Here is a 219,512-nt window from a genome sequence, read left to right on the forward strand (position 1 = left end):
GCAGGGCTCTCACCCCAGCAGAGACGAGACAAGGCCAGAGAAGCGCTGGACCGCGTGGGGCTTGGAGAAAGGATGCAGAACAAGCCCAATCAGCTGTCCGGCGGTCAACAGCAGAGAGTCGCCATTGCAAGAGCCATCATCAACCAGCCTGCCCTTCTCCTGGCTGATGAACCCACCGGTGCCCTCGATTCACGCACCACGGATGACGTGTTGAATCTGTTTGATGCCCTGCACGACCAGGGCATCACGCTGGTTCTTGTTACCCATGAGGATGATGTGGCGGCACGTGCCGAACGAGTGGCCCATTTCCGAGACGGACGCGTGGAACGCTGGGACGGTGGCACCCACGATTTCAAGCCGACCTGAGCGGTCTGATTAATCTGGTTCTTGGGTGAACTGGATTGCATGGTCTCCTCAGCCACTCCGAAGACCAGACTCCTGTTAGTGGATGACGAGGCTCGCCTCACAGAACTCCTCAAGATGGAACTGGAGGTTGAGGGGTATGAGGTGGATGTGGCCTCAGATGGAGCCACAGGCCTAATCCGAGCCCGTACGGAACCATCTCCAGACCTGATTGTTCTGGATTGGAATCTTCCAGATTTCAGTGGTGTGGACATTTGCCAGCGAATCCGCAGCAGCGCCATCACCACACCGATCCTGATGCTCACTGGCCACGACGACGTCGCTGATCGGGTGACGGCCCTGGATGCGGGAGTAGACGATTACCTGGTCAAGCCTTTTTCAATTGAGGAATTGATGGCACGACTGCGGGCCATGCAAAGACGTGCCAGCACATTCTCCGCAGCGACTGGCGACGGACAGCATCCTGAAACGCTCCAAGTCGGAGATCTGGTGATGAATACCAGTACTCGGGATGTAAGTCGTTCAGGCCAGTTGATACAGCTGTCCGTGAAGGAATTCGAATTACTCCTCTTCCTGATGCGTGGTCAGGGAAAAGTGCTCGAACGCGACGCAATCATGCGTGGAGTCTGGGGTGAAGACTTTTACGGCGATGACAATCTGCTCGATGTCTATATCCGCTACTTACGCCAGAAAATTGAATCGAGCGAACGTCCTGCCCTAATCCACACCGTGAGAGGTGTGGGTTTCATCCTGAGGGAAGAGCGTCAGCCTCAGATGTCATGAATCCTGAGAACGTTCCAGACTGGTCATCAGCTGCCCCACAAGCAGCGACACAGCGTCTGCACCCGAGGCGGTGAGCGGATTGAGGTCCAGATCGCCAGGATCAACAGCCACCCAGCCGCTGCCTTCAGGTTTGCGCAGCTCAAAATGCAGATGAGGTCCGGTACTCAGGCCCGTACTCCCGACACGGCCAATCACTTCACCCTGGCGAACCCTCTGGCCGGACTTCACGTAAATCTCTGAAAGATGTCCGTACAGGGTCCGGCGTTTGGGCTGATCATGATCCAACTCCACAGCAATGCCGTAACCACCTGCCAGACCACTGCTCAGCACGGTTCCTGACAACGCAGCAACCACCGGGGTCCCTTCAGGGGCGGCCAGGTCCTTACCGGCATGCAACAGCCATCGCCCGATGATCGGATGGATCCGCCATCCGAAGCCACTGGTGGTGATGGCTGAACCGATGATCGGAAACAACAGCTTGCGATCACCGTTGCCAGAGATCGACGCGGGGCGAGGCGACACAGCAAACACCGTCTCTAGACGAAACGTAGCGGCGGAGCCTGCCAGCAGAGCCTTCACCGGAACGGAAATCGGAGGAAGCGGTGTGCCATCAAGACCGCGCCTGGACAACCCTGTGAGAGTTGCATCACGACCCTTCCACACAACGCGAGGTTGAAGACGGGAACTGCGCCGGCGCACTGCAACGCCACTGCTGCATTCCTGCCGTGATAAAGCACCGCTTCGGCAAGCCTGCTGGAACGCGGGAACATCAATCGGACGTGCCTGTTCTCCGGTTTCAAGCTCTCGCCGCTCACGGGGCGTGATCACCCGGTTTCGCTCCAAGGACTCCAGCGAACGATCAAAGGTGAGCGGTGGCGGAAGCGGCTTGAGCTCAGGCGGGTTCACTGGCCCCTGCAGGGCAGGGATGGACAGCAGGACCGAGGCAGCAAGCCAACGCAGAACCAACGGATCAAGACAGTCTCATCGAGCGAGACTCTAGAGATCCTGGCCTGGACTGTCTGCCCAACGGGTCCAGCTGGTTCTCCGGGTCCCCTGCTCCAGAAGCAGACGTCCGTCGATGCCGATGCCTCGCACCTGCCAGGACTCTCCTGAGCCAGGATCAACCACCGATGAAGCCCAGAGACGCTGCTCGGCTTGACAGACCACCATATTGGGCTCAAGCGCCAACTCTCGAGCGCGATCGAGTGCACGCAGCACCGCACCTTGCCAGCCCCTCAGCCTGCATCGACCTGAAGACAGCAGTTCCCGCAGGGATACCGCGCCAGGGGGCACCGGATTATTCACATTCAGCCCGACTCCAATTTTCGCCAAACGGACCCGACTGCCTCGGAAGACCAGGGTGGGCAACACACCGGCCAGCTTGCGGGACTCAATCATCAGATCATTGGGCCATTTGATGGAGACCTGCAGACCAGTGGACTCGACCTGCTCCGCCAGGGCAAGAGCCACGGTGAGACCGAACAACCCCGTTGAGCATTGCTGCTGAGGCCAGGGAAGAGCCGCACTCAGCCAGACGCCGCCCATCGGTGCCACCCAGCGGCGTCCGTACTGGCCATGACCACGAATCTGACGGTCAGCCAAGACAGCACGTGGATGGTGGCCACACCAGGGCTGCTGCATCAGCCATTCAGACAACTCGGTCTCGGTGCTGGCACAGACGCCTAAACGTCTCAGCCACCAGGAGTCATGACCATCGCGACGCAGATCATGCAGCAATCTCCCCCGGCCCGCTCGCCCAGTGGTCAATGGTGCTGCTCCCACCAGGGATACAGGCGAGCGACAGCAGTCTCCAGATCCTCAACCGGACGGACAAGAGCCAGTCGCAACCAGTCACGCCCCGCATCACCGAAACCGGATCCAGGGGTCAGCGCCACACCGCAATGCAGCAGCAGCTCAGCCGCAAGTTGTTCGTCGCTCCACCCCCTAGCACTCGCCCATTCCGGAATAGGCATCCAGAGATAGAGAGCCATCGAAGGCATCGGCACGGTCCAGCCAAGATCAGCCAAGGCCTGACGCATGCGGTCGCGGCGTTGGCGATAGACGGGAAGAAGACGTGAAGGCCAGTCGGCATGTTGATCCAGCGCCACCACCGCGCCCCGCTGAAGGCCCTGGCACTGGTTGAAATCAACGACACCTTTCAGCTGACGCAATGCCTTGATCAACGGAGCAGCCCCCACCGCAAATGCCAGCCGGAATCCACCGAGACACCATCCCTTGGACAGAGAAAAGAATTCGATTCCCCGCTCACGCCAGTGGGGGCAGCACAGCAGGGACGGGGCATCACCCTCCAGCGCGAGATCCACATACGGGTTGTCGTGGGCCAGCACCAGATCATGTTGAACCGAACGGTGCATGGCCTCATCAAGCCAGGCCTGCTCTCCAGTGCGGGCGGTGGGGTTATGAGGAAAACCGAGCACCATCAGACGCAACTGCTGCCATTGGTCTGCGGAAAGCGCATCGAAGTCGGGAGTCCAATTCCGCTCAGCAGTCAGTGGAAGAGTGTGAATATCGGCATCCGCTAGTTCCAAGCCACCCCGATGAGAGGGGTAGGAGGGGTCAAGGATCAGAGCTGAATCCCCAGGGTTCAGAACGGCAAGGGGCAGATGAGCTGTACCTTCTTGCGACCCCACCAGCAGGAGCACTTCGGTCTCAGCATCCACTTGAACACCAAATCGTTGCCGACACCATGCGGCAGCAGCACGCCTGAACGGTTGGGTGCCGGCATGGAGACAGTACGAGGCGCTGGTGGGATGCTGAAGCACCTCGGCCATGGCTTCCACGGCAGCTATCGGTGGCGCCAAATCAGTGGAGCCGAGTGACAGGTCGATCAGAGACTGATGCGTCTGCCGTTCGCTCTCCACATAAGCGGATTTGCGCCGATCATTGCGATCAAAGACACCGCTGCCAAGCCTTGCGAGGCGATCAGAGGTGATCATCCAGAGGAGTCTGCGGTTGAGGTCGGGTGATCACAGATGAGGATCAGATCTTGTCAATGGATCGGCGAAGCTCCTCGAGGTCGTTGTCGACCTCAGACACTTTCACAGGTTGAACAGCTTCACCCTTGCCCTGATCAGCTGCTGGCAGCGCAACGGCTTCGGGACCTCCCGCAAGTTGCTGACGAAGGGCAGCAAGATCATCATCAACATCATCTCCACCCTCCAGGGCTGCGAACTGGCTCTCCAGATCGGCTCCTGCTAGTTCCGCCGCGGCCTGACTGCTGGCTTCCATTGCCTGAACTTTGTCCTCCATTCGCTCAAAAGCGGCCATGGCGGAATTGCTACCCATGTTCCCCACCGCGCTCTGAAGCTGCTGCTGAGCCTTAGCCGCCTGGGCCCTGGCCTTGAGCATGTCCTTCTTGGTGCGCGCCTCGGCAATTTTGCCCTCGAGTGCCACAAGACTCTTTTTGAGGGTTTCCACCTGAGCGTCCTGCCCTTGCACCTGCTTGGCCAGAGACGTGGAAGTCTCCTGGAATGTCTTTCGCCGAGTGAGAGCCTCTCGGGCCAAATCCTCTTCGTTCTTCTTAAGAGCAAGCTCTGCCCGTTCGTACCAAGTACGGGCCTGCGATTCCGCTTGATCCGCCTGATTGCGAAGGCGCTTCTGACTGGCGATCGCCATGGCGACCGCCTGGCGCAGCTTCACAAGATCCTCCTGCATGTCCGCCACGGACTGGTCGAGAATCTTGACCGGATCCTCGGCCTTACTCACGAGATCGTTGACGTTGGCGCGCAGCAGTCGGCTGAGCCGGTCGAAGAAACCCATGGAACGGGGCGAGCAGCAGCTTGAGGGTAGCGAGCAAATCAACAGTGCCTGCCTAAGGTCGATTCAAACTCGGCATTTGCCATGGGTCGGGCCCCCAAATCGCAGCGGCGCCGCTTTGGTAAGGGTGAGGTGCTGATGCCACCTGAACCCGCACCCGTTCAGCCACTCAGTGGATGCCTGGAGGCTCTCAAAAGCAGTTGGAGACAGGAAGGTTCACTGGCTGCGCTTTGGCAGGACTGGCCAAAACTGGCGGGCGATCCTCTCTCCAGCCATTGCCAACCGCTGTCGCTGCGAAGCGGAATGTTGACCGTGGGAGCCAGCCATCCCCAATGGCGCCAGGCCTTGCAGTACAGCAAACCTCAGTTGCTCGCAGCCATCCGTGCAGCAGGCCATCCTGTGCGCGATCTGCGGATTCAACAACACCATCCTGCTCCGCGTGAGGTGCTCGGAGATCCGCTCGAGGAGTGGAAACGACACCCGAGTCGCATTGATGTTCATGGCATCGCGGCATGTCCACGATGTGGAACGCCCTCTCCAATGGGAGAGATGGCGGAGTGGGGACATTGCAGCTTTTGCCGCCGAATCCAGCTAAGCGAGCTGTCGGCACCGGATCATCGCGATCAATAACGCTCAGGTCGCGGAACTCGCCAACTTGGCAGGAACTTGTCAGCTTGGAGATCCGCTGCACGCTGATCAAGCTGGGATCGATCAAGCCTCCATAACTCGTAGATCCCTTCGCTTGAAAGTCGCTGCGGATTGAGTCCTTGCCAGTGCTGCTTGGCAGCAGTGAGTTTGTCAATGACAACCAGTACTGAAGGAGAGGCTCCCAGACTTGTGCGCGGAACCCCCTTAAAACCTCGACGCCGCTCAGAGCTCAAACGATCCGACAGGTTGACAAGAGCCCACCGCGATTGCCCCTCATAAACCACTACTTGACCTGTGTAGAAGTGAAGGGAAGGCTTGAGCACACCGATCATCGCCAGGGGTTCCCCAGGACGGCGCTGCTCCACAACTTGTTTTGCAACCTCCCGTACCGGCAGCTGACGTACCCGATCCCCCAGCTGGATCATTGGCACGAGTGCAATCAGCTGAAACAGCACCATCGGTCCCTGCCAGGCCAGCAGGCGTCCAGGCACAGCGCCCCAAAAAAACCTGGTTCCAAGCAAGACGGCAACGATGAAACACACCGCAGCCCTGATCACCAACCCACTGGCCATCAGTTCGGCCGGCAGGGTGGGCATCTCCGGATCCTGAATCAGAGGAATCCAGAGAGGTGATGCCAGCAAGCCAGCCGCCAGGATCGCCGTGCATAAAGCGGTTGAGCACCAGGCAACCAGCAAACCCTTGCGTTGCTGAAGAGACGGGGGAAGGGCTGTCGAGGCGATCACCAAGGCAGCAGCCGGTGTGGCGGGTAGCCAGTAGCTAGGCAACTTGGTTGCCGCTGCGGTGAAGAGCAAGAACACCGCCAGCAGCCAGCAGCCGGCGAAATGGTTCAGGCTGTCGCGATTAGGAATGCGCCGCATCGAAGCGCCCCTTGAGAAATCGGCAATCAGCTTTCCCAGACCAAATAGGAGCAGCGGGGTAAATGGGAATGACGCCACCACCAGGACAGGTCCGAAAAACCACCAGGGCTGCAGATGGTCGTTCACAACACTGGTGAGGCGTTGAAGATTGTGATATCCGAAAAAGCTGTCCCAGAAGGGCTGACCTTCCACCAGCAGCTCGGCTGCATACCAGGGAAGACTGATCAGGCCTGTGATCAGAAGTCCTTGCAAAGGCCTCAGAGACGCCCACAGACCTGAAAGATCCCGGCGAATCAAGGCGAACAGCATCAGGGTGATGCCTGTAAGAACAACCGCTACAGGGCCTTTGGTCAGCACGGCGAAGGCCAGAACGATCCAGGCCAACCACCAACGCCGACCCGATCCACTCGCGTAGCAGCGCCATTGACAGAGCAAGCTGAGAGCGAGCGTCCCAGTGAGCAGCGAATCACTGACAGCGGTCCTGCTCCAGATCAGCACCAGTGGAGACAGGGCAAAAGCGAGCGCTGAGGCGATGGCCGTCCGACGGGGAAACGAATCGCCCTGCAATGGGTACCGCAGCAGGGTGTCCCCGAGAGCGAGCATGGTCAGCACCGAAGCCAGGGCCGAGGGCAGGCGGGCCGCCCATGTGCCGAGTGGATCCCAAAAAGTCCCTGCTGGCAGGGCATATCCCAGGCCCATCAACCAATACACCAGTGGTGGTTTATCGAACCGGGGCAACCCGTTCACCCGAGGCGTGAGCCAGTCACCGGTCTCCGCCATGGCACGGCCAGATGCCGCGAATAAAGGCGGCGTTTCATCAACGAGACCTGTGCTGCCGAGCTGCCAACAGAAGATCGCCAATGCCAGTACGAGGATGAGCAGCATTCCACGCCTTCGCTGCCGAGCGGTTGGCAGAACGATGGAAGGAATCTGGGCTGATGAATCCGCTGTCATCAGGAGATGGTGCCATTCACAGGTAACAGGCCCCTACGGATCCAGGCTTCGACCCGGGCTGCCAAACCTTCCTGACTCGCGCAGCGCTCAACCCAGCGACGGCAGGCCAAACGATCGATGGCCGACGCCTGAAGTGTTGCTTTTGCGAGGGCTTCCCAATCATCGGGAGCAACCAGCCAACCGGTTTCGCCGTCCTGAATAATTTCTCCTGGGCCTCCGCGGTCATAAGCGATCACCGGCACACCACAGGCCAAGGCCTCAACCACAACATTGCCGTAAGCCTCATTCCACTTCGGCGTGTTGAGCAGCGCTCTGCAACCGCCAAGCTCGCGCTGCAGCTCATCGGTGGGCTTGAAGCCACACCACTCAATCGTTCCTGCGGGCACTGCACTCTCGACACGCCTGGCATAGGCATCGTCCTCCACCAGCCCCCAGACACGCAGCGTCTCGCCTAGCTGAGCCGCAACCAACGCCGCATCCTCAAGCCCCTTTTCGGGAGCAACTCGTCCGGCCCAACCCAGGGGACCATCGGTGATGAGCTGCAGCTCATAACGAGAGAGATCGAAACCGTTTCCCACCACATCAGGGGGATCAACGAGAGCGAAGTCGTCCGACTGACGACGGGTGTGAAACGCAAGGCGTCGCTGATCCCAACGGGCCAGATCAGCCACGGCACTATCCATCACCGCAGACACGGACCCCATACTCACGAGGTGAAAAATGTTTGGTGCCACATGGGGGGTAAGCCATAGCGGCAGCCAGTCGTATCCAAAATTGAGCAGGGCATCAACATCGCTGGCCAGTTCCAGCGCCCGGTCCCAGAGACGAGGCAGCACAGCATCCCTGGGAATCCGCATCGGTTCATTCCGATCCGCATGCTGCCAACTCGGCTGATCAACCCCAGGGACGGTATGGAGTGTCACGCGCTCATCGATCACTGGTGAGCAGGAACCTTCCGGAGCCACGAGGTGCAGGCGATGACCCCGCTGGGCTAGGCCCTTCACCAGAGATGCAAGCGTGAGCTCAACCCCTCCTCCTCGTCCGCTGCCGAGCTGTCCGACGGGTGTGCTGACCAGCACCAATGACAAAGGACGATCGGTCATGCCTTCAGGTCTCCAGGACGCGGCATCGAGGCCGAAAACCAAGGCTCCCAGATGCGCTGGCGCTGACTCACTAAAAGCACTGAGATCAGCACCAGAAGCACCGCAAGCCACTGCAGGTTGTCGAGGCGTTCACCCAGCAACACTCCCCCGGAGGCAAGCGCAAACACCGGTGTCAGGAAGCCAAGCGTGCTGAAACCGGTGAGATCCTCCCGGTTGGCAAACCAGAAAAAAATGGAATAGGCAAGCGCGCTGCCCAAAAGCGATGCATAGGCCATTTGTGCCCAGTTGAGGGCCGACCAGGGTGGAATCAGTGCCGTACTGGCATCAAGGCCATGCCAGGCGAGCAGAGGCACTCCACCCAGCACCATGTGCCACCCGGTCACCGCCACCGGATCACTGTTCCTGCAGGCGAAGCGACACAGGACAGTGCCTAGGGCCATCGCTAATGCCGCCAGCAGCATCCAGCCTGTGCCGTCCTGCCATCCAGCCTGCAGATCCGACAGATCAGCCTGCAACCACCAGTGCTGCAGGAGAGGCGCTGGAACCCCCAGACAGACAATTCCGGAAAGTCCAACAACAAGACCGATCCAGCCGATCGGATTGATCGATTCCGCAAACAGCCAGCGTGCGAGTAGAGCCACGATCAGGGGTTGCGAGTCGATCAAAACTGATCCGAGGCCGGCACCAGTGCCCTGCAGTCCCTTGGCCAAAAAAAACTGGAAAAGAAACGCATCAACGACGGTAAACAGCAAAAACCAGCCACGATCAGCAGAGTTAACGGTCAGCGATCTTCCTAAAAAAGGAACAGCGATGAGCAGAACGATGCCAGCGGGAAGCAAGCGCAGGCACGCCACAAGCGGAGCCCCACCAGACTCCACTAATGGGGCCATTGCCGCCATTGCAGTGCCCCACAAAGCGAAGGGCAACACCATCAGCAGCCCGCGCTGCAGCGTCGTCATAGAAATAGGCGGACAGGGTCCTTTTTAAGATCCGGCGAGTTGAACTGAGGATCATGGGGTGGCTTTGGCGTCGCAAGTCCAAACGCCGTATGGCGCGCATCGTGATTGAGGGCGCGATCAGTGGCTCGACACGACTCAGAGTGCTGAAGGCTCTTCGCGAGGTACAGGAGCGGGAGTTCCCGGCACTCCTGCTACGCATCGACAGCCCGGGAGGAACGGTCGGTGACAGCCAGGAAATCCATGCGGCGCTGCTACGCCTACGCGAAAAAGGCTGCAAGGTGGTCGCCAGCTTCGGCAACATTTCCGCATCCGGCGGTGTCTATGTCGGAGTGGCAGCTGATTCAATCGTGGCTAACCCCGGAACGATCACCGGCTCGATCGGTGTGATCCTGCGTGGCAACAATCTCTCAGAACTGCTGGCCAAAGTCGGTGTTCGCTTCGAGACCGTCAAGAGCGGGGCCTACAAAGACATCCTTTCTCCTGATCGGGCCCTCAGCCCTGAAGAGCGTGAGCTGCTCCAAAGCCTGATCGACAGCAGTTACGACCAGTTCGTCGCCGCCGTTGCCGAGGGCCGAGGACTGGATCAGAACACGGTGCGTACCTTTGCCGATGGGCGAGTGTTCAGTGGAGCTCAGGCCAAGGATCTAGGCCTTGTTGATGAGTTGGGGGACGAGGAACAGGCTCGATTAGTGGCAGCACGTTTGGCCGAGCTAGATGAGGAGCGCTGCCGGCCTGTAACGCTCGGCAAACCCCGCAAGCGCCTCCTACAAAACCTGCCTGGATCCAGCCTTCTGCTGAGACTCGATCAGTTGCTGACCACGGAACTTGAACTGAGCGGACAGCCCCTCTGGATGCACAGACCATGACAGCCCCTCGGCTGCTGCGAGGACTAAGAGGTGCGACCACCTGCGCTGACAACAGCGCACACGCCATCCATGACGCTGTTGCTGAGCTAGTGGACGCCCTGATGGACCAGAACGCTCTGAATCCAGACCAGCTGGTCTCCGTGACGTTCTCCGTGACAGCCGATCTGGACGCCAGCTTTCCAGCAGCGACGGCGCGCCACCGATCAGGCTGGGAGGGAGTAGCCCTCCTGGATGTGCAGCAGATGGCCGTTCAGGGGGACCTGGCGCGTTGCATCCGTCTTCTGGCTCATGCCTGGATTCCTTCCGATCAACCGCTGCAGCATCCCTACCTGAGGGGGGCATCACGGCTGCGCCCGGACCGATCTGGTCACAACTGACAGATCAGGCGCCGGCCCCCGAAGCACCGCGTTCGGGAGATTCTCACGACAATTCAGTCACGACTCACGGCATTAGCGCCGACTGCTCCCGAATCACGATGAAACGACGTTGTTCTCTCACTCCCAGTCGCAGCGCAGGACTGGCAGCTCTGATCGGTTGCGGAGTCATCGGCGGAGCTGCTGTATTGCCCCTCGCCACACCCCCCGCCATTGCTCAGAACACACCGTCCTTGCTGGAGTTCCGCTGGGACTCAGGGTCTGGATATCGCAAGCTTTACTTCGTTCAGACCAGCCAACGCCGGCGCGAGCGCTCGGAATATTTCTTCATGCTGCGCAAGAAGGATCGCAAGACCGCGATTCTCAAACTGAGCATCACGGTGCCCAGCTATTTCAACGCGCGCATCCGTCCTAAAAATCTCACGCTCTGCAAGATGTCGATGGGCGGGATGCTCTCTAGAAGCAAGTGCAAAGAAGTGCTGCCAGCGGTGTTTGAAGTAAATGAGAAGCAGACAGCCATCGAGGTCTTCCCCGACACACCGATCCCAACTGGTGGCACCTATGCCGTCGTGATGAACGTCTTCAATCCGAGCCAGGCGGGAATGTTCCAATTCAATGCCCTGGCACAGGCCCCCGGAGACGTTCCCGTATCCGGCTACCTCGGCAGCTGGCTTGTGGATATCGACTGACCCTGGCTGATAAACTCGCTCCTTGACGAAAAGCCGGGTGCCGGAAAAATCTCATGACGAAACGAACTCTCGGAGGCACAAGTCGCAAGCGCAGGCGCGTTTCCGGTTTCAGGGTGCGCATGCGCACGCATACAGGGCGTCGAGTCATTCGTAGTCGACGCAAGCGCGGACGCTCACGTCTGTCCGCTTGATTCTCTCGAATTGCTGCGATGGTCTTGCCGGCATCCATGCGTCTGCGCGGCCATCGCTGTTTTGATCATTTGCATCGGAAAGGCAAGCGCTTTCACGGCACTTTGATGGTTCTGAGAAAGGCCTCAGCCCATCACTCCCTGCTCAAACGCCCAGCGACTCCGGGTGGATCCGACAGCCGGCCAAGGTCACGGGCCTGCCGCGTGGCTGTGGTGATCAGCAGCAAGGTGAGCAAACGCGCCGTGATCAGAAATCGATTGCGGAGGCTCCTGCACGATCATCTGCGTTCAAAGTTCGAACATGCTCCAGAACACTCCAGCGTCTGGCTTCTGGTCAGTTTGAAGCCTGGAGCAGCCACAGAGGATCACGACTTACTGGAAGAATGCGACAGATTGCTTGTACAGGCGGGCCTGAAGCCATGACCAGCTCCATTCAGGAAGACACCTTTTACGAGGGAGGCCCCGCAAAGGGTGATCTGATCTTCAATATCCTTTTGGCCTTCACCTTGCTTGGCCTTCCACTCACCGTGGCGGCCGTTGTACGGGCCCTTTGGTTGCGCTTCCGCATCACCAGTCGGAGAGTCTCTGTGAGCGGCGGCTGGATGGGTAAGGACCGTAGCCAAGTGGTCTACAGCCAGATCCGGGAGGTGCGCTGTGTGCCCCGTGGTTTTGGAGCGTGGGGCGACATGGTTCTCGTGCTGACAGATGGATCAAGGCTTGAGCTCCGTTCGATGCCGCGCTTCCGGGAGGTTGAGACCTACATCCAAGAACGCATCAAGAGCAGATCCGAATCCAATGGCTCTAGCAGTGACAGCATTCCAAGCAAAGGCTTCGCTGCCTAACACTGCGCACCAACGCAACGGCCTCGACGCTGTTGCACACTGGCATCACCCTTCACCGCCCATCGGAACGCCATCGTGATCGGTTACATCTCCGACAATCTGCTGCTGCCGATCCTGGATTTCTTCTATGGATTGGTTCCCAGCTACGGGCTCGCGATCGTGGCTCTCACGGTGGTGATCCGCCTGGCTCTCTTCCCGCTGAGCGCAGGGTCTATTCGCAGCGCACGGCGCATGCGCATCGCCCAGCCTGTGATGCAGAAACGTCAGGCTGAGATCAAGTCTCGCTTCGCCAGCAATCCTCAAAAACAGCAGGAAGAGCTGGGCAAATTGATGAAGGAGTTCGGCAGTCCCCTTGCGGGATGCCTGCCTCTCTTGGTCCAGATGCCGATCCTGTTCGCATTGTTCGCCACGTTGCGAGGCTCACCATTTGCAGACGTTCCTTACACCCTCAATCTCAAAGTGCTGCCCTCCGAGCAGATCGCTGCGGTTGAGCCCAAACCATTTACAAGCGCGAGCCACTCGATCTTCGTCACTGAGACCAATCACGTTCCTGTGATCGCCAGCCTCCCCGGCGGCACCAAGATCGGCACTGGTGACAGCGTTCAGATCCAGCTTCAAACCAAGAGCGGAGAAGCTTTCGGGGAGGTTCTAAACGGTGTTGAGAACGGCAAGTCTTTCCTGCCTGCCTGGACGGTCACCAAAGGCGAATCGATTGTGTCTGTCTCCGAAACAGGAGAAATCACAGCGCTGGCTGCCGGTGATGCAACGGTTGAAGGCAAGATCCCTGGCCTGGCAGCCCGCAGTGGTTTCCTGTTCATCAAGGCTCTCGGACAGGTGGGCTTCTACACCGACGGTTCAGTCAACTGGGATATCGCCATCCTCGTTGGCTCCTTTGGCCTGAGCCTGTTCATTTCCCAACTGCTGTCGGGCATGGGCATGCCTGCTAATCAGCAGCAGTCCACAGCCAACAAGATCACACCGGTGATGATCACAGGAATGTTCCTGTTCTTCCCTCTGCCGGCGGGCGTTCTGCTCTACATGGTGATCGCCAATATCTTCCAGGCTCTGCAGACCTTCCTGCTCACCCGTGAGGCATTACCGGACAATCTGCAGGCGATCCTGGACGAACAGCTCAAGCAGCAACCCACACCTGCGGCAGCCGGTGGAATCCCTGGGGGCCGCTTGCCTTTCGAGCCAAAGGGCGGCAACAAATGATTCCCGGCCTTGAGCCGGTACCGCTCAGGGAGCTACAAGCTCTGGGAACCTTCAGGGTCTGGTCAGTGGCAGGTCAACTCGATGAGATGCCCAGCCTCACCCCCGTTCGAGGCACTCTCAGAGCGGAACATCGAGGCAATCTTTTAGAGGTTGAGGGGTCGGTGCAGACCATCGTCTGCCTGCGCTGCGACCGTTGCCTCGGTCACTTCAACCAACAGCTGAGCGCTATCTCCAAGGAACTGATCTGGCTTGGCCAGGAACCGAGCGACGATCATCTCGCCGAAGCCGGTCTCGACTTGGCTTCGCCAGATGGACTGATGGAGTGTCTCGACCCACGCGGTGACTTCGAGCCAGAGCGCTGGGTTTTCGAACAGCTGAGCCTGCAGATGTCGGTTGTCAATCGCTGCGGAAAACATTGCCCGGGGATGCCACAGAAACCATCAGACGCTTCCCCAACCCGCGAAGAGACCACACCTGACCCCCGCTGGCAGGCCCTGAAAGATCTGCAGTCGTCGATGCAACGCAGCGGGACGAACCATGACTGAAAACTGGATCGCACAACTGGATCTTTTAATTCGATCGGGCACACCGTTGATCTGGATCCGCAGCCATGAAGAAGAGCGAGTGGAAACGCTGCTACGCCAGGCCTCGGAGCGGCTGCCCGATCGCACCCTGACCTGCTGGGATTTTGTGGGAGGCCTTAGCGGCGCCCTGGGCCAGGAACAGCTGGGAGCACGACAGCCAATGGCAGTGCTGCAGTGGCTTCAGGAGCGGTCCCCTTCCAGTCCGACCCTTTTACTGCTCAAAGATGTGCACCGGTTCTGTGAAGACCCTGGAATTGCACGCATGTTGCGGAACCTCGCCAGCCAACTGCGAACCACACCACACACCCTGATTGTGACGTGCGGGCAGTGGACGCCACCCGCCGATCTGGACGAAGCCCTCACTCTGATGGACCTGCCCTTGCCCCAGGAGCAGGAGCTGCGAACACTTCTCGCCAACATCGCCAAAGCCAGCGGTCGAGCTTTAGAGGCTGATGTGCTCGAGGAACTCACCCATGCCTGCTGTGGACTGAGCGAAGCGAGGGTGAGGCATGTGGCCGCCAAAGCGCTCGCACAGCGTGGATCGCTCAGCCGCGAGGACTTGGTGGATGTGCTGGAGGAGAAACGACTTTCCCTGGCCCGCAGCGAAGTGCTGGAGTTCTGCCCGACGGATGCAACGCCTGGCGACATCGGCGGATTGGAAACGCTCAAGCACTGGCTTGATCAACGACACAGGGCTTTCAACGACGATGCACGCCGCTTTGGACTTCCTCTGCCGAAGGGGGTGCTCCTTGTCGGTCCGCAGGGCACCGGTAAGTCACTGACAGCCCGAGCAATCGCCCACAGTTGGTCGATGCCACTTCTTCGTCTTGATGTGGGCCGCCTGTTCTCCGGCCTGGTTGGAGCCAGCGAAGCCAGAACCCGCGACATGATTCAGCGGGCGGAAGCGATGGCGCCCTGCGTTCTCTGGATCGATGAAATCGACAAGGGATTCGGCAATGACAGCCGCAGTGACGGCGGCACCAGCCAGCGTGTTCTGGCCACCGTGCTCACCTGGATGGCCGAGAAACGGTCTGCAGTGTTTGTGGTGGCCACTGCAAACGGCGTGGAGCGCTTACCGGCAGAACTGCTGCGCAAGGGTCGTTTTGATGAAATCTTCCTGCTGGATCTGCCTTCGAGAGATGAGCGACTGAGCATCCTCAGCCTTCACCTACAGCGGCGGCGCCCTCGACTCAACTTGCCACTTTCAACTGTGGTTGATCGCACTGACGGTTACTCCGGAGCTGAATTGGAGCAAGTGGTGATTGAGGCGATGCATCTGGCCTTCGCCGAAATTCGTGAACTCACCGAAAGCGACATGATCCTGGCGGCATCGCAGCTTGTTCCCTTATCGCGCACAGCAAGGGAACAGATGGAGAGCCTCAAGCAGTGGGCCAGTGCCGGGCGGGCCAGGCCCGCATCATTACGAGCCGTAACGAACCCTGACGCGGCGTAACGATCCGCCCCTTCGACCCGGGACGAACACAGCCAGGCTCCGTAGGTTCCATGCACCAGCGAAAGACCGGAATTGAACCGTTCCTCCGAAATCACCACTCAATTGGCAGCTGCCTGCCTTGGAGCCGGGGTGATCACTACGGTGGCCGTCGCTCAGGGCCAAAACCCTGTGACAGCTCTGGGAATCACGCTGTTCTCAGCCGTGGCAGCAGTGATGGTGGGTCAGGTTTTCTGAGAACAGTCAGACCGCTGACAACGGACGCCTAGGCTGCCGGCGCGATCATCCGAACCCCTGTGCTCGATCAGCGTCTGGTGCGAGAGAACCCTGAGCTGATTGCTACTCAGCTGGGTCGCCGAGGACTGGATGTGGACCTCAGCTCCCTTCAGCAGATCGCCCATCATCAAAGAAATCTCGAACAAGAGCGCAGCACTCTTCAAGCTGAGGGCAACCGCATCGGCAAGGAGGTGGGGCAACAGATCAAAGCCGGAGCCGATCCGAAAGGGGCTGAAGTCGCTGATCTACGTCAGCAGGGCAATGCCATCAAGCAGAAAGTCTCCGTTCTCGAGGACGAGGAGAAGCAGCTCGCCTCACGCTTGAAGGATCAGCTGCTCATGCTTCCCAACCTTCCATCGGCAGACAGCCCTGATGGCAAGGATGAAAACGACAACATCGAGGTGCGCAGTTGGGGCGTCCCACGCCAACAAGAAGGCCTGGAAGAGCATTGGGCGATCGCTGACCGTCTTGGCCTGCTGGACAGCGAACGATCCGTACGCATTGCCCAGAGCCGATTCGTGACCTTGTTTGGTCAGGGCGCTCGCCTGGAACGGGCTCTGATCAACTTCATGCTCGACCTTCATGGCAGCAAGGGCTACCGAGAGGTGCTGCCACCTGTGCTGGTGAACAGCGCCAGTCTCACAGGATCAGGGCAACTGCCGAAGTTTGCCGAAGAGAGCTTCCGTTGCGCTGAGGACGATCTCTGGCTGACGCCCACCGCGGAGGTTCCCGTCACCTCTCTGCATCGCGACGAAATCATTCCGGGCGATCAGCTGCCTCTGAAATACGTGGCTTACAGCCCATGCTTTCGTAGAGAAGCGGGAAGCTATGGCCGGGACACCCGAGGGCTGATCCGCTTGCACCAATTCAACAAAGTGGAGCTCTACTGGTTCGTGCACCCCGAGCACTCAGCAGAAGCCCACTCGCAGATCACAGCGGATGCGGAGGCGGTTCTTCAGGCCCTTGAGCTCCCCTACCGGGTCCTGGAACTCTGCACGGGTGATTTGGGTTTTTCAGCGTCGCGCACTTACGACCTCGAAGTGTGGCTCGCAGGGGCCGGTGCGTACCGGGAGATCTCTAGTTGCAGTGTTTGCGATGATTTCCAGGCACGGCGTTCTTCGATCCGCACCAAGGAAGGGAAAGTGACCCGGCTGGTGCACACCCTCAATGGCAGTGGTCTGGCGATCGGCCGAACCATGGCAGCTCTGCTGGAAAACGGTCAGCAGTCGGATGGCAGTGTTTTGTTGCCCAAGGCACTGGTGCCTTACTTCGGTGGGGACAAAATCCAGCCAGAATGAAGGAACTGAAACGGGTTCCATGAACGTTCTGGCCTCACTGCTGGCTCTGGGGCTGTTGATCGTCATTCATGAAGCGGGCCATTTTCTGGCTGCACGACTGCAGGGCATTCGTGTCAACGGCTTTTCTGTGGGCTTTGGACCAGCTCTGCTCAAAACCGAGCAGGGGGGTGTGACCTACGCCCTGAGATTGCTCCCTCTAGGTGGATTCGTTTCATTCCCGGAAGACGACGAAGAGAGCGACATTCCCAAAGACGATCCGGATCTGCTGCGCAATCGGCCGATTCCACAGCAGATGCTGGTGATCAGTGCTGGCGTCCTCGCCAATCTGCTGCTGGCCTGGTTGGTTCTTGTGGGACACACCGCCACCACAGGAGTCCCTGGGGAAGCAGGACCAGGAGTGATGGTGATGAGCGTGCAGGGAGGTGAGCCGGCTGCTTTGTCCGGGCTAAAACCTGGCGATCGAATCCTGTCAATCGATGCGATTGATCTTGGCCGTGGAGAGCAGGCCGTCCAGGCCGCGGTGGATCCGATTCGCAACAGCCCTGGCCTGCCGCTCACGCTGCAGGTGCTGCGCAACGATGTGCTCACACCTCTCCAGCTCACGCCTGCCGACCAGCAGGGTGTTGGTCGTATCGGCGCCCAGCTTCAGGAAGTCATCAGCGGCTCCACCCGACCAGTGCACTCACCGCTAGAAGCAGTCAGCGTGTCCAGCCAACAGTTCAGCGGGCTGTTCAGCCGAACAGTCTCGGGCTATGCAGGCTTATTCACCAATTTCGGCGCCACCGCTCAGCAGGTCTCAGGCCCGGTAAAGATTGTGGAAATGGGTGCACAACTCTCAAGTCAGGGAGGGTCGGGTCTCGCGCTCTTTCTGGCGCTGATCTCCATCAACCTGGCAGTCCTCAACGCATTGCCACTGCCGCTGCTCGATGGCGGTCAGCTGGTGTTTCTACTGCTGGAGGGGCTACGCGGACGCCCACTACCGGAACGTTTTCAGCTGGCTGTGATGCAGTCCAGTCTGCTGTTAGTCCTCGGCCTCAGTGTGTTGCTGATCGTGCGTGACACCAGCCAACTTCCTGTGGTGCGTCAATTGATCGGCCAGTGAAACTGTATGGTTACCCATTGAACCGCTCCTTTTCACTCGCTGCATGGCCAAGAAGTCGATGATCGCCCGCGATGCGAAGCGCAAGAAAATGGTTGAGCGCTTCTCAGCCAAGCGGACTGCCCTGATGGCCGCCTTCAACGCAGCGGATGGCCCCATGGAACGGCTTGAGATCCACCGCAAGATCCAGGCACTACCACGCAACAGTGCCCCTACACGCATGCGCAACCGCTGCTGGGCCACAGGTAAACCCAGAGGGGTTTACCGCGACTTCGGCCTCTGCCGCAATCAACTTCGTGAACGCGCCCACAAGGGCGAACTCCCAGGTGTCGTGAAGTCCAGCTGGTGATTTGTCCAGAGTCTGCTCAGAATTGATGCAGTTGAGGAGGTGTTTGAACACCTCCTTTTTTGATGGATGTCACACACCGAATCGAATTGGAATCAGTGGGATTGACGTTTCAATCCTGTGAAGTGCCAGAATAAAGATTGACAGAAAGACATAAACAACAGTGCAAGGTCAGACACAGTCGATCTCCTTTGACGGTCGGGAGATTCGGTTGACCACGGGGCGGTATGCCCCCCAGGCCGGTGGCTCGGTGATGATCGAATGCGGTGACACTTCGGTGCTCGTCACAGCCACCCGATCCAAAGGGCGCGAAGGCATCGATTTCCTTCCCCTCATCTGCGACTACGAAGAGCGCCTTTATGCAGCAGGGCGCATTCCAGGAAGTTTCATGCGCCGTGAGGGAAGACCTCCCGAGCGAGCAACACTGATTTGCCGTTTGATTGACAGGCCGATGCGGCCTCTCTTTCCCAGCTGGATGAGAGACGACATCCAAATCGTGGCCACATGCATGTCTCTCGACGAGCGCGTTCCTGCCGATGTGCTTTCGGTGACTGGAGCCTCGATGGCGACACTGTTGGCGGGCATCCCTTTCCAAGGCCCGATGGCAGCGGTGAGGGTTGGGCTACTAGGCGACGACTTCGTGCTCAACCCCAGCTTCCGAGAGATCGAACGGGGAGACCTCGACCTGGTCGTTGCTGGTACCCCCGATGGTGTGGTGATGGTTGAGGCAGGTGCAAACCAGCTTCCTGAAGGGGATGTGATTGAAGCCATCGACTTCGGATATGAGGCGGTCTGTGAGCTCATCAAGGCTCAGGAATCCATCCTCAAAGAAGCTGGAATCGAGCAGGTCAAACCTGAAGCTCCAAGCACAGACACAACACTGCCGGTTTATCTCGAGAAAGCTTGCAGTAAATCGATTGGCGATGTCCTCAGCCAGTTCGATCAGAGCAAGGCCGAGCGTGACGAAAAGCTCGATGCGATCCGTGATCAAACCGCTGAAACCATCGCTGGTCTGAAAGACACAGACCCCGTTCGAGAGCTGGTTTCAGGCAACGGCAAAGCACTGCCAACCAGCTTCAAAGCTCTGACGAAAAAGCTGATGCGACAGCAGATCGTGAAGGACGGCAAACGTGTTGACGGCAGAACTCTCGATCAAGTGCGTCCGATCAGCGCTGCGGCCGGCGTGCTGCCCAAACGAGTTCACGGCTCTGGTCTGTTCCAGCGCGGCCTCACACAAGTGCTGTCGACCGCAACCCTCGGCACACCCAGCGATGCCCAGGAGATGGACGATCTCAACCCCAACAGTGAGAAGACCTACCTCCATCACTACAACTTCCCTCCTTACTCGGTTGCCGAGACCAAGCCGATGCGGTCCCCTGGCAGGCGAGAAATCGGCCATGGAGCGCTCGCAGAACGCGCCATTTTGCCTGTGCTGCCAGCAAAAGACACCTTCCCGTACGTGGTGAGGGTAGTGAGCGAGGTTCTCAGCTCCAATGGCTCAACCTCAATGGGTTCAGTGTGCGGCAGCACCCTTGCCCTGATGGACGCCGGTGTGCCGTTGAAAGCACCCGTCAGCGGCGCCGCCATGGGTCTAATTAAAGAGGGCAAGGAAGTTCGCATCCTCACCGACATTCAGGGCATCGAGGACTTCCTTGGTGACATGGATTTCAAAGTGGCGGGTACCGACAAGGGCATCACTGCCCTGCAGATGGACATGAAGATCACCGGCCTGGAGATCAAGACCATTGCCGAGGCGATCAATCAGGCCCGTCCTGCCCGTCTCCACATCCTCGAAAAGATGCTGGAAGCGATTGATGCCCCCCGTGATGGCATGTCACCCCATGCCCCGCGCCTGCTCAGCTTCCGCATCGACCCGGAACTGATCGGCACCGTGATCGGTCCGGGTGGCCGCACCATCAAGGGAATCACCGAACGCACCAACACCAAGATCGACATCGAAGACAGCGGCATTGTCACCATCGCGTCCCATGACGGAGCGGCGGCTGATGAAGCTCAGAAAATCATCGAAGGTCTCACCCGCAAGGTGAATGAGGGCGAGGTGTTCAGTGGTTCTATTACCCGCATCATTCCGATCGGCGCCTTTGTGGAGATCCTTCCTGGCAAAGAGGGCATGATCCACATCTCCCAGCTGTCAGAAGCTCGGGTCGAGAAGGTGGAGGACGTGGTGAAGGTGGGTGACGAGGTCACCGTTCGCGTCCGCGAGATCGACAACCGCGGCCGTATCAATCTGACGCTACGCGGTGTGCCCCAAAACGGGGAAGAGATTGAGCCCGAACCTGCCCCCACACCCGTTGCGCCCCTCTCCTGAGGTCTCGATTCAGACCTGAAAATCTGGATCAATTCTCTCCATAGCCCGTGCCGCTCGCTTCTCAAGCGCGGCATGGGCTTTTCCATTGCTAGCGATCAGACAACCTGCCTGACGTACGTCTCCGGTGTTGTAAGTGAGCGGACGACCATCCGCATGAGTGAAGGCACCACCAGCCGCTAGTAATACAGCCTCAGGGGCTGCCATATCCCAGTCTTTGGGAGCAGTCTTGCCCGACAACGAGATGTAGAGATCGGTCTCACCACGCAAAATGGTGGCCACCTTGCAGCCCACACTGCCCACAGCCTTGGAGCCGGCGAGGGGAAGAGCCGCGATCAGTTGTTCCAGGCGAGCATCCCGATGACTGCGGCTCGCCACCATGATCAGTTCTCCCTCTGCAGAGCGGTCGCTGAAGCGAACGGGGCTGCTCTTGCCGCTGCGGTTTTCGCACCAGCTGCCATCACCCACCAGGCCAAACCAGAGCTCATCAGCCTCGGGAAGCAACACCACTCCCAGTACAGGACGCTGACCCTGCACAAGCGCCAAATGCACCGCGTATTCACCGGTGCCTTGCAAAAAATCCTTGGTGCCATCGAGAGGATCCAGAATCCAGAGCCATTCGGCCGGCAAAGGCTCCCCAGCAGTGAGCTGCTCCTTAGCCGTCTCCTCGCTCAGCAAGGTCCAGCCAGCATCAGGGAACGCTGAACCCAGACCATCGAGCAACCATTGATTCACGGCCAGATCCGCGGCAGACACTGGCCCCTCTCCACCATTGTCAACACTTAGAGCTCGGGAAAAACCATGGGGAGGCTGCTCACCGCGGGTATAAGCCCGCAAAATATCGGCGGCTCCCCAGCACAGAGGGCGCAGTGTCTCGAGAAGGCTGTCCTGACTGATGCCAGCGGGCAGATTCATCGCAGTCGGCATCATGGAGTGATCTGGGCGGAGCCATTGTGAAGCAACGCGCCGAACCGGAAGCTGGTGTTCTTTATCTAGTGGGTACGCCGATCGGAAATTTGGGCGACCTCTCACCGAGAGCACGGGCCCTGCTGGTTGCTGTAGACACAATCGCCTGCGAAGACACCCGACACAGCGGCCAACTGCTCACTGCTCTGGGATCGAAAGCACGACGCTGCAGCTTCCATCAGCACAACATGTACGGGCGCATCCCCCAACTGCTGAACGATCTCAGTAACGGTCACAGCATTGCTGTGATCAGTGATGCCGGACTGCCTGGGATCAGTGACCCCGGAGAAGAGCTCGTCGCTGCAGCACGACAAGCAGGCCATGCCGTGATCTGCATCCCCGGGCCCTGCGCCGCCACGACAGCACTGATCAGCAGCGGTCTGCCGAGTGGCCGCTTCTGCTTTGAAGGGTTTCTACCGAGCAGGGGGCGCGAGCGGCGTAATCGGTTGGCAGCAGTGGTCGCAGAAGAACGCACGACGGTGCTGTACGAAGCTCCTCATCGACTGGTGAAACTGCTGGAAGAGCTGCAGGAACTCTGTGGTGATCAACGCGCCCTACAGGTGACACGTGAGCTGACCAAGCGTCACGAACAGCAGGTGGGGCCAAACGTGATCGCTGGCTTGACCCATTTCAAGGAGCATCCTCCCCAAGGTGAATTCACCCTGGTTCTGGGTGGGGCGCCACAAGAAAAGTCCATCACCATGAACGACGAACAGTGCCGTCAGCAACTCGCAGCACTGATCAAACAGGGTATGAAGCCCGGCGATGCAGCAAAGGATCTGGCCAGAAGCGCCGGACGGTCCCGGCGAGAGCTCTACGCACTACTGCATGAAGAGCAGAACCAGGCAGACTGAACAAAGCCTGACGGAAACCGCGGCATGTTGCTGCGCTTAAGACTGCTGCTAATCACTTTGGGTGGCAGTGCCGCTTTACTTGTGGTGCTCTGCCTTGGAGCGCAGAACCTCAGTGACCGCTACAAGCTGAAACTGGGCCTGGGCACGACAGCACCACTCCCTGCTGGGTTCATTGTTGGCGTCAGCACTGTGCTGGGAGTGATCAGCGGTGGCAGCCTCGCGGTGGTCTTGATCCCCAACTCACAACGGTGAATCAGTTGTCGAGGGAATACAGGGCGCCTTCAAGCACGAGGCGAGTGATTCCTCTGGCAAGCAGATGGCGAGACGTGCTCTCAAAAACCTTGGTATCGGGAACCTTGATCACACGCTGACTACGGCCGCACTGACGTTTTGCAGAACGAGGGCTGGAGTACAGGCACAAGGCCTGGCGCACAAGCTCTTCCGGATTCAGAACACCCAGTTCAGGGAACTCACTGAGCGGCCTTGGATCCAGCTCAACGGTCTTGTCCACCAGCATGTACACACTGTCGGGGAGCACACCGGCCGCGAAGGGTCGACAGCTGACCTGCTCCCGACTCACCTGCGGCAGATCAACAGGCAGAACGGCAATTTCTTGAAAGACGTCGTCCGATGGCAAGTCGAAGGCTTCGTCATCACCGACATCATCAGCATCCTCAGCGCCGAAGTCATCGGCATCGTCGAGGGCAAGGGTTGCGCTGCCATCGTCTTCAACCGACTCTGACTGGTCAGAATCAAGGAGCTGCTCAGCGGCTTGCCCAGGATCCGCTCCCGTTTCAGGCAGATCATTGGCTTCGAGGGGATCAGCCTGAGGCGTAATTGTTGCAGCGCGAGCTCGTGCTGACTTGAGCGCGTCGTACTCCTCCGGAGACAACAGGGTGCGGACCGTGCGGCTAACGGTGTTGGCGCTACATCCGTAAGCATCAGCCAGAGCGGCGCTGGACTCGCCGGCGCGATAACGGACCAAAAGCTCCTGCTTTTGACTGTCAGTAAGCCGGCTTAGTGCCATCGAGCAATTTGAGCAGCCTCCAACTTTAGATGCAGCAGCTTGGCTTGACTGCAAGAATGCCGGCCATGCTCCCTTAGCTCAGCTGGATAGAGCAACTGCCTTCTAAGCAGTCGGTCGATGGTTCGAATCCATCAGGGGGCGTTGAGTAGTCGCTATCGATCTCCCGACAAAACAACCTCACACCAACCACGCCCCGCCAAGTGCGGGGCTTTTTGCTGTCTGGTTACCCGCGTCAATTCGGCTCACCAGAGTTTCACCAGAACTTCGCGGTTTCTGCACCAGAGCTGTGCAGGGGGGTTCACCAGTAGGGCTGTGACCTTGAAGGAGTCGAAGGGGCAGCACCCCCACTCACCCAGTCGAGCCAGCCATGTCTATCAAGTCACTCTTCATCTACACCCTTTTCCTAACGATCGGACTTGGCTCACTCGCGCATGCAGAATCCCAGTTGATCGAGCAGCGACTTCAGGAGTCCGCTCAAACCGAGGAGTTGGCCAATCGCATCAGCTATGCGCCCGGCCATTGGGGACGCTTGACTGTCTGATGCGGATTCACCACCCGGATCAAACCGGGTCACCACCTAGGCGGGCATCACTTCCAGCCTGTCTTCTTCATAATCTCCCAGACTTCGATGAGGTCAATCACTTTGGTCTTACTGAAAAATCGACGTCATGTTCAGAAAGTATATCCAACAGCTTTTTATCATTGATCAACTCCACATAAGCCCGTCGTCCATCAGTTAATACCACCTGTGCATTTCCACGGCTAAATGGAATTAAAGCCCTGCTGACGCGCCTTTTTTCAACCAAATCAACAAAGTTATCGTAACTAAGTTCGAGTATTGGCCTGCCCTCGGGAAGTGTTGGTGTTGGAGCATTCCAAACCAATTTGATGTTCTCAATCCAGGTCCCAAATGCTTTTGGGTCTTGAAATAAAATAGTGCGCTGAAGTGTGTTTAGCATTGCAGCTGCCAATAAAATAAGGAAAAGGAGGCCAAGAGCAATCGACTGTTGCATATTTTTGATTTTTGCTAATAGGCGTTGTCTTAATATCATTCAAACATCATTATCACTTAGCCGCGTATCACTTCCAGTCGCCTGACTTCTGCATCGTTTCCCAGGCTTCGATCGCGTTGTGGCGAAGCATGCGTCTGATGACAGGTTAACCAATGCCGCGAAGCGGTCGGGTCTCGACGATGACCCACTGAGCGTTCTCGGGCATCTCAGGCCCGATCCTCATGTCCGCTGTACATGGGTATTGCGATGGCTGCTAAGTCCACCCCGCCGGAGACGCCTTCCAACTCTTCATCAGTCAGCTCTTCCTTGACGGGCTCTTGCTTGGCGTCCTGCTTCTTGTCTTGCTCTTCAGGCATCAGATTCTCCAGGACGTCCCCCAGAGGTAGCAGCTATCTCGGGTCCGTAGGAACGAGCTTCCACTTGGCATGCACCGTGGGCGAATCATTTGTGAAGCTGCAGACCTTCCCCTGCTGATCATTCAGCAACCAGCCGACACCCCTCTTTGGTGGGTGCCGTTCAACCTGTGGTCGGTCCTTGTTCGGCATCGGTGGAGTCTGGCCACCATTCGAATCAGACTGGCGGCTGATTGATCCGCTGCATGCCGATTCCCTGGGGCCAGCACCTTGACCTGGCCCGCTGCGCTGCATCGATCGGTGAACACGATCTGGGTGCCGCCACGGTGGCCATGGCCGGCGCACTTCATCTGCTCCAGCGTGACCTGCTGATCGATTCCTGGACAGACAGCGACCCACTGCTTGGGAAGCAGTTGCTCTCTGCGTTTGCAAATGGCCCGCTGACGCCCTGAAACTGCAAACAAAATTGCAAACGCGGCGCAGACTCGAATCGCTAGACACCAGTCACAACAACCATTTATGGGCTCAGACTCATCTGCCTTCTAAGCAGTCGGTCGATGGTTCGAATCCATCAGGGGGCGTTGAGTAGTCGCTATCGATCTCCCGACAAAACAACCTCACACCAACCACGCCCCGCCAAGTGCGGGGCTTTTTGCTGTCTGGTTACCCGCGTCAATTCGGCTCACCAGAGTTTCACCAGAACTTCGCGGTTTCTGCACCAGAGCTGTGTAGTGGGGTTCACCAGAGGGGCTGTGATCTTGAAGGAGTCGAGGGGGCAACACCCCCAACACAACCCACACACTTATCCCCATTAGAACAATGACTACTTTCAACACTGACTACAACAACACTGAACTGCTCGATCAAGAGCTGACGATTGATCAGCTTGAATACGTGGCTGGTGGATTTGCCACAATGCAAACTATTAGTGGAATTCCAGGTGACCACTTAGCTGCGGTTGGCAGCGAGATTTATCACACGATTGTAGGAACAAAAGGCAGAGGGTTCCTGAATTCTTGGGGAAATGATTGTTTTGACTCAAGGGGGTGCTAGGGCATTAAGACGAACCAATGACTGCGATTATAATTTAGAAATAACTCGCGAAAGTAAATTATAATCACCCCCAGTTAAAGCCCCTGCATTGACAGGGGCTTTTTATTGCTTCAATCACCCCTAAGAACTCATGAATTAGCCTCCAATACCTGGCACGATTGAGCGCAGTTGAGCAGAGATAGATAAAACCTACTTTTTAGAGCGGGGCGTTGAGAAGTCGCTATCGATCTCCCGACAAAAACCTCACACCAATCACGCCCCGCCACAAGTGGGTTTTTTTATTGCATTGGTCTGTGGGGTACATCTAAGCTCACAGCGAAGCAAAGCACTAACGAATGTCACGCAGGACTACTGCCATTGCCGCAGCACTGTCTGTGCTTGCGCTCGGGTCTCCATTGATCACTGCAAGAGCGGACCCTTTGGCGGATATTTTTAACGGAATTGGATTGGAGCTATACAAGCAAGGTGATTATCAAGGAGCAATTACTGAGTACACCAAGGCAATAGAGATCAAACCTAACTATGTTATGGCTTACTACAATCGTGGGATTGCTAAGGATATGTTGAGTGATTATAGAGGAGCGATTGCTGATTACACCAAGGCAATAGAGATTAATCCTCAGGATGCCTCTACCTATTTCAATCGTGGTAAAGCCAAGGTTAGGTTAGGAGATTATCGAGGATCAATTGCTGATTTCACGAAGTCAATCCAGATTCATCCTGAGGATGCCACTGCCTATTACAGACGTGCTTATTCCAAGAGTCAATTACAAGACCTAAAAGGTGCCTGTGATGATTGGAGAAAAGCAGCAGAATGGGGAGATGAAGATGCTGCTGATGGGATATGGGTGTTCTGTTAGGGGATATTCCTGTAATCACACGATGAGATCATCACACCTAAATGCCATCCGACACTTGGTGAAAAATGTTCACCCCGCCAAGTGCGGGTTTTTTTATGTCAAGCACGTGAATACGGTGCTTCCTGTCAGCCGTTGCTATGACTGCTGAACAGACCTGATACCCATGTCCAAAGAACAACTCAAGGCATTCATCACCAAAGTTAAAGGCGATTCCGGTCTTCAGGAGAAGCTAAAAGCAGCTAAGTCACCTGAAGATGTTGTGGGCATTGCTAAAGAACACGGCCACGAATTCACTGCTGATAAGTTCGGTCAGCTCAGCGAAGAGGAGCTAGAAAGCTTATCTGGTGGCACTGATTTTTGTTATGTCAATACTGGTGGATGATACCGCCGCCAGCGGATCTTCTACACTCTGCTTCAAACCCCTTCAACGACAGTGGCTTTTGGTTTCTTGTTTTACACCCAAAAACCCATGAATTTCCCTGCATTGACTGGCACGATTGAGCGCAGTAATTATTAGCTAAAGACACTGCAGAAGACCGTTGCTATGACTGCTGAACAGACCTGATACCCGTGTCACTAGAACAACTCAAGGCATTCCTAGAGAAGGTCAAAGGCGACCCCAGCCTTCAAGACAAACTAAAAGCAGCAAAGTCACCTGAAGATGTTGTAGGCATTGCCAAAGAGCACGGCTTCGAATTCACTGCTGATAAGATTACTGAACTCAGTGAAGAGGAACTAGAAAGCGTGGCTGGAGGACTTATGAAGGATACTCATAAACGCACTGGTGGCTTCGGCTCACACTGTGGGGCAGGTTGTTGCTGGTAAAAAACTGGTGTCCATAATTCCCCCCCCTCGGCTTCAAAACCTAAACACTCAAAGCCTCTGCATTGGCTGGGGCTTTTTACTTCTTCAACCTCGCCAATAAGCTCATAAATCAGCCTTCAATACCTGGCACGATTGAGCGCAGTAAGCATTAGTTAATAGCAAGTCAGCGTCGCTGAAAGGGTGGTGAAGGCGCATCCCCCAAACGGACCAATCTTGTAAATCAGGTGGGTGGAAGCGGTGTTTGCCCAGGTGGTGACAAAGGTCTGAGCCATTCACCAGAAGCTCACCAGAACTTCGCGGGGTCTTCACCAGAGCTGTGTAGTGGGGTTCACCAGAAGGGCTGTGATCTTGAAGGAGTCAAGGGGGCAGCACCCCAAACATTCACTCCTTAAAGCTATGACTAATTATTATTGGAACAATTGCTATCGCTGGTCCAAATCATCATGGGACAAATATAATGCGCTGCCCGAAGACACAAAGAGAGTATTAACGGAAGGAGGTGAAAAGCAAGATTGGTTGCTCAAATATGAGAAACAGCTCGGTCGTCTACCCCCTTGGTTGACGCAGCCACCTAAATCTCTGCAGATAGATTGTAAAACAGGAAATCCGATTGATTCTGATGCTAGTGCAGTAGGTAATTCAGATTCCTCTGACTTGCTCAATGAAACTGCTTTCCCATGGGAAGAGTGGGAAAAACTTCCCAAAGAAGAGAGAGACGCAGAAATGAAGGAAGCAATTAAAAGAAATCAACAGACTGATGACTTAAGGCAACAAATAATCAATGGAGGCGGCGATCCTGATAGCCCAAACCTTCACCCTCAATACCGAGAAATTATATCGGCAGCCAGTGAGGAAGGAGGGATTGATGTACTAACTGGAGAGACGGCTGATGCTGTAAGCAATACAGATGAAAAGCCCACTCCTCCTCTCCCCTTTTGTGATGTTGCTGAATCAAGCAGAGAAAATGAACCCGTTGGTGGCCATGTCTTCGACACTGGTGGTGGTGAATTCAATTCCACCCCTCAAACTCTGACCCCAATCGATCTCAATTCCGCAATGGTGACCGATGCCTATCAACATCAAAATGCACCTGGAGCTGATTTGATCGTTGGCGAACCAAATCAAGGAATGGATCCCTATCAAGCACAGCGAGTGCAATACGAAGTCTTAGCTTGAATCCAACCAACAACTCACTAGCCCCGCCATGTGCGGGGTTTTTTATGTCAAGCAAGTGAACACGGTGCTTCCTGTCAACCGTTGCTATGACTGCTGAACAGACCTGATACCCATGTCCCTAGAACAACTCAAAGCCTTCCTCGCCAAGGTCAATGAAGATTCCAACCTTCAGGAGAAACTCAAAGGAGCAAAGTCACCTGAAGATGTTGTAAGCATTGCTAAAGAACATGGTCATGACTTTGCTCTCGAACATATCAACCAGTTGACTGACAAAGAGCTTGAAGGCGTATCAGGCGGCACTGCTATTACTCCAATAATTGCTGCTACAAATGCTGCAAGCAATGCTTTGAGAGTCGCAGGCCAAAGTTGCGGTTAAGTCTTAATCAAACAAACCCATGTCCCTAGAACAACTCAAAGCCTTCCTCGAAAAGGTCAAAGGCGACACCACGCTTCAGGAAAAACTAAAAGCAGCTAAGTCCCCTGAAGATGTTGTGGGTATTGCTAAAGAACATGGTCATGAATTCACTGCTGATAAGATCAGTCAGCTCAGTGAAGAGGAGCTAGAAGGTGTTTCGGGTGGTGGCTCTAAAGGTGGATCTGTTTGTGAACCTGAGTGTAGGTGACCAATTGTGTTGTCTCCAAACTGACCATCTTTCTAACCAGTTCAAACCTAAAGCTCCTGTATTGATAGGGGCTTTTTATTGCTTCAATCACAATCCAAAAGCCCACAAAGCAGCCTTCAATGCTTGCACGATTGAGCGCAGTAATCATTAGTTAATAGCAAGTCACCGTCGCTGAAATGGTGGTGAAGGCGCATCCCCCGAACGAGTGAATACGACTGTCCAGATGGACCAGGACAGTGGGACATTGACCCACCAGTCACAAAAAAAGACCCGTTGTTTCACAGGTCTTCGGTGGGTGTGAGGAGTTGGGCATCTCGGTGAGGAGAAAGCCAACTGCCACAGGTATAGCCCAAGCCTGTGCCGTTTACCCCACTGGTCACAACTGGTTGCATACCCATACCCGAGGGATAAGATTTCAACGTGAGGAGAAAAGCTCACGGGGTGGAAACAAGGACACACTCCCGCAGAGTTTTCGGAGCCCCTGCCTTTGGCGGGGGTTTCTTTTTGTCTACTCAGGCTCGTTTCTTGCGATACCAAAGAGCACCGCAACCCACGTAAAAACGATCAATAAAGAAAGCATGGCGCTTAGTGATGCGATTAGAAAAAAGGCAGGATCATCACTTCCTGCCCGAGCAGTCGCATCCTTCATCAATACGACTTTGAGATTCTAAAAACAGAGGTCTGGACGAAGAGAGTTCAAATCTGACGGTTTACCCAACCTTCGTCAGAGACTCATCCAAGTCCGGGAATCACATGCGTCATCAGGTAAGCGTTGACCCAGCGGATCATGCCTGTATCCACATCAGCGATCTGGAACAGGTCCCTCAACTTCGAACCCGTCTTAACCTTCTTAGCCTTCTCTTGCGGATCCACCCCAAAACAATTTTTGGAATAAAAAGGGAAGACAAAAGTGAAAGTGGGGCGCCAACGAAAAACAAATACAATATCGCTAAATACGGGTAGCCAGCAGCGTCGGGGCCCGTAAGACCTAAGACTAAACTGTAAACCACTACAATTGAATAAAGGGCCAACCCAATAGATAAAAAAATGATTGGCACACTTAGGAAATACAACAAAACAGCAAACAACCACCAGCGAAATCCCCTTCTCACAACTCTGGTGCGACGATGCTGCCCTATTGGTAGCTATGACCAGTAGGGCAGTCAGGCGAGTGGAAGCGTTGCCCGCCTAGGTGGTGAAAGCTCAGAAGCCCATCACCCCTGCGTCTTGGCAGTGCCAGGCAAGCCAGGGTTTCTGTCTTGAACGTATCCAGGAAGTCCTGGATTTCCATATGCCTCAGCCTCCCTTGGCATCAGCCCGTCGACTGCGAAGAACGCCGCCGCACCCAGAAGACCGCCAACAGCAGAACCGATAACAACACGTTTAATCCCCTTCATGGATCAAGCCTCCTCGCCGGGGTTCAGATACTTAGTGGTGTACGGCAATGCTTCCTGTTCGCTTCCCACCTGCATCCATTCGACGGGCATATTGAACTTTCCATCCTTTGCCCATTCGGCGTAGAGATCAGCGCCCATGGTCACTTCGGCAGTGAACTTGATCAGGGCGACGTTGTTGCGACCCTTGCTGGAGCTGCTTTCAACGCGAGTATTGATGTGTTGCTTGCCGTGTTGAACGTCTTCTTTTTGGGGTGTTATCCAAAGCCCCCATGCCTTGGTTTTGAACTGTCCCTTAGAGGTTGCCATTTCATAAAAGTCTCTGGAGTCACCGTCGCTGAAAGGGTGGTGAAGGAGCGGAAGATATTTCGTAGACAGACGCCAGATGCCTGAAATGTAGCAATGCAAGGTGTCAGCTTTCAGTCTCATTCAAAGCCTTCTCAAAGGCTGATTCATCACTTCTTTTGCAAATACCCCTTATCTTTCCTGATTCCAATTCGGAAAGAGAATCTCTACGAATGAGAACATCAGCAACTATTTGTCCAGTTGGATCAAATTGCATAGATGCCTTTTGAATAACAGTATTTCCATTAACAATTTCTTTCTTATCTTCAACCACATAACCATTGACGATTTCCACTTCTTCCCATTCACCACCTAGTGACCCCATTATTCGACTATTTAACAGATCAAGCTTTAAGTGCTGGATGACAGTTTTCTCTTCCCTCTTTATAATCTGATTTGACTTAAGATTCTTTACCGCAATAAAACGGCTGCTCTCACACCTCAAATAAACAAAGTCATCAGCAACGGCAGGTGATGCAGAGAGGAGTAGAGCGCTAAGGAGTGGAAGGCATTTCATATTCACAGGCTAGAGACGACTGCTTATTCCATCTACCACCAACAAACATATCGGCAATTGCTTAACCATACCGATTCCTGTAAGACTCCAGGATTTCCATAAGTTCCTCAGCTTTTTCCCCATAGCACTCACTAAGTGAACGCATATCATGCTCACATTTCATCCAGAAACTCACAAATTCTGTATCAGACCTATGTGCCCCTGACCGATGTCGAACAACTGTAATCCCAAAATGAGTAACCTCACTCCAGTGATAATAGAACTTTCTGAACAACACCCTCTCCCTCATTCCATCTGGACCTAATTTCAACCAACTACTATTAGGCCAGAGAGTCAGTATGGATACAAGAATGCCGAGGCCACCAAAAACACATATCAATGAGTTGATCCAGTCACCTCCTGAATCAGTAATTCCCACGACAAGAAATAGAATGCTTACCACAATCACGAAAATCCACTTGATCTTACTGGGGTAAAGCGTTATGGACTCTGGCAGCAAATCCTGTTGATCCACAAGCCTTAGCTCCCAATAGCTGTTCATAAGGTTAGAGACGACTCCCTATGCCATCTACCACCAATTAAAACCCCCCAAAGGAACTAAGGACCCAGGGCGATCTTTAGCTCGAATGGGGGATGTAAACCGGATCAATCCGGGTGAAGTTGTGATGGGTGGAATTGATTGATGGACAAAACAACTAAAACCACAGGCTCTCTGGCTGGAGACATCGTTGTCGCCACTCTGTTGACAATAGTCTTTGCAACTGCATTTGCTTTTGTGGCCAACAGTCACTCGCAGCAATACAAAGATTGCATTACGCAGAGTGATCTCACTAGCGACCAATGCAGTCTGCTCTACCCCGCACAGCGATGAATGCCGCATCGATTCAATGCAAGATCAGCTCCGAGCAACGACAAGCCCATAGAAAAATGGGGACCACGCGGTGGTCGATACACAGAGCATCGAACGAAATCTGGGCGACCCTGGCGGCGTTACTTCTGACTAAATCAGTATTAAGGAAAAACAGAAGAAACTACAATATATACTTCTTGTTACAGTATTCTAAGGATGGGGCCATTGGCTTGCCTTCGTCCATGATTTTTGTCAAAGCACAATGGCAATAATCTTGGATATCCTTAAGAGTGCTGCTGAGCCCCTTTAGTTCAACTGATGTCAATGCATGCGCAATGCATGATTCAGATTCAACTTGAGGGTATGCAAGGGCAGACCCAGTCGTTATCAGTGATGTCGCGGTCAATACTGCCAGTGAAAGCTTTTTCATGAGTTCAGCTTGTGATGTACCCATATTCTCAGTTGGCAGGATTACCAAGGTCACAACCTGCAGGGTAGATCCCAGTCATATCAAGCGATTGCAGTCAAATAACGCCCTCAAGCCTGCAGCCATCAGCAGCAGAGCCAGCGCCCCAAAAGCTAGTTGTAGCAAGGAGTTTTAAGCCGCCAGTAGCCTATAATCCCGCACCAACCAGCAGCTCGGACCCGCAGGCAAACCTACCACCTAAATCTCAGTCACTGCAATGCATCTCAGCCGTTGATCGCCTGAAACGCGCAGCTATTCACTCGCTGAAGGGGTGATGCACCTTCACCACCCCTTCAGCGACGGCAGCTTGCCTTTAATTAATAATTACTACGCTCAATCGCACCAGGCATTGGAGGCAGAAAGATGGACAAAGGTTGTGATTGAAGAAACAACAAAACAATTGATGCGAATGGTAAGCGGATTACGATTGCAAGTTTCAATTACAGACATTTTGACAATGTGACTGGCAAAAATAAGACCAAAGTGATCCAACATCACCACCAGCATCACCGCCAGCCATTCTCTCAAGTTCTTTGCCTGAAAGCTCTGGTTGAGCTTTCTGCAAGTCTTCAGCAGAGATGCTGAAACCGGCTTCTTCGGCAGTCGCCACAACGGCATCAGTATCGGCAGCTGCTTTGAGCTTCTCCTGAAGAGTGGTGTTGCCTCTGACTTTTTCCAGGAAGGGTTTGAGTTGTTCTTTAGTCATGGGTGTCTCCGAAAGGGACCCTTTGGTTCTACGCCTGTTGCACAGCAGTGAGCAGAGGGGCAGCCGACCTGAGCCGTACGGTTTCAGGAACTTTCAAGACGGTTTGTTCGGAGGCAGAATCACAGGCTTTGATTGTGTTGCAGTGTCTCCTGTGCCTTGGTGGGCAGCGGGGCGATGGCAACAACAGAATCCAGCAACTCAATGGAGAGAGGGCGCAGTATTGATAAGGCGTCAGTTCGCGCATGATGCCGAGCTTTGGTTGGGTGCGCTTGCCAGTGCCACTGACAGTCACCACCTGGGCTGACACCGCTTCCACCCGCCTGATTTCTACATCGTTTCCATGCCTCGATCGCGTTGTGGCGAAGCATTCGTCGAACGGCAAGAGCACCACCACCCCTGAGCGGCCTCGTTTCCACGACGACCAACTGGGCATGAGCCGTGGGTGAGTCATTCGTGAAATTGCAGACCTTCCCCCACTGGGGTTTTCTCCAGCCAATTCACGCCATTCTTCGGCGCATACCTACCGACGAGTGGCCTGTCCTTATTGGGCATCGGTAAAGTCTGGCCAGCATCCGGATCAAACCGGATCAATTTGCATTTGCGGGCTTGCCTCTATCTTTACTCAAGGGAAAATCACGATATTTGCAGACTTTTAGATGGCACGTTTCATGATCCAGTGGTGCGCTCCTGCTCCTACTGAGAAGTACGCAAACGCCATCGTTGATTACATCAGCAACGGTAAGACGATGGATGAATTTGCCGGGTTCAAAGTACTGGCACGTCAGATCCACCCCCATACCGGTGGAGGCGTACTACTGGTGGAAGCCGACAACATGGCAGCAGTTCAGAAGCACACATATCCCTGGACCAAGGGTCTCGGAGTCACCGCGACGATTACCCCCGGCCTTAGCGACGAGGAGTTTGTCGAGCTGGAAGGGAGTACCCCCAACTGACCAGAAGGCAGCAGGCTGACTCCCTACAGGGCAGTTGGTTAATCCACGGAAAAACTGGATACAGCTCGCCTTCTGTATCCAGAAACGTCAATCACGGGGTCGAGCCGTATGGCAGCAAATCCCATAAGACTCATTCAACTGTATGAAAAACTGAGATGGCACTTAGATTGCTTTCTTACTTGAATTCATGAAAGTACTATCCCTATTTGGAGTTCTGCTCATCTCAGTTGCGCCTGTTTTTGCTGTTAATCCTGAGCAAGAGTCAAGACTCAAAGAGTCTTGGTGGCCAAAGCAAGGAACAAGTTTTAGATGCTACATGGAACTTGAAGAGAATGGAATATTCCTATTTAAAGAAGTTTTATCTGAGAGTGAAATTAGTTGGGAGTTATTCCCACGTCCACAGCCAAAACATTTTGAATTCATAGAAGACAAAGGTGGTGCTTGGGTAGGAGGTGCAGATGACACCCGGCTTGTTCGCACACAGGCCGGAATCTGTCATTACTAAAGCAATAGCGTTGCTTTTATCGGATGAGAAAAACAGGGCTGGACAGAGGGGATGCAGGCAACTGATCGATGGTGCAGCAGCCGTTGATTGGCTGGAGCTGTACGGGCAGAAGTGATCAGGGTGTACCCCTGCCATTTATGGAGATCCGACAACTTGGTCCCGATAGTGCTTGATTTTTCAAAAAGCTCTTGACAAGCTAACCGTGTGAACACAGGCGGGAGGAGATAACGGTCCTCCCTTTCCTGTTGTCGGATCTTGAGCTGAAGTGACTTTGGCTCGTTTGAAGATGCGCCTTCACCACCCTTTCAGCGACGGTGGCTTGTCTAAGCTAATAATTACTGCGCTTAATCGTGCCTGGTATTGAATGTTGATTTGTGGCAACAGTGCTACCAGACGTCAGGGCAAAGCAATGCTTTTAGTTTTTTGTATTCCATCAATTTTTCTCGGCCAGATTCAACGCTGAGGAATTCACCATTGGACACCATGGCCTCTGCGATAATTCGCGTCGCGGTGGGGCTGAACACAGAAAGGCCCTCTTGATTGGTATGCCTATCCCTTACGCACATTTCTTTCACAAATTCGATCTCGTAATCATCATACAGATCGACCAAAAAGTCTTTGTATTCGCCTGCTACGACTGAAATTTCAGATAGACAAATGAGAGCGATAAACAAAAGCAATTTCCTTCCGATGGAGAGGCGGCGAAGCATGGATTAGGCGTTATTCCGCGCATGATGCCGCGCTTTGCTTGGTTGCGCTTGCAGTGGTCACCACCTAGGCAGGCAACGCCATTGGTGCCATCGTTCAGTCATGAGGGACAACATCCGCCGAATCCTGAAAGTTGCGGCGCCATTCGGTGTCATGGCGTTGGGTTGGTAAGCCTTCGTGCCCAACTTCAAACTGCTCAGGCTTGGGACTGATCGCTCTCAAGAATAGATTCATCTTGAACGACTCTTCAATGCAGCCGACCATTTGAGGTACGACCTGTTTACGCCGCAGTCCACTAAGGATTGGAATCTGTATGCGCGGGATGGGCGGTCAGACAATGGATCTCAGAACCACTTTTGGACGGGGCACGAAAGGACCGAATTCTCAAAAAGGGCGAGGCTCTCATGCTCAAAGAGTGCGGACCAAATCCAGAAAGACTTGATCCCATGCCGTAAGTCCAGTTTGGACAAGTCACCACCTGGGCTGACAGCGTTTCCAGCCACCTGACTTCTGCATGGTCTCCCAAGCCTCGATGGCGTTGTGGCGCAGCATCCTGCGAATGACCGGCTGAGCACTGCCGCGTAATGGCCTGGTCTCCACGACGACCCACTGGGCATGAGCTGTTGGATTGCTGTTGGTGAAGCTGCAGACCTTTTGCTCCTGGTCGTTCAACAACCAACCGACACCGTCCTTCGGTGCATGTCGGTCAACAAGTGGACGGTCCTTGTTTGGCATCGGTGGAGTCTGGCGAATTCGTCTGTCCACCAAGCGAAAGACCATCTGCTCAAACGGCGCTGCATTGAATCGCCAAAATTTGATGCGCTGCTTGACTTCTAGCTCTCAGGCAAACACCATCTAGCCCAATAGTTGGCCCATTTATGTTCAGATCTGCTGCAGCGCAGACTTTTTGAGGTTTTTCTGCCTGCTGGGCCAACACTTTTGTTCCTCCAGAAGCAGCTCTTCGGAGCGAAAAATGAGGGTCGGCTGCTGAACCCTGCATGTTTCTCGAAATCCCCGTTTTGCTCGAAGCAGGCATCTCGGTGAACGATGAAATCGCAACTCACATCCACTGCCTTAAGCAGCCTGATCTGACCACAGAGGATCGCGACCACATCCAGCAGAACCTTGCCCGAGGTTGTGCCCGTGGCCTGCAGCTCATCGCACTGCATCAGCTGCACCTGTCTCTCCGCCTCGATGAGCTGGTCGTGGAGATGGCCGACGCTTGATCTGCTTGGCCTCCGTTGAGGTTCAGCAGCCCCGCCAAGCGCGGGGCTTTTTATTGCCCCGGAGCCCTCGCGAGGATGTGGGTCACGAAATCAGCGTTGACCCAGCGGATCACGCCTGAATCCACATCAGCGATCTGAAAGAGATTGTGGATGCTCGGATCACGGGCACCGCCGCCGCAGTGGATCACCTGGCCCATCCACGATTCCCCAAAAAAAACCCGCTATTTGCGGGCATTCTTGATTTCACTTGGCTTCAGTTGTCAGCCGTATAGTTTTTGCAGTGCGTATTTTGGTGGCATTGGCACCAAGATCCAAACTGTCCGGCGTTTGTAGCTTCAAGCTCCTCCTCTGTAATTTTAACGGGTAGATTGAAAAGGTTGGCAGATATCGCAAAACCCTCTGCTCTCGCAGTATCAACAACCTCTTCTGTTGACTTTGCAGCCTTGATTTTCTCCTGAAGGCTTCTGTCACCTTCGAGTTTTACGAGAATTGCATTGAGTTGTTCTTGAGTCATGGGTGTCTCCGAGTGGGACCTGCTCGGTCTATTCCCGCTGGATCACGCATGGAAGTGGGGCGACCGTCCTTCGAGGTTCGGTTTCAGGACCTTTTCGGACGGGTTCTGCGGGAGCAAAGTCGCATGTTTCTATGGCGTTGTGACAAAGCTTGCTTCTGCTTTTGGCGGCTCTGGCGTGCGTTACGGAATCTCTGAAGAAATAGAAAGGTGAATTAGTCGTCGAAAGCTTTATCAGTTGAACAAGCAGCGGACATTATCGTGATCGACCGAGAATTCAATGATCTCCCCACCTAACATCCAGGGTGCGGTGACTAGAACCGCCTGGTAATCAGTGCTTTTTACGCCGAGTTCCCAGGTGGCCAGTGAGAACCCGTTGTCACTTTTGAACAGCGCGGAACCTGATTTACGAAGTTCGATCGATTCCTCTCCCGCTGTAATAAGAACCCCCCAAGGTCGACAAAATTGCTTAGCTTGAGTGGGTAATAAGATCAGCATCGAAGCAGTAGCAATAGTTGTAATGGCAGTGAGGTTTCTCATGGCAGGTCTGATTCGCAAGACAAAAACATAGCTTTTTAGCAGCTGCTTCTGATCTTTCACCAACCAGCCGACACCGTTCTTCGGTGCGTGGCGATCAACAAGCGGGCGGTCCTTGTTCGGCATCAATCAACGATGGCGAGTCAGCGTGCCTTTGAGGGTTTGCGATGGGGGATCTCAGTAACACCGTTTTTAGTGCGAAAGATGGTCAAGTCTCTATTTCGATCCACCTGCCAGGTAGCGGGAAAAACCTTGCCATCGCTTTCAACTGAAATCTCACCAGAAGCAGGTTTCCAATAGATGACACGCTTGTTGTCGCTGGCGTAGGTCACCTCGAACGACTCAGTGTCCTCCCGCACGAAGCAAGCCTCTGAAACGCCATTGAAAGTGCATGTTCCATGAAATCCAATGATGGGCCGAGCGACAGCCACAGAAGCCGAGCAGCAACCCGCAGCAGCGATTAGTGCTGGTCGAAAACGGTTCATTGATAACGCCTGAGCAGTTCCACCAATACGGCAGTTTCGTCACTAAACAATTTTGCTGTGCGCAAGTGGGTCGTCCTTGCTTGGCATGCCGACACGATGGCGAAACGGCCTTGCGAATACTGGGCAAACTGAGACCTGCAATCAGTTGTTCATGCCAGAAACCACCAGCCCGAAAGTCGAACTGATGTGTCTGCAGGGGTTGGCTGATCTGGAACGAATCGAAGGGCCATTTCTGAATGCACTGGCCGCAAGCGACCCCGAGGGAGCGGCGGTCATGCTGTTTTTGTTGCTGGCCCACATGGCTTCGACGAGCAAGCGGCTTCTGGGAGCGATGGTGGTCGATCGGCTGGATGCTGAAACCGATGCCGTGGAAAGGCCAACTGCTCACGAGGCAGTCGGCCGATCCTGAAAAAAGTGGTCCCACCTAGTCGCAGTGGGACCACTCTGGTCCCTTTCAAGGACATCCCAGGTCGACCTCTGGGCCATAAAACCCAGTCATAGCCTTGAAATCCCTTGGCACGACAGGAAAATTTTTTCCTTCTAAGCAGTCGGTCGAAAGTTCGAATCCATCAGGGGGCGTCAGTTACAGCAAAGCTTCGCAGCAGTCACCACCCACCATTCGGCGAGTTATTTAATGCCCTGGACCGATGACAAAACCGGCTTCCGCGTGAACTAAACCAGACAGGCAGGTCGTTCAGAGCCATTTAAGAGAAGCACACCAGAGCTGTTCAGTGGGCTTCACCTGAAACTCGACTGATCTTCTTCCGACTTTCACCAAAAAAACTTCCGAGAATCACTCAAAGAGTGGTCATTCTCAATTCATCGGGGTCTCTACTCCCTACTCGCGTCTCAAAACAATGACAGATCAAACATCATTAGCAACGAAGTCGACGCGTGAACTCGACTACTTTGATCCCAGCCTTGAGGTTATTGATCATTACTTCTCTTGCATAAAATTGTGCAATCTAAATGATCAAAATTGTCCAATTAATTGCCTTGCTGAACACTTAGGTTTTGGCGATGGCTGATGTTTACTTTGATAAGCACTACGCCAATCCCACCAAGCGCCGAGTTTTTGCTCCCCCGGAGCCTTGGCGTCACCGACTGCCGCAGAAGTTAGTACTTCAATGGCGACCACTGCCTGCACCGATGCAGTGGAGCGTTGTTTGCAACCTGGGTGAGCAACGATTCATTGGCGCGTCACTGACTCCATCGACCCATTTCCAGCACTTCCGCTTCTGCCATTGCGCGTGCTTTGGGTGGTGGCCGTCTCGTCGCCTTTGAGCTGACGTCAACGCAGATGGGCTGGACAGATCCCGAGGTGGACAAAGGCGACATCATGTGAGGACCTACTTCACTTCGATGCTGCGTTCGCTATCTGCCATGGCACTTGTTGTTTGTTTAAGCGTTATCTCGCTTTTGACTGCTTGCTCGAATGAAGGCATTGCCTTGTCGAATCGCGTTGTAGATCAAGAAGCGAGTTTGATTGAGCTTGGGACCATGGATCAAGCACCAAACGTCGGCGAAGAGTCCATGAAATTCGATCCCCTGTAGTCAATTAATACGTTGGAGTCAGCCGACACCATTCTTTGGTGGGCACCTATCGACTATCGGGCAGTCCTTGTTTGTCCTCAGCAGAGTCTGAAAGGACTCGCAGAAGCGATTGGATTGATGGGTCCCGGCCTCTTTCTGCTGAACCGAGAACTGATCCTCGAACTGTGCAGATAGCAGATCAAAACGAGTCGTGCCAAAGACCAACTGCTCACGAGGAAGTGAGCACCTCAGAGGTCGTTCCTTCACCCTTAGGCGCCGGCACTCCTAGCTGTTTGTGTAGCCTCCAGCACGGGTTGTCGTAAAAGCCGACAGCAATAGATGTGGGCCATCACTTCTTGGCGTCTTCAGCACGCTTCGCGGCTGCTCCGGCTTTGGCTTCAGTGCGCTTGGATTGCATTGCAGGGAACGCTTCGTGGTGAGCTTGTTGGCTCAAAACTTCCACAAGAGGTCATTGTCGGCCAGCTTCTGGCAAATGGCCAGGTTGCCTGGTTTACACCAGACCGATAGTAGATCCTGGGTTTAACGGACTCCCTGGTATTGCTGAATTCATTCATGAAGAAGTGAAGGAGTATGTTAATCAATAATTACCATATAGCCTGTGATCAGACTTCATCTTTAACTCCATTCACAACACATACATCTACTTCTGAGTTGAGTTACTGGTGAATATTAGCCCCGCCAAGCGCGGGGCTTTTTATTGCCTAGCTTCAGCTGTGAGCAACATCACTGCACCGCTTGATGGTGGTCATCACATCAGCCATTGATTAGGGAGATGCTGCATGAGTCGAAGGGATGACCTCCACACCACCACCCACCAACAACGAACCATGACTACTGCTTTCACGACTGAAACCGTCGACCAACAGCTTCAACTATCCGATCTTCAACAGCTGAATGGTGGCGGTGCCCCGCTTCTCCTCGCATGGGGCATGGGTGCAGCTACAGGAGCGATGGCGATGTGGATCTATGAAAACGCTAATCGAGAAAAAATTGCTGATGCTGTTCATGACCTGATTAGCGGAGAATCAGAAAGCCAAAGAGGTAATTCCTAGAGCTATCGAGAGCAATCTGGCTCCGGCGGCGGTGGCAAATTCGGTAGGCCATTCTGGAGCATGAACATTCTCGTTAAGGTCTTAAATCCGGGTTCTTCATCCTTCGGCTTGCCGCTAGCGAGGTAATCGAGGGAGCTTTTCTTAAAGCTGAAATCGGAGCCCGCCAAGCAAGAACAGCTTCATAGCGCAGGAAATGTTGCTATCAAGAGTGCAAATGCCTGCTTTAGCTAGATGAGTTTCTGGTCTTTAGTCATTATCTGCATTGGCGCTATTGGAAGCTGTCATTGGTTGGCAAGTTTGATCTCGTATCAACCAGAGAAAGTGCAAATCCGCTGGGCATCAATTGGAGGCGGGGCTAGCTTGGGATACATTTTTGTTCATCTGTTGCCTGAACTAGCGAGCGGAGGTGGTGACATAAGCCAAGCTGTTGAGATGAGCCCTTACGTGCCAAATGCATTAACCGAGAGCCTACTGTTCCTAATCGTTTTGCTGGGAGTCTTGATTCCGTATGCATTGGGTGTCATTAGCACACAGAATCCATCTAGTACTCAATGGGCAGGTATTGTTCGTCTAGCTCTATTTGCTCTAGTCAACTACCTCTACGCCTACTCCTTGCCGTCGTTACTAACAACCGGAATCATCTATGGACTATTATATACAGTAGCAATAAGTGCACATATCTTACTCGCAGATAGAGTATTAGATAAAAACCACAAAAAAGTTTTTCGGAAGCGTTTCCGCTGGATCGGCAGCGCTGCCCTTATTTTAGGCGCGGTTCACGCCGCGATTTTGCATCCAATTTCTGACTTAACATTGGCTGTGGCTACGGCATTTGTTGGTGGTGGTTTATTAATCAGCGTTTTTCGGGAAGAGCTTCCCAGTCCTAATCAATCTCGACTTGCATGGCTGTCGCTTGGCTTGATCACGATGATTTCACTTCTCCTAACAGCAACAACAATGCATGCTCATACATGAAGCAACGATTGCAACGCATGTAATCGCTAGAGCCACTATTGAGATATAGATCCAGTTTCAAGTTTTGCTTCTACCCGCATGAGTTGAGAAATCAAATCTTCCAGGCTAGTGTTAGAAAACATGATTTGTCATTGTCTTTGAGCTTCTTCGTTGAACCTGGATCTGTTGCTGTTGTGGCTCGCGGACTTCTTGGGTCAGTTTCGACGCCTGAGGGGGCAACACAGGAACAGTTAAGGCTGATCCAATCGTTACTTGATAATTTATGGAACCGGCCTGACCTAAAAATACATACATTAGGTCCAATTAATTCCTTAGAGCTTGCAGTTACTGTCAAGGATCAATCTACTCGGAGAGTTTTTCACAACTTGCAAATGATGCTGGAATTGTGCAGGCACCCTCAGACAAAAGAACAACTTCGTCTGGGCGAAAATTATTCCGAATCTCTAGGCGTGACGAGCGATGCACTGCAAGTGACTCGAGATTACTTGCATTCTGGGGTCAAAAAAGCCGCTGAGGATGCAAACCGAATATTCAATAAGTATCTTCCTTCAAGAAGCGAGCCTGAACTAGCAGGGCAAGATTTATCAACTATTGATAACCTTCAAAATTTAGCAAAGAGGATTGAGTCATTCTCTGATTTACCCGAAACAAGCCTTGGCTGGGCATTAATTTTCTACTACAAACACTTTGGATTTCCTGTCCCAGGATCTCAACTATGCGCACTAAATAGTCTCTATGTCGCTCATGACATGACACATGTCATTTCTGGAATCTCAATTACGCCTGCCGGAGAAATAGCATTAAGTGCTTTTCAGCTTGCGATGGGGCCTAATCAAATAAATGAAAGCGCTCTTTTGGCCTCATTAATAACTCATGAGGCCGGTTTCGTCAGCGTCAATCCAACCCTTCATCCTGACGATGCAAGCCTTGACAACTCTTCGGCTGCACATCTGCTTTCGAGTGAGCTGGCCAGAGGGAGTTGCTGCAATGGTGATTTCTCTTTGGTTGATCACTTCCAGCTAGCACATCTTCCTCTATCAACAGTACGCGAGCAGTTCAATGTATTGCCACCAATAAATCCAGACGATGGCCACCATTTTCTTTGGTAATCACATCATGTAAACGGACCTTCTACTTTTGAAGAAATATCGCTATTTACGACACGTCATCGTTGCATCGTTGATGGCTTTGGCGGCTTGTTGAAGGGCTTTTAGTTCGTCTTTATCAAGATCCAGTTCGTAAACCTTATCCCAGCCATGTACACCCAAAAGAACAGGAACGCCAAGGACACTGTCTCCACAGTTGGCCAACTCTCCTTTCAAGAGAACTTGTGCGGCTATCACTTGCGGCCTGGCTTCAGCCAAGCATGCCACTAAGTCGGTCACTGCATGAGCTGTCATGACCTCAGTCGTATGTCCCCGGCTGGTGAAGTGAGTGAGAAAAGGCCGTAAACCTGTTCGAAGATCCGCTGTACATCTATTGAGAAACGTCTCTGCTTGCTGCCATTCGTTTTGCTCTAGATGATGTAGCAGGATTTTACGTCCATCTTGAAGTCTTAATGGGTAGTCAACTGAAGATCCGCATCGCTTCAACTCAGACTGAAGGCTTGCTAAACGCCATTGTGGAATCCCTGACGCTTCAATTTGACTAATACACGGAACAAGGTGATCGCCATGTTGCCCAAGAGTCCAAGCACGAATGTGGGTTCGCCGCACATCTAGGTCCCTGGCCAGCTCTGCTCGGAAGCGAAGTGTGTCTGACCAAGCACCAGCTCCGATGACTCGATGCCGGCCCAGAGCTTCAGCAAAGATTTGAACACCTAATTCCACTGGATTGGACTGAACAATGACAAGAGGTGGCTCTGAGCTACTTGCAAGGGCAATTGCATATTGTTCGAAAAGCTCGGCGTTGTCTTTCCCTAGCTGAGCGCGGTCGGCCTTTTCTGTTGGGTTTGTGCTGAGGGTACGCCCAGCCAACATCACCACCACATCGGCGTTGATGCACTCAGGGTCAATAACCACCTCGATGGATGGAGCGTTATCACAAAAGGCATCAGTGAGATCTGCGCGAAGCGCGTGAACACCCATCTCACTGACGTCCCCATGATGTCCGACCAGCTGGAGCGTCCCACCGCTTGGGATTAAACCTCGATCGAGGATTTGTACAACTAGCTGGCGACCGCAGTGGCCCGAGGCTCCGATTACAGCGAGGCGCATTTGGATACATCAATTCATATATTTTGGTTGCTTCAATGAAACTGTCTACCCAATGACAAAAAATCAAGGGGTCAGCATTGATTAGATGTTGAAGGCAAGAGGGAGAAGCTGCAGTTCGTTTTTTATCACCCTGGAGTCTTCGGCAGAGGATGGGGCATCAGATCAATATTGTCCCACCTGATCGCCCCGCTCTGAGAGTTTCAAAATCCCAAAAAAGAAACCTGCTTACCTTGACGACGAAGTCTTTTCATCCTTTTTTCATGCACCCAATAGCCGATTTTGATGAGCTTCCCCCAGATCAACTTCCACAGGAGCAGGCAAATAATAACCGGGGCATTGATTACAACAGCGCAAACGATTCGATCAGGCCAAGCATCAAAGCATTTCAACCCGACCCAAACTCCAACACTGCCCAGGACACAAGTCGTCAAAAGCCAAACCAACAACATCCCCCAAGTAATAAGGAAGTCAACAAGTTTTTGATTATATTTTCTGGACACAGTGCTTACGAACTCCTGATGTAATGAAGCATTATAAAAAGATTCGGTGTTTTGCTACAACAGGGCTCGTCCGGAAGGTTGAGCAATGAGATTCTGTCTTATTCAAACCTTAAAAGCTTTTCCTGACAAGAGATAAACACCCACCCAAATCAAAAGTCCGATGACTACAAACGCCTGGATTGACCACTAGAAATCCACAAAAACTGCGATCAAAATGATGCTTGTCTTGAGGGTTTCCGGTAACAACTCACGTTAGCTCTCATAGTGATCCCACCGGTTCTACCGGATCAGATATCCCCTATTGGCATTGCCACCTTCATCTAACCATGCCTCATCGGGTTGTGGCTGAGCATCCACTCACTACTGGCTAATCACCGACCAGTAGCGAGCAAAACATCATTTATCTTTTCTCTGGGTCACATCATATATACCAAATCCGAATACGAGGCTAAAGGCCAATACAACGGCACCTTTTTCAAGTTGAATTGGTAGACCAGCTCTGCAACCTTGTTCTCTCTCAAGGTGACTGCCAAGACTGAAACCAGCTGCAAACAACATCAAGGTTCCTGCTCCAGCACCACAGGCTTTGAGGACTATTTGTTCAGTGATTTTCATTTAAAGATACTGTGCTGCTTGGCGGCATAACCACTGAATGATACCAAGGAAAACGGAAGTGCAATCAGAAAACTTGTCAAATAAAATCCACCGAATATGAAGCCAACGACGAAGCCAGGAATAAAAGAAGTTTTCCTGCTAGGGCAGGAATAGCCAGATGCAAAAGTAAATCCAATGACCAAAAGGAGGAGTGCTGCATAGCCTGCCCAAGAAATTATATGAATCAATTGCATAATTCCACGGAAGGCCTTCCATTCTACTTGTTCAATTAAAGTTACACGAAAAATGCAAGTATTCGAACTAAGGGTTATGGGTACGGCCATCTCGTTCCTGAAACAGCACAACTCACCCATCTGGGCGATGTGAAGCCAGCCAAAGCCATTTGTTAGTGAATGGCGGTCAACACGTGAGCGGACCTGATTTGGCAACCCACAACGATGGACAAACTACTTAGCGGATGCTGGGCAAACTAAGGACTTTTCATTCCGAGCCCATGCAGGAAACCACCAGCACTCATATGGAAAAAGGTGATTGCAGTGGTTGGCTGATCTAGAGCGGCTGGATGCTCCCTGGGTGGAACTGATAGGCGGCAGTGAACCAGAACGCGCTCCGGTTCCTAGTAGGGAATACGCCAGTGCCATCGGTGATTACATCAGCAACCGCACGCCCTTGGATGAATTTGCAGGATTCAAAGTACTGGCACGTCAGATCCACCCTCATACCGGTGGAGGCATGCTGCTGATAGAAGCCGACAACATGACAGCAGTACAGAAGCACACCTACCCCGAACAAGGGATCTCGGCATCACGGCGACGATTATCCCTGGCCTTAGCGATGAGGAGTTTGTTAAACTGGAGAGAAGTATGACCAACTCGGACTAAATCACTCCGGCTATGACGCCACAAAACATTCTGATCCGTCATCAATTTTTAAATGATTGACAAGACAGCTAGTAATGCAATATTCATCATTTAAGTCGCATTCCGTGATGCAGACGAAATAATCTTCAAGCGCATCCCACCTTTCAGTAATAGAACTTTGAAGGGGTTCTTTTTTCAAGTCATACATTGTTGGCTCCCGAGTGAATGCTCTATAGGAGGCCTTCCACTAGAAAGTCAATTATTTTGTATCGATGAATAAACTACCTAGTAATATACTCATGGGGCAAAATACTCATTGGGGTTACTCGCGTAAACAACAAATAACGCCTAGCACCAAAGCCCTACACAGGCCTCATACGGAGAGAGTCAATCAACCGATCAAGACATAACACAACAACAGGAGGCGCCAAACAGCCCTCTAATACGGAAGAAAAAATAAATACTCATTTGCGAAATAATAAATTGATCAACTTATTTTTGCTGAACGAGAATAAGGTCGATGAACAAAATGGAGACGCGCATGAATGCATCAAAGAAAAGTCCAGCCTGCTTCCTGCGATGGAGCATACATAAAGTGACCAAAGGTTTATACGCAGTCTCTGCAACTATTGATGGTTCTGACTACGACTTTGTTGGCAATTTTAGGTCGATTCAAGAAGCCCAAACAGCAGGTCGTCGTTATATACAAGACCTTTTGCATAATTCACTTTCTGGTGGTCGTTTGTCACTCAGAACAGTAAAAAGCTCAGTCGCCTAAAGAAAGTCTCATCAGGATAGTTACTGATTAGTTTTAAGCTAACAATCCCATGAGACCAGCACCTAAACTGATTCGCAGCGAATCGTTGACAGGGAAGCTGGATATTGGCGCACCCATGGTGCGCCATGGTCTAGATAGCAATTGCACGCAGCAACAACTTCACACCCTGGAGAGCCGACAGCAGCAAGCCAACCGTGTGATCTCTACTCGACTGCATTTGAACATAGCAGCTGCTGAAGTGCAATCTCCGAAATTACGGAATTGATTGAAGGCTAAAAAACATAAACTCAAAACAATGCAAATTATACGGGCCATTCAGATACAAACAGCTTGAATGTCGCTAATATTACAAAATCTACCGGAACAGAATTGATGATTCTAAATACATTAGCAAAATATTTATCCAGACCGAGAGAAGTTTATTTTTTAATGATCTCATACCTGTTTTCGTTCGCATTCAACAGATCACTTTCACTTGCAAACATAGAAGATGGCCTTGTCAAGCAATTACTGGCAAACGCAAATTCATTTTTAAACAGCCTTACGTCCCTTGGCCATCCACTAAACAGTCTGTTTCTTCTAACAACAGCTTGCCTAATCATACTAGGAATAATTGGCCGGAGCGATCGATTAGGCAAAGATATTCTTGCAATCTTTTTATCAATATGCTGGCTTGCTGAGCTGATGTCCATTAATCTTCTGCTCATAGCTCCCATCAAAGATCCAAAGCTACTTTTGGCAGAATTGTTGCTGTTCCTGCCAATTGTTGTTGTTTCATTTACTTGGTGGTACTGGAGAATAAACTATTCATACTCAATAAGCAAAAAAGCAAAGCCAGAGGCAGAGCCAATTACATTCAAGATTCCGAGAACAACACTAAATTATTTATATCTTTCTATTGATACATTTTTCAAATACCAGCCTAGCTACGTCAGCTTTAACACCAAACGTGCAAAATCAATTCATTTATTTCACGCGATTGTAAAGCTGAATGTTCTAGGGCTTACGTTGGGACGTGCGGTGAGCTTAGCAACATCATTTTAACGACGATCAAAACATTCATCATTGTGGCAAATCAGAGATCTAAAATTAACTAACAAACAAGTGCCCCACTATCTGAAGCAGGGCATTAAGGTTTAAGAGGTTAAGCAATCAACAGCAACCGCATCTGAATCCATCTGCACATGGTTCACAGCAGAAGCGTTTGCCATCGTGGATCACAGCTTTTGTCACTTCGATGCTGCAGTCACAATCGGAGTTGCATTAGCATTTGAAGAGATCGGTATTCGTGGTGATGACCGGAATTGAATAAGTCCTTTCTAGACCTGCACAAAGTTTCTCGATAGGGAGAAGACCGACCATGTAGATAGGCATAGCCATAAAAGCCAAAAACCGCCCCAACTGGAACCAAACAAAACTCGCAACGAGCACACCCCGAAACCCTTACAAAGCACCATCGGTAACTCACCAGAACTCGATGTAAGAAGAATCAGGCCTGATGGCAGATCACGACGACAGAGCAACTCTGCTGGCCTCCCCTAGGTGCCCTTCACTGGCGTTGGACACCATGGTTCGTCAATGAGAATCCCTTATGGAACTCGAATAACAGCACGAAGCCGGCAGAAACCGAATCACCGGCTGCACTTCTGACTGCTGGCCATCAAGGCCAGCTAGTCAATCGCCTCGAAAGACATACTGGCTTCACACGTTCGGTGCATGCAAGTTCAGATGGATTCAACTCACTGATGAATCCATCATTTTCCAGACTTCAATGGCACTGGAGCAAAGCATTTTTCTTGTGACTGGCTCAACTTTCCCCAACAGCAGTCTGCTGTCGAAGACCGCACATTGCTGATCAGTATGAGCCATGTCATTAAGCGAGCTACATAGAATTAGCAATTAACAAGATGAGTCTCCGAATTCAACAACTTAAAGAGTTAAATCTAATTTTCCTTCATAATTCTAAAACGATAGATTTTAGATCAAGCTCAGAGCCCTAGCGCTTTTTGGGCAACTCCACGCTCTGTGCCTTACAAGTCTCTCGTGCGTACAGAAGCGCAGCTTGAATATTTGAAGACTCTTTGGAACCCAAAACTTCAATGACATCTTCTGAATACCGTATGAAGTCAGCATTCGAAATAGCCTCATCCTTTCTAAGATTACACAACAAAGTCAATGCTTGGTAAAGGGAAACATAACCTCCAACATACGATGTATCGCATCCCCGTTGATTTTGCTTCCGCAAATTATCCGTAAATTCTTGATAAACTTCTTGAGCCAAAGCTCCTGAGGATGCCAGAAAAAGAGCACAGATTAACGAGAAGAGCTTCATGAGCAAAACTGATTAAAAACAAAAGATTGATGATGATGCTATTTCAAAAGCACAATTAAAGCAAAAAGCTTCATCGCTCTTCCACAAGCAGATCGCACCATTGATTTTTTCTCAAATTATTATTAATAATTCCAATATTGAGCATCCCCTTGGTCGTGACTTTATACGTCTTATTGATATGCTTTTGCGCCTCTTCCTTACTCAGTAGATCATCCAAAATAAGATTGCAATAGACACCTATCAACATAACGCTCGCACCTGCTGTGATACCTTCACCAAATTTTTTATTCGCAATCTGCTGTAGCTGATCGTTGCTGATTTCCCGCATCTCACCCTGGGGCTGATCAGCAAGACCTGTCTGACAGCCCAATGGTGAGAACATCATGATTCCAATCAATAACAGCGGCTTCAATGCAACCAAACCCTGTGTACGCATAGCTCGTTATCGCCGCTACAGCATTCATAGCGTGGACTTATGTCATTTGCCTTGAACACACCACCCCGACAGGTCCGTCCGGATAACTGTAATGAGGGCCCACTGCCGACAATCAATGAATTTCGACCACAACTCAATGGCATTGACTTACTACGACCTCAACACAACCCGATGAGGGTGTAGCGGATCATGGTGAGGGATCCAACCATCAGTCTTGACTCGGCAAGAAGTAAAGACTGATGACTTCGTCCAACCTAAAGAGTGGGGACCAACTATCTCGAGTACACAAAGAGGTGATCATGGCTAAAACAGAGACAAGCTACTGAAGCGATATGGAGTGGCACCAAACGGCCGACTGTGTAGAGGAAAAGCTTCAAACGATTCAGCAAATGCACAGGCTGAATGGGATTTCAGAGCTCATGGCACTAGCTGATTACTGCACCAAGAATCAATTGAAGACTGAGTTCATCACCAAAGAGCAGCACGATGCCCTTATTGACCCAGACAATGAGGATGGAGCGTGGGTTCTCCGTCGAAGCGGAGGAATAAGACTGAAGATCACATCTCAATCAGGAGAAGCAATCTTCAGCCTTCGCATCGAAGAAAACATCTGGCATGGTTATGCCGAGCATGTGGCTGACTGGTATAAATTTGCTGAGAATTCAAAAGTACTATTCCAAATTCCATCCAAAGATGAAACGAGCTGGCTGGTCTGAGGGGGCGACCCAAAAGGAGGAGCTCAGTGCCAAGAAAATCACCTGAATGGGGGATATGGATTCAGTTCATTTCCTTAAGGATGGATACATTGGAGGGAAGACCCCTTCTCGACTGAACCATTCACACCAAGCATGCCCCGCCAATTGCGGGGTTTTTACTGTCTAAGCACTGGCGTGGAAGCGGGGCAATATGCATTGGTGCCCTTACCTCTGTTTACTCAAGGACAGAGCCACGACTATCCGTGGAACAAGACACTAAGTATCACTGCGGAGATCAATCCCGGCCACAATGATGATGAGTATGTCGAACTGGGAGAGGGCTTGCCCAGTTGGTGATCAACGATCGAGGTTAAGGCTGATCACTCAATGCAGGCCAACTCTTACAGGCAATAAAAAAATGAAACGGATTAACTCCGTTGCTCTTACCTCTAGAGCAAGAGTTGGCACCGTTACGGTTACGGAGACGAGGCTGGTGAAAGAGTGGCAGGATAACTCAAAGTTCCACGAAAGCAGCGAAACCGCTGATCGTTTTCAATTGTTCCAGGGTGAGTTGACTATTACTCATTGGGTGTTTCTTTAAATAGAAACACCATCTCGAAATGACGTTGTTCACAGACGCTAAGCGGTAATAAAAACCCCGCTCAAGAAAACGGGGATGCAAATCAAATCGCCATATTCACCATTCGCTCATAGGAAACATATTGGTAACAAGCGTCGATGAGCAGTTACTAGGTCGCTGATCTTTGATGAAAACTTTGCTTCGGCTCTTTGGTTCATACTTGTTCCACACTTTGTTGGTGCCTGCACCAACATCAGGTTCACTAATAAAGGAAACAAGATTGATCTTATTCCCACCAGAAATGGCAGACAGTTGATCGAGATTCAGTTCGTTCATTGACTTTAAGTGTGTTGAGGGGAGATGCCCTGCGGCTCACATACCATCTCCGGATTCAGCGTCTTACTCAATGACCTACCTCATACAGGACTGTGATCTTGCTCACAGGGTCAAGGCACACAAATAGATGAAATCAAGCCAATCACTCAATCAAAATTTCAGGCAAGTAACATGCAAAAGCTTTAATAATGACTACAGAGTGCCAAAAAGCTCTTGGACCGAAGAAATCTTCAAATAGCGTGATTAATGAATCGACTGCGCTGAAATTCCCAGCACGAAACTCATGGATCACATCAGTTGATTTCACTGATGAGCTGAACATAAGCTCCTTGAGGATCCTGCAACAGACTCTCATGAGTGCCCTGCTGGATCACCTTGCCTTCGTCCATCACCAAGATCAAATCAGCATCGCGGATCGTGCTTAAGCGGTGAGCAACAATCACCTGCGTACAGCCACGACGAGTGAGATTGGCGATCAGTTTGCGTTCAGTCTCTGCATCTAGCGCCGATGTGGCTTCATCCATGATCAGGATGCTCGGGTTACACACCAGAGCTCTAGCCAACTCCAGCCTTTGACGTTGACCACCAGAAAGGTTTCGCCCTCCTTCGCTAAGGAGCGTGTCGAGTCCTTCCGGCAATCCGCGTACCACCTCGAGGACTTCAGCTTCTCTACAAGCCTCGACCAGAATTTTGTCATCGATCGCTGGATTCCAGAGGCTGAGGTTGTCGCGCACACTGCAACCGAAAAGCTGAATCTCCTGCTGCACCATCGCCAAAGAGGAAACCACCACAGACCGGGGATGCTCCATCAAGGTTTTTCCATCGAACTGGATCGACCCACCGGTGGGTTGATGAAGGCCTGCCAACAACTTGGCCAACGTGCTCTTTCCACTGCCACTACCACCAACCAAAGCAACACGCATACCTGGATGGATCGTTAGCGACAAGCCATCGATCAGAGGAGCCTGGATTGCCGTGAAGCTGTACTTCAGCTCCTTGATTTCAATCCTGCCGCTGAGCCGCATGAGGGTCGATCCAGCTTTCAGCTGTTGGTCGCCGTTGAGAAGAGGGTCCTGAGGTTGTTCCAACACATCCTCAAGGCGTAGAACCCCGGCTGAAAAACCTGGCAATTGCTGCACAAAGCCAATCGCAGCCTCGATCTGCCCCTTGAGACTGAAAGCGATCGTCTGAGCCGCCAGCAACATGCCAAGCGTGAGCTCGCCCCGGATCACCAGAAAAAAACCAAGCAGAAGCACCGCCACTTCATTCAAGGTGGTCAGACCATTCGGGACCAGGCGCAGGCGGGCGTTGCGCAGCTGGAAGTCTTGAAGCGTGTTGAGCAAGCGGCTTTGGTATCCAGCAAAACGGCGGAACACATCGTGTTCAATCGCAGCAGCTTTAATCGTTTCGATATCGCGCATTGCGCTGACCACCACAGCCCCACTCTTGGCGGCATCCTTTTGCAGAGTCAGGCTTGCGTCTTTCTGAGTCCGCAAATTCCACTGCACCACAACGGCATTGATGCCAGTCGTTGTGAGAATCAACAGACCAAGCCAAGGGCTGTAGAGAAAGGTAAGGATCAGGTAAAAAACAAGCAGGACTAACCCAGTAAGCATCGGGATCAGACGCCCGCCGATGAACTCGGCGATGTCGAGGTTGGTGGCCATCCGTCCGGCAATATCAGACGCATAGCGTTGGCTGTAAAAACGCTCGGGAAGTCCAAGAATGTGATGCTCGAAGCCGATAGCGAAGCGGCGTGTCAAGCGCTTCTCGAGGCTGCGGGTTCCCACCAACTGCAGGTGTTGCAGCATCACTTGAAGACCAATGGTGAGAGCCATGGCCCAGAGCATCGGCTTCAGCCAGTTGTTCATTGCATTGCCAATCACTTCATCCAGATAGATCTGGGCAAAAACCGGCATCACCAACTGGGGAAGAATGAGCAGCAATCCAGCGATGAGAATGAACGCCACCCCCATTGGCTCGCTGGACATCCGATGGAACACAATCGGCCACACCGATGGGGCCCGGCCGCCACGTTGAAACTCCGGACCAGGTTCCATCGTCAGCACAATGCCCGTGTAGCTGCGGTCGAATTCTTCTCGGCTGACGGTGCGGGGACCCAGAGCAGGGTCATTGAGCGCCACAGCATCGCCTCGAAAACCCTCGAAGACCAGGAAGTGGTTGAACTCCCAAAACAGAATCGCCGGAGGCTTCAGCTGTTCGAGTGCTTCAAGGCCTTTTTGAAACCCCTTCGCTTGAAGGCCGAAGCTGCGAGCCGCCAGAACTAGATTGGCAGCATCACTACCATTGCGTGACACGCCGCACAATTCACGCAGTTGGGTGAGAGGCACATAGCGGCCGTAATACTGAAGAACAATGCTGAGTGAAGCTGCACCGCATTCGGTGTTCTCCATCTGCAGCACCGTGGGCGTGCGTACCATCAGTAGACCCCCGTTAGATCGCGCAAAATCGGAATCACGTAGCTAATCGGGCGTCGTTCCTCGACGAGAACCCGTACCTCTGTTGGGGTGCCTGTACTGATCTCTATGGCCGGCCCGGGGCCACCACCCCAGTCATAACCACTGATGGTGCTGGGATCTCGCTTCAAAGAGGTCTTGACTTCGATCAGTGGACCTTTCGGTTGCTGGCGCACCGCATCTAAAAGCGATTCCAAACCAAGGCGTTTGATCAGAGCCTGATCATTCACAGGTAGTCGACGGATACTGAGAACCTGCCCCTCAATGCCTCCGTGACGTTGCCGTTTGGTACTGCTTGGGCTGATCCTGACCCGCTGACCCGCCTTCAGTCGCTTGCCATCACCAGGGGAGAAGAAAGCCAAACTCTCCAAACTGGATTGTCTTCCGCCCGCATCCAACGTGAACAAGGTGCTCGCGGGTTGCACCACTTCTCCACGGTGCACGTTCCGGTCAATCACGCAGCCATTGATCGGTGCCCTAATCTGAGCGATGCGATTGATCTCCTCGCTACGAGCCTTAATACGGGCCTGCTGCTGCTTGATGTGTTGTTGGCGCTGCCCGTTCTGAGATGCAAGAGAGTAGATCAAGCTACTGAGTTCCCGCTGTTGTCGGGCAAGGTCGTCGAGCGGGATGCCTCCGCTGCGAGCCAGCTTCTCGATACGGGCAATCTGAGCCTTCTGTTGACGGACCCGGATCGCACCAAGGGCATCTTCCTCAAGGTCCTGACTGATCAATTGCTCGAGCTGTATCTCAGCTTCCTTACGACTCATCTCCTGCGTTACAGGATCGATTCTCGCCATCAACTTCCCTCTCTTTACGCAGTCACCGATGGCGTTGTTGAGCTCCAGAATCCTGCCAGCTGTCTCGCTTTGCACCACCGTGAGGCTGTTGGATCGGATCAGCACTCCCTTGCCACTGATGCGAACAGGCAAACGGCCAAACACCGACCAGAGACCAATGGTGAGGCAGAAGCCTCCAAGTGACAGCAAAAGAAGCCATTGCCCGGGTCGAAGAAGGCGAAGAGGCTGATCTAGTTTTTCAGGACTGGAGAGAGCATCCAGTGCATTCTTGCGAAACAGGCTCATGTGATCTGACGCTGCATCATCCGGAAGAACAGACCCTCGTTCTGCAGCAAGGTCTCGCAACTACCCTGCTCTCGCACCTGACCCTGGTCGATGACGACGATCCGATCAGCATGACGAATGGTGCTGAGGCGATGGGCAATCACAACGCGGGTGATGGCCATCGCCTCCAAGCTTCCGGTGACGATGGCCTGGGTTCGATTATCGAGGGCGCTGGTGGCCTCGTCGAAGATCAGAATCCGAGGCTTACGAATCAGCGCCCGGGCAATGGCAACCCGCTGACGCTGACCGCCAGAGAGGGTGGCTCCACCCTCGGGAATCATGGTTTGCAAACCCATTGGCATTGACCGGATCTCATCGGCCAGGCCGGCCAGTTCGGCGGCATGCCAGACCTCCTCCTCTTCGACCACACTGCCCCCGGCAATCGCCTCCAGCAAAGTGCCTGTTAACAACGTGTTGGTTTGCAGCACCGTACCGATCTGACGACGGACGCTGTCCAGCCGCATTCCGCTCAGAGGTTTGCCATCAAATCGGACTTCTCCATCTTCAGGAGCGGCAAAGCCCAAGAGAAGTCGTACCAGTGTGGATTTACCAGACCCTGAAGGACCCACGATGGCGAGATGTTCTCCTGCACTTGCCTCCATGCTGACGCCATCGAGCACCAATGGCAGATCTGCGGAGTAGCGATAACTGACCCGGTCAAGCTGGATCTGTCCCTCAAGAGCGCCTGCATCCTCCTTCAAGTCGATAATCTCGGGAGCAGTATCCAGGATGGGACGGGCTCGCTCATAAAGCACCGGCATATCAAAAGCCCCAACCAACAATCCAGCGAATCCAGCAGCTGCACCGATGAAGGTCCCGAAGGCCGAAAAGAAGCCAAGCAGCTGACCAACATTTGGAGCATTGAGACTTGGACTGTTGGCGGCCTCCGCAATCAGCCTGGTGATCACGATATAAAGAAGCAAAGTGCCGAGATTTGGCATCACCCCATTGAGAAGCGCAGCAGTTGCTTCCTTGGCATCAAGGGCATTTTCTAAGTCGACGATTTTTTGAAACTCCTGACCCCACCAGCGGGCCCCAGCAGTTTCGGCGCCGGCCAGGCGCAACTTGGAAACAGAACCGATCAGTTCAAGATTGCGGCTCTGAGCCTGCCCCTGGGCCTCTTCCTGATGACGTTGCAATGGTCTTGACTGCAGACCAATCAGAGCTGTGGGCAACAGAATCAGGGCAGCCACTACAAGGGCAAGGGCTGTCAGTTTCACGCTGATGCGAAGCATGAACAGGATGTAGACGCTGGTAAGAACAAGCCTGAGCAACCCCCCCTCGAGAAGTTGCTGAATTTCACCACGCAGTTCATCCAGGGCACCGAACCTCAGCTGTAAATCACCAACGTTGCGGAGACGGAAGAATTCAGCGGGTAATCGCAGCAGTCGATGCATGCCGGCAAGCTGAGCGCGCGCCGCACCTCGTTGCTGACTGAGCTGCACCGCGCGGTTCTGGACCCATTCAAAGCAAACTCGAGCCACGCCAGCGGCAAACAGGATGAAGCTGATTTGCAGCAGCAGTCCCAGATCGCGATCGGGAAGAGCCTGATTCGTGATCACCGTATTGAACGTAGGTGTCAGCAACGAGAGCAGAGTCGATATCAGCATGACGCCAACTCCAAGGCGGAATCCACCGCTCAACACCCCCAGACAGGCCCCCGTAAGAAGACCTGTAAAACCCATACCAAAGATCCAGCGAGCTGCTCCCACATCCCGACCGATCGCAAGCAGGAACCCAACGAACACTCCGATAAGCAGCCCACCAATCACAAAACTGGTGGTATTTCGGGGCTGGCCGTAGGCGAAGCGAAGCAGTCCGAGAGTGCTGAGGTCTTTGGTTTGAAACGCCGGACTGATACTGAGCATCCGCGGCGACAGCCGTTTCAAAAAACCACTGCAATGTGCCAACGGCTGAGGATGAGCCATCTCACCCGGCACCCATGCGCGATAGCCCTTAGCCGTCGACTGAAGCAAGACCACCACACCCTCACCCTCATCATCCGAATCGGTCTCCAGAAAGCCGATCAGATCTCCACAGTCTTTTTGAAGATCAGCAAGGTTGATCAGAATGTCACGGGCGAATAGGTCGGTTCGAGAGAGCAATTGCTCAAGTCGAAGCCGTGGCTCAAGGTCCAACTGACGCGTCGGCAATGGTGGCACTGCTCCATGGTCCGTACACAACAGGGTCAGGGCACGCAGCACCGGATCGTCGGATTCGACTTGTGACGACTGACCCTGCTCCATGGCCAAAACAAGGTTCTGGGTGGCATTGATATTCAGCGGTTGATGGCCATCGAGTAGAGCCTGATGACGCTGCTCGAATTGATGGTGCAGCACTGTCAGTTTGTTGAGCCATTGATCGCTAGTCGGCACTGGAGACGGTGAAACTCCGAGGTCTTGACTCACCTGCTCATCGAGCCAGCACAGACCCTGCTGATAGGGCCCCTCAGGGAAGATCTCCAAATGGCTCTCCTGAATGGCCTTAAGCATGATTTGAATCGGAGCACCGGTTGCATCCGACAGGCCCGGATAGACGATGTTTTGTTGTAGGCGCAGAACACCGAACGCATGGTCGCCATGGGACTCCAGCAAAAGCACTCCAGCAGTGATGCGGAAAGGCTCTGAGGGCCATGGGTGATCACTACCGGCATTCCATCTCATGGCGTAGCGAGCTCTCCACGTTGAAAGTATTGGCAGAGCCAATCAAAATGACGAGCAGCGCGTGTGATAGCGCCAAGTTGATCGACGTCGAGGCAATCAATTGCTTGTTGTTCGGCTCGCTGAATCGCCTCAGCTCGTTGATGACTCTGAAGCTGATCGCGGCTTCGTCGACAGAGCATGCAAGCCAAGCCCCTGTAAAAGCGAGAGCCCAGTTCGGGGTTTTGCCTGAGTTCTGCGCGCAAAGCACTAAGCTCAATCGCGAGTAAATCCATTCCCAGAGCAGAACGGACCCCTAACGAAGCTCCGTGTCGATCACTTAAGAGCAGAGAGATTTCACCCAGAAGTTCACCTCGTCTTGAGCTGCCCACCACTTGAGTTCTGCCGTCAAGAGTGAACAGAACCTCCGCCTCACCACTCAACACCAAATAAGTAGACGTCACCTCATCACCCTGATTCAGCAGCACCGTCTCGGGGGGCACACGTTGTAACCGGCCGAGGCGAGCAAGCGTGAAAACATCCTGTTCCTGAAGGGTGGCGAACAGGGTCAACCCCTTTCTGAGAGCCTCCACAGGCGCATGATCACTGTGACATCGATGAACCCAAGCGTTCTGGTCCTGAATCTGAACAGCCAGTTTCTGTGCAATAACCCGATCAAACTGAGCAGCCATCGATGGCTGTTCCTTTGACAACAGCTCGAACTTTTCAACAGAAAGTTGCAGCACCTTGCACACACCGAATGTGGTGATGGTTGCCGTAGCAGGTCGGTCCTCCAGCAAGCTCATTTCACCCACCATGCTTCCAGCGGCAAGTTTTGCCACTTGCTCCTGGCCCTGCTGCAAGCTGGAGGGAGTAGCGATCAGACAACCTGACAACAGCAGCATCGGATTAAGACGACGCTCCCCCTCCTTGATCAGGACCTGATCGGACTGAAACGTAACCGTCTCGCCATTAGTCAGGAGCCAACTGCGCAGTTCCGGACTGATCCAATTGAAGACGTTGAAGGGAGACATCGCTCAGTAAAATCGCAGTCCGTCCCAACGAACAAATTTCTTTTCAAGCATGCACACGAATCGCTGCAAGCGACCAATGATTTACGGCAATGAAATGCCTACATCAGTGACTTGAAACAAGCTCGCCTGGCGAACGATATAAATAAGTTTTGCTTATACAAAGCAAAAATCTCCACGAGTGGTTCTGAAACAGAGGCTGGTCTCTAAAGGAACAAAGAGCGCAATGACAGCCGGAGATGGCCACAGTTAAACAAAACCCCCCACTGCGGAAAGTGGGGTCTTGATCAATGCCTGAGACAAAGTTGAATACCAAACGTTGCCAATAGAAGCGTGCTGGCCGGGAGGCAGATGAACGCTGCCAGCCTGGTTGCCACCGGCGAAGATTGTGATGATCTTGATCACTTCATCGGCGTAGTCACCAACTTCCTGCTCCCCGTCGCCATCCCGAAGATTTTCTCAAACCAATGCCCGACTTTGGTTTTGGCCTTATTGCCGCCGCCGCTGATGGTGGCAAGCTCATCGAGCTGCAGCTCATGGTCTATGAGGGCTCTGATGAAGGTTGTGGCCATAGTTCTGCTTGATTCATGAAGAGGTGTGGAGGTCATCCCTCCGACCCCCACACCATCTGCGGATTCAGCGTCTGACTTGATGACCTGCCTCATGGGCACCTGTGGTCCTGCTCACAGGCTCTTGCTGAACCTCTGAACATCTGGATTCAGTCATCGCTGCAGCGATGACGATGTCACTCACCATCAGGATCAAACTGTCAGGCAAAGGTGACTTGAAAAGGCTGATCGGAAAGCGATGGCTACGAAGTGAGTTCCCCTCGAATTGACCAATCGTGCAGATGTATCTCGCGGACTGCCTCTTTCCGGATATTGAAAGCCAGCTCGCTGCCTACAAGAGCTTTTGCGAAATGTGGGATTCAGGTGAAATGGCAAAAGCGGACAAGTTTCCAGGCTTTGAAATGATGTTTCGCGTCCATGCACCCGGTGCAGGTCGTGTGACCGCGCTATTCAAAGCTGAAAGCGACGCACAAATTTTTGAACATTTTGCTCCATGGCGGGCTCAATATGGAATCGAAATGGACTTCACCCCAGTGATCGGTTGCCAAGACGTTGTGGAACATCACAAAAAGCTATTCGCAAAAATGGGCTGAACAAAGCAACAACGCTGCAGGGCTAAGTTGCCGATAGGAACGACTTCTCGAAAAGTCCTGCTGCGTCAACTTAATTGGCGAATGTCCAACAATTCCAGAAGCACCTGATCCTTGATCTAAATCGACAAGAAATAAATGAATCCTAGTCACAAGAATCACAAAAGGGCAGCTAATTAATGTCAGGCAAAGAAGCCAGTCAAGAAACAACAGAAACTTGACAAATGCACGAAAATGATTGACCTCAAACTAACGAACACAAAGCAGCTGGCATCGAGAAAGGCGGGATATGGACGAAAATTGACATTTTCCCTTCTTGTTAGATCACAAAATAAGGATGAAAAACTTTAAAGGATGTCAAGATTGACAGGCTAACAAAAATGTTCACAACGAAGATCCAAGGCAAATACTGATGTGTTGATTGCTTCTGTGCACTCATCGCCAGAGGTCGAATTAGTTGCAGCTAGAGCTCCCACTTATCAAAATGAGAAAAGTCGTGAGCAATCCTTGAAGAGACGATCAACTGTTTCTGATTCAATGCAGAAGAGGCTGGACAAGATTGATGCACTGATCAAACGAGGATACACGCTTCAAAGAGCCAACAAACTATATATTGAATTCACCTCAACCTCGAACTTAAGACTAAATCTTCTGACTCCATGGAACACGCCAGGAGGATTCTCTTGGATTGCATTTTTCTTCCCCTATGCTGTTTGCTTCCAAATTCGCGAGTGGTCATTCTTTTATTGGCTAGCGCTTCTGGGTACAGTCGGATGTGTGTTTCCATCCATTCTGAACGATGAGACAATAATCTATTCAAGCCTCATATTAGGATATCTGTATGGCTGCATGTTCCCCTTCTTCCGGTATTTAGCAATCACAGAAGGTCGAAAAGAATGGCCCAGGTGGTCATCATACATTGGAGGATGGATCATGATTTATGCATCAATCACCCCAGGCATCGTCATTTACAACCTATTGAATCACTGACCCTATCAATTGACCAAGCCGGAAACAAAAAGTCATCGGCTCTCGCGATTCGGTGCAAAAAATCGAGGCACTGTTATTTAGATTGATTTTAGTTCGTCAAATGCCACCACATCAACACTAGAACATAATCCTTCAGAATCCTCAGAAGCAAATTTAATTGCCAGGAGCAGAAGTATTCACAGAAAATGACAATTGTTGAATCGAAATAGCACGCTTCGCTTCACACTTAAATCCATTCAGTTTAACAGTGCGAGAATCTCGCATGAAGCCAACACTAATTAAAATATCCTTTCAGCCACCATCACCAACAAGCATACTTTTACTTATTCAAAATCAGCTTAAACTCAGGAGACCAAGAGCAGAGAGTATATTTGAATCATAGCCACTTAATTACGTCTACGGCATCCACTTCTCGATCGAAAACAAAGACTATCACCAGATGCACGGACAAAACGGATAACCAGAGCACAAAAGACAGCAAATACACTCACAAGAGAAAGAACGAAAAAACCGAAGTTATCTGATCACCTATTATAGATATGATGCAACTATGTTTTCAAACAAGTTTTACCCCAATTGAAGATCAAAACCCAAAAGAACACAGCACCTCCCAGAGCAACCTTCCAAGTATGAGACGAAAAAAAGCCATCCCTTTCAATCTTCTTCGCTTTATTTTCATCAGTGCCATAGTTAGCAGCAAGAGTATGGACTAGCCCATACAGCTGCAAGCAAACGGCAAGGCCTACAACTCTGGCCAATTCCGCAAACAACTGATTCATGACAGACATAGGCAATACAGAAAGACTACCAAGCAACCGACTAGGCTGATTGAACAAGCTTCAGGCAAATGACCAACAACAGAGTGTTACTAGCAGCTTTGTCTCTAGGCATTCTGATAGGTCTACTAGTCGTCGCCGAAGGCATGAGAACAAGCCCAAACGAACAAACCGAAGCAATGCCCGCAGTTGATGCGTTCAAAGCAGAGTAAATCCAAAAAGATGCTGATAATTCACGCAATTAATAATGTCAAAAAATCCTGGCTACCTACAAGTATCATCATTGTTTTTGGCATAACGGTTCTATCACTAGCTCCACTAGAAGAACTGCCTAACACCCCCAGCTCAGACAAAATGAACCACCTGATTGCTTATGCATCATTGGCATACCCTGCATCATTACGAAGGCCAAAAGGATGGAAATACATGATCCTCATTTTTGCTCTATACAGCGGACTCATTGAAATCATTCAGCCTTATACGAATCGCCATAGCGAATGGATTGATTTTATTGCGAACTTGGCAGGATTAGCAATCGGCTTAATGCTTGCGGTGCTGACCAATAAACACCAAGGCGATTTGAACGACCGATAAAAAGTAGAACAAGCAAACGAAAATCATTGATCAACCTACCTTTGGCTCATCTCAACTCGGAAATATCAAGCATCAATAGCGAAAACGCTTCACCACCAAGCCCTTGCCTTTCATTCCTTGCCTATTCTGCCAAAGCTTGTTGATCACTAGATGATTTTCATAACCGAGAATTTGGTTAGCAGCGCTGTCTTGTCTGCACCAACGAGCAGTGACCTGATGATCCATCATTTCACGACCGGTTTGATCCTCTTGAGCAAGCTCTGAATGGAAATCAATCTGAAATGCTCTTGTTTCTGCTCGAAATTTCTCGGCATCACTATAAGCACTTAGATCTTCCTTTTCTATATCAAGCAAAACGAGCTTTAAATCTTTTATTCTGTCGACAGGCTTGAGCGGCTGCTCATCCCTGAAACTAGTAATGGTGACTTCATATTGCTTGAGCCTCCACGCGTCACAAGCATCTATTGCCTTCATCTCAGATTGATAACTACAGCTAGCCAAAGCAAGCAAAAAAAACACAATGGGTATCGACTTCATCATAAGACTGCACACAATTCCATTCTACCTCACAAGAAATTCTATGCATCGTAAGAACAGTCTGTCAATTGAAGGAAGAGGTTAACTGAACAATCGCCAATAACGACTGTCACATGCACTAAAACATTGTGAGAAACAAAAATAGCAATAGCAATACAATGGATGCCAATGAACGACTCATGCCACAATCGGTGGTGGAAGGAGGGAAGGTGGGATCAACGCATTGACTGATCAATCTGCTGAGGTGTATTACCCGAAGCCATCACCAGTTAAAGGGATCGCGGCGTGATCCAAAAAGGAAAAATGCGGATGCTTGAGGGAAGATCCACATTCGACACATCCTTGCTTGATCAGATGTGATAAGTGTTCCGCATAGACTGGTAAAACGCATTCAAAACAACCATTTCAAAAAAGATCGGCCTGACTCCAAGGCTTCGACAGGAAACCAACGCGTCAAGGCACGCTTGGGAATGGTTGTGTTTTGGGTTTTAGCACTACAACGACACTCCGCAGAGCAATCGCCACTTCTGACCTACGGAGTCTGTGAGCGAACCAAAAACGCTTTGTCACTGAGGTAGCTCCGCATCTCGTCTTCAATACGAGACCACCCCCAGCGCACAGCTTGTGAGTGTTGGAGGCTGCATCAAGAGCACTTGGGCGCGAGCATGGATGCGAAAGGCTCTCGGCAATGGGGCGCAGATCGAAACGTCAACAGCTGACTGTTTACAAACCGTTACTTTTGGACTAAATTATTTACAAAGCTTCAAGCAAAATTCGATGATCGCTTCAATTCGCCCCGTTCATACGTCGACATCCATGAATTACGAAGAGCTTGTTGAAGAAATGAAAAAGCTTGACATCGCAGACCTGCTCCTAATTCATCGCAGAAATACATTACCTTTATAATCGATACTGGATTCACTTGATCAACATATTCATAACTTCTTAGACGTTATCGCAATGCATTGCTAAATTTACTCCATCAGTCCAATCCCTTTTGCAAAATCTATTCGTTTCGATATTTCACAAAATAGCTTATATCAACTTAAATCGTTATTAAAAAATAATACCATCAACTATCATTATTTACCAAAGAACTTGTTCAACAAACAACTGAGTGTATTGCGAATTTAAAAACTCGAAAAAAGCGAATAATCGACTTTGGCAACTGACTAAGGATCAGCACTCAGTCAAGTCTTGGATGCTGGAACCCAAAAGCATATTCCGTCGAACTCAATGCAGTCCGACGGAATCAGCAATGAACCCATGACCGCGACTAAACAAGCGGTTTTAGAGCAACACGTCAGCCACGGACAGGTGCCTTTTGATCGTGCTTGACGGGACGCTGACGACTTTTCAGCGCCTTGAGCATTCCCTTTTCAAGGGATGTCAATTTAGGTGCTGTCTCGTGCATCGCAGCCCTGGCCCGCTCTTTGGCGGCATCCATAAACCTCTCAGTCTTGTCCTTCGCTTCAAAAGCCATGGGTTTCAAACGGTCCTCCATCAAAAGTTACACACAGAAGTCGAAGGTGTCCTCAAATCCAACAAGTGATCTCGGAATGCACATCACCAGCAGCAGCCCCACCCATCCGATCCGATTGGCCTTGCACAATTAAGGTCGATCAGAGCAAGAGAATGTGTCGAAAGCCATCATCAAGACTTGATTGCGCAAACCAAAGGATGATCCTTAGAGAGGACAATAAAAACATAATGAAGAGCTACAGCGAAGGCAGACATTCAACAGCAGACTTAAAAAGTAAAAACTGTTTAGATATTCCCGAATAACGTAAAGAAATAGAATGAGAATATCTAAACCAACAAGGCTGTCTCTCGCATGATTTTTGCTCGACGCAACTTAACCCAAGCCTGTCCGAAGATCGTAGCTTTTCTTGTGTCGACGCGACCTAAATCAGCATCATCGGGGAAGAGTCCACTTTCAACGGCAAGCAGATCGTCTTTTTCTTTGCTGGTGAGCATACGAGAACAGTTCTTAAGAGCCACTGTAGATAAAACAAGTGGCTTGACGTGCCAGACCAACTCCAAGAAGCTCCAGCAGTGAATAGGTTCTAATGCTTATGGCTCCCGGCAAGAACTGACCCTAGAAATCACTTACCGCCTTTGGCGATGTCAGGTTGTGAGGTTCTGAACAGCAAAGCTGGAGTGCCATGCCATTACACAACGATCATCCACCCTTCGTCGGTGTAAAAGCAGGAGACTTAGTGCTCGTGCAGTCAACTCTGAATCCTGACCCAACTGATACGGATTGGTGGATTGGCTTGATCATTAGTAACCAAGGTCGATTGAAAGAAAACCGTAGTGACACAGTACTAACTGTTGTTGATACCGATAGTGGTGAAGTCCGACAAGTCAACGCCGAACAGACAACACGCTTGAGCCTTGCAGGGATGGAACATAATAAGGTTGTGCCACTGATCAAAGGCTGAAACAGAGAATACGGTTCCAACAGTGCGAACTAGAACATGACGATTGTTGATGAACAGACAAGCAAGCAAAACACCAAGAAACATACAGGTCGATTAATCTTGGTTTTGGGCTCCGCAATACTCATTGTACTATCATCTCTGATCGTTTTTTCAGGCTATCAAACCTGGGAAAAACAAACAGAATTGACGCAGTCATTCGAAAGATGCATAGAAAAAGCACCATTTAAAAACACTGCAAATATATATAACCATGAGCAGAAGCTAGAAGCAGCAGACTTACAACAACATTTCGACCAATTCAATGAAATCCTTGATGAAACCGGATTACCACCAATCTGGAATGGAAAAGAGCTTATTCCCTGGAAAGAATACCACCAAGAATCCATTCAATTTGCCCAAAAATGTCATGAAGAGCTTGGAATAAAGCAGCCACAACAGGAGCTCCGTGGCTCATACGCCAAACCGGTGTGGGACCCAAAATCAACAATCTGGCAACCTGAGTAAACTAGAAACGAATCAAAAAGATTGTAGGTCTCAAAGTCTCATCAGTGGTTCAACAACACGAGGACATCGGTTAAGAGCAATAAGACCAATCCTCATCGGAGCTTGCCAGTGCCTTCGATTAAAGCAACACAACCGAGCGCTCGTCACCATGATCGAATGATCTATGTGATGGTGTGCGCTGAGCCACTGCAAACCAGTTAGCAAAGACATCATCATGGAGGTAGACAGAGGTGAGGGACCGTTGACATCCAACACTCAGCCTCTGGCGGGGCTCACCGCAACCCAACGCCTTGGGTTACGTGAAGTACTCATGGATGTCTGCAAGGCCGGGGCTTGGTCATGGGAGCTTCCTGTGCTGTTGAGAGATCGATGCTGGCTGCGACTCGATCGCATAAGGCTCCGTCAGCTGATGCGTCACCTCCCACCGGATGGACGAGATGAAGCTCCTGAGCTAATGCACTACAGAGAACTGATAGCGAAAGGAAACGAACCACTAATGGCTCAACAGCGATGCTGGCAGGAGTTTGGAATGGAAGATTGTCAGCGAGCTTTACAGGCCTACTGGCAGGGATGCGAAGCAACCAACCATGGCTGGTCAGCTCGTCGATATCGCCAACTTGTAAGCCTTTACCGAGATTACTTTGAACGAGGAGAGGCTTCAGTACCGATGCTGGTACTGGCGAGAAGAGGAACGACAGAGGAACACGAGATCCACTGGATCACAACAACCACACCGGTCAAAGACTTAGCGGGCATAAAACCATGCTGTTGCTGATACAAAATAGTGTTGAATGATCAATATCGACATAAGGACGACAGCCTTAGACCAGAAAATCGTTGATACAACTAACGATTATTACGAAAAAATCTAACTAAGCATGTTCGAACAATGATTAAAGCATTGGGAGAAAATCAGATCGGATCGAAAGCACATGCAGCTCGAAGACAAAACGTAGGCAAATGATACAAAAAAATGCATTAAAATGCTCGTTGCAAATTGAGGCGCAGTGTTATCCAGTGACTAGAGAAAAGCCCCAATTCCATGAGACCGAGTTTCTGCGAATTTAAAACTAATTACGACTCACAACCAGAACAATGGAGAAATAGACTCAAAGCCATTTATTTGACCGATCAAGACGCAGCGATCGCTGCATGGACACTGATCATGTCCATGGACGATTTAATGCTGGAAGTCGAGGAAACAGCGCTATTTCTGGCTCAGATGTACTCCAAAAAGTAAGTTTCAAACAGAGGGCCAGGAGAATGACAGCATCAAGAAAAAAAATTGACCCAAAACATTAAATAAAATGAACAATACAATTGGCAAGTGCATCATTAAAGCAATCCTTATGGCTGTCTTAATGCTGACATCACCAACACAATCTAATGCGAATATCCAACAGTACAACGTTGTTACTGATGAATTCTATGGGCTAAATGCAGAGAGAATATTACTTGTACCATCGGCCGATGAAGCCGACAAAACAGTTTTGATGGTAGGGAAATGCAGTAGCCGAGGAGCAACCGATCTCTATTTAGAAGCTAGCCCTGACAACGCAAAAGAAAGATGGTTTGTTATAGGCAAAAAAGATAGAATAAGACCTGATCAAGAATTATGCCTGACAGGAAATTTACCAGCTTGGTTTGAAAAAGTGTCATTGACTCGTTAGCATCAATTTCAAATCAATCAAGCCTTCAGAATTAATGCTATTGGCGTATGGTGAATCAGCCAATACAACGGCCAAAATCAGATCAAAGCACAACTAAAGACTGATTAAGCTAGCACAACACATTTATAAAGTGCAAACCAAGCCGAGGCAAAACCAAGTTGGAAACTAACGCTAAAATTATAAATACAAGAAGACAACAAAATTTAGACAAACCAAAATAATTGGGCTTTCAACAATCCGTTGCTAAAGAGTAGAGAGATCAACAGTTCAGCATGGCAAGAAAGAGCACATTCCTTTCAGATTTCAAAGCCTTTATCAATAAAGGTAATGTGGTGGATCTGGCAGTTGCAGTAATCATCGCAGGCGCATTTGGGAAAGTGGTTAATGCACTTGTTCGCTTGATTATGACCAATGCGCTTGAGCCGGCACTGGAAAGGGCAAATGTTCAATCATTGTCCCAACTTCCGGGGGGTGAAATTATTGTTGCCGCGATCAACTTTGTTGTAATTGCCTTTGTCTGCTTCGTTGTCGTACGAATAGTCGAAAAAATGAAACGAAAAGAAGAAGTGATTGAAACATCAAAACCTGATCCTCAAATTCAACTCACCTCAGCGATCACACGCTTAACAGAAGTGATGGAAGAACGCTCATCCTAGAAAATTTTTTATTCACGATTCGCCATCATATAGCAAAACCAGATGCGTCTTAATCACCAACAAAGCTGCTGATAACTAAACGATCAACAATAGATAAACCATCTTATGAAGTGACATTAGTAGGTGCTGTGACCAGGGTTGGCCTCAAACCAGCATGGTGGTAATCATTCAAGACTTGATAAAAAGCCTTAATAGCAAGTACTTAGCGGGTAAGCGTTTATCGCATTGATATAGGCCCGCTAACACATTGATTCAATTGACTTCAGATCCGTGAAGATAACGAAAGGTGATTGATAAAAAATTGCAGCAACAGGGAACCAGTCATGGTCAAATGCTGCGAAGAAATCAAAACGTTAAAAAATCAGACACACCCAAGTTATGCGGCTTTGCGTCGTCGCAACGAGAAACTTGGAATCGAGCGCCTGAACATCTGAAGACTTTCGTCCAACCTCACCTTGGCCGAGGCAAGTACAGCTTCACTGGCCCAAAGAGTGAACAGCTGAACAGCAGTCACAAAAAGGACCGCACCAACAACCACCAAAACAAGAGCTGAGAGTTGACTTAAATCCATTGAGCATCACTTGCATCCCTCTACTCAATAGACAGATTCAGTTCATCTGTCAGCCTTTTCGAGCGTTCAGTCGCGAAACGTTAACACTCTCAAGCCGTAGACAGTCAGGAATCCAATTTAATGGAGCATCCAAATTGATCTAAAACGTCGACAGAAGGCAAAACAAACATCAACACAGATTGTTTGAGGCAATTAAAACTTACATTCAAAAAACACAAGCCCATCAAAAGTCTTGCGGGCACTTAAAGCACTAGGTTTTTCCATCAATGCACAAATAAGATACAGATGAGAAAAAGATTCCAATCGTTAAAATACCAAAACACATAACGAGACTATCAGTGTTATACAAAGCAAACGTTTTAAATGCTGATAAAGTTTTCAACTTTACCAATAACAAACAAGGAAAAGATAGATCATAACTACGGTCGGCGTAAAATCTTGGGAGATGAATCATTAGGCTGCATAGAGCGTAAGATCTATCTTGGGCAACCGCTCATAACCCATTCAAGACTCAATCATAAAAACAAAGGCAAAGGATAAATTGTCAAATCGAAGATATTAAGGCCAATTCACTATATCAAGCTACAATTCATATTAAAAGCATAAGCAGCTGAAACCACACTCCTGCACATGACCATTAAAATGCCATTATGAACCATGATCTCAATAAAGAGCTAACAACACGCTCTGTTGAATTAGCTGAATTATCAAGAATGCCGCCAGACGATCGTATCGCAAGGATTGTCTGGTCTAGAATTCAGAATGATTTAGAGCGCCAGGACAGTCTGATTTATGGAATACAATACTGCGTGTCAAACATTTATTTTTTCATCAAGACACAGATTCAAGAAAATGAACTAACTCGCTGTGCTCTTAGCAACTGTGAAGAACTAATTAACCAATTGGGGTGGAGATCTGAGGATGTCCTGGCTAACGATCATTCAAAGTCTGTTTTTATTGACTACGTCAAAGAAGTTGTTTCAATGTACACTGACACAAGGCAGAATCACTGCGAAGATGCCCAATGCATCCTTGCGATGAATATGGTCCATATGGTTTTGCAAGATATCGAATATGTTATGAATAAAAGTCCAGCCCAAGCGAAGCGCCTACTACCAGCATTGAAAATTGCAGCTAGTTTACGAAATCAAATGCTGAGCATCTTTGGATATCAGCCTGAGAACTCAGACATGAGCTCTCAACAATAAAACAAGATGGGAGCATTCAAACGACAGCAGTTATTGACTAATCCCAACCCCAGGATCATGGCCTTTCACCTGAAGGCATTTATCCAACACACGCCATTGAAATCGGCGAGCGATTAGCTACACAGCTTTATGCAAGAAATCTCGATTTGCAGTGACATTGAATTCATATATTTGTCTATCACTCATGGATTTTCTAACCAAGTCACTTAGCTTGATTAATCTCAGTTGGGTGATATCACTGGGCGACAATTTTTGAAAACACAGCCCAGACAAAGACTTCAACTCAAACCTCGAGAGCGTCGTTCATGACTGAATCAGATCTGTTAAACAGACGAAATAAGGCTGAAAAACAAACCTTCATTGGCTTGCCTCGCTATAAACTTATGAACGGTGTGCTGCTGAGACCGCACGCTGCATCCTGAACATCGAAATGAGGCCTAGGAAACAATGACAATCACGATTTACGGAGGACCACAAACACGCGCTTCAATGCCACGCTGGTATCTGGAGGAGAAGTCCATCCCCTACAAGCTTGTGGACATAGCTCTGAGTTCAGCTCAAAACATGGAATCTGAGTTCCTGTCGATCAACCCTTTTGGAAAACTTCCAGCAATGCAGGATCAATCGGTCATTGATTCAAAAGGTAGGGCGATTACTTTATTTGAATCAGGTGCGATTCTGCTTCATCTCGCCGAACATCACAGCGGCGAAATAGTTACTACATATGAAAAATCACTCATCAGTCAGTGGACTCATTTTGCTAATTCGACCCTGGCATTCGCAATTTTTGTTCCAGATCAAAAGGCGAAGATCCTTCCAAGATTACTGAAGCAACTCAACACACAACTGTCAGAGGGATTTCTTGTTGGGGATTCTTGGGGTGCTGCTGACTGTGCAGTGACAGCCTATCTTGCCTACATCAAGTTGTTTTTTCCCAATGAAGACCTCAGTGCGTACCCCAAGATCCAATCACTAATCGAAGAAACGAAGCAAAGACCTGCATACAAAAAAGTGATGGGGATTAGATAACGCATTACAAAGATTAAAATTAATCTAAAGACTTTAACAAGCTAAAAATAGCAATTAACCAGGGTTTCAGAAAAAAATAGATTGACGATAGGCCAGCATCCATAAAAACCAGAGATTAATATGCACTTTTAAACTTCGAGAACGACAGCACATTAAGGATGTCAGATGGTCAAACATCGAGGAAGTCAAGTTTCCTCGCTACGCGAAGAAGCACCATTCTTTATGTACCTAGTTTAAATTGCGATTTCAATATTGCATAGCTCTATCAACACAAATGAATCGGTCTCATCCCAGAGCACCCGCAACTTGGGTGCTGCCTGCATCAATCACCTTCGCTGGACTGTGCATCTTCGGAGCAGGCTTGGTGATCCACGAACCTCTGAACAACATCGCCGCACGTGAAAGCCATACCATCATCATCGAAAACAGAACGATTGACTCTGAAGTCATCCCACCAAACAGGCCTTGAACGCAATAGCGACGAGGGAACAGCGATCAATTAAGCGATCACTCTCGCCTAACAAGCGATCAAAATGACGATGATCCCTAGAAAAGCATCTGGCCTCCCCTGAAGCTCAGGTGTACGGATCTGTCACCAATGTCTTAATCAAGAGTTCAATAGAGACACCCGACCAGTTGTCATCCACAAGAGCAGCCCGAAACAACACAATTTGCCGGTTGGCATGGATACAGGACCGCAGTCAAAACCAAAACAAGAGCATGAGTCTCGCAGAACACAGTACAAATACTCATTTCGCTTCATAATCAATCTCCTTAACGATTAACGCTCAACCCAGCTGACAATGATTGCGTTTCTGGCCCTGTTTTGGATAGTGTTGCTCGCGGTTTATTTCCGCTTCCGAAATGATGAGTTGAATCCAGACAGCTAATGCTAATCGCTGTAGCACTACTGCTGCTTCTCTCTTTCTGCCTGTCGGATATGGAGAGATAACGAACTAGTTCCCTCTGGAATGCAAGCCAGAGGTTCCACCGCAGTGCTCATCACAATATGGCGAAAGGTTACAAACTAGCCACAGGCATCATCCGTGATCCAAGAGAGTTCATGGTTGATGCAGTCAGTGCTGAACACTATCTACAGAAGTGTGGAGCAACAATATTCATCAGGAATACTCACACTACCGTCAATGAGGCAACCTAAGACATCTCACCATTCTGATTGAATATCCAAGAATTGAGGCAGAGAAAGCCACCTATGAAGTACATGAGTATCCAGATTTGATTCGCTTAAAGATGCAGAAGCCCGAAGCAAGTTCAGCATCCTTGAGCAAGGAGACAAGCTCTCTAACCCAGTTGAAGCATGCATCAGCATTGAGGAAGCAGAAAATCTCTCATGAATCGGATAGTCACAATTCTATCCTTCGTGCTGATGAATCTTAGTTTTCATCCATTCAATAATATCTTGCTCTAACCAAACAACTGTCCGTGGACTAATTTGTATCTGCTTTGGAAAACTACCGTTTTCCATATGGGTATAAATAAATGTTTTCCCAACACCGGTCATCTCAATCACCTGCGAGAGCCTGAGGAAACGAGGTACACCGGCGTCATTGACCAAAGCAAGTGATGTGCGATGTGGGCATAAAACAACCGAAAACCTTAGAAATTGACAGCATCGTGGCTGTTATGAGAATGCCCAGGACGGGCAACAGCTCGACCTGGACCTTGATGAGAATGCGCAATGCCAAGCTTGTGCAACCTGGAATGCTCTTCAATCTGATCTGTCAACTGAACAGATCCAGCACCAAAAGCAGCATAAATCCCATACAACAGAGCTCCAAGGAGCAACACTGCCAGAGAACCAATCATTAAATATGCAGAAAGATCTTGATTTACAAGCTCCATAAATGCCTTGAAGTTCTGACTGAATCTTGGCTGTACAAAAAACTCTTGCTGTAACGATTGCTTCGCCAAACATCGTCAATTGGCATCAATACAGCCTTTAAAGATTAACGCTGACACGTCAATTCCATATCCCCGTTGCAGGCGAATGCAACCAGCAGCAAGACAACACGATGCATACCTGCGTAAGCAAATGCGAGACCAAGGCAACCAGATGCGTGGCTGAGCAATCGCAGCAACTTTTTTAAATCTTGAAATAATAAAAAGCAAGCCGAGAGGGTTTTGCGACGAACCTCCACGAACATCAACGAACTCACCTAACCGTTATTGCACACGAGAATGGCAAGCAGAACACTGTCAGCGAAGCAGTGTGCCAGTGCTTAGCCAATCTCTAGGCTTTTGTCCACAACAGAGCGAGTCATTCCACCAAACCAAGCCATCGTCCACTCAAAAACACAACAGCGAAACACTCAGCCACTGATGGTCACGAGCTAAATGACATCAACATGAAAATGATCTAGCCATTTGGTCTCTGAATGATCAAATAACGCTTAACGACAGCACACTCGCTGTGACGAGCTGTACCATATGGGTGCTTAACCGAGCATTAACCTTCCAAACGCCTTTGAGCGACGAGCCCCCTGAAAGCAGGTGAGATCGATGAATCCAGACAAACAACACCGCAAACTTGTCAGACTCAAGCTCAAAGCGGAAGAATGCTTAACCAGAGAGCAAGCTCAAAAAATCATTCGGAAAGCTGATAAAGCTCATCGGAAGCTTTCAGAAGGTCATAACAAGGTCGCTTAACGCGTTTGGTCTCGACCTCTTCAAGCGTTTCAGATTTTTTGCCTAAAGAACGTCAAGGTGAGCGCAGCCTGGAAACCGGTAGAGATGCGGATCGACAGAGGGCGCGACTGTAGTGACGATCGGTTGATCTGCCATCATCTCGGTCCATGGACGACAACACACTGACCATGGAGGAGCATTGGCCCGTTGAGGAGCAGCTCAAACTGGTCAATCAAGCCAGTGATCGGATCGAAGAGATCCTGGACGATCTCGTCCAAACCACAGCATGTTCCAATCATGCAATTCGCGATCTACTGAGCAGATTGTCAGAGAACTGGTCTGACCCTCAGCAACTGAAGGCCTGTTGATTGAACCCAGACCCGTACCAATTCAGCAATCCCGAGTCACTTCACCGTCTTGATGAAGCATGTCATACAAAGGCCTGAAGCGAACTCACACCAAGTGACTATCCAATCGTCGACAGATGAGCATGGTCGTCTCACCACATCTCCAGCATTTCCACTCATCAGTGGCAGCACCAAACGATGCAAAAACAGATTCTCGCTGATGCCACAGGCTTGCGCACAAGCCATGGCACAACATCGGCAGGGCTGAAGGGGACTAATACCTAATCCTTGCGAGTGCGTGTGTTTACTCTTTCCACAGGCGACGAACCAGGGTTAGACCGGAGGAAGAACAAACGTACTTGCATGCCGACTTATCCTCCCTTGGGACCGCCCACCTCAAACGTCATTGATGCGGCTTCGGCTTTCCTGTCGATCCGACCTGGTCAATTTGTCATCATCAGAGAGCTGACTCCCTCCAACGAAAGAGTCGATATCGAAAAAAACTGGTGGCTGGGACAAGTCATTTTCTGCGGGGAATGGGAAAAACAATCAGGACTCAACACACTTTTCCAGGTCGCAGACGTTGATGACGGGGCCATTCGTTGGGTTCATCCCACCCAGGTGACTCACGTTCTGCATGGACTTGACGGGATTGGGCAAGAAGGCTGGGATGGATTCGAGGATTAGTTGATCCGTCGCAAAAGCTGTCAAACAAAAAAAGGAGGCCTTCGCGGCCTCCATCTACCTATCACCAAAGGAGAAGTGCTCGACGCCTCTCCTTTGTTCAGTATGTGTATCGGAAAGAACATGTGCCTGAGATCACATACTCATTGCCGAAGGGCAGCTTGCTCTGGTACCGAAATGACCAAACTGGCAAGGGGCCAAGCCAGGCTTGAGCGATCCGCTTCAACACACCAATCGACATGCCCTCCATCTGCTCAAGGGCGAATGCGGCGTACGTTCCTCAAGATTCCTGAACTGACTCCTATGGAGGCTCAGAGGACAAAGAGCTTGTAGGCAATCGGATCAGGCCTTTGATGGCTGGAGACTAAAAAGATTGCCGACACCGCAAGCATGAAGAAAGTTTTGGGGTCAAGCAGCACGGGGATCGACAACGATCACTGTGTTGATGCATCGAGAGATCATGGTTCTGGATGGGTGTTGCCCAGAAGACACAGCACTAGCACTTTGCAGCCACTATCAATTCACAGAATAAGCGATGAATAAACCAGGTTAAAATATCTATTTCAAAATCAAACGAGACGAGGCCACATTCAATACAAACGATCCGCAAATGGGGCAGGATCAATAAAGCAATTATTGGCTGATAATTTCACAAAGCCGGAATAATCGTTGAATCCATTTCAAGTGCTTTTCGGCTGATCAACAAGAGCCGCAGAAAATTCTTGAAAAGCAGCAGCTGCATCTGCAGGGCTGCAATTATATTTAGATTCCCATTCTTCAACCAAAGCTCGCATGTCTTGCCACATGTCAACCATGGCAAGTGGATTGAATTCAGTGGGCTGGGAAGAAGAATTAGACATGGATGAACAATCGACACCAGACCCTCCTTCTAATTGATCAGCCGCGACACTGCTGATCAACGGTTGACAGCAGCAACAATCAGCGATCTCAGATCAAGTCAGCGCCTCTGCCCAACGAAAGGCATAATCAAGAAAATTCTTGCCCTGATTCATGTCCCGAGCCAAGCAACTTTTCAAAAAACTCGACAAGTTGCTGAGCCAGCACGACACCTTTGGTGACACCCCGGAAGCATTTGTAAATGAAGTGATTGGCAAACTTGATGGCCAGATCAACGCTATCCACGACAAAAATAAGCCAGAGCACTGGGCTGCAATCTACGTAGAACGGGATCGAGCTCGCATCAAAACAGATGTGCTCAACAAAGTGATGGATCGCAGCTCACGATGAAGCCAGGAGGGCCAAATGAGCCTCAACCATCGGCCCTCCTGGCATCGATGATCCGAGCCAATTGCAGCATGTATCCGGCAGTGCACCAGCGACCGTGGCTGCGAGCACGGTTTTCAACGTCTGAACGGATCTCAGCAGTTTCTGCCATCAGCAGGTCCAAGTCAGTCTGAGGTAGTTCATAGAGCTCCTGAAGTTCTACCTCGCGGCCCAGCAGGTGACTGCGAAACCATTTCCGCACCTGTTCCTGAAGTGGGATCTCTTGTGACACGCAACCGAATCAGCAACGACCAGTCTGACCGCTGAACCACTTCGAACGAATCAAAGTGCGCGCCTCAAGAACTTGCACATGAGACTAGAGCTCGTTTTATTAATGCAGAAGCTCACCATCGATGACACGCGTTCTGAAAGACAACTGGCTTTCACTCGCCATTGGAGCACTGTCTCTCAGCGGACTGCTCTGGCTTGAGCTCATCGCTGGTTAGACCACACGCACTTCCACTCGCGACTGACATGGGACACAATCGGCCTTGAAAGGGATGGCCGTATGAGCATCGCATTGCTTCTATCAGGACCAATTACACCGCCGATGCCACCCTTGGAGAGACAAAAACCCATACCCGAAGACCATCAAGGGCTGGAAATAGAAAGCTTTCAACTGAATATCGATCAACATGGGTTTGATTGCTCAGCTGGGGTCTTAGACACAGGACACAAAGCACCTCACGCATACCGTGGATCAAACAATAGTTTCGAAAATGAGCTGCAAATTCACGCCGCGCGCTGCAAAACTCGCTTTTGAAAAATTTTGCCGAAATCGTGGTAAATCAGTCAAAAACTTGATCCAAATTAAATGAAAGCATCCACGAACAATAGATCAGAGTGGCTCATCTGGTCCTGGTAGTGGCTTTCTACTATTCCTTTTTGGCAACAAAGATTTCAAGGCACCAATCATGTCATTGGTTCGAGAAACATAAACAAAGCTACCTAGAAAAGATACTGTTGCGATTACAAAAACAGTAGACGTCAACACATCAAGTTCAAGATTTCCAATCGTCAAACCAGTCATGCTTCACGTGCCCAAGCGGCTCAACAATGCAACACATCAACGTTAACTCCCACCGCTCCGTCGTGGCAATTTCGCGACGCAACACCGATCCCTCACTGAACTTAGAAACAGCAGCGCCCATGTCACTGCTTCAACACGTCAGGATCATGGGGAGAACATTAGAACTGTCATGGACAAGACGAGTCAGTTCACTGTGCGGCCTAAATACATGGACCAGCGAGTTGTCAAGATCACTTGCCCAGTGGGCCTGCAGAACACCTGGATAGCGGCGGATTGCAAGCAGTTACGGTGGAACTGCTTGAAAACACCTTTCACGGAACGTCCAAGTCTCATGATGCGTCCATCACTCCTCGTCCTGCTTGCTCTCCTCGTGGCGCCGAGCGCCGTTCTAGCCCAGAAAAAAATCCCCAAGGCTAAGGGACACAACCAGTGCCCTTTGGGTTACGTCAACACTCTTGGCACGACCTGTGTTTCACCGATCTACTACGAGGTTGAACCCACGAATGGAAAAGCCTGCAAGGAAGGGTGGATGAATGTCGGAGCTGGCTATTGCAGAAAAAAATGAGCGCCAGTCCATGTCGATCGAAATCTCGAATCCATGGCGGAATGATTCGCCCATGGCTAGAGATCGACTAGAAGCAACAAAGAACCAATGAGACTGTTCTTTAAGTCGTCACTGCTACTAGCGGCAGGGATCATTGGCATGACAGGAATAGCTGCTCATGCTCAACCCCGCACAATCTCAGAGTGCGCACAGAAGCTCACTGCACGAGGGTTCAATGTGATTGACCAGGATATTGATGATGGCCTCTACGAATTCGAGGCCATCAAAAACAATCAAAAATGGGATGTAAAGATGGACCTACAATGCAATGTTCTTCTAGAACGCATCGATAACTAATTAACCAAAAAGCTCAAACATTTCCAAACCAGCAATCAAATAGATTGGTAACTTCTACATCAATCCTAACGAGTGAAGCAAACCCTTGCTAACAAAAACAAGCATACAAATAGAGGTGAATGCCACAAGATTAATAGCAGCGATATCGAAAACTAGTGGGCTGCGCTCGGCTTGCTCAGAGGCTCCAGAAGAGAACGATTGATTAATATCGTCCCAGTACGCAAGCACAAAACCTTTTTTGGCGGACAGACTGCCTGCACCCGTCACGATTTGACTTTGTCCCTGACTGGCAAGCTGCTGACGGTCAATCTTCTCAGCCTCGCGCCTAAAAGTATTTTGAAACCAGTTGACGTGGCTGAAAAAGCCTACGGTGAACCAAAAAATAAGTGAGACGCCAATCAAAGCACTGAGCATCACCATCCCTGAACACCTCGCTTGTATTAACTAATCATTAATCATCTTCTCAATGCAATCGATACTGGTGTCATTTGAACCAGAAGCCAAAATCATTTGACATTATCGACAATGGGGCGAAAAATTATTGACAGGCGCTTGTATCAAGCATCAATTTCTTGGAGCATTCGGTCGCCCCCCCTGTTCAGCTCACCTAACGCGAATAGATCAGGATTTCCCAGTAGGCAGTTGTGCTCGGTAATCGTCGGCAACAACATCCAGAAGTCCTAAGACGTAACGGTCGCTCGCTCCGATGTCAGTTTGAAGGGTTTGAAGGCTCATGCGAATATCTTCAATCGCAGAATTGATTTGATTTTCGAGCTGGGCCTGGCTTGGCTGCCACTCCTCAGTCAATGAGGTCGAAGAGGCAATTTTCAGAGTTGTTGAATCTTGGGGCTTGGGAGGCATAGATCCTCTCCGTGGGGCCTGAGAGTTCCGTGCTTGGTATGCCATGTTGATCCGTTTTGCTGAAGTTTTTCATCGAAAGGCCAAGCTCACTGTCAAATTGCCGACCAACACACCGTTCAAAGACGACGCAGCAGAAAAAACAGCTCAACGAAGCCCGTACAGGGAAGAACCCTGAGCAACATTCATGCTGTAGAAAGCCGCTGGCCTGACGACACCATGGGCAGGGTCAAGATCCGCGCTGACGTCCGAGTACTTTTCTCGTCACCACACCATCTTCTTTCTGATAGAGAACCAAACGATTCTCTTCCAATGTATTCAAGCTCAGAATACCTTTAGAGCGATATTGACGATTAAATGGAACTACCCATGATGTACCCATGGCCATCACATAAATCAATTCTTGTTGATCAGCGCTGATACAAAAGCGCACTTTGGAATCCTTATAAACACCGACATCGCTGACATACTCAGCGTTGTAATAGTCACAAGCCTGAGCACGTTGATACTCATCTTTGATCGTAGCTAGTGCAGAGCTGTTGAAACTGAGGCCGAGCAGCGCCAAGACCCCAATCCCTGGGATGCACCTCATAACCCCTCATGCGTTGCAGAACAGAAACAGCATGGCGCGTCACAGCAGCGATGCAAGCCAGTTTCAAGCCATAAGCAAGCGAAATTGATCATCCACGACAGCGCAGCGCTGCAGTGGACAGGGATCTCAATCGCTACTTGAGCTTGATCTGATCAATACATCCTGTTCTGAGCGGGGCGGTAACTTTCCGCCAACGCAAAGGCAAGTCTTGTCAACACGCCACTTCCGAGAATCTGAAGATGCGAGGCCTCGATTCACGGATCCAGTGTTTCTCCAACATGCTGAGGCCAGAGTTGGGCCATGGTGGGAGGCGCGCATTCGCACTCTGATAAAACAGGATTGTGCTGAAGAGGCCGGCGCTCTTTTCAGGGAGTTCGAAACACCTGAGAAAGGGTTTTAACGGTTGGAGATTGAGCCGAGCTGAAACGGCCAGCCAATAGGTGAGCGTCAAGAACTGAACGTGAGCCTTCAATGATCAGTCTTGAACATTCGCGAGCTTCTAAGCCGCGCAGCAACACAAAAGCGTCGGATCCTTGTCAAGAAGAATCCTTGTCACAGAAGATCCTGAGCAAAGCTGACCACAAAAACTTGCCATTGAGGGAGATCATGCTCATGATGTCCTCATCTACAAGGATACTTGATGAGCAAACGTCTGATTCGTGCCCACAAAAAATTGATTATCAAAATACAACAACAGACTGGTCTTTCCGACTATCAGATCTTGTGGTTGGCTTTTGCGAAAGGACTCATTGCTGGCATTTTGCTGGCTATCTTCTTTTAAAAACCGACTGCTACACTAATTAATGCAATAAAAGTCCTGTACCAAATTTTCCAAAATTTTAATTTTATGATGCCAGACAAGACAAACAAAGCAATGATCAATACTGGAAGAACACAACTCGATAGAGCTCTTACCTACTCAGAAATGATGAATGAAGGTAGACAGAGAATGACAGCTAGCAATTCAGAGCAGGACAATGGGCTGGAAAAACGATTAGATGAACTTGAAAGAAAAGTGGAGCACCTCCAGAAAGTTGTCCAGCGCCAGCTTCGTCTCGGCCGAGAGGCTAAATAGCCAACCGAGCTTTCGAGAGCTTTTTAAGAAAGACTGAACGGCCTTATCAAGTCAACCCATGTCATTCAAGGTGAGAATGATGTCAACCGCTATGACTTTGCAGCACGAACATTCAAGCTCACGCAATCAAGGCTGTCGTAGGTCTCAACACCAGTGTCTGGATTAACACCAGCCGCCCTTGAGCACATCTCCTCTCTCTGGGGGGCATCAATAATTGCACCGGAAAAGTCTGCTCCGTCGATCGTTGTTGCCATAAAGAAGCTCTTGGTCAAAACGGCATCTCTAAAGTTCACATTTGTAAGATTCGCCTCTTCAAAATGAGTTGCATAAGCGATACTACCTTCAAGATTTGCACCTTCTAGATCTGCTCTTTGCAGGGTCGCTACGCTAAAAAGTGCACCTCTCAGGTCAAGACCAGACAGGTCATAGTTAGCCAAGTCATACTTAACAAACTCTTTGGTGATCGGCTTTCCATCTTCATCTCGCTCATAAAAAGGAAATTTTTCCTTGAAGGCCTCTGTTGCCTGGTCGCTACCCTGAAGACTCCGATCAAGACCGATATCTGGAAGCCCGCCACCACTAGGATAAATTGCCAACACTTTTGATGGGAGCAATAACAGAGTGCAGGCCAGAACTACTACAAAAGATCGGATTGACTGCCTGATCACTGTATTAATCAATTCCATCAAACACTCCTTTTATTCAAAAACCTAAGGCAAGCAAGTTCGGCACCTTGACAACATGACCCGCTGGAACGAAACAAATCCAGCAGTGGCGAGCGCAAAATCTCACTGCCCTGAATCTCATTGATCGCCCCAGCGAGTCCAAGATGAATGATCAAAAATTATCTTGAAGCTAGGATGATCGTAGAGTTCTCTACCAAATTTGGAAGATCAAACTCAAGCTCTTCTTGCTGAGCTTATTCGACAAGCGTTAATCAGAATTCACAGTGGAGAGGCAGGGGCTGACTCAGCTCTCTACAGAGCTATCTATACTCTTCAAGAACAAAATATTATCGAAAACATTGCATCAACATTGCAATAAAGAGCAAGGGCTAGCTCCAGCTTGTTGTCAATCAAATTACTCACAAAGCCCTACAAACTATTCTGCAATCAAAACAAATATCGCAAAAACTATCCCGCCAGATAAATATAACCTGAAACTAAATACATAGAGAACCAAATCAATGCAGAGAAATAAACAGCGGCAAAAACAAACTCTTCAACAAATTCAAATGAGTCCATGAGTTCAATACAGCGTAGCTCTACGGACAAATTGCATGGCAGCAAGCGCTCCCAGAAAGAACACCGTTGGAATACCCAATGCATTCACAGCCAATGTCCTAACTGTAAACACAGGGTAGCCGCCATCTTTCCTTTTGAACGGTGCCAGAGGGCTATCGATCCATTCTTTACGATTCTGAATCGAAGGCACTCCAGCAAATTGTTTTCCCCAGACAAGAATTTCCCATCGCGTCAGCCAGAATGCTGTGCTGATAACAGAGAAAGCTATTGGGGAAACAACCAACAGGATCTTGTAATTGAACACAACAACAACGTAATTTCGTTCAGCCTAGAAGGATGCTTTCCCCTTCAAGTAATGATTGATGCGCAATTTTCGCCTCAATGCTGCACCTGCACTGACTGATTTTACAATACAAATAGATAGCAATACGGTGACTTTTTTCGAAGCACAGGCCTCATTTGCGATCAAGAATCAGTCTAATTTGATAGATCTTCCGCCTCTTTACCTCAATAACGATAATTCTGATGCTGCAAACAGCAACATAGAGATAGATCGGGAATCATGATTTTACGTAGCTCTGGCTCAGATGCTTCAGGCCAAAAGCATCACGCAGCTGGGGGATCAGGCCATCCTGAAGAAACATATTGATTCGTTGACATGCACAAGAATTGGGATAATTTCAGAACTTTTTATATTTCTTGTGGACAGTCGATCAGTCCAGAGCTGAGAGAAGCACTCCCCAACCTCCAAACTGCCCTTCACTTTCAGGTCATACACGACTTGACTTGGCAAAGACATCGTTCCTGCCTGAGGCCATCATGATCAACACACTGGTGTGTGGCCCTCGCACAGGGCCAGCAACCGTGATGCTTGCCCATGGAGCTGGAGCTGGCATCGAGACCCCTTTTATGCAGCAGATGGCTGATGGCCTTGCGCAACGCGGATGGCAGGTGATCCGCTTCGAATTTCCCTATATGGCCCAACGACGCATCAGCGGCCGCACAACACCACCGAACCAAGCCAACATCCTGTTGCAGTGTTATGCCGAGCAAGTGCAGTCTCTGCCTCCCGATCAACCGCTGATCATCGGAGGCAAATCGATGGGAGGCAGGGTGGCCAGCCTGCTTGCCGATGAGTTGTGGAGCCAAAACAGGATTTTGGGATGCATCTGCCTTGGCTATCCCTTTCACCCTCTTGGCAAACCTGAGAAACTACGTGTCGAGCATTTGCAAAAACTGCAAACGCCAACTCTGGTTGTTCAGGGAGAGCGTGATGCGATGGGAAACAGGGAGGAAGTGAAAAACTACGCACTCTCAAAGCAGTTGCGACTCGCCTGGATGCCAGATGGAGATCACAGTTTCAAACCACGCAAACGGTCAGGGCGGAGCGAACCTCAGAACTGGAAGCTGGCTGTGGAACACATGCATGACTTCCTGAACAGGCTGATGCTGCCGGATGGATCAGACTCAATGACCTCAACGCAGCCGCAATACTGAAGCTTTGACTGTTAAGTCTGGTTGCCTCCGAGCATGTCGTCGTAGCCCTCATAAGGGTTGTATTCCGCCCAGCCAGGACTGGCCTGATCCATCAGGCCAAATTCACCATCAATCATGTCGGCACGTGTGTTGCCGTAAGGAACTGTGTTGCAAGTGATCCCGCCACCAGCAACTGGCTGGCAGTCATCGAAGCGCACCTGCGCCTGAACAGGATTGACCAGACTGACGTTCATCGTGACCAGAGCGACAACGCTCATTAGAGACACGCGCACGAGGGTTGATGCATGGCCCCCCATCTTGGATGGGATCGTGAACATCGAATCAAAGGCGTGCACAAAGACGCTCACTGTCCCGCAGGGTCTCGAACGCTTTCTGGCCACGTTGTTCAGCAAGCTGCACCATCACCACTTCCGCCTGCAGTCCGAGCAGCAATGTCTGGCAGGGATAGAGCTCGCGATCAGCGGCACGGCGCTGCATCGCCTCAATGAGCACAAGAGCTTGGTCACAGCTAGTTGCGTTAGCGCTGCTGAAACATGCAACTAACAGCGGACGAGCTCCATCCAGGTACGCCGCATGAACAGGCACTTCGACACTGCCAATCACAAGAGCGAACGTCGTAGGGATCCACGCTCTGACCAAATTGTTTAAGAGAGGATTGATCCGCAGACGTGAAGTGACCAACGCCCTGAACTGCTGGAAATCATTCAGAAATAAAGTCATGGCCCAGCCATGAACGCCACAAATCGAATGAAATCACGCAAATAAGATCGGATGTAGATCGACTGGGCTGTGGTCCCACTCTCAATCATTCAGCGCTACGCGTCAGTTAGCTGACTTCTAAAAACCACACTTTTATCTAACAGAAGTCGAAGCTGCTGCTGTTTTGAACACCACCTCTTTCGACTTTTCAGCTCTCTCGGTGAGGGCATGAACGACCGAGCGATCTTTCAATGCTGGTTTTGGAGAGCTGTAGACGGGCTGAAGTTCACCTCTACCCAGACAGTGCTGACAGGTCCGGAAGCGCTGCTCACTAATGCGTTTGATGCCACTGCCGCCGCAACTGGAGCAAATCGCCATGTCCGAGCCCAAAACGCCACTTCAGTGTGGGAGCAGTCGAAGCCCTTGATCCCGAAGGCTTCCTTAAGAATTTGGCTCATCCAAACAACCTTGCAGCGGCAAGGGTCGAACCCGAATCTCCTGCAGCAGCTCACACGCCGACAACGAGCAGTGCTGGTCGACCAGACCCAGCGAACCAGCCAGCCATCCCACCACCCTGTGCGACGACCACTGCTGTTCCTGAAGAGGGGCCAGCCCTAAGGCCTGTTCACGCTTGGAGAGCTTCTGGCCCTCCGGATTGCAGAGCAATGGTGTGTGTCGATAGCTGGGAGGTTGCTCCTCCAGCGATGCGATCACCGCCTGCTGAGCAATACACACTGCAGCCAAATCGGAACCCCGCACCACCTCGCTGATCCCCAATGCCAGCTCGTCCACAACTGTTGAAAGGTGATAAGCAATGAAACCATCAGCCCGGCGCAAGACCAAATCACCGCAGCGGGGCTCATCCACGGCCTTCACTTTCAACCTCCAGGCAGGCAGACGTCCATCCTGTAAACCCCAGCCCCTTGCCATCTCCCGGCAGGTTCCCGGATAGCGCAGGCCAGCGCCCAGCTGGCGTCGACTGCAGCGGCAGGGATACAGCAGCTGGTCATGCCTCAGTGAAGAGAGGCAAGAGTTGTAGAGCTCAAGACGCTGGCTCTGCCTGATCACTGGACCATCCCAGTGCAATCCAAGCCAGCGCAGGTCTGCGAGAGCGGACTCCATCGCGCCGACCCTGATGCGAGGAGTGTCGAGGTCATCAATGCGCAACAACCATTCACCACCCTGAAGGCGGGCCTGCAGCCAGGAGATCAGGGCCGTGCGCAGGTTGCCCAGATGGAGGGGACCTGAAGGAGTCGGAGCAAAACGTCCGCGATAACCGAGGAGACGCTGTTGACGACCTTGTTCAAAAACAGCTCGGAGACGATCAGGAAGGGTCACAAAAAAAAGGTGGCCCCAGTGGACCACCCCGATCAAGAGTTCCGAAAGGCAATCAGCCCTGAACGCGATCCTTAAACATCTTGCCGGCAGTGAAGGCTGGCACGCGCTTAGCGGGGATCTTGATCTTTTCGCCGGTCTTGGGGTTCAGACCCTGACGGGCAGAGCGCTCGCGAGGCTCAAAAGAACCAAAACCGAGAATGGAGACCTTCTTGCCCTCCACCACGGAATCGATGATGGTTTCGATGGCGGCGTCCACCACCAGAGACACATCGGTCTTGGTGAGCTCGGTGCGGGCGGCAACCAGGTTGACGAGATCAGCTTTGTTCATTGGGTTGGGGAAAGTGGCGGAAGCGGTTGGATCGACGATGCGGAGGTCGACATCCGCACGGCTTCCCTGAGCGCGCTAATCGTATGGAGACATTCGCTGAGAGGCAACCGAAAAACACCGTGCCGCAATGCTTTCACCGAATTTCATGTGAATCAGACCGTGTCAAATGCTGCTTCAGCCTGCTGATGCCAGCTGTTAAAGGGAGCCAGATGGGCACCACGCAGAGCCCCAAGGCCTGCCCCAGAAGCCAGTCCTGGAGGGGCTTCTGAAGCAAGCCACCGACGGAGTTGATGAAGGCTGCGCTGCTGCCGGGGCCAGTGAAAGGTGCGTCGGTGCTGCAAAGGTGCCAATTGATCTTTGGCCACCGGCACGAGCAAACGTCCGCAGAACAGCACATTCACAGGCGCTGGCGCATGAACAACCGCATGACCGGGAGTCGGCCCAGGCGTCCAGAGCAGTCGCAGGCCTGAAAGGGTGACGGTCTGCTCGGAGAATGTTTCGAGCTGCTGTACGCCCGGCAACAGATAGGCCTCTTGTTCCTGAACCAGCACGGGCCATTGCAGGCGCTCCTGTAGCCCACGAAGGCGTCCATGCCCCTCACGGCTGGTGAGAAGAATTCGAGCAGATCGGCCTTGGGCCAGTTCCCGCAGGGATTCCAAGGTGGCTTCGGTAAGCGGGGGACAGTCGATCAGAACAGGCTCAGGATCCACGTCGAGCCACCAAGACGAGCCTCCGCGACAGTCACGGTTGGGTGGAAACAGCCAGAGATCAGGCCGGATTTGCACAGGCGGACGGCCTGGCTCCAGCGAGGAGGTCATCACAGACACGATGAGTCACCGGAGCTATCACTACTTTGAAGGCTTCACCTGCCTCCTGGGAGTGGATCTTTGAGCGCGATCCGACGAGGCATGCCTTGGCCTCTGGGCAGCAGCATCACCGCCCATGGTGTGAATTTCTCGGTGGCAGCACCAGGTGCCAACCGGGTTGAACTGCTGATTTTTCCCACAGCTGAGGCCAGCAGCCCCGAACAGCTGATTGATCTGAGCGACAGCCACCACCGATCCGGTGACTATTGGCATGTGGAGGTGGAAGGCCTAACGGCAGGTTGCTGCTACGGCTACCGGGTCTTCGGGCCGCTCGCACCGGGAGGCCATGGCTTTCGGCCAGCAAAGGTACTTTTGGACCCCTGTGCTCGCGCCATCACTGGATGGTCGATTTACCAACGCGAAGCCGCCACCGGTGCTTCACCGAATACTCATTGCTGCCTGAAGGGACTGGTCTGCGAGAGGGACCGCTTCGATTTCGATGCACACCCCAGACCTCGACACAGCTGGCAGCAGACCGTGATCTACGAGCTGCATGTTGGCGGCTTCACGCAACGCGGAGACAGCGGCGTAGCCCCCGATCGACAAGGCAGCCTGTTGGGAGTGATCGACAAGATTCCCTATCTCAAGCAGTTGGGCGTCACCACCATCGAACTGCTACCCGTGCAGGCCTTCGATCCGCAGGATGCACCCCCTGGGCGAGACAACGTCTGGGGCTACAGCCCACTGAGCTGGTTCGCTCCCCATCAGGGCTATGTGGGCGGCGACGACCCCATGAGGGCCAGAGATCAGATGCGCGATCTGGTAGCGGCTTGTCACGACGCCGACCTAGAGGTGTTGCTTGATGTTGTTTACAACCACACAACAGAAGGCAATGTTGATGGCCCCACTCTGAGCTGGCGTGGCTTCGCAGACCGCACCTACTACCACCAAACCGAGAAGGGCGAATACCAAGACGTCAGTGGCTGTGGCAACACCATTGCGGCCCACCAGCCGCTCAGCCGAGAACTGATTCTGGAGTCGTTGCGCTGCTGGGCACTGGAACTGGGAGTGGATGGGTTTCGCTTCGATCTCGGCATTGCCCTGAGTCGCGGCGAAGGGCTGAAGCCATTGGATCAGCCAGCACTGTTCGAGGCCATGGAGGCCGACCCACTTCTGAGTGACCTCAAGCTCGTGAGCGAACCTTGGGACTGCGGTGGTCTCTATCGACTGAATGACTTCCCGGCCGAGCGCATCGGGACCTGGAACGGCAGGTTTCGTGATGCCGTACGCAGCTTCTGGAAAGGCGACGACGACAGCACTTGGTCCATGGCACAACGGCTGCGCAGCAGCCCTGATCTCTACGACGGCAAACCGGCGGGCCTGGGCCGCTCCGTGAATCTGCTGACAGCCCATGACGGTTTCACGCTGATGGATCTGGTGAGCTTCAACCGCAAACACAACCTGGCCAACGGTGAGGACAACCGCGACGGCGAGAATCACAACAACAGCTGGAACCATGGAGTTGAAGGTCCCAGCAGTGACCATGCCATCACCGCCCTGCGCAAACGGCAGCAACGCAACATGCTGAGCACCCTGCTGCTGGCGCGCGGCGTCCCCATGCTGTTGATGGGCGACGAGGTTGGTCGTAGCCAGGGCGGCAATAACAACACCTGGTGCCAGGACACCCCGCTCAGCTGGATGATCTGGTCCGAGGAGCACTGCGACACAGAACTGCGCATCTTCGTGCAGCGACTGCTGAGCCTGCGATTAGAGCTGGCCGAGCTGTTGAACCCATTGGTTGGCCATTGCGAACAGCAGCAGCAGCAGCAGAACCGCCGCCGCAGCGACCCCGAGGGCTTGTGGCGCCAGTGGCACGGCGTGGAACTGGGCAAACCCGACTGGGCCAGCTGGTCGCATTGCTTGGCGATGAGCGTGCATCGCGGCAAACGCGGAGCAGTGCTCTGGGCCGGCTTCAACGCTTACTTCAAGGCCATGCACTTTGATCTGCCCAAGCCTGCATCTCCCTGGTATCGCCTAATCGATACGGCTCTTCCTGCAGGTGAGGACCTTCCGCAAATCCCAGAACCCTGGGGTCCTGAAGGCGTACCCCTCGAAGCCAGAAGCCTGGTGGTGATGGTGGCTCGCGAATACTCCGGAAGCCTGAAACTCTGAACGTTGCAGAAGCAAGCGGGCGGCGGGAATCGAACCCGCATCATCAGCTTGGAAGGCTGAGGTTTTACCACTAAACTACGCCCGCATTGATACAAACGAACTAACTTCCGCAGTGCGGAACCTGTGCGGTCATATCCCCAAGCATTATGACGGTCAGCGAGCCCCTTCATTCGGATTGACCACTTCTGCTGCTCGCCCTGAGGGCTCCCGCCGCCGTCTGATGCTCTCGTATGGACTCGGAGACGCAGGCACTGGACTCGCTGCGACAACACTCGGTTTTTACCTGTTTCCTTTTTTCACTTGTGCAGCAGGTCTTCCGGCTTTCATTGCTGGCTCACTGCTGACGGTCATCAAAATCTGGGATGGCGTCAATGATCCGCTCATCGGCTGGTTGAGCGATCACACCAACAGTCGTTGGGGACCAAGACTGCCCTGGATGTTTGGAGCAGCACTGCCGTTAGGCATCAGCTTGGCTGCCATGTGGTGGGTTCCAGAGGGAGACATGAGCCAACGCACGCTCTATTACGTGCTGATGGCAATCCTGCTGATGACCGCGTACACGAGCGTGAATCTGCCCTTTGCCGCGCTGTCCACAGAACTCAGCCCAGACACTGCAATCCGAACCCGTCTCAATGCAGCTCGCTTCACCGGTTCAATCATTGCCGGAACGATGGGGTTGCTCGTTGCCTTTTTCGTTTTGCGCGAAGGCGGAGGTGGCTACGTCTTGATGGGACAAATCACCGGCACGATCGCGGCAGCGGCAACCCTGCTCTGTTGCTGGGGTTTGGCCCCCTATGCCAAAAAGGCCCAACGTCCAAGTGGCAACGAAGAGCCTCTACAGAAACAACTTCATCGCATCCGCTCTAATTCGCGCTTTCTGATGGTGCTGGGGCTGTACCTACTGCTTTGGTTTGGCCTGCAGCTGATGCAGGTTGTTGCGCTGATCTGGTTGGTCCAAGTCATTCATGTTCCGGCGAGTATCGCCACGTTGCTTCTTCTCGCTTTCAACATTGCAGCCTTGATTGGTTTACAGCTCTGGAGCGTGCTGTCCAACCGTCATGGTCGAATCAAAGCTCTCGGCTGGGGGGCGAGCATCTGGATCACAGCTTGCCTGCTCTCGATGGCGTTATCTCCAATCGCTGAAAACAGTGGCCGAAACGCTCTGATTCCGGTTGTCACCTTGATCTTGCTGGTAGGGCTTGGCGCCTCAACGGCTTACTTGATTCCTTGGTCGTTACTTCCTGATGCCATCGATGCGGATCCCACACACCCAGCTGGTCTTTACACCGCATGGATGGTGTTCGGTCAAAAACTGATCATCGGGCTGAGCATGAGCGTCTTTGGCACGTTGCTCTCTCTGACGGGGTACATCTCTACCAAGACTTGCGACGGAGCCTTAAATTTTGTTGAACAGCCTCAATCAGCCCTAATTGCCATCCGCCTGTGCATGGGCCTAATTCCAGCCCTATTAGTGGTTCTGGGACTTGTGGTGATGCGACGCTGGCCTGACCGCGGAGCCCATCTGCAACGCGCATGACTGCATTCCGATTCCTAACCCAATTGAAATCGCCCCGCTGGCTGAACAGGCTGGGCAGCAGCCTGATCATCGGCGGACAGGCGGTGACCGCCACTGCCAAAGGAAGGATTAATACCGTTGACCTGCTGGATCAGCTCCAGGAAGCAGGACCTGGAAGCTTCCTAATCGTGATCATCACCGCACTGGCTGCGGGCACGGTGTTCAACATCCAGGTCGCCAAGGAACTCAGCAACATGGGCGCCAACGCCACGGTTGGTGGTGTTCTGGCGATTGGATTAGCTCGTGAGATCGCGCCCCTGCTCACTGCAACCCTGCTGACAGGCAAGGTGGCCACCGCCTATGCGGCACAGCTGGGGACCATGAAAGTGACTGAACAGGTCGATGCCATCACGATGTTGCGCACCGATCCAGTGGAGTATCTCGTCGTTCCCCGCCTGATCGCCATGGTGGTAATGGCCCCGGTGCAGTGCCTGCTGTTCTTCGCAGTGTCTCTCCTGGGAGGCCAGATCAGCAGTACGGAGATCTACCAGATCCCTCCCGAAGTGTTCTGGACCTCAGTCCGCACCTGGCTCGTACCCGATGACCTTCCTTTCATGTTGGTGAAAGCTCTGGTCTTCGGAGTACAAATCTCAGTACTGGCCTGTGGCTGGGGCATGACCACCCAGGGAGGACCCAAAGAGGTTGGCACCAGCACAACCGGTGCGGTGGTGATGATCCTGGTGACCGTAGCCCTGATGGACGTACTCCTCACTCAGATCCTCTTCGGAGGCTGAAGCAACCTCCTTACACCATGACCACAACACCCTCTGAGCCTGATCAAAACACTGTGAGCATCAGCCCCAGCCCACGTCTGGCGCTGCTGATCATGGTCTTCAGCCTCTGTCTACTACCACTGCCATTCAACCCATGGCCAACCGTGGTGATTGGCCTTTTTGGTGTTTTCCTGTTGGTGCAGACCTACAGCCTGCGGCTGGAATTCACTGGCGACACTCTGGTGGTGTGGCGAGGCCAGCAGGAGCTGCGCCGATTCCCATACACCGAATGGCAGAGCTGGCGACTGTTTGCCCCCTGGCTGCCAGGCCTGTTTTATTTCCGCGAAATCAAGAGCATCCATTTCCTGCCGATTCTCTTCAACTCTGCTGAGCTGCGGCAGCAGTTGGAACAACGGGTGGGTTCACTGGAAACCCCGAAGCCGTAAGCGAGACCAACACTCGAACGCAACGAGAACGTTGTGTTTGGGCCATGAGCCCTTCAATCCGCTGAAAATGAGCTGAGGAGAAGCCGACTATGTCTGACGACAACGATCTACCACTCGAGGACGCGCCGCAGGCCACAGCGGAGGCCAGCAATGCATCCAACGAGGCATCCATCACCGCGAGCGATGAGGTGGAGTCTGCCTCTGAATCGCTAATCCAGCTGGCACTGGTGGATCTGCAGTCGCGTCGCGACAGCCTGCAACTGGAGATTGAAACCCTCCAGCAGCGCAAGCAGCAACTCGAAAAGGAGATGGCCGCCAGCTTTACTGGCCAATCCGATGCAATCGCCAGACGTGTGAAAGGGTTTCAGGAGTATCTGGGTGGAGCCCTTCAAGGGCTGGCGCAGTCGGTTGAGACCCTTGAGTTGGTGGCGCAGCCAGTGGTGGTGAAGCCTTCACCACTGGATGCCCAGGCCGCCGAAGCCGCCGCTGAACAGGCCATTGCGAGCACCAACGGAGCTCCAGCTCTGGCCGACACCTTTCGTCCCGACGAGGAACTGATCCGAACCAACCTCAGGCGTTTTCTGGAACAGCCTGACTTCTATGCCGAACCCTGGAAACTACGTCGCAGCCTGGACGAAAGCGATATCGCTCTACTCGAGGACTGGTTTTTCAATCAGGGAGGCAGGGGAGCCCAGGCCAGCCGCGGCAGTCGACCTCGCAACGTGCTGCTTGGGGCTGCCCTGATCGCCATCATCGGCGAGCTTTACGGAGATCAGTTCCAGACGCTGGTCCTAGCGGGACAACCCGAACGTCTCGGTGACTGGCGACGAGGCCTGCAGGATGCGCTCGGTCTAGGGCGGGAAGATTTCGGCCCCAGCAGCGGCATCGTGCTGTTTGAACGTGGAGATGCCCTCGTGGAGCGCGCCGACCGACTGGAGGAACGCGGTGAAGTCCCCCTGATCCTGATCGATGCCGCAGAACGGGTGGTGGATATTCCCGTGCTTCAGTTCCCGCTCTGGCTGGCTTTTGCAGCTGGGCCCGGCGAAACCTACGACTACGAAGAAGACCTGCTCTGATGCCCCTGTTCACGCTGCTACTGGGCTACTTGCTCGGCTCCCTACCCAGCGGCTTCCTAGCTGGCAAATGGTGCAAGGGGATCGACCTGCGCACAATCGGATCCGGCTCCACCGGCGCCACCAATGTGCTGCGCAACGTGGGCAAAGGCCCTGCACTGGTGGTCTTTCTGGTGGATGTAGCCAAAGGAGCAGCCGCCGTTTTGATTGCTAGCGCCCTAACCCAGAACAATCCTCTCAACGACTGGATCCAGGTACTAGCGGGTCTTACGGCCCTGGCTGGCCATATCTGGCCAGTGTGGCTGGGCTTCAAAGGCGGCAAGGCCGTGGCCACCGGGCTTGGTCTGTTCCTGGGTCTGGCCTGGCCCGTGGGTCTGGCCTGCTTCGGGATGTTCATGGCCGTGTTTAGCCTCAGCCGGATCGTGTCTCTCGCCAGCGTGGTGGCAGCACTCAGCCTGCCGCTCCTGATGGCCGCCGGCTCCGGCAGCAACGCCAATTTGGTGGTGTCGCTGGTGGCGATGCTGCTGGTGCTCTGGCGCCACCGCAGCAACATTCAGAGGCTGATCAACGGCACCGAACCCAAGGTGGGGCAAAAGCCTTGAGTGGAGCGGGCCTACCTGACATGGTCACAGCAGGAAGCTCTGATCAGTTCAACAGCTCCCGACAACAGGCCGAGAAAGCAGCACTTGGGTCAGTCGCCCTAGTAATCGGTCGCCCAATCACCAACTGGCTGGCTCCCGCTGCAATCGCCTCAGCCGGCCCCATCACCCGGGCCTGATCACCCACCGCAGCGTCCTTCGGACGAATTCCGGGCGTGATTAGTGCAAACGGCTCGGGGTGCTGTGAACGCAGAGCCGCGGCCTCTAAAGGTGAACACACACAGCCGCCGATTCCAGCAGTTGCCGACAGCTGTGCCAACGCCGGCACACGCTCGGCGATGGCCTGGGGAATGGCGAGTTCCCGTTGCAGTCGCTGCTGCTCCCAACTGGTCAGCACCGTCACCGCCAGCAGAGTTGGAGTAGCCAGGCCTGCCTGCTTGGCACCTTCTTCCCCCGCGGCCTGAGCCGCCTGCAACGCTTCGCTGCCGGCGCAGGCATGCACCGTCATCAACTCCGCCCCAAGCGCCGCCGCACGACGGCAGGCCCCCGCCATCGTGGCTGGGATGTCATGAAATTTGAGATCGAGAAACACCCGCAGGCCCTGCTCGCGCAGCTGCGCCACAACCTCGGGACCCGCCTGCACAAACAGCTCAAGACCAACCTTCACCCAACGCAGCCCTTCCACATGAGTCGCAAAGGCCAGCGCCTGATCCGGTGCCATGCCGTCGAGGGCCACGATGATCCGATCGGCGGGATGAATGACCATCAGCCCAACAGCCGGCGAAAGGTTTTCTTGCCGAGCTGCAGCACCTTACCGTCCAGTTCGGCCGCCGATGCGAACTCCTGATTCGGGTCAGTGATCTTCTCCCCTTCCAGCCGGGCAGCGCCGCCTTTGATCTGACGCCTGGCCTCGCTGCTACTGGCGCAGATGCCCACAGCACTGAGCAGATAAAACGCCTTAGCAGGAAAATTCACTGCCGAAAGAGAGGCCTCAGGCACATCTGCTCCGGCATCACCGCCACTGCTCACCAGGGTGGCCGCATCGCTCTGGGCTTTTTGGGCTGCCTCCATGCCATGCCGGCTGGCGGTCACCGCCAGAGCCATCGCCTTCTGCTTCTCGCGTGCGTTGTCTGGCAAATCATGTGGACTCAGATCCGTCAGCAAGGTCACGTAGTCATCAATCGCCCCATCGCCGACCTTCTCGAGCTTGGAGTACATCGACAGGGCGTCTTCCTCCAGACCCACGGTGTTGCCAAGGCTCTTGCTCATCTTCTGCACACCATCCAGGCCCACCAGAATCGGCAGCAGCAACCCGAACTGGGTGCCCTTGTTGAAATGGCGCTGCAGGTCGCGGCCCATGGCCACGTTGAACTTCTGATCGGTGCCACCCAGCTCCACATCGGCATTCACCGCAACAGAGTCGTAGCCCTGCAGCAGCGGATAAAGGAATTCATGCAGGGCGATCGGTGCGCCGCTGCCGTAGCGCTTGGAGAAATCATCCTTGGCCAGCATCTGGCCCACGGTGGCCGTACCCAACAGGCCAATGACCTGAGGGAGATCCAAACCTGCCAGCCACTCACTGTTACGGCGCACCTCCAGGCGGCCAAGGGTCTCGAAATCAAGTAGTGCCGTCTGCTTCGGCTGGCCCTGGCCGAGCTGTGCCAGGTAGGTGGCGGAATTGGCCTCAACCTCTTCCGCTGTGAGCTGCACCCGTGTGGCGCTCTTTCCGGTGGGGTCGCCGATGCGGGCGGTGAAATCGCCGATGATCAACACCGCTGTATGCCCCGCATCCTGAAAAGCCCGCAGCTTGCGGAAAAGAATGCTGTGGCCCAGATGGATGTTGCTGCCGGTTGGGTCAATTCCCAGCTTGATGCGCAGGGGCCGGCCCTCATGCTCTGCATACCTCAGCCGCGCCGCCAGCGATTGATCGGCGTCATCACCATCACCGGCTGGAAACAGATCGGCCATGCCACGCGACAGCCATGCCGGCAGAGACAGTGTCGAGGCCATGGGCGAGTGGAGCGATTGCGGGCTGAATCGTACGGGCCGCTTCAGCTCGGCGGCTGTTCCAGCTGACTTTTCATGCGCTCCAGAGTGCCTTGCATCTGCTCAAACATCTGCTCCGGGGTGATCCCGAACTGGCCCAATTGGCTGCGCAGCTGCTCCACAGTGAGCTTGGCCTGGAAGTCTTCCGACAACTCGAAGCGTTTCATGAAAACGCGATAGCGCTGCATGAGCTCCTCCATCGTGTCGATGAACTTCTTTTTGCCCTCGCGGTCAAATTTGCCGTAATCGGAACCCAGCTGCATCAACTGCTGGTAGTCGCCGAACAGACGCTTGGCCTCCTCCTGCACGATGTCGGAGTCGAAGAACGCCATAGCCCACCCATCAACTGGCGTGATTCTGGACAATTTGAGCGCCCCATAACAGTGCGGATCCACGCCCCCTGATTGCGGTCAACATGAAGAGGTCAGCGGCAACGGCTCCGAGCCTCTCCCTTCCTTGGATCTCAGCGACCGGATCCCGTCTCTGCAACAACGATCCCGCCAGGGCCACAGCCTGCTGAAGCGCAGTCGCACCGCGATCGCTTCCGCCGACCTGGTTCTGCTCAGCAGCTGGACGGCCTGGTTCGAGGGACAGGGGCCTCTGGTGGCGGCCTGCACGAGCGAGCAGGACTGCCTGCTGAAGCTTCAAAGCAGCGAAGCCAACCTGTTGCTGTGCACAGACACCCTTGAGGGTGGCTGCGGCAGCAGCCTGGTGCGCCGGGCAAGGGCTGACAACCCCGAGCTAAAGGTATTGATGCTGCTTCAGCGTCCCATCACACGCACGATCCTGGACGCTATTGATGCCCGCTGCCATGGCATCTGCTCGGCTCAAGCCACCGGAACGGGCACGGTGGCTGCCGCGCTCACGGCCATCGAGACCGACGGGCAATACCTCGATCCACTAATCAGTGGGGTGTTGCACCACAGCAGACTGCGGGGCAGCGGCGAACAGGTGCCGCTCCAGGAACTCACCATGCGGGAAGAAGACGTGCTTCGCGGACTCTGCCGTGGCATGACCAATCAGGAGATCGCCGACGCCTTGGTGGTTTCGATTGACACCGTCAAGACTCATGTCGGCAGCCTGCTGCGCAAGTTGCCAGCTCGGGACAGGACCATGGCCGTCGTCACAGCATTTCGTGAGGGGCTGGTGCAGGTTCCCACTAGGCCGCCGCGCTGGACCTAGGGTCCTGGCGAGGCTGCAAGGGAGATACGCGGCGATGGCTCGCCGGCATTGGCTCGATCCACTGGCCCGCAAGGTGCTCCAGGCCATGGGTGACTTACCCAAGGATCCAGCGCGCCTAGACATAAGCCCCTGGCCTGAAGAAGACGCCACAGTCGCTCCAAGTTGGAGCATTGATGTGAACAGGGCCACCGCGGAGCAGTGGCGGCAGTTACCCGGCTGCAGCGACGTGATGGTGGATCAACTGCTGCGTTTACAGCAGGGCGGGGTGCAATTCAGCCAGATGGAAGACCTGGCCCAGCTGCTCGACATCTCTGACTGTCTCTGCGAAGAGTGGAGGCCCCATCTGATCTTCCGCTGGCATGGGGATGCCCCGCAGTTGCCGGAGCAAACACCGCTAGATCTGAATGCTGCAAGTGCCACCCTGCTGTCCAAAAATCTGCAATGGCCGGATGAACGGATGGAGCGTCTGATCGCCGAACGAAGACGTGAACCGTTCCAAAACCTCGCGGATCTGCAAGAACGACTTTGCCTGCCCCCAGCAACCATTGAGGCCCTGATTGGGCGTGTGCGCTTCGGCGCAAGACCCGCTGGTCCCAGCCTGCCGCCGCGAAGTTGATCGCAATGCCTGCATCCCCTCGCCAAGGACGTCTTTTTGATCAGGCTGCATCCGCAGGTCATGACCTCGAAACAGCAGGGTTGTCGCTGAATCTCCGGCAGCTGCAGAGCTGGCAGGAGCGCATTCACAGTTTCCAGACACCCTTGTTTGAGGCGGCACCGCCAGTACAGGAACAGGGCAGTTTGTTCGCAGCCAGCAGCAGTCCAGCGGCCAACATTCAGCCACTGTCGCTCAAACCACTGCCACTGAGTTTTTGGCGTTGGCCGCAGAGTCCACATCAGGGTGCAGCGCTGTATTGGGTCATGGATCGCCCCACCAACCTGGATCACCCGATCCTGCTTTACATCGGCGAAACCCTCGCGGCGGATCGGCGTTGGAAGGGGGAACACGATTGCAAGGCCTATCTCGCGGCTTATCAGGAAGCCTGCGTGGACTGCGGTCTGACCTGCAAAACCAGCATCCGCTTCTGGGGCGACGTGCCCACAGCCACCAAGGCGCGACGGCAATTGGAACAGACCCTGATACGACGCTGGCAGCCACCGTTCAACAAGGAAACTCGCGAACGCTGGGCCACGCCATTTCAAGCGACCTGAGCACAGCTCCTAGCATCAACCTAGGCATCGGTTCAGGCATCAGCTCCCCATGAAAATCTCCCTCTCTCCGGCCACCCCTGAGGCCTGGAGTGGTTCCGTTCTGGCGCTTGGTATTCCTCAAGACGACCCCCAAGGCCTGGTGGAAGCGATGCAACAGCGCTTCAGCATTCAGCTGGCGGAATGGCTGAAGCAGAAACCGTTCACAGGGAAGAGCGGTGATCTGGCCAGCCTTCAACTACTGCGCGGCGACTGCACCACTCTTGTGCTGCTGGGACTTGGGGATCCCGAGTCCGTGGATCGAGACAGCCTGCGCAAGGTGGCTGCTGCTGCTGCCCGTGCCTCACAAGGCCAGGGGGGCTCTCTCGGACTGCAGCTGCCATGGGGATCAGAGGACCCCATCGGAGATGCCACCGCCGCCGCTGAAGCTGTACGACTGGCTCTTTACAGCGACCTGCGCTTTCGCAGTAAGCCCGAACCCAGCCAAAAGCCTGAACAGCTGGAACTCCTGGGCCAGTGGCCCGCAGGACTCAACCAGACGCTGGAAACAGTGCATCCAGTCTGCGCCGGGGTTGAGCTGGCCAGAGAACTGGTAGCTGCACCACCCAACAGCGTCACTCCGGCGGAACTGGCCCGCACCGCGGCAACCCTCGCCCATGAGCACGGTCTAGAGCTCACCGTGCTCGAACGGGACGACTGCGAAGAGCGGGGTATGGGCTCTTACCTCTCGGTGTGCCAGGGCTCTGACATGGATCCCAAGTTCATTCACCTCACTTATCGCCCAAGTGGCGTGGCCCAGAAGCGTCTTGTTCTGGTGGGCAAAGGGCTCACCTTTGATTCAGGCGGGTACAACCTCAAAGTCGGGGGTGCTCAGATCGACATGATGAAATTCGACATGGGAGGCAGTGCCTCTGTGTTCGGCGCAATGCGCAGCATTGCGGAGCTGCGCCCAGCTGGCGTGGAAGTGCACATGGTGGTGGCCGCCTGCGAAAACATGATCAACGGCTCTGCCGTTCATCCCGGGGACATCGTCACCGCTTCCAATGGCACCACGATCGAGATCAACAACACCGATGCGGAGGGCAGGCTCACCCTCGCCGACGCACTGGTGTACGCCTCCAAGCTCAAACCCGATGCGATCGTGGATCTGGCAACGCTCACAGGTGCCTGCGTGGTCGCCCTCGGTGATGAGATTGCCGGACTCTGGACCCCAGACGATGAGCTTTCCTCTGACCTAGAAGCAGCTGCCAGCAGTGCCGGAGAGGGCCTATGGCGCATGCCACTACACAGCTCCTACCGCAAGGGACTTAAATCCCTGCTGGCCGACATGAAGAACACCGGACCCCGCCCTGGTGGATCGATCACCGCCGCACTCTTTCTCAAGGAGTTCGTGGATGCCGGCATCCCCTGGGCCCACATCGACATCGCGGGAACCGTATGGAGTGACAAGGGCCGTGGCCTGAATCCCTCCGGCGCCACCGGCTACGGGGTTCGCACCCTGGTGAACTGGGTGGTCAAACAGGCCTCAACCACCGAGGCCTAAATTCATTTACAACGACACAAGCCGCATGGCCTCCAGCCCTCTTCGCTGGTATGTACGAGCACAGTTGGGTGTTCTGCTGTTGCCCGCAGGTCTTTGCCTGTTCGGTGAAGCAGTCACCCGCAGAACTCTCCAGCTGGCGGGTAGCGACGGTGGACCCTGGTGGTGGTACGGCACCTTGAGCCTGATTGTGATCAACGCGGGCGTGGGGCTGATGATCGAATCCGGACTGCTGCGAGGTTATCCAGGGCGTAGAAACGCTGAACTAAAACAACAGGATTAAGAAACCGAGCTGCCTGAATCCCCAAGATTGATCGTCGAGGCTGATCGCAGTCAGGACGCAACAACCATGGACAGGCAATGAGGATTTTCGAGGGCATGAATCTGCCAGCGCGCCCTCTCCGAACAACTGGCCATAACTCGATCTAAGTCATCGGAAGCCTGCTTCGGAGATGGATACGGACCAACATGACGCGTCACGAGACCGTCTTTGATGGTCAGCAGATACATACAGAACTTTCACAACTCACCAGGTAATGGTACGCAATCCGATCTGTATCGTCGATGGCGTAAAAGCCGCACCTGCACTGCGAAGTGACTGATTCCGAACGCAACGATCGCTACAGAATTTCCTCAGATTCTCGCAATCAAACCATCAAACGTTGATGAGACTCAGCCCCGGCCAAGACCTACTTCACCCAGGAATCTCCGGTGCGAGCTTGGTTACCCCAAACGTCATCGAGTCTTTTATCTCTTCCGCAGGCCCATCGGTAGTACTTGTATTTCACTGAATTCAACTCGGCAAAATTCTGGTGATAGTCCTCAGCAGGCCAGAACTTTTTAAGGGGTTTGATCTCCACCTTAAGAGCGGATTCAGGCACTCCCAGCTCTGTAGAAGCCGCTGACTGACTGGCGAGAGCCTCACTGCTCTGCTGATCACTGCTGGTAAAGATCACAGGTCGGTAGGAGTCGCCGCGATCACAGAACTGCCCTCCACCATCGAGAGGATCCACATTGCGCCAATACGACTGAAGCAACCTCGGATAGCTGATCTTTGCTGAGTCAAACAGCACTTCCACGACCTCCTGGTGCCCGGTGGTTTCAGCACTCACCTGTTGATAAGTCGGCTCTGAGACGCTGCCACCGCTGTAGCCGCTTTCCACTGAGATCACCCCTGGAAGTTTCTCCAGATCACTCTCCATGCACCAAAAACAGCCACCAGCCAGCACAGCGCTCTGCTCCTCGGCAAACACTGAAGCAGGTGAGATCAGGAGCACAACTCCCAGAACAATCGACAACAGGATGCGGATCACAGGCGAACTCAGGTACAGAGCTGATCGAGAATGGCGGCAGCAGCGCGATCGGTCACTCCCGGTTCTCCCAGCGTTTGGCGGAGACGTTCATAGCCACTCAGCATCGTTTGGCGTGCTTCAGGGTTGTCCAAAAGGGGAATGGCTTGGGCAAGCAATTGGTCGGCAACGAAGTCTTCTTGCACAAATTCGGGAACCAGACGCTCCTTGAGCAGCAGATTCACAGGCGAGATGTGATCAACATGGAAGCCCAGCAGATTGCGCGCTACCCAAGCTGTCATCCGGCTCACCCGGTATCCGACCACCTGAGGCACTCCATGGAGAGCCAGCTCAATATTCACTGTTCCCGACTTTCCAAGCGCGAGATCAGCTGCACTGAAGAGTGAGGGCTTAAGAGCGTCCGCATCGACGGCTGGGATAACGCGTCCACGCACACCGGAGGCTTCAAGTGCCTCCTGCAGTTCACGCTCGAAATGACTAAGACCTGCAGGCACCATCACCATCAGATTCGGATCACGTGCCTGCAAACGTGCCGCCACCTCCACAAGCGCGGGCATTAGATAGCGCAACTCCTGCGGCCGGGATGCGGGCATCAGGAGCAGCAGACGTCCCTTCGGATCAAGTCCAAGCTGGCGACAGGCCTCAGCACGATCAGGCTTGCCGTCAGCAAGATCGAGCAGAGGGTGACCAACCCAGGTGACCTGCGCACCATGGGATGCATAAAAAGATGCTTCCTGGGGGAAAATCGCAAGGATGCGATCGGTGAAAGACAGCAGGCTGCTCGTGCCGTTGTCATTCATGCGCCAAGCCCATTCCTGAGGGGCGATGTAATAAGTGATTGGGACCTCAGGCAACTTGCGGCGCAGACGCTTGCCTAGACGCACATTGGCGCCCATGTAATCAATCAGTACGACGGCATCAGGTGGCCGCGCAATGAGTTCCCTGTTAACCCGCGACTGAAGCTTCAACGTCGGCAAGACTTGGGGGAGGTGCTCCAAAAGGCCAATCGAGCCAAGTGCGGCCGTATCGGCAAGAAGTTCCGCACCGGCTGCATGCATGCGTGGTCCACCGAGGGCAAGCACCTCGAGGTCAAGACACCTCTGGCGAGCCTGCCGATGCAGGGCCTCTATCAACAGGCTTCCCTGAAGATCACCAGACACCTCACCGGTGCTGATCAGTACACGCACCATCAGCGACCACCGACAGCGGGCATGGGGCCACGCCGTCCCTGACTGATCGATCCCTCGAGGAAGGAGCAGAGATGATCGGCCAGCGGCATCAGGGGCTGCTCACGGGCCAAACGCAGACCTTCAGCAATGACATGATCTGAGCGATAAAGCAGTGTCCAAATATCCTGAAGCTGCTTGATGTCCTGGCCCTGATCCTTGCGATCAAGCCCACGCCTGCGCAGACCCACGCGGTTGAGACCGCGCACTCTTCCGGGATGACCCTCAACAAGGCAATAGGGAGGCACATCCCGGTCAACCCTCGTCATACCTCCAACCATGGCCATCCCGCCGATCTGCACAAACTGGTGAATCCCCAGGCACCCACCAATCACAGCCTTGTCCTCGATCAGAACATGACCGGCAACCTGGATGCCGTTGGACATCACGATGCCGTTGCCCAGAAGACAGTTATGCCCCAGATGGCAGTAGGCCATTAACAGGTTGTGGTCGCCGATGCGGGTCTGCTCTCCCTCGTCGGTCGCCCGATTGATCGTGACGCATTCACGGATGCTGTTGTGATTCCCGATCACCACCTCAGTCGGAGCTCCCTTGTATTTGAGATCCTGAGGCTCAAGCCCAAGGCAGGCACCGGGAAAAATCTTGTTGTGTTCGCCAATGACAAGTCGACCATCAAGCACCGCATGAGGGCCGACCCAGGTGTGAGACCCAATTCGAACATCAGGGCCCACCACAGCACCTGGACCGATCACCACACCCGGAGCAAGCTCCGCACGGGAATCGACCGCCGCAAGCGGGTGAATCTGGGGAGGACGGTCCTCAGCAGTCACGGCAGGGGATCGCTGTTCACTCATCATGGTCAGTCAACCAGCGAGAACATGAGCTCGCCGGAACAGACCAGCTGTCCATCCACCGTGGCCTGAGCCTTGACCTTGCCAAAGCGCTTGCGTTTGAGACTCAGCAGCTCACAGGTGATCAGCAACTGATCTCCTGGAATCACAGGGCGACGGAAGCGAACGCCATCAATACCAGCAAAAACAAACAAACCTTTGGGCAGATCGGGCATCTGGGTGACGATCAGACCACCCACCTGCGCCATGGCCTCCACAATCAACACCCCAGGCATTAGGGGACGTCCCGGGAAATGGCCTTGGAACTGAGGCTCATTGAGGGTGATGTTTTTGATGGCCACTGCTTTTTCACCGGGCACATGCTCCAGGACGCGATCCACAAGCGCGAAGGGATAGCGATGAGGAAGCAACCCCATGATCTGCTCCGCAGTGAGCTGGGGCTGGGCTGCGGTGGTAGCGGAGGAGGAAGTCAAATCGGTTTCAGGGCTGAGCATCGGATCGATCGGCCAGGACCGCTGCCAGGTCGGTGTGCAGACCATGGGAGCCGCGGTAGACCAACACCTGCGCCCGCGGAAAGCCCACAAGCGCCAGATCACCGATCAAGTCAAGAAGCTTATGGCGCACCGGTTCATCGGGATAGCGCAGAGGTGGATTCAGCCAGTGGTCGCCATCACAAACCAGAGCATTATCGAGGGCACCACCCTGAATCAGCCCCGCTGCACGCAATTGATCCACTTGCTCACGAAAGCCGAAAGTGCGAGCCGGAGCGATCTCTGCCACAAAGCTTTCGGGCGTCAGCGCCAGAGCACATTGCTGACGACCGATGGCCGGCTGGGGGAAATCAATGACGCCAACCAGCATGAACTCCTCAGCTGGCGTAGCGGTGATCACACTGCTGCCTCGATGGAGAGCGATCGCTTGCTGCAGTTGGGGCCGAGCGGGAGCAGGCGTTGATGCCGGAGCAAGACCTGCTTCGGCGATCGCTTCCACCCATCCCTGAGAGGAGCCGTCCAGAAGAGGAATCTCGTTGCCTTCCACTTCGAGATGGACGTGCGTGAGACCACATCCAGCGATTGCAGCGAGCAGATGCTCCACCGTGGCGAGCTTGCGATCACCCAACTCGAGGGTGGTGCAGAGAGGGCTGTCACGCACCTGGGAAGGCTTCAGCTGGAGCGGTTCACTGCCGATTGCTGGCCAGCTCACCCAGACACCAGGCTCGAGAGAGGGTTGCAGGGTGACGGAGACCTGCTCACCGCTATGTAGACCAATGCCGCTGCGGCGGGCTGGCCCCTCAAGGGTCCAGGCTCCGTCGTAATCATGAGGCCAGAAGACCATCAGAATTTCCAGCCAACGCCCAGATTGAAGCGGTACTCACCAGTGAAGTTTTGGCTGGCCACCTCCAGACGCAAGGGGCCTACTGGTGTCGTGACGATCACACCAACACCGGGAGAGACGCCCGAACCGGGTTTGTCGAGCAGCTCACCAGGTTTACCGGGAACATTGGCCTGAGAGCCGAAATCGGTACCTGCATCGATAAACACCTCGCCAGAAAAGATGCTGAAGATGGGGAAGCGATATTCGATGGTTGCCTCTCCAAAACTGCGTCCAACAGCCAAATCGCAATCAAACCAGCCACGGACGGAATTGGATCCTCCCAGGCAGAAGGCTTCATAGGGGGGAAGATCACCAACGATGGTTCCAGCCTTGATTTGAAAAGCCAAAGCCTGAGGGCAATTCTCTGGTTCACCCTCCTTGGGGCGACAACCTTTGGCGAGCTTCAGCCATTTGACTGGAATGAAATGGGTGTAGCTGGTCCGCACACGATTAAAGGTCGGAGAGTTTTCTCCGACGGACAAATATTGTTCCGTGCCGAAGCTGAAGAAATTACCTGAGGTCGGGTTGCGACCATCATTCAAGGTGCTGTAGGTGGTCGCAAACCGAACACTGGCGAGTGTGTTCTGTTCAGCGCAATTAAAGGCAGTACAGATGACCTCATCTTTAGCGACACGATCGTTTTTGATTCTTCTACTAGCAACGCCATAGGGCCTTGTATCACCCGCATAGTTGATCGGACGAACGGACTGAAGGTTCAGTCCAGCAAGGACTTGCCAGGGCACTTTTTTGAAAGGATCGCCACCATTCAGTGGACGCGCAAAAATCACATTGCCGCCGACACGCTCCAGCGCGATTGAATCACCTTCAAAATCAAACCAACTGGTATCTGAAAATGAATCATTGGCTTCATCAACATTATCGAATTTACTATCAGCAGGATTATTGCTGGAACTGATGGAGTAAATATCAGAGGAATTGTTGTCTTGATAATCATTCAGAGCAACAATGTCCCCGTTGTTCTGACTTTGGAAGACTTGAGGAACTTCCCTGCTCAAGAACAATGAGGTTCGGAAGGAGGTCCGATGGTTGTCTCCTTTGATCCAGGGGTCGGAGAACGTGAGGTTCGCGAGACCGCCGAACTGTCCGTAGGTGATATTGAGTGCCAAGTCCCAAGCACGCCCGAACAAATTGCTGTCCGAAAGCTGGATTTGGCCAAACACGCCTTGGCTTTGGCTGTAGCCAAGACCGCCTGAGAGAGAGCCAGTGGACTGCTCGACGATGCCAAGAACGATGGTGATAAAACCTGGCTCACCGGTCACCGGTTTCAAGGTCACCTTCACATCACTGAACAGTGATGTGCCATATAAGCGCCGAATATCACTCTCAAGTTGGGTGCGATTGAAGGGTTCGCCTGGCTTGATCGAGATCTCCCTACTCACAACCCATGGTTTGGTCTTGCCCTTAATCGGCTCTCCTTTCTCATTGGTGTCTTCCCCTTCCTTATCGATGAATTTCACTTCCACACCAGCAACGGTGCCGATCAAAACCTTCAGCTGCACGACACCATCAGGACTCACCCTGGTGGGCCCACTGACGCGAGCCAGTGAATACCCCTGCTCGGCGTACCACTTCTGCAGCTCTTTCATCCGCAGCTGCAACTCATTGAGGTTGAGCGTGCGGCCGTAATCGGAACTAAAGGTGTCCTCGATGACCTGCGGCTCAATCTTGTTGTCCTCAGGATCGAGAACAACCTGAGTCATTACCGGGTTGGGCACCACCTGAACCACCAGCTGAACACCCAGCGGGCCGTTGATCGGCTCAATCCGAACGTCTGAGAACCATCCGGTGGCATAGATGCCATCGAGATCAAGCTTCAGCTCCTCCCTCGTCACGCGGCTGCCGGGGCGTACCCGCATGGCGTCATAGGCAGCGAGTTCGAGACGCTCCTGCTCTGGATGTCCATCGATGCCCTGAATGATCACCTCGGTGATCAACACCCTGGGCTGTTGAGGCCCTTCATCAATCGGCTCTGCAACAGGAGTTGCTGCAGGGGCAGGGGTCACCTCAATGGGCTCGACCTCGATCTGCTCTTCCGTGATCTCCGTCTCAACCGCATCCGTTTCAGAACCACCCGACTTATCACCATCAATCTCAACACCATCTGCCTCGACAGTTTTCGCCTCAGCATCAACCTGAATCTCTTCAGTCTGCGCAACTTCAATGTCCGTCACACCAGGCTCAGCCTGGGCTTGCCCCGGCAGACTGCTCATCAAAGGGAGGGCGAGGGCAAACCCCACGGCACCTCGCCGAACGGCGTTCTTGGTTCGGCTGGAGGAGAAAGCGACCATTGAGGAGACGGAAGTCGGCCGAGCCGGCCACAAACGTCGGTGAACTTAACTGCAGTTACGGGGTGTCGGGCAGGCCCCTTGTACCCGTTTGCAGACCTCCCCGTAGGCCTCGATTACCCCACCCAAGTCCTTCCGAAATCGATCCTTGTCGAGGATGCGCTCCTCAGCATCCATGCACGACAGATCCCAAAGTCGACAGGTGTCAGGACTGATCTCATCAGCTAAAAGCAGCTCACCAGAGGCATTGAGGCCAAGCTCCAGCTTGAAATCCACCAGCTGCAGGTCGACACTTTTGAAGAAAGGAACCAGCACAGCATTCACCTGTCTCGCCAAGAGCTCGATCCGCCCCCGCAGCTCGGTAGGCACCAGACCCAGCAGAGCCAGACGTGCGTCCGTCAGTAACGGATCCCCCAGACCATCGTCTTTGTAATACAGATCAAGCAGAGCCGGCTCAAGGGCTGTGCCCTGCACGATCGGCGTTTCGCGACAGAGCGAGCCAGTCGCGATGTTGCGAAGCACCACCTCAACCGGAATCACTTCGACGCGTTGAACAACCATCCAGGTGTCCCCAGCGATTCCGTAGTAATGGGTAGGGATGCCCTCCCGCTCCAGCAACTCGAATAGACAAGCTGAGATCCGGCAGTTAAGACGCCCCTTGTCATCCAGCTGAGCCTTTTTTTGAGCGTTGAATGCAGTGGCGTCGTTCTTGAATTCCACCAGCACTTGCTGGTCGCTTGAACCGGCATAGACGCGTTTGGCTTTGCCTTCATAAAGAAGGTCGCCGTGAGGAATGGTCATGGCTGCTCATCAACGCCGGTCGCGCCGGCTTCAGGTACTGATGATTCTCCCAGCGCGGCGTGGCCACCTGGTGCCCGCGGAGAGCGCAGGTCCTGCTGCAGCTGCTGGCGTTGCTCAAGAGAAACCCCTGGCAGATCCTGATCGAGATCCAGCAAGGTGAAGCGGTCATCAACTCTGGTTGCCAGCCGTCGCAGCCGTTCGCGGGGACGTTCACCACTACCGCCTCTGGCAAGTTCCAGCCGCAACTGAAGCCGCAGCAAGTCTTCTGCCTGATTCCAGGCCTGCTCTGAAGCGGCCTGATCAAGCGCTGCCTCAATCAGAGATGCGCTGCGTTCGAACTCCATCACATCCAGCAGTTCAGCTGCGAGACCAAGACGACGTGCTGCGATTACCCCTGGCGTTCGGCCCGCAAGCAAGGTGATCACAGCTTGCTCCGGCTGCCCGGAGGCGATCTGCGCTTCGGCCAGAAGGTCAAGAGCTGAACGTGTTGCAGGCAAACCTTGATCATCCAGACCCACCACAAGCTGCTCAGCATCAAGACTGGTGAGGTCTCCTTCCGCAAGACGCCGCAGAGTCAGGACAATGCGCTGCTGATCCAATGCTGCACTGGCAGCCTGCCAAGACAACAGCAACCATTCCCGGCGTCGACGACCGGGACCGGGGCCATAGCGACTGAGGACCACTTGGGCGCTATCTGGCGCTTTACAGGACATCAGGACCCTGGCATTGGCCATCACCACATCGAATGTTTGCGGAGCTGGCGCAACCAGCATGAGCCGATCACGCAGCTGCTGAAGACGTTCATTAATTCCGAACCTGGCCGACTCCTCGCAGGCCAGCTCCAGTTCAGGAAGACCTCCTTCGTTCAGAACAGTCTCGAAGACCTCCTGAGGCATGGGCACCGCAGATTGGAGCGACATCGAGGAGCCTGGCGTTGCGGAGCCTGGCACCACCGCCAAGAGAAGTGACAGAGGCAGGGGGAGCAAACCCATAGGCCGGAAGGCGTTCAACAAAGATGGAACGATCGCTCCTCTATCAACAACAGCGGAGCGACGCTCAAACCTAAGGGCCTCCGCCCGAAACACTTGCCTCCATGGCCCATTCCAGCTCCCGTCCTCAAACCCTGCCGCCGCTCCGTCACTTGCTCGTGGTGGGCGGTGGTGGCCGTGAACAGGCTCTGGCCTGGGCCTTGCGCCGCTGCACAGGAATTGAGGCTGTTTGGGTCACGCCTGGAAACGGAGGAACCGAAGACCTCGACGGCTGCAAGTCGTTAGCGGTCGGGGAACAGGATGCCGAGGGCCTGATCAAAACCTGCAGGGAACAAGCGATCGATCTCGTGGTAATCGGACCGGAAGCTCCTCTTGCTGCAGGGGTGGCTGATCGTTTACGGGATGAAGGACTAGCGGTATTTGGACCCAGCGCCGAAGGTGCTCAGCTTGAGTCCAGCAAAGCCTGGGCCAAGGCTTTGATGCGCGAAGCCAAAATTCCCACCGCGGGTCACTGGACTATCGCGAGCGCCGGTGAGGGGCTCGAATTACTGGAAGAGCTGCAACGACCACTGGTAGTGAAAGCCGATGGCTTGGCAGCGGGGAAAGGAGTAACCGTCGCCGAAACCCTCGAAGAGACTGCAGCCGCAATTCATGACGCCTTTGCCGGGCGCTTCGGCTGCGCAGGTGAGCGGCTGGTTCTGGAGGAACGTCTTCAAGGTCCTGAGGTGTCTGTTTTCGCCTTGTGCGATGGCGAGCGCATGGTGCTGTTACCTCCGGCTCAAGACCACAAGAGACTGCTCGAGGGCGACCGGGGACCGAATACCGGGGGCATGGGCGCCTATGCACCTGCTCCGTTGCTCGATCAGGCCGGGCTTGCACAGGTGCAGCAGCTTGTACTCGAACCCACCCTGCAGGCACTGAGGGATCAGGGAATCGAATACAGAGGGGTGATCTATGCCGGCTTGATGCTGACCAAGGAGGGTCCCCAGGTGATCGAATTCAACTGTCGCTTCGGAGATCCTGAATGCCAAACCCTGATGCCCTTGATGGGTCCAGAACTCGCGAAGGTGCTGCAGGCCTGCGCCCTTGGCTGTCTGGATCAGGCACCCGAGCTCTCGGTTGCACAAACCTGCAGCGCTTGTATTGTCGCCGCCGCTGAGGGCTATCCCGAAACTCCACGCAAGGGGGATTTAATCCAGCTGAAGTCGGATTCCGACAGGCAACGGCAACTGTTTCATGCCGGGACGCGTCGTCAGGATGATGGTCAGGTGGTGACTGCCGGAGGACGGGTGCTGACGCAGGTCGCCCAAGCAGCAGACTTTGATCAGGCCTTCGCAAGCGCCTACGCAGGACTCGACTTGGTGCGGTTTAACGGCATGCAGTTCCGTCGAGACATCGGTCATCAGGTGCGCCGGTCCTAGTCTCGGTAGATGTGCCCCGGCGGAATGGCCAGCGATCCAGTCACGGCTCAAAACGAGGTGCCTGCGCAATGGGCAACTCCAATCGCCGAAACTGAGCAAACAACCGCAAGGGGTTTGTGGCCGCAGGCTCGCTCCTGGTGGGCAGAATTCAGCCTTCAGACCAAACTGCTCGCCGTGGCCACCCTTGTGGTGAGTCTGATGATGACGGGCATCACCTTCTTCGCTCTGAACGGCATTCAGCGCGACACGGCGATGAACGACACGCGCTATGCGAGGGATCTGGGCTTACTGCTCGCGGGCAATGTCAGCGAGCTGGTGGCGGAAGGTCGTGATCGCGAACTGGCCAATGTGACGGAAACCTTCTGGCGCTCGAGCAGAAGCCTCCGCTACATCTTTTTTGCCGATCCTGACGGCATCGTGTATTTGGGCATTCCCGTCAGCGGCAGTGACGATGCCAGCAATGAGGATCTGCGCCTCAGCCGGCGCCTGGAACTGCCGGATGAACTGCGCAACCGCACACAGAATCCGCTGGTCCGCCAGCACATGACACCTCAGGGGCAAGTCACGGATGTGTTCGTGCCGATGGTGGAGAACAACAACTACCTCGGCGTACTGGCTCTGGGTGTGAACCCCAACGAAACAGCTCTCGCCAGTGCAGCACTCACCCGTGAAGTCACGGTGGCGGTGTTCATTTCAATCTGGGTCCTGGTGATTCTGGGGGCTGTGTTCAATGCACTGACCATCACACGTCCGGTCAAGGAGCTGCTGAGAGGCGTGCGATCCATTGGCGATGGAGACTTCCGCGCTCGCATCGGCCTGCCGATGGGAGGCGAACTGGGGGAACTGTTGGATGGTTTCAACGCCATGGCATCCCAGTTGCAGGACTATGACGCAGCCAACATCGAAGAACTTCAGGCGGCTCAGGTCAAGCAAGCTTCTCTGATCGCGACCATGGCCGATGGTGCGGTTCTGCTCGACGGTGATGGCCGCATCGTGCTCGTCAATCCGACGGCGCGACGCTTATTTCGCTGGGAAGGACGCAATCTCGAAGGCCAGGACTTTCTCAACGAGCTACCAGAACTGCTGGCGGTGGAATTGCACGAAACAATCGACGCTGTGTTCTCCAAGCAAACAGACACCAATGAACTGCGCAGCAGTGTTGGTGATCCGCCGAGGACCCTGCGTTTCGTCATCCAGGCCGTACGCGAGCCGAGCGGTGACACCCTCAAGGGGATCGCGGTAACAATCCAGGACCTCACGCGAGAAGTGGAGCTGAATGCCGCTCAGAGCCGTTTCATCAGCAACGTCTCCCACGAACTGCGTACCCCGTTGTTCAACATCAAGAGTTACGTGGAGACCCTCCACGACATGGGAGATCAGCTCAGCGAAGAGGATCGAAAAGAATTTCTGGGGGTCGCCAATTCGGAGACAGATCGCCTCACTCGACTGGTGAACGACGTTCTTGATCTGTCCAGGCTGGAATCCAATCGCGTAGTGCAGTTTGATCCAGTCGATCTCCGTCCTGGCCTGGAGCAAGCCCTGCGCAGCTATCAGCTGAACGCCAGCGACAAGCAGGTTGAGCTGAGTCTCGAAGCGAACCGCGACCTCCCAGACGTACTGGGTAATTGGGACCTGATCCTGCAGGTCCTCGACAATCTGATCGGAAATGCTCTGAAATTCAGTCGCAGCGGCGGACGCTTAACAGTCAGGGCTTACACCTGGCCAGACAGCTGTCAGATGGGAGCGTCGGAAGCGGACATCGACAGCAACGATGGACCCACCTGCATCCTTAGTTCACCGCTGCCGAAAATCCGGGTGGAGGTATGTGACACGGGCTACGGCATCAGCGAGGAAAGCCAAAAACGCATCTTTGAGCGCTTTTATCGGGTCGAAAACGCGGTTCACACCGAGGTTGGAACTGGGCTTGGACTCTCGATCGTCCGAGGCATCCTCGAAAAACACGGCAGCATGATTTCAATGGTCAGTGAGCCTGATGTCGGCACGACGTTCTGGTTTGAGCTCCCTCTGGCACAAGAAGATCCAGACGAATTGAAGTGGAAGGCTGAGCGTCAGAGTGACGATGAACGTCTGGCTTTGACGCCCAACACGGAGAGCTGATCGCGGCGCTGATCAGGCGTCGGGAGCCACCCCGCGGGCGATGCGAGAAAGCTCACTGCGCTCATCACTGATGACCCGATTCGGCACTCCAGAGATGATCCGCTCAAAGTTGGAGAAGGAATCCTTGATCTGCGGACCGTTGCCGGTGATCACAAACTCACGGATGCCCTTGTCATGCCAGGACCCACGCATCTTGAACACATTGACGGCGCGGGCCATTTCTCCACGGATCTCGACGTACTGCAACAACAAGATCGTGTCGGTGATAGTGGAAATATGGGAATCAGTGATCGAATGGCTGCCCATGAACTCCTCTGAGGTGTTCGTGAAGAAGCCGGCGATTTCTTCCTGTTTCGCATAGCCAGTCACACCGATCACGAATTGACGGAAGGCGTTGTGACTCACACCACGGGCCAGGGCGGAGAGGGAGTCAATCGCCATCCGTGAAGGTTTGAACTGACTGATCTCCGTCTTGATGATCTGCAGGTGATCCTCGAGGCCAGTCGATTCCGGATAAGCACAAATGATCTTGAGCAGACCATCCTGCTCCATCTGTTCAAAATCAATGCCCCAGCTGGTGCCGTTGCGGAGGAGCTGGGCACGCGACTCCTCGTAAGCGAACAGGATGGCGCGTTCTTTATTGCGACAAGCATCCTCGATGAAATTCGAGACAAGCAGCGTCTTGCCAGTACCCGTGGCTCCCGTCGCCAGAATGATCGAGTCTTTGAAAAAACCACCTCCGCACATCTCATCGAGTCGGGGAACGCCCGAACTGATCCGCACATTGGAGGAGCGCTGAGTGAGTTGCATGGCACCAAGCGGGAAGATGCTGATCCCATGCGCACCCATCGTGAATGGGAACTCTCCCTTCATGTGGGTGGTGCCGCGCAGCTTGAGAATCTCCACGGTGCGCCGACGGCGTTCACCCTCCAGCACATTGCGCAGAATCACCACGTTGTCGGAGACGAATTCTTCAACGCCGTAGCGAGCAATCGGACCGTATTCGTCGATGCGCTCCGTCGTCATCACGGTGGTGACACCGATCTCCTTGAGACGAGCAATCAGACGGAAGATTTCGCGACGGACAACGAAGACAGCGTCGTATTGCTGAAACACCGCCGTGATCGAATCGATCGCAACCCGTTTCGCTTTGTATTTACGAATGGCGTAATTGATCCGCTCTATCAGACCGGACAGGTCGAAACTTCCGGCCACATCCTGACCATCGGGGTCGGGAGAGGCGTCAAGGATAAACAGCTTGTCCTGTTCGACCATCTCTTGCAAATTCCAACCAAAACTGGCGGCATTGCGAAGGATGTCGAGAGGCGACTCTTCGAAGGTGACAAAAATCCCCGGTTCGTCGAAGTGGGCGACGCCGTTGTGCAGAAAATGCAGCGAGAAGACCGTTTTGCCGGTGCCGGAGGTACCGCTAATCAGTGTGCTGCGCCCGATGGGAAGGCCGCCGTGACAGACATCATCAAAACCCTCGATCCCTGTCGGAAGCTTCTGAACCTGCATCTGTGGAGAACCACTGGAGCTGGAGATCTGCATAACGACGCTCTTATGGCTGCAAGTTAAGGAAAAAACAAGTCACCACCTGCTGGTGCACGGGCAGGCTTAAGAATCTGATTCGTCTGTCTCTGACTCTTTCAACGCATCCATCAACGATGAAGTGAGGTTGTTCTCGGTGAGTTCGTCGTAGAGAAGGTCAAGTCCAATCAGCACCCGCTCACGGTCGGACAGATCGCCGATGATCCGACGCACCGGAGGGGGGAGGATCTTCGACAGCGTCGGGGTGGCGAGAATCTTGTCTTCCTCCGCCAGCTGCGGATTCTTGAGCACATCAATCACTTTCAGGGCGTAGACGCCTTTGAATTCAGTCTCAAGGATGTTGCGCAGAGTCTTGAGTGCCCTCATGGAGTTCGGCGTGTTGCCGGCCACGTAGAGCTTGAGGATGTAAGTCTTGCGTGGGCTCATGGAGCCACCTCCGGATCGGTGAGAACACGACGTTCCCCGGCCGCGGGTGTCATAGAGACCTCAGGAGGGATCGAGCGTCGATACATCTCGCAGAGGTGAGCCATGACATCGAGCAGAGCGAGGCGATAGTCCTGAAGAAAATCGTTTTTATGCCCTTCAAGTCTGAGCTGCTTCCAGAAGTCGTCAATGAGATTCATGTGGATCTCCACAGCTCGGGTGATCGGCAGATCACCGAAGAAGGCTGTGTTCACGAAACTCTCCAGTGCCTGGTTGGCCGCAGCCGGATCCCTGAAGTAACTGATCAATAGATCTCGGTAGGTGCGCTGAAGTGACTGAACGAGGTCCCGCTGCTCATCAGGGGGCAAGTTGGCGAGAAAGCGCGAGGGGTCTCGCTTGTAAAAGACACCCAGATATCCGAGGCGTTCTTGTAGACGACTGGACAACTTCCAGGCGCTGCCCTCCATCGCAGGCATGGCGTTGTGTTCAGCAGCTTCATCTGGCCTGGATTCCTTTTGCCCCTGACGCAGGAAGCGTGAAATCGAGGCATCAACGTTGTAACCCAGCTGCTCCAACTGATCTCCAGGTAGATGGACCTCTTCAGGGTGGTAATCCACGCGACCCTTCAGCTCACCCACCACCACGGCGGGGAACAACAGCCCCTCAATGCCGAGCGCTTCACGGGTCTTGCCATCCAGCAGACACTGCTCAATGACAACGGCGTCCACCGCTTCCCGCTGGCGGCAGAGCAGTTCCACAACACCCTGACCTGACTCGACGGCACCAAGATCAACGGGTGAATAGCGATTCACCGGAAGCCATTGGCAGCAAATCTCTACGAGATCTCTCGTCTTGAGCAGCAAAGCGATCGTGAGTGCCGGACGAGCCATCCACTGCGACAAGGGTTGAGCTGAATCTTGACGAAAGGGACTAAGAAGACCGAGGATCTTTGTTTGTCTTTCGATTGCGGCTCAGGCCAAATCGGCTTGTCCGAGCCTGACCGCGTCCCTCAGCACATGGCCGAAACCAGCTCTAAAGCTTCTGCAGCACCTGAAACGGGCACCTACGCAATCGTCGAGGCGTCCGGCCAGCAATTCTGGCTGCAGGCCAATCGTTACTACGATCTCGACCGGCTGAATGCTGAGGTCGACGCGACGGTCACCCTCGACAATGTTCTTCTGGTGAAGGATTCCAAGGGCACAACACTTGGTAAGCCCTATGTGAAGGACGCCAGCGTTGAGCTGAAGGTGATGGCGCACCGCCGCGGCCCCAAGGTGATCGTTTACAAAATGCGCCCAAAAAAGAAGACCCGTCGCAAGAATGGTCATCGTCAGGAGCTGACAAGAGTCATGGTTCAGTCAATTTCTGTCAGTGGCAAAGCCATCAGCTGATCACCCGGATCAACCTCATCCAACGTTTTCTCTCCTCCTCCATCCCTCCTCATGGCTCATAAGAAAGGCACAGGCTCAACTCGTAACGGCCGCGATTCCAATTCCAAGCGCCTCGGCGTGAAGGCTTACGGCGGAGAATCCGTCACCGCGGGCTCCATTCTGATCCGTCAGCGCGGAACCTCAGTGCTGCCAGGAGTCAACGTTGGTCATGGCAAAGACGACACTCTTTTCGCACTGACCGATGGCGTGGTGAAGTTCGAGACGATCAAGCGCGGACTGCGCAATCGCAAGCGCATCAACATCACAGCTGCGGTCTGACCAGCACGACCTCTCCCGTCACGGGCTCCGCTCCGAGCTCAACGCCAGACGGGTCGTCAACACAAGACCAATCACGGTGAGCCCCAGGACAACCCATGTTCTGGGGTTTTGTTCATGGAGGGCATCCACAAGTTCCAAAGGCAGAGCCAGACCGAGCACCCCGACAAGCAACCACTCGCCCCAGCGGCGACCAACCCAGGTAGCCCAGGCCGCTACAAAGATCAAAGCGGCATAGAGCCCCGAAACCAAGGCCAGACGCATCAGACGTGTAGGGCCCAGCAGGGTTCCTTTCACTGCCAGTGAAGAAAGAAATTGACGATCCGCGTTCCCCCAGGTTTCGGCGAAATCAGAGAGTTCGGCGTAATGAACATCGCCAAACACGGCGGCGAGACTGATCGCGAACAGCACCCCAGCGAGCAGGAGCTTCTTGATCACAATCAAGCGAACCAGCAAGCGCCCCTGTGCGGGGGTCTGTGCCATCGATCGTTCCGTCTAAACGTTCTCCATCGGACGGTAAACCCTTGTTGTGATCAGCAACGGATGAAACAGCTCGAGAAAACGACTCTGAAGGCAGTGAAAAAAATCTTCCACCAACTCAGGGTCATCGAAGTGAAAGGGGTACTCACCGTCATGCCCTTTGAAGAAATACCAGTTGAGTAGAGCCCGACCGCCAGGCGAAAGGCGGCGGTGAAACTCCATCAGTTGCGCCGAGGGATTGGGAAGGTGCTCCAGCACATCAAGGCACACCACCGTGTCAAAACAGCGACCCGGAAGGCTGTCGAGATCGCGGTGGACGCTCACACGCTCCTCGAGTCCCAGGCGGACCGCACGATCTTGAACAAATGCACGGTTCTGAGGATTGAGATCCACAAACCAAACATGCCGCACGTTCTCCAGGCCCGCTGCAGCAAGAGCATGCGTTCCGATACCGCCTCCGAAATCGAGCACATCGCCATGCGCAAACTGCTGTTGAAGTCGCAGAGTGTCGGCGATGTAGTCGGAACTGCTGAGATGCCAGGCCGCTAACTCAAACAAATGGCCCGTACCAACAGTGTCTTCATAGAAATCAGCAGCTCGCTCGGGGTCAAAAGCTCCCGGATGCATCGCCGCCAAATCCTCCGTGCTCTGGGGCAGTCGATCGGCGACTTGCTCCGCTGAGAGCGACAGGTACGACGCCAGATGCTCCTTGACAGAGAAGCCGCTGTCGAGAAAGTCCTGAATGTCCACACCAGCGGAGGCATTGAGTGGCTTCATGGAGCGTCAGGACGTGATCGGGCAAACCTACGTGCGAGCCCACTGGTGCCAAAGGCAAGGTGCCACAGTCGACAGCTAAACGTGGTTGGCACCTTGACTGCGCCCATCGGCTTCGCCGTCATTGACAAGCCGGCTGGGCTCACGTCCCACGCCTGCGTCGCACGTATTAGACGTCTGCTGGGTATTCGCAGAGTTGGCCATGGCGGCACTCTGGATCCAGCGGTGACAGGCGTGCTGCCGATCGCCGTGGGACAGGCGACAAGATTATTGCCCTATCTACCTGGTGAAAAAACCTATCGAGGCGTGATCCAGCTGGGAATCAGCACCACTACCGACGATCTGCAAGGTGAGGAACTGTCCAAACAATTCGTCCCCGACCTGAGCTCAGCATCACTGGATCAGGCACTCAGTCGGTTCCGCGGCGCCATTAACCAGCAGCCCCCTCAGGTCTCAGCAGTGCACGTGGATGGTGAGCGTGCTTATGCCAGAGCCCGTCGCGGCGAGCAGATGGAGCTTGCAGCACGGCCCGTAACCATTCATCAACTGCATCTCCTGGAGTGGGATGCTGCACAAGCTCAATTGAGTGTGGAAGTGCACTGCTCAGCAGGCACTTATATCCGTTCACTGGCCAGAGATCTGGGTGCAGCACTTGGATGCGGAGGTTGTTTAGCCAGCCTTAGGCGGACCCAGGCCCTCGGATTCCATGACCACCAGGCGTTGTCTCTGCCTGAGGCTCCAGACGTGGTCGGCCAAGGAGAAATAAACTTGCTTCAACCCGAGTTGGCCCTGCCTCATCTGCCTAGGCGCCTGCTCACTGCTAGCGAGCAGCTGGACTGGAGCTGCGGGCGCAGGATCACCCCAGGCATCAGCGGTACAGCCAACGTTGTTGTCGTTCTCAGCGAGAGTGGGCGCATGCTCGGACTCGGTGTGCCTGATGCAGACGATGGGGTGAAACCGAAGGTAGTGTTTGAAGCTCGGGGCTGATGCTGCGACCTCAGTAATTTGCTCTGAATAAGGCGGACGCCGAAGCATCCGATGGCAGGCCACAGCAAATGGTCCCAGATCAAACGCACCAAAGCGGTGGTGGATGCAAAGCGAGGTGCTGTGTTCACCAGGATCGGGCGCGAAATCACCGTGGCCGCACGCCAGGGCGGTGACCCAGATGGAAATTTCCAGCTGCGCACGGCGATCGTCAAAGCCAAAGCCGCTGGCGTGCCAGCGAGCAACATTGAACGAGCCATCGCGAAAGGCTCCGGCAAAGCTGGTGACACAGAACAACTTGAATCAATCCGCTACGAGGGTTATGGCCCCGGCGGAGTAGCTGTGCTGGTGGAGGCACTGAGCGACAACCGCAATCGCACTGCAGCCGCTGTGCGATTGGCCTTCAACAAACACGGCGGCAACCTCGGTGAAAGCGGATGTGTGAGCTACCTCTTCGAGCATCGAAGTGAAGTGAGCCTCCAGAACCCGTCAATCAATGAAGAGGCACTGCTGGAATGCTTGCTCAATCTGAAGGCCAACGGTTATGAGCTCAGAAGCACCGGAGAGGCCCTGGTCCATGGTCCCTTTGAAGCGCTCGAATCCCTGCAAAACGGGCTGCGCGATCAAGGATGGAGGGTGTCGGAATGGGCACACTGCTGGCACCCTCTCACCCAGGTGAGACCGGACAACGAAGACATCACCCGACAGTGCTTGAAGTTGCTGGAGGCCTTGGAGGAACTCGACGACATCTGCAGTGTTAACGCGAATCTCGAACTGAGGGATGACCTCAGCCTGTGAACGGATCAAAGCCACCGCCACCGGGAGTGGCGATCAGAAGTCGATCGCCGGTATTGACCTGAAGCTGCACGCAACCGTCCAGCTCCTGCACCGTTCCATCAGCTCGGGTTAAAAGAGCCGTTCCCGTTTTGCCCGATTCTCCACCGGCCAGGCCGAAAGGGGCGACGGTTCTGGAACCAGACAACAGCGCTGCAGTCATCGGTTCCAGAAAACGGAACTCCCTCACCAAACCATCTCCTCCACGCCAGCGACCAACTCCACCGCTGCCTCGACGGAAGCCGAAACGTTCAAGTCTCACTGGAAATCTCTGCTCGAGAATCTCCGGGTCCGTGAGCCTGGAGTTGGTCATATGCGTCTGCACGCCGCTTGATCCAGCGAAGCCTTTGCCTGCTCCACCACCACCGGCGATGGTCTCGTAATACTGCCTGCGCCCGTCACCAAAGGTGAGGTTGTTCATCGTGCCCTGGGCCGCGGCCATCACCCCGAGCGATGCAAACAAGAGATTGCAGAGAGCCTGCGAGGTTTCTACATTGCCGCCCACGACTGCAGCCGGTGCGCTGGGGTTCAGCAGGGAGTCCTTCGGGACGATCAGAGTCAAAGGGCGAAAACATCCAGCATTCAGGGGAATCGGCTCCTCAACCAGACAACGGATCACATAAAGAACAGCAGCCTTGGTGACCGCCAGCGGAGCATGGAAGTTGTGGGTGCCCTGGGGACTGGTCCCAGTGAAATCGAGCAAGGCCTGTTGCCGTTTGCGATCGACCTTCAAGGCCAGCTTGAGCTTTGCACCGTTGTCGAGCTCAACCTCGAAGGCCCTGTCCTGAAAGCGGCCAATCAGCCTCCGAACGGTTTCCGCCGCATGGTCCTGAACATGCCGCAGGTAGCGCCGCACTCGGAGGCGGCCCTCCAGTTGCAGAAGCTGATCGACGAGTTCAGTTCCCAAACGATTGGCCGCCGCCTGTGCCTGAAGATCTGCCCAAAGCAGTTCGGGGTCCCTGGGAGGTGCACTGAGCCCCTGCAAACATTGATTCCAGCCCCTGCGATCCGGTGTTCCCCCGGCGATTAACCAGTGATTGCGCACCAGTAGACCTTCCTCCTCAATGCTGGAGCTGAAAGGAGGCATCGAACCTGGCGTCAGCCCGCCGACATCCGCGTGGTGGCCGCGACAGGCCACAAAAGCGAAGGGGTCGGGGTCTCCCTCGAGGAAACAGGGTGTGATCGCCGTGATGTCAGGCAAGTGGGTACCACCATGAAATGGATCGTTGCTGATCACGGTGTCCCCAGCCGCCAGCGAAGGCCTCTCCCCCCGGCGGATCTGCCCCAGCAGATCTTCAACCGCATCACCCATTGAACCCAGGTGCACAGGGATATGAGGCGCATTGGCCACAAGTGCCCCCTGTGAATCGAACAGCGCACAGGAGAAATCCAGCCGCTCCCGCATATTCACAGAACGACTGGTCTGACGCAGCCGCTCTCCCATGCGCTCAGCAATTTGCATGAAACGGTGATGGAAGAGGCTCAGATCCACAGGATCTGGGACCGAGTCCTGGTCCGAATTCGCTTCACTGGCACCCGCCCCGGAACAGGAACTGACAGAGGCACCCCTGGATGCACCCTCGAGCAGCACACTGCCGTCGTCCAACAGCCTGGCCATCCAACCTGGCTCCAGAACGATGCCCGCCGTGGGGTCCAGGATGAGCGCAGGTCCCGACAAATGCTGATCGCACTTCAACTGCCAGCGCTCCAACACAGGCACCTCACACCAGCCCTGCTCTCTCCAGTGAACGCGAGCACGCAGAGGTATGGCAGATGACGTAGCTGCTGCGGCCCCTTGAACTTGAGGAGTTGATGGGCGGGAGCTCTCCGCCATCGCATCCAGCACCTCCACTTCGAGGCGTTCGGCGATCAAAGGAGCCGTGCGCGGCGGCGCATAGCCGAACCGACGTTGATGCGCCTGGTCAAACCAGGTTTCAAGCTGATGCTGATCCAGGTCTGCAACACCTGATGCCAGGGAGAACATCAGCCCCTGTTCCGCAGAAGAATCGCGCAGCTCAATCCTGATCTGATGCTCCGGTGCTGCCGAGGAACCAGCCGTGAGCTTCTGCAGCTTCAAGATCGCTGTTTTCAGGTCAGATGTGACCATGGCCGGCAGCTGAGTGAGCAAAGCAGCATCCAGAGGACGGCGGATGGATCTCTGATGCAGCTGACGCTGACGGGCCTGCCCAAGGCCATAGGCCGAGAGCACACCAGCCAGGGGATGCAGCAGCACCTGACTCAGCCCCAGAGATTCAGCCAGCCGGCAGGCCAGCTGCCCTGCAGCTCCGCCGTAGGCGATCAGCGCACCTCCACGGATGTCATGCCCACGGAACAAAGAAACATGCCGGATCGCTCCCGCCATCACCTCGACGGCGAGGTCAAGAGCACCTTCGGCCAGCTGCTCGGGTTGTTGACCCAATCGAGACGCAAGCGCCTGGAACTGCTCACGGGTCGCCTGAAGATCAGGAGGCTGATCGCGGTCCGGCCCAAACACTGCCGGGAAGGCAGCGACCTGCAGTCGACCGAGCAGCAGATGGGCATCCGTGATGGCCAGAGGCCCGCCACGGCGATAACAGGCTGGGCCTGGATCAGCACCAGCCGAGCATGGACCCACCGTCAGTCGACCGCCATCAGCACTGACAATCGACCCCCCTCCTGCCGCCACCGTGTGGATCGGCAGCCGCGCCGCTGTCAGCTGAAACCCTGCAATCGCCGTTTCAGCGCTGCGTTCCCACTCCCGGTCGGCAGCGCCCGAAGGCAGGCAAAACACATCCGTGCTCGTGCCCCCCATATCCACACCCACCAGAGCCGAAGCCCCGAGACCAGCTTGTTGTGCGGCGGCAACAGCTCCGACCATGCCGCCCGCCGGACCCGACAGGATTGTGTCCTTGGCAAGGAGCGAATTGGGATGCTGCAGAGCCCCACTGGACGTCATCACCCGCAATCGGGTCTGATCCCCCAAAGCGCCTTGCACCTGAGTCAGATAGGAGGACAGCACAGGCCGAATGGCGGCCTCAACCACTGTGGTCTGTCCTCTAGGAACTAGGCGCGGCAGTGGACTGGCCTCATGAGAGCAGACCACCGTCCTGAACCCCGCCATACGGACTAGCTCCGCCAGAGCTTGTTCATGGATGGGATCACGCCAGGCATGCATCAAAGCGATGGCGCAACAGCGGATGCCGGCCTGGTGATGACGGACAAGCCTCTCCAAGAACCCATCCTGGAGCCGTAGTGGTTCCAACTCCCTGCCATCTGCATCCAGGCGACAGTGCACCTCCTCGATGGCAGCCAGCAGAGAAGGGGGCTCGGGAATGGCCAACGCAAAAAGGTCTTGACGGTGCTGGTCACCGATCACCAACAGATCGGCCAGGCCGCGATTGGTCACAAGCAGCACAGGCTCGCCAGCCCCCTCAAGCAGTGCATTGGTGGCAACGGTGGTGCCCAGTCGCAGTTCCTCGATCAATCCGGGATCAATCCGCTGCTCCAGCGTGAGCCCCATCAACTCGCGCATGGCAGCAACAGCTGGATCCCCAGGAACATCCGGCTGCTCCGAAAGCACCTTTCGCACCAACAGCTGTCCTGAAGGGTTACGGGCCACCAGGTCGGTGAACGTACCGCCACGGTCAATCCAGAACTGCCAGCCGTTCAAGACAACATCGGAAGGTGGGCAGAGGCGGCATCATCCACCCACAGATGCACGGCCGAGTGGCGCTGCAGCCAGCTGGCAGGAACCTCGGCACTGCAGGGGTCGAGCAACGCTGTCCGCAAAATTTCTGCCTTAGCGGCTCCAGTCACGATCAGATGGATCTCATCTGCAGCAAGAATCTCATCAAGACCAAGTGTGATGGCCTGCTCAGGCACCTCTTCAGGGTTTCCCCCGAAAGCACTGGCATTCTGAATCCGCGTGGCTTGCTCCAATGTCACCACACGGCAGCCACTCCCGGGTTGTGAGGGAGGCTCGTTGAAACCCACGTGACCGTTGCCACCGAGACCAAGCAGCTGAAGACCAATACCTCCTGCTTCATGCAGCGCAGATCCATAGCGTCGAGCCTCCTCCGCAGAATCCTTGGCCATTCCATCCGGCAGCTGCAACTGGCAGTGCGAGAGATCGAGATGACAACCCAGCTGGGTATGCATGTAGGCGGCGAAGCTGCGGCTGTCTTCTGGCGGCAGACCCACGTATTCATCAAGGTTGAAACTCAGCCAGCAGCGCTTCAACTGTTCAAACTGCGGTGATGGCCATGTCGCCAGACGCTGAATCAGAGCCGCATAAAAGGGTTCCATGGTCCTTCCCGTGGCCATCCCAAGCGGCTTGAAGCGCTCCTGGTCGAGGGCCGTGACGAGATGGTTCACCACGTGATCCACGACCGCCTCCATCAGCGCGGGCGGCTCTGGGCGGCGCTGCACCGAAAATCTGGACAGAAACTGAGGCACGCAACGATCGCTGCAGTTCAACCCATTAAGGCTGGCTCTGAACGGGTGCCAAATGCCACTGATGGGTCATCTGCCGGTCGGTACGGCCTGATCGTTGCCCCGCGATAGTAGTGATTGAGAATTTCACGAAAATCGGCGCCCTTGCTGGCCAGACCATGGGCTCCCCATTGGCTCATGCCCACACCGTGGCCGTAACCCTGGCCTTCTGCTTCCAGCACCATCGAACCGCTGGATGTTTTATGGGGTCTTGCACTGCGAATCGATGCATTTGGGCGCGCACTGAGTGGTGGTGGTGGCAAGGGAGCAGCTGCGACGGCACGACCGGCTGGAGCCTGATCAACCGCACCGCTGAAACCGCTGGCTGAATCCCGCCAGAGTCCGATCAGCTGCGGCGGTGATTTGGCACCATGATCAGCAGGCTTCACGGACTCGACTGCACCTCCTAAATCCCCCTGTAGGAGGGAGAAACTCACCATCGTGCTTTTCAAGCCCAGACGCTGACGCAGTTGACGACCTGTGAGCACCAGTGATCCCAGCGGGCCTTGAATCCGCGCAGATCGCACCCTACCGGTGGAACTGGTGCTGAGCACACTTAACCGCTCCACTCCACCGGTCTCCTCAAAGCGACGTCGCAGATCAGCAACCTCGAAACGCTGATTCCAGCGATGCACAGGACTGTGCTGGTCATGATCTTCAACGCTCACGAGATATGGAAGCTGGTTCTGCCAGACCTCTCCACTGGGCTCGGTAGATCCTCCTGAACTGCTGTGAAAAACAGCATTGATCAAACGGCCGCCATGCACCAGAACCAGGGAGCGCGTTGTGGCAACGGCTTCTCGGGTTTTGGGCGTTTCAGATTCAATTCCTTTGTAGACCTGGCTGCTGACCGTGGCTTTCACATCAAAATCCGCCTTGCGTCCGCGTTGGCGGAGGGCGTAGGTCCGGGCTGCCACGGCCTGAGCCTGCAGAGCTGCCAGCGGCCACTTCGCAGGCATCTCGCTGCCCACAACACTGGGGAGGTAAGTCTCAATACCCAGCTGATTGATCGCCAGGATCCTCCCACTGCGGACCACCAGCAGCAGGTCACCGCGATAACGGCGGCGCCCGAGCCAGATACCGCGGGGGTCAGTCGTGCTGATCCGAAGCGAGGCGCGGCCATCCACACGGCCATCCACGACCGTCAAGCGATTGTTTCGCAAGCGAATCTGAAGACGCTGAAAGCGGAGTTCATTGCTGGCAAGACCATGCACGATGAGGGGCTGATCACCATCGGCGCGCAGGATCAGATCCGAACCCTCGGCCACCAGAACACGCATCTGTGGCTCCTGGGCGGTGATCGCAGTCCTGGCATCAGCGGCCAGAGCAACGACTGCCACTGGCAGCATCAGAGCTGCTCCAGCAGCAGCCCGACCGATGGAGATGTGCAGAAACACTCAGGAGGCCAATGGCTACCAAGTGTGCCCCGCCCAGCGGACTGCAGCCAGGTCTTCATGGCAGATTGACCATTGAGCCCCCCTTGCAGTGCAGGTCACCTTTCTCGGCACCAGTTCTGGAGTCCCAACCCGTGCCCGCAACGTCTCAGCAGTAGCCGTACGACTGGCTCAGCGTTCGGAACTGTGGTTGTTCGATTGTGGAGAAGGGACCCAACATCAGTTCCTTCGCAGTGATCTGAGGCTGTCACAGCTGCGCAGGATCTTCATCACTCATATGCACGGTGACCACGTTTTCGGTCTTCCGGGCTTACTGGCGAGTCTTGGCCTGAGCGGCAGCAGTGGTGGGGTGGATCTGTATGGACCCGATCCACTCGAGAGCTATCTGGAAGGGGTACTGAGAACCAGCTCAACACGGATCGGCTATCCCCTCGCGGTGCACCAGGTCCGTCGTGCCGCTGAAGCGGATCGGATCGTTTTTGAAGACAAAGATCTCACCGTGCGGGCCACACCGCTGCACCATCGCGTTCCTGCCTATGCCTATCGCATCGAGGAAAAGCCGAAACCGGGTCGCTTCGACATCAAAAAAGCCCAGGAATTAGCGATCCCCCCCGGACCTATTTATGCCTCCCTGAAGCGAGGGGAAACAGTCAACCTCGAGGATGGACGGCGCATCGATGGCAGGACGCTATGCGGGCCGGAACGTGCCGGGGCAAGCCTCGTCTACTGCACGGACACCGTGTTCTGCGAAGCAGCCGTGACCTTGGCGAAGGGTGCAGACCTGCTCATTCACGAATCCACCTTTTCCCATGCCGAGGCCGACATGGCCTTTCAGCGTCAGCACTCCACCAGCACGATGGCAGCCCAGACCGCGGCTGAAGCAGGTGTCGGCCAACTTGTCCTCACTCATCTCAGCCCCCGCTATGCGCCTGGGAATGCAGTCACAGCAGACGATCTGCTAGCAGAGGCCAGAGCGATTTTCCCAAACACAATCCTGGCGAAAGACTTCCTCTGCCTGGATGTGATCGCTTCCTCAAGGACTGGATGCTGCAACAGTTCGTGATTGGTGGAGTCAGAACAGCGTCACTTTGATACTGCAGCGTGATAAAAGAGCTTGGTGCGCTGTATCCATCAGTCTCTGGCATCCTTCATGGTTCCTTTTCTCTCCAACCTGCGACAGTCGCTGAGCCGACTGCTGATCGTCCTGCCGGTGCTGGCAGTTTTGTGGATCAGCTCCCCAGCTCAGGCCGCCCAGTGGGATGCCGAGATACTGACCGTGCCTTCTGACCCTGAAGGCACTGCAGTGACCTTCAGCGAACAGCAGGTCAAGGCGGGGCGCAAAGTGTTCAACACAAGCTGCGGCACGTGCCACGCCGGCGGCATCACCAAGACCAACCAGAACGTCGGTCTCGATCCAGAGACCCTGGCTCTAGCCACTCCCTCGCGCGACAACATCGCCGCGCTCGTGGACTACATGCAGGATCCAACCTCCTATGACGGCGAGTACAGCATTGCTGATCTTCACCCAAGCATGCGCAGCCGTGATTTATATCCAGCGATGCGTGATCTCACCGACGAAGATCTGGAACTCATGTCGGCCTACATCCTTGTAGCTCCCAAGGTTCTTGGCCAGGAATGGGGCGGCGGCAAGATTTATTTCTGATTCACATCATCGGCTGCGCAGCCGATGAACTGCGCAGCCGATGAAACCTCAAGGCAAAAGATTGGTTGGATCGAGGGATCTGGGACGACGGCTGTACCACCACTCCTGCATGTCAGCCGTAAAGCGCATGGGGAAGAGAGTGAGCACTGTGATAGTTGGCCTGGATCCAGGTTGAAGCAGTTCCACCGAATAGGACGGGCAACGACGTGACCCGAGATCAGCCACAAAACGACGGCCGACACGTCTCCAGCTTGGCTCTTTGCTGCGCCATGCCAGACGGCAACAGGGCCAGGGGAGCTCTTCGCGGTCGTAAAGGCGGCAGCAGGGCCCAATCACCCGAAAGCTGTATTGGCCTCCAGGACTGGTGTGCACCGATCCATGATCAAGCAACTGTTCCACTTCAGGCCTGAGTGGAGCAGCGGGAACGGCGGTCATCGGCAGGAGAGCCATGTGGAACCACACTGACAGCAAAAAGCCACCTCCGTGGAGAGGTGGCCAATGCCCCTGTCAGCAGGGTCTCGGATTAAAAAATCCAGCTGCTCAGTAGAGCTCTTCCTCGGCATGAGTCTTGATCGTGCAATCGGAGGTGGGGTAGGCCACGCAGGTCAGCACGAATCCGGCTTCAATCTGATCGTCGTCAAGGAAGCTTTGATCAGACTGATCAACAGTTCCAGTGGTGATCTTGCCGGCGCAGGTGGAGCAGGCGCCCGCGCGGCAGGAATAAGGCAGGTCAATGCCTTGCTCTTCAGCGGCATCGAGGATGTACTGATCGTCAGGGACCTCGATGGTCTTGTTGAGACCCTCGCTTTCGGAGACCAGGGTGACCTTATAAGAAGCCATGAATGGAGTGAGTTTGCAGAGGCGCGTAACAAACGAGCCTGCCGGACGGATCATTTCTACAACGTTTAGGCGTCAAGGCACACGCTTGAACGACTGTTTCGGTGTAAGGCCAATCAAAACAGAATCATTTATAAGGCTCGCTTATCAAGGCTAGCGTCGAATCTCGAGCAAGCCCCATCGACCTTGCTCAGCAAGCGGCTCAACTATCCACCCCAGGCTCCCCAGCACTTCCGTAAGCCTTGGCGCCTGTTCCACCAGAAGGCCACTGAGAAGCCCCCGCCCTCCAGCGCGGAGAACTGATTGGAAATGAGGCGCTAACGCCTCAATCACCGGAGCCAAGATGTTGCATAGAAGCAGATCTGCAGGCTGCTCCTCAAGTAGCTTCGCCAGCGCCTCCACCGACCCCTTGGTGACTTTGAGCGCGTCAATGGAAAGGTCATTGAGAACCGCGTTATCAGCCGTTGCTCTGACAGCCAGGGAATCGGTGTCGACTGACAGCACCTGACGAGCACCCAGCCCGAGGGCCGCAAGTCCGAGTACTCCACTTCCGCAACCCAGATCCGCAACCCTCAAGCCAGAGGGGGGCTGTTGCTCAAGTGCTTCGAGACACAAACGAGTGGTGGGGTGACTGCCGGTTCCGAAGGCACTGCCTGGATCCATCTTCAGGACAAGCCTGTGCGCATACTCGTCAGGCACATCAAGCCAGGCCGGCAAGATGAGCATCCTCTCCCCGACAGGGTCTGGCTGCCAGTGCTGTTTCCAGCTGAGGCTCCAGTCTTCATCGGCCAGTTCATCCCAAACCGGCTGAGCCAGAACGAGGCCGAAGGTCTCGGCAAGGGGGGTGAGACTGCAGAACAGCTCAGATCGTTGCTCCTCAGGCCATTCATGGGCCGGCAACCAGGCCAGAAGAATGCGCTGATCGGGCGTCTCAGGTGCATGTTGAACAGCCAGCCGGTGCACACCGAGGACGTTCAGCTTCCAGAGAAGCGACTCTTCCAGCTCAGCTTGAACCGGAAGAGACAAGCGCCACCACATCACAGCGTGACCGGATGGGCTTCCTGAATCCCGTTGATGCCGTTGATGGTGGCCAAAAGCGCAGGAGGAATCGGGTCATCAATACTGAGCACCATCACGGCATCTCCTCGCACAATCCTGCGACCCACCTGCATTGAGGCGATGTTCACGTTGTGCTCACCCAGAAGAGAACCGAGATGGCCGATGATTCCTGGCATATCACGATGACGGGTAAACAACATGTGCCGACTCGGCGGCACATTCACCGGGAATTCGTCGATGGTGGTGACACGCAGTTCACCATCCGCGAAGACCGCACCCGTCACGCTGTGACCACCCTGGCCACCGCGGCTGGTGAGCTGCAGGGATCCCCCCGCGAAATCACGGCTGGCATCGTCCTTGACCTCCAACACGTGAATTCCACGTCCCTTGGCCTCGAGAGAAGCGTTGACGTAGTTGATGCGTTCTCCAAGGGCGCTGGTCAGCAGTCCCTTGAGGGCTGCAACCACGAGGGGCTGGGAGGGATGGTTAGCAAACTCACCCTGAAGGCGCACCTCCAGCTCCTGCACCTGTCCACCGCTCAGCTGACTCACCAACAGGCCGAGGGTTTCGGCGAGCTGCAGGTGAGGTTTCAGACGCTCCATGATCTCGGCGCTGAGGCCTGGAATATTGACGGCACTGCGAGCTGGGAGCCCAAGCAGAACATCGCGGATCTGCTCAGCCACATCGGTGGCGACATTTTCCTGAGCTTCCTCGGTCGAGGCTCCGAGATGGGGCGTCAACACCAGCCCGCGCTCCACTGCACGCAGTGGAGAGTCTGGGTTCAGGGGTTCAGAGGCAAACACATCCAGCCCGGCACCGGCAATCACTCCGTTATCGATGGCTTCGGCGATGGCAGCCTCATCGACAATGCCCCCGCGAGCGCAATTCACGATCCTGGCCGTCGATTTCATCGTGCGGAGTAGTTCCGCATTAACAAGGTTCTCGGTGTCGGGCGTTCTGGGAATGTGCAACGTGATGTAGTCGGCCTGACGGAACAAATCCTCCAGGGTCGTCAGTCGGACCTGCATCTGCTGAGCCCGATCAGCCGAGATAAACGGATCGAACGCGATCACCTCCATCCCCATCGCTTTGGCAACCTTGGCCACGTGTGACCCGATCTTGCCTAAACCCACAACCCCAAGCACTTTTTTGTAGAGCTCATTACCCACATATTTCTTGCGATCCCAGGCACCGGCTCGCATGGATGCATGCGCCTGTGGCACGTGGCGAGACAAGGACAACAACAGAGCAAGCGCATGCTCGGCAGCAGCGATCGTGTTGCCCTCAGGTGAGTTCACAACCAACACACCTCTCTGAGTGGCGGCAGGAACGTCAACGTTGTCGACCCCCACTCCAGCTCGACCGATGATCCGCAAGCGATCCGCAGCCTCGATCACATCGGCGGTGACCTGCGTGCCCGAGCGGATCATCAGAGCGTCGTAGTCACCGATGATCGATTTGAGCTCCTCCTGAGACAGGCCAGTCCGCTCGTCCACCTGGGCCACCTGCCCGAGGATGTCGATCCCAGCCTGATCAATGGGGTCTGAAACGAGAACTTTGGTCATCCAGCGGCGGAGAGAAAGCCATTTAGAAGTTTAGAGATCGGTCCGAACATCGCTGATGAGCAGGGAGATTGACCTGCTCCGAACCCAATCTTGACGCTGAAGTTCTGGACCTCCATGGAGAATGGCAGTCCGCACCGATCCACTTATGCCCGCCTGCGTCCTGGTGCTCCAAGAACGCGCCGCCGCCGAGACTCTGGTCCAAAACCTTGAGAAGTCCGGAACACCGCTCGTGCGCGTTGTGTTGGTGGCTCCTGAGCAGTCTGGAGCTGCTGAAAGTGGTCGCCTCAAAGCAGAGCAGATCGACGCTGTCGATCTGCTCAATCCGAACATGGCCCGCAGCCGCCGCCAGCGTTCTATGTCTCGCTGGCTGATGCCCTTTGGCTTCATGGCAGGGTTGACTTTCACCCAAATCACCACGCTCGAGACCTTCGCGCGCTTTGGTGCTGTCGGAGAAGCGCTCATCGGCGGCCTGCTCGGACTGGGGTCTGGATTAATGGGAAGCTACGCCGCGGCAGCAAGCGTTCCCTCCGAAAACGAAGATGGGGTTCGCATTTTGCGCAACAGGCACAACGAGCAGTTTTGGTTGCTGTTGCTGGAAACCCAAGCAGGTCTTGAACTGCCCTGGCAACTGGTTCAGAAAGTTCGTCCTCAGCAGGTGGTTCGCCTGAGTGAACTGTGAGTCTTCCCCGTGGGCTATTGATCGAAGGGCTCGCTGAGCCAGAAGCGATGCATCGCCTGATCCTGCAGGCGGAAGAAGTGCTGCGCACCTGGCAACCCAGTTGGAGCAACTTTCTTAGCGGCCCGGAACTGGAAGACTCACGCCGCCTCGAGTCGCTGACTGAACTACGAGTAATTCGCGACGGTGGGAGACCAGACACCGAACGCTGTCGCCTCCAGCTCAGCCGGAGTGATCAGGAAGCACAACCTCAATCGGCTCCAATCTCAGGATTGAGGCTCGAGGGAAATTTTCTATTCGACCGGGCTGAGCCTCAAGACATGCGGCAAGCTCTGATTGACCTCGGCGTGACCGCTGATGGTCTTGGGGATCTCTGGCTTCGGGGCGATCGTGGCGCCCAGGCTGTTTGTACACCGGAGGCCGCAAACCATCTCAACGGCCTAAATGGACGCGTGCGCGACGTGACGCTGTCCGTGGAGGCGGTGACCATCGACTGCTTGCAGTGGCCAGCCCAAAGACTGCCAAAACGGCTAACCAGCGTGGAAGCATCCTGCCGCCTTGATGCCATTGCCTCCGCGGGTTTCGGACTGTCCCGCTCCAAGGTGATTCATCAGATCCGGGATGGAAGGCTGAGGCTCAACTGGCAACCAGTCCGACAGGCGAGTCGTGACCTGAAAGTCGGCGACCGGCTCCAGCTTCAGGACAGGGGAAGCGTGGAAGTCTTGAGTCTCGAAATCACCAAACGCGATCGTTGGAGAGTGGAGATGCTTCGCCGGTGAGCTGCTAACTTCAGTCGCATCCGGTTGGCAAGCGATCAACCGTCACCGCAGATCCTCTGAAGGGTGAAAATGCGGGCGATTAGCTCAGAGGTAGAGCACTACCTTGACACGGTAGGGGTCACTGGTTCGATTCCAGTATCGCCCATTTCCATCGTGAGAAGAGAACGAACAGCATGACCCTGAGTGTCGTGGTCGGACTCGGACGTTCTGGGATTGGGGCAGCCCGTCTACTCAAGGCCCTGGGATCAGAAGTACTTATTCTCGAGAAGGCTGAGAACGATGCTTGCCGGCAAAAAGCAGCGGACCTGAGGCAGCAAGGCATTGATGTCCAGTTGGGACAGCCTTTGGAGATATCCAGTTTTGAGCCCTGGCTCAATCAGATCAATCAGGTGGTGATCAGTCCTGGCATTTCTTGGACGCATCCAACTCTTGAAGCATTACGAACGCATGGGGTTCCGGTGAGGGGAGAGATGGCTTTGGCCTGGGAGAGCCTGAGGGAATCTCCATGGATTGGCATCACAGGCACCAACGGCAAAACCACCGTCACCCATTTGCTCCACCACGTACTCAGCCATGGCGGGTTGAAGGCTCCCATGGCCGGGAATGTGGGGTATTCCGCAGCAGAACTAGCCCTGGGATGTCTTGAAGGCTCCACCCCTGTTCCCGACTGGGTGGTCATGGAGATGAGCAGCTACCAGATTGAAGCGGCCACCAAGGTGGCCCCACGCATCGGCATCTGGACGACGCTGACTCCTGACCACCTGGAGCGACATGGATCGCTAGACGCCTACAGAGCGATCAAGCGTGGACTGCTGGAACGTTCCCAGCTGGCGATTCTGAATCGTGATGACCCTGAGATCAGAGGAACTCACAGCAGCTGGGGACAAAAGCGGGTGAGCTGGGTCAGCACTGGCCGGGAGTACTCAGACACCGCAACCGCCCGACTAAGAGTGAGTGACGACGGATGGGTCTACGAGGGAAAGCAAAGACTCTTCTGCTCCGACGCTCTCGCCATGCCAGGAGCGCACAACCAGCAAAACATGCTTCTGGTCACTGCAGCGGCTCTCGAAGCTGGATTACGCCCAGAAACCATTGAATCAGCATTGCGTTGCTTCGATGGGGTTCCCCATCGACTCGAATCGCTCGGAACCATTCAGGGCATTGCCGTTTTCAACGACAGCAAGGCCACCAACTACGACGCAGCTGCTGTGGGTTTGCAGTCCGTACCCAATCCGGCGGTACTGCTCGCAGGCGGTCAGACCAAACAAGGCAACGCTGAGGTTTGGCTGCAACTGCTGAAAGAACGCAGCAGCGCCGTTGTGCTGTTTGGCGCTGGGGCTGACGAGCTGCGTGGATTAATCGAAGCGTCTGCCTTCCCCGGCGCCGTGGTCACGCACCAAGGCCTAGATGACGCAGTTCCGCATGCTCTTGAACTGGCCCGACAGCAGCAGGCCGCAAGCCTGCTGCTGTCTCCGGCATGCGCCAGCTTTGACCAATACTCCGATTTTGAAGCTCGTGGCAATCACTTCCGTGAGCTGATCGAAGCAAGCCAGTCAACCTAGTCTGGGAGAAATTCTGTAAAAAGCGTGGCCTACTGGCTGATGAAGAGTGAACCCGATGTTTACGGGATTCATCATCTTGAAGAGGAACAGACAACTCTCTGGGACGGTATTCGCAATTATCAGGCGCGTAATTTCATGCGCACGATGGCTGTTGGCGATCAAGCCTTTTTCTATCACTCCAATTGCAAACCCCCTGGGATCATCGGACTGATGGAGGTGCTTGAAACAGGACTGGTCGACCCCACACAATTCGATCCATCCTCGAAATATCACGACCCTGCATCGAAACCGGAGGCACCACGCTGGGACTGCGTGCGATTGGCCTATCGAGGCAAATTTCGGGACCTCTTAAGTCTTGAGGACTTGCGTCAGTCTTATCAACCGGAAGAACTGGCCGTCGTTCGACGTGGCAATCGACTGTCCATTCTTCCTGTGGATGACCGAATCGCCCAGGATCTCCTCAAGCGACTTGGCTCAATTCAGTGAAGCGCGGGAGCGTCGCCTCACAGAACGCCTCCCTCTCACAACCATCATTCCCAGAGCCTGGATCGGGTTCAGCCAAGCTCCCTGGCGGTGCGTGGGCCTAACAGCTCTCATGCTGATCACGGTCACGGGCCTGAGTTTGATCTCAAGGGATCTTCAACAGGGGGAAGGCTGGTGGCAGTCAACCATCAGCGATGTGCTCTTTGTTGCAACCATTCCCACGACTCTTCTACCGCTCGTGGCCTTGCTGCATCTCGCCGATCAGCTCCTCCCTGCCATCCAAACCGCGCACCCGATCGATGCTGCACAGGAACGTCCACGACTGCGATGGATCTTCAGACAAACAGCTGCGCTCGTGCTCCTGGAAGGGATCATCCTGATTGGAGGCTTGCAGACGATCAGGGTCATCGGAGCACTCATTGCCAGGCAGAGCGGTGTGTTCTCGGCTTTGATTTTGATCGCGGGAGGCCTTGCACTGATCCTCTGGACCCTCAGCCAGACCCTGGCCCTGCCGCTTTTAGTCCATCACGGGCATCGTCCACTTGCAGCGATGGAGCACAGTCGCCGACTGGTTCAAACCAATCGCTTGAAAGTTCTCGCTCTACTTGGCCTGCTGATCGGCATCAACCTGATTGGCCTGATGGGGGCTTTCATCGGCCTGCTGTTGAGCATTCCATTCAGCGCCTTGATGCTGATGGCAAGTTGCCGGACTCAAACGCCCTGGGTCAAAGATTCTCGGCGGAACATATTGCCCACATAAAGGCGGGTGATGTCTCTGGACTCCACTCCGTGCTGAATCAGGAATCCGGCCAGAGCAGCCTGAACGAGGCGGTACTGATCCCAGTTTGGACAGCGCTCGATAAACGCAACCATGGCTTGTTGCAGGGGCTGAGGAAGCTCGGAATGAAAGCTCACTGTTGATTCACTCGAAGCAGTGGGCTCTTGCTCAACGGCAGACGTTGCAGTGACAGCCTGTGAGGCCTTCTGTAGCTGGTCTGATGCTGATGCCTGAGCCCGCTGAAACTGATCGGCCAACTGCATGCATACGTTTCGGATGACAACCAGTTCTCCACAGATACCGGCCTGAGTCAAGCAGCCGCTCCAGAAAGATTCTCATCAACTCTCACAATGAGACCTCAGCCGCCAGAGCCTTTTCCAGCAAGCGATCTTCCCCCCTACTCGCGAAAGAGTCTCCGGCGTGATTCGTCAACCAAAACCGACCTCCTGAATGAGGTTTTCCACAGAAGTCGGCCATACCAGCCAAATCACTCCGAAGCCTGTGGAAAACCTCCATTGAATCGTGGGGAATGTCAGGGGAAAATCAATGAAGAGCGATTCATTAGCTGCTCTGATCATTACTGCTGTCCCACAGCGTTCTCATCGCCTCGGCGATGGCCTGCGCAGCGGGGTCAGGCCAGCAAACCTCCAGGCCGCGAGCCTGCTCGCCATCGCCACTGCAGATGCCTCGCAGCGACCACCGCGAACGATCACCTTCAAGGCAAGCCCACCAACTGCCACGTTCCAGCTCAACGGTGATGGATTCCTCTGCCATGAGCTGATCGCAAATGCAGCGATGTTGATCTGTCAGCTCAGCAATCAGTAAAGCCAGCTCGCGGGCTTCACTTTCCTTGAGTTCGAAAGCCCAGTGTTCTCCTCCAATCAGAACGGAGAACAGAGGGCGGGACGGATCCCTGGACAATCTCCAGCCAGGCCCCTCCTGTTGAATCATCCAGGAAGCAAATCAGGCTGGTCCTGTTCGTCGCTCAGTTCAACGATCGCGCGCTGGACAGGCTTCACGCTGGACTCTTCAAGCAGGCCATCGAAATCGTCGAAGCGACGCTGCTTGGCACGGAAAGCAATGCGCACAGTCGTCAGATAACGATTGCTGGACTGACGGATCAAGCTTTCACCTCGCTTAGCGAGATCTTGATGATCGACTCCGGCAGAGAGCATGCCAACAACCCATTAATCCCTAATTCTAAGTGAGCAGATCACTGTGGAAAGGAACATGCATGGGATAGCTGCGTTGCGGACGCCCAGGAACCCTCAAAACGATCTGACGACCAAGCCCCATCGCCACCAGCGGTCTGCGCAAATGACTGAGCAGTGCACTGACCTCCTCAAGGTGCTGTGCATCCACACACTCAATGCGGATACTGCCCCAACTGCGCGACATCCTGCAGTCCCGAAGCGGTTCCAGCTCTGATTCGATCTGCGGATCTTCCCGATAAAAGGAAAATACCAACCGTATTAAGCGATCCATCGTTGCTCCCCGTAGCCTCGACCTGTCTCCAACCTGCCCATAGCGGTGGTTCAACCCCTCGCTGCCGAACAAAACCTTCATCTTTCCGGCGCGTCTTACAACGTCGGCACCCTGGCGATCGACCTTGGAAGCACCACCACGGTGGTGGCATTTCAGTCTGCTGAGCGATCTGAAGTGGATCTGCTCGATCTGCCTCCGATCACCCGAGAGACGGGAGCGATTCCATCGCTGATCTGGGCGGAGGATGCGACCTCAGGTTCCGCTCTAGTGGGGCTTGAAGTGCTGGACAACGGCTTACACGAATGCGATGCCCCTCAGCTGCATCGCGACTTCAAGCGTTGGATTGGCATGACTTCCGATCCGCAGACTGCCGAAAGGCGGCTCAGCCCTGAGCAGGCCGGTGCGCGGCTTCTGACTGAAATCTGGAAGCGGCTACCCCCTGAACTCAGGATCCAGCGACTCGTGCTGACAGCCCCAGTGGATCAGGGCTCCGGATATCGAGACTGGCTTCTCAGAGCCTGCGAACCGATGCAGGTGGCAGAGATCGCTCTGGTTGACGAGCCAACAGCAGCTGCACTGGGGGCTGGCCTGGAAGCAGGATCCAAGCTTTTAGTGGTCGACCTTGGCGGCGGAACTTTGGATCTGTCCTTAGTGGCACTCGAAGGCGGCGAGGGTCGTGCGGCACCCGTAGCCCAGCTGCTTCGCTTCCGCGGCCAAGACCTCACCAACAGCCGTCAAACGCTGCGTCAGGCCAAGGTTCTTGGGAAAGCCGGGATCAACTTGGGTGGCAGGGATCTTGATCGCTGGATTCTCGATGAGCTCTGTCCCGGGGGCCTACCGGAAGAAGGGAATGGGCTGATGGCTCTGCTGAATGCGGCGGAACGCCTGAAATGTCGCCTCAGCGATCCCAATATCCCGAATCGGGAGAGCCTCACGGAAACAGCCAATGGCCTGGATGTCGGCGCACCGAGCACCCTGTCGATGGATCGACACAAGTTCAGTCGACTGCTACAAGAGCGCGGGCTATTTGATGCCCTTGAAGGACTGCTCAGCAAGACCTTGCGCGATGCGGAACTCAACGGCTGTCCAGCCGAAAAGCTTGATGCTGTGGTGATGGTCGGAGGAGGAGCCCACCTACCGCAGCTGCGCGATTGGCTCTCCGAGAAGCTTTCTCCCACACCACTGCTCACACCTCCGCCGATGGAGGCAGTGGCTTGCGGCGCCTTGAGCCTCACTCCTGGAGTTCGCATGCAAGACCTTCTGCAACGTGGAATCTCACTGCGCTGCTGGAACCAGCGCAGCAACTCCCATCACTGGCATCCCCTCTTTTTGCCGGGTCAGCCCTGGCCCTCTAGCAAGCCACTGGAACTGATTTTGAGCGCCAGTGGGCCAAACCAGCAGTCGCTCGAGCTGGTGCTTGGAGAGTCCAGGGGGGAGACGAGACATGAAGTGGTGATGGTCAATGGCCTGCCCCGTGTCATTGAAAAAAACGATGGATGGGATGACGTGACAAGGCGGCCAGATACCGCCTGTGAGCTCCCCTTAGACCCTCCTGGACAACCTGGGGAAGACTGCTTGAAACTGCGTTTCCATCTCAATGATCAGGCGGAACTGATCCTGGAGGGAGAGGATCTGCGGACTGGCGAAAGCCTTGAACCCAGACCACTGGGGGCCGTGCGGTGATCGCGCCGTCCACAAGGACGTGTGTGTTAGCGGCAACATCCATAGAAAGAGAAGCGTCTTGCCCTAACCATCCGTGGCGCTGCGTCGCCATCTCCCGAGTTTTTGGTTGATCGCCACACTGGGTGGTGTCATATCCCTCTGTGGTTACGCGTACTGGTGGGAACAGCAGTTGCCGAGTCGCCTACGTGAAGCCTCTTCACAGGGAGATCTTGAGGCATGTCTGCGATATAGCGAACAGCTGGCAGCACTGCGGTGGCTCGACCGAGAAGCACCCAGTGAACAGGCCGTCTGCCGGCGTCGCCAGGCTGAGCTGAGCTGGCAGGCGGGCGACAGCAGCCAAGCAATCAACCTGCAGGCACAGCTCGTGAATTCGAATGTGGGCAGTGCAGAGCAGAAACGCAGTGACCGCTCGAGATTGCTCAGTTGGCGCCAGACACTGCGCGAGCGGGCACTAGATCAGTTCCGAGCGGGAGATCTCGAACAGGCGCTCACCACCCTCAGGCCCCTTGAACAAAAAGGCCAAAGACCAGGAACACAACTCAGCGACAGCCTGCGCGAGACCTGGAACCGAAACAAGGTCGATCACGAACGACTGAAAGACAAAGTGCATCGACAGCAATGGTGGGAAGCACTGAGCGTTCTCAATCAACTGGACCACCCATGGTGGCAAACCCATGCCCTACCTCTGCGCAGACAGGTGGAGGAAGCCATTCAGAATCTGCGTGATCGGCAAGAGCACCACAGTCATGGCGCCTTACCCGCTCACACCGTCGATCCTGAACGTCTCAATACAGCGGTGGAAGAGCGACTATCCAGCGGCATGGATCCATGGAGTGCCTTTGTCGCCGGATGTGCTGATCTGGGTGGCGTTCTGGTCGAGGAAGGACCCGAGAGTCTCTGCAAAGCAAAGAATCGGTGAAACCGACGACGGGGAGGAGATTCAGTTCCCCTCCTGATCACTCCTCAGAAAGACGCCTTCTTCACCATCCACATCCAGCAGCCTGAGCTCGATGGTTTCGGTCCGCCGCGTGGGCACAGATCGACCACAGAAATCAGGCTGAATCGGCAGTTCTCGATGACCGCGATCCACCATCACCAACAGCATCACCCTGCGAGGCCGACCCCAGGCCTGAATCGCTTCCAGAGCAGCACGCACGGTGCGGCCTGTGAAAATCACATCATCAACCAACAGCACATCACGTCCTTCGACACTCACCGGCAGCTCGGTCGCCTGCACAGGCCTCATCGCCACACGCTCGAGATCATCGCGATGGAAGGTCGGATCTAGCGTGCCCTGAGCGATCGTCTGGCCGCTCTGCTCTTGGAGAAAGCGCGCCAACACTGCTGACAAATGAACTCCACGAGTGGGTATTCCCAGCAGGAGTAACTCCTTCACCTCTCCAACACATTCAAGAACCTGAGAAGCCAGACGCGACAGTGTTCTGCCGACGTCCTCGGCGGAAAGGATCTCGATCCGATCACTGTTCCCAGACGTCACCATGACCGATGCAGTGGGGTAGGTGAGTGTATGTCGGATATCACCTGCAGATCCGCAAAAGCTGACCATCGTCAGCGCAGGAGTTCACTACGGGAGGGATCCGGGGGTAACTTGTGAATCTAGAGAAGGCCTTAAGAAGGGATAGAGCTGAGTGAACGTTGCCGATCGCCATTCAGGACGACCAAACAGGGAGCCAGCCATTGCTCCCGTTGTTCTGGCGATCCTGGATGGGTGGGGCGAGCGTTCCGACACCGAGTACAACGCCATCCGAGCCGCAGACACTCCCGTCATGGATGCGCTGCGTCACGCCTATCCGCAGACACTGATCCAGGCGAGCGGCTCCCATGTGGGATTGCCTGATGGACAAATGGGTAATTCTGAGGTCGGGCATCTCACCATTGGGGCGGGCAGGATCATCCGCCAGGAACTCGTGCGCATCGGCGACACGGTGCGCGACAACAAGTTGAGAGCCATCCCGAAACTGGGTGAGTTAGCCGAACGTCTGCGTGCAAGCAACGGCACGCTTCACCTGCTGGGCCTCTGCTCGGACGGTGGAGTGCACAGCCATGTAGATCACCTCTGCGGACTGCTGCACTGGGCCGCCGACGAAGGCCTAAAACATGTTGCGATCCACGCGATCACCGACGGACGTGACACACCCACCCAGAGTGCGCCGACCTATCTGAAGCAAGTTGAAGCTGCCATCGAGGCCAGTGGTTTAGGTGAAGTCGCCAGCCTGTGTGGCCGGTACTGGGCCATGGACCGCGACCGGCGCTGGGAGCGCACGACCCGCGCCCATGAACTGCTCACCTCCCCTGAGGTTGCGGTGAGTCAGTTGTCAGCAGCTGAAGCACTGCAAGCGAGTTACGACAGTGGCATTACCGATGAATTCGTGGAACCCACGCGTCTGCGAGCGACCCATCTGAACGATGGCGATGCGTTGCTGATGTTCAACTTCCGACCTGACAGGGCTCGCCAGATCATTCAGTGCCTAGCCAGAGCAGATTTCTCTGATTTCGAGCGAGCCCATCAGCCTCAGCTGGATGTGGTCACGTTCACGCAGTATGAGGCTGGCCTCCCCGTGGAGGTTGCATTCCCGCCCGAGTCACTCGATGACCTGCTGGGTCAGGTGGTCGCAGCTCGCGGACTGCGTCAGTACAGAACAGCGGAGACCGAAAAATACCCCCATGTCACCTATTTCATGAATGGTGGTGTTGAGCAACCGCTTGAAGGAGAAGACCGTCATCTGGTGCCCTCGCCCCGTGTGGCCACCTATGACCAGGCCCCGGCCATGAACGCCGAAACCCTCACCGTGAGCTGCATCGAAGCCATCCAGAAGGGCATCTATTCCCTGGTGGTGATCAACTACGCCAATCCAGACATGGTGGGGCACACCGGCGTCATGGAAGCCGCAACTGAGGCAATCCAGACGGTTGACCATTGTGTCGGACGACTGCTGAATGCAGTGGGACGCATGGGAGGCACGATGATCATCACTGCAGACCATGGCAACGCCGAGCGGATGCAAGGCGACGATGGCCAAGCCTGGACGGCCCACACCACCAATCCTGTTCCATTAATTCTCATCGAGGGAGAACGCCGCAAGCTGCATGGCATGGGCAATGCGATCCGTCTTCGAGACAACGGAGGTCTGGCTGACATCGCACCCACTCTTCTGCAGCTGCTAGACATCGAGAAACCCGAGGCCATGACTGGCAGCACCCTGATCGAACCGATCGAGACACCAGTGCCCTCGACCGCTCGCCTGCCACAACCGGTCTGATCGGCTCGGACATAAGATCAGCCCATGATTACTACCGTTCTCTCCTGGATCTGGATCGGCAGCGGCCTTTTATTGATCCTATTTGTGCTTCTGCATAGCCCCAAGGGTGATGGCATGGGGGGACTGGCAGCTAGTGGCAGTACATCGTTTACAAGCTCTAGCAGCGCAGAGGCGACCCTCAACCGCATCACCTGGATCACGCTGGCCATCTTTTTAACGCTGGCAGTGATTCTCAGCGCTGGTTGGCTGAGTTAAATCTCACACCCCACAAATCTTGCAAAAGCCTGGGCCCAAGGGTCCAGGCTTTGTTCTTTCAACAACTCGGAAATTAATGAAATTGAGGTGAACCAACTCGCTCGGCGTAAGCCTCCTCACCATGTTCAGAAACATCGACCCCCAGATCTTCAGCGTCGTTTGGCACACGAAATGGCAAACCACAGCCACGCAAGATTCCAGCAATGACAAGAGTGCCAAGCGCAGCTAATCCGTAAGCGACGAGAACAACCTGAAACTGATCAGCGATCAAGCCAACCCTGCCCTTCTCAGCAAAAACCTGCGCTGCGGGGTGAGTGGCGATCAACTCAGTGCTAGCGAAGACACCGGTCAGAATCGCGCCGACCGTACCGCCCACGCCATGGACGGCAAAAGTGTCAAGCGAATCATCAAAACGGAGCGACACCTTGACCTGCACGGAGAGATAACAAATCAAGGCTGTGATCGCTCCAATCGCCATACCAGCCCCTGGCCTCACAAAACCAGCAGCTGGGGTAATGCCAACCAAACCAGCCACCGCGCCGGTTGCCATGCCCACGGCCGTTGGCTTGCCATCTCTCCAGGTTTCAATCAATGCCCAAGCAACCAAGCCTGTTGCGGCAGAAATATGCGTGGTCGTGAAGGGGAGCTCAGCACCACTGACACTCAGCTGACTACCACCATTGAAGCCAAACCAACCGAACCAGAGCAGACCTGTGCCAAGCAAGATCTGAGTCACATCATGTGGGGGGCGCACCGCATTGGGCCACTGCTTGCGCCACCCAACAAGGCCAGCAAGCACGAGAGCAGAAACACCAGAGCTGATGTGCACCACCGTGCCACCAGCGAAATCAAGGTCTTTGCCAAGGCAACCACCTCCCCAGACCATATGAGCGAGAGGGGCATAAACCACCAACAGCCACACAGGGGTGAACACGCACCAGAATCGAAAACTGATCCTTTCCACCAAGGCTCCTGAAATCAGAGCCGGAGTGATGATTGCGAACATGCCCTGAAAGAGAGCGAAGCTGAGGCCTGGTATCGCCAGACCATCCCAAATATCGGGAATGTTCTCCAACATGGCGTAGGAGAAAGGATTGCCAATGACGGCATTCAGAGCTCCACCGTTGGAAAAGGCAAGACTGAATCCAAAGCTGACCCACACGAGCGTGGCAATGCCCATCATCACGAAGCTCATCGCCATCGTGTTGAGCACGTTGCGAGCCTGAACGAATCCTCCGTAGAAAAACGCCAGTCCAGGGGTCATCAACAGCACAAGTGCCGCCGAAGTGAGAATCAGGGTGTTGTCAGCTGCTGAAAGGGCAGCATCTTCCGCATAAGCAGGAAGAAGGGCAGAGCTCAGCAGTTGAAACGCTGGGACCACCAGCAGGGCGATCAGGAATCGCCTCAGACGGGGCTTAAACACGTACTTTCTGTAACCCTCGATACGATTTCAGAACGCCTGCACCAAAAACTGTTCACTACGAACATTCGACGGAGCTGGCTGGCATCCAGAACACAGCGCTGGACGTAAGAGCCCCGAGCCCTCACTCTCCCTGTCCTGAGTCACTTGAACGCTCAGTTTCTCAACGCCTGAGGAGGGCCAATGCCCAAACCAATGGATCAGCATGATGATGACGTCAAGAACCTGCTGAAACTCCCTCCTGAATTCCAATCCTGAGCCGAACAAAAAAAGCCCCGCAAACGCGGGGCTTAATTGACCGCCGAGGCGGTTTTGCTTGAGGGGCTGAGACTCAGTAGTCGAAGTCACCACCACCCATGCCACCACCGGCTGGTGCGGCATCCTTTTTCTCGGGCATATCGGCAACGATGCATTCTGTGGTCAGCACCATGCCAGCAATTGAAGCGGCGTTCTGAAGACCAGAACGTGTCACTTTGGCGGGATCAACAATGCCTGCAGCCAGCATGTCGACGTAGTCACCATTAGCAGCGTTGTAGCCGTCATTGAAGGACTTGGCCTTCACATTTTCAGCCACAACAGCCCCGTTGACACCTGCGTTCTCCGCGATGCGCATCAGCGGTGCAGTCAGAGCGGCAGCCACAATGTTAGCTCCGATCAGCTCTTCACCTTGGAGGCTGGTCGAGGCCCACTGCTCGAGGGTAGGAGCCAGGTGAGCCAGCGTGGTGCCGCCACCAGGAACGATGCCCTCTTCAACAGCAGCCTTAGTCGCGTTGATGGCATCCTCAAGACGAAGCTTCTTGTCCTTCATCTCGGTTTCAGTAGCAGCACCCACTTTCACCACGGCAACGCCACCGGCGAGCTTGGCAAGTCGCTCCTGAAGCTTTTCCTTGTCGTAGGTGGACTCGGTTTCGTCCATCTGCTTACGGATCTGCTCACAGCGTGCTTTCACGGCACCGTCGTTGCCTTCAGCCACGACGGTGGTGGAATCCTTATTGATGGTCACGCGACGAGCCGTGCCCAGCATCTCGATCTTGGCGTTCTCAAGCTTCAGACCAGCGTCTTCCGTGATCAGCTGACCATTAGTCAGCACAGCCATGTCTTCCAACATGGCTTTACGGCGATCACCGAAACCAGGGGCCTTAACGGCAGCCACATTCAGAACACCACGCAGACGATTGACAACGAGGGTGGCAAGGGCTTCTTTCTCAATGTCCTCAGCGATGATCAGCAGAGGCTTGCCGGTGCGGGCAATTTGCTCGAGCACTGGCACAAGATCCTGCACAAGGCCGATCTTTTTATCGGTGAGCAAAATGTAAGGCTCGTCGAGGACGGCCTCCATGCGTTCCGTATCAGTGGCGAAATAGGGAGAGATATACCCCTTGTCAAAACGCATACCCTCGGTGACCTCCAGCTCGGTGGTCATCGACTTGCCTTCCTCCAAGGAAATCACGCCTTCCTTACCAACTTTGTCCATGGCATCGGCGATCATCCGACCCACTTCCTCGTCGTTACCAGCAGAGATAGTTCCCACCTGAGCGATGGCGTTGCTGTCAGCGATTGGCTTGGCGTTTTCCTTGATCTTTTCGACCAGAAAATCGGACGCTTTGTCGATGCCTTTCTTCAGAGTGATGGCATTGGCACCAGCGGCAACGTTGCGCAGGCCGGCCTTGACCATGGCATGAGCCAAAACAGTCGCAGTCGTCGTGCCGTCACCAGCTGCGTCATTGGTTTTGGATGCGGCCTGACGAATCAGAGCAACCCCTGTGTTCTCAATATGGTCCTCGAGTTCGATTTCTTTGGCGATCGTGACGCCGTCATTGATGATCTGAGGAGCACCAAATTTCTTTTCGAGTACAACATTGCGACCCTTGGGGCCGAGAGTCACCGCAACGGACTCGGCCAGGATGTCGATGCCCTTTTCAAGAGCGCGTCGTGCGTTCTCGTTGTAAATGATGCGCTTGGCCATGGGGGCAAAAATTGATAGGAGAAATAGATGGGTGACTACCGACCTGTCTTAGGCACGGTGCAGTCAGAAGCTGGTCAGTTGACGATGGCGAGGATGTCCTTCTCGGAAAGGAGCACAAACTCATCGCTTCCGAGCTTGATATCGGTGCCTGCATACTTGCTGTACAGGACCTTGTCACCAACGCCGACTTCAGGAGATTGGCGTGAACCGTCGTCGTTGTGCTTGCCAGGGCCAACCTGAACAACTTCGCCCACCTGAGGCTTTTCCTTGGCGGTGTCGGGAAGCAGGATGCCACCGGAGGTTTTCTCCTCGGATTCTGAGACCTTGACGAAAACGCGATCGCCGAGGGGTTTAACAGTGGAGACGCTGAGAGAAACAGCTGCCATGGGTTCTTGCAGGAGCAGGGACAGTGCGCCGAAGCGCCGTTGCGACTCGAGCTGGCACTCAAGGTCGTCGAGTGCCAACCTATGACCGGGTTCTGCACTTCGGCCACAGGGCAAGCGTGCGGGTGACCGAACCACTCGCCCGTCCCTCGCGACGGTGGTATCGTTGCCCCGCTCAGTAGCGGATTGCTTTAGTCGCTTCCCTCTAACACCCCCTTACTTATGGCCGCTGCTGCTCCCGCCTCCGCCGGTACCAAGGGCGTTGTCCGCCAGGTGATTGGCCCGGTTCTGGACGTGGAATTCCCCGCCGGCAAGCTGCCCAAAATTCTCAACGCTCTCCGCATTGAAGGCACCAACACCGCCGGGCAGGCGGTCGCCCTCACCGCTGAAGTTCAACAGCTGTTGGGCGATCACCGAGTTCGCGCCGTCGCAATGAGTGCCACTGACGGCCTTGTCCGTGGCATGCAAGCCCTCGACACCGGTGCGCCGATCTCAGTGCCCGTTGGCGAAGGAACTCTTGGTCGCATCTTCAATGTGCTCGGCGAGCCTGTCGATGAACAGGGACCCGTCAAATCCGATGCGACAGCCCCGATCCACCGTTCAGCACCCAAGCTGACTGAATTGGAAACAAAGCCGAAAGTCTTTGAGACCGGCATCAAAGTGATCGACCTCCTGGCTCCCTATCGCCAAGGCGGGAAAGTCGGTCTGTTCGGTGGTGCCGGTGTTGGCAAGACCGTGCTGATCCAGGAGTTGATCAACAACATCGCTAAGGAACACGGCGGAGTTTCCGTGTTCGGTGGTGTGGGCGAACGCACCCGTGAGGGCAACGACCTCTACGAGGAATTCAAAGATTCAGGCGTGATCAACGCTGATGACCTATCCAAGTCAAAGGTGGCTCTCTGCTACGGCCAGATGAACGAGCCCCCCGGTGCTCGCATGCGGGTTGGCCTCTCAGCACTCACGATGGCCGAGCACTTTCGTGACGTGAACAAGCAGGACGTGCTGCTGTTCATCGACAACATTTTCCGTTTCGTTCAGGCAGGCTCAGAGGTGTCCGCGCTTCTCGGACGTATGCCATCAGCTGTGGGTTACCAGCCGACCCTCGGAACTGATGTGGGTGAACTTCAAGAGCGGATCACCTCCACTCTCGAAGGATCCATCACTTCGATTCAGGCTGTCTATGTCCCTGCTGATGACCTGACTGACCCGGCTCCCGCGACGACCTTTGCTCACCTCGATGCCACGACGGTTCTTAACCGAGGACTCGCATCCAAGGGAATTTACCCAGCAGTAGATCCTCTCGACTCCACCAGCACCATGCTTCAGCCGGCTGTTGTGGGTGACGAGCACTACCGCACAGCTCGCACTGTTCAGTCCACACTTCAGCGTTACAAGGAACTTCAAGACATCATCGCGATTCTCGGTCTCGACGAACTCTCCGAAGACGATCGTCGCACCGTTGACCGTGCCCGCAAGATCGAGAAGTTCCTCTCTCAGCCTTTCTTCGTGGCTGAGATCTTCACCGGCATGTCTGGCAAATACGTCAAGCTTGAAGAAACCATCAGTGGTTTCAACCAGATTCTTGCTGGAGAACTGGATCACCTCCCCGAACAGGCCTTCTACCTCGTTGGCAACATCGACGAAGTCAAGGCAAAGGCCGCGAAGATGGCCGAAGAAGCCAAGTGATGGCATCAGGGGCATGACATTCATGCTCCTGTCCCTTTGACTTTGCTCCCACGCTTTTAACCCAAACACTCCATATCCATGTCTCTTACCCTCCGCGTGCTGGCACCAGACCAGAGCGTGTTCGATGGCTCTGCTGATGAGGTGATCCTCCCGAGCACTACTGGACAGCTGGGCATTCTTCCCGGCCACGTTTCACTTCTGGCAGCACTCGATGTCGGAGTCTTACGCGTCCGCGCGGATGGAGACTGGAAATCCATCGCATTGATGGGTGGGTTCGCCGAAGTGGAGGCCGATGACGTCACCGTATTGGTGAACTCCGCTGAGCTGGGAAGCTCCATTGATGGCAGTTCTGCTGAAAGCGAACTACAGGCTGCACGCAACGCCGTCAGCAAAATGGAAGGCCAGCCAACCTCACCAGAAAAAGTGAAAGCCCAACAGAACCTGAACAGAGCAAGAGCTCGTGCCCAGGCAGCCATCAATCAAGACTGATTATCAACGCACCGAAGAAAGCTTCACTGCCTACGGCAGGATCAAACCGATAAAACCAAACTTTTGATCTCTAGGATCCCTCTGATGATGTAATTCATATCTATGACGAACCAGATCAATCCAGTTCAAATTAACCATCGACTGAATCACAGCCTGAAGCTTCACACCTGCTGATTGACCCTTATTCCATTCAGGAATGCAGCCGGATCGAGAGCGATATTCTCTGGAGATCTAACTTCGAAATGCAGGTGAGGCCCTGTACTACGACCTGTATTACCCATCCGGGCGATCAGATCACCCCGACTAACATTGTCACCAACTTGAACAAGAATTTCATTGCAATGCGCATAACGCGTCTTGTACCCATCAGGGTGCTGAATTTCAATCATCAATCCATAAGCACCGAGGTAATCTGCGAACACCACCTCTCCACGCCGTGAGGCCTTAATCGCTGTTCCAAGGTGATTAGCAATATCAATGCCCGAATGATGCCGCGACCAACGTGGCCCAAAACCCGAAGTAAAAACGCCTGAAGTAGGCAGAGAATAGGCCTTCAGGGACAACTCATTGAGATAATCAGCGAACGATGCAAACGAACAGAGTTGAGCACGAGAAACGGATGCCTCATTAGAGCTCTCGATAGACCATGCAGCTGTTGGGAGCGAAACAGAATCAATCTCAGCAACAGCAGACGCCTGCAAACAATGCTGATCGAACAATGTGATTATGGATTGCTTGTTGGACAATGACTGGAAAGCCTGAAAAACATTGTTTTGACGCTGTCCAAGAAGGCTTCGCGTCTCAGATTTCTGAGTTTTGAACGGATCAAGGCCATTCAAAATATCTGGAGTCGATGTGGTTGCAACCGTCGCAGAAGAGAGTCCAAGAACAAACAGAGGCGCGAAAGAAATCAATCCATTAAAAATATTCCGTGAGATTGTAACAGATTATTGCGAACCTCAAGCGATCAAAATGCCTGAACTTGGCAATCAACCTCTGCCTCGAAGCATCAAGCAATCTTCGTGATGAATGAACGCATCAAGACCCACTCATCCAGACCCATCGTCAACCACCACCTTGCTCAAAGCTGCCAGAAAAGGAGGCACTGCACAGGAGCACACAACGAATCCAAACCTGCGTCGAGCAGACATTCCGAACAGGCCAATCATCGAGGCAAAAACTTCGAGAATTCCTCCTAGACGCGATTTCTAGACATAAAAAAGCAGGCAATGAGTCGCCTGCAAAGATCAACAAAATGCTGATTGATTCGTATCAAGCGGTACCGCAGAAAGTCACGTCGGGGAATTTGAGCTTGGCATCGTCCAAGCTCTTGCCCTTGCCCTCTTCCTGCCAGTAATTGATCACTTCAGTGGCTTTGTTCAACACCTCAACACGTTCGTTATCGGTAATCCAGGACTTACCTTCGAGCTCACCTTTGAGAGTCTCCCAAGCATCCTCACGAGGCCAGAAGAAGTAAGCCGTTAAAGGGCTAGGACCACCACCAACAATCTGATCAACGGCAAGCGCCACGTTGTCGGGCAACCAGAGAATCTTCAGGAGGAAGCGTCCTTCATCGGCTTTCGGTGTGTATCCAGAAGGCACACCGTCGGCATCAATCGTGGCTGATGCCAGTGCAGCACTACCACCACGCATCACCGGACGCCCTTCCTTCGGATCCTGCTGCTGCTCGGCTTCTGCGCTCTTAGGAGTCTCTGTGCTCTGAGAAGCCTGATCAGCGGCTGCTGCCTCGGTGGCGACCTCTTGGTCGACGGCAGCGCCTTCGGGAACCGTCATGGTGTCAGCGCTCAAGAATCAATGACAAAGAACTAACCTACCAGCCTTCAAAACCATTCCTCCTGAACCGGCACCCATCCACCAGCCAGCTTCTGTTGTTCGACATCGACGGAGTGATCCGTGATGTGTCAGGCAGTTATCGCAGAGCTCTCCAGGCAACCGTGGAGCACTACAGCGGTTGGCGACCGACGCCATCCCGCATCGACGCCCTCAAAGGCGAAGGACGCTGGAACAACGATTGGGACGCAAGTCTCGAGCTGCTGCGCCGGCATGGCACAGCCCTGCCGGTCAAGCAACACCTGATCGAGGTCTTCAGCACTTTTTATTTCGGCGGTGATCCCGAAGGTGATCCAGGTGCATGGACTGGGTACATCAGTGATGAACCCTTGCTCGTGCAACGGGACTTTTTTACGGCGCTGGATCAGAACGGTTGGCGTTGGGGGTTTGTGAGTGGCGCGGAACCTCCATCCGCACGGTTCGTGCTCCAACAGCGACTGGGGCTGGTCAATCCCCCTCTGATCGCCATGGGCGATGCCCCTGACAAGCCTGACCCCACAGGTCTTGTGCAACTCAGCGACAGCCTTTTGCACCATCGCAGTGGAGGTGTCGTCGCCTACCTGGGTGACACGGTTGCCGATATCCAGACTGTTCTCAACGCCAAGACCCAACGCCCCGATCGACAGTGGATCAGTCTCGCGGTGTCGCCACCGCATCTTCTGCCCGGCAGCAAGGAGCGAAGCGCCTATGAGCAGCAGCTGAGTGCAGCCGGTGCCGATCTAATCCTGTCCAGTACTGAAGCTGCCATCCAATGGTCGATAGGCAGCCAAGGGTCTAAGAGTCAGGGCCACTCAACAACCGTTCACTAACGAGGCTGAATCGCTTAACGCTCCATGTCTGCCACGGCTTTGAGAGCTCCGGCAGTAAGCACCTCGTGACCGCAAGAGACCTCTGCAAGGTCCCTAACCGCAACATCGTCCTCAATGCGGATACCGATGCCCTTCCAGCGCTCATCAATCGCAGGCTGTCCATCGGGAACCGCAAGACGGTCACTGACGTAAAGACCAGGTTCCACCGTCAGCACAATGCCGGGCTCCAGCTCCACATGATGCTCGCCAAGCCGATAAGCACCCACGTCATGAACATCCAAACCCAGCCAGTGACCGGTTCGGTGCATATACAAATGGCGATAGCTGCCCTGCTCAATCAGACCATCCACATCTCCTCTTAGAAGGCCCAGATCCACAAGACCCTCCACCAGAACGTGAACAGCCGTGTCATGAACGTCCTCGGCGGTATGACCAGGCTTGACTCGGCCAATCGCCGCTTCCTGTGCCGCCAGCACCAGAGAATAAAGCTCCCGCTGCTCCCCACTGAAACGACCGTTCACCGGGAACGTCCGCGTGATATCTCCGTTGTAGTAATCACGAAGTGAGCAACCAGCGTCGATCAGCAGCAGGTCTCCGTCTTGAAGCACGGCGCTGTTGTCGATGTAATGCAGCACACAGGCATTGTCTCCGCCGGCAACGATCGAGCCATAAGCGGCTCCACGGGCTCCTAATTCGAGGAAATGCTGCTCGATCAAAGCCTGAATCTGTCGCTCGCTCATCCCAGGGCGCACCGCAGCCCTGGCCAGCTCATGGGCCGAGGCTGAGATCCGCCCGGCTTCACGGAGACGTTCCAGTTCAGCGGGGTGCTTCCGCAGGCGCATTCGATGCAGCAGCGGACAGGGCGCAAGCAGCGCCAGTGCAGCACTGCCGGTGCGCGATGCCCGGTCCAGTTGCGCACCCCAAGAACGCAACACCAAAGGTTCAATTAATGGATGACTGCCAACGCGAAAAGCGATGCCCTCCGCACCATCCAGATACCTCGGCAGCAGAGCATCGAGCTCCACGCGGGGGTGGGAGAGATCGGCACCGAAACGCTCCACCGCACCCTCACAACCCCAGCGGCGACCGGTCCAAACCTCAGCAGCTGGCTCGCGGGGATTTACAAAGAGCACAAACCGCTCACCCTCAGGCCGATGTGGCAAAAACAGGGCAACGGCGTCGGGCTCATCAAACCCGGTCAGGTACCAGAAATCACTGTTTTGGCGGAAGGGCCACTCCGTATCCGCGTGGTGCGTCACCAAAGTTGCCGCTGGGATCACTGCAGCGGCCCCGCCCAGTTCAGCCATGAACCGCTCGCGGCGATCCGCAAACAGCTGAGCATCAAAAACAGGGGCGAGATCAGCCACGGCAGAGACAGAGCACCGGAGAAACGTCAGGATGGCAGTCAAAGCGCCCGCGCATGACCTCCGACCTGCTGATCCTTCTTTTGTTGGTGGTGGTGGTGCTGACCGGATCCGCCCTCTGTTCCGGAGTGGAAGCCGCGCTGCTCACCGTGAATCCGGTGCGAGTGCATGAACTTGCCGCTCGGCCGAAACCTGTTGCTGGAGCTCGCAGGCTCGCCCAACTGCGGCTGCGCCTGGGCCGAACTCTCTCGGTGCTGGCAATTACCAATAACGGCTTCAACATCTTCGGAAGCCTGATGCTGGGTGGCTACGCCTCCTGGGTGTTCACAGAACAAATGGACGCGGGGAATGGAGCGTTGGCCCTGTTCTCCGTCAGCCTCACAGTTCTGGTGATCCTGCTCGGGGAGATCCTGCCCAAGGCGATCGGCAGCCGCCTGGCATTGCCTGTCTCCCTGGCGAGCGCTCCGGTTCTGCACTGGCTCGGCGTGATCATGCGACCGCTGGTGCTGCTGCTGGAGAGACTGCTTCCTGCGATCACAGAGGAGAGTGAGATCAGCACCGATGAGGAAGAGATCCGGTCGCTGGCCAAACTCGGATCTCAGAAAGGTCAGATCGAGGCTGATGAAGCCGCCATGATCTCCAAGGTTTTCCTGCTCAACGACCTCACCGCACGTGATTTGATGACCCCGCGGGTGGCGGCTCCAACACTGGATGGGGCCTGCAACATCGAAAAGTTGCGTGTCGAACTGCTCGACAACGAAGCGCAGTGGTGGGTGGTCCTGGGGGATGCAGTCGACAAAGTGCTCGGCGTCGCTAACCGTGACCGTCTGCTGAGCGCCCTGGTGCGCAACAAAGGACACCTCACGCCAGCCGATCTCAGTGAACCGGCTGAGTTTGTTCCCGAAATGATCCGAGCCGACCGCCTGCTCACCGGCTTCCACCGCGACAAAAGCGGTGTGAGAGTCGTGGTGGATGAATTCGGTGGCTTTGTTGGTGTGATTGGCCCGGAAGCTGTTCTGGCCGTGCTGGCCGGCTGGTGGAGGAAAACCTCAGGAGAGGCAGCGCCATGAGTGCCATGAACGAGCGCTGTCGAGATCTGCTGCAAGGTTGGAGAGACAAGCTGGAACTGAATCAAAGAGAACAGAGACTTCTGTTCGGTGCACTGCAGCTTCTGGATTGCCAGCTGGATCGCCTAGAGCAAAACAGGCTTCGAATCTCGGTGTTCGGCCGGGTCGGCGTCGGCAAGTCCAGCCTGGTGAATGCTCTGATTGGCCAGCAGCTGATGGCCACTGATGTGGCCCACGGCTGCACACGTCAGCAACGGGCCGTGGCCTGGCCAAGACCTGTTCCAGGACTGCAGACAGTGGAACTGGTGGACACCCCTGGCATCGACGAGGTGGACGGTCCCGCTCGGGCACGACTCGCGGCCAGGGTTGCCCTGCATACCGATCTAGTGCTTCTTGTGCTGGATGCAGACATCACGCGAGTGGAACTGGAGGCCCTGGAGACACTGCAAACCATGGGCAAGCCGGTGCTGACGGTGCTGAACCGAAGCGACTGCTGGCCAGAGGATCAACTGCCGGATCTACTGCGCAGCATCCACAGCCGACTCCCCGCAGGACTGCCGGCTCCAATCGCGGTTTCAGCCGCACCGCGCCGAGCTGTTCAACTCAGCGATGGTCGAATCCGCAGCCGCGAACAACCGGCCGATGTGGAAGTACTAGCGATCGGGCTCAGTCGTCTGTTGGAACAACACGGCCAAAGCCTGCTGTTGCTCAACAGCCTTAGGCAGGCCACACGAATTCAGCAGCAGTTGGAGACGGGGAGATTGCAGCGTCGCCGGAAGGAAGCCCAGGGGCTGATCGGGCGCTATGCCGCACTCAAGGCCACCGGCGTCGCTGCCAACCCGCTGCTGCTTTTGGATCTAGCTGGGGGGTTCGCCTGTGATGCGGCCCTTGTGCGTCAGCTTTGCTCCCTGTATGGCCTTCCTCTTGGGGGACCAGCGGCCCGCAAATTGATCCGCCAGCTGACTGGACAAAACGCACTGCTGGGTGGAGCACAGCTTGGACTCCAAGTGGTTTTGGGCTCGTTGCGCCAGCTGCTGCTGCTGGCCGCACCCTTCAGCGCTGGCCTGACACTGGCCCCTGCCGCACCAGTGGCCCTGGCCCAGGCGGCACTCGCCGTTCATACAACGCGCCGCACCGGTCGAATGACGGCACGCTGGCTTCTGGAGGAACGGGGGCGGGGTCGCCGACTTCAGCCAGGGCCAGCCACTCTGATGCGGCGGCTCGCGCAATCGGATCACGGCATTGTTGAGCTGATGCAGGAGTGGCCGCAGCCGCAGACACGTCCACCGCTGCCCTCGTTGTTGCCCTGACCATGGCGAAAACAACCAGGGCTGAGATCGCACTGCTCGGGACCAGTGCCGACCCTCCGACCGTGGGGCATCAGGCGCTGCTGGAAGCGCTTCTAACCCAGTTTGACCGAGTTGCTACATGGGCTAGTGACAACCCGATGAAACGCCACGACGCAGAGCTTGAGCAGCGTTGTGACCTGCTGAAAACCCTCGTCGAATTCATCGCCAACCCCAGGCTGCAACTGGTCCAGGATCTGAGCAGCCCCTTTGCGGTCAACACACTGGAGCGGGCCATCGAACGTTGGCCTGACCATTGCCTTTGTTTTGTTGTGGGAAGCGATCTCGCCCAGCAGATCCCAGCCTGGAAAGAATCCAAGCGGTTGATGCAGCAATGCAATCTCGGCATCGTGCCCCGTGAAGGATGGCCCCTGGAACCGTGCACTCTGGAGACCCTTCGCCAGCTGGGAGCCTCTGCGCGGGTGCTGCCTCTAGGCATTCCCGCTGCTGCCAGTTCACAGGTGAAACAGAAGCAGAAACGTCAGCAGGTACCTGAATGCCTCTGGCCGCTACTGCTGAAGCACAATCTTTATGGATTTCATGCCCCCAACGCCTGAGTGCCGATGCGTGTTGCCCTGGCCCAGATCAATCCTGTTGTGGGCGACCTGCTGGGCAATGCCTCCCGCATTCTGAACGCCCTCGACAGCCTGATTGAAACCACCGGTTCCCAACCGGACCTATTAGTAACGCCCGAACTATCGCTCTGGGGTTACCCGCCAAGAGATCTGCTGTTCAGCCCCACGCACCTTCAACGGCAACGGGAGGCCCTCAACACTCTCAGCAATGGCCTAGCGGCCCGTCAGCTGGAGATCGCGCTTCTGGTTGGAGTCGCTGATCCAGCAGATGATGGCTTGCATCCTGCGCTGTTCAATGCCGTCACCCTCGTTCAAGTCGATGGCGATCGCGTTGTGGCCCGCAAGCAACTGCTGCCCAGTTACGACGTCTTTGATGAAACGCGTTATTTCAGGCCGAGTCTTGGAGCAGGTCTGATCACCCTGAGCAGTGGAGGCCGCGACTGGCGACTGGGGATCAGCATCTGCGAAGACCTGTGGGTGGACCGAGAGCTTCATGGTCGTCGTCTGGTGGGACCAGACCCTGTGGCCGATCTGATCCCCGCGCAGATCGATGCACTCATCAACTGCTCAGCCTCCCCCTTTGGCCGCCGAAAAGCTGAACTACGGCGGCAGCTGGCCGCACGTGCAGCGCAGCGCCTTGGCTGCCCTGTGGTTTACGTCAACCAGGTGGGAGGCAATGACGAACTGGTGTTCGACGGCGCCAGCTTCGTGATAGGCAACAGCTGCGAGAGACCGCTTCTGCAGCTTCCGGACTGCCGTGAAGCGATACAGATTTGGAATGCCGCAGACAGCGTCCCGCCGGCGAGCCACGGATCGGCCACAACTAAGGGGATCCAGATCGAGCCTCAGGAGATGGAAGCGCTGTTCCGCACTCTGGTGACTGGAGTGAAGGACTATGCCGGCAAATGTGGCTTCAAGAGAGTCCTGCTGGGTCTGAGCGGAGGGATCGACTCTGCGCTAGTGGCGGTGATCGCGGCCGCGGCCCTTGGATCCCATCAGGTGCAAACCCTGCTGATGCCGTCGCCGTGGAGTTCGGAAGGATCACTCAGGGATGCTCTCAACCTTGCAGAGCGACTGGGAATAACCCACACCATCGTTCCGATCGAAAACTTGATGGATAGTTTCCAGGCAACACTGACCCCGGCCCTCGAGAGCGTTCCCTCAGGAGTAACAGCCGAAAATCTGCAATCGCGCATCCGCGGCACTCTGCTGATGGCCATGGCCAATCAGCACGGACAGCTTCTGCTCACCACGGGTAATAAATCGGAGCTCGCGGTGGGCTACTGCACCCTCTACGGCGATATGAACGGCGGCCTGGCCGTGATCGGCGATCTCTACAAATCAACCGTATTTGCCTTGTGCCAGTGGATCGACAGCAGCGAGGCACGCTTGTGCCGCAAAGAACTAGCCCTCCCGGCCGAGGGAGAGCTGATCGGCAGGGCAATCCTCGAAAAACCTCCGAGTGCCGAACTACGTCCTGATCAGAAAGACAGTGACTCACTCCCGGATTACAGCCGGCTTGACCCACTGCTGATCGACATGATCGAACACCGCCTAAGTGGGGAGCAGCTAACGGCTGCTGGCCACGATCCTGCGGAGGTGCAACGGATCGAACGCCTGTTCCGGAGGGCTGAGTTCAAGCGCAGACAGGCAGCGCCGTTGTTGAAGGTGAGTGCCCAAGCGTTCGGCAGTGGCTGGCGGCTGCCGATCGCCGCCGTTTGAGCCACATTGAAGAGACGACTCCGTCCTCCATGGCCCATTCCGTTCTGACGGCCCCAATGGCCAGTATTGGTGTCCCTACTGAAATCAAGGCCGATGAGCAGCGTGTAGCGCTCACCCCTGACGCGGTCCGAGAACTGGTAACCCAAGGCCTTGAGGTGAGGATTCAAAACGGTGCCGGGGCCGGTGCAGGCATCAGTGACGACGCCTTCTCAGCGGCAGGAGCCAAGCTTGTGAACCGCGAGGAAGCCTGGGCCGCTCACCTAGTGGTGAAGGTGAAGGAGCCACAGCCGGAGGAGTTCAACCTTCTGCGAGACGACATGGTGCTGTTCACCTACCTACATCTGGCGGCTTACAGCCAGGTGGGAGAAGCCCTTCTGGATGCCGGCACAACAGGAGTGGCCTACGAAACGGTGCAAATGGAGAACGGAAGCCTGCCGTTGCTAGCCCCGATGAGCGAAATCGCAGGACGACTCGCAGCACAGGTGGGATCCAGACTTCTGGAACGTCCCAATGGCGGACGCGGAGTCTTGATTGGTGGTTGCACCGGCGTGCGTCCGGCCCGAGTCGTGGTGCTCGGAGCCGGCACGGTGGGCTGGAATGCGGCACGACTTGCTGCCGCGATGGATGCCGAGGTGCTGCTTCTGGATCGCTCCCCCGAGCGGTTGCGGAGCCTTGAAGCCGAACGTCGTGGGCGGCTAATCAGCATGGTGAGCAGTCGCGGACTGCTGGAGCGCCTGGTTCCAACCGCGGATCTACTGATTGGCGCCGTACTAACGCCCGGCAGCCGAGCACCGACGTTGGTGGATGAAGAGATGGTGAAACAGATGACGCCGGGATCTGCGATCGTCGACGTCGCCATAGACCAGGGGGGCTGTGTGGCCACAAGCCGTGAGACCACCCATACCGAACCAACGTTGTTCGTCCATGGCGTGCAGCACTACGCCGTTGGCAATATGCCTGGAGCGGTGCCCTTCACCTCCACTGAGGCCCTGGTGAGCGTGACATTGCCCTACATCCTTGGCATCGCAGGCCGAGGCCTCGAGGAGGCCGTCACCGAGCGTCCTGAGCTGCTTTCGGGGCTGAACACCGTCAAGGGAGCGGTCTGTCATCCAGGGGTCGCCAAAGCCCTGGGGGTTCCGCCGCGGCACCCGATGGCCTGCCTGCGCTGACTGCTTAATCCAACGGACAGATATAAAGCCATTCGCCTGTTGCTTGACCATCACGCCTGCGAAACAGCGAGTTTTCCCTCAACACCTGCCTTGCTCCACCGGCGCTGAAAAGGGCCTCAAAACACACGGTCCCTTCCAGATCATCAGAGCCACCGGCATGGGTAGCCAGCACTTTGAGGCCATGCCATCGGGTCTGCCGGCAACTAACACGCAGCTCACGCCGTCTCTCAGCAGATGTCCCAGCCGCATTTGGATGGGTGACGATCAAATATTCGACCTGCGCGAGCGCGTACGCGCTGTAGCGAGATCGCATCAATTGCTCCGCAGTCACCGCCCGCAGTCTTCCTGCGTGCAGAGGACCGCAGCACTGATCCAGCTTGAAACCGCTGCCACACGGACATGGCCCAGTTGGTGCCTTGGCAAAGCCCAATGCCATTAATTCAGGTCCCGCAAAGCAGGAAAAGGACGCACAAGAGAGGAACTGGCGATGCCCTCTCGCAAGGCGACCAACAAGCCGGCTGCTTCGGCATAAGAGGCGGCCTTCAGCACCTGATACCCCACGCCAAGGGACTCCGCACTCACCACCAACATGCCTGGGTTGCTGACGGTGATGACTGGAACATCCCGTTCCAGGCAAGCAAGCACAGCCTCCCCTCCCAGCGCACCATCCGGCACCACAACAGCGCCCAACTGGTCGGCAACGAGATCATCCGGCGCAATCGAACAGTCTGAGGAGAGATCCAGCAGATCTGGAGCCCGACTGAGCCCGACCAGCACACAGGCGAGAAATGTGTAGCCCAACTCCTCGCCGGCAGCGCGGGGGTCAAGGTCAACGTCAAGGGGCAAAGCATCTAGCGCTGGAGCATGGGCGCAGGGAATCTGCAAATGCCGGACCAGCAGATGACTGATCACGGCTTCCGCTCCAGCGAGAACATCCACGCCCCTGCCGTGGCGGTAAGCCGTCAACGCCTCACTGGTGTGATCATCAGGGAAACGCGCCACCACAGCAATGGCGGTTGACCCAGCGGCCTTAAGGCGTTCTGCCGCTCTAAGAAGAACATCTGGGCGATCCAAGGTGCCCCAACTGGTGCCGCTGTCCCCAGCCGCTAGGTGCACACCCAGAGGCTCATCGGTGCTGATCACCGCATTGATATCAAGGCCAAGACTGGCCCTGCAGCCCTCCGCGACCTGACGATGTCGCACCACCAGATCCGATTCAATGCCTGAATCCAGCAACAGCCCGATGCGCTGACTACGCCTGGGGCGCAGACCCCAATCAGCTGAGGCAAAACGATCGAGTGCATAACCCTCGACATAGTGAATGCGCGGATCCCGCCAGTACAGCGAGGCACCATTGACCACATTGGGATGGGTGATCAGACAACCGCTAGCCGCTGCCAGCAGACGTGCACTCGGTAGGGCATCACCAGCAAACCCACCGATCTCACAGCCGATGCCCGTCGGCACGACCATCAGCGTGGGCATCGGTGCCACTGACAGCGTCATGAGTGGATCAGCACGGCTTCGACCTCAAGCACAGCCCGAGATGTCTCAGGGGAACGATCGATGGAGGTAATGGCCCAGCGCAGAGGCTCACCCTCGCGACGCAGTTGATCAAGGACCCAAGAACGCAAGCCGTTCGCAGGGAGTAACTCGGGACTGATCAGCGACATCCTCCTGAACATGAGCTTCACAGAAAATGATTTAAAGCACAGACTTCTCATTTTCGCGGATAACCATGCAAAAAGCTTGTCAAAAATCAGAGTATTAAGCGCGCCATACAAAGCAATCACGATCGAACGTCGAACCAACCAACAACAACTCCTGGGAAAGAAGCAAAGACCAATTTTTTAGGCCATCATCACTACAATTAAGCTTCCAAGAAAACCAAGCCTTAGTACTTTAAAAACAACGATTAGCAGAAAACAAAAGCATCACCAGAAGACAATAGAGAGTGCGATTAAAGAATACAGAAGGCTCACAATATGCAGCGAATAGAGCGCTTTTGTCAAAACACGGTCTCCCTAGGCTTAGCCAACCCGGGCTAACAAGAGCACGCAAACCATCGCCATCAATCACGATTGGTACTGCCCAAACTGAGCCTGATAAAGCGCATCCTCCTGTCCTGCAGCCGCGATGAGATCAGAACGTGGAAACGAAACGCAGAGAAGAGCAAAGCCCTCGTTGCGAAGCTCCTCCTTGACACCCATCGCGTCAGGCTGATGGACATCACCTTCTTGAATACGTGCAGCGCAGGTGGTGCAAACTCCCGCGCGGCAGGAACTGGGCACTGGCACTCCAGCGGCCTCCGCAGCGGACAAAACGGTCTGATTATCTCGGCACTGAAAATGATGTTGCTGGCCATCAAGCTCAATGGTGATGGCATAAACAGCTGGAGTGGTGTCGCTCATCTGCCTTGGACTGCTCCCATTGAGGGCTTCTTGTCAGCGTAGAGGTCGCCCGAATTCATTTCAGGACCAGTCATCGCACCGGTCCAAAAAAAAGCCGGCTCATAGCCGGCTGACAAATACAAACTGGTTGGGGATTAGGCCAATCAGCACATCAAGCCATTGCAGCGGCGCCACCCACCACCTCAAGAATTTCCTGAGTAATGGCCGCCTGGCGAGCCTTGTTGTAATCAAGGGTGAGCGTCTTGGCCAGAGCCTTGGCGTTGTCGCTGGCATTGTTCATCGCCATCATTCGGCTTGCCAACTCAGAGGCCGCAGCTTCCTGAAGAGACCTCAGCAGCTGGTTCTGCAGATAAAGGGGCAGAAGGGCATTGAGCAGCTGGTCAGGGCTCTGCTCAAACACAATGTCAGAAGGCAACTGAGGCTGAGTATTGGTCGGACCTGCGCCCGACTCAACCCGGAGCTCTCCATCTTTGGTCGTGAGGCGGAAGATCTCGTCGTCAGCCTCTGCAATCCCTTGAGGATCAAGGGGAAGCAGAGTCTGGACAACAGGATTGCAACTCACCAGGTTAATGAACTTGGTGTAAATGATCTCCACACGATCGGTGCTCTCGGAAAGAAACTCCGCGAACACTTCATTAGCGATTGATCCTGCTTCGTCCGCTGTCGGAACCTGTTCAAGACCAGTGAAGGTGGCCTGGATGGGGTAGCTCCGATTCGTGAAATAACTGATGGCTTTCCGACCAATCAGAACTAGATCAACCTTGTATCCCTTGCCCTGAAGCTCAGCGAAACGCATCTCGGTGCGTTTGATGATGCTGGCGTTGTAGCCGCCACAGAGACCACGGTCACCGGTGACAGCAACAAGAGTGATGGCTTCAACATTGCGCTGCTCGAGCAGGGGAGCATCCGCATCCTCGAACCGCATGCGTGCTTGAAGGTTTTCAAGCAATCGTGCGAGCCGATCAGCAAATGGACGACTGCGCAGGACCTGTTCCTGCGCACGCCGCACTTTGGCCGCAGCCACGAGGCGCATGGCCTCGGTGATCTTGCGGGTGTTCTTGACAGATTTGATCCGATCTCGGATCTCCTTCAGATTTGCCATGTCTCAGGGCCTCAGTTGGCGGAAGCCAACATGGTGGAGGTGACTTCGGCAATGGCCTCCTTGAGCAAGGTTTCTGACTCAGGGCTGAGCACCTTCTCGTCCTGAACTTGCTTAATAAACTCAGGCTTGTTGCTCTTCAGGTACTCGCGAAGCTCCCGGGAGAATTGGACCACTTGATCCTCGGGGACATCGTCAATCAGACCCTTGACGCCGGCGTAAACAATGGCGACCTGCTCAGCCAGGATCAGCGGACTGAACTGAGGCTGCTTGAGAAGCTCACGCAACCGCTTGCCGCGGCCTAGCTGTTTCTGTGTTGCAGCGTCAAGATCGGAAGCGAACTGGGAGAACGCAGCCAGTTCGTCGAACTGAGCGAGCTCCAACTTCAGGGTGCCGGCGATTTTCTTGATGGCCTTGGTCTGGGCAGCACCACCAACCCTGCTCACTGAGATACCAACATTGATGGCAGGGCGCAGACCCGAATTGAAGAGATCGGAACTGAGGAACACCTGACCGTCGGTGATCGAAATCACGTTGGTGGGGATGTAGGCGGAGACATCACCTGCCTGGGTCTCAATGATCGGCAGAGCCGTCATAGAACCCTTGCCCATCGCATCGGACAACTTGGCAGCTCGCTCGAGCAAACGGCTGTGGCAATAAAACACATCGCCGGGATAAGCCTCACGACCGGGCGGACGACGGAGCAGCAGCGACATTTGACGATAAGCCTGGGCTTGCTTAGAGAGATCGTCGTAAATAACAAGGGTGGCCTTGCCCTTGTACATAAAGGCTTCAGCGATCGAAGCACCCGTGTAGGGAGCGAGATACTGCAACGCTGCAGGATCAGAGGCGTTAGCAGCAACGATCACCGTGTAATCCAGTGCGCCGCGCTCTCGCAGGACTTCCGTTACCTGGGCAACGTTTGCAGCTTTTTGACCGATGGCGACATACACACAAATCACGTCCTGATCGGCCTGATTCAGGATGGTGTCGATCGCGATAGCTGATTTACCGGTCTGACGGTCACCAATAATCAGCTCACGCTGGCCACGACCAATGGGAATCATGGCGTCGATCGCTGTAATTCCAGTCTGCATGGGTTCATGCACCGACTTGCGCTGAATGATGCCGGGAGCTGGAGACTCAATCAGACGGGTCTCATTGGTTGCGAGATCACCTTTGCCGTCGAGGGGAGCCCCCAGGGAATTAACGACTCGGCCCAACAGAGCGTCACCAACAGGGACGGATGCGATCTTGCCGGTCGCGCGGACGGTGCTGCCCTCCTGAATACCGAGGCCTTCACCCATCAGCACGGCGCCGACATTGTCATCTTCAAGATTGAGGGCAATGCCTTCAGTGCCATCTTCGAACTCAATGAGTTCGCCAGCCATCACTTCTTGAAGGCCATAAACGCGGGCGATACCATCACCCACCTGCAGGACAGAACCAACGTTGCTGACAGAAACAGACTTGTCGTAGTCCTCGATCTGCTGTTTGAGAATCGCGCTGATCTCGTCGGGACGGATGGAAACCATGGCTGGTAAACCCTTTGACGGGGAATAAGTGAAAAATCTGAAGGGTGAAGAAAAAAACGGTCAGCCCGCCTTAGCAAGCGAGAGACCGAGTCGCCTGACTTGGCCAGAAAGGCTAGCGTCGATGACCTGAGAGCCCACGTTGATGACGAATCCACCAATCAGGCTCGGATCGATGGTGAGATCAATTTCGACGGAGCCGCTGCCAACCATGGACTGAACCTTGGCGGTCAGCGATGCCTTCTGGGTATCAGTCAGGGCCTGAGCCGAGCGGACATGCGCAAGTGAGATCTTGCGGGATTCGCGGTAAAGCTCGAGATACCGACCCAGTACGGCATCAAAAGCAGTAAGGCGGTATCGATCGGCGAGCACCTTGAGCAGATTCAGCAATGAAGGTTGAATCTGCTGACTCAGAAGCTGCTCGAGAGCTTTCTTCTTGGCCAGTGGCTCAAGCACAGGAGAGGTCATGGCATCCCGCAGTGGCTCACTGCTGTCCCAGAGAGCAATGAGCTCTTTGCACTGGGCCGCCACATCCTCTGACTCATTGCGAGCATTAGTCACCTGCAACAACGCTTCGGCGTAAGGAGTGGCCAGGGTATTGAGAAGGGGCATCAGGCATCCTCCAGATTGTTGATGGAGGCGTCGATAAGACGGGCTTGGGCCGAAGCATCGAGACGTCCGGGCAGATCAGCCATCACTTTGTCGATGGCAGCCAGTGCAGCTTCGCGCCGTAGCTGCTCGGTAAGACGTGCACCTTCAGCGTTCAAATCAGCGAGGGCATCCTGCTTCAGTGCTGCCATCGCCTCGATAGTGCGTTGCTCACCATCGACTCGGATGGACTGAGCCCTGGCTTTGCCATCAGCGCGAATCCTCTCAGCTTTTTCTTTGGCAGAACCCAGATCAGCCTGCGCCTTGCTCAGTTCTGTGGTGGCAGTTTTGAGACGATCTTCAGCGTCGTTCAATTCCTTGAGAATCGACTCACGACGACGTTCAAGAATGCCGCCCAACAATCCCTTGAGGAAATAAACAAGCAACCCGATGACAATGACCAGATTGATCAGGTTTGTCTCAAGAGGATTGAGGTTGATCGCGAAACCACCCTCTGCAGCAAACAAAGTGACAAGAGACATCATGAAACGGCCAACAGACGTTGAATGATCGTTGCGCTGAACTCATCGACTTTGCCCATGAGCTGCGACTGAGCCTGTTCTCGCTGTGCCTCAATCTCACGGCGGGCTTTTTCCCTCGTACGAGTGGCATCGGCCTCTGTTGTCGCGATAGCTTCGCGATACAGATTGTCGACCTCCTGTTCAGCTTCGAGAATCGCGGCCTGAGCGGCCTGGCGAGCACCTCGTAGTTGTTCAGTGAGTTCAGCCTCAAGACGCTGGACTTGCTCAAGCTTCTGCTTGGCATCAGCAAGGCTTGTGGAGATGTATCCCTCACGATCTTCCACGACCTTGCCGACCGGACGGAAGAAGAGAGAATTAAGCAGGAAGGTCAGGAGAACCACCTGAACAGCCATTAAAGGCAGGGTGGCATCGAGGTCAAAAAGACCTCCCTCCGGCACCGCTGCTTCAGCAAGCAGAAGCCAGGTCATGGAAGAGGAGCGCTGAGGAAAAGCTGATGAAGAGAAGAAGAATCACGCCAGGGAGCTGCCATCACAAGAAGAAGCTCCCTGGAGATGATCAAGCGAATGGGTTGGCGAACAGAAGCACGAGAGCCACAACCAGGCCGTAGATCGTCAGCGACTCCATGAATGCCAGGGAAAGCAGCAGGGTGCCGCGGATCTTGCCTTCAGCCTCAGGCTGACGGGCAATACCTTCAACAGCACCTTGGGAAGCGCTGCCCTGACCAATACCAGGGCCGATAGCCGCCAGGCCAACAGCCAGGCCAGCAGCAACGACGGAAGCTGCGGAAGTGATGGAATCCATGTTGAGAGCGTTTTGAAGGGGGGGTGCGCAGTAGCGCTGAGCAAATGAAGTGGGGATTGGTTCCCCCTGCGCAGGGACACTCTCTGTTTCAAGAGAGCGGGCCCGAGTCATGAGCGTCGGACCTACGCGCAGAAGTGTTTAGCAGATCGCCTTGTCGGCGAACATTTATCACCTAGTGGTGTTCATGCAAACCTTCACCGATGTAGAAGGCAGCCAATGTTGCAAAAATCAGAGCCTGGATTGCACTGGTGAACAGTCCAAGCAGCATCACCGGGAGAGGAACAATTAAAGGAACCAGATAAACAAGCACTCCAACCGCAAGTTCATCTGCCAGGATGTTTCCGAAGAGACGGAATGACAGAGAAAGAGGTTTTGTAAACTCCTCAATGATCTTGAAGGGAAGCATGATCGGAGTTGGCTCTACATAGAGCTCAAAAAACCTCAGACCTTTTTTGCTTAAACCGGCATAGAAGTAAGCAAGGGAAACCAGCAGAGCCATCGCCACCGTGGTGTTGATGTCTGCTGTAGGTGCACCCAGCTCACCTTCAGGAAGTTCAAAGACTTTCCAAGGGATCAAAGCGCCACCCCAGTTGCTCACAAAAATGAACAAGAACAGGGTTCCAATGAAAGGAAGCCACTCTCGATAATATTTTTCTCCGATCTGATCTCGAGCGAGATCACGCAGATAATCCCAGAGAAATTCGAGCAGGTTCTGCACGCCCCTGGGGTCGCGATCCAACTTGCGCGTACCAACAAGGACGACAGCAAGGAGTGCGCCGATCAGAATCCAGGAACTCAGAAAAACCTGGCCGTGCAGATTGAGATTTCCGATCTGCCAATACAGATGGTTCCCAACCTCCAGTTCGGCGAAAGGCAGTGTGAAAGGCAGCAAAGCCATTGAATGCAGAAGGGGATGCGCGAGCTCAGCCGTCAATGACGGTCTGAAGAATCAAGGCGGGTTTATAGAGAAGGAAGCCGATGAAAGCAGGAAGGATTTCGAGCTGAGGGAACTTGGCCGCTCCAACAATGAGCAGCACAGGAACAACCAACTGAAAACGACCCACTTGACGGGAACCTCCGCCGAGCCGAGCCACGCTGCGGGCGAGCAGGCGCAGGTAGAGAACACCAGCGCAGGAACCCACCAACAGGCTGCGGGCAACCATGGCGTCGAAACCAACAAGTGCGACGAGAACCGCAACCAGTGAAACCGCCAAAGTTGCCAGCATCAGGCGTTGTTGAAGTCTGGCGTAGTCGGCCATTCCAGAATCAAACGCAACGGATGCCGCGGATGATTCGGTGGGGTCGTTAGCCAGCAAACAGTGCCTGAGGAAGCGCGCGGAATCTATCACGCGTTTTCTCACGCTCAGGTTCTGCAAGCCTCCAGAAGCAACAGGCGGCGCGACAAGAGACCTCTTGCAACTGAGACGGTCTCAGGCCCGAGGTTGAGGTCACCCAAACGTGTTTTTGGCCGGTGCTCAACAGCTTCCAGCAATGCCAGCTCGGATTCCGAAAGAGCCATCGGCTCCAGATCCGGACCCAGAAGGCTGGAGGAAGGCCATCCCCATAAACACGACTGTCGCCGACCAACCGCTTGGAGCAAGGCTGCATCGTCGTCCCAGCAATGGCATTGCACGGGTCGTTTCGCCACAAAGAACTCGAAATGACTGATCTCTGGATCGAGGTCTTCAACCAGAAGCCACTGTTCGCGCTGTGGAAGCATTGCTGCACGCTCCAGCAATTCACCGGAAAGCAATCGGTTCAGATCCCATACGGAGGGATTCGAAAAGCCGGCGAACTGCAGTCCGGCTGCATCGATCAAACCAAACAAACGACTGAGGTCGTAGCTGGTCTCCTGCGGATGGAGGTACATATCAGCGAAATTTGAATCGGCCGCGGTATCGATCAGCCAGCGCTGCTCATGGTTCTGACGCAGACGGTTGCCCTCAGGCAGAACCTGAAAAAGTTCACGGCCAAGACGCAGACCTTCGGCACCATTACCAGCACCCAATCGAAGCAGCGCGCTCTGGGTTCGATGAATCTCCCAACGTCCCCCATCGGCGTAGAGAAATAAATGGATCAATCCTGTATCCGCCAACAGCGAGCCCAAGGCCTTCAAACCCGCCAGCGGATCTCGAAGGTGATGCAGAACGCCCACAGAATTGATGTAGTCGAAGGGGCCCTCGCCCTCCAGATCAAGCAGGCTGCGCTGCTCCTGTCGCAACACAGCCATCTGATCCGCAGCACCGGACCGCTTCAATCGTTCGCGGGCCACCTCAAGAGCTCCGGCACTGATATCCACCGCCAGAACCTGGGCTCCTGGATTGAGATGACAGAGGTAATCGGTGCTGACGCCTGTCCCACACCCAGCATCGAGAATGCGCAATGAAGCAATTTCGTTGGTATGCGATGGCACTGCGCCATGCACAGCTGCCGCAACGCTTTCGTAACACCAACGCCAGTTGTAGCCAGGAGGAGGTCCGTCTTGAAGAGGATCCCCCGGGTATGGGAACCGGTCATAAAAGTCACTCACCACAGGGGTGGCGGCATCCGAGGGCTTGGGGTTCATCGGCGCGTCGGTTTCCGATCTCATTTTGGTCTGAAGCATTTCAGGGTGGGCTTCAGAAACAGCTCTGAAACAAGACCCCCTGCAAACATTTGTTCATGCCTGTTCGGGAGCCTTCAGGACGAGCCGTAACCTGACCGAATCCGGCTTGCTCCCGTTCATGACCGTGACCGCCAGCAGCGGCAGCCCAAGGGTCTCCCCCCAGCTGTTCGACACCCTGCCGCTCTCCAGCGTTCGTCAGGCGGAACAACAGGACCGTTTTCCCGATGGGGGTGAACTCAATACGCTGATCACGTTCTTCCGCAGCGGCAATGACCGCCTGGAAGCGTCAAAGATCATTGCCAGCAACGCGGAAGCGATCGTTGCCCGCGCGGCGAACAGAATTTTTGTCGGAGGAACTCCGCTTTCGTTCCTTGAAGCGCCTCTCAGCACAGGCGAGGTGGCTCGAGTTGTCGATGCAGCCCCGCTTGCTGCTGACCAAGCCGCTTTCGAACAATCCGTGCGCACGTTCACGGGCGACAGCGGCATCACCAAGCGAGGCAATTTCTTCACTCGGCTGCTTGATGTAGCCGGTGGCGATGCCGATGTACGAGTCGTCCTGCCCACGGGATTCACCGCCATCAGCGTGGCCAAGTACGGGCCGGCATTCATGCGCAAATCAGTGCGCGACTTGGGTTGGTTTCTTCGCTACGTGGGCTACGCATTGGTAGCCGGTGACCCAAGCATTCTTGCGGTGAACACGCGCGGACTGCGCGACATTCTTCTCAAAAATTGTTCTCTGAGCGCCACCAATGTGGCCCTCCAAGAAATGCGAGGGGCCTGTGCGGAGCTACTTCGGGAGCGCCCAGAGGCCCGCCGCCTCACCATCGACTGCTTCAACGTGCTCCTGAAGGAGCTTGCCGTTGCGACGCCTTCCACGAAACAAAAGCGTGGCAGCCGCGTCAGCCAAGGGCTTCAGCTTCCAGCGATCTACGCCCTGGCATCCGAAACAGCACAGCGTTTCGAAATGCGTCCGGGCCTGTCCGGAGCGGAGAAAGCTGAAATCATCCGAGCCGCTTATCGACAAGTCTTCGAGCGCGACATCGCCAAGGGCTATTCCCAGACCCCATGTCGTTCAGAAGCAAGCCAGCTAGTGCAGGGCAAGATTTCCATGCGGGAATTCATCCGCGCCCTAGGCCGCAGCAAGGAATACCGGAACCAGTTTTACGGACCCTTCGTGAACAGCCGAGTTGTGGAACTGGCCTACCGCCATTTCCTCGGACGCGGCGTCAGTTCGCTCGAGGAATTCCGCAAAGCATTTTCGATCGTCAGCGAGCAGGGCCTGAACGGTCTGATTGATGTGATCGTGAACAGCAGCGAATATGCACAGACCTTCGGTGAGGAGACTGTTCCATACCTCCGCGACCTGGGTGAAGAGGCACAGGAAAGTGCTGGCTGGGGTTCAAACCGTCGTTTGTTCCGCTTCAGTGCGCCGTTTGAGGGAGCACCTCAATACGTGACGCTTTATGCCTCCTACCGGCAGCCTCTCGCTGATCAGCATGTTTACGGCGGCGGCAATGATCCTGTAGGGAACCAATACGGAGCGATTTTCCCTTCGGACACTGCTTCAGTGGCGACACGTCCTGCACCCTTCAGCTACGACACCCGCCGCCTGCTGGTGAGCAATGGCATGGCGCAACCTGGACAGATGGACAGTCCTCAGTTCCGAGGCAGTCGTCCGCGCAAGGTTGGACCGAGAGTCGTTCGACTCCAGCAAATCTCCACTGGCGGTTCAGCCGTTCCGAGCCGCGGCGGTCAGCCCAGCATTCGCAACACCGAATCCTCAACCCAGGCGGTAATCAAAGCCGTTTACATCCAGGTGCTCGGCAACTCTGGCTACGAAGGAGAACGCCTCAACTCCCAGGAAGCCCGTCTTGAAAACGGTGACATCAGCCTCCGCGACTTCATCCGCGGCGTGGCTCGCTCGGATGCCTTCCGCCGTCGCTACTGGGAAGGCCTTTACATCGCCAAATCCATCGAAGTGATGCACCGCCGTCTGCTGGGCAGGCCCACCTTCGGTCGCTGGGAGATCGATGCGCTCTTCGACACTGCAGCTCGCCGTGGTTTTTACGGTCTGGTCGACGCCCTAATCGACAGCAAGGACTACGGAGATTGCTTCGGTGAAGACACCGTGCCGTACGAGCGCTTCATTACGCCGAAAGACCTGACCACTCGTCGTGCTCCCGGATTACGCAGAGCTTTGGATCCCTCGATCGGGGCCAGAGTCAACGTGTCGCTGACTCCACGGCCCGAAGCCATTCGCCGCGAAGCATTCCGCACGACCGGTGACGTCACCAAGAGAAATATCGCTGATCAGAGTCGACGCAGCGGCTCCGTCGGAAAGTGGACAGCCGACATCAGCGGGTTCACCCCGCCGGAACAGCTGGCCGCTTTCATGCTGCGGCGCTCATCCGGCTCCGCAACATCGCTCAACCAGGTGCCCCGCTCGTCCCAGTCCAACCGTGGGCAAGCTGGGATTCAGGCGGCACTCCCTCTCGGCGATGCCAGTGGTTACAAGCGACGCGAGGGGCTTCCCACCCAGGCATCCCTCGCAAGGGTGTCCAGTGAGTCCGAACTGAGAGAGATCCTTGATGCGACTTACCGCCAGTTGTTGAATCGCGTGCCACTGGAAACAGAGCGCCTGATCACAGCGGAGTCAATGCTCAGAGATGGGCAGATTGATCTCGATGGCTTCGTCGAATCAGTTGCTCTGAGCGAGACCTTCCAAGATCGACTCTCACGGATGGCACCGCTTCGCGCTGCAACCGCTGCAAGCATCGCTCTTCTTGGCAGAGCCTCAACTCCACAGGAGACAAGCCGCTTTCTCCAGGTCAGAGCAGCCTGTGGACAACCCACTGCCGTGCGCAATCTGCTCGAACTTCGAGTCGAGATCGGCTCTGAACCGTCGGATGTGCCGGGGCTCAGCACGCTGAGCTCGCGCAGTGGTGTGCCCCAGTCAACAATCACTCGAACGGCCAGCCTGTACGGCGGCAACGCTGGCCTGACCCCACGACCCGACGAAGCTCTTTGAACCTTCTGTTTAAAAAAAGAGTTTCACAGCAAAATAAAATTATTTAACGACAGCGACGGAGCCTTTAAAGCCTCCTATTTTTTGCTGGATTGTTATAAAAAAGAACTTCAAAAAGCGGCACGAAGTTCAAACAGAGCGGTCCACACTGGCAATGAAGATCTGTTACCAGGAGGCAGACTCTCCAGGTCGCTGCCTGAGAATTAAGAAGGCATATGTGCTCCTTGCCTTGCGAGGTGCACGAATTCCACAACGGAAGATCAACAGATACAACATCTGATGGCCTTCCGACTCGGATCTCCGCGATCCGAGGCACTGCGGCCCTTAAGCTGCATCACGATCTCACTCGAGATCACCACACCACTCACCGGATATCGGCCTCCTACGGGTGGCTGCTTGCTTCGAGGTAGAACTGCATGAGCATCGTCTCCAACTCGATCATCAACGCGGACGCCGAAGCCCGCTATCTGAGTCCAGGAGAACTGGACCAGATCAAGGCGTTCGTCAGCGGAGGCCAACGTCGCCTGCGAGTCGCTCAGGTTCTCAGCGAGAGCCGTGAGCGCATCGTTAAGACTGCAGGTGGACAGCTCTTTCAGAAGCGCCCTGATGTCATCTCTCCTGGCGGCAATGCCTACGGAGAAGCCATGACCGCAACATGTCTGCGGGATATGGATTACTACCTCCGTCTCGTGACCTACGGCGTCGTCGCTGGTGACGTGACCCCGATCGAAGAGATCGGAGTGATTGGAGCCCGTGAGCTCTACCGATCACTCGGCACTCCCCTCGAGGCCATGGCAGAAGCCGTTCGTGAGATGAAAACGGTGGCAATGGGCATCCTTAGTGGTGCTGATGCCGAAGAAGCCGGCTTCTACTTCGACTACGTGGTGGGCGCTCTCGCCTGATCACCGGAACCAACGCCCCTTCACGTCACACCTGAGTCCATGCAAGACGCGATCACCAACGTCATCAACAAGTCCGACGTCCAAGGTCTCTACCTGGATACGGCATCCATGACCAACCTCGAGAGCTACTTCGCCAGCGGTGAGCTGCGCGTGAAGGCTGCCGCAACAATCAGTGCGAATGCTTCCGCCATCATTCGCGACGCTGTGGCTAAGGCGCTGTTGTACTCGGACATCACCCGTCCTGGCGGCAACATGTACACCACCCGCCGCTATGCAGCCTGTATCCGTGATCTGGATTACTACCTGCGCTACTCCACCTACGCCATGCTCGCCGGCGACACCTCCATTCTCGACGAGCGAGTCCTTAACGGTCTGAAAGAGACCTACAATTCCCTTGGTGTCCCGATTGGAGCAACAGTGCAGGCCATTCAGGCCATGAAGGAAGTCACCGCATCCCTGGTCGGCCCTGATGCAGGACAGGAAATGGGTGTGTACTTCGACTACATCTGTTCCGGTCTCGGCAACTGAGCCCCATGCGGTTGTTCAAAGTCACCGCTTGCATCCCCAGCCCTGAGAAGGTGCGGACGCAGCGCGAATTGCAGAACACTTTCTTTACCAAGTGGGTTCCTTACAACAGCTGGTTCGCTGAACAACAGCGCATCCAGAAGCAGGGTGGTCGCATCATCAAGGTGGAACTCTGCACCGGCGGGCAACAAGTCAACGTCGGGAACTAAATCAAATTCAAAGGTGTGTTCAAACCCGGCCTCTGGTCGGGTTTTTTGTTGAGCTCCCTTGGCAAACCGCCCTAAGGACGGCTCAATACATGCAACACCTCCGATCGTTTTGAGCAGCCCCACCGTGATCTCCAAAAGGAGTCGATCCTCACGTCAGGGCACCCTGCGGGAACGTCAAAAGACTGCGTCTGAATCCAAGCCTCTCTGGGAGCGTTGTCTCCCGCTTGACTGGTCACTCTGGCCTGCTGAAGCCCGTCTGCTGCTCACACTCACGGCCATTTGGAGCCTGGCTGGTCTGTTAGTGCTCGCATCAGCCAGCTGGTGGGTTGCGGCCCGAGAACAAGGAGAGGGTGCTTATTACGTCAAAAGGCAGCTGGTTTGGATGGCAGCCAGCTGGAGCCTGATGTCATTCACCGCATCGATCAATCTGCGGCGCTGGCTGAAACTCGCGGGGCCCGCACTCTGGATTGGCTGCCTGTTGATCGCAGCGACCCTTGTCATGGGAACCACCGTGAATGGAGCCAGCCGATGGCTGGTGATCGGCCCGATTCAAATTCAGCCTTCCGAGCTCGTGAAACCGTTTGTAGTGCTCCAAGCAGCAAACCTCTTCGCACACTGGAAACGGACTGGGCTCGATCAGAAACTGCTGTGGCTCGGGAGTTTCGGGATTCTGGTGTTACTGATTCTCAAGCAACCCAACCTGAGCACTGCTGCCTTAAGTGGCCTTCTGATCTGGCTGATGGCCTTTTCAGCAGGATTGCCACTCTTCCAACTGTTCGGAACGGCAATTGGAGGAGCACTACTGGGCACGGCCAGCATCCTGATTAATGAATATCAGCGTCTACGCGTGATCTCCTTTCTGAATCCCTGGAAGGATCCGCAGGGTGATGGATACCAACTGATTCAAAGCTTGCTGGCGATCGGCTCGGGCGGAATTTTCGGCCAAGGATTTGGGCTCTCCACCCAGAAACTTCAATATCTGCCGATTCAGAGCACCGACTTCATCTTTGCGGTCTACGCCGAAGAATTTGGACTGGTGGGGTCCTTGCTACTGCTTCTCTTCCTAATGTTGATAGGCTATTTGGGGCTGCGCGTTGCCCTCCGATGCCGAAGCAATCAGGCCAGGCTCGTTGCCATCGGTTGCGCGGCACTCCTTGTAGGCCAGTCGCTGATGAACGTGGCAGTGGCATCGGGAGCGATGCCGACCACCGGGCTGCCACTGCCGCTGGTGAGCTACGGAGGCAACTCACTGCTCTCAAGTCTGATGATCGTTGGACTTCTGATCCGCTGCTCTCTGGAATCCACAGGGTTGATCGGTGGGCGGGGCCAAGCTCAACGACTGGTATCTGATCGACGCCGTCCACGTCCAAATCGATAGGCTGAACTCGGTGTTTTTCTGAACCAGCTTCACCATCGCCTTCCTCGACCTGGCACTGTCCGATCTGGCCCGAAGCGGTGAAGACCTGCTGAATCATGCACTCCAGCAGCCTGGACCACTCAGTCTTGGTGCCGTTTTGGTCGTTGGTGCCCTCACCAGTCTTGGACCGTGCTCCCTGTCACTGCTGCCGGTAACACTGGCCTACCTCGCCGGATTTGAAAGCGAACAACCTGGTTGGAAACGCAGCCTTGCTTTCTGCGGAGGCATCGTCGGGGCTCTGGTGATGCTGGGCAGCTTGAGCGGGCTGCTGGGAGGTATTTACGGGCAGGTGCCTGGACTCATTCCCACTCTGGTGGCCTTGCTGGCTGTGGTGATGGGGCTCAATCTGCTTGGTGTCGTGCGGCTGCCCCTGCCAGCAGGTCCCGATCCCAATGCATGGAGTCGCAAGGTGCCCGCACCGCTGGCGCCAATTGCGGCTGGTCTGGCATTCGGCCTTGCGGCTTCTCCATGCACCACCCCGGTGTTGGCAGTTTTATTGGGCTGGATTGCCAGCAGTGGCAATGCAATCACAGGCTTGCTTTATCTCAGCAGCTTTGGAATCGGCCAGGTGCTGCCGTTGCTGCTTGCGGGGAGCATGGCGGCGTCGCTTCCCAAGCTCATGGCGATGCGCTCGATCAGTCAGTGGATCCCCAGCATCAGTGGTGTCGTGCTACTCACGATCGGCACGCTCACCCTGCTGACGAGGCTGGTCTAAGCATGCGTTTGCTCAAACGACTGCTGGCACTGCTCTCGAGCCTTCGCCTGGCCATTCTGCTGCTGCTGTTCATTGCTGTGGCCAGCGCAGTGGGCACGATCATCCCCCAACAGGAAGCACCTGAGCTCTACCTGGAGCGCTTCAATGCCGACCCATGGCTGGGATTGATCAACGGAAACCTGATGCTGCAAGTGCAGCTCAATCACGTCTATTCCAGCATCTGGTTTCTCTCGCTGTTGGCACTGCTCGGGCTGGCACTCATCTTGTGTAGCTGGAGACGTCAGTGGCCGTCACTGAAAGCAGCTCTGCGCTGGACTGATTACTCCCGCCCACGCCAACTCAGCAAACTGGCCTTGGCCGAGACTCTCACCTGCAGCGACAGCAGCGCCGCACTGAATGACCTGGCCTCGGAGCTCAGAGTTCAGGGTTGGAACGTCAGAGAGCAAAGCGGTCGACTTGCCGCCCGACGGGGGGTTGTCGGTCGTGTTGGCCCTTTGCTGGTTCATACAGGTCTGGTCCTGCTCCTGATTGGAGCCGCCTGGGGTGCCCTGGCCGGGCAGCGACTGGAGCGCTTTCTCGCCCCTGGACGCTCACTTGATCTCCTGAGTCCAGCCGGCGAGAACAGGCTCAGCCTCACCCTTCAGGATTTCGCCATCGAGAGAGACCCCGCTGGACGGCCGGAACAATTCAGCTCCAGCTTGCTGCTCAGTCCTCAAGGACATCCCGAAGAAGAACGCACGATCAGCGTCAATCATCCTTTGCGCTACCAGGGCATCACCATTTACCAGGCGGACTGGTCGCTGGCGACGATCACCGTGCAAATCGGGCGCAGCCCCCTGCTTCAACTACCACTGAGCACCTTTCCAGAACTGGGCGACCAGGTCTGGGGACTCGTGCTCCCCACACGTCCGGATGGAAGTGAACCAGTCTTCCTCAGCACCGGCAGTGAACAGGGACCAGTACAAGTCTTTGATTCTGATGGAAGTTTAATCACGAATCTCAGGCCCGGTGGAGACGGTGCTGAGGTGCGAGGGCTGCCGCTGAGAGTGGTGGAGATCATGCCGGCCAGCGGATTACTGCTGAAGCGTGATCCAGGGGTGCCCCTAGTTTATGCAGGCTTTGCGATCACGCTTTTGGGGGGTGGACTGAGCATGGTGGCCACACGTCAAATCTGGGCTGTTGCTGAGACACAACAAGCAAGGCTTCATGTGGGCGGCCTTTGCAACCGAAACCTTGCGGGCTTTGCCACAGAGCTCCCACAGCTGATCAACAGGGTTGGCGCTCTCCATGGCTGACGCGCACCACGGTGTGCACATTTCCACGGGGATAGAAATCAGCCTCCAATTGCATCCAGACGGGGGCACAGGCCTCAACCAAGTCATCAAGGATGCGATTGGCAACCTCCTCGTGAGAGATGGTGCGATTCCGATAACTATTCACGTAGAGCTTGATGGCCTTCAGCTCAACAACCCGAGGTCCCGGTTGATAAAGAAGTCGCAACACAGCGAAATCGGGGTAGCCGGAAAAAGGACAAAGACAGGTGAATTCAGGAAGCTCGATCGAGACCTCATAGGCACGGCCCTGGCGAGGATTGTCAAAACAGATCAGCTCGGCATCGGCAATGGCCCGTTCCCCGTAGAAGGGCGTGCGGGTGGTCTCCGCGGGGGATGCACTCATGGTCGAGAGGCGACACAACGGTTTGTGAAGACCTTAAAACCCAACATGACTGCCGTGAGCACAGAACAAGACTTGAGTAATCACGATTTCAAGCTTGGGCTCACCTCAAACTGTTCACCATGAACAACGCTTGTGCGGTAGTAGTGCATTGAAGGACAAATCGTTGGGCCTGGGCCTGCTCTCACAGACCTTTCAGCCGGAAGTAGCCACGCGCGTGGTGAAGCAACGCTCCTTCCCACGAAGCGGTCCCGATCAACGATCGGAGCACCACCATCCTCTTCGAGGCCATATCAATGAGCACAACACAACGCACCTATCGCGGCATCCCTTACGACACCATTCAGCATGAGCGACTGAGCCTGATCAGGGTCGATCACACTTACCGCGGTCAGCACTATGACGCGCCGCTGCATCACGCAGCGGCGACTGAGCCAACCGTGGAACTCCACTACCGCGGCAGCGTTTATCAACACCGCCGTGAACAGGCCAGAAAGCACGTCAACTCCTGATTCGGTATCAACGCGTACATCCGCGAAAGCATCGGCGAGCCGTAATGGGTTCACGATTGAGGCTTCTTCATGGATCTCCGCTTGCTCGCTGAAGGCCCTTCCTTCCGGTTGGTCCCCAACAGCGTTCATGGAATCCTCTGGCTTCAGACCCATTTCGAATCCGAGCATTGGGAGCTCCTCTCCCAAGGTCACGTGATCGTGAATCGAGTCGACGCACAAACACTGATGTTTGATGCCTCCGAAGCCGGCCTGAACCTGAATCCGCTGCCTTCTCTGTCCCCTGTTCCACACGCCTGAGCTCTTAGCTTTCCCAAAGCCGGATACCAGCAATGAAAAAAGTCGAAGCGATCATCCGCCCCTTCAAGCTTGAAGATGTCAAGCTTGCCTTGGTGAATGCTGGAATCGTTGGCATGACCGTGAGCGAAGTCCGCGGTTTCGGTCGACAGAAAGGCCAGGTTGAGCGCTATCGCGGATCGGAATTCACAGTGGAATTCCTGCAGAAACTCAAGATCGAGGTGGTCATCGACGACGGTCGCGTTGACACCGTTGTTAACGCCATTGCAGAAGCTGCGAAGACCGGTGAAATCGGTGACGGCAAGATCTTCATCTCGCCGGTGGACACCGTGGTTCGAATCCGTACTGGCGATCGGGACGGATCAGCTCTTTAAAACAGGGTCGTCCTTTCTTCACTCGCTCAAGGTTGATGAGACAACCTTCTCGATCAATGCGTTGGCGAACCCATGGTCGACGCTGGCGGTCAACCACAGCAAATATTCATGGTTACCGGCTGGACCGGTGAGTGGAGATGCGACCAGCCCCGTCGGCTTCCAGCCGAGAGGCTGAGCGGCTTTGATCACGTCGGTGATCGCATCAATGTGGGCAGCTGGGTCACGTACCACACCCCCCTTGCCAACTCTCTGCCGTCCAACCTCAAACTGGGGCTTCACCAGCACGATGGCCTCGCAATCCTTGGCACCAAAGTCCTCAGTGATCATCAGACCGCGCAAAGCTGGCAGCACCAATGAGAGCGAGATGAACGACACATCCGCCACGGCCAGTGTTGGGCGCTGATCCTCGTCCCCGTAAAGATCCTCAGCTGTCAGACGCCTCAGGTTGGTGCGTTCACGCAAGACCACCCGCTCATCGGTGCGCAGGCTCCAGGCGGTCTGGCCGTAGCCGACATCAATGCCGTAAACACGGCTGGCACCGTGCTGCAGCAGGCAATCGGTGAAACCACCGGTGGAGATCCCACCATCGATACAAACCCGTCCGTTCACCTCAACGGGAAAGGCATTCAAAGCACCCAAAAGCTTTTCTCCACCCCTTGAAACGAATCGCGGCGGTTGCTCCACCTGAAGTAGCAACTCTTCTGCCACTTCCTGCCCGGGCTTCTCAAGACGCTGTCCATGGACGTCACGCACCTTGCCGGCACGAATCAATCGCTGGGCCTGCTGGCGTGATGAAGCCAGGCCCAAAGTGAGCAGATGCAGATCCAGTCGGCGTTTACGAGCCATTTCTTCATAAAAGCAGAGGCGAAATCCGAACAAACCTGCGTGGTTCTCTTGGGAACCCAAACAACTCCCTGAAGATCAATCCGAGCCGCACCCCGGTCATGTCCGCCAAGCAGCACCTACGGCACCGTCCCACACCTCTCAACGTGGTGGAACTCCTGCATCCCGGAAGCTTCGTGACCATCGAAAATCACCCCAGCGATCTGCCCCCCTTCCAAGTGATCGAATGCCGAGGTGGACTCTGCACCGTTCGACAACAGGCGTGGGGACAGCACGTGCAATGGGAAGTAGAACATCGTCGCCTGCGTTCTGCCTGAGCCATTGGGTGCAAACCTGCGTCGCCTTAAGGTCAAGGATTGACCGTTTGTCTGCGATTCCTTGATCGAGCGCTACACCCTGCCCGAAATGGGCGCGATCTGGACCGATCAGGCCAAGTACCAGAGCTGGCTTGATGTTGAAGTGGCTGCCTGTGAGGCCAACTGCAGCCTGGGACGCGTTCCCAATGAGGCCATGGAGGACATCCGCACCAAGTCGGCTTTTGAGCCAGCGCGGATCCTTGAGATCGAAGCGGAAGTACGTCACGACGTCATCGCTTTTCTCACCAACGTCAACGAGCATGTCGGAGACGCGGGTCGCTACATCCATTTAGGAATGACTAGCAGCGATGTGCTGGACACTGGTCTTGCCTTGCAACTCAAGGCTTCCGTGGTTCTGCTGAGGAAGGAACTGAGGGCCCTCGACGACGCCATCACAACACTGGCGAAGGAGCACAAGTCCACCGTGATGATCGGTCGCTCCCATGCCATTCATGGTGAACCGATCACCTTTGGATTCAAGTTGGCTGGCTGGCTGGCCGAGACCCGCCGCAATGCCGAGCGACTCGAACGGCTTGAGCGTGATGTGGCCGTGGGGCAGGTGAGCGGGGCCATGGGCACCTACGCCAACACCGATCCGGAGGTGGAACGTCTCACGTGCGATCGACTAGGCCTCACCGCCGACACCGCAAGCACCCAAGTGATCTCTCGCGATCGGCATGCGGATTATGTCCAGACCCTGGCCCTGGTCGGTGCCTCACTGGACCGCTTCTCCACTGAAATCCGCAACCTGCAACGGACGGACGTCCTTGAGGTGGAAGAGAGCTTTGCCAAGGGTCAGAAAGGCAGCTCGGCCATGCCCCACAAACGCAACCCGATTCGCAGTGAGCGCATCAGTGGTCTGGCCAGGGTGCTGCGCAGCTATGTCGTCGCTGCCCTCGAAAATGTGGCGCTCTGGCATGAGCGAGATATCAGCCACAGCTCAACCGAGCGGATGATGCTCCCCGACTGCTCGGTGACATTGCACTTCATGCTCCGGGAGATGACTGCCGTGGTGGCAGGTCTGGGGGTGTACCCGGGAAACATGCGCCGCAATATGAACGTGTACGGCGGGGTGGTGTTCAGTCAGCGAGTGCTGCTCGGGCTGGTGGATGCAGGCATGAGCAGAGAAGACGCCTATCGGGTGGTGCAGCGCAATGCTCACAGCGCCTGGAACAACGACGGAGGAAATTTCCGCAGCAATCTTGAAGCTGACCCGGAAGTCACAGCCAAACTCGGTCCGCAGCAACTCGACGATTGCTTCAGCACCGATTTACACCAGGCGAATCTGGGAGTGATCTGGGAACGCCTGGCACTTTGAGGGTTGGTCTGAACCATGTTTTGGACCCCCTATGCAGACTGGATTTACGTGATCGTGAGCATCAGCGGCATGCTGCTGATCATTGTCCTCGTGCTCAGGCCCGGAGCCGGTCCACCCCCATAACGCATTCACCTGCCCTGCGATGTCAGAAGCGACCAGGATCGAACACGACAGCATGGGAGCCGTACAGGTCCCAGCAGAAGCTCTCTGGGGAGCGCAAACGCAGCGGTCACTCAGGAACTTCGATATCGCTGACGACCTCCTGCCAGCGGAGTTGATTCATGCTCTCGCCCGCATCAAACAGGCAGCAGCGAGCGTGAATGCCCGCCTCGGCGTGATCAGTGACAGCGAATCTGCAGCCATCGCGACAGCCTCCTCAGCGGTTGCAGACGGTCAGCACGATGATCAATTCCCCTTGCGCGTCTGGCAAACCGGTAGCGGCACTCAAACGAACATGAATGTCAATGAGGTGATCAGCAACCTGGCATCTGTGACTGCTGGTGAACCGCTCGGCAGCCACAGACCTGTCCACCCCAATGACCATGTCAACCGCTCCCAGTCCACCAATGACGTTTTCCCTGCAGCGATTCATGTGGCAGCCGTGGAAGGTGTCGAACATCGACTGCTTCCTGAACTCGATCGGTTGATCGGTGTTTTTGCAGCCAAAACTGAGCTCTGGAAAGACCTTGTGAAGATCGGCCGCACCCATCTGCAAGATGCAGTTCCGCTCACCCTCGGGCAGGAGGCCTCAGCGTGGCGCGACCAGATCGCGGCCTCCCGCGCTCGTATTGCATCCAGTCTTTCGGAGGTCTATCCCCTGCCACTCGGCGGCACTGCAGTGGGAACCGGTTTGAATGCGCCGGATGGTTTCGCCGAACAGGCTGCTCGGGAACTAGCGCAACTCACGGGCCTCGCTTTCAGCTCAGCACCCAACAAATTCGCTGTGATGGCAAGCCATGACGGGTTAGTCCATGCGATGGCACAGCTACGTCTGCTTGCCGGAAGTCTGCTGAAGATTGCCAATGACATCCGCCTTCTGGCCTGTGGCCCGCGCGCAGGGCTCGCAGAGCTCCATCTGCCTGAGAACGAACCCGGTAGCTCAATCATGCCGGGGAAAGTGAACCCAACCCAGTGCGAAGCGATGGCCATGGTCTGTACTCAGGTGATCGGCCTGGATGCTGCAGTCGCGATGGCAGGCGCCGGCGGCCACCTACAGATGAATGTCTACAAACCGCTGATCGGTTTCAATCTGCTCCGCTCAATCACCCTGCTCACGGATGCCTGCCGCTGCTTCCGAGTGGCCATGGTCGAGGGAATCGAACCGAATAGGGCCAGGATTCAACGTGATGTTGAGCAATCCCTCATGCTGGTGACACCTCTGGCGCCGATGATCGGGTACGACAAAGCAAGTGCGATTGCGAAATACGCCCATGAGCAGGGCCTGAGCCTCCGCAATGCTGCTCTAGACCTGGGTTATGTCAGCGCCGAAGACTTCGACCGCATCGTCGATCCCGCTGACATGGCACGGCAGCAAGGCTGAAAGAGAACCGGTCAGGAAGCCCATTAGGCAGCCCGTTCAGTGGCGGGATTGAGGCCCTCTGAAACAGCTGCGGCGGCCTTCTGCAGATCATCGGTTTCGGCCACAGGGAAGCGGTTGATCGCCTTAAGGGCCTGGCGGGCATGGCTGCGCAGCTGCTCACTGATCGCTTCGCAGTAAGGAACCTGTGCCAGCAGATCCACCGTGCGGCGCATGATCCGCACGACATCACCCTCATCCAAAGAGGTATTGGCAATCAGGTCATTCCAAGCCGTACCGCTCGCCCATGCCTCGACTAGACCCATCAGCTCCGGCTCCCACCAGGCGGGCACAACAACCTGATGTCGTTCCTGCGCCCGTAGAAGCTCACGGCGGAGACCGGAGAGGTCATGCAACGCCTCCTCGGCACGGGGCGGAGCGGGGAATCCACTCCAGAGGTCAGGACGGTTCACCTCAGTGCTGATCGCTTCAAACACAGCGGCGAGCTCTGCCGGCGGCAGATCGTCAAGATGACCGCTCATCAGAGCCAAACCCAGCCAAAGTTCGTTGTCACCGCGAAGAGCCGCCACCGTGCGACCGATCTCCGTGGGTTCGAGTTCATCAAGAGCTGCGAAGTGCTGAAGGATCTCCATCAGAGCGAGAAAGGTCTCCCAGTGACGGTTGGCGCGGTGATGGAGCAATTGCTGCCTCTCGGCGATCTCCAGCTCCAAGTCCTCCATGCGCCGGCGATGCTTCTTGAGCTGCTTGCGGTCTCCCCAGCGATGGGCAGGGTGGGCTTCGAGGTCAGCCTCAAGCGTCTGCACTGTTTGTGCCTGAGACAGCACTTCTCCTGCCAGGTCGTACTGAGGCGTTGTCATGTCATGGCGCTGAGCCATATGACCCACCGCCAGAGCCAGACCACCACTGTTCTGATCCCCATGGCGGAGCTCACCAGAACGACCGAGTTCAGGAGGTTGAACGCCATCCACTTGCAGACAGCTGAGCTCAGCATGAAGGCTCACCACCGCCTGACAGGGCAGCATCAGCCAGACATTGTCACTGGTGAGACAGAGCAAAAGCGGGAACTGGCCGGGTCCCTCGCACTTCTCCACGATCACCGCTGGTGTCACTCCACCTCGCAATTGCGGTGCCTTCAGACTCACTAGGGTTCCAATGCTCGCGAACTGCAAGGCCAGTGTGAGCTCATGAGCCAGGGTTTCCTCGGCCTGTTGCTGAAGAATGCGCATCAGTCGACGCTCTTCGCGCAGGCGACCACGACGTTTTTCGTAGTCCTCAAAGTCCTCCCATGGCACATCCCCAGACGATCCCTGCAACTGACCGAGCTGCAGACGCAACTGCTCGAGAAGCTCCTCTTCTTCGACCAGGTCCAAGCTGGCCAAATAGCGCCCGAAGCTGCGTTCCACCAACTCGCGTGCCTTGGCCAGATCATGGCGTTGTAGAAGGTTGAGAACCATGCCGTAGCTGGGGGTGAACTGGCTCACTAGAGGATCTGGAGGACTCGTTGCCAGCTGCCCTGCTTCGCGAACCCCCTCAAAGCGGCTCTGCACCGTGACCACATATCCCTGAGAGTCGAGTCCGCGTCGTCCTGCTCGACCGGCCATCTGCAGAAACTCACTGGCCATCAATTGGCGATGGCCACGCTCTGTGCGTTTCGAGAGTGCTGCAATCACTGTGGTCCGTGCTGGCATGTTGATGCCCGCCGCCAGAGTCTCCGTGGCGAACACGACCTTCACCAGTCCCTGCTGGAACAACTCCTCGATCAGCTCCTTCCAAGCCGGAAGAACTCCTGCATGGTGGGCAGCGATACCACGCAGTAAGGCATCAGCGTGCAGGCCATCACGAACAGCTTCGGGATTGGCTGATGTGTAGGCCTTGAGACGCTCACGGATTCGGGCCTGCTCCGCCTCATTCACCAAGCACTGCACCCCCAGATCCCGAACGGCCTTATCGCAACCACGACGACTGAAAATGAAATAGATGGCTGGCAACATGTCGCGCTCGGCCATCTGGGCCACCACAAAGTTGATCGGTGGCGGCTCGGGCTGGGGAGGCCTAGGGGAACGACCCTTGCGTTTGTGTCCTTTGGGGGCTCTCCAGACCTTGCAGTTGGGATGAAGACCTGTGCCCTGCTCATTCAGCAACGGGTGCAACCCTTTGGCACTGCAGAAACCAAAGTGCAGTGGAACGGGCCGGAAGTCACTCAGGACGAGCGTGGTGGGACCGTGCACCTTTTCGATCCAATCCGTGAGCTGCCCGGCATTGGCCACCGTGGCCGAAAGCGCCACGAGCTGAACAGGCGGTGGAGAGTGAATGATCGATTCCTCCCAAACGGTGCCGCGCTGAGAGTCATTCATGTAGTGGCACTCATCAAGCACCACGGCCTCCACATCGGCTAGAGGGTCGTCATGCTCATCCGCCTCGGCATAGAGCATGTTCCGGAAGATCTCCGTGGTCATGACCACGATTGAGGCATCCCTGTTGACACTCAGATCACCGGTCATCAGACCCACGTTCTCCGCACCGAATTGCTCTCGGAAATCGCGCAACTTCTGGTTGGAAAGAGCTTTCAGCGGTGTGGTGTAAAAAACTTTCTGGCCATGTGCCATGGCGCGATGGATGGCGTACTCACCGATCAAGGTTTTTCCAGAACCTGTGGGCGCACTGACCACCACGGAATGGCCTTGGTTCAGAGCGTCGATCGCCTCCAACTGAAAGTCATCCAGGGGGAAAGGAAACAACTGCGACGGATCCGGCGACCCCCCCTGTACGGGCTCTGAAGCCTGGGTGTCTTGATCCGCCATAATTCAATCCTAGGGACGCCGCCAAAAGGGCAGTGCATCGCCAACACGATCGGCATAGACCGAGACTGCATGCATGAGCACTCATCCGGCCCGTCGCCGTCAGCTGCGCACCTGGTCGCCTGCCAGGAAGCAGGAGCATCTACAGGCCGTGACCGGTGATTCGGCATGTGGCCCGGAGCTGCTTGATCTAGCCAGCAACGATTATCTGAGCCTCTGCCGGCATCCTTCCCTGATCGCCGCGGCCGAGGCACAACTGCGATGCAGCGGTGTGGGAGCAGGCGGCTCACGGCTGGTGAGCGGCAGTCGCCCTGTGCATGTCCAATTGGAGTCAGAGCTGGCGCGATGGCTCGGACGCGAAACAGTTTTGCTGTTTCCAAGTGGGTTTCAAGCCAATCTTGCTGCCGTCAAAGCCCTGGCAAACCGGCACACCACCGTTGTGGCGGATCGGCTGATTCATCACTCACTGCTGGTGGGCGTGCAAGCCAGCGGTGCCCGACTGCGGCGTTTTGTCCACAACGATCTTGAATCGCTGGAGCGTTTGTTGAGGCACTCTCGCAGCGAGCATCCGGACGCGCGCCTGCTCGTGATCACTGAAAGCTTGTTCAGCATGGAAGGCACCAGTCCACGGGTGCATGAGCTAGCAACAGTCTGCGAGCGCCATGAAGCAAGTCTGCTCCTGGATGAGGCCCATGCCCTCGGTGTCCTTGGCGAAGGAGGTCGTGGCCTGGGCTTTGGAGAACGGAGAGTGACGATGATCAGCGGCACCTTCGGCAAGGCTTTCGGCAGCGGCGGAGCCTTCCTGGCCTGCAATGGCGAGCTTGGGGAGCAATTGCTGCAGGAGAGCGGAGCCTTCCGATACACAACTGCATTGGCACCACCCCTGGCTGCAGCAGCTCTTGCCGCTCTGGAGCTGATGCGGAACAACCCTGGCTGGGGCCACACACTGGTGCAGCGCAGCAACACCTGGCGTGACTGCCTGGTCGAAGCAGGCTGGGTGCGACCGACAGGTGGCGGACCGATCTTGCCACTGCTCGTTGGAGAGGATCAGCAATGCCTGAATTTGCAACGCCATCTCGAACTCTCGGGCCTTGTCACCGCTGCAATCCGCCCACCCACCGTGCCGGAAGGCAGTGCCCGGCTACGTCTGGTTCTGCATCGCCTCCTTCCCGATGAGACATTGGAATCACTGCTGAGGGCACTTTCCGATGGCCGCGTTTCCTGATGAAACAGGTCATCGCCATGCATGGCTGGAGCGGCGACAGCACAGCTTGGGCTCCATGGGAGCGTCATTTCAGCCATCGCGGCTGGCTCTGGCAAAGCGGCGAACGCGGCTACGGCAACAGGCGATCGTGCAATCCAAGCTGGGCAGAGCCAGCCAGCGACGGCACAAACCCATGCATGGCCAGGCAGCGCAGGGTCGTGATCGCCCATTCCCTTGGCCCCCATTTGCTGGAACCCTCTGTGCTGAACCAGGCCACGGATGTGGTGTTGCTCGCCAGCTTCGGGCGATTCGTTCCGCAGGGGCCGGAGGGGAGGGCGTTGCGCGCTGGCCTTCGAGGCATGCAGATCGCGATCGGCAGTCCCGGTGAGGCCACGATGCTCAGAACCTTCCTGAAACGCGCAGCGCAACCCGCTGATCTGTGCGGTCTGCCACCGGGACCCGAACAGCACGGACTCTCACAGAGTGGGAGGGACTGTCTGAAAAATGATCTTGAGCTCCTAATCGGAACCTCAGGCCTTCCCCCAGGCTTGCCGACAGCCGCCCGAGTGCTGGTGGTGGACGGGACGGATGATGCGATCGTTGCACCAGCAGCTAGCCGTGAACACTTTTTTGCCCTCACGAGCCACCTGCAGCATGCGCCCGAGCGATGGCAGTTCAAGGATGTCGGACACGCACTACTGGTCCAGGATCTACTCGTGCGGGTCCAGCAGTGGCTAGATCACAACAGTCAAGCAAGCTGATGGACCCCATCGGCAACTGGGGCGACAAAGTCCTCAGCCGTTTCGATCAGTCGGCGCAGAACTACAACGCCTCAGCAACGCTGCAGTATGCGGTAGCCGGTCAGCTGGCGAACCGTTGCAAACAACAGGTCATCCCTGCAGGACTGTGGGTCGATCTCGGCAGTGGAACCGGACACCTGGCTGAGGCTCTTGAAGCCCAGCATCCCGGGCAGCATGTGCTGCGTGTGGACGGCAGCGAGGCGATGCTTCGCCAACAACCGCTCTCCTCCAAAACCCAGCAATGGGATCTAAGAGGACCGTTGCCACGATGGCCGGAGGCTCCCAGTCTTTTGGCATCGAGCTTCTGTTTGCACTGGCTACCGACACCCGGAGAGGCGATCCGGCATTGGCTGCATCAGCTAGCTCCGGGAGGATGGTTGGCTATAGCACTGCCGGTCGAAGGTTGCTTCCCTCAGTGGCATCGGGCCGCGGACACCACCGGCATCCCCTGCACAGCTCTTGACTTCCCAGAGATGCGGGCCTTGCTCCGATGGGTCGGGAAGGATCAGATCAGGCTGCAGGAAAATATGCACTGCAATGCTGTTGCTCCAACCCTGCCCAAGCTGCTGAAACCGCTGCGGAGGGTTGGAGCGGACTGCAGCACTCAGCCTTCGCTGCCGATTCGAGACTGGCGCACACTGCAGCAGGCCTGGCCCGATCATGATGCAGACGGACAGCTCAGACTCACCTGGGTGATCCAATTGCTGCTGATCCAACGATGAGACCGAGCTCAGCTGCACTGCGCCTTGTGGTCTGCGGCACCGACACGGATGTGGGCAAAACAGTGGTCAGTGCTCTGCTGGTCCAAGGGCTAAATGCTGTGTATTGGAAACCGGTGCAGAGCGGTCTAGAGGACGGCGGTGATCGTGAGCGGGTGGTGGAGCTGATCGACCTTCCCTCCGATCGCTGGATCGCCGAGACCTATGCCTTCCAGGCAGCTGTTTCACCCCATTGGGCAGCGGAACTAGAAAACAGCCGCCTTGACCCAACGCAGCTGACGCTTCCAGCAACGGGGGCCAGACCACTGGTGGTGGAGACCGCCGGCGGACTTCATGTTCCACTCACCCGCGCCTGGCAACAGATCGATCAGCTGCAGCGGTGGATGCTGCCCGTGGTCCTGGTGGCCCGCAGCGGACTGGGCACACTGAATCACACCCTGCTGAGTCTTGAAGCGCTTCGCAGCCGAAAGATCCCTGTGATCGGCTTGATTCTGAATGGGCCTGCCCATGCCGACAACCCAAGAACCCTCAGCGAAATCGGCGATGTTCCTGTGCTGGCACAACTTCCCCCCCTGCAGCCTCTTAACGCGGAAACTCTGCGCAATGCATGGCACAACCAGGGCCTCGGCCCTAAGTTCGAGGCGTTTGCGAACCATCTGGACAAGCGATGACAAGCCGTCAGACCTGGGCCACCGTTGCCGTTGTGTTCCTCTGCGGCGGCATCCTTGTGCTATTCACCGATGTTGAGGTGCAGCTTGTGCGCTGGTTCAACTGCGGGCCGATCGCAACTCTCGGAGAACAAGACAGCAACGTCTGCAAGTAAAGACGTCTGGCAGCGATCTCAACCCATCGGTCGAGATCGCAAGGGGCATCTGCCGATCAGCAAAGCCACATGGCGCACAGCCATGGTCAGAGTCCAACCCTGACGAAGCTGTTCATGGATCTGTTCGATCTGGGAGGGAGACCAGCCACGCATTTCAAGCCGCGCCTTGATTGAGGGCCATCCACCTTCAAAAAAGATGCTTCGACAGCCATCGCTGCCAGGACCACAGCGGGGACGCTTTAAGGCCGGCTCCACAAATCGATTGGAAGGCAGCCGCATCCGACTTTTGTCAATCTGATTCATGGCCATGGCTGGCCTCGCAGTCCTGTGCCCATGATGACAACAGGCCTTCAAGCGTGCCCAGTGTCACGGAACCATCACCCCAACCTCTGGCCACCCTTCACCTCGATCACAACCACCCCAGCTCTCGAACAGGTGGTGCGAGGTGAAGGAGCTTTGCTCTACAGAGCTGAAGGACCACCTCTGATTGATGCGATCAGCAGCTGGTGGGTCACGCTTCACGGCCATGCCAACCCTGTGGTCGCTGGCGCAATCGCTGAACAAGCCGCCACGCTTGAGCAGGTGATCTTCGCGGAATTCACCCATCCGCAGGCGGAACGACTGGCATCGCGATTGGCCCAGCGCACTGGACTGAATCGTGTTTTCTTCTCAGACAACGGCTCCACCGCGGTGGAAGTAGCCCTCAAAACAGCCGTTCAGTGGTGGCACAACCGCGGCGAACCACGCCAGCAACTGGTCGCATTTGAAGGGGCTTATCACGGCGATACCTTCGGAGCGATGGCTGTCGGTGCACGAAGCCTGTTCAGTGAACCGTTCGATCCGATGCTGTTTCCAGTGAGGCGGGTCCCCTGGCCCCATACCCACTGGAATGACACGGCAGTGGAAGCCAGTGAACAACTGGCTCTTGATGACCTGGAGCAAGCTCTAAAAACGCCCACTGCAGCGGTGATCCTCGAACCACTCATCCAGGGCGCTGGCGGTATGCGCATGGTTCGACCTCAGTTCCTCCAAGATGTGGAACAACGGGTCAGGCGCGCCGGCAGCCTGTTGATCGCTGATGAGGTCCTCGCCGGTTTTGGTCGTTGCGGCCGCCTGCTGGCCTCCCAGCGAGCGGGGATCCGGCCGGATCTGGTGGCACTGTCCAAAGGACTGACCGCGGGATTCCTACCAATGGGCATCACGATGGCCAGCGAGGCGATCTTTCAGGAGTTCCTCGGCAGCGATCCGACCAAAACCCTCTGGCATGGTCACAGCTTCACCGCCAACCCTCTCGGCTGTGCAGCAGCCAATGCGAGCTTGGATTTGCTCGAAGCGGACCCGGCCTGTCATGAGCAGTTCGAACAACGCCATCGGATCAGGCTGGAACGGTTGGCTGACCATCCCAGGGTGCAGCGCGTCAGGCTCTGCGGCACCATCGCTGCCTTTGATCTCGTGACCGGCGGTGAGCAGGGTTATCTGAATCCTGCGGGCAAAGTGCTCCGAGGCCTGGTGAGAGATCAGGGTGTTCTGATCCGTCCCCTCGGAGATGTCGTTTACCTGCTGCCGCCGCTCTGCATTAGCGATGCCCAGCTGGATCAGTGCTACGACGCTCTACAAAGCGGGCTGGATGCTCTCCCTAGCCCATAAGCTCCGGCGCAAGCCCTTGCGGCTGCTCTCAGGGACCGAGACGAAGTGCAGCCTCCACATCCTCTCGGGTCAGGCCATAGGGGTAGGAACAGGAGCGGGGTGGCCGTTCCGAAGTCCAGGTCACTCCGAGATCCTGCTGATCGAGTCGTAGGACCGCACTCCAGGCAGCCTGCTCCCAGATCCAATCGCAGGGATCATCATCACTGCGGGTAGCGCCCAGCGCCTGCAACCACTGCTCAAGTGCCCGCAGGGAATGCTGGTTGAGCGGCGTGTTCGCTGAGGGAAGTGATGCCATCGGAATCACCGGGTTGCGCATCAGTGAGCTGAGTCTGCTCCTCCACCAGCCAACTCGGCTGCACCTGCAGTTCAAGTCCTCGGCTCCAGGCCACACCCACGCCAAGCAGCAGACAGAGCAACAGAGACCCCAGCAGCAACAGCAACGACAACCACTCACCGCCGGAGAGCGGACGACGCTGACCAATTGCATGCGGCACCGGCAAAGAAGGAATCACGGGCTGCTCTGTCGCTTCTCTCGCCCGCAAAGCTGCGTCATACAAGCGACGGCAACGTGGATCAGCGAGCTGCTCATACGCTTCTCGGAGAAGCCGAAACTGACGAGCCGCATCCTGTGCCGGCAAACGGGTCGTGTCTGGATGCACCGCCTTGCTCAAACGACGGAAGGCCTGACGCAACGAATCCGCATCCGCACTGCGAGAGACACCCAGACGCTCGTAGTAGGTGATGTTCTGAGCCTGAGGGGCCATTGCGTTCAGCAGCACCTCGGCTTACTTGCCATTCTAGAAAGGTGTGACGGTTAGGCCGCTATGCCGGATACATCGCCGTTCGCCAATCCCTCATCCGAGCTCTGGTCATTGCTCGGATGGAGTCCTGATGTTGGACAGCTGAGGCAGTTCATTGACCTGCAACAGCTGCTTCAAGACTGGAACAGCCGCGTCAATCTCACCCGATTGGTGCAGGGTGAAGATTTCTGGATCACTCAGGTTCTCGACAGCCTCTGGCCTCTGTTGCCTGAGCTGATGACCCCAGACACTCCACGCCGCTGCATCGATGTGGGTACGGGCGGAGGATTCCCTGGGCTGGCGATAGCCATTGCGCTCCCAGGCGCTGAGGTGACCCTTGTGGATTCAGTGGGACGCAAGACCGCTGCTGTCGCTGCAATGGCGAAGTCGCTGGGTTTCGGCGATCGGGTGCTGGTCCGCACGGAACGGGTCGAACGCACTGGTCAGGATCCAGGCTGTCGAGGGACTTTTGATCTTGCGATGGCACGCGCCGTTGGCGCAGCTCCTGTGGTGGCGGAATACCTCGTGCCGTTGTTGCGCAGCAGCGGAGAGGGCTTGCTGTATCGCGGTCGCTGGAACGACACGGATGACATGGAGCTTCAATCAGCACTGAAGCTGCTGAAAGCTCGCTCCCTCAGGCTGCAACGCATGGAACTGCCATCCGACAGAGGAGCTCGCACATTGATCAGGATTGGGCCCGAAACCGCAACACCCAGGACTTATCCACGCATCACAGGCATGCCCAGCAAAATGCCGTTAGGAGCTCAAGACGATGACAACCGTTCCTGAGGAGAACCACCCGCCCGCTCACGCAAGCTGCGCAGAAGGCTAGGAATACGCTCTTTCCAGGGGCTGTCATTAAGAACCGACAACAGCAGCTCTTCACTCACGCTGGCATCCAACGCATCGGCATTGGCTCCTGGGAACCAATGACCGGCACGACCGAGCAGGCCATAACGCGCCTTGACGAAGCCCTCTAAATCCCATGCCTCAAGCAAATTGTGCAGCCAAAGGAGCATTGGCAAGTTGATCTCCCCTGGCGTGTCTTGCCATTCAGGCAATCCCTGTCTCCAGCTTGTCAGCCATGAGGAGCCGAGGGCATCACATTCCGCCAGACGGAGTCGGGATTCGATCGGTGCCACCAACTCCGCGGCTTGATCCAGCAAGGAAACCGCCTGAAGATGCAGATCAAGGTCTTGAGGACGAGCCGCACCGACGCTCAGGGTGTGCACCCGTGGATCCCGGAGGCAGAACAGATCGTTGAACACAATCGGATGTAAGGGATCTGTGAGCTCCAGCAGGCGTGGACCGGGGGTGTGCAGGTGCCCACCTTTATCGGTGGGACTAATGATGAACACACCCATGTCCTGAAGACTGGCTGCTGCGATTGCCGGCTCGTTCTCCTGACGGATGAAGTACCAATGCAGGTTCACGTAATCGAAAACACCCGTTTCGATGGCATCGACAATTAAGGCAGTGTCTCCATGCGTGGAAAAGCCCACATGACCGATCCGTCCTTCGGCCTGCCAGCGACGCACCACATCAAGGCAGCCACCGGGTCGGACCGTCTGATCGAGATGGGTGTGGAGATTAATGCCATGGATCGAGAGCAGATCCACACGATCCACATCAAGACGGCTGAAGGACACTTCGAGATCAGCTTCAAAAAGCGCCGAATCTGACTGAGGTGGAACCTTGGTCTGCAGGATTCGTGAGGAATCGGGGCAATCTGGCAGTGCCCAGCCCAGCTGTCGCTCTGAGCTGCCGTAGTGGCGAGCGGTTTCCACGTGATGGAAGCCCGTCTGAACTGCACGTTCCAGCGTGCTCTGCAACAACCGCTGGGATTGAGCTGTGATCGCGTCTGCCTCAAGATCACTCCAGCTCTGCTGAAAGCGCATGCCACCCAGTGACAGCACTGGCATTGAAATCTCGGTGCGCCCAAAGCGACGGGTTGGCAGACGGGAACTCCCCATCAGCCGTGATGGGTGTTACGAGGAAGGTGTCGACGTGGTCGAGCCGGCGACGGCACACCCATCGGGAGCAGTTCCTGGGCATCCAGCTGACTCTTGAGCCCCGCCAAATCATTGAACGCGACCCAATGGATGCAGTCCACTGGACAGGTCTCGATGGCTTCCTGGATGCAATCAGTGGAATCGCCATCCTGACGAATGGCCCTAGAGCGACCGAGGTGAGGCTCAATCACAAAGGTGTTGGTGGCCACATGAGCGCAGTAGCGGCAACCAATACAGGCCGCTTCATCCACCCAGACTGCCTTTGGCTGGAGTCTGCCTCCAAGAACAGGTTCCAACCCTGTCCGCTCGTCCTGATCAAAGGACGCTGCAAGGTAGGCGGCAGCCGCTGGATCAATCACAGAATCAACCTTGTCGGCAAAGGACCTGCTTCAGGAGTCCCAACGGGTCACCACCAGCTCAATGGATCCATCCTGGCAATCACGCTGCTCGGTGACATCAAATCCTTCGTGACGAGTGGCTTCAAGCACCGACCTCAGTGCATAGCGCTGGGTCAGACGAGACAGGAAACGCTCAACTGGAACAGGCTGACGCCAGAGATCCAGATCGGTCACGAATTCATACGAGTGATTGGATTCATTCCAGCGGAACCCGAAATCGGCACCACCATCAACGGCAACCGTCAGCTCGGCTTCGACGGTCTGCCCCTTATACCCACGCACAGTCTGTTGGCTGTCGCCGGGCGTATACCCCAGATCCTCAAGGGCTCCACGCAGCGGAGCCAACTGACGGAGTTCTGTTTTAACGGTACTGAAATGGGACATCAGGAGGGCTCGACGGACTGGGACTGAGTGACGGGCTGGGTTGAGGTGAAAGCCTCAGAAGTTGGCTGGCGCCGTTCGACAGTGCCTAGCGCTGCTTCAAGACGATCGGTGAGTTGCAGACAGGCGTCACCGGTGACACCTTCAACTCGCTCCTCAACACGACCGTCGGGGCGAATGCGAAATCGCACTGTGCGCTGAGGCATGCACCATCACAGAATTAAACGCATATTAAAGGCAAGTGATAAGAGGCGGAGTTCCCTGTTACGTGATCGGATCAGATCAACAGACCTTTCAGATCAACAGACCTTCATCCAGCAAAGTCTGGAGACGATCCACGAGCTCGGGATTATCGAGTTGCTCAAGAGCAGTGCGAGCTTCATCACGCACCGTCGTCTCACGATCCTGGAGCAGAGCTGCCACAAAGGCCTCAACCATCTCATCCTGGCGAGGCTTGACAAGCTGATCATGCAGTCGTCCCAAAGCCCAGATGCAGTTGCTCCGTACGACAGGCTCACTGTCAATCCGCAGGCTCAGCAGCAGCTGACCAGCCGCGAGATCTGCCTTCACCGCAGAGGTACATCCGGCCTCAGCAAGTGACACCGACGCCCAAAGACGCACAGATGCAACATCGACCTGCAAGGCCCTGATCAATGGATTGAGCACAGGCGCATCCTGATAATTACCGAGACTCCAGGCCGTGGCCTTACGCACATAAGCGTTGCTGTCGAGCTGAAGAAGACGCAGCAGAGCTTCCACAGCCTGCAGTGAAGGGTTCCGACCAAGTGCATAAACAGCGCTCATCCTCACCACTGGACAGGTTTCATCGAGCAGTGGCAAGAGCAGGGGGACTGCGCGGGGGTCGCGATATTCACAAAAAACCCTCAACCCCTGAAGGCGCTGATCATGTCCCTGCTTGAGCCATTCAAGGCCTTCATCGCAGGCTCGGACTGCCGCCAGGGCATCACCTTCAGGATCATCCGGAGCAATCTCATCAAGAGGATCACCCATGAGCTCTGCGGCAAGTTCACGGGCCAGCACATCAGGATCGATGGCCAGCTCAGCCATGAGGTCCTCGTTCTGGATACTGGATGAATCGCCCATGAACCGATCGTAATCTCAGCTGATCGGAGCAGGCGCCAGCATGTCGCCTGGAAGCCAGATGCGAGCGCTCACAGCGACAAGAGCCAGTGCGAACAGCGCCACGATCAGAATGGGAAGCAGAGTGCTGCGGAAAAAAGCCAAATCGCCGCCGGATTTCAGAGCATTGTGACTGCTTCCCGATCAGACCGAAGCAATCGATCGTCCTGTCTTGCGCAGCAGCATCAGAGAAACCACTGCCACAACCAGGCCGAGCCAACCCAGCAGCTGCTGATGCAACAGGAATGCTCCTGATCCCAGCAGAGCTCCGAACAGCAGTCCGGAACTCAATAGGAAACGAGCAATCAGGTCTGAAAGGGATTCCGAAGCGGTCGCATCAAGTGCATGACGCCAGCGGCTCCAGCCAGGTCCAGGAGGACGGACCTTCAACACGAACCGTTCCAGAACGGCGGGGGACTCCGGAGGAGTCAGCAACATCACCGTGATCCAAACCACGGCCGTGAGGCCTGTGGTGATCATCAGTCGTTCTCCGTAGTCAGCGATCTGAAGCAAAGGAACCACCGAAGTCACTAGACCCACTACGAAGCCGCAGAGCATGGCGGCCAGCTCCGCTGCAGCATTGATCCGCCACCAGAACCAGCGCAGAACGAGAACCACACCTGGACCAGTGCCGATGGCGATCACAAGCCGGAACACCGTGCCGATGCTGTCGCTGATCAGCGCGGTAAATACGCCAAGCACGAGCAACAACACACTCGTGAGCTGACCCACCAACAGAAGCTCCCGCTGAGAGGCATTCGGCCGCAGGAAGCGTTGATACAGATCGTGAGTGAGGTAGCTGGCTCCCCAGTTCACGGATGTGCTCACGGTGCTCATGAAGGCAGCCACCAGGGAGACCACTACCAGTCCGAGCACCACAGGGGGCAGAAGCTGAACCGCAAGTGTCGGGTAGCTGAGTTCCCAGTCGGCCTGGTCAGGAAGCAGCACCATGGCAGCCAGGGCCACAATCACCCAGAGCCAGCTGCGCAGCAGGTAGTTGACCACCAAGAACACCCAGCCAGCGAGCCGCGCCTGCTGTTCATCCTTCGTAGCCAGCATCCGCTGAATGAATTCGCCACCGCCATCACTGCGACGGAAGCTCCACCACTGCACGGTGAGGTAAGCCAAAAAAGTGGAAGCACTAATCCCAGCACCACCGATCCAGTCGAAACCATCGGAGCCCCAGCGCCAGGGCACAATCGACAACAGTTCAGGGCGGCCCAGCGCATCCAGCTGAGCCAGCAGTGAGTCCATTCCCCCGGCCGCATGAACAGCAGCCCAGGCCACAGCGCCTGCCCCGAGCAGCGCCAGCAGGAGCTGGACGAAGTCAGTGATCACCACCGCCCACAGTCCACCGGCAACGGTATAAGCGAGCACCAGTGCAGCCACGATAATCAGCAGAACCAACGTGTCTGAGAGGCCACCGGCTGCCTGTATGGGCTTGTCGGAAACGACGCCTAAGGCTTCCACCACCTTGCGCATGGCGAGGAAGGCGTAGCCAATGCCGATGCAGTTCACCGGTAACGCCAGCAGAAAGGCCTTGATACCTCGCAGCCAGGCAGCGGTAGGGCCGCCGTAGCGCAGCTCCGTGAAAGCGGCATCGGTGAGTACGCCACTACGCCGCCATAACGGGGCGAACACCACGGCCATCGCCACGTGTGCCAAGCCAAAACCCCACCACTCCCAGTTCGCTGCGAGGCCGCGCGTGCCCACGATCCCCGCGACATAAAGAGGGGTATCAATCGAAAAAGTCGTGGCCGCCATCGACGCGCCAGCAAGCCAGCCGCTGAGCCGGCGGCCAGCCACGAAATAATCGTCCTCACCGCGATTGCGTCGCGCCAGCCAAAGACCAAGGGCCAGCGTGACGGCCAAATACACGATCAGAATGGTCCAGTCGATCGGAGCCATGGAGCCGCGCAGATGAGCGCAGTCTCCCTTACCGCTGTCGCGATCGTCTCAGCTGACCACAAGCCGCATCCTGATCAAGACCTCTGCTGGAGCGCAAGCTGACGGCCACACCGCGCCGTTCCAGCACGCGACGAAATCCCTCGATCCGTTCACGTGATGGACGCTGAAACTCTTCTTCCTCAATCGGGTTATAGGCAATCAGATTGACGTGACTCTGAAAGCCGCCAACCCGGTCGGCCAGTTCCTCGGCATGCTCCGGACGGTCATTGAGTTCTCCAAGCAGGATGTACTCGAAGCTCACCCGGCGGCCGGTAACCTCCAAATAGTGGCGACAGTCATTGAGCAAAGCGTCGTAGGGGTAGGCCTTGGCGGTGGGGATGAGATCTTCCCGCAGCTGCTGATTGGGTGCGTGCAGACTGACCGCCAGGGTGAATTGAGCTCTACCAAGAGTTTCAATAGCCAGCTCAGCAAGCTGAGGCAAGGTTTTTGGCACGCCAACGGTGCTCACGGTGATCCGGCGCTGGCCGATGCCCAAATCATCACTGAGGCAACGGATCGCTTCCAGGACGGCACGGCTGTTGAGCAGTGGTTCGCCCATCCCCATAAACACGATGTGAGAGGGGCGGCGATCCATCACCTCTCGCACACTGAGCACCTGATCGACGATCTCATGGGTTCGCAGTGAGCGCTGCAGCCCATCTTTTCCTGTGGCACAAAAACGGCAGGCCATCGGACAACCCACCTGGCTGGACACACAGATAGTCAGACGTTGATCCGTGGGAATGCCCACAGTTTCTATGGTTTCACCGTCATCAGTAGCCAGCAGCAACTTGGTGGTTGCATCGGAAGCCACGGAGCGATGCACCTCTTTCAGGCGGCCAATGCTCACCCCCTGATCGCTAAGCGTGGCTCGCCAAGCCTTGGGCAGAACAGTGATGTCATCCAGGGAGTGCGCACCCTTGGAATAAAGCCAATCGTGGAGCTGACGCCCGCGAAAGGCCTTCTGCCCCTGGGACACCACCCAGTCCTGGAGCTCGGCTGCGCTGCAACCGAGCAGAGCTTTACTCACCAGATCAGAAGACCGTGTCCAAGCTTGATTTCCACCGCAAGCAAGGCGATGAATCCGAGCATGGCCATGCGTCCATTCAGGCGCTCGGTGTGAGTGTGAAACCCATACCGAGGCAGGCGACGAACAGGAATCGTGGTGGGTTCAAGCATGGACAGGAGCTGCTTCAGCGCAAAGATTGAAAGGGACGGGGTGATGAGCGCGGACGCGACTACAGGTTTCAGTCATCGCTGAGAAGCCCCTCCTCCTGAAGCCCCTCAACGGCTTCGGCATCCACCACTTGCTCTTCTTTCAGCTCATTTTCAGCATCCGGGCGAGCAAAGGCAGCGAAGTTGGCACCACCCTCAATGCCATGACGGCTACGGGTGGCCTCCAGATCGGCATCGCTGGGGTCATCGAGAACCGCAGTGGCATCTTTGATAGGAGCGGCAGGCATATCGACGGTGTAGTCCGGACGAAGGTTCTGCATACGGCGGTAACCGACGGGATCCTCGGCAAGGATGTCGGGATGGGGCCCGGCTTCCGCACGAAGTTCCTCTTCGAAACCACTGAATCCGGTGCCTGCAGGGATCAGGCGTCCGATGATCACGTTCTCCTTGAGACCACGGAGCCAGTCGCTCTTGCCCTCGATGGCGGCTTCGGTCAGAACGCGTGTCGTCTCCTGGAAAGAGGCAGCTGAGATAAAGCTGTCAGTGTTGAGGGAGGCTTTGGTGATCCCCAGCAGAACCGGAGTGAATTCGGCCGGAGCTCCCCCGGTGATGGACATCGCCTGATTGGTGTCCTCCACCTGGCGAAGCTCAATCAACTCACCCGGCAGCAAGGTGGTGTCGCCCGCATCCTCGACGCGCACTTTGCTGGTCATCTGACGAACAATCACCTCGATGTGCTTGTCATCGATCGACACGCCCTGGGATTTGTAGACGTTCTGAACCTCAGTCACCAGACGATGCTGCAGGTTGGCGATTGCCTCCTGGGCAGCATCCATCAGCGGCTTGCGACCGCGCAGATCTTCGAAGAAACACTCCAGCAGTTCATGGGGGTTGATCGGCCCGTCCGTCAGCAGCTCGCCAGCCGTCACCTGTTGGCCATCGTTGACCATCACATTGCGGCCGAGCAAAATTGGATACTCCCCAATGGCATCATCGGTCTCGATGACTGTCACCACAGTCGTTTCATCGTCTTCGCCCTGCTTGATCTCAACCGTGCCGGGCTTCTTACAGAGAATCGTTGATTCCCGAGGGCGTCGGGCTTCCAGCAGCTCCTCGATTCTGGGCAGACCCTGAACGATGTCACCGGTCTTCTGACGTTCAAACACCAGCAAGGCAAGACCGTCACCTCGCTGCACCAGATCCCCATCGCGCACGTGCAGGAGCGAATCCGGTGAAACCATGTAAGGACGCCCCAGGCGAAGGGTGACCGCCTTGGCATCCACCTGTTCCACCTCGCCACAACAATCAGCGGGCTGGCCTTCAGCGAGAAGATCACCGTCAACAATGCGCTGACCGACAGTGACCACAGGCTTGGCAGCCGTACTGATGGTCACGGTGTCTTCGGCGCGCTCCACAATCAGGCGACGCACAGGCTCACTTTCTGTGGCTTCAGGCATCTGAGCCACACCCTCCTGCTTGCAGAGGATCTGAGTGGTGGCGACCACCTCGCCGGCTTTGATCGACTGACCGTCCTCAATCTGGAGTTCGGTATGGGTGGAACCATGACTGGAGTCAGAAATCGTGTCACGACGGACCAAAATGCTTTCCAGGATCACCAGCTGAAGCCGCTCGATCGTCTTGGCGCGCCTGTCAGGCACGCGTTCCACATCCACAGTCATCTGCGGTGTGGTGTCGAATGTTTCAAGCATCAACTGAGTGCGAAGCAGCTCGACACCCTCGACAGACTTAACCAGCTCGTTGTCTTTGAACGAGAGGCGCTGGGTTGCCTTTAAGCCGAGGTGAGGACCATTCGGCTGCTTGACGTGTCCAAGATCAGGGAGCTGTGCCTCGTTAGGAATGGTGTATTCCTCAACCGGGCGAAGCAGCAGACCTGAGCCTTCTGGGGTTTCGACGGTTTGCACGAACACCATGGCATCGGTGCTGATGCCCTTGGCAATCGATTCACCGGGATTGACCATCACACCGTCGCCGGTGAAACGCTCGAGAGCTTTTTTCTCCGTGCAGAGATGGAAGCTGCCGCTGCGCACAATGATCTCGCGCAGGATGTCGTTTTTCTGAGTAACGGTGACGATGCCTGCTGTCTGGCTGAAGATGTCCTTGACAACTTCAGTACCTGCTTCAATCCACTGACCATCAGTGATCATCAACAGAGAAATGTCCTTGTTGATCTCATGCGTTTCCTGAGGGATCCAGAGCAGAGTTCCACCCTTGTTGACCTCGTAACCGTTTTTGGCAGATCGGGCCTTCTTGATGGCGAGGCCGGGAGCGAAGCGAACTAGTCCACCGGTCTGGGTGCGGAATCGATCGTCATTGAGTTCAGCGACAACTTCGCCACTACCGATCTTGCTGCCAGGGATTGTGTTAAGGCGGTAACGGGTGCCGTCCTTGGCCTCCAGATTCCAGATCTCACCAGCATGGGTGGATTCACCCTGCAGCTTGAAGTCACGCAGTGTCATCGACGTGGTGACAATCTGCACCTCACGTGAATCACCGAGGGCTTCGCGCAGGCGAACGGCACCGCCGTACTCACTGGCCTGGCTGGCTTCTGCGAGAACTTGGGCTTCAATGACCTGAGCACCAGCTGTAACCACAGGCTGGGCATTGGGGGGGAGGTTATACACATCCCCCGCCAGCACCCACATCCTTCCAAGACGTTGTGCCTTGTGCGTGATGTTGCCCTGACGGTCGGTCACTTCCCTGGGCTGAATGGTGGGGTCATAACTGACCTGTCCAGCCAAATCGCAGATCACATCCTTGGTGGCCTTCTCAACACTCTTCTTGACCGCACCAGCGGCAATCTGAGCGACGGTCACGTCTGAAGCGATCTCCTGGCCGTTGTCCACAAACAACAGCGAACCGCTGGTGATCTCGATCTTTTGAGCCTTGCCCTTGTTAGAGGGATTGATGGTGAGCTTGAAATCAGCCTCAGCCTGCTGGGCATCGACACCATGCGGAGTGCGATAAGGACGCACGCGTGCTTTGGCGCCGAACTCAACGGTGCCCTCCACCTTGGAGCGAACCACTCCAGATTCCGCCGTTGACACACCACCGGTGTGGAACGTTCTCATGGTGAGCTGCGTTCCGGGCTCACCAATCGATTGGGCGGCGATAATTCCGACGGCTTCGCCGAGGTCGACGAGTTCGTTGTGGGCCAGAGCCCATCCGTAGCACTTACGGCAGACCGAACGGTTGGCTTCACAAGTGAGAGGCGAACGCACACTCACCGCCTCAACCCCGGCCTTCTGAAACTTCTGAGAAAGGGGCGGATCGATTTCGGTGTTGCGCTCGGCAAGCACCTCTCCTTCGCCAGACAGCACCTGATCAGCGGTGAGACGACCCACCAACCGATTTCCGAACTTACCGTTCTCAGCCTTGACGACGATCCGGCGCATCGTGCCGCAATCGTCCTCACGCACGATCACGTCCTGAGCGACGTCAACCAGACGTCTTGTGAGGTAACCGGAGTCAGCCGTTCGCAGTGCCGTATCTACCAGGCCCTTGCGAGCGCCATAGGAGGAGATGACGTATTCAGTGACGGTCAGGCCTTCACGGAAGTTGGTGCGGATCGGAAGGTCAATGATCTCCCCCTGAGGGTTGGCCATCAGACCGCGCATGCCGACCAGCTGGCGCACCTGGGACATGTTCCCCCGAGCACCAGAGTTGGCCATCATCCACACCGAATTGAGTGGATCGTTCTGGTTGAAGTTCTTCTTGACCGCATCCACCAGGCGCTCGTTGGTTTCCGTCCAGGTGTCGATGACCTTGGTGTGACGCTCAACCTCTGTAATCACACCAAGGCGATAAGACTCCTCTGTGGCAGTGATTAACTCTTCTGCTTCGCCGAGAAGAACCTGCTTTGCCTCAGGCACTTTGAGGTCATCAACGGAGATCGAGACTGCCGCCTGGGTGGCGTATTTGAAACCCAGATCCTTGAGCTGGTCTGCCATGGCGGAGGTTGCCGCCGTGCCGTGATGTTTGAAGGCCCAGGCAACGAGCTGTTTCAGGCCCTTCTTATCCACCACGCGATTGCGGAAGGGTGGCGGGGTTTTGGCCAAAGCACGCGCCTCCTTAGCAGCTGCTGCGGCAGCCTTAGCGGCCTTGGCAGCCTTGGAGGACTTGGAGGACTTACGGGACTTGGAGGGAGTGGAGGTCATGACAGCGCTGAAAATCGTATTGGTGGACTGATTCGGTCTTGATCGTTTAGGTGGCTGCCACCGCATCGATGATCGTGTGATTCATCACGACTCGACCAACGGTTGTGAGGATGTAGCGGCTGATCAGAGCGCCCTCTTCATCAAAACGGTCGCGACGGTAAGTCCATTGCTCAAGACGGGTGCCGTCGGAGAGGGTTTCGGAGCTCACAGGCTCGTCGCGCTCGTCGTCGTCCTCGACCTCACCGTTGAAGCGCACCCAGACCCACTCATGCAGACCCAGATGCTTGTCTTCCAGGGCATGAATGACATCCTCTAAATCAGAGAACGTGCGACTGCGATCGCCGAATTCGACCGGCGTCATCTGGGGTTGCAAAGCCGTGAGGTAGTACGTACCAAGCACCATGTCCTGTGAGGGCGTGATGATTGGTTCGCCGGTGGCTGGAGAAAGGATGTTGTTGCTGGCCAGCATCAACATGCGAGCCTCGGTTTGGGCTTCGATCGCCAGGGGCACATGAACAGCCATCTGGTCGCCATCGAAGTCAGCGTTGAACGCGGGACAGACGAGAGGGTGGAGCTGGATGGCACGACCATCCACCAGTTTGGGCTCAAAAGCCTGAATACCGAGTCTGTGCAGAGTCGGAGCTCGGTTAAGCATGATCGGATGCCCCTCGATCACCTCCTGAAGCACCTGCATCACCTCGTCATCGGCACGCTGAATGAGCTTCTTGGCGGCCTTGATGTTGTTGACAATGTTTTGACGGATCAGGCGATGGATCACGAATGGCTGGAACAGCTCGATCGCCATCTCCTTGGGAAGGCCGCACTGATGCATCTTCAGTTTCGGACCCACCACGATCACGGAACGACCGGAGTAATCGACACGTTTACCGAGCAGGTTCTGACGGAAGCGACCCTGCTTGCCCTCAATGATGTCGCTGAGTGACTTGAGAGGTCGATTGTTGGCCCCAACCACAGTGCGCCCGCGGCGACCGTTGTCGATCAGGGCATCCACAGCCTCCTGAAGCATCCGCTTTTCATTACGGACGATGATCTCAGGGGCGAGGATCTCCTGGAGACGCGCAAGTCGGTTGTTGCGGTTGATGACCCGGCGATAAAGGTCATTGAGGTCAGATGTGGCGAAACGACCGCCATCCAGCTGCACCATCGGGCGCAGATCAGGAGGAATCACCGGAATGACATCGAGCACCATCCATTCCGGACGGGCATTGGTGGCGATGAAGTTGTCGATCACGCGCAAGCGCTTGATTAGTTTGGCGCGCTTCTGACCCTTGCTACTGGCGATGTCCTCTCGCAGCTGTTCACCCACCTCATTGAGGGTGAGGTCTTCCAGCAGCTGCTTCAGGGCTTCCGCGCCGATACCCACAACGGGCTCATTCTCAATCTCGGAATCTTCGGCATAGATTTCATCCTCGATCTCCAGCCACTCATCTTCTGTAAGAAGCTGTTTGTACTTCAGATCCTTGTGGTCACCGGCATCCAGCACCACGTAGCAGTTGAAATAAACAATCTGCTCCACATCGCGCAGGGGCATATCCAGAAGGATGGCCACATAACTCGGGATGCCCTTGAGGTACCAGACATGGGAGACGGGAGCAGCGAGCTTGATGAAGCCCATGCGGTGCCTGCGCACCCGGCTTTCAGTGACCTCAACACCGCAACGCTCACAGACGATGCCGCGGTGACGAACCCGCTTGTACTTACCGCAATGACATTCCCAGTCCTTGGACGGGCCGAAGATCTTTTCGCAGAACAGCCCGTCCATCTCGGGCTTGAGGGTTCGATAGTTAATCGTCTCAGGCTTGGTCACCTCGCCCACCACCTGGCCATTGGGCAGGGTGCGCTGACCCCACTCCATCACCCGATCAGGTGAAGCAAGTGTGATCTTGACGTAGTCGAAGTGGTTCTCGGTCCGAAGGTTGCTGTTGGTCATTGACGGTTAAGGAAGAGGGAGCGGTTTGTCGAATCGTTCGTTGATCCGTCAGTCCTCGTCGTAGTCAGCGACGCCCAAGGATTCATAGGTGGGCCTGCTGGGAGTGCTGCGACGCGGGTTCACGTCCTGCATCAGATCCACTTCCTTGCCTTCATCGGTGAAGACGGCAATGTCCAGACCCAGCGACTGGAGCTCGCGCATCAGCACCTTGAAGGATTCCGGCGTTCCCGGGCGTGGGATCGGCTTGCCTTTAACGATGGCGTTGAGAGCCTCGTTGCGTCCCTGCATGTCGTCAGACTTGACAGTGAGCAGCTCCTGAAGGGTGTAGGCGGCGCCGTAAGCCTCGAGAGCCCACACCTCCATTTCTCCAAGACGCTGACCACCCTGCTGCGCTTTGCCCCCCAGAGGTTGCTGGGTAACGAGGGAGTAAGGGCCAGTCGAGCGGGCGTGAATCTTGTCGTCCACCAGGTGAACCAGCTTGAGGAAGTGGGAATACCCAACCGCCACTGGCTGATCAAAAGGCTCACCGGTGCGGCCATCAATCAGCTGAAGTTTGCCGGGGTCATCCGGGTTGTAGATCCATTCCTTACCAGGCTGTTTGGCCGCTGTCTTCAGGAAGGTTTCGACAGTTTTCTGGGACATTTCAGGGCCATACATCTCATCAAAGGGCACGACCTTCACACGGCAGTCGAGATTGGAAGCGGCCCAACCCATCAGCAACTCGAACACCTGACCGACATTCATACGGCTCGGAACACCCAGAGGGTTGAGCACGATGTCCACGGGAGTGCCGTCGGGGAGGTAAGGCATGTCCTCACGAGGAAGAATGCGGCTAATGATTCCCTTATTGCCGTGGCGGCCAGCCATCTTGTCGCCAACCTGGATCTTGCGGCGCTGTGCCACATACACGCGGACCACCATGTTGGCGCCGGGGGGCAGCTCGTCACCTTGTTCACGGGTGTAGATGCGCACATCCACGACGCGTCCGCGCTCGGTGCTTGGCACCCTCAGTGAATTGTCACGGACGTCACGGGCTTTTTCACCGAAAATCGCGCGCAGCAGTTTCTCCTCTGGTGGCTGATCGGATTCGCCCTTTGGCGTCACCTTGCCAACAAGAATGTCGCCGCTCTCAACAAATGCACCAATACGAATGATGCCCATCTCATCGAGGTTGCCAAGGCTTTCCTCTGCAACGTTGGGAATCTCTCGAGTGATCTCCTCTGGCCCAAGCTTGGTCTGACGGGCCTCGATCTCGTACTTCTCGATATGGACCGAGGTGTAGAGGTCGTCATTGACCAGACGCTCACTGACAAGGATGGCATCCTCGTAGTTGTAGCCCTCCCATGGCATGTAAGCGATCAGCACGTTCTGACCGAGCGCGATCTCACCGCCTTCACAAGCGGAACCATCGGCAAGAACCTGGCCCACAATCACCGGGTCTCCCTGGCGAACAATCGGACGCTGATTCAGACAAGTGTCCTGATTGGAACGTTGGTATTTCTGAAGGAAATGGTTGTGTTCAAGACCTTCCTCGTCCTGCACAACGATCGCGGTGGCGTCAACGAAGGTGACAGTGCCGTTCACCCGGGAGATCGGGACCATGCCCGAGTCGCGAGCAACCTGGGTTTCCAGACCAGTTCCGACAAGCGGACGCTCCGGACGCAACAGCGGAACAGCTTGACGCTGCATGTTGGAACCCATCAGCGCGCGGTTGGCGTCGTCGTGTTCCAGGAATGGGATCAAAGAGGTGGCAACGGAGATCACCTGTACCGGTGAAAGCTGCACATAATCCACCTGCTCGGGGGGGACCTTTTCAAAATCCTGCCTGTATCGGACAGGGATCAGTTCAGCGAGGATCGTTCCATCGCTGTCGGTCGCCACATCTCCAGGGGCGACACGACATTCGTCCTCAAGGTCGGCTGACAGATAGATCGGATCGCCCTGCTTGAGCACCCGGCCATCTTCAACTTTCCAGAACGGGGTTTCAATGAAGCCATATTCATTCACCCGGGCATGGGTGGCGAGTGAATTGATCAGGCCGGCATTCGGACCCTCGGGCGTCTCAATCGGACAGAGGCGGCCGTAGTGGGACGGGTGGATATCACGCACAGCAAAGCCCGCACGCTCCCGAGTCAGACCACCTGGTCCAAGCGCTGAGATGCGTCGTTTGTGCGTGAGTTCAGCCAATGGATTCGTCTGATCCATGAACTGACTCAGCTGACTGGAGCCGAAGAACTCCTTAATGGCAGCGACGAGCGGCTTGGGATTGACCAGCTGGGCAGGGGTCAGCGAGTCGGTCTCACCGACGGTCATGCGTTCCTTGATGATTCGCTCAAGGCGGTTTAGACCCACACGAACCTGGTTCTGAAGCAGCTCACCGACCGAGCGGACCCGGCGATTACCCAGGTGATCGATGTCATCAAGGCTGGCACCGCCCACATCCAGCTCAAGATTGATCAGGTAATCAAGGGTGGACAGCACATCCTCATGGGTGAGGGTGCGCACGGAATCTGGGATGGTAAGGCGGAGTTTCTTATTAATTTTGTAGCGACCCACACGACCGAGGTCGTAGCGCTTGGGATCAAAGAAACGGGTCTGGAGAAGCTGCTGACCGCCACTGACTGATGGCGGCTCGCCGGGACGCAGCTTTTTATAGAGCTCAAGCAAAGCCTGATCTTCGGAGCTGATGCCCTCGTCATTAGCGGCTTCAATCGACTTCTTGTAGTACTCCGGGTGACGGAGCTTGTCGATCACATCGTTGTCCGACAAGCCCATGGCACGCATGAGCACGTGGGCGTTGATTTTGCGGGTCTTGTCAACGCGGACATGCAAAAGATCGTTTTTGTCGGTCTCGAACTTCAGCCAGGCGCCGCGGTTGGGAATAACGCTGGCGTTGTAAGTACGACGTCCATTCTTGTCCATTTCATCCTTGAAATAGACCCCGGGGCTACGCACGATCTGGTTGACGATCACGCGCTCTGCGCCGTTGATGATGAACGTCCCCCGCTCCGTCATCAACGGCAGCTCGCCGATGAACACCTCCTGTTCCTTGATCTCACCGGTCTCTTTATTGACAAGCCGACAGGTGACATACATCTGTGATGCAAACGTCGCATCACGACGCTTGGCCTCTTCCACATCGTGACGAGGGCGCTTCAGTCGATACTCACTACCGACGAAATGAAGTTCGAGCTTGCCGGTGTAATCAGTGATCGGCGAGAAGCTTTCAAGCTCCTCGATCAGTCCTCTCTCAAGAAACCACTTGAAACTGGCACGCTGTACCTCCACCAGATCGGGCAGATAGGTGGCGGTCTTGGCGACCTGAATCGCGCTGCTGCTCATGCGGAGACCTGCAGATATTGGAGGGGACAGTGGGGCCTGAAGTAGGCAGCCAGTTCAACCATGGAGGGGCTTTCAGCCAAAACAACGGAGGCCATCCCCTGGAAAGGGACAACCTCCGCAATAACTGGCTTTCAGAAGACTCGGGTCAGAACTGCTGACGTCGTCAATGCACCGGACGGTAATGGACGCTTCGGGAGCCCAAGCACAGGTAACCATGCTTGGCCAGGCCAATAAGTCATCTTACACTTTCGTCCCCCAGCGGTCTCTTAGGTCAGGGAAGCCTGAACAGACGCCTTGCATTGGCAGTGCTGTCCTGAGCAACCTGCTCGAGAGACTGCTCGCGAAGTTCGGCAACACGCGTAGCCACTGAAGCCACAAATGCAGGCTCATTGCGCTTACCACGGCGAGGTACCGGCGCCAGGAACGGACAATCTGTCTCCACCAAGAATCGATTCTGAGGAACCTCCCGCGCACAGTCATGAGTCGGCACTGCCTTGGGGAACGTCACTGTGCCACTGAAGCTGATGTAGAAACCCAGCTCCAAAAACTGATGCATCTCCTCGGGGGTTCCTCCCCAACAATGCATGACGCCGGCAGGACAACGTCCTTCCAGCCTTCGCGAACGCAGTTCGGTCAACATCGGCTCTGCCGCATCGCGGCAATGGATGATCACCGGCAGGTTGAGCTCCACGGCAAGGTCGAGCTGGGGCCGCAGGATCGCCAGCTGTTCATCCAGATTCTTGTCGCGGAAGAGATCCAGACCGAGCTCACCGATGGCCACTACCCGGCTGTCATCGAGCGCTGCCAGGCGCAAGACATCGATTGTGTCCTGGCTCCAGTGCTTGGTATCCAGTGGATGAACACCAACGGAGTAACGCATCTCCGGAAATCGATCAGCCAACGACCGGATGGCCGGAATTTCACTCGGCTCAACGCAGGCATGCAGAAGCGACTTCACACCGGCACCCCGCCAACGCTCCGCTACAGCATCGAGATCCTCTTCAAAGGTTCGAAAGACGATGTGACAGTGACTGTCGATTAACACCGGAGTGGCCATCGGATCCTGAAACGCGCCTTCAGGATCCATTGTGCAGGGATTGAGCCCGTGGACCGGACTCAGACAACAGCGATTCAGCCCGCGGCGGGAACTGGATCGATCGCTTTTTTCACAGCAACCGTTAGTCGGGCTTTCTGGTGAGCGCCGGTATTGCGGTGCAGCACACCTCGCTTCACAGCCTTATCGATCTTGCTGAACGCAGCATTCATGCTGGTTTGAACACCAGCTTTCGCCTCATCGCCAGGGGTGGCGGTGTAAGCGTCACAGGCACTCATACAACGCTTCATCAGCGTGCGCATGGCCGATTTATAAGCCTTGTTTTCAAGGCGATTGCGCTCAGCGATCTCAACGCGCTTCTTTGAGGACTTGTTATTGGCCACAGACGCGGATTTCTCATCGACAATCCATAACCTTAGCTCAGAGACCCTTGGCTCCCATCAAAGTTATGGGGGTGGCCCTAGCTTGAAGAGACCTGATGACGGGCGTTGATGACCACCGTGAGCACGGAGCCAGCGGCGAGCGGTCTGCCCAAATGCCTCGAGAGTGCAACCGGGGCTGAACAACAGCTTGATCGGATTTCAACTCGCACTACTGGGCAAGCCCAGAAAGAGGCGACCGCCACAGTCGAAGCCATCATCGAACGCGTGCGCTTTGAAGGTGATCGTGCACTCGTAGCGCTGACTGAACAGTTCGACGGTTTCCGTCCGGAGCCACTGCGCGTTCCAGCGATTGAGCTGAAACAAGCCTGGGATAACAGTCCTGCAAATCTGAGAGATGCCCTGGACCTAGCCCATCGTCGGATCCAAGATTTTCATCAGCGACAGAAGCCACGGGATCTCGATGTCCAAGGCATTCATGGCGAGCGACTAGGACGGCGATGGCGACCGGTGCAAGCTGCCGGTCTCTACATACCAGGCGGACGAGCCTCCTACCCGAGCACGGTGCTGATGAATGCGGTTCCTGCAAGGGCCGCCGGAGTGAAAAAGCTAGTCATGGTCACCCCGGCAGGACGGAATGGCCAGGTGAACCGCACGGTGCTGGCGGCTGCTCACCTGGCGGGCGTGCAGGAGGTGTATCGAATCGGAGGTGCCCAGGCGGTCGCCGCTCTCGCCCTGGGCACCGAGACCATCCCCCGCGTTGATGTCATCAGTGGGCCGGGCAATCTTTACGTGACACTCGCCAAGAAGCTGGTCTATGGGCAGGTCGGAATCGACTCCCTCGCTGGACCCAGCGAAATACTGGTCATCGCCGACGGATCGGCCAACGTTGCGCAAGTCGCTTCGGATCTATTAGCTCAGGCGGAACATGACCCACTGGCTGCGGCCATCCTTCTCACCACATCCCAGTCCTTAGCAAATGCCCTTCCTGCGGAGCTCCAAGCTCAACTAAACAAGCATCCGCGTGAGGCTATTTGCAGACAATCTCTTGGTCAGTGGGGGCTCGTCGTGGTCTGCGACAACCTTGAAACGTGCGCACGTCTTAGCGATCGGTTTGCGCCGGAACACCTCGAGCTGCTTGTGGAGCGACCGCGAATGTTGGCTGATCGCATTCAGCAGGCAGGCGCCATTTTCATCGGTCCCTGGAGCCCGGAGGCTGTCGGCGATTACCTTGCCGGCCCCAATCACACCTTGCCGACATGCGGTTCGGCGCGTTACAGCGGTGCTCTGAGCGTGGAAACATTTATGCGCCACACGTCAATGATCGAATTCAGCCGAGAAGCCCTTGAAGCAACCGGCGGAGCGGTGGTGGAACTAGCCGACAGCGAAGGACTTCACAGCCATGCAAACTCAGTGAAGGTCAGGCTGGACTGACGATCAGCCGACTTTGTCCAGACGGCGAACACCGGCTAACCCGTCGTTCACTTCACCGACCAGCACCTCATCGGCGAGGTTCACGAACAAACCATTCTCCAGCACACCAGGAATGTTGTTGATGCTCCGCTCCAGATCCACAGAATCGGCGATTCCTCCTTCGAAGCGGACATCAAGCACCAGATTGCCCTGATCGGTGACGACGGGCCCGGCCTTGCGATGAGCCATGCGCAATTCAGCTGTTCCATTCATCGCCAGTAACTGCTGCTGAACCTGACGCCAGGCTCCCGGCAGAACTTCAACCGGCAAAAGAAATTCGAGATTTAGTCGTTCCACCAGCTTGGTGGAGTCAACAACCACAACGAAGCGTTTTGCGCGAGCCGCAACAAGCTTCTCCTGAACGTGGCAAGCACCGCCACCCTTGATCAACTGGAACGAAGGATCCACCTCGTCAGCACCATCAATCGCCAGATCGATCCGGTCCACAGCATTCAGGCTGCGCAACGGGATTCCCAACTCAGCAGCAAGCACTTCTCCTTGAAACGAAGTGGTGACCCCGACGATGTCCTTGAGCTGTCCGGATGCCAAGCGCTGCCCGAGTCCCTTGATCATTAGAGCCGCAGTGGAACCCGACCCCAGCCCCACGATCATGCCGTCACGAAACTGTTCGACCGCCGCTTCCGCGACGGCCTGTTTCATCTGGTTCTGAAGATCTGACATCGCTCTGGTTTAAACCGGCGAGACCGTAGCAAGGGTTTCAGCCGAAGCCCGGCAACGGTTCGGGTTTAACAGACAGCTGCAGATCTTTTTCGCCACGAATGACCTGCAACATCAGGGGCTGATGGATCTCAGCCTGATCGACCTGCTGCAGCAGTGTCTGTGGATCATCCACTGGAACCTCTCCTGCCATGACCACCAAATCGCCTCGACGCATGCCAGCACGCTGAGCGGGACTGTCAGGAAGAACAGACTGGACCAGAGCACCGGAGCGTTCCGGCAGTTCAACCAGCGCATTGGGGTCGCGGTTGTGCTCCCGGGCAATTCTGGCCGTCAAAGGAATCAACTGAAGCCCGAGATAGGGATGAACGACCTCTCCGGCCTTCTGAAGTTGCTCAGCAACTCGGTTCGCCAAGTTGATGGGTATGGCAAATCCGAGTCCTGCCCCAGGGCCAGATCTGACAAGCGTATTAATGCCGATCACGCGACCATCGGCATTGACCAGAGGTCCGCCCGAGTTTCCAGGATTAATCGCTGCATCAGTCTGGATGAGGTCAAGACGTTTGTCGTTGAAACCCAGGCTGCTGATATTGCGATGCAAGCTGCTGACAATGCCAAGGGTGACGGTCCGTTCAAGGCCGTAGGGCGTGCCCAAAGCGATAGCCCAGTCGCCGACATCCAGCGCATCGGAGTCCCCGAGCCTGGCCGGCTTGGGAGACTGACCACCCTCCAGCCGGACCAGCGCCAGATCTGTGACTGGATCGCGCCCAATCACGACACCATCTCTCTGCTCTCCGTCAGCCAAGGTGACATTGACCTCCTCCACCTGCTCGACCACGTGGGCATTGGTAAGCACCAAGCCCTCCCGGTCGATCACAACGCCTGAACCCTGGCCGCGTTGACGCTCTGGTCCATAACCGGGCTCGCCGAGTAAGTCCCTAAGCAGTGGGTCGATCAAGTTGGGGTCAAATGGCTGTCGCTCCACCACCCGCTCTGTGTCGATCCGCACCACTGCCGGAGCAACGTTGCGCACTGCGTCAGCCACAAAACTGTGTGTGCCCGGAAGCGCACTGGACGCTGCAAGCACCTGGGCCGGCAAAACAATGAATGACAGGGCAATCGAAAGGGTTCCCAACCACCTGAGAACCCATTGCTTGGACAACCGGCCAGGAACCACGGACGAGAGCGAAATAACTGCGCTCACGCTAGGAGGGCCAATCGGAACATTTGGGCTCAATCAATGAGAGCGGGGCCAGCGTCACGGTCATCCGCTGAGAGCTACAGGAATGATCCTGATCGGGCAGGTTTCTAATTTCTCGAGCTGGCCTCTTCGGTCAGCCGTGCCTATTGGTGTGTCAAACCGATCTGACGGTGACCTCACCATGCGCCTGATCCAGAAGGCCGCAACCAGCCTGCTCGCTCTGTCCACAATCGCCCTTGTTGGGTGTCAGAACGAGAAGCCTGCAGCGGATAACTCGGCCAAGAGCTCCTCCGCCAAGAGTGTCTATGACACCGGCAAGCTGAGGGCGGTGGTCATCGGTGATTCATTGCCGATGGTCAAGAAGGACGGCGACAACTACGACGGCTTGTCGTTTGTAGTTCTAGAAGCGATTCGGGATCAGATCAATGTGTCGCCGAAGAAAAAAGACAAAGAGGTCAGCATCGAACCAATCGCTGCGGATTCCGCCCGCGACGGCCTGGACATGATTCGATCCGGAACAGCTGACATCGCCTGCGGTGTTGCCTTCACTTGGCAACGCCAACGCACCCTGACCTACACGATGCCGTTCTCCGTAGGTGGCGTTCGACTGCTCGCCCCAGCGGACATCGATGGCACTCCAAAAAGCCTGAACGGCAAAACGGTCGGTGTCGTGAAAGACAGCATTGCGGCCAACGTGCTGGCGGAATCGGTGGATGACGCCAAATTTCAGTTTTTCGACACACCTAATGAAGCTCTGGCTGCGGTCAAGGACGGCACCGTTGAAATTCTCGGTGGCGACAGCCTTTGGCTGAGAGCGAACAAAACTGCGACGGCACCAGGATCCTCATTGGTTCCTAACAGGCCCTATGCCCGCTCCGGAGTGGGTTGTGTGGTGGCAGGTACCACGCCCCATCTCCTCAACATCAGCAATCTGGGCATCGGTCGTCTGCTCTCGGGCTACATCAACGACGACGACGGAGTGCGTTCTGCCATCAACACCTGGATCGGCACTGGCAGCACCGTGGGCCTGAAGGACGAACAGATCAACCGGTTCTTCACGATCGTGCTCTCCACCGCCGCTGAATTCAATCCGCAGTCCTGAACTCGAGTTTTGAATTGATCCATCGTTTCCCTCAACCATGAACAAAACAAGTCTTCTCAGCCTCGCCGCCGTCCTGGCAACGAGCGCAGTTCTGTGCGAATCATCCAGAGCCGCAGTTCACAACGAACCTGATCTGGGTAACTCCCTTGAGCAGCGCATCGAGCGCATGAGTCCTGAAGCCTGGGCGATGATGAAACGCAACGGCCTTCTGACTGAGGAGGAGATTGCGCGCGCCTGGGGCAACGGCGGCGGCCGAGCCTGGGGTAACGGCGGAGCTCGCAGGGGCTTCGCAAATGGTGGCGGCGGCGGCTTCGCCAACGGCTACCGCGGTGGATTCGCCAACTGGTGAATCATTCCGATTACGGCCCGATCGGCCTACTGGTGATCCAATCGACGTCGCTCTGCAACCTCGACTGCAGCTACTGCTACCTGCCGGATCGCCAGCGGCGCAACGTATTCAACCTTCAGCAGCAGTTACCCCTGCTGCTGAAAAGGGTTTATGAGAGCCCATTCTGGGGACCCCATCTCTCGATCCTTTGGCACGCCGGTGAGCCGCTGACGCTGCCAAACAGCTTCTATGACCAGGCCAGCGCGATCATCCAGCGCCAGACCGCAGGCCTGCAGGAGCAGGGTGTGGTGATTGAGCAACACCTGCAGACCAACGCGACGCTCATCAACGATGACTGGTGCGATTGCTTTGTACGCAACCGCATTGTTGTTGGAGTCAGTGTGGACGGCCCCGAGGACATTCACGACAGCCACCGACGCTTTCGGAACGGCAAGGGGTCTTATGCACAAACCATGCGCGGTATCCGCACACTGCGCGAGCGCGGCATCGATTTCCATGCCATTGCCGTTCTGACTGCTGATGCGCTCGAACAACCGGAGCGGATGTACGCCTTCTTCCGGGATGAAGGAATTCATCAACTCGGTTTCAACGTGGAGGAGCAGGAAGGCGTGCACACCAGCTCCTCCATGCAAGGCCTCCTGAAGGAAAAGCTCTACAGAGACTTTCTTTCACGTTTCTGGGCCTGCAATGAAAAGGATGGTTTCCCGATCCAGGTACGTGAGTTCGATCAAGTCATGGGCATGATCGCAGGAGGCCAACGGCTGCTGCAGAACGAGATGAATCGTCCATACGCGATTCTCAGCGTGGACGCCAAAGGCAACTTCTCAACGTTCGATCCCGAGCTGCTGTCGGTTGAAACGGAACGCTATGGCCTGTTCAACCTGGGCAACATCCGCGATGTGTCGTTGATGGAGGCCACCCAAACGGAGCCATTTCAGAAACTGCTTCGCGACATGTCTTCAGGGATGAAGCGATGCAAACAGGAATGTGAGTACTACGGGTTCTGCGGTGGTGGAACCGGCAGCAACAAGTACTGGGAGCACGGCAGTTTGGATGCCACAGAAACCTGCGCGTGTCGTTTTTCTAGTCAGATCCCTGTGGATGTGCTCCTGGAGAAGCTGGAAACAGCAGCCGGGCCATGATCAATGCATCGGAATGAAAGGCGACCTGTCACCTGCCCAGTAGTGAGGGGGGGGGGTCGGCCATCCTTTAAATTGAATCCACGGCCTGGTGAGATCCTCTCTCCGGGAGGGTGATCAATGCATCCACCATCGGGCCTGAGCCCGAGACCACCTTTCCCGCCCCCTTGCCCCATCCACTCCTTCCGGATCTCACTTCTTTGGCTAAAGCCACGGCTGAAAGCCATGGATTTGCATTCGTTAGCGCCCAGGTGCTGACGCATCTGCAACCGATGACCCTGCAGGTGCAGATCCGTCGCGGCAATGGTGATGACGTCTCTCTGGATGACTGCGCAGGTTTCAGTGCACCAATGGGAGAGGCCATCGAAGACTCTGCTCTGCTCACCGAGGCCTATGTTCTGGAAATCAGCAGCCCCGGGATTGGGGACAAGCTTCAGTCGGCCAGGGATTTTGAGACCTTCCGGAGCTATCCCGTTGATGTCGTCCATAAAAACGACGAAGGCCAGGAGCAGCGCTTATCGGGAACCCTGCTGGAACGCACCGAAGACCACCTCCAGATCAACATGCGTGGCCGGGTCAAACGAATCCCGAGGGATTCGGTGATCAGCGTTGAGCTCACAAGCCCTACAGGCTGAATCGATTACGACCTCCTCCGATTTTTCTCTCCTTCACTCCTCCTCGTCACAGCAATGGCACTTGTTCTTCTCCCTGGCCTCACCAACCTGATCGATGACATCAGTGAGGAGAAGAAGCTTGCTCCTCAAGTGGTGGAAGCCGCTTTAAGAGAGGCACTGCTCAAGGGCTATGAGCGCTACCGCCGCACCCTGTATTTAGGCATCGGAGAAGACCCGTTCGACGAGGAATACTTCAGTAATTTCGACGTCGCTCTGGATCTTGAGGAAGAGGGCTACAGAGTTCTCGCCAGCAAGATCATCGTGGAAGAGGTTGAAAGCGAAGACCACCAGATCGCGCTTGCTGAAGTGATGCAAGTGGCTGAAGACGCCCAGGCCGGCGACACAGTGGTCCTGGATGTCACCCCAGAAAAAGAAGATTTCGGTCGCATGGCTGCGGCCACAACCAAGCAGGTGCTGGCCCAGAAGCTGCGTGATCAGCAACGTCGAATGATTCAAGAGGAATTCGCCGACCTTGAAGATCCAGTTCTGACCGCCCGCGTGATCCGCTTCGAACGCCAGTCCGTGATCATGGCTGTGAGTTCAGGACTGGGGCGTCCTGAAGTGGAAGCAGAGCTTCCTCGGCGTGATCAGCTGCCCAACGACAACTATCGCGCCAATGCCACCTTCAAGGTTTTTCTAAAAGAGGTCAGCGAGGTACCAAGGCGAGGTCCTCAGCTCTTTGTGAGTCGAGCTAACGCCGGGCTGGTGGTGTACCTGTTTGAAAACGAAGTGCCGGAAATCCAGGAAGGATCTGTGCGCATTGTTGCCGTAGCCAGGGAAGCCAATCCCCCTTCACGATCCGTTGGTCCCCGCACCAAAGTTGCAGTGGACAGCATCGAGCGGGAGGTGGACCCTGTCGGAGCCTGCATCGGCGCCCGCGGCTCCAGAATTCAGCAGGTGGTGAATGAACTCCGCGGAGAGAAGATCGATGTCATCCGCTGGTCGCAGGATCCTGGGCAGTACATCGCCAACTCGCTCAGCCCTGCACGAGTCGATGTGGTTCGGCTCGTCGACCCTGTCGGCCAACATGCTCATGTGCTGGTCCCACCAGATCAATTGAGCTTGGCGATTGGCCGCGAAGGTCAGAACGTGCGACTGGCGGCACGACTGACCGGATGGAAGATCGACATCAAGAATTCCAGCGAATACGACCAGGCAACAGAAGATGCTGTTGTCTCAGAACTGATCGCGCAACGCGAGCAAGAAGAAGCACTACAGCGTGAAGCTGAAGAAAGACTCGCCATTGAGCAGGCCGCCAGAGCGGAAGAAGATGCTCGCCTGCGTGAGTTGTACCCCCTACCGGAAGACGAAGAGGGGTACGGCGAAGAAGCGGAAGACATGATGAACGACGCTGACATCTATGAAGAGTCAGCTGAATCGGAGTCAGCTGAATCGGAGCCAGCTGAATCGGAGCCAGCTGAATCAGAGCCCTCCGATGCTGCCGCAAACCAGGAAGAGGGTGAAACTGAAGAGGTTGTCAGTCATTCCGATGAGGAAGAGGCCCGGTGAACACCTCACGCCCTGTCCTGCGTCGATGTGTCGCCTGCCGAGAGCTGTTTGACCGCAGCCTTCTCTGGCGGGTCATTCGCGACCATCGGGACGGGGTTCTCCTCGATCAGGGCATGGGGCGTTCGGCCTATCTCTGTCGCAAGGAGAGCTGTTTTGAGGAAGCACAGCGCCGAAAACGCCTGCACAAAGCCCTGCGATGCCAGGTGCCCGACAGCGCGCTTGAAGAGCTGAGAAAGCGACTGAACCCAAACAAGGAATCAGCCGCTGAGGCAAGATGAACACTGGCCCCACCTTGTGTGGTGCCCCGAGCACCCCGTGCCCGGACCGACCGGAGACCTGAATGACCAGCAGCGGCAAAGTCAGAATCTATGAGCTGTCCAAGGACCTTGGCCTGGACAACAAAGACGTGCTGGATGCCGCTGAGAAGCTGTCCATTGCGGCCAAGAGCCACAGCAGCTCGATCAGCGAATCCGAGGCAGGCAAGATCCGCACGATGTTGAAGAGTGGTGGTGCGTCCCGTCCAGCTGCAGCTCCCTCGAAACCCGCACCGGGGAAGTCAATCCTTTCGGTGAAGAAGGCCGACAGCGTTGATGCCACTGCACCGGTCAAGCCAGAGCAGCCGAAACAGGCTCCTGCACCAGCGGCACCAACCCGCGCTGCTGCATCGCCGCAGCGGCCGCCTGCACGGCCCGCCGCTCCCTCAAAACCTGGAACACCGCAGGCGGCTGCACCCCAGAAGACCGCGCAGAAACCAGTAGCACCGCCACAGACGCTCGTTCGCAAGGAGCCTCCCCAAAAGCAGCCTCCTCAGAAACCGGTTGAACGCCAATCCCAGGCACCCTTGCAGCCGACACCTCGACCAGCTGCTGCCCCAGGGCCAAATCGCACAGCCAGTCGTCCGGCGTCCCCACCGGCCAGACCCAGCGCGCCCTCACCCTCAACAGCAGTAACCCCTCGCAATACGGCTCCGATTCGTCGCTCACCAAGCGAGGGGGGCGCACGCCCGACTCCTCCTCCGCCAGGACGACCCCAGCCCAAGTCGCCGGTGAACAGAACAGTGGCACCCCCGCAGAGACCAGCCAAACCCGAACTGGTGGGTCGTCCCCAACCAAAGCGGCCTGGAACAGGTGCACCCCCAAGACCCGGGGCTCCCCGACCTGGCGCTCCCGCCGGTCAGCGTTCCGGCGCGCCACAACGTCCAGCAGGTGCACAACGCCCTGGTGCTCCCACTCGTCCTGGTTCACCCTCTGGCCGCCCTGGCGCCGGACGCCCCGCTAGCACCCTTGAATTGGTCGGCAAGCCGATCCGTCGCGACAGCACCAGTAACCGCGGCGAAGGAGCGCGACCTGGAGCTGGTCCTCGCAGTGGAGCTGGCTCCAATCGCCCTGCAATGCCGCCTGGCATGCGCAAGCCGGTGGCTCCCGGCGAGCTCATGCAACTGCAGAAGCCCACGGGTCGACCGGCCGCACCGCCACCGCGGCGTCCAGACGGCACCCCTGTCTCACCCCGTGGTGATGGTCCCAAGGCCACACCCCCGGTTAATCGTCCTACCCCCTCTCCCGCAACGGCCCCGCGCCGTCCTGGCTTCCGTCCTGGAGCTGGTCCCGGCGGACAGCGACGCCCCGGTCGACCCGACTGGGATGACAGCGCAAAGCTGGAAGCGCTGCGCAATCGCTCCCCTCAGAAGCAACGCCAGAAGGTCCACATCATCGGTGAAAACGATGATTCGCTGGCAGCGCAGACCGGTGGTTTCGCTGGTGAACAGGAAAACATGGTGTTGTCGGCGAGCCTTGCTCGTCCCGCCAAGCCCAAATCCCAGCAGAGGAGTACACCAAAGCCCGTCGCGGCGATCCGCAAGCGGCGCAAGGAAACCGCCCGCCAACGTCAGCGGCGCAGGGCTATGGAGCTGCGTGCAGCTCGCGAAGCCAAACAGGTGCGGCCAGAGATGATTGTTGTGCCGGAGGACAACCTCACGGTGCAGGAGCTCGCCGACATGCTCAGCGTGGAGAGCTCAGAAATCATCAAATCCCTCTTCTTCAAGGGGATCATCGCCACGGTCACCCAGACCTTGGACATGCCGACGATCGAAACGGTGGCCGAAGAGTTCGGCGTGCCTGTCATTCAGGACGACGTTGAAGAGGCTGCCAAGAAGACCGTCGAGATGATCGAAGAAGCGGACCGGGAATACCTGATCCGACGTCCGCCCGTCGTGACCGTCATGGGCCACGTCGATCACGGCAAAACAAGTCTTCTGGATGCGATTCGAAAAGCGCGGGTGGCCGCTGGAGAAGCCGGTGGAATCACCCAGCACATCGGTGCCTATCAGGTCGAAATCGAACACAACAACGCAGCGCGCAAGCTCACCTTCCTTGATACGCCAGGTCATGAAGCATTCACGGCCATGCGTGCAAGGGGTACCAAAGTCACAGACGTTGCAGTTCTTGTTGTGGCAGCCGATGACGGTGTGCGCCCGCAGACGCTGGAAGCCATCAGCCACGCCCGCGCTGCAGAGGTGCCGATCGTGGTGGCCATTAACAAAATCGATAAAGAGGGGGCCTCTCCTGACCGGGTCAAGCAGGAGCTGTCTGAACAGAATCTGCTCGCAGAGGAGTGGGGCGGCGATGTGGTGATGGTGCCTGTGAGCGCCATCAAGGGAGAAAACATCGACAAGCTGCTGGAAATGTTGCTGTTGGTCACCGAAGTGGAAGACCTACAGGCCAATCCCGATCGCATGGCCCGCGGCACCGTGATTGAGGCGCACCTGGACAAGGCCAAAGGCCCTGTGGCCACGCTCCTGGTTCAAAACGGCACATTACGGACAGGTGATGTGGTTGCAGCCGGGCCTGTGCTCGGGAAAGTCCGGGCGATGGTCGACTACGCAGGAGTGCGCCTGAAGGACGCCGGGCCCTCCTTCGCAGTCGAAGCCCTTGGATTCAGCGAGGTACCCACCGCCGGCGACGAGTTCGAGGTCTATGCAGACGAGAAGTCCGCAAGGGCCGTTGTCGGTGATCGAGCCTCCGACGCCCGTGCAACCCGCCTCGCCCAGCAGATGGCGTCACGAAGGGTGTCACTCACGGCAATGTCTGGACAGGCCAACGAAGGAGAGCTCAAGGAGCTCAACCTCATCCTCAAAGCCGACGTTCAGGGTTCTGTCGAAGCCATTCTCGGTTCGCTAGAGCAGCTGCCCAAGGACGAAGTGCAGGTCCGCGTCCTGCTTTCAGCTCCTGGTGAAGTCACTGAAACCGACGTGGATCTCGCGGCTGCTTCAGGAGCCGTCATCATCGGCTTCAACACCTCGATGGCCTCAGGCGCCAGAAAGGCTGCTGATGCCAACAGCGTGGATGTGCGTGATTACGACGTGATCTACAAGCTGCTGGAAGACATCCAATTGGCGATGGAAGGCCTACTCGAACCCGAGCTGGTCGAAGAATCCCTAGGCGAAGCTGAGGTCCGCGCCGTCTTCACCATTGGCAAGAGTGCTGTGGCCGGTTGCTATGTCACGACCGGCAAGATTCAGCGCAACTGCAAGGTACGGGTCCACCGCGGCAAGGAGATTGTCTATGCGGGCGATCTCGACTCACTGCGTCGCAACAAAGACGACGTGAAGGAAGTGGCTACTGGTTTCGAGTGTGGTGTGGGTACCGATCGCTTCGCAAACTGGCAAGAAGGTGATCGCATCGAAGCCTTCAAGATGGTCACGCAGCGCCGCAAGCTCACCACCTGATGATCAGCCGCCGAGAGCCACTGCTCTGGCTTCAGTTGATGGCGATTGCCGTCATTCCTCTGGAGCTCGAGTTGATGCGGCTCGTGTTGGCCGGACCCGCATTCGGACCAGCCCCGGCTCTTGAGCGTCTGCTGATCTGGGGCCTAACAGTCGTCGCACCCGGCGTGCTCCTGTGGAAGCGACCCGCGGACTGGGCCTCACTCATCCTGGTGCGCATTGCACCAGCCAAGCGAAGTCTTGATCAACGCCGCATCAGCGCCATCCCGCAGCCGCTCGGCCTCAAGGCAGCCTTGATCATCGGCGTCGCCCTACTGCTGCCGCTGTTCTGGTGGGTCGACCAATCGGCTCTGTTAGTGGTGGACTTCTCCCCCACGCAGAACAGCAGCCGACTCACGGCTTTGCTGCTGGCCGGTCCGTTACTGACGCTGATCCTCTGGCAATGGCAACAGCTCTTGCAGGCCATCAGGCTTTTGACCAGAAGTGATGAGACCTTTGCAGACCTCACGCCGATCAACGCGGCCGACCTGCAAACCACTCACCTTTCCCTTGGTCTTGGGCTGCTGCAACTGCCGCCTCTGGAGTGGCTTGCAGCTGATGACATTGGCCAAAGACCGAAAAAGAAAGACTCTGAGAAGCGCGATGCACAGATCAACCAAGCCGCTGTTGGTCCAGAGCCCGATCCACCACCAGACCCTGCAGAGAGCAATCAGCAAACAGAGGTCATCCCGGCTGGGGACGAGGAATGGGATGACTCATTGACATCTTCTGACCTCGAAGCTGTCGAACCTGAGCAACCCCTGGATGAGGCTCACAACCCCGAACTGAATCAGCTGGTCAGTGACGAAACTGCACTCACAAGCACTGACGCTGAACATGATCAGGAATCAGGTCTTGATTCAGAATTCAGTTCGCCACCAGAACTGGCAGAACCAGCTGCTGCAAAGGAGCCTCACAGAGAGAGCTCAGAGCAGTCCGAATTCAGCTCAGAAAAGGGTAGTGATGACGCAGCATCAGCCATCGCTCCTGTCGCGATCGAACCAGAGCAGTCCGCCGAAGAGCAGCACAGCCCCGACCTGAATCGCCAGGTCGGTAGCGACGACACCATTACCGGCACTCATGGTGAAACTCATCACGCAGAGGCCGAGGCCTCCGGAAGCGAACAAGGCAATCCAGAGCAACCTGCGCAGCCCCCTCCAGGGAGTGCGTGATTCACGCAATAGCCTCTCACGCATTGCCGGATCCAATCCCTGCTCTCCCTCGGGTTCAGCGCTCAAAAACTGTTTGCGTGAACCTGAATGTTAATTTCCTAAGGTCGCCGATGTAGCTCAGCCGGTAGAGCAACGCTTTCGTAAAGCGTGGGTCGCCTGTTCAAGTCAGGTCATCGGCTTCGGTGTTAATCCCTGTTGCAGTCGACTATTTCGGCTGGAGCAGGTTTTTTATGCAAATCACAGAATCTCCGTTCCTTCTTTCGCCCTGCTCTTAATCTGCCCCCAGCTTCGTCTCCATGACTGCCAACTGCT

General features: G+C 55.4%; 244 protein-coding genes, 5 tRNA genes and 1 pseudogene (1 of these 250 running past the window's edge). 129 read left to right on the top strand and 121 right to left on the bottom strand.

Annotation, left to right across the window (positions count from 1 at the left end):
* Positions 1 to 366 carry the end of an ABC transporter ATP-binding protein gene (locus tag SynBIOSU31_RS10810; RefSeq protein WP_186489919.1) on the top strand. Its footprint begins 381 nt before the window's first position, so the window shows 366 of its 747 coding nt (coding positions 382-747); its start codon lies beyond the left edge, outside the window; it ends in the stop codon at positions 364 to 366.
* Between the two features lie 39 nt (positions 367 to 405).
* Positions 406 to 1,146, top strand: a complete 741-nt coding sequence (locus SynBIOSU31_RS10815) for a response regulator transcription factor (protein ID WP_186489920.1) — start codon at positions 406 to 408, stop codon at positions 1,144 to 1,146.
* On the opposite strand, the gene SynBIOSU31_RS10820 is transcribed toward SynBIOSU31_RS10815, so the two are convergent.
* Genes SynBIOSU31_RS10820 through SynBIOSU31_RS10835 form a run of 4 tightly spaced genes read right to left on the bottom strand, consistent with a single transcriptional unit; the run spans position 1,141 to position 4,926 of the window.
* Positions 1,141 to 2,112 (bottom strand): M23 family metallopeptidase, encoded by a 972-nt coding sequence (locus SynBIOSU31_RS10820; protein ID WP_186489921.1) that lies wholly within the window; start codon positions 2,110 to 2,112, stop codon positions 1,141 to 1,143. The two genes, SynBIOSU31_RS10815 and SynBIOSU31_RS10820, sit on opposite strands and share 6 nt — an antisense overlap.
* 30 nt (positions 2,113 to 2,142) lie before the next feature.
* Complete coding sequence (locus SynBIOSU31_RS10825; RefSeq protein ID WP_186489922.1) at positions 2,143 to 2,913, bottom strand: biotin--[acetyl-CoA-carboxylase] ligase; 771 nt, start codon at positions 2,911 to 2,913, stop codon at positions 2,143 to 2,145.
* Positions 2,910 to 4,103, bottom strand: coding sequence for an aminotransferase class I/II-fold pyridoxal phosphate-dependent enzyme (locus SynBIOSU31_RS10830; RefSeq protein WP_186489929.1), 1,194 nt, complete (start codon positions 4,101 to 4,103; stop codon positions 2,910 to 2,912). The genes SynBIOSU31_RS10825 and SynBIOSU31_RS10830 overlap by 4 nt, the downstream gene beginning before the upstream one ends.
* Before the next feature lie 43 nt (positions 4,104 to 4,146).
* Positions 4,147 to 4,926, bottom strand: coding sequence for a PspA/IM30 family protein (locus tag SynBIOSU31_RS10835; protein WP_186489930.1), 780 nt, complete (start codon positions 4,924 to 4,926; stop codon positions 4,147 to 4,149).
* A gap of 81 nt (positions 4,927 to 5,007) precedes the next feature.
* Here SynBIOSU31_RS10835 and SynBIOSU31_RS10840 point away from each other — a divergent pair, with 81 nt between their 5' ends.
* Positions 5,008 to 5,553 carry a DUF721 domain-containing protein gene (locus SynBIOSU31_RS10840; protein ID WP_186489931.1) on the top strand — a complete coding sequence of 182 codons (546 nt, stop codon included), beginning with the start codon at positions 5,008 to 5,010 and terminating at the stop codon, positions 5,551 to 5,553.
* Here the strand turns inward: SynBIOSU31_RS10840 and SynBIOSU31_RS10845 are convergent.
* From SynBIOSU31_RS10845 to SynBIOSU31_RS10855, 3 genes are read right to left on the bottom strand one after another with little or no spacing between them, the layout of a single operon-like run.
* On the bottom strand, positions 5,547 to 7,403 hold the full coding sequence (locus SynBIOSU31_RS10845) for an ArnT family glycosyltransferase (protein WP_186489932.1): 1,857 nt from the start codon (positions 7,401 to 7,403) through the stop codon (positions 5,547 to 5,549). The two genes, SynBIOSU31_RS10840 and SynBIOSU31_RS10845, sit on opposite strands and share 7 nt — an antisense overlap.
* Positions 7,403 to 8,506 carry a glycosyltransferase family 4 protein gene (locus SynBIOSU31_RS10850; protein WP_186492997.1) on the bottom strand — a complete coding sequence of 368 codons (1,104 nt, stop codon included), beginning with the start codon at positions 8,504 to 8,506 and terminating at the stop codon, positions 7,403 to 7,405. The genes SynBIOSU31_RS10845 and SynBIOSU31_RS10850 overlap by 1 nt, the downstream gene beginning before the upstream one ends.
* A complete protein-coding gene (locus tag SynBIOSU31_RS10855; RefSeq protein ID WP_186489933.1) occupies positions 8,503 to 9,465 on the bottom strand; it encodes a DMT family transporter in 963 nt (320 codons plus the stop codon). The genes SynBIOSU31_RS10850 and SynBIOSU31_RS10855 overlap by 4 nt, the downstream gene beginning before the upstream one ends.
* A 53-nt stretch (positions 9,466 to 9,518) precedes the next feature.
* Between SynBIOSU31_RS10855 and sppA the strand changes: the two genes are divergently transcribed.
* From sppA to SynBIOSU31_RS10925, 14 genes are all read left to right on the top strand, one after another.
* Positions 9,519 to 10,331, top strand: a complete 813-nt coding sequence (sppA, locus tag SynBIOSU31_RS10860; protein ID WP_186489937.1) for a signal peptide peptidase SppA — start codon at positions 9,519 to 9,521, stop codon at positions 10,329 to 10,331.
* Positions 10,328 to 10,708 carry a chorismate mutase gene (gene aroH, locus SynBIOSU31_RS10865; protein ID WP_186489938.1) on the top strand — a complete coding sequence of 127 codons (381 nt, stop codon included), beginning with the start codon at positions 10,328 to 10,330 and terminating at the stop codon, positions 10,706 to 10,708. Before sppA ends, aroH begins: the two co-directional genes overlap by 4 nt.
* Before the next feature lie 98 nt (positions 10,709 to 10,806).
* A complete protein-coding gene (locus SynBIOSU31_RS10870; protein ID WP_186489939.1) occupies positions 10,807 to 11,394 on the top strand; it encodes a DUF2808 domain-containing protein in 588 nt (195 codons plus the stop codon).
* Between the two features lie 53 nt (positions 11,395 to 11,447).
* Positions 11,448 to 11,585, top strand: a complete 138-nt coding sequence (gene rpmH, locus SynBIOSU31_RS10875) for a 50S ribosomal protein L34 (protein ID WP_186489943.1) — start codon at positions 11,448 to 11,450, stop codon at positions 11,583 to 11,585.
* Between the two features lie 18 nt (positions 11,586 to 11,603).
* The gene (locus tag SynBIOSU31_RS10880; RefSeq protein WP_186489944.1) at positions 11,604 to 12,005 is read left to right on the top strand and encodes a ribonuclease P protein component; all 402 of its coding nucleotides are present in this window, start codon (positions 11,604 to 11,606) and stop codon (positions 12,003 to 12,005) included.
* Positions 12,002 to 12,424, top strand: coding sequence for a PH domain-containing protein (locus SynBIOSU31_RS10885; RefSeq protein ID WP_186489945.1), 423 nt, complete (start codon positions 12,002 to 12,004; stop codon positions 12,422 to 12,424). The genes SynBIOSU31_RS10880 and SynBIOSU31_RS10885 overlap by 4 nt, the downstream gene beginning before the upstream one ends.
* Positions 12,425 to 12,499: 75 nt before the next feature.
* Complete coding sequence (gene yidC / locus SynBIOSU31_RS10890) at positions 12,500 to 13,639, top strand: membrane protein insertase YidC (protein WP_186489946.1); 1,140 nt, start codon at positions 12,500 to 12,502, stop codon at positions 13,637 to 13,639.
* Positions 13,636 to 14,184 (top strand): YceD family protein, encoded by a 549-nt coding sequence (locus tag SynBIOSU31_RS10895; protein WP_186489947.1) that lies wholly within the window; start codon positions 13,636 to 13,638, stop codon positions 14,182 to 14,184. The genes yidC and SynBIOSU31_RS10895 overlap by 4 nt, the downstream gene beginning before the upstream one ends.
* Positions 14,177 to 15,676, top strand: coding sequence for an AAA family ATPase (locus SynBIOSU31_RS10900; RefSeq protein WP_186489953.1), 1,500 nt, complete (start codon positions 14,177 to 14,179; stop codon positions 15,674 to 15,676). Before SynBIOSU31_RS10895 ends, SynBIOSU31_RS10900 begins: the two co-directional genes overlap by 8 nt.
* Before the next feature lie 72 nt (positions 15,677 to 15,748).
* On the top strand, positions 15,749 to 15,910 hold the full coding sequence (locus SynBIOSU31_RS10905; protein ID WP_186489955.1) for a hypothetical protein: 162 nt from the start codon (positions 15,749 to 15,751) through the stop codon (positions 15,908 to 15,910).
* Between the two features lie 59 nt (positions 15,911 to 15,969).
* Positions 15,970 to 17,247 carry a serine--tRNA ligase gene (serS, locus tag SynBIOSU31_RS10910; RefSeq protein WP_186489957.1) on the top strand — a complete coding sequence of 426 codons (1,278 nt, stop codon included), beginning with the start codon at positions 15,970 to 15,972 and terminating at the stop codon, positions 17,245 to 17,247.
* A gap of 19 nt (positions 17,248 to 17,266) precedes the next feature.
* Positions 17,267 to 18,349 (top strand): M50 family metallopeptidase, encoded by a 1,083-nt coding sequence (locus SynBIOSU31_RS10915; RefSeq protein ID WP_186489959.1) that lies wholly within the window; start codon positions 17,267 to 17,269, stop codon positions 18,347 to 18,349.
* 43 nt (positions 18,350 to 18,392) lie between these two features.
* Entirely contained in the window at positions 18,393 to 18,695 is a 303-nt protein-coding gene (gene rpsN / locus SynBIOSU31_RS10920) for a 30S ribosomal protein S14 (protein ID WP_186489966.1), read from the top strand.
* 160 nt (positions 18,696 to 18,855) lie between these two features.
* On the top strand, positions 18,856 to 21,021 hold the full coding sequence (locus SynBIOSU31_RS10925; protein ID WP_186489968.1) for a polyribonucleotide nucleotidyltransferase: 2,166 nt from the start codon (positions 18,856 to 18,858) through the stop codon (positions 21,019 to 21,021).
* 9 nt (positions 21,022 to 21,030) lie between these two features.
* Here the strand turns inward: SynBIOSU31_RS10925 and SynBIOSU31_RS10930 are convergent, their stop codons facing one another.
* Entirely contained in the window at positions 21,031 to 21,948 is a 918-nt protein-coding gene (locus tag SynBIOSU31_RS10930) for a 3'(2'),5'-bisphosphate nucleotidase CysQ family protein (RefSeq protein WP_186489970.1), read from the bottom strand.
* A gap of 23 nt (positions 21,949 to 21,971) precedes the next feature.
* Here SynBIOSU31_RS10930 and rsmI point away from each other — a divergent pair, with 23 nt between their 5' ends.
* Positions 21,972 to 22,838, top strand: a complete 867-nt coding sequence (gene rsmI / locus SynBIOSU31_RS10935; RefSeq protein ID WP_186489972.1) for a 16S rRNA (cytidine(1402)-2'-O)-methyltransferase — start codon at positions 21,972 to 21,974, stop codon at positions 22,836 to 22,838.
* A gap of 24 nt (positions 22,839 to 22,862) precedes the next feature.
* The gene (locus tag SynBIOSU31_RS10940; RefSeq protein ID WP_186489974.1) at positions 22,863 to 23,090 is read left to right on the top strand and encodes a hypothetical protein; all 228 of its coding nucleotides are present in this window, start codon (positions 22,863 to 22,865) and stop codon (positions 23,088 to 23,090) included.
* A gap of 1 nt (position 23,091) precedes the next feature.
* On the opposite strand, the gene SynBIOSU31_RS10945 is transcribed toward SynBIOSU31_RS10940, so the two are convergent.
* On the bottom strand, positions 23,092 to 23,865 hold the full coding sequence (locus SynBIOSU31_RS10945; RefSeq protein WP_186489975.1) for a helix-turn-helix domain-containing protein: 774 nt from the start codon (positions 23,863 to 23,865) through the stop codon (positions 23,092 to 23,094).
* Between the two features lie 67 nt (positions 23,866 to 23,932).
* Here SynBIOSU31_RS10945 and SynBIOSU31_RS10950 point away from each other — a divergent pair.
* Positions 23,933 to 24,006, top strand: a tRNA-Arg gene (locus SynBIOSU31_RS10950).
* 226 nt (positions 24,007 to 24,232) lie between these two features.
* Entirely contained in the window at positions 24,233 to 24,406 is a 174-nt protein-coding gene (locus tag SynBIOSU31_RS10955) for a hypothetical protein (protein ID WP_186489977.1), read from the top strand.
* Between the two features lie 97 nt (positions 24,407 to 24,503).
* Here SynBIOSU31_RS10955 and SynBIOSU31_RS10960 read toward each other — a convergent pair whose 3' ends face one another.
* Both SynBIOSU31_RS10960 and SynBIOSU31_RS10965 read right to left on the bottom strand, forming a co-directional pair.
* Positions 24,504 to 24,917, bottom strand: coding sequence for a hypothetical protein (locus SynBIOSU31_RS10960; protein ID WP_186489979.1), 414 nt, complete (start codon positions 24,915 to 24,917; stop codon positions 24,504 to 24,506).
* A 167-nt stretch (positions 24,918 to 25,084) separates the two neighbouring features.
* Positions 25,085 to 25,234 (bottom strand): class IIb bacteriocin, lactobin A/cerein 7B family, encoded by a 150-nt coding sequence (locus SynBIOSU31_RS10965; RefSeq protein ID WP_186489981.1) that lies wholly within the window; start codon positions 25,232 to 25,234, stop codon positions 25,085 to 25,087.
* Positions 25,235 to 25,303: 69 nt separating this feature from the next.
* Between SynBIOSU31_RS10965 and SynBIOSU31_RS10970 the strand changes: the two genes are divergently transcribed.
* The 10 genes from SynBIOSU31_RS10970 to SynBIOSU31_RS11015 all read left to right on the top strand — a co-directional run bounded on the left by SynBIOSU31_RS10970 (position 25,304) and on the right by SynBIOSU31_RS11015 (position 29,768).
* Entirely contained in the window at positions 25,304 to 25,468 is a 165-nt protein-coding gene (locus tag SynBIOSU31_RS10970) for a hypothetical protein (protein ID WP_186489983.1), read from the top strand.
* A gap of 8 nt (positions 25,469 to 25,476) precedes the next feature.
* Positions 25,477 to 25,683: a hypothetical protein gene (locus tag SynBIOSU31_RS10975; RefSeq protein ID WP_186489984.1), complete on the top strand. Its 207-nt coding sequence runs from the start codon at positions 25,477 to 25,479 to the stop codon at positions 25,681 to 25,683.
* A gap of 43 nt (positions 25,684 to 25,726) precedes the next feature.
* Positions 25,727 to 25,809: transfer RNA gene (locus SynBIOSU31_RS10980), tRNA-Arg, on the top strand.
* 241 nt (positions 25,810 to 26,050) lie between these two features.
* Positions 26,051 to 26,284: a hypothetical protein gene (locus tag SynBIOSU31_RS10985; protein WP_186489986.1), complete on the top strand. Its 234-nt coding sequence runs from the start codon at positions 26,051 to 26,053 to the stop codon at positions 26,282 to 26,284.
* Positions 26,285 to 26,619: 335 nt separating this feature from the next.
* Positions 26,620 to 27,144 carry a tetratricopeptide repeat protein gene (locus tag SynBIOSU31_RS10990; protein ID WP_186489988.1) on the top strand — a complete coding sequence of 175 codons (525 nt, stop codon included), beginning with the start codon at positions 26,620 to 26,622 and terminating at the stop codon, positions 27,142 to 27,144.
* Positions 27,145 to 27,307: 163 nt separating this feature from the next.
* The gene (locus tag SynBIOSU31_RS10995) at positions 27,308 to 27,526 is read left to right on the top strand and encodes a Nif11-like leader peptide family natural product precursor (RefSeq protein ID WP_186489997.1); all 219 of its coding nucleotides are present in this window, start codon (positions 27,308 to 27,310) and stop codon (positions 27,524 to 27,526) included.
* Positions 27,527 to 27,714: 188 nt separating this feature from the next.
* A complete protein-coding gene (locus SynBIOSU31_RS11000) occupies positions 27,715 to 27,969 on the top strand; it encodes a Nif11-like leader peptide family natural product precursor (RefSeq protein WP_186490005.1) in 255 nt (84 codons plus the stop codon).
* 396 nt (positions 27,970 to 28,365) lie between these two features.
* Positions 28,366 to 29,145 carry a hypothetical protein gene (locus SynBIOSU31_RS11005; RefSeq protein WP_186490007.1) on the top strand — a complete coding sequence of 260 codons (780 nt, stop codon included), beginning with the start codon at positions 28,366 to 28,368 and terminating at the stop codon, positions 29,143 to 29,145.
* A gap of 112 nt (positions 29,146 to 29,257) precedes the next feature.
* The gene (locus tag SynBIOSU31_RS11010; protein ID WP_186490015.1) at positions 29,258 to 29,521 is read left to right on the top strand and encodes a Nif11-like leader peptide family natural product precursor; all 264 of its coding nucleotides are present in this window, start codon (positions 29,258 to 29,260) and stop codon (positions 29,519 to 29,521) included.
* Between the two features lie 19 nt (positions 29,522 to 29,540).
* A complete protein-coding gene (locus SynBIOSU31_RS11015) occupies positions 29,541 to 29,768 on the top strand; it encodes a Nif11-like leader peptide family natural product precursor (protein WP_186490023.1) in 228 nt (75 codons plus the stop codon).
* A 732-nt stretch (positions 29,769 to 30,500) separates the two neighbouring features.
* Here SynBIOSU31_RS11015 and SynBIOSU31_RS14940 read toward each other — a convergent pair.
* From SynBIOSU31_RS14940 to SynBIOSU31_RS14825, 6 genes are all read right to left on the bottom strand, one after another.
* Complete coding sequence (locus SynBIOSU31_RS14940) at positions 30,501 to 30,860, bottom strand: DUF3104 domain-containing protein (protein ID WP_370593625.1); 360 nt, start codon at positions 30,858 to 30,860, stop codon at positions 30,501 to 30,503.
* A 122-nt stretch (positions 30,861 to 30,982) separates the two neighbouring features.
* Positions 30,983 to 31,165 (bottom strand): hypothetical protein, encoded by a 183-nt coding sequence (locus SynBIOSU31_RS11025; protein ID WP_186490024.1) that lies wholly within the window; start codon positions 31,163 to 31,165, stop codon positions 30,983 to 30,985.
* Between the two features lie 3 nt (positions 31,166 to 31,168).
* A complete protein-coding gene (locus SynBIOSU31_RS11030; protein ID WP_186490026.1) occupies positions 31,169 to 31,471 on the bottom strand; it encodes a hypothetical protein in 303 nt (100 codons plus the stop codon).
* Between the two features lie 103 nt (positions 31,472 to 31,574).
* The gene (locus tag SynBIOSU31_RS11035) at positions 31,575 to 32,024 is read right to left on the bottom strand and encodes a hypothetical protein (protein WP_186490028.1); all 450 of its coding nucleotides are present in this window, start codon (positions 32,022 to 32,024) and stop codon (positions 31,575 to 31,577) included.
* A 1,752-nt stretch (positions 32,025 to 33,776) separates the two neighbouring features.
* Positions 33,777 to 34,046 (bottom strand): Nif11-like leader peptide family natural product precursor, encoded by a 270-nt coding sequence (locus tag SynBIOSU31_RS11040; RefSeq protein WP_186490036.1) that lies wholly within the window; start codon positions 34,044 to 34,046, stop codon positions 33,777 to 33,779.
* Between the two features lie 119 nt (positions 34,047 to 34,165).
* Entirely contained in the window at positions 34,166 to 34,462 is a 297-nt protein-coding gene (locus SynBIOSU31_RS14825; protein ID WP_255477206.1) for a hypothetical protein, read from the bottom strand.
* 240 nt (positions 34,463 to 34,702) lie between these two features.
* On the opposite strand from SynBIOSU31_RS14825, the gene SynBIOSU31_RS11055 reads away from it, so the two are divergent.
* Together SynBIOSU31_RS11055 and SynBIOSU31_RS11060 are read left to right on the top strand one after the other, a co-directional pair.
* Positions 34,703 to 34,999, top strand: coding sequence for a DUF3303 domain-containing protein (locus tag SynBIOSU31_RS11055; RefSeq protein WP_186490040.1), 297 nt, complete (start codon positions 34,703 to 34,705; stop codon positions 34,997 to 34,999).
* A gap of 187 nt (positions 35,000 to 35,186) precedes the next feature.
* Positions 35,187 to 35,504, top strand: coding sequence for a hypothetical protein (locus tag SynBIOSU31_RS11060; RefSeq protein WP_186490042.1), 318 nt, complete (start codon positions 35,187 to 35,189; stop codon positions 35,502 to 35,504).
* A gap of 386 nt (positions 35,505 to 35,890) precedes the next feature.
* Here SynBIOSU31_RS11060 and SynBIOSU31_RS11065 read toward each other — a convergent pair whose 3' ends face one another.
* Together SynBIOSU31_RS11065 and SynBIOSU31_RS11070 are read right to left on the bottom strand one after the other, a co-directional pair.
* Positions 35,891 to 36,214, bottom strand: a complete 324-nt coding sequence (locus SynBIOSU31_RS11065) for a hypothetical protein (protein ID WP_186490044.1) — start codon at positions 36,212 to 36,214, stop codon at positions 35,891 to 35,893.
* 469 nt (positions 36,215 to 36,683) lie between these two features.
* Complete coding sequence (locus SynBIOSU31_RS11070; protein ID WP_255477207.1) at positions 36,684 to 36,992, bottom strand: DUF1651 domain-containing protein; 309 nt, start codon at positions 36,990 to 36,992, stop codon at positions 36,684 to 36,686.
* 218 nt (positions 36,993 to 37,210) lie between these two features.
* Between SynBIOSU31_RS11070 and SynBIOSU31_RS11075 the strand changes: the two genes are divergently transcribed.
* A complete protein-coding gene (locus SynBIOSU31_RS11075; protein WP_186490046.1) occupies positions 37,211 to 37,438 on the top strand; it encodes a hypothetical protein in 228 nt (75 codons plus the stop codon).
* A gap of 50 nt (positions 37,439 to 37,488) precedes the next feature.
* On the opposite strand, the gene SynBIOSU31_RS11080 is transcribed toward SynBIOSU31_RS11075, so the two are convergent.
* The 4 genes from SynBIOSU31_RS11080 to SynBIOSU31_RS11095 form a co-directional block, all read right to left on the bottom strand.
* Entirely contained in the window at positions 37,489 to 37,635 is a 147-nt protein-coding gene (locus tag SynBIOSU31_RS11080; RefSeq protein ID WP_186490048.1) for a DUF3104 domain-containing protein, read from the bottom strand.
* A 56-nt stretch (positions 37,636 to 37,691) separates the two neighbouring features.
* On the bottom strand, positions 37,692 to 37,952 hold the full coding sequence (locus SynBIOSU31_RS11085; RefSeq protein WP_186490055.1) for a Nif11-like leader peptide family RiPP precursor: 261 nt from the start codon (positions 37,950 to 37,952) through the stop codon (positions 37,692 to 37,694).
* 231 nt (positions 37,953 to 38,183) lie between these two features.
* A complete protein-coding gene (locus SynBIOSU31_RS11090; protein WP_186490057.1) occupies positions 38,184 to 38,612 on the bottom strand; it encodes a hypothetical protein in 429 nt (142 codons plus the stop codon).
* A 17-nt stretch (positions 38,613 to 38,629) separates the two neighbouring features.
* On the bottom strand, positions 38,630 to 38,917 hold the full coding sequence (locus SynBIOSU31_RS11095) for a hypothetical protein (protein ID WP_186490059.1): 288 nt from the start codon (positions 38,915 to 38,917) through the stop codon (positions 38,630 to 38,632).
* 205 nt (positions 38,918 to 39,122) lie between these two features.
* Between SynBIOSU31_RS11095 and SynBIOSU31_RS11100 the strand changes: the two genes are divergently transcribed.
* From SynBIOSU31_RS11100 to SynBIOSU31_RS11125, 6 genes are all read left to right on the top strand, one after another.
* Positions 39,123 to 39,380 carry a hypothetical protein gene (locus SynBIOSU31_RS11100; RefSeq protein WP_186490061.1) on the top strand — a complete coding sequence of 86 codons (258 nt, stop codon included), beginning with the start codon at positions 39,123 to 39,125 and terminating at the stop codon, positions 39,378 to 39,380.
* Positions 39,381 to 39,991: 611 nt separating this feature from the next.
* Complete coding sequence (locus tag SynBIOSU31_RS11105; protein WP_186490062.1) at positions 39,992 to 40,255, top strand: hypothetical protein; 264 nt, start codon at positions 39,992 to 39,994, stop codon at positions 40,253 to 40,255.
* Positions 40,256 to 40,354: 99 nt separating this feature from the next.
* Complete coding sequence (locus SynBIOSU31_RS11110; RefSeq protein ID WP_186490063.1) at positions 40,355 to 40,525, top strand: hypothetical protein; 171 nt, start codon at positions 40,355 to 40,357, stop codon at positions 40,523 to 40,525.
* A 779-nt stretch (positions 40,526 to 41,304) separates the two neighbouring features.
* Positions 41,305 to 41,577 (top strand): hypothetical protein, encoded by a 273-nt coding sequence (locus SynBIOSU31_RS11115; RefSeq protein WP_186490064.1) that lies wholly within the window; start codon positions 41,305 to 41,307, stop codon positions 41,575 to 41,577.
* Positions 41,578 to 41,808: 231 nt separating this feature from the next.
* Complete coding sequence (locus tag SynBIOSU31_RS11120; protein ID WP_186490065.1) at positions 41,809 to 42,552, top strand: hypothetical protein; 744 nt, start codon at positions 41,809 to 41,811, stop codon at positions 42,550 to 42,552.
* An 83-nt stretch (positions 42,553 to 42,635) separates the two neighbouring features.
* Entirely contained in the window at positions 42,636 to 43,661 is a 1,026-nt protein-coding gene (locus SynBIOSU31_RS11125) for a hypothetical protein (protein WP_186490066.1), read from the top strand.
* 42 nt (positions 43,662 to 43,703) lie between these two features.
* Here SynBIOSU31_RS11125 and SynBIOSU31_RS11130 read toward each other — a convergent pair whose 3' ends face one another.
* On the bottom strand, positions 43,704 to 44,768 hold the full coding sequence (locus tag SynBIOSU31_RS11130) for a lactate/malate family dehydrogenase (protein WP_186490067.1): 1,065 nt from the start codon (positions 44,766 to 44,768) through the stop codon (positions 43,704 to 43,706).
* Between the two features lie 149 nt (positions 44,769 to 44,917).
* Between SynBIOSU31_RS11130 and SynBIOSU31_RS11135 the strand changes: the two genes are divergently transcribed.
* A complete protein-coding gene (locus SynBIOSU31_RS11135; protein ID WP_186490070.1) occupies positions 44,918 to 45,292 on the top strand; it encodes a hypothetical protein in 375 nt (124 codons plus the stop codon).
* Positions 45,293 to 45,664: 372 nt separating this feature from the next.
* Here SynBIOSU31_RS11135 and SynBIOSU31_RS11140 read toward each other — a convergent pair whose 3' ends face one another.
* Positions 45,665 to 45,883: a hypothetical protein gene (locus SynBIOSU31_RS11140; protein ID WP_186490072.1), complete on the bottom strand. Its 219-nt coding sequence runs from the start codon at positions 45,881 to 45,883 to the stop codon at positions 45,665 to 45,667.
* Complete coding sequence (locus SynBIOSU31_RS11145; protein WP_186490073.1) at positions 45,880 to 46,311, bottom strand: hypothetical protein; 432 nt, start codon at positions 46,309 to 46,311, stop codon at positions 45,880 to 45,882. The genes SynBIOSU31_RS11140 and SynBIOSU31_RS11145 overlap by 4 nt, the downstream gene beginning before the upstream one ends.
* A gap of 112 nt (positions 46,312 to 46,423) precedes the next feature.
* Here SynBIOSU31_RS11145 and SynBIOSU31_RS11150 point away from each other — a divergent pair, with 112 nt between their 5' ends.
* On the top strand, positions 46,424 to 46,750 hold the full coding sequence (locus tag SynBIOSU31_RS11150) for a DUF3303 domain-containing protein (RefSeq protein WP_186490075.1): 327 nt from the start codon (positions 46,424 to 46,426) through the stop codon (positions 46,748 to 46,750).
* A gap of 1,101 nt (positions 46,751 to 47,851) precedes the next feature.
* Positions 47,852 to 48,565 (top strand): hypothetical protein, encoded by a 714-nt coding sequence (locus tag SynBIOSU31_RS11155; RefSeq protein ID WP_186490077.1) that lies wholly within the window; start codon positions 47,852 to 47,854, stop codon positions 48,563 to 48,565.
* A 1,358-nt stretch (positions 48,566 to 49,923) separates the two neighbouring features.
* Here the strand turns inward: SynBIOSU31_RS11155 and SynBIOSU31_RS11165 are convergent.
* Entirely contained in the window at positions 49,924 to 50,289 is a 366-nt protein-coding gene (locus SynBIOSU31_RS11165; protein WP_186490079.1) for a hypothetical protein, read from the bottom strand.
* 419 nt (positions 50,290 to 50,708) lie between these two features.
* Here SynBIOSU31_RS11165 and SynBIOSU31_RS11170 point away from each other — a divergent pair, with 419 nt between their 5' ends.
* Positions 50,709 to 51,005 (top strand): hypothetical protein, encoded by a 297-nt coding sequence (locus SynBIOSU31_RS11170; RefSeq protein WP_186490081.1) that lies wholly within the window; start codon positions 50,709 to 50,711, stop codon positions 51,003 to 51,005.
* 1,037 nt (positions 51,006 to 52,042) lie between these two features.
* Here the strand turns inward: SynBIOSU31_RS11170 and SynBIOSU31_RS11175 are convergent.
* The 6 genes from SynBIOSU31_RS11175 to SynBIOSU31_RS11200 form a co-directional block, all read right to left on the bottom strand.
* Positions 52,043 to 52,207, bottom strand: coding sequence for a hypothetical protein (locus tag SynBIOSU31_RS11175; protein ID WP_186490083.1), 165 nt, complete (start codon positions 52,205 to 52,207; stop codon positions 52,043 to 52,045).
* Complete coding sequence (locus SynBIOSU31_RS11180; RefSeq protein ID WP_186490085.1) at positions 52,194 to 54,341, bottom strand: NHLP family bacteriocin export ABC transporter peptidase/permease/ATPase subunit; 2,148 nt, start codon at positions 54,339 to 54,341, stop codon at positions 52,194 to 52,196. Before SynBIOSU31_RS11180 ends, SynBIOSU31_RS11175 begins: the two co-directional genes overlap by 14 nt.
* A complete protein-coding gene (locus SynBIOSU31_RS11185; protein ID WP_186490090.1) occupies positions 54,341 to 55,462 on the bottom strand; it encodes an HlyD family efflux transporter periplasmic adaptor subunit in 1,122 nt (373 codons plus the stop codon). Before SynBIOSU31_RS11185 ends, SynBIOSU31_RS11180 begins: the two co-directional genes overlap by 1 nt.
* Entirely contained in the window at positions 55,459 to 58,164 is a 2,706-nt protein-coding gene (locus tag SynBIOSU31_RS11190) for an ATP-binding cassette domain-containing protein (RefSeq protein WP_186490097.1), read from the bottom strand. The genes SynBIOSU31_RS11185 and SynBIOSU31_RS11190 overlap by 4 nt, the downstream gene beginning before the upstream one ends.
* Positions 58,161 to 59,174 carry a cyclic nucleotide-binding domain-containing protein gene (locus tag SynBIOSU31_RS11195; protein ID WP_186490105.1) on the bottom strand — a complete coding sequence of 338 codons (1,014 nt, stop codon included), beginning with the start codon at positions 59,172 to 59,174 and terminating at the stop codon, positions 58,161 to 58,163. The genes SynBIOSU31_RS11190 and SynBIOSU31_RS11195 overlap by 4 nt, the downstream gene beginning before the upstream one ends.
* Positions 59,175 to 59,572: 398 nt before the next feature.
* Positions 59,573 to 59,836 (bottom strand): hypothetical protein, encoded by a 264-nt coding sequence (locus SynBIOSU31_RS11200; RefSeq protein WP_186490107.1) that lies wholly within the window; start codon positions 59,834 to 59,836, stop codon positions 59,573 to 59,575.
* A 179-nt stretch (positions 59,837 to 60,015) separates the two neighbouring features.
* Here SynBIOSU31_RS11200 and SynBIOSU31_RS11205 point away from each other — a divergent pair, with 179 nt between their 5' ends.
* Positions 60,016 to 60,333: a DUF3303 domain-containing protein gene (locus SynBIOSU31_RS11205; protein ID WP_186490109.1), complete on the top strand. Its 318-nt coding sequence runs from the start codon at positions 60,016 to 60,018 to the stop codon at positions 60,331 to 60,333.
* 1,955 nt (positions 60,334 to 62,288) lie between these two features.
* A complete protein-coding gene (locus tag SynBIOSU31_RS11210; protein ID WP_255477209.1) occupies positions 62,289 to 62,690 on the top strand; it encodes a VanZ family protein in 402 nt (133 codons plus the stop codon).
* A gap of 72 nt (positions 62,691 to 62,762) precedes the next feature.
* On the opposite strand, the gene SynBIOSU31_RS11215 is transcribed toward SynBIOSU31_RS11210, so the two are convergent.
* The gene (locus tag SynBIOSU31_RS11215) at positions 62,763 to 63,164 is read right to left on the bottom strand and encodes a hypothetical protein (protein ID WP_186490111.1); all 402 of its coding nucleotides are present in this window, start codon (positions 63,162 to 63,164) and stop codon (positions 62,763 to 62,765) included.
* A 732-nt stretch (positions 63,165 to 63,896) separates the two neighbouring features.
* On the opposite strand from SynBIOSU31_RS11215, the gene SynBIOSU31_RS11220 reads away from it, so the two are divergent.
* Positions 63,897 to 64,133, top strand: a complete 237-nt coding sequence (locus SynBIOSU31_RS11220) for a hypothetical protein (protein WP_186490113.1) — start codon at positions 63,897 to 63,899, stop codon at positions 64,131 to 64,133.
* Positions 64,134 to 64,530: 397 nt separating this feature from the next.
* On the opposite strand, the gene SynBIOSU31_RS11225 is transcribed toward SynBIOSU31_RS11220, so the two are convergent.
* Both SynBIOSU31_RS11225 and SynBIOSU31_RS11230 read right to left on the bottom strand, forming a co-directional pair.
* Positions 64,531 to 64,710, bottom strand: a complete 180-nt coding sequence (locus SynBIOSU31_RS11225) for a hypothetical protein (RefSeq protein WP_186490115.1) — start codon at positions 64,708 to 64,710, stop codon at positions 64,531 to 64,533.
* A gap of 326 nt (positions 64,711 to 65,036) precedes the next feature.
* Positions 65,037 to 65,264, bottom strand: coding sequence for a hypothetical protein (locus SynBIOSU31_RS11230; protein WP_186490117.1), 228 nt, complete (start codon positions 65,262 to 65,264; stop codon positions 65,037 to 65,039).
* 128 nt (positions 65,265 to 65,392) lie between these two features.
* Between SynBIOSU31_RS11230 and SynBIOSU31_RS11235 the strand changes: the two genes are divergently transcribed.
* The 5 genes from SynBIOSU31_RS11235 (at position 65,393) to mscL (ending at position 68,501) form a co-directional block, all read left to right on the top strand.
* Complete coding sequence (locus tag SynBIOSU31_RS11235; protein WP_186490119.1) at positions 65,393 to 65,671, top strand: DUF3104 domain-containing protein; 279 nt, start codon at positions 65,393 to 65,395, stop codon at positions 65,669 to 65,671.
* Between the two features lie 36 nt (positions 65,672 to 65,707).
* Positions 65,708 to 66,175, top strand: a complete 468-nt coding sequence (locus SynBIOSU31_RS11240) for a hypothetical protein (RefSeq protein ID WP_186490121.1) — start codon at positions 65,708 to 65,710, stop codon at positions 66,173 to 66,175.
* Between the two features lie 214 nt (positions 66,176 to 66,389).
* Positions 66,390 to 66,950, top strand: a complete 561-nt coding sequence (locus SynBIOSU31_RS11245) for a hypothetical protein (RefSeq protein WP_186490123.1) — start codon at positions 66,390 to 66,392, stop codon at positions 66,948 to 66,950.
* A gap of 532 nt (positions 66,951 to 67,482) precedes the next feature.
* A complete protein-coding gene (locus tag SynBIOSU31_RS11250) occupies positions 67,483 to 67,845 on the top strand; it encodes a hypothetical protein (RefSeq protein WP_186490125.1) in 363 nt (120 codons plus the stop codon).
* A gap of 272 nt (positions 67,846 to 68,117) precedes the next feature.
* On the top strand, positions 68,118 to 68,501 hold the full coding sequence (mscL, locus tag SynBIOSU31_RS11255; RefSeq protein ID WP_186490127.1) for a large conductance mechanosensitive channel protein MscL: 384 nt from the start codon (positions 68,118 to 68,120) through the stop codon (positions 68,499 to 68,501).
* 376 nt (positions 68,502 to 68,877) lie between these two features.
* Here the strand turns inward: mscL and SynBIOSU31_RS11260 are convergent, their stop codons facing one another.
* Entirely contained in the window at positions 68,878 to 69,072 is a 195-nt protein-coding gene (locus SynBIOSU31_RS11260) for a hypothetical protein (protein WP_186490129.1), read from the bottom strand.
* A gap of 650 nt (positions 69,073 to 69,722) precedes the next feature.
* On the opposite strand from SynBIOSU31_RS11260, the gene SynBIOSU31_RS11265 reads away from it, so the two are divergent.
* Positions 69,723 to 70,280, top strand: coding sequence for a hypothetical protein (locus tag SynBIOSU31_RS11265; protein WP_186490130.1), 558 nt, complete (start codon positions 69,723 to 69,725; stop codon positions 70,278 to 70,280).
* A 447-nt stretch (positions 70,281 to 70,727) separates the two neighbouring features.
* Positions 70,728 to 71,309, top strand: coding sequence for a glutathione S-transferase family protein (locus tag SynBIOSU31_RS11270; protein ID WP_186490132.1), 582 nt, complete (start codon positions 70,728 to 70,730; stop codon positions 71,307 to 71,309).
* A gap of 1,372 nt (positions 71,310 to 72,681) precedes the next feature.
* Here the strand turns inward: SynBIOSU31_RS11270 and SynBIOSU31_RS11275 are convergent.
* Positions 72,682 to 72,885 (bottom strand): helix-turn-helix transcriptional regulator, encoded by a 204-nt coding sequence (locus SynBIOSU31_RS11275; RefSeq protein WP_186490134.1) that lies wholly within the window; start codon positions 72,883 to 72,885, stop codon positions 72,682 to 72,684.
* Positions 72,886 to 72,926: 41 nt separating this feature from the next.
* On the bottom strand, positions 72,927 to 73,241 hold the full coding sequence (locus SynBIOSU31_RS11280) for a photosystem II reaction center protein PsbN (RefSeq protein ID WP_255477210.1): 315 nt from the start codon (positions 73,239 to 73,241) through the stop codon (positions 72,927 to 72,929).
* Between the two features lie 881 nt (positions 73,242 to 74,122).
* Here SynBIOSU31_RS11280 and SynBIOSU31_RS11285 point away from each other — a divergent pair.
* Positions 74,123 to 74,323: a hypothetical protein gene (locus SynBIOSU31_RS11285; RefSeq protein ID WP_186490136.1), complete on the top strand. Its 201-nt coding sequence runs from the start codon at positions 74,123 to 74,125 to the stop codon at positions 74,321 to 74,323.
* 342 nt (positions 74,324 to 74,665) lie between these two features.
* The gene (locus SynBIOSU31_RS11290; RefSeq protein WP_186490138.1) at positions 74,666 to 74,989 is read left to right on the top strand and encodes a DUF3104 domain-containing protein; all 324 of its coding nucleotides are present in this window, start codon (positions 74,666 to 74,668) and stop codon (positions 74,987 to 74,989) included.
* A gap of 677 nt (positions 74,990 to 75,666) precedes the next feature.
* On the opposite strand, the gene SynBIOSU31_RS11295 is transcribed toward SynBIOSU31_RS11290, so the two are convergent.
* The gene (locus SynBIOSU31_RS11295; protein ID WP_186490140.1) at positions 75,667 to 75,846 is read right to left on the bottom strand and encodes a hypothetical protein; all 180 of its coding nucleotides are present in this window, start codon (positions 75,844 to 75,846) and stop codon (positions 75,667 to 75,669) included.
* Positions 75,847 to 75,997: 151 nt separating this feature from the next.
* Here SynBIOSU31_RS11295 and SynBIOSU31_RS11300 point away from each other — a divergent pair, with 151 nt between their 5' ends.
* The gene (locus SynBIOSU31_RS11300) at positions 75,998 to 76,234 is read left to right on the top strand and encodes a hypothetical protein (protein ID WP_186490142.1); all 237 of its coding nucleotides are present in this window, start codon (positions 75,998 to 76,000) and stop codon (positions 76,232 to 76,234) included.
* Between the two features lie 22 nt (positions 76,235 to 76,256).
* Here SynBIOSU31_RS11300 and SynBIOSU31_RS11305 read toward each other — a convergent pair whose 3' ends face one another.
* Positions 76,257 to 76,502 (bottom strand): hypothetical protein, encoded by a 246-nt coding sequence (locus tag SynBIOSU31_RS11305; protein WP_186490144.1) that lies wholly within the window; start codon positions 76,500 to 76,502, stop codon positions 76,257 to 76,259.
* A gap of 1,132 nt (positions 76,503 to 77,634) precedes the next feature.
* On the opposite strand from SynBIOSU31_RS11305, the gene SynBIOSU31_RS14830 reads away from it, so the two are divergent.
* Positions 77,635 to 77,865, top strand: coding sequence for a hypothetical protein (locus SynBIOSU31_RS14830; RefSeq protein WP_370593717.1), 231 nt, complete (start codon positions 77,635 to 77,637; stop codon positions 77,863 to 77,865).
* A gap of 390 nt (positions 77,866 to 78,255) precedes the next feature.
* On the opposite strand, the gene SynBIOSU31_RS11310 is transcribed toward SynBIOSU31_RS14830, so the two are convergent.
* Both SynBIOSU31_RS11310 and SynBIOSU31_RS11315 read right to left on the bottom strand, forming a co-directional pair.
* On the bottom strand, positions 78,256 to 78,621 hold the full coding sequence (locus SynBIOSU31_RS11310) for a hypothetical protein (RefSeq protein WP_186490146.1): 366 nt from the start codon (positions 78,619 to 78,621) through the stop codon (positions 78,256 to 78,258).
* Between the two features lie 667 nt (positions 78,622 to 79,288).
* Positions 79,289 to 79,624, bottom strand: a complete 336-nt coding sequence (locus tag SynBIOSU31_RS11315) for a hypothetical protein (protein WP_255477211.1) — start codon at positions 79,622 to 79,624, stop codon at positions 79,289 to 79,291.
* Between the two features lie 667 nt (positions 79,625 to 80,291).
* On the opposite strand from SynBIOSU31_RS11315, the gene SynBIOSU31_RS11320 reads away from it, so the two are divergent.
* Positions 80,292 to 80,432 (top strand): hypothetical protein, encoded by a 141-nt coding sequence (locus SynBIOSU31_RS11320; RefSeq protein WP_186490150.1) that lies wholly within the window; start codon positions 80,292 to 80,294, stop codon positions 80,430 to 80,432.
* Positions 80,433 to 80,815: 383 nt separating this feature from the next.
* Here SynBIOSU31_RS11320 and SynBIOSU31_RS11325 read toward each other — a convergent pair whose 3' ends face one another.
* Together SynBIOSU31_RS11325 and psbF are read right to left on the bottom strand one after the other, a co-directional pair.
* Positions 80,816 to 81,412 (bottom strand): pentapeptide repeat-containing protein, encoded by a 597-nt coding sequence (locus tag SynBIOSU31_RS11325; protein ID WP_186490151.1) that lies wholly within the window; start codon positions 81,410 to 81,412, stop codon positions 80,816 to 80,818.
* Positions 81,413 to 81,974: 562 nt separating this feature from the next.
* Positions 81,975 to 82,118 carry a cytochrome b559 subunit beta gene (psbF, locus tag SynBIOSU31_RS11330; protein ID WP_186493002.1) on the bottom strand — a complete coding sequence of 48 codons (144 nt, stop codon included), beginning with the start codon at positions 82,116 to 82,118 and terminating at the stop codon, positions 81,975 to 81,977.
* 214 nt (positions 82,119 to 82,332) lie between these two features.
* Between psbF and SynBIOSU31_RS11335 the strand changes: the two genes are divergently transcribed.
* Complete coding sequence (locus SynBIOSU31_RS11335) at positions 82,333 to 82,536, top strand: hypothetical protein (RefSeq protein ID WP_186490153.1); 204 nt, start codon at positions 82,333 to 82,335, stop codon at positions 82,534 to 82,536.
* Positions 82,537 to 82,789: 253 nt separating this feature from the next.
* A complete protein-coding gene (locus SynBIOSU31_RS11340) occupies positions 82,790 to 83,467 on the top strand; it encodes an alpha/beta fold hydrolase (protein WP_186490155.1) in 678 nt (225 codons plus the stop codon).
* A gap of 11 nt (positions 83,468 to 83,478) precedes the next feature.
* Here the strand turns inward: SynBIOSU31_RS11340 and SynBIOSU31_RS11345 are convergent, their stop codons facing one another.
* The 5 genes from SynBIOSU31_RS11345 to SynBIOSU31_RS11365 form a co-directional block, all read right to left on the bottom strand.
* The gene (locus SynBIOSU31_RS11345; RefSeq protein ID WP_186493003.1) at positions 83,479 to 83,724 is read right to left on the bottom strand and encodes a lactate dehydrogenase; all 246 of its coding nucleotides are present in this window, start codon (positions 83,722 to 83,724) and stop codon (positions 83,479 to 83,481) included.
* A 64-nt stretch (positions 83,725 to 83,788) separates the two neighbouring features.
* A complete protein-coding gene (locus SynBIOSU31_RS11350) occupies positions 83,789 to 84,187 on the bottom strand; it encodes a hypothetical protein (protein ID WP_255477212.1) in 399 nt (132 codons plus the stop codon).
* Between the two features lie 420 nt (positions 84,188 to 84,607).
* Positions 84,608 to 85,504 carry a tRNA glutamyl-Q(34) synthetase GluQRS gene (gluQRS, locus tag SynBIOSU31_RS11355; protein ID WP_186490156.1) on the bottom strand — a complete coding sequence of 299 codons (897 nt, stop codon included), beginning with the start codon at positions 85,502 to 85,504 and terminating at the stop codon, positions 84,608 to 84,610.
* Positions 85,505 to 85,556: 52 nt separating this feature from the next.
* Positions 85,557 to 85,832, bottom strand: a complete 276-nt coding sequence (locus SynBIOSU31_RS11360) for an HU family DNA-binding protein (protein ID WP_006043393.1) — start codon at positions 85,830 to 85,832, stop codon at positions 85,557 to 85,559.
* 152 nt (positions 85,833 to 85,984) lie between these two features.
* On the bottom strand, positions 85,985 to 86,650 hold the full coding sequence (locus tag SynBIOSU31_RS11365; RefSeq protein ID WP_186490158.1) for an MBL fold metallo-hydrolase: 666 nt from the start codon (positions 86,648 to 86,650) through the stop codon (positions 85,985 to 85,987).
* Positions 86,651 to 86,740: 90 nt separating this feature from the next.
* On the opposite strand from SynBIOSU31_RS11365, the gene SynBIOSU31_RS11370 reads away from it, so the two are divergent.
* Positions 86,741 to 88,810, top strand: a complete 2,070-nt coding sequence (locus SynBIOSU31_RS11370; RefSeq protein ID WP_186493005.1) for a glycogen debranching protein — start codon at positions 86,741 to 86,743, stop codon at positions 88,808 to 88,810.
* Positions 88,811 to 88,824: 14 nt separating this feature from the next.
* Here SynBIOSU31_RS11370 and SynBIOSU31_RS11375 read toward each other — a convergent pair.
* Positions 88,825 to 88,895: transfer RNA gene (locus SynBIOSU31_RS11375), tRNA-Gly, on the bottom strand.
* A gap of 135 nt (positions 88,896 to 89,030) precedes the next feature.
* Between SynBIOSU31_RS11375 and SynBIOSU31_RS11380 the strand changes: the two genes are divergently transcribed.
* The 5 genes from SynBIOSU31_RS11380 (at position 89,031) to plsY (ending at position 93,220) form a co-directional block, all read left to right on the top strand.
* Positions 89,031 to 90,347 (top strand): MFS transporter, encoded by a 1,317-nt coding sequence (locus SynBIOSU31_RS11380; protein ID WP_186493006.1) that lies wholly within the window; start codon positions 89,031 to 89,033, stop codon positions 90,345 to 90,347.
* Between the two features lie 23 nt (positions 90,348 to 90,370).
* The gene (locus SynBIOSU31_RS11385; protein WP_186493007.1) at positions 90,371 to 91,120 is read left to right on the top strand and encodes an MlaE family ABC transporter permease; all 750 of its coding nucleotides are present in this window, start codon (positions 90,371 to 90,373) and stop codon (positions 91,118 to 91,120) included.
* A 17-nt stretch (positions 91,121 to 91,137) separates the two neighbouring features.
* Positions 91,138 to 91,545 (top strand): DUF3119 family protein, encoded by a 408-nt coding sequence (locus SynBIOSU31_RS11390; RefSeq protein ID WP_186490160.1) that lies wholly within the window; start codon positions 91,138 to 91,140, stop codon positions 91,543 to 91,545.
* Positions 91,546 to 91,634: 89 nt separating this feature from the next.
* The gene (locus tag SynBIOSU31_RS11395) at positions 91,635 to 92,621 is read left to right on the top strand and encodes a DUF3086 domain-containing protein (protein WP_186490162.1); all 987 of its coding nucleotides are present in this window, start codon (positions 91,635 to 91,637) and stop codon (positions 92,619 to 92,621) included.
* Positions 92,621 to 93,220, top strand: a complete 600-nt coding sequence (plsY, locus tag SynBIOSU31_RS11400; RefSeq protein ID WP_186490165.1) for a glycerol-3-phosphate 1-O-acyltransferase PlsY — start codon at positions 92,621 to 92,623, stop codon at positions 93,218 to 93,220. The genes SynBIOSU31_RS11395 and plsY overlap by 1 nt, the downstream gene beginning before the upstream one ends.
* 43 nt (positions 93,221 to 93,263) lie before the next feature.
* Here the strand turns inward: plsY and pyrF are convergent, their stop codons facing one another.
* The 3 genes from pyrF to SynBIOSU31_RS11415 are packed head-to-tail and all read right to left on the bottom strand — an operon-like array spanning position 93,264 to position 95,595.
* Complete coding sequence (pyrF, locus tag SynBIOSU31_RS11405; protein ID WP_186490166.1) at positions 93,264 to 93,983, bottom strand: orotidine-5'-phosphate decarboxylase; 720 nt, start codon at positions 93,981 to 93,983, stop codon at positions 93,264 to 93,266.
* Positions 93,983 to 95,227: a tyrosine--tRNA ligase gene (gene tyrS / locus SynBIOSU31_RS11410; RefSeq protein ID WP_186490168.1), complete on the bottom strand. Its 1,245-nt coding sequence runs from the start codon at positions 95,225 to 95,227 to the stop codon at positions 93,983 to 93,985. Before tyrS ends, pyrF begins: the two co-directional genes overlap by 1 nt.
* 41 nt (positions 95,228 to 95,268) lie before the next feature.
* Positions 95,269 to 95,595, bottom strand: coding sequence for a DUF1825 family protein (locus SynBIOSU31_RS11415; RefSeq protein ID WP_186490170.1), 327 nt, complete (start codon positions 95,593 to 95,595; stop codon positions 95,269 to 95,271).
* Positions 95,596 to 95,719: 124 nt separating this feature from the next.
* Here SynBIOSU31_RS11415 and SynBIOSU31_RS11420 point away from each other — a divergent pair, with 124 nt between their 5' ends.
* Genes SynBIOSU31_RS11420 through SynBIOSU31_RS11440 form a run of 5 tightly spaced genes read left to right on the top strand, consistent with a single transcriptional unit; the run spans position 95,720 to position 99,474 of the window.
* Complete coding sequence (locus SynBIOSU31_RS11420; RefSeq protein WP_186490172.1) at positions 95,720 to 96,445, top strand: response regulator transcription factor; 726 nt, start codon at positions 95,720 to 95,722, stop codon at positions 96,443 to 96,445.
* A gap of 34 nt (positions 96,446 to 96,479) precedes the next feature.
* Complete coding sequence (locus tag SynBIOSU31_RS11425; protein WP_186490174.1) at positions 96,480 to 97,061, top strand: type II secretion system protein GspK; 582 nt, start codon at positions 96,480 to 96,482, stop codon at positions 97,059 to 97,061.
* 5 nt (positions 97,062 to 97,066) lie between these two features.
* On the top strand, positions 97,067 to 97,654 hold the full coding sequence (locus SynBIOSU31_RS11430; RefSeq protein WP_186490176.1) for a GIY-YIG nuclease family protein: 588 nt from the start codon (positions 97,067 to 97,069) through the stop codon (positions 97,652 to 97,654).
* Positions 97,655 to 97,703: 49 nt separating this feature from the next.
* The gene (locus SynBIOSU31_RS11435) at positions 97,704 to 99,194 is read left to right on the top strand and encodes a leucyl aminopeptidase (RefSeq protein WP_186490178.1); all 1,491 of its coding nucleotides are present in this window, start codon (positions 97,704 to 97,706) and stop codon (positions 99,192 to 99,194) included.
* Between the two features lie 25 nt (positions 99,195 to 99,219).
* Positions 99,220 to 99,474: a hypothetical protein gene (locus tag SynBIOSU31_RS11440; protein ID WP_186490179.1), complete on the top strand. Its 255-nt coding sequence runs from the start codon at positions 99,220 to 99,222 to the stop codon at positions 99,472 to 99,474.
* Positions 99,475 to 99,880: 406 nt separating this feature from the next.
* On the opposite strand, the gene msrA is transcribed toward SynBIOSU31_RS11440, so the two are convergent.
* From msrA to SynBIOSU31_RS11480, 8 genes are read right to left on the bottom strand one after another with little or no spacing between them, the layout of a single operon-like run.
* Entirely contained in the window at positions 99,881 to 100,504 is a 624-nt protein-coding gene (msrA, locus tag SynBIOSU31_RS11445) for a peptide-methionine (S)-S-oxide reductase MsrA (protein WP_370593626.1), read from the bottom strand.
* 8 nt (positions 100,505 to 100,512) lie between these two features.
* Positions 100,513 to 101,691, bottom strand: a complete 1,179-nt coding sequence (gene lpxB / locus SynBIOSU31_RS11450) for a lipid-A-disaccharide synthase (protein ID WP_186490181.1) — start codon at positions 101,689 to 101,691, stop codon at positions 100,513 to 100,515.
* Entirely contained in the window at positions 101,691 to 102,542 is an 852-nt protein-coding gene (lpxA, locus tag SynBIOSU31_RS11455; RefSeq protein ID WP_186493009.1) for an acyl-ACP--UDP-N-acetylglucosamine O-acyltransferase, read from the bottom strand. The genes lpxB and lpxA overlap by 1 nt, the downstream gene beginning before the upstream one ends.
* Before the next feature lie 5 nt (positions 102,543 to 102,547).
* Positions 102,548 to 103,033 carry a 3-hydroxyacyl-ACP dehydratase FabZ gene (fabZ, locus tag SynBIOSU31_RS11460; RefSeq protein WP_255477214.1) on the bottom strand — a complete coding sequence of 162 codons (486 nt, stop codon included), beginning with the start codon at positions 103,031 to 103,033 and terminating at the stop codon, positions 102,548 to 102,550.
* The gene (lpxC, locus tag SynBIOSU31_RS11465) at positions 103,020 to 103,874 is read right to left on the bottom strand and encodes a UDP-3-O-acyl-N-acetylglucosamine deacetylase (RefSeq protein WP_186490183.1); all 855 of its coding nucleotides are present in this window, start codon (positions 103,872 to 103,874) and stop codon (positions 103,020 to 103,022) included. Before lpxC ends, fabZ begins: the two co-directional genes overlap by 14 nt.
* A complete protein-coding gene (locus SynBIOSU31_RS11470; RefSeq protein ID WP_186490189.1) occupies positions 103,874 to 106,222 on the bottom strand; it encodes a BamA/TamA family outer membrane protein in 2,349 nt (782 codons plus the stop codon). The genes lpxC and SynBIOSU31_RS11470 overlap by 1 nt, the downstream gene beginning before the upstream one ends.
* A gap of 45 nt (positions 106,223 to 106,267) precedes the next feature.
* Positions 106,268 to 107,020, bottom strand: a complete 753-nt coding sequence (purC, locus tag SynBIOSU31_RS11475) for a phosphoribosylaminoimidazolesuccinocarboxamide synthase (protein ID WP_186490191.1) — start codon at positions 107,018 to 107,020, stop codon at positions 106,268 to 106,270.
* The gene (locus SynBIOSU31_RS11480; RefSeq protein ID WP_370593627.1) at positions 107,017 to 108,030 is read right to left on the bottom strand and encodes a hypothetical protein; all 1,014 of its coding nucleotides are present in this window, start codon (positions 108,028 to 108,030) and stop codon (positions 107,017 to 107,019) included. Before SynBIOSU31_RS11480 ends, purC begins: the two co-directional genes overlap by 4 nt.
* Positions 108,031 to 108,113: 83 nt before the next feature.
* Between SynBIOSU31_RS11480 and purD the strand changes: the two genes are divergently transcribed.
* Both purD and SynBIOSU31_RS11490 read left to right on the top strand, forming a co-directional pair.
* Complete coding sequence (gene purD, locus SynBIOSU31_RS11485; RefSeq protein ID WP_186490193.1) at positions 108,114 to 109,430, top strand: phosphoribosylamine--glycine ligase; 1,317 nt, start codon at positions 108,114 to 108,116, stop codon at positions 109,428 to 109,430.
* Positions 109,431 to 109,454: 24 nt separating this feature from the next.
* On the top strand, positions 109,455 to 111,548 hold the full coding sequence (locus SynBIOSU31_RS11490) for a HAMP domain-containing sensor histidine kinase (protein ID WP_186490195.1): 2,094 nt from the start codon (positions 109,455 to 109,457) through the stop codon (positions 111,546 to 111,548).
* Between the two features lie 12 nt (positions 111,549 to 111,560).
* Here the strand turns inward: SynBIOSU31_RS11490 and kaiC are convergent, their stop codons facing one another.
* The 3 genes from kaiC to SynBIOSU31_RS11505 all read right to left on the bottom strand — a co-directional run bounded on the left by kaiC (position 111,561) and on the right by SynBIOSU31_RS11505 (position 114,412).
* Complete coding sequence (gene kaiC, locus SynBIOSU31_RS11495; RefSeq protein WP_186490201.1) at positions 111,561 to 113,099, bottom strand: circadian clock protein KaiC; 1,539 nt, start codon at positions 113,097 to 113,099, stop codon at positions 111,561 to 111,563.
* Positions 113,100 to 113,165: 66 nt separating this feature from the next.
* On the bottom strand, positions 113,166 to 113,525 hold the full coding sequence (kaiB, locus tag SynBIOSU31_RS11500) for a circadian clock protein KaiB (protein WP_186490203.1): 360 nt from the start codon (positions 113,523 to 113,525) through the stop codon (positions 113,166 to 113,168).
* Positions 113,522 to 114,412 (bottom strand): circadian clock protein KaiA, encoded by an 891-nt coding sequence (locus SynBIOSU31_RS11505; RefSeq protein WP_186490205.1) that lies wholly within the window; start codon positions 114,410 to 114,412, stop codon positions 113,522 to 113,524. The genes kaiB and SynBIOSU31_RS11505 overlap by 4 nt, the downstream gene beginning before the upstream one ends.
* 126 nt (positions 114,413 to 114,538) lie before the next feature.
* On the opposite strand from SynBIOSU31_RS11505, the gene rplU reads away from it, so the two are divergent.
* Positions 114,539 to 114,913, top strand: coding sequence for a 50S ribosomal protein L21 (gene rplU / locus SynBIOSU31_RS11510; RefSeq protein ID WP_186490207.1), 375 nt, complete (start codon positions 114,539 to 114,541; stop codon positions 114,911 to 114,913).
* Positions 114,914 to 114,964: 51 nt separating this feature from the next.
* On the top strand, positions 114,965 to 115,231 hold the full coding sequence (rpmA, locus tag SynBIOSU31_RS11515) for a 50S ribosomal protein L27 (RefSeq protein WP_114994614.1): 267 nt from the start codon (positions 114,965 to 114,967) through the stop codon (positions 115,229 to 115,231).
* Positions 115,232 to 115,249: 18 nt separating this feature from the next.
* Here rpmA and SynBIOSU31_RS11520 read toward each other — a convergent pair whose 3' ends face one another.
* A complete protein-coding gene (locus SynBIOSU31_RS11520) occupies positions 115,250 to 115,711 on the bottom strand; it encodes a DUF2127 domain-containing protein (RefSeq protein ID WP_186490209.1) in 462 nt (153 codons plus the stop codon).
* 12 nt (positions 115,712 to 115,723) lie between these two features.
* Positions 115,724 to 116,485 carry a class I SAM-dependent methyltransferase gene (locus SynBIOSU31_RS11525; protein WP_186490211.1) on the bottom strand — a complete coding sequence of 254 codons (762 nt, stop codon included), beginning with the start codon at positions 116,483 to 116,485 and terminating at the stop codon, positions 115,724 to 115,726.
* A 93-nt stretch (positions 116,486 to 116,578) separates the two neighbouring features.
* Here SynBIOSU31_RS11525 and truB point away from each other — a divergent pair, with 93 nt between their 5' ends.
* Complete coding sequence (gene truB, locus SynBIOSU31_RS11530) at positions 116,579 to 117,469, top strand: tRNA pseudouridine(55) synthase TruB (RefSeq protein ID WP_186490213.1); 891 nt, start codon at positions 116,579 to 116,581, stop codon at positions 117,467 to 117,469.
* Positions 117,470 to 117,520: 51 nt separating this feature from the next.
* Positions 117,521 to 118,264: a YebC/PmpR family DNA-binding transcriptional regulator gene (locus tag SynBIOSU31_RS11535; protein ID WP_186490214.1), complete on the top strand. Its 744-nt coding sequence runs from the start codon at positions 117,521 to 117,523 to the stop codon at positions 118,262 to 118,264.
* On the opposite strand, the gene SynBIOSU31_RS11540 is transcribed toward SynBIOSU31_RS11535, so the two are convergent.
* From SynBIOSU31_RS11540 to SynBIOSU31_RS11550, 3 genes are all read right to left on the bottom strand, one after another.
* On the bottom strand, positions 118,254 to 121,949 hold the full coding sequence (locus SynBIOSU31_RS11540; protein ID WP_186490215.1) for a hydantoinase B/oxoprolinase family protein: 3,696 nt from the start codon (positions 121,947 to 121,949) through the stop codon (positions 118,254 to 118,256). The genes SynBIOSU31_RS11535 and SynBIOSU31_RS11540 overlap by 11 nt on opposite strands.
* Positions 121,946 to 122,677: a glucosamine-6-phosphate deaminase gene (locus SynBIOSU31_RS11545; protein WP_186493012.1), complete on the bottom strand. Its 732-nt coding sequence runs from the start codon at positions 122,675 to 122,677 to the stop codon at positions 121,946 to 121,948. The genes SynBIOSU31_RS11540 and SynBIOSU31_RS11545 overlap by 4 nt, the downstream gene beginning before the upstream one ends.
* Positions 122,678 to 122,751: 74 nt before the next feature.
* On the bottom strand, positions 122,752 to 124,167 hold the full coding sequence (locus SynBIOSU31_RS11550) for a SpoIID/LytB domain-containing protein (RefSeq protein WP_370593628.1): 1,416 nt from the start codon (positions 124,165 to 124,167) through the stop codon (positions 122,752 to 122,754).
* Between the two features lie 88 nt (positions 124,168 to 124,255).
* On the opposite strand from SynBIOSU31_RS11550, the gene rnz reads away from it, so the two are divergent.
* Both rnz and psbV read left to right on the top strand, forming a co-directional pair.
* On the top strand, positions 124,256 to 125,227 hold the full coding sequence (gene rnz, locus SynBIOSU31_RS11555; protein ID WP_186490216.1) for a ribonuclease Z: 972 nt from the start codon (positions 124,256 to 124,258) through the stop codon (positions 125,225 to 125,227).
* 87 nt (positions 125,228 to 125,314) lie between these two features.
* Positions 125,315 to 125,827 (top strand): photosystem II cytochrome c-550, encoded by a 513-nt coding sequence (gene psbV / locus SynBIOSU31_RS11560; protein WP_222930049.1) that lies wholly within the window; start codon positions 125,315 to 125,317, stop codon positions 125,825 to 125,827.
* Between the two features lie 48 nt (positions 125,828 to 125,875).
* Here the strand turns inward: psbV and SynBIOSU31_RS11565 are convergent, their stop codons facing one another.
* The 4 genes from SynBIOSU31_RS11565 to serA form a co-directional block, all read right to left on the bottom strand.
* Positions 125,876 to 126,277, bottom strand: a complete 402-nt coding sequence (locus SynBIOSU31_RS11565; RefSeq protein WP_370593629.1) for a hypothetical protein — start codon at positions 126,275 to 126,277, stop codon at positions 125,876 to 125,878.
* A 90-nt stretch (positions 126,278 to 126,367) separates the two neighbouring features.
* The gene (locus SynBIOSU31_RS11570) at positions 126,368 to 126,667 is read right to left on the bottom strand and encodes a ferredoxin (RefSeq protein ID WP_186490219.1); all 300 of its coding nucleotides are present in this window, start codon (positions 126,665 to 126,667) and stop codon (positions 126,368 to 126,370) included.
* Between the two features lie 150 nt (positions 126,668 to 126,817).
* The gene (prmA, locus tag SynBIOSU31_RS11575; RefSeq protein ID WP_186490221.1) at positions 126,818 to 127,702 is read right to left on the bottom strand and encodes a 50S ribosomal protein L11 methyltransferase; all 885 of its coding nucleotides are present in this window, start codon (positions 127,700 to 127,702) and stop codon (positions 126,818 to 126,820) included.
* Positions 127,702 to 129,288 carry a phosphoglycerate dehydrogenase gene (gene serA / locus SynBIOSU31_RS11580; protein WP_186490223.1) on the bottom strand — a complete coding sequence of 529 codons (1,587 nt, stop codon included), beginning with the start codon at positions 129,286 to 129,288 and terminating at the stop codon, positions 127,702 to 127,704. Before serA ends, prmA begins: the two co-directional genes overlap by 1 nt.
* A 145-nt stretch (positions 129,289 to 129,433) precedes the next feature.
* Between serA and SynBIOSU31_RS11585 the strand changes: the two genes are divergently transcribed.
* From SynBIOSU31_RS11585 to SynBIOSU31_RS11610, 6 genes are all read left to right on the top strand, one after another.
* Entirely contained in the window at positions 129,434 to 129,967 is a 534-nt protein-coding gene (locus SynBIOSU31_RS11585; protein ID WP_186493015.1) for a hypothetical protein, read from the top strand.
* On the top strand, positions 129,964 to 130,743 hold the full coding sequence (locus SynBIOSU31_RS11590) for a photosystem II S4 domain protein (RefSeq protein WP_186490225.1): 780 nt from the start codon (positions 129,964 to 129,966) through the stop codon (positions 130,741 to 130,743). Before SynBIOSU31_RS11585 ends, SynBIOSU31_RS11590 begins: the two co-directional genes overlap by 4 nt.
* A gap of 73 nt (positions 130,744 to 130,816) precedes the next feature.
* Positions 130,817 to 130,888 (top strand) — tRNA-Val (locus SynBIOSU31_RS11595).
* A 28-nt stretch (positions 130,889 to 130,916) separates the two neighbouring features.
* A complete protein-coding gene (gene murD, locus SynBIOSU31_RS11600; protein ID WP_186490227.1) occupies positions 130,917 to 132,305 on the top strand; it encodes a UDP-N-acetylmuramoyl-L-alanine--D-glutamate ligase in 1,389 nt (462 codons plus the stop codon).
* Positions 132,306 to 132,329: 24 nt separating this feature from the next.
* The gene (locus tag SynBIOSU31_RS11605) at positions 132,330 to 132,791 is read left to right on the top strand and encodes an EVE domain-containing protein (RefSeq protein ID WP_255477216.1); all 462 of its coding nucleotides are present in this window, start codon (positions 132,330 to 132,332) and stop codon (positions 132,789 to 132,791) included.
* A complete protein-coding gene (locus tag SynBIOSU31_RS11610) occupies positions 132,742 to 133,548 on the top strand; it encodes a hypothetical protein (protein ID WP_255477217.1) in 807 nt (268 codons plus the stop codon). The genes SynBIOSU31_RS11605 and SynBIOSU31_RS11610 overlap by 50 nt, the downstream gene beginning before the upstream one ends.
* Here the strand turns inward: SynBIOSU31_RS11610 and SynBIOSU31_RS11615 are convergent.
* The 4 genes from SynBIOSU31_RS11615 to SynBIOSU31_RS11630 form a co-directional block, all read right to left on the bottom strand.
* Positions 133,500 to 133,829, bottom strand: a complete 330-nt coding sequence (locus tag SynBIOSU31_RS11615) for a DUF2811 domain-containing protein (RefSeq protein ID WP_186493017.1) — start codon at positions 133,827 to 133,829, stop codon at positions 133,500 to 133,502. The two genes, SynBIOSU31_RS11610 and SynBIOSU31_RS11615, sit on opposite strands and share 49 nt — an antisense overlap.
* 298 nt (positions 133,830 to 134,127) lie before the next feature.
* A complete protein-coding gene (locus SynBIOSU31_RS11620; protein ID WP_186490229.1) occupies positions 134,128 to 134,517 on the bottom strand; it encodes a DUF1818 family protein in 390 nt (129 codons plus the stop codon).
* A complete protein-coding gene (locus SynBIOSU31_RS11625) occupies positions 134,514 to 134,741 on the bottom strand; it encodes a DNA-directed RNA polymerase subunit omega (RefSeq protein ID WP_067095871.1) in 228 nt (75 codons plus the stop codon). Before SynBIOSU31_RS11625 ends, SynBIOSU31_RS11620 begins: the two co-directional genes overlap by 4 nt.
* 25 nt (positions 134,742 to 134,766) lie before the next feature.
* Positions 134,767 to 135,051: a hypothetical protein gene (locus tag SynBIOSU31_RS11630; RefSeq protein WP_186490230.1), complete on the bottom strand. Its 285-nt coding sequence runs from the start codon at positions 135,049 to 135,051 to the stop codon at positions 134,767 to 134,769.
* Between the two features lie 39 nt (positions 135,052 to 135,090).
* Between SynBIOSU31_RS11630 and SynBIOSU31_RS11635 the strand changes: the two genes are divergently transcribed.
* Both SynBIOSU31_RS11635 and SynBIOSU31_RS11640 read left to right on the top strand, forming a co-directional pair.
* Positions 135,091 to 136,734, top strand: coding sequence for an Hsp70 family protein (locus SynBIOSU31_RS11635; RefSeq protein WP_186493019.1), 1,644 nt, complete (start codon positions 135,091 to 135,093; stop codon positions 136,732 to 136,734).
* Positions 136,735 to 136,807: 73 nt separating this feature from the next.
* Positions 136,808 to 137,653, top strand: coding sequence for a hypothetical protein (locus SynBIOSU31_RS11640; RefSeq protein WP_186490232.1), 846 nt, complete (start codon positions 136,808 to 136,810; stop codon positions 137,651 to 137,653).
* A gap of 21 nt (positions 137,654 to 137,674) precedes the next feature.
* Here SynBIOSU31_RS11640 and pyrR read toward each other — a convergent pair whose 3' ends face one another.
* Positions 137,675 to 138,235, bottom strand: coding sequence for a bifunctional pyr operon transcriptional regulator/uracil phosphoribosyltransferase PyrR (gene pyrR, locus SynBIOSU31_RS11645; protein WP_186490234.1), 561 nt, complete (start codon positions 138,233 to 138,235; stop codon positions 137,675 to 137,677).
* 148 nt (positions 138,236 to 138,383) lie between these two features.
* Here pyrR and gpmI point away from each other — a divergent pair, with 148 nt between their 5' ends.
* A complete protein-coding gene (gene gpmI / locus SynBIOSU31_RS11650; RefSeq protein WP_186490236.1) occupies positions 138,384 to 140,015 on the top strand; it encodes a 2,3-bisphosphoglycerate-independent phosphoglycerate mutase in 1,632 nt (543 codons plus the stop codon).
* 24 nt (positions 140,016 to 140,039) lie between these two features.
* Positions 140,040 to 140,270, top strand: coding sequence for a preprotein translocase subunit SecG (secG, locus tag SynBIOSU31_RS11655; protein ID WP_186490238.1), 231 nt, complete (start codon positions 140,040 to 140,042; stop codon positions 140,268 to 140,270).
* Between the two features lie 73 nt (positions 140,271 to 140,343).
* Here the strand turns inward: secG and SynBIOSU31_RS11660 are convergent, their stop codons facing one another.
* The 3 genes from SynBIOSU31_RS11660 to groES form a co-directional block, all read right to left on the bottom strand.
* On the bottom strand, positions 140,344 to 141,693 hold the full coding sequence (locus SynBIOSU31_RS11660; RefSeq protein WP_186490240.1) for an ammonium transporter: 1,350 nt from the start codon (positions 141,691 to 141,693) through the stop codon (positions 140,344 to 140,346).
* A gap of 328 nt (positions 141,694 to 142,021) precedes the next feature.
* Positions 142,022 to 143,656: a chaperonin GroEL gene (groL, locus tag SynBIOSU31_RS11665; protein WP_186490242.1), complete on the bottom strand. Its 1,635-nt coding sequence runs from the start codon at positions 143,654 to 143,656 to the stop codon at positions 142,022 to 142,024.
* Positions 143,657 to 143,730: 74 nt separating this feature from the next.
* Complete coding sequence (gene groES, locus SynBIOSU31_RS11670; protein WP_186493020.1) at positions 143,731 to 144,042, bottom strand: co-chaperone GroES; 312 nt, start codon at positions 144,040 to 144,042, stop codon at positions 143,731 to 143,733.
* 219 nt (positions 144,043 to 144,261) lie between these two features.
* On the opposite strand from groES, the gene atpD reads away from it, so the two are divergent.
* Positions 144,262 to 145,725 carry a F0F1 ATP synthase subunit beta gene (gene atpD / locus SynBIOSU31_RS11675; RefSeq protein ID WP_186490244.1) on the top strand — a complete coding sequence of 488 codons (1,464 nt, stop codon included), beginning with the start codon at positions 144,262 to 144,264 and terminating at the stop codon, positions 145,723 to 145,725.
* Between the two features lie 78 nt (positions 145,726 to 145,803).
* Positions 145,804 to 146,214: an ATP synthase F1 subunit epsilon gene (atpC, locus tag SynBIOSU31_RS11680; protein ID WP_186490246.1), complete on the top strand. Its 411-nt coding sequence runs from the start codon at positions 145,804 to 145,806 to the stop codon at positions 146,212 to 146,214.
* Positions 146,215 to 146,375: 161 nt separating this feature from the next.
* On the opposite strand, the gene SynBIOSU31_RS11685 is transcribed toward atpC, so the two are convergent.
* Complete coding sequence (locus SynBIOSU31_RS11685) at positions 146,376 to 147,128, bottom strand: M23 family metallopeptidase (protein WP_255477218.1); 753 nt, start codon at positions 147,126 to 147,128, stop codon at positions 146,376 to 146,378.
* A gap of 358 nt (positions 147,129 to 147,486) precedes the next feature.
* Positions 147,487 to 148,008 carry a 30S ribosomal protein PSRP-3 gene (locus tag SynBIOSU31_RS11690; RefSeq protein WP_186490247.1) on the bottom strand — a complete coding sequence of 174 codons (522 nt, stop codon included), beginning with the start codon at positions 148,006 to 148,008 and terminating at the stop codon, positions 147,487 to 147,489.
* 95 nt (positions 148,009 to 148,103) lie between these two features.
* Between SynBIOSU31_RS11690 and SynBIOSU31_RS11695 the strand changes: the two genes are divergently transcribed.
* Positions 148,104 to 148,874, top strand: a complete 771-nt coding sequence (locus SynBIOSU31_RS11695; protein WP_255477219.1) for a TIGR01548 family HAD-type hydrolase — start codon at positions 148,104 to 148,106, stop codon at positions 148,872 to 148,874.
* 14 nt (positions 148,875 to 148,888) lie between these two features.
* Here SynBIOSU31_RS11695 and SynBIOSU31_RS11700 read toward each other — a convergent pair whose 3' ends face one another.
* Positions 148,889 to 150,241: an aminopeptidase P N-terminal domain-containing protein gene (locus SynBIOSU31_RS11700; RefSeq protein ID WP_255477220.1), complete on the bottom strand. Its 1,353-nt coding sequence runs from the start codon at positions 150,239 to 150,241 to the stop codon at positions 148,889 to 148,891.
* Positions 150,242 to 150,294: 53 nt separating this feature from the next.
* Here SynBIOSU31_RS11700 and SynBIOSU31_RS11705 point away from each other — a divergent pair, with 53 nt between their 5' ends.
* The 5 genes from SynBIOSU31_RS11705 to ald are packed head-to-tail and all read left to right on the top strand — an operon-like array spanning position 150,295 to position 156,117.
* Complete coding sequence (locus tag SynBIOSU31_RS11705) at positions 150,295 to 151,308, top strand: CNNM domain-containing protein (RefSeq protein ID WP_186490252.1); 1,014 nt, start codon at positions 150,295 to 150,297, stop codon at positions 151,306 to 151,308.
* Complete coding sequence (locus SynBIOSU31_RS11710; protein WP_186490254.1) at positions 151,305 to 152,615, top strand: GTP-binding protein; 1,311 nt, start codon at positions 151,305 to 151,307, stop codon at positions 152,613 to 152,615. Before SynBIOSU31_RS11705 ends, SynBIOSU31_RS11710 begins: the two co-directional genes overlap by 4 nt.
* Before the next feature lie 2 nt (positions 152,616 to 152,617).
* Positions 152,618 to 153,208: a nicotinate-nucleotide adenylyltransferase gene (locus SynBIOSU31_RS11715; protein WP_186493023.1), complete on the top strand. Its 591-nt coding sequence runs from the start codon at positions 152,618 to 152,620 to the stop codon at positions 153,206 to 153,208.
* Positions 153,209 to 153,214: 6 nt separating this feature from the next.
* Positions 153,215 to 154,948, top strand: coding sequence for an NAD+ synthase (locus SynBIOSU31_RS11720; protein WP_186493024.1), 1,734 nt, complete (start codon positions 153,215 to 153,217; stop codon positions 154,946 to 154,948).
* A gap of 29 nt (positions 154,949 to 154,977) precedes the next feature.
* Entirely contained in the window at positions 154,978 to 156,117 is a 1,140-nt protein-coding gene (ald, locus tag SynBIOSU31_RS11725; RefSeq protein WP_186490256.1) for an alanine dehydrogenase, read from the top strand.
* A gap of 4 nt (positions 156,118 to 156,121) precedes the next feature.
* Here ald and SynBIOSU31_RS11730 read toward each other — a convergent pair whose 3' ends face one another.
* The 13 genes from SynBIOSU31_RS11730 to SynBIOSU31_RS11790 all read right to left on the bottom strand — a co-directional run bounded on the left by SynBIOSU31_RS11730 (position 156,122) and on the right by SynBIOSU31_RS11790 (position 165,656).
* Positions 156,122 to 156,553, bottom strand: coding sequence for a YchJ family protein (locus tag SynBIOSU31_RS11730; RefSeq protein WP_186490257.1), 432 nt, complete (start codon positions 156,551 to 156,553; stop codon positions 156,122 to 156,124).
* Positions 156,553 to 157,623 (bottom strand): DUF3326 domain-containing protein, encoded by a 1,071-nt coding sequence (locus tag SynBIOSU31_RS11735; protein ID WP_255477221.1) that lies wholly within the window; start codon positions 157,621 to 157,623, stop codon positions 156,553 to 156,555. The genes SynBIOSU31_RS11730 and SynBIOSU31_RS11735 overlap by 1 nt, the downstream gene beginning before the upstream one ends.
* The gene (locus tag SynBIOSU31_RS11740; RefSeq protein ID WP_255477222.1) at positions 157,620 to 157,790 is read right to left on the bottom strand and encodes a hypothetical protein; all 171 of its coding nucleotides are present in this window, start codon (positions 157,788 to 157,790) and stop codon (positions 157,620 to 157,622) included. Before SynBIOSU31_RS11740 ends, SynBIOSU31_RS11735 begins: the two co-directional genes overlap by 4 nt.
* Before the next feature lie 402 nt (positions 157,791 to 158,192).
* The gene (locus tag SynBIOSU31_RS11745; RefSeq protein ID WP_186490260.1) at positions 158,193 to 158,528 is read right to left on the bottom strand and encodes a 2Fe-2S iron-sulfur cluster-binding protein; all 336 of its coding nucleotides are present in this window, start codon (positions 158,526 to 158,528) and stop codon (positions 158,193 to 158,195) included.
* Between the two features lie 151 nt (positions 158,529 to 158,679).
* Entirely contained in the window at positions 158,680 to 159,630 is a 951-nt protein-coding gene (locus SynBIOSU31_RS11750; protein WP_186490262.1) for a F0F1 ATP synthase subunit gamma, read from the bottom strand.
* A gap of 11 nt (positions 159,631 to 159,641) precedes the next feature.
* Complete coding sequence (gene atpA / locus SynBIOSU31_RS11755) at positions 159,642 to 161,162, bottom strand: F0F1 ATP synthase subunit alpha (protein ID WP_186490263.1); 1,521 nt, start codon at positions 161,160 to 161,162, stop codon at positions 159,642 to 159,644.
* A 60-nt stretch (positions 161,163 to 161,222) separates the two neighbouring features.
* The gene (gene atpH, locus SynBIOSU31_RS11760) at positions 161,223 to 161,771 is read right to left on the bottom strand and encodes an ATP synthase F1 subunit delta (protein WP_186490264.1); all 549 of its coding nucleotides are present in this window, start codon (positions 161,769 to 161,771) and stop codon (positions 161,223 to 161,225) included.
* Entirely contained in the window at positions 161,771 to 162,292 is a 522-nt protein-coding gene (locus SynBIOSU31_RS11765) for a F0F1 ATP synthase subunit B (protein ID WP_186490265.1), read from the bottom strand. Before SynBIOSU31_RS11765 ends, atpH begins: the two co-directional genes overlap by 1 nt.
* Positions 162,289 to 162,756, bottom strand: a complete 468-nt coding sequence (locus SynBIOSU31_RS11770; RefSeq protein WP_186490266.1) for a F0F1 ATP synthase subunit B' — start codon at positions 162,754 to 162,756, stop codon at positions 162,289 to 162,291. The genes SynBIOSU31_RS11765 and SynBIOSU31_RS11770 overlap by 4 nt, the downstream gene beginning before the upstream one ends.
* A gap of 88 nt (positions 162,757 to 162,844) precedes the next feature.
* Positions 162,845 to 163,090 carry an ATP synthase F0 subunit C gene (atpE, locus tag SynBIOSU31_RS11775; RefSeq protein ID WP_006854325.1) on the bottom strand — a complete coding sequence of 82 codons (246 nt, stop codon included), beginning with the start codon at positions 163,088 to 163,090 and terminating at the stop codon, positions 162,845 to 162,847.
* A gap of 172 nt (positions 163,091 to 163,262) precedes the next feature.
* Complete coding sequence (gene atpB / locus SynBIOSU31_RS11780; RefSeq protein WP_066911088.1) at positions 163,263 to 163,988, bottom strand: F0F1 ATP synthase subunit A; 726 nt, start codon at positions 163,986 to 163,988, stop codon at positions 163,263 to 163,265.
* A gap of 25 nt (positions 163,989 to 164,013) precedes the next feature.
* Positions 164,014 to 164,349 carry a hypothetical protein gene (locus SynBIOSU31_RS11785; protein WP_186493026.1) on the bottom strand — a complete coding sequence of 112 codons (336 nt, stop codon included), beginning with the start codon at positions 164,347 to 164,349 and terminating at the stop codon, positions 164,014 to 164,016.
* 104 nt (positions 164,350 to 164,453) lie between these two features.
* Positions 164,454 to 165,656 (bottom strand): class I SAM-dependent methyltransferase, encoded by a 1,203-nt coding sequence (locus SynBIOSU31_RS11790; protein WP_186493027.1) that lies wholly within the window; start codon positions 165,654 to 165,656, stop codon positions 164,454 to 164,456.
* 157 nt (positions 165,657 to 165,813) lie between these two features.
* On the opposite strand from SynBIOSU31_RS11790, the gene SynBIOSU31_RS11795 reads away from it, so the two are divergent.
* The 7 genes from SynBIOSU31_RS11795 to SynBIOSU31_RS11825 all read left to right on the top strand — a co-directional run bounded on the left by SynBIOSU31_RS11795 (position 165,814) and on the right by SynBIOSU31_RS11825 (position 173,783).
* On the top strand, positions 165,814 to 168,723 hold the full coding sequence (locus SynBIOSU31_RS11795; RefSeq protein ID WP_186490267.1) for a phycobilisome rod-core linker polypeptide: 2,910 nt from the start codon (positions 165,814 to 165,816) through the stop codon (positions 168,721 to 168,723).
* A gap of 413 nt (positions 168,724 to 169,136) precedes the next feature.
* A complete protein-coding gene (locus SynBIOSU31_RS11800; protein ID WP_067095786.1) occupies positions 169,137 to 169,622 on the top strand; it encodes an allophycocyanin in 486 nt (161 codons plus the stop codon).
* 39 nt (positions 169,623 to 169,661) lie between these two features.
* Entirely contained in the window at positions 169,662 to 170,150 is a 489-nt protein-coding gene (gene apcB / locus SynBIOSU31_RS11805) for an allophycocyanin subunit beta (protein WP_186490268.1), read from the top strand.
* Positions 170,151 to 170,155: 5 nt separating this feature from the next.
* Positions 170,156 to 170,356, top strand: a complete 201-nt coding sequence (locus tag SynBIOSU31_RS11810; protein ID WP_186490269.1) for a phycobilisome linker polypeptide — start codon at positions 170,156 to 170,158, stop codon at positions 170,354 to 170,356.
* A 127-nt stretch (positions 170,357 to 170,483) separates the two neighbouring features.
* Positions 170,484 to 171,734 carry an FtsW/RodA/SpoVE family cell cycle protein gene (locus SynBIOSU31_RS11815; RefSeq protein WP_370593719.1) on the top strand — a complete coding sequence of 417 codons (1,251 nt, stop codon included), beginning with the start codon at positions 170,484 to 170,486 and terminating at the stop codon, positions 171,732 to 171,734.
* A gap of 85 nt (positions 171,735 to 171,819) precedes the next feature.
* Positions 171,820 to 172,488: a cytochrome c biogenesis CcdA family protein gene (locus SynBIOSU31_RS11820; protein WP_255477456.1), complete on the top strand. Its 669-nt coding sequence runs from the start codon at positions 171,820 to 171,822 to the stop codon at positions 172,486 to 172,488.
* A 2-nt stretch (positions 172,489 to 172,490) separates the two neighbouring features.
* The gene (locus SynBIOSU31_RS11825; RefSeq protein ID WP_186490275.1) at positions 172,491 to 173,783 is read left to right on the top strand and encodes a cytochrome c biogenesis protein ResB; all 1,293 of its coding nucleotides are present in this window, start codon (positions 172,491 to 172,493) and stop codon (positions 173,781 to 173,783) included.
* Here SynBIOSU31_RS11825 and queF read toward each other — a convergent pair.
* Positions 173,755 to 174,165 carry a preQ(1) synthase gene (gene queF, locus SynBIOSU31_RS11830; protein ID WP_186490277.1) on the bottom strand — a complete coding sequence of 137 codons (411 nt, stop codon included), beginning with the start codon at positions 174,163 to 174,165 and terminating at the stop codon, positions 173,755 to 173,757. The genes SynBIOSU31_RS11825 and queF overlap by 29 nt on opposite strands.
* A gap of 293 nt (positions 174,166 to 174,458) precedes the next feature.
* On the opposite strand from queF, the gene SynBIOSU31_RS11835 reads away from it, so the two are divergent.
* From SynBIOSU31_RS11835 to SynBIOSU31_RS11845, 3 genes are all read left to right on the top strand, one after another.
* Positions 174,459 to 174,674 carry a DUF4278 domain-containing protein gene (locus SynBIOSU31_RS11835; protein ID WP_186490279.1) on the top strand — a complete coding sequence of 72 codons (216 nt, stop codon included), beginning with the start codon at positions 174,459 to 174,461 and terminating at the stop codon, positions 174,672 to 174,674.
* 69 nt (positions 174,675 to 174,743) lie between these two features.
* Positions 174,744 to 174,971 carry a hypothetical protein gene (locus tag SynBIOSU31_RS11840; RefSeq protein ID WP_186490281.1) on the top strand — a complete coding sequence of 76 codons (228 nt, stop codon included), beginning with the start codon at positions 174,744 to 174,746 and terminating at the stop codon, positions 174,969 to 174,971.
* Between the two features lie 32 nt (positions 174,972 to 175,003).
* Positions 175,004 to 175,342 carry a P-II family nitrogen regulator gene (locus SynBIOSU31_RS11845; RefSeq protein ID WP_066910997.1) on the top strand — a complete coding sequence of 113 codons (339 nt, stop codon included), beginning with the start codon at positions 175,004 to 175,006 and terminating at the stop codon, positions 175,340 to 175,342.
* Between the two features lie 18 nt (positions 175,343 to 175,360).
* On the opposite strand, the gene SynBIOSU31_RS11850 is transcribed toward SynBIOSU31_RS11845, so the two are convergent.
* Positions 175,361 to 176,188: a TlyA family RNA methyltransferase gene (locus SynBIOSU31_RS11850; RefSeq protein WP_186490283.1), complete on the bottom strand. Its 828-nt coding sequence runs from the start codon at positions 176,186 to 176,188 to the stop codon at positions 175,361 to 175,363.
* Between the two features lie 98 nt (positions 176,189 to 176,286).
* On the opposite strand from SynBIOSU31_RS11850, the gene SynBIOSU31_RS11855 reads away from it, so the two are divergent.
* The 4 genes from SynBIOSU31_RS11855 to fumC all read left to right on the top strand — a co-directional run bounded on the left by SynBIOSU31_RS11855 (position 176,287) and on the right by fumC (position 179,399).
* On the top strand, positions 176,287 to 176,502 hold the full coding sequence (locus SynBIOSU31_RS11855) for a hypothetical protein (protein ID WP_186490285.1): 216 nt from the start codon (positions 176,287 to 176,289) through the stop codon (positions 176,500 to 176,502).
* 61 nt (positions 176,503 to 176,563) lie between these two features.
* On the top strand, positions 176,564 to 177,859 hold the full coding sequence (gene purB, locus SynBIOSU31_RS11860) for an adenylosuccinate lyase (RefSeq protein WP_186490286.1): 1,296 nt from the start codon (positions 176,564 to 176,566) through the stop codon (positions 177,857 to 177,859).
* A 15-nt stretch (positions 177,860 to 177,874) separates the two neighbouring features.
* A complete protein-coding gene (locus SynBIOSU31_RS11865; RefSeq protein WP_186490288.1) occupies positions 177,875 to 177,982 on the top strand; it encodes an adenylosuccinate lyase in 108 nt (35 codons plus the stop codon).
* A gap of 19 nt (positions 177,983 to 178,001) precedes the next feature.
* Positions 178,002 to 179,399, top strand: coding sequence for a class II fumarate hydratase (gene fumC, locus SynBIOSU31_RS11870; protein WP_186490290.1), 1,398 nt, complete (start codon positions 178,002 to 178,004; stop codon positions 179,397 to 179,399).
* A 23-nt stretch (positions 179,400 to 179,422) separates the two neighbouring features.
* On the opposite strand, the gene SynBIOSU31_RS11875 is transcribed toward fumC, so the two are convergent.
* Positions 179,423 to 182,197 (bottom strand): DEAD/DEAH box helicase, encoded by a 2,775-nt coding sequence (locus SynBIOSU31_RS11875; protein ID WP_186490292.1) that lies wholly within the window; start codon positions 182,195 to 182,197, stop codon positions 179,423 to 179,425.
* Positions 182,198 to 182,270: 73 nt separating this feature from the next.
* On the opposite strand from SynBIOSU31_RS11875, the gene SynBIOSU31_RS11880 reads away from it, so the two are divergent.
* Genes SynBIOSU31_RS11880 through SynBIOSU31_RS11900 form a run of 5 tightly spaced genes read left to right on the top strand, consistent with a single transcriptional unit; the run spans position 182,271 to position 185,740 of the window.
* Positions 182,271 to 183,419, top strand: coding sequence for an aminotransferase class I/II-fold pyridoxal phosphate-dependent enzyme (locus tag SynBIOSU31_RS11880; RefSeq protein ID WP_186490303.1), 1,149 nt, complete (start codon positions 182,271 to 182,273; stop codon positions 183,417 to 183,419).
* The gene (locus SynBIOSU31_RS11885) at positions 183,419 to 184,159 is read left to right on the top strand and encodes an alpha/beta hydrolase (RefSeq protein ID WP_186490305.1); all 741 of its coding nucleotides are present in this window, start codon (positions 183,419 to 183,421) and stop codon (positions 184,157 to 184,159) included. Before SynBIOSU31_RS11880 ends, SynBIOSU31_RS11885 begins: the two co-directional genes overlap by 1 nt.
* Complete coding sequence (locus SynBIOSU31_RS11890; RefSeq protein ID WP_255477223.1) at positions 184,129 to 184,920, top strand: methyltransferase; 792 nt, start codon at positions 184,129 to 184,131, stop codon at positions 184,918 to 184,920. Before SynBIOSU31_RS11885 ends, SynBIOSU31_RS11890 begins: the two co-directional genes overlap by 31 nt.
* Positions 184,917 to 185,588, top strand: a complete 672-nt coding sequence (gene bioD / locus SynBIOSU31_RS11895; RefSeq protein ID WP_186490307.1) for a dethiobiotin synthase — start codon at positions 184,917 to 184,919, stop codon at positions 185,586 to 185,588. Before SynBIOSU31_RS11890 ends, bioD begins: the two co-directional genes overlap by 4 nt.
* Positions 185,585 to 185,740: a hypothetical protein gene (locus tag SynBIOSU31_RS11900; RefSeq protein WP_186490309.1), complete on the top strand. Its 156-nt coding sequence runs from the start codon at positions 185,585 to 185,587 to the stop codon at positions 185,738 to 185,740. The genes bioD and SynBIOSU31_RS11900 overlap by 4 nt, the downstream gene beginning before the upstream one ends.
* Positions 185,741 to 185,758: 18 nt before the next feature.
* Here SynBIOSU31_RS11900 and SynBIOSU31_RS11905 read toward each other — a convergent pair whose 3' ends face one another.
* Positions 185,759 to 186,049 (bottom strand): hypothetical protein, encoded by a 291-nt coding sequence (locus SynBIOSU31_RS11905; RefSeq protein WP_186490311.1) that lies wholly within the window; start codon positions 186,047 to 186,049, stop codon positions 185,759 to 185,761.
* 27 nt (positions 186,050 to 186,076) lie between these two features.
* Between SynBIOSU31_RS11905 and bioA the strand changes: the two genes are divergently transcribed.
* Positions 186,077 to 187,387: an adenosylmethionine--8-amino-7-oxononanoate transaminase gene (gene bioA, locus SynBIOSU31_RS11910; RefSeq protein WP_186493031.1), complete on the top strand. Its 1,311-nt coding sequence runs from the start codon at positions 186,077 to 186,079 to the stop codon at positions 187,385 to 187,387.
* Between the two features lie 28 nt (positions 187,388 to 187,415).
* On the opposite strand, the gene SynBIOSU31_RS11915 is transcribed toward bioA, so the two are convergent.
* Positions 187,416 to 187,682: a DUF3143 domain-containing protein gene (locus tag SynBIOSU31_RS11915; protein WP_255477225.1), complete on the bottom strand. Its 267-nt coding sequence runs from the start codon at positions 187,680 to 187,682 to the stop codon at positions 187,416 to 187,418.
* Positions 187,624 to 188,151, bottom strand: coding sequence for a J domain-containing protein (locus SynBIOSU31_RS11920; RefSeq protein ID WP_186490313.1), 528 nt, complete (start codon positions 188,149 to 188,151; stop codon positions 187,624 to 187,626). Before SynBIOSU31_RS11920 ends, SynBIOSU31_RS11915 begins: the two co-directional genes overlap by 59 nt.
* Positions 188,152 to 188,211: 60 nt before the next feature.
* Here SynBIOSU31_RS11920 and rsmG point away from each other — a divergent pair, with 60 nt between their 5' ends.
* On the top strand, positions 188,212 to 188,976 hold the full coding sequence (rsmG, locus tag SynBIOSU31_RS11925; RefSeq protein ID WP_186490315.1) for a 16S rRNA (guanine(527)-N(7))-methyltransferase RsmG: 765 nt from the start codon (positions 188,212 to 188,214) through the stop codon (positions 188,974 to 188,976).
* Here rsmG and SynBIOSU31_RS11930 read toward each other — a convergent pair.
* From SynBIOSU31_RS11930 to rpsT, 14 genes are all read right to left on the bottom strand, one after another.
* A complete protein-coding gene (locus SynBIOSU31_RS11930; protein ID WP_255477226.1) occupies positions 188,952 to 190,160 on the bottom strand; it encodes an aldo/keto reductase in 1,209 nt (402 codons plus the stop codon). The genes rsmG and SynBIOSU31_RS11930 overlap by 25 nt on opposite strands.
* Positions 190,160 to 190,558: a ferredoxin gene (locus SynBIOSU31_RS11935; RefSeq protein ID WP_186490317.1), complete on the bottom strand. Its 399-nt coding sequence runs from the start codon at positions 190,556 to 190,558 to the stop codon at positions 190,160 to 190,162. Before SynBIOSU31_RS11935 ends, SynBIOSU31_RS11930 begins: the two co-directional genes overlap by 1 nt.
* A gap of 30 nt (positions 190,559 to 190,588) precedes the next feature.
* On the bottom strand, positions 190,589 to 190,981 hold the full coding sequence (locus SynBIOSU31_RS11940; protein WP_186490319.1) for a DUF1257 domain-containing protein: 393 nt from the start codon (positions 190,979 to 190,981) through the stop codon (positions 190,589 to 190,591).
* Positions 190,981 to 191,184, bottom strand: coding sequence for a DUF2997 domain-containing protein (locus tag SynBIOSU31_RS11945; protein WP_114994677.1), 204 nt, complete (start codon positions 191,182 to 191,184; stop codon positions 190,981 to 190,983). Before SynBIOSU31_RS11945 ends, SynBIOSU31_RS11940 begins: the two co-directional genes overlap by 1 nt.
* An 88-nt stretch (positions 191,185 to 191,272) precedes the next feature.
* Positions 191,273 to 192,082 carry a HEAT repeat domain-containing protein gene (locus tag SynBIOSU31_RS11950; RefSeq protein WP_186490321.1) on the bottom strand — a complete coding sequence of 270 codons (810 nt, stop codon included), beginning with the start codon at positions 192,080 to 192,082 and terminating at the stop codon, positions 191,273 to 191,275.
* A gap of 15 nt (positions 192,083 to 192,097) precedes the next feature.
* Positions 192,098 to 192,223: a hypothetical protein gene (locus tag SynBIOSU31_RS14835; RefSeq protein WP_255355652.1), complete on the bottom strand. Its 126-nt coding sequence runs from the start codon at positions 192,221 to 192,223 to the stop codon at positions 192,098 to 192,100.
* 39 nt (positions 192,224 to 192,262) lie between these two features.
* On the bottom strand, positions 192,263 to 194,026 hold the full coding sequence (locus SynBIOSU31_RS11955; protein ID WP_186490323.1) for a sodium:solute symporter family protein: 1,764 nt from the start codon (positions 194,024 to 194,026) through the stop codon (positions 192,263 to 192,265).
* A 28-nt stretch (positions 194,027 to 194,054) separates the two neighbouring features.
* Positions 194,055 to 195,095 (bottom strand): 23S rRNA (adenine(2503)-C(2))-methyltransferase RlmN, encoded by a 1,041-nt coding sequence (gene rlmN / locus SynBIOSU31_RS11960; protein WP_186490325.1) that lies wholly within the window; start codon positions 195,093 to 195,095, stop codon positions 194,055 to 194,057.
* The gene (locus SynBIOSU31_RS11965; protein ID WP_066911119.1) at positions 195,092 to 195,244 is read right to left on the bottom strand and encodes a high light inducible protein; all 153 of its coding nucleotides are present in this window, start codon (positions 195,242 to 195,244) and stop codon (positions 195,092 to 195,094) included. The genes rlmN and SynBIOSU31_RS11965 overlap by 4 nt, the downstream gene beginning before the upstream one ends.
* A 68-nt stretch (positions 195,245 to 195,312) precedes the next feature.
* Entirely contained in the window at positions 195,313 to 199,482 is a 4,170-nt protein-coding gene (locus tag SynBIOSU31_RS11970) for a DNA-directed RNA polymerase subunit beta' (RefSeq protein ID WP_255477227.1), read from the bottom strand.
* Positions 199,463 to 201,367 (bottom strand): DNA-directed RNA polymerase subunit gamma, encoded by a 1,905-nt coding sequence (locus tag SynBIOSU31_RS11975; protein ID WP_186490329.1) that lies wholly within the window; start codon positions 201,365 to 201,367, stop codon positions 199,463 to 199,465. Before SynBIOSU31_RS11975 ends, SynBIOSU31_RS11970 begins: the two co-directional genes overlap by 20 nt.
* Before the next feature lie 48 nt (positions 201,368 to 201,415).
* Entirely contained in the window at positions 201,416 to 204,709 is a 3,294-nt protein-coding gene (gene rpoB / locus SynBIOSU31_RS11980) for a DNA-directed RNA polymerase subunit beta (protein WP_186490331.1), read from the bottom strand.
* A gap of 271 nt (positions 204,710 to 204,980) precedes the next feature.
* On the bottom strand, positions 204,981 to 205,766 hold the full coding sequence (locus SynBIOSU31_RS11985; RefSeq protein ID WP_186493034.1) for a TatD family hydrolase: 786 nt from the start codon (positions 205,764 to 205,766) through the stop codon (positions 204,981 to 204,983).
* A gap of 74 nt (positions 205,767 to 205,840) precedes the next feature.
* Positions 205,841 to 206,146: a 30S ribosomal protein S20 gene (gene rpsT, locus SynBIOSU31_RS11990; protein WP_186490339.1), complete on the bottom strand. Its 306-nt coding sequence runs from the start codon at positions 206,144 to 206,146 to the stop codon at positions 205,841 to 205,843.
* Positions 206,147 to 206,254: 108 nt separating this feature from the next.
* Here rpsT and hisD point away from each other — a divergent pair, with 108 nt between their 5' ends.
* Positions 206,255 to 207,577, top strand: coding sequence for a histidinol dehydrogenase (hisD, locus tag SynBIOSU31_RS11995; protein WP_186490341.1), 1,323 nt, complete (start codon positions 206,255 to 206,257; stop codon positions 207,575 to 207,577).
* A 3-nt stretch (positions 207,578 to 207,580) separates the two neighbouring features.
* On the opposite strand, the gene rpiA is transcribed toward hisD, so the two are convergent.
* Both rpiA and SynBIOSU31_RS12005 read right to left on the bottom strand, forming a co-directional pair.
* The gene (gene rpiA, locus SynBIOSU31_RS12000; protein ID WP_186490343.1) at positions 207,581 to 208,297 is read right to left on the bottom strand and encodes a ribose-5-phosphate isomerase RpiA; all 717 of its coding nucleotides are present in this window, start codon (positions 208,295 to 208,297) and stop codon (positions 207,581 to 207,583) included.
* Between the two features lie 37 nt (positions 208,298 to 208,334).
* Positions 208,335 to 209,408 carry a trypsin-like peptidase domain-containing protein gene (locus SynBIOSU31_RS12005; RefSeq protein ID WP_255477457.1) on the bottom strand — a complete coding sequence of 358 codons (1,074 nt, stop codon included), beginning with the start codon at positions 209,406 to 209,408 and terminating at the stop codon, positions 208,335 to 208,337.
* Positions 209,409 to 209,646: 238 nt separating this feature from the next.
* On the opposite strand from SynBIOSU31_RS12005, the gene grrP reads away from it, so the two are divergent.
* The 8 genes and pseudogenes from grrP to SynBIOSU31_RS12045 form a co-directional block, all read left to right on the top strand.
* Complete coding sequence (gene grrP, locus SynBIOSU31_RS12010; RefSeq protein WP_255477228.1) at positions 209,647 to 210,597, top strand: extracellular substrate binding-like orphan protein GrrP; 951 nt, start codon at positions 209,647 to 209,649, stop codon at positions 210,595 to 210,597.
* 37 nt (positions 210,598 to 210,634) lie between these two features.
* On the top strand, positions 210,635 to 210,946 hold the full coding sequence (grrA, locus tag SynBIOSU31_RS12015) for a GrrA/OscA1 family cyclophane-containing rSAM-modified RiPP (protein WP_186490344.1): 312 nt from the start codon (positions 210,635 to 210,637) through the stop codon (positions 210,944 to 210,946).
* Entirely contained in the window at positions 210,943 to 212,088 is a 1,146-nt protein-coding gene (grrM, locus tag SynBIOSU31_RS12020; RefSeq protein ID WP_186490346.1) for a cyclophane-forming radical SAM/SPASM peptide maturase GrrM/OscB, read from the top strand. The genes grrA and grrM overlap by 4 nt, the downstream gene beginning before the upstream one ends.
* Positions 212,089 to 212,252: 164 nt before the next feature.
* Positions 212,253 to 212,720: a ribosome maturation factor RimP gene (rimP, locus tag SynBIOSU31_RS12025; protein ID WP_186493037.1), complete on the top strand. Its 468-nt coding sequence runs from the start codon at positions 212,253 to 212,255 to the stop codon at positions 212,718 to 212,720.
* 54 nt (positions 212,721 to 212,774) lie between these two features.
* A complete protein-coding gene (nusA, locus tag SynBIOSU31_RS12030; RefSeq protein ID WP_186490348.1) occupies positions 212,775 to 214,268 on the top strand; it encodes a transcription termination factor NusA in 1,494 nt (497 codons plus the stop codon).
* The gene (locus SynBIOSU31_RS12035) at positions 214,265 to 214,546 is read left to right on the top strand and encodes a YlxR family protein (RefSeq protein WP_186490350.1); all 282 of its coding nucleotides are present in this window, start codon (positions 214,265 to 214,267) and stop codon (positions 214,544 to 214,546) included. Before nusA ends, SynBIOSU31_RS12035 begins: the two co-directional genes overlap by 4 nt.
* Positions 214,547 to 214,608: 62 nt before the next feature.
* The gene (infB, locus tag SynBIOSU31_RS12040) at positions 214,609 to 217,992 is read left to right on the top strand and encodes a translation initiation factor IF-2 (RefSeq protein WP_186490352.1); all 3,384 of its coding nucleotides are present in this window, start codon (positions 214,609 to 214,611) and stop codon (positions 217,990 to 217,992) included.
* Positions 217,992 to 218,555 (top strand): annotated as a pseudogene (locus tag SynBIOSU31_RS12045) (low-complexity tail membrane protein); the annotation flags it as partial. The gene infB and the pseudogene SynBIOSU31_RS12045, both read left to right, overlap by 1 nt.
* A gap of 447 nt (positions 218,556 to 219,002) precedes the next feature.
* On the opposite strand, the gene SynBIOSU31_RS12050 reads toward SynBIOSU31_RS12045, so the two are convergent.
* Positions 219,003 to 219,224: a DUF3493 domain-containing protein gene (locus tag SynBIOSU31_RS12050; RefSeq protein ID WP_186493038.1), complete on the bottom strand. Its 222-nt coding sequence runs from the start codon at positions 219,222 to 219,224 to the stop codon at positions 219,003 to 219,005.
* Positions 219,225 to 219,306: 82 nt separating this feature from the next.
* On the opposite strand from SynBIOSU31_RS12050, the gene SynBIOSU31_RS12055 reads away from it, so the two are divergent.
* Positions 219,307 to 219,379, top strand: a tRNA-Thr gene (locus SynBIOSU31_RS12055).
* Positions 219,380 to 219,512: the final 133 nt, after the last annotated feature.

It is taken from the genome of Synechococcus sp. BIOS-U3-1 (assembly GCF_014279975.1).
GTDB lineage: Bacteria > Cyanobacteriota > Cyanobacteriia > PCC-6307 > Cyanobiaceae > Synechococcus_C.

What these genes read in the sequence shown, in the direction of transcription:
- SynBIOSU31_RS11035 (WP_186490028.1), bottom strand. Translation starts at nt 32,024, where the DNA reads ATGAAATGCCTTCCACTCCTTAGCGCTCTACTCCTCTCTGCATCACCT.
- SynBIOSU31_RS11265 (WP_186490130.1), top strand. Translation starts at nt 69,723, where the DNA reads ATGAACCATGATCTCAATAAAGAGCTAACAACACGCTCTGTTGAATTA.
- SynBIOSU31_RS10880 (WP_186489944.1), top strand. Translation starts at nt 11,604, where the DNA reads ATGGTCTTGCCGGCATCCATGCGTCTGCGCGGCCATCGCTGTTTTGAT.
- SynBIOSU31_RS11535 (WP_186490214.1), top strand. Translation starts at nt 117,521, where the DNA reads ATGGCAGGCCACAGCAAATGGTCCCAGATCAAACGCACCAAAGCGGTG.
- SynBIOSU31_RS11505 (WP_186490205.1), bottom strand. Translation starts at nt 114,412, where the DNA reads ATGGCTCGTCCGGCACTCACGATCGCTTTGCTGCTCAAGACGAGAGAT.
- prmA (WP_186490221.1), bottom strand. Translation starts at nt 127,702, where the DNA reads ATGTGGTGGCGCTTGTCTCTTCCGGTTCAAGCTGAGCTGGAAGAGTCG.
- SynBIOSU31_RS11940 (WP_186490319.1), bottom strand. Translation starts at nt 190,981, where the DNA reads ATGTCCCATTTCAGTACCGTTAAAACAGAACTCCGTCAGTTGGCTCCG.
- SynBIOSU31_RS11585 (WP_186493015.1), top strand. Translation starts at nt 129,434, where the DNA reads ATGCCCGCCTGCGTCCTGGTGCTCCAAGAACGCGCCGCCGCCGAGACT.
- bioA (WP_186493031.1), top strand. Translation starts at nt 186,077, where the DNA reads ATGACAACAGGCCTTCAAGCGTGCCCAGTGTCACGGAACCATCACCCC.
- SynBIOSU31_RS11180 (WP_186490085.1), bottom strand. Translation starts at nt 54,341, where the DNA reads ATGGTACGCACGCCCACGGTGCTGCAGATGGAGAACACCGAATGCGGT.
- rpsN (WP_186489966.1), top strand. Translation starts at nt 18,393, where the DNA reads ATGGCCAAGAAGTCGATGATCGCCCGCGATGCGAAGCGCAAGAAAATG.
- SynBIOSU31_RS11015 (WP_186490023.1), top strand. Translation starts at nt 29,541, where the DNA reads ATGTCCCTAGAACAACTCAAAGCCTTCCTCGAAAAGGTCAAAGGCGAC.
- SynBIOSU31_RS11915 (WP_255477225.1), bottom strand. Translation starts at nt 187,682, where the DNA reads ATGGCATCACTTCCCTCAGCGAACACGCCGCTCAACCAGCATTCCCTG.
- rpmH (WP_186489943.1), top strand. Translation starts at nt 11,448, where the DNA reads ATGACGAAACGAACTCTCGGAGGCACAAGTCGCAAGCGCAGGCGCGTT.
- SynBIOSU31_RS10885 (WP_186489945.1), top strand. Translation starts at nt 12,002, where the DNA reads ATGACCAGCTCCATTCAGGAAGACACCTTTTACGAGGGAGGCCCCGCA.
- SynBIOSU31_RS11715 (WP_186493023.1), top strand. Translation starts at nt 152,618, where the DNA reads ATGGCGAAAACAACCAGGGCTGAGATCGCACTGCTCGGGACCAGTGCC.
- SynBIOSU31_RS11240 (WP_186490121.1), top strand. Translation starts at nt 65,708, where the DNA reads ATGACGATTGTTGATGAACAGACAAGCAAGCAAAACACCAAGAAACAT.
- SynBIOSU31_RS11720 (WP_186493024.1), top strand. Translation starts at nt 153,215, where the DNA reads ATGCGTGTTGCCCTGGCCCAGATCAATCCTGTTGTGGGCGACCTGCTG.
- SynBIOSU31_RS11010 (WP_186490015.1), top strand. Translation starts at nt 29,258, where the DNA reads ATGTCCCTAGAACAACTCAAAGCCTTCCTCGCCAAGGTCAATGAAGAT.
- SynBIOSU31_RS11765 (WP_186490265.1), bottom strand. Translation starts at nt 162,292, where the DNA reads ATGATGTCTCTTGTCACTTTGTTTGCTGCAGAGGGTGGTTTCGCGATC.
- SynBIOSU31_RS11005 (WP_186490007.1), top strand. Translation starts at nt 28,366, where the DNA reads ATGACTAATTATTATTGGAACAATTGCTATCGCTGGTCCAAATCATCA.
- lpxC (WP_186490183.1), bottom strand. Translation starts at nt 103,874, where the DNA reads ATGGTCTTCTGGCCTCATGATTACGACGGAGCCTGGACCCTTGAGGGG.
- SynBIOSU31_RS11425 (WP_186490174.1), top strand. Translation starts at nt 96,480, where the DNA reads ATGGCTCGCCGGCATTGGCTCGATCCACTGGCCCGCAAGGTGCTCCAG.
- SynBIOSU31_RS11085 (WP_186490055.1), bottom strand. Translation starts at nt 37,952, where the DNA reads ATGACTCAAGAACAACTCAATGCAATTCTCGTAAAACTCGAAGGTGAC.
- purD (WP_186490193.1), top strand. Translation starts at nt 108,114, where the DNA reads ATGGCCCATTCCAGCTCCCGTCCTCAAACCCTGCCGCCGCTCCGTCAC.
- hisD (WP_186490341.1), top strand. Translation starts at nt 206,255, where the DNA reads ATGACCACCGTGAGCACGGAGCCAGCGGCGAGCGGTCTGCCCAAATGC.
- SynBIOSU31_RS11430 (WP_186490176.1), top strand. Translation starts at nt 97,067, where the DNA reads ATGCCTGCATCCCCTCGCCAAGGACGTCTTTTTGATCAGGCTGCATCC.
- fumC (WP_186490290.1), top strand. Translation starts at nt 178,002, where the DNA reads ATGTCAGAAGCGACCAGGATCGAACACGACAGCATGGGAGCCGTACAG.
- groES (WP_186493020.1), bottom strand. Translation starts at nt 144,042, where the DNA reads ATGGCAGCTGTTTCTCTCAGCGTCTCCACTGTTAAACCCCTCGGCGAT.
- SynBIOSU31_RS10845 (WP_186489932.1), bottom strand. Translation starts at nt 7,403, where the DNA reads ATGACAGCGGATTCATCAGCCCAGATTCCTTCCATCGTTCTGCCAACC.
- SynBIOSU31_RS11110 (WP_186490063.1), top strand. Translation starts at nt 40,355, where the DNA reads ATGGCACTTGTTGTTTGTTTAAGCGTTATCTCGCTTTTGACTGCTTGC.
- SynBIOSU31_RS11220 (WP_186490113.1), top strand. Translation starts at nt 63,897, where the DNA reads ATGCGAAAGGCTCTCGGCAATGGGGCGCAGATCGAAACGTCAACAGCT.
- SynBIOSU31_RS11195 (WP_186490105.1), bottom strand. Translation starts at nt 59,174, where the DNA reads ATGTCTCCCTTCAACGTCTTCAATTGGATCAGTCCGGAACTGCGCAGT.
- fabZ (WP_255477214.1), bottom strand. Translation starts at nt 103,033, where the DNA reads ATGCTCAGCCCTGAAACCGATTTGACTTCCTCCTCCGCTACCACCGCA.
- SynBIOSU31_RS11335 (WP_186490153.1), top strand. Translation starts at nt 82,333, where the DNA reads ATGCGCAATTTTCGCCTCAATGCTGCACCTGCACTGACTGATTTTACA.
- SynBIOSU31_RS10835 (WP_186489930.1), bottom strand. Translation starts at nt 4,926, where the DNA reads ATGGGTTTCTTCGACCGGCTCAGCCGACTGCTGCGCGCCAACGTCAAC.
- SynBIOSU31_RS10895 (WP_186489947.1), top strand. Translation starts at nt 13,636, where the DNA reads ATGATTCCCGGCCTTGAGCCGGTACCGCTCAGGGAGCTACAAGCTCTG.
- SynBIOSU31_RS11845 (WP_066910997.1), top strand. Translation starts at nt 175,004, where the DNA reads ATGAAAAAAGTCGAAGCGATCATCCGCCCCTTCAAGCTTGAAGATGTC.
- SynBIOSU31_RS11785 (WP_186493026.1), bottom strand. Translation starts at nt 164,349, where the DNA reads ATGGCCGACTACGCCAGACTTCAACAACGCCTGATGCTGGCAACTTTG.
- SynBIOSU31_RS11415 (WP_186490170.1), bottom strand. Translation starts at nt 95,595, where the DNA reads ATGGCGTTCTTCGACTCCGACATCGTGCAGGAGGAGGCCAAGCGTCTG.
- SynBIOSU31_RS11100 (WP_186490061.1), top strand. Translation starts at nt 39,123, where the DNA reads ATGCCAGAAACCACCAGCCCGAAAGTCGAACTGATGTGTCTGCAGGGG.
- SynBIOSU31_RS11490 (WP_186490195.1), top strand. Translation starts at nt 109,455, where the DNA reads ATGGCCAGCGATCCAGTCACGGCTCAAAACGAGGTGCCTGCGCAATGG.
- SynBIOSU31_RS11630 (WP_186490230.1), bottom strand. Translation starts at nt 135,051, where the DNA reads ATGGATCGCTTAATACGGTTGGTATTTTCCTTTTATCGGGAAGATCCG.
- SynBIOSU31_RS11825 (WP_186490275.1), top strand. Translation starts at nt 172,491, where the DNA reads ATGCGTTTGCTCAAACGACTGCTGGCACTGCTCTCGAGCCTTCGCCTG.
- SynBIOSU31_RS11040 (WP_186490036.1), bottom strand. Translation starts at nt 34,046, where the DNA reads ATGACTAAAGAACAACTCAAACCCTTCCTGGAAAAAGTCAGAGGCAAC.
- secG (WP_186490238.1), top strand. Translation starts at nt 140,040, where the DNA reads ATGATTACTACCGTTCTCTCCTGGATCTGGATCGGCAGCGGCCTTTTA.
- SynBIOSU31_RS11310 (WP_186490146.1), bottom strand. Translation starts at nt 78,621, where the DNA reads ATGGTGATGCTCAGTGCTTTGATTGGCGTCTCACTTATTTTTTGGTTC.
- SynBIOSU31_RS11290 (WP_186490138.1), top strand. Translation starts at nt 74,666, where the DNA reads ATGCCGACTTATCCTCCCTTGGGACCGCCCACCTCAAACGTCATTGAT.
- SynBIOSU31_RS11740 (WP_255477222.1), bottom strand. Translation starts at nt 157,790, where the DNA reads ATGTCGCTGATCAGTCCCGAGTTACTCCCTGCGAACGGCTTGCGTTCT.
- purC (WP_186490191.1), bottom strand. Translation starts at nt 107,020, where the DNA reads ATGACCATTCCTCACGGCGACCTTCTTTATGAAGGCAAAGCCAAACGC.
- SynBIOSU31_RS11270 (WP_186490132.1), top strand. Translation starts at nt 70,728, where the DNA reads ATGACAATCACGATTTACGGAGGACCACAAACACGCGCTTCAATGCCA.
- SynBIOSU31_RS11750 (WP_186490262.1), bottom strand. Translation starts at nt 159,630, where the DNA reads ATGGCAAATCTGAAGGAGATCCGAGATCGGATCAAATCTGTCAAGAAC.
- SynBIOSU31_RS11875 (WP_186490292.1), bottom strand. Translation starts at nt 182,197, where the DNA reads ATGGCGGATCAAGACACCCAGGCTTCAGAGCCCGTACAGGGGGGGTCG.
- SynBIOSU31_RS10855 (WP_186489933.1), bottom strand. Translation starts at nt 9,465, where the DNA reads ATGACGACGCTGCAGCGCGGGCTGCTGATGGTGTTGCCCTTCGCTTTG.
- SynBIOSU31_RS10815 (WP_186489920.1), top strand. Translation starts at nt 406, where the DNA reads ATGGTCTCCTCAGCCACTCCGAAGACCAGACTCCTGTTAGTGGATGAC.
- SynBIOSU31_RS11855 (WP_186490285.1), top strand. Translation starts at nt 176,287, where the DNA reads ATGTCCGCCAAGCAGCACCTACGGCACCGTCCCACACCTCTCAACGTG.
- nusA (WP_186490348.1), top strand. Translation starts at nt 212,775, where the DNA reads ATGGCACTTGTTCTTCTCCCTGGCCTCACCAACCTGATCGATGACATC.
- SynBIOSU31_RS11130 (WP_186490067.1), bottom strand. Translation starts at nt 44,768, where the DNA reads ATGCGCCTCGCTGTAATCGGAGCCTCGGGCCACTGCGGTCGCCAGCTA.
- SynBIOSU31_RS11730 (WP_186490257.1), bottom strand. Translation starts at nt 156,553, where the DNA reads ATGGCATTGGGCTTTGCCAAGGCACCAACTGGGCCATGTCCGTGTGGC.
- SynBIOSU31_RS11250 (WP_186490125.1), top strand. Translation starts at nt 67,483, where the DNA reads ATGAACAATACAATTGGCAAGTGCATCATTAAAGCAATCCTTATGGCT.
- SynBIOSU31_RS11185 (WP_186490090.1), bottom strand. Translation starts at nt 55,462, where the DNA reads ATGAGCCTGTTTCGCAAGAATGCACTGGATGCTCTCTCCAGTCCTGAA.
- apcB (WP_186490268.1), top strand. Translation starts at nt 169,662, where the DNA reads ATGCAAGACGCGATCACCAACGTCATCAACAAGTCCGACGTCCAAGGT.
- SynBIOSU31_RS11735 (WP_255477221.1), bottom strand. Translation starts at nt 157,623, where the DNA reads ATGACGCTGTCAGTGGCACCGATGCCCACGCTGATGGTCGTGCCGACG.
- SynBIOSU31_RS10955 (WP_186489977.1), top strand. Translation starts at nt 24,233, where the DNA reads ATGTCTATCAAGTCACTCTTCATCTACACCCTTTTCCTAACGATCGGA.
- SynBIOSU31_RS10850 (WP_186492997.1), bottom strand. Translation starts at nt 8,506, where the DNA reads ATGACCGATCGTCCTTTGTCATTGGTGCTGGTCAGCACACCCGTCGGA.
- SynBIOSU31_RS11225 (WP_186490115.1), bottom strand. Translation starts at nt 64,710, where the DNA reads ATGGCTTTTGAAGCGAAGGACAAGACTGAGAGGTTTATGGATGCCGCC.
- SynBIOSU31_RS11620 (WP_186490229.1), bottom strand. Translation starts at nt 134,517, where the DNA reads ATGATTCAACAGGAGGGGCCTGGCTGGAGATTGTCCAGGGATCCGTCC.
- atpB (WP_066911088.1), bottom strand. Translation starts at nt 163,988, where the DNA reads ATGGCTTTGCTGCCTTTCACACTGCCTTTCGCCGAACTGGAGGTTGGG.
- SynBIOSU31_RS11080 (WP_186490048.1), bottom strand. Translation starts at nt 37,635, where the DNA reads ATGGGCCAGGTGATCCACTGCGGCGGCGGTGCCCGTGATCCGAGCATC.
- SynBIOSU31_RS10830 (WP_186489929.1), bottom strand. Translation starts at nt 4,103, where the DNA reads ATGATCACCTCTGATCGCCTCGCAAGGCTTGGCAGCGGTGTCTTTGAT.
- SynBIOSU31_RS12050 (WP_186493038.1), bottom strand. Translation starts at nt 219,224, where the DNA reads ATGCGTGAGAGGCTATTGCGTGAATCACGCACTCCCTGGAGGGGGCTG.
- atpA (WP_186490263.1), bottom strand. Translation starts at nt 161,162, where the DNA reads ATGGTTTCCATCCGTCCCGACGAGATCAGCGCGATTCTCAAACAGCAG.
- SynBIOSU31_RS11570 (WP_186490219.1), bottom strand. Translation starts at nt 126,667, where the DNA reads ATGGCTTCTTATAAGGTCACCCTGGTCTCCGAAAGCGAGGGTCTCAAC.
- SynBIOSU31_RS10915 (WP_186489959.1), top strand. Translation starts at nt 17,267, where the DNA reads ATGAACGTTCTGGCCTCACTGCTGGCTCTGGGGCTGTTGATCGTCATT.
- SynBIOSU31_RS11350 (WP_255477212.1), bottom strand. Translation starts at nt 84,187, where the DNA reads ATGACTTTATTTCTGAATGATTTCCAGCAGTTCAGGGCGTTGGTCACT.
- SynBIOSU31_RS11395 (WP_186490162.1), top strand. Translation starts at nt 91,635, where the DNA reads ATGTCTGACGACAACGATCTACCACTCGAGGACGCGCCGCAGGCCACA.
- SynBIOSU31_RS11105 (WP_186490062.1), top strand. Translation starts at nt 39,992, where the DNA reads ATGGCTGATGTTTACTTTGATAAGCACTACGCCAATCCCACCAAGCGC.
- SynBIOSU31_RS11790 (WP_186493027.1), bottom strand. Translation starts at nt 165,656, where the DNA reads ATGAACCCCAAGCCCTCGGATGCCGCCACCCCTGTGGTGAGTGACTTT.
- SynBIOSU31_RS11140 (WP_186490072.1), bottom strand. Translation starts at nt 45,883, where the DNA reads ATGAAAATCACTGAACAAATAGTCCTCAAAGCCTGTGGTGCTGGAGCA.
- SynBIOSU31_RS11070 (WP_255477207.1), bottom strand. Translation starts at nt 36,992, where the DNA reads ATGGTCTTTCGCTTGGTGGACAGACGAATTCGCCAGACTCCACCGATG.
- SynBIOSU31_RS11365 (WP_186490158.1), bottom strand. Translation starts at nt 86,650, where the DNA reads ATGACCTCCTCGCTGGAGCCAGGCCGTCCGCCTGTGCAAATCCGGCCT.
- SynBIOSU31_RS11090 (WP_186490057.1), bottom strand. Translation starts at nt 38,612, where the DNA reads ATGCCGAACAAGGACCGCCCGCTTGTTGATCGCCACGCACCGAAGAAC.
- sppA (WP_186489937.1), top strand. Translation starts at nt 9,519, where the DNA reads ATGGGGTGGCTTTGGCGTCGCAAGTCCAAACGCCGTATGGCGCGCATC.
- SynBIOSU31_RS10995 (WP_186489997.1), top strand. Translation starts at nt 27,308, where the DNA reads ATGTCCAAAGAACAACTCAAGGCATTCATCACCAAAGTTAAAGGCGAT.
- SynBIOSU31_RS11285 (WP_186490136.1), top strand. Translation starts at nt 74,123, where the DNA reads ATGGACGACAACACACTGACCATGGAGGAGCATTGGCCCGTTGAGGAG.
- rpmA (WP_114994614.1), top strand. Translation starts at nt 114,965, where the DNA reads ATGGCTCATAAGAAAGGCACAGGCTCAACTCGTAACGGCCGCGATTCC.
- SynBIOSU31_RS11955 (WP_186490323.1), bottom strand. Translation starts at nt 194,026, where the DNA reads ATGGCTCCGATCGACTGGACCATTCTGATCGTGTATTTGGCCGTCACG.
- SynBIOSU31_RS10960 (WP_186489979.1), bottom strand. Translation starts at nt 24,917, where the DNA reads ATGATATTAAGACAACGCCTATTAGCAAAAATCAAAAATATGCAACAG.
- SynBIOSU31_RS11340 (WP_186490155.1), top strand. Translation starts at nt 82,790, where the DNA reads ATGATCAACACACTGGTGTGTGGCCCTCGCACAGGGCCAGCAACCGTG.
- SynBIOSU31_RS11115 (WP_186490064.1), top strand. Translation starts at nt 41,305, where the DNA reads ATGAGTCGAAGGGATGACCTCCACACCACCACCCACCAACAACGAACC.
- SynBIOSU31_RS11770 (WP_186490266.1), bottom strand. Translation starts at nt 162,756, where the DNA reads ATGACCTGGCTTCTGCTTGCTGAAGCAGCGGTGCCGGAGGGAGGTCTT.
- SynBIOSU31_RS10900 (WP_186489953.1), top strand. Translation starts at nt 14,177, where the DNA reads ATGACTGAAAACTGGATCGCACAACTGGATCTTTTAATTCGATCGGGC.
- SynBIOSU31_RS11930 (WP_255477226.1), bottom strand. Translation starts at nt 190,160, where the DNA reads ATGGGGAGTTCCCGTCTGCCAACCCGTCGCTTTGGGCGCACCGAGATT.
- ald (WP_186490256.1), top strand. Translation starts at nt 154,978, where the DNA reads ATGGCCCATTCCGTTCTGACGGCCCCAATGGCCAGTATTGGTGTCCCT.
- psbV (WP_222930049.1), top strand. Translation starts at nt 125,315, where the DNA reads ATGGTTCCTTTTCTCTCCAACCTGCGACAGTCGCTGAGCCGACTGCTG.
- SynBIOSU31_RS11065 (WP_186490044.1), bottom strand. Translation starts at nt 36,214, where the DNA reads ATGCTTCGCCGCCTCTCCATCGGAAGGAAATTGCTTTTGTTTATCGCT.
- SynBIOSU31_RS11470 (WP_186490189.1), bottom strand. Translation starts at nt 106,222, where the DNA reads ATGGTCGCTTTCTCCTCCAGCCGAACCAAGAACGCCGTTCGGCGAGGT.
- pyrF (WP_186490166.1), bottom strand. Translation starts at nt 93,983, where the DNA reads ATGGTCATTCATCCCGCCGATCGGATCATCGTGGCCCTCGACGGCATG.
- SynBIOSU31_RS11710 (WP_186490254.1), top strand. Translation starts at nt 151,305, where the DNA reads ATGAGTGCCATGAACGAGCGCTGTCGAGATCTGCTGCAAGGTTGGAGA.
- SynBIOSU31_RS11520 (WP_186490209.1), bottom strand. Translation starts at nt 115,711, where the DNA reads ATGGCACAGACCCCCGCACAGGGGCGCTTGCTGGTTCGCTTGATTGTG.
- SynBIOSU31_RS11865 (WP_186490288.1), top strand. Translation starts at nt 177,875, where the DNA reads ATGTTTTGGACCCCCTATGCAGACTGGATTTACGTGATCGTGAGCATC.
- SynBIOSU31_RS11170 (WP_186490081.1), top strand. Translation starts at nt 50,709, where the DNA reads ATGGCACTAGCTGATTACTGCACCAAGAATCAATTGAAGACTGAGTTC.
- atpE (WP_006854325.1), bottom strand. Translation starts at nt 163,090, where the DNA reads ATGGATTCCATCACTTCCGCAGCTTCCGTCGTTGCTGCTGGCCTGGCT.
- SynBIOSU31_RS11165 (WP_186490079.1), bottom strand. Translation starts at nt 50,289, where the DNA reads ATGCGTACACAGGGTTTGGTTGCATTGAAGCCGCTGTTATTGATTGGA.
- SynBIOSU31_RS10940 (WP_186489974.1), top strand. Translation starts at nt 22,863, where the DNA reads ATGTTGCTGCGCTTAAGACTGCTGCTAATCACTTTGGGTGGCAGTGCC.
- queF (WP_186490277.1), bottom strand. Translation starts at nt 174,165, where the DNA reads ATGAGTGCATCCCCCGCGGAGACCACCCGCACGCCCTTCTACGGGGAA.
- atpC (WP_186490246.1), top strand. Translation starts at nt 145,804, where the DNA reads ATGTCTCTTACCCTCCGCGTGCTGGCACCAGACCAGAGCGTGTTCGAT.
- groL (WP_186490242.1), bottom strand. Translation starts at nt 143,656, where the DNA reads ATGGCCAAGCGCATCATTTACAACGAGAACGCACGACGCGCTCTTGAA.
- SynBIOSU31_RS11060 (WP_186490042.1), top strand. Translation starts at nt 35,187, where the DNA reads ATGAAAGTACTATCCCTATTTGGAGTTCTGCTCATCTCAGTTGCGCCT.
- rpoB (WP_186490331.1), bottom strand. Translation starts at nt 204,709, where the DNA reads ATGAGCAGCAGCGCGATTCAGGTCGCCAAGACCGCCACCTATCTGCCC.
- atpH (WP_186490264.1), bottom strand. Translation starts at nt 161,771, where the DNA reads ATGCCCCTTCTCAATACCCTGGCCACTCCTTACGCCGAAGCGTTGTTG.
- SynBIOSU31_RS10990 (WP_186489988.1), top strand. Translation starts at nt 26,620, where the DNA reads ATGTCACGCAGGACTACTGCCATTGCCGCAGCACTGTCTGTGCTTGCG.
- infB (WP_186490352.1), top strand. Translation starts at nt 214,609, where the DNA reads ATGACCAGCAGCGGCAAAGTCAGAATCTATGAGCTGTCCAAGGACCTT.
- SynBIOSU31_RS11880 (WP_186490303.1), top strand. Translation starts at nt 182,271, where the DNA reads ATGAGCACTCATCCGGCCCGTCGCCGTCAGCTGCGCACCTGGTCGCCT.
- murD (WP_186490227.1), top strand. Translation starts at nt 130,917, where the DNA reads ATGACCCTGAGTGTCGTGGTCGGACTCGGACGTTCTGGGATTGGGGCA.
- SynBIOSU31_RS11745 (WP_186490260.1), bottom strand. Translation starts at nt 158,528, where the DNA reads ATGAGCGACACCACTCCAGCTGTTTATGCCATCACCATTGAGCTTGAT.
- SynBIOSU31_RS11800 (WP_067095786.1), top strand. Translation starts at nt 169,137, where the DNA reads ATGAGCATCGTCTCCAACTCGATCATCAACGCGGACGCCGAAGCCCGC.
- SynBIOSU31_RS11965 (WP_066911119.1), bottom strand. Translation starts at nt 195,244, where the DNA reads ATGCTTGAACCCACCACGATTCCTGTTCGTCGCCTGCCTCGGTATGGG.
- SynBIOSU31_RS11440 (WP_186490179.1), top strand. Translation starts at nt 99,220, where the DNA reads ATGGCCTCCAGCCCTCTTCGCTGGTATGTACGAGCACAGTTGGGTGTT.
- SynBIOSU31_RS11970 (WP_255477227.1), bottom strand. Translation starts at nt 199,482, where the DNA reads ATGCGGTGGCAGCCACCTAAACGATCAAGACCGAATCAGTCCACCAAT.
- SynBIOSU31_RS11625 (WP_067095871.1), bottom strand. Translation starts at nt 134,741, where the DNA reads ATGCTCTCTGCCGGAGTCGATCATCAAGATCTCGCTAAGCGAGGTGAA.
- SynBIOSU31_RS11210 (WP_255477209.1), top strand. Translation starts at nt 62,289, where the DNA reads ATGCGTTCAAAGCAGAGTAAATCCAAAAAGATGCTGATAATTCACGCA.
- SynBIOSU31_RS11260 (WP_186490129.1), bottom strand. Translation starts at nt 69,072, where the DNA reads ATGGATTTAAGTCAACTCTCAGCTCTTGTTTTGGTGGTTGTTGGTGCG.
- SynBIOSU31_RS11200 (WP_186490107.1), bottom strand. Translation starts at nt 59,836, where the DNA reads ATGAGGCAGGTCATCAAGTCAGACGCTGAATCCGCAGATGGTGTGGGG.
- SynBIOSU31_RS11950 (WP_186490321.1), bottom strand. Translation starts at nt 192,082, where the DNA reads ATGGGCGATTCATCCAGTATCCAGAACGAGGACCTCATGGCTGAGCTG.
- SynBIOSU31_RS11325 (WP_186490151.1), bottom strand. Translation starts at nt 81,412, where the DNA reads ATGGAATTGATTAATACAGTGATCAGGCAGTCAATCCGATCTTTTGTA.
- SynBIOSU31_RS11835 (WP_186490279.1), top strand. Translation starts at nt 174,459, where the DNA reads ATGAGCACAACACAACGCACCTATCGCGGCATCCCTTACGACACCATT.
- SynBIOSU31_RS11055 (WP_186490040.1), top strand. Translation starts at nt 34,703, where the DNA reads ATGGCACGTTTCATGATCCAGTGGTGCGCTCCTGCTCCTACTGAGAAG.
- SynBIOSU31_RS11120 (WP_186490065.1), top strand. Translation starts at nt 41,809, where the DNA reads ATGAGTTTCTGGTCTTTAGTCATTATCTGCATTGGCGCTATTGGAAGC.
- grrA (WP_186490344.1), top strand. Translation starts at nt 210,635, where the DNA reads ATGAACAAAACAAGTCTTCTCAGCCTCGCCGCCGTCCTGGCAACGAGC.
- SynBIOSU31_RS11390 (WP_186490160.1), top strand. Translation starts at nt 91,138, where the DNA reads ATGACCACAACACCCTCTGAGCCTGATCAAAACACTGTGAGCATCAGC.
- SynBIOSU31_RS11920 (WP_186490313.1), bottom strand. Translation starts at nt 188,151, where the DNA reads ATGGCCCCTCAGGCTCAGAACATCACCTACTACGAGCGTCTGGGTGTC.
- SynBIOSU31_RS11795 (WP_186490267.1), top strand. Translation starts at nt 165,814, where the DNA reads ATGACCGTGACCGCCAGCAGCGGCAGCCCAAGGGTCTCCCCCCAGCTG.
- SynBIOSU31_RS11380 (WP_186493006.1), top strand. Translation starts at nt 89,031, where the DNA reads ATGCTCTCGTATGGACTCGGAGACGCAGGCACTGGACTCGCTGCGACA.
- SynBIOSU31_RS11360 (WP_006043393.1), bottom strand. Translation starts at nt 85,832, where the DNA reads ATGAACAAAGCTGATCTCGTCAACCTGGTTGCCGCCCGCACCGAGCTC.
- rsmG (WP_186490315.1), top strand. Translation starts at nt 188,212, where the DNA reads ATGCCGGATACATCGCCGTTCGCCAATCCCTCATCCGAGCTCTGGTCA.
- SynBIOSU31_RS11905 (WP_186490311.1), bottom strand. Translation starts at nt 186,049, where the DNA reads ATGGCCATGAATCAGATTGACAAAAGTCGGATGCGGCTGCCTTCCAAT.
- SynBIOSU31_RS11370 (WP_186493005.1), top strand. Translation starts at nt 86,741, where the DNA reads ATGCCTTGGCCTCTGGGCAGCAGCATCACCGCCCATGGTGTGAATTTC.
- SynBIOSU31_RS11985 (WP_186493034.1), bottom strand. Translation starts at nt 205,766, where the DNA reads ATGGCCACTCCGGTGTTAATCGACAGTCACTGTCACATCGTCTTTCGA.
- SynBIOSU31_RS11885 (WP_186490305.1), top strand. Translation starts at nt 183,419, where the DNA reads ATGAAACAGGTCATCGCCATGCATGGCTGGAGCGGCGACAGCACAGCT.
- SynBIOSU31_RS11320 (WP_186490150.1), top strand. Translation starts at nt 80,292, where the DNA reads ATGAGCAAACGTCTGATTCGTGCCCACAAAAAATTGATTATCAAAATA.
- pyrR (WP_186490234.1), bottom strand. Translation starts at nt 138,235, where the DNA reads ATGGTGACGTCTGGGAACAGTGATCGGATCGAGATCCTTTCCGCCGAG.
- atpD (WP_186490244.1), top strand. Translation starts at nt 144,262, where the DNA reads ATGGCCGCTGCTGCTCCCGCCTCCGCCGGTACCAAGGGCGTTGTCCGC.
- SynBIOSU31_RS11610 (WP_255477217.1), top strand. Translation starts at nt 132,742, where the DNA reads ATGACCGAATCGCCCAGGATCTCCTCAAGCGACTTGGCTCAATTCAGT.
- SynBIOSU31_RS10945 (WP_186489975.1), bottom strand. Translation starts at nt 23,865, where the DNA reads ATGGCACTAAGCCGGCTTACTGACAGTCAAAAGCAGGAGCTTTTGGTC.
- SynBIOSU31_RS11345 (WP_186493003.1), bottom strand. Translation starts at nt 83,724, where the DNA reads ATGAGCGTTGTCGCTCTGGTCACGATGAACGTCAGTCTGGTCAATCCT.
- SynBIOSU31_RS10970 (WP_186489983.1), top strand. Translation starts at nt 25,304, where the DNA reads ATGCACCGTGGGCGAATCATTTGTGAAGCTGCAGACCTTCCCCTGCTG.
- SynBIOSU31_RS11235 (WP_186490119.1), top strand. Translation starts at nt 65,393, where the DNA reads ATGCCATTACACAACGATCATCCACCCTTCGTCGGTGTAAAAGCAGGA.
- SynBIOSU31_RS11565 (WP_370593629.1), bottom strand. Translation starts at nt 126,277, where the DNA reads ATGGCTCTCCTGCCGATGACCGCCGTTCCCGCTGCTCCACTCAGGCCT.
- lpxB (WP_186490181.1), bottom strand. Translation starts at nt 101,691, where the DNA reads ATGGTGCGTGTACTGATCAGCACCGGTGAGGTGTCTGGTGATCTTCAG.
- SynBIOSU31_RS11300 (WP_186490142.1), top strand. Translation starts at nt 75,998, where the DNA reads ATGTCCCGAGCCAAGCAACTTTTCAAAAAACTCGACAAGTTGCTGAGC.
- kaiB (WP_186490203.1), bottom strand. Translation starts at nt 113,525, where the DNA reads ATGAGCCCACGCAAGACTTACATCCTCAAGCTCTACGTGGCCGGCAAC.
- SynBIOSU31_RS10975 (WP_186489984.1), top strand. Translation starts at nt 25,477, where the DNA reads ATGCCGATTCCCTGGGGCCAGCACCTTGACCTGGCCCGCTGCGCTGCA.
- SynBIOSU31_RS11025 (WP_186490024.1), bottom strand. Translation starts at nt 31,165, where the DNA reads ATGAAGGGGATTAAACGTGTTGTTATCGGTTCTGCTGTTGGCGGTCTT.
- SynBIOSU31_RS10840 (WP_186489931.1), top strand. Translation starts at nt 5,008, where the DNA reads ATGGGTCGGGCCCCCAAATCGCAGCGGCGCCGCTTTGGTAAGGGTGAG.
- rplU (WP_186490207.1), top strand. Translation starts at nt 114,539, where the DNA reads ATGGCCGAAACCAGCTCTAAAGCTTCTGCAGCACCTGAAACGGGCACC.
- SynBIOSU31_RS11615 (WP_186493017.1), bottom strand. Translation starts at nt 133,829, where the DNA reads ATGCAGTTGGCCGATCAGTTTCAGCGGGCTCAGGCATCAGCATCAGAC.
- SynBIOSU31_RS10870 (WP_186489939.1), top strand. Translation starts at nt 10,807, where the DNA reads ATGAAACGACGTTGTTCTCTCACTCCCAGTCGCAGCGCAGGACTGGCA.
- SynBIOSU31_RS11705 (WP_186490252.1), top strand. Translation starts at nt 150,295, where the DNA reads ATGACCTCCGACCTGCTGATCCTTCTTTTGTTGGTGGTGGTGGTGCTG.
- serA (WP_186490223.1), bottom strand. Translation starts at nt 129,288, where the DNA reads ATGACCAAAGTTCTCGTTTCAGACCCCATTGATCAGGCTGGGATCGAC.
- SynBIOSU31_RS11900 (WP_186490309.1), top strand. Translation starts at nt 185,585, where the DNA reads ATGACAAGCCGTCAGACCTGGGCCACCGTTGCCGTTGTGTTCCTCTGC.
- SynBIOSU31_RS11810 (WP_186490269.1), top strand. Translation starts at nt 170,156, where the DNA reads ATGCGGTTGTTCAAAGTCACCGCTTGCATCCCCAGCCCTGAGAAGGTG.
- SynBIOSU31_RS11215 (WP_186490111.1), bottom strand. Translation starts at nt 63,164, where the DNA reads ATGAAGGCAATAGATGCTTGTGACGCGTGGAGGCTCAAGCAATATGAA.
- SynBIOSU31_RS11975 (WP_186490329.1), bottom strand. Translation starts at nt 201,367, where the DNA reads ATGACCAACAGCAACCTTCGGACCGAGAACCACTTCGACTACGTCAAG.
- SynBIOSU31_RS11245 (WP_186490123.1), top strand. Translation starts at nt 66,390, where the DNA reads ATGGAGGTAGACAGAGGTGAGGGACCGTTGACATCCAACACTCAGCCT.
- SynBIOSU31_RS10985 (WP_186489986.1), top strand. Translation starts at nt 26,051, where the DNA reads ATGACTACTTTCAACACTGACTACAACAACACTGAACTGCTCGATCAA.
- SynBIOSU31_RS11545 (WP_186493012.1), bottom strand. Translation starts at nt 122,677, where the DNA reads ATGGAGGCGGTCGTGGATCACGTGGTGAACCATCTCGTCACGGCCCTC.
- SynBIOSU31_RS11945 (WP_114994677.1), bottom strand. Translation starts at nt 191,184, where the DNA reads ATGCCTCAGCGCACAGTGCGATTTCGCATTCGCCCCGACGGTCGTGTT.
- SynBIOSU31_RS11295 (WP_186490140.1), bottom strand. Translation starts at nt 75,846, where the DNA reads ATGTCTAATTCTTCTTCCCAGCCCACTGAATTCAATCCACTTGCCATG.
- SynBIOSU31_RS11030 (WP_186490026.1), bottom strand. Translation starts at nt 31,471, where the DNA reads ATGGCAACCTCTAAGGGACAGTTCAAAACCAAGGCATGGGGGCTTTGG.
- SynBIOSU31_RS10930 (WP_186489970.1), bottom strand. Translation starts at nt 21,948, where the DNA reads ATGATGCCGACTGCGATGAATCTGCCCGCTGGCATCAGTCAGGACAGC.
- SynBIOSU31_RS11075 (WP_186490046.1), top strand. Translation starts at nt 37,211, where the DNA reads ATGTTTCTCGAAATCCCCGTTTTGCTCGAAGCAGGCATCTCGGTGAAC.
- SynBIOSU31_RS11850 (WP_186490283.1), bottom strand. Translation starts at nt 176,188, where the DNA reads ATGGCTCGTAAACGCCGACTGGATCTGCATCTGCTCACTTTGGGCCTG.
- SynBIOSU31_RS11840 (WP_186490281.1), top strand. Translation starts at nt 174,744, where the DNA reads ATGGATCTCCGCTTGCTCGCTGAAGGCCCTTCCTTCCGGTTGGTCCCC.
- aroH (WP_186489938.1), top strand. Translation starts at nt 10,328, where the DNA reads ATGACAGCCCCTCGGCTGCTGCGAGGACTAAGAGGTGCGACCACCTGC.
- SynBIOSU31_RS11135 (WP_186490070.1), top strand. Translation starts at nt 44,918, where the DNA reads ATGGGGCATCAGATCAATATTGTCCCACCTGATCGCCCCGCTCTGAGA.
- SynBIOSU31_RS11525 (WP_186490211.1), bottom strand. Translation starts at nt 116,485, where the DNA reads ATGAAGCCACTCAATGCCTCCGCTGGTGTGGACATTCAGGACTTTCTC.
- rpiA (WP_186490343.1), bottom strand. Translation starts at nt 208,297, where the DNA reads ATGTCAGATCTTCAGAACCAGATGAAACAGGCCGTCGCGGAAGCGGCG.
- SynBIOSU31_RS11190 (WP_186490097.1), bottom strand. Translation starts at nt 58,164, where the DNA reads ATGAGATGGAATGCCGGTAGTGATCACCCATGGCCCTCAGAGCCTTTC.
- SynBIOSU31_RS10965 (WP_186489981.1), bottom strand. Translation starts at nt 25,234, where the DNA reads ATGCCTGAAGAGCAAGACAAGAAGCAGGACGCCAAGCAAGAGCCCGTC.
- plsY (WP_186490165.1), top strand. Translation starts at nt 92,621, where the DNA reads ATGCCCCTGTTCACGCTGCTACTGGGCTACTTGCTCGGCTCCCTACCC.
- lpxA (WP_186493009.1), bottom strand. Translation starts at nt 102,542, where the DNA reads ATGAGTGAACAGCGATCCCCTGCCGTGACTGCTGAGGACCGTCCTCCC.
- bioD (WP_186490307.1), top strand. Translation starts at nt 184,917, where the DNA reads ATGAGACCGAGCTCAGCTGCACTGCGCCTTGTGGTCTGCGGCACCGAC.
- tyrS (WP_186490168.1), bottom strand. Translation starts at nt 95,227, where the DNA reads ATGGCCTCGACACTGTCTCTGCCGGCATGGCTGTCGCGTGGCATGGCC.
- SynBIOSU31_RS11690 (WP_186490247.1), bottom strand. Translation starts at nt 148,008, where the DNA reads ATGACGGTTCCCGAAGGCGCTGCCGTCGACCAAGAGGTCGCCACCGAG.
- mscL (WP_186490127.1), top strand. Translation starts at nt 68,118, where the DNA reads ATGGCAAGAAAGAGCACATTCCTTTCAGATTTCAAAGCCTTTATCAAT.
- SynBIOSU31_RS14830 (WP_370593717.1), top strand. Translation starts at nt 77,635, where the DNA reads ATGCGTCCATCACTCCTCGTCCTGCTTGCTCTCCTCGTGGCGCCGAGC.
- kaiC (WP_186490201.1), bottom strand. Translation starts at nt 113,099, where the DNA reads ATGCAGATCTCCAGCTCCAGTGGTTCTCCACAGATGCAGGTTCAGAAG.
- SynBIOSU31_RS11435 (WP_186490178.1), top strand. Translation starts at nt 97,704, where the DNA reads ATGAAAATCTCCCTCTCTCCGGCCACCCCTGAGGCCTGGAGTGGTTCC.